This is a genomic window from Streptomyces sp. NBC_01410 (assembly GCF_045040195.1).
GTDB lineage: Bacteria > Actinomycetota > Actinomycetes > Streptomycetales > Streptomycetaceae > Streptomyces.
Genome location: NZ_CP109530.1, coordinates 1939173 through 2169858, shown reverse-complemented (window position 1 = coordinate 2169858; position 230686 = coordinate 1939173). Strand labels below are relative to the sequence as shown.

Annotated in this window: 209 protein-coding genes, 3 rRNA genes, 3 pseudogenes and 1 riboswitch (2 of these 216 only partly in view); of the genes and pseudogenes, 126 read left to right on the top strand and 89 right to left on the bottom strand. The window is 70.4% G+C overall.

Annotated elements, in window-relative coordinates; genetic code table 11:
* A protein-coding gene (tal, locus tag OG741_RS10045) for a transaldolase (RefSeq protein ID WP_405596440.1) crosses the window boundary here: on the bottom strand, positions 1-1038 show its 5' portion. It extends 81 nt beyond the left edge of the window; only the first 1038 of its 1119 coding nucleotides appear in the window; its start codon is at positions 1036-1038; its stop codon lies off the left edge, out of view.
* Between the two features lie 34 nt (positions 1039-1072).
* Positions 1073-3160 (bottom strand): transketolase, encoded by a 2088-nt coding sequence (gene tkt / locus OG741_RS10040; protein WP_405596439.1) that lies wholly within the window; start codon positions 3158-3160, stop codon positions 1073-1075.
* A gap of 352 nt (positions 3161-3512) precedes the next feature.
* Here tkt and OG741_RS10035 point away from each other — a divergent pair, with 352 nt between their 5' ends.
* From OG741_RS10035 to OG741_RS10025, 3 genes are all read left to right on the top strand, one after another.
* Positions 3513-4460 (top strand): heme o synthase, encoded by a 948-nt coding sequence (locus OG741_RS10035; RefSeq protein ID WP_405596438.1) that lies wholly within the window; start codon positions 3513-3515, stop codon positions 4458-4460.
* Between the two features lie 44 nt (positions 4461-4504).
* Positions 4505-4834 carry a hypothetical protein gene (locus OG741_RS10030; protein WP_328679239.1) on the top strand — a complete coding sequence of 110 codons (330 nt, stop codon included), beginning with the start codon at positions 4505-4507 and terminating at the stop codon, positions 4832-4834.
* Between the two features lie 65 nt (positions 4835-4899).
* Positions 4900-6003, top strand: a complete 1104-nt coding sequence (locus OG741_RS10025; protein WP_405596437.1) for an amidohydrolase family protein — start codon at positions 4900-4902, stop codon at positions 6001-6003.
* Here OG741_RS10025 and OG741_RS10020 read toward each other — a convergent pair.
* The 4 genes from OG741_RS10020 to OG741_RS10005 all read right to left on the bottom strand — a co-directional run bounded on the left by OG741_RS10020 (position 5989) and on the right by OG741_RS10005 (position 9932).
* Positions 5989-6981, bottom strand: a complete 993-nt coding sequence (locus tag OG741_RS10020; RefSeq protein ID WP_405596436.1) for a COX15/CtaA family protein — start codon at positions 6979-6981, stop codon at positions 5989-5991. The genes OG741_RS10025 and OG741_RS10020 overlap by 15 nt on opposite strands.
* A 36-nt stretch (positions 6982-7017) precedes the next feature.
* Positions 7018-8148 (bottom strand): hypothetical protein, encoded by a 1131-nt coding sequence (locus OG741_RS10015; RefSeq protein WP_405596435.1) that lies wholly within the window; start codon positions 8146-8148, stop codon positions 7018-7020.
* 93 nt (positions 8149-8241) lie between these two features.
* Complete coding sequence (locus OG741_RS10010) at positions 8242-9009, bottom strand: ABC transporter permease (protein ID WP_405596434.1); 768 nt, start codon at positions 9007-9009, stop codon at positions 8242-8244.
* Positions 9009-9932, bottom strand: coding sequence for an ABC transporter ATP-binding protein (locus OG741_RS10005; RefSeq protein WP_405596433.1), 924 nt, complete (start codon positions 9930-9932; stop codon positions 9009-9011). The genes OG741_RS10010 and OG741_RS10005 overlap by 1 nt, the downstream gene beginning before the upstream one ends.
* A 421-nt stretch (positions 9933-10353) precedes the next feature.
* On the opposite strand from OG741_RS10005, the gene OG741_RS10000 reads away from it, so the two are divergent.
* The 9 genes from OG741_RS10000 (at position 10354) to OG741_RS09960 (ending at position 17324) form a co-directional block, all read left to right on the top strand.
* Positions 10354-11082 carry a helix-turn-helix transcriptional regulator gene (locus OG741_RS10000; RefSeq protein ID WP_405596432.1) on the top strand — a complete coding sequence of 243 codons (729 nt, stop codon included), beginning with the start codon at positions 10354-10356 and terminating at the stop codon, positions 11080-11082.
* On the top strand, positions 11079-12500 hold the full coding sequence (gene sufB, locus OG741_RS09995) for a Fe-S cluster assembly protein SufB (RefSeq protein ID WP_405596431.1): 1422 nt from the start codon (positions 11079-11081) through the stop codon (positions 12498-12500). Before OG741_RS10000 ends, sufB begins: the two co-directional genes overlap by 4 nt.
* Positions 12501-12569: 69 nt before the next feature.
* Positions 12570-13751 carry a Fe-S cluster assembly protein SufD gene (gene sufD / locus OG741_RS09990; protein WP_405596430.1) on the top strand — a complete coding sequence of 394 codons (1182 nt, stop codon included), beginning with the start codon at positions 12570-12572 and terminating at the stop codon, positions 13749-13751.
* Positions 13751-14071 (top strand): bifunctional 3-phenylpropionate/cinnamic acid dioxygenase ferredoxin subunit, encoded by a 321-nt coding sequence (locus OG741_RS09985; RefSeq protein ID WP_142216416.1) that lies wholly within the window; start codon positions 13751-13753, stop codon positions 14069-14071. The genes sufD and OG741_RS09985 overlap by 1 nt, the downstream gene beginning before the upstream one ends.
* A 7-nt stretch (positions 14072-14078) precedes the next feature.
* Entirely contained in the window at positions 14079-14843 is a 765-nt protein-coding gene (gene sufC, locus OG741_RS09980) for a Fe-S cluster assembly ATPase SufC (protein ID WP_142216415.1), read from the top strand.
* Positions 14840-16096, top strand: coding sequence for a cysteine desulfurase (locus tag OG741_RS09975; protein WP_405596429.1), 1257 nt, complete (start codon positions 14840-14842; stop codon positions 16094-16096). The genes sufC and OG741_RS09975 overlap by 4 nt, the downstream gene beginning before the upstream one ends.
* Before the next feature lie 11 nt (positions 16097-16107).
* Positions 16108-16563, top strand: a complete 456-nt coding sequence (gene sufU, locus OG741_RS09970; RefSeq protein ID WP_324990233.1) for a Fe-S cluster assembly sulfur transfer protein SufU — start codon at positions 16108-16110, stop codon at positions 16561-16563.
* Positions 16560-16898 carry a metal-sulfur cluster assembly factor gene (locus OG741_RS09965; RefSeq protein ID WP_266477654.1) on the top strand — a complete coding sequence of 113 codons (339 nt, stop codon included), beginning with the start codon at positions 16560-16562 and terminating at the stop codon, positions 16896-16898. The genes sufU and OG741_RS09965 overlap by 4 nt, the downstream gene beginning before the upstream one ends.
* A gap of 60 nt (positions 16899-16958) precedes the next feature.
* Positions 16959-17324, top strand: a complete 366-nt coding sequence (locus OG741_RS09960; RefSeq protein ID WP_266477655.1) for a VOC family protein — start codon at positions 16959-16961, stop codon at positions 17322-17324.
* Positions 17325-17335: 11 nt separating this feature from the next.
* Here the strand turns inward: OG741_RS09960 and OG741_RS09955 are convergent, their stop codons facing one another.
* Positions 17336-18352, bottom strand: coding sequence for a hypothetical protein (locus OG741_RS09955; protein WP_405596428.1), 1017 nt, complete (start codon positions 18350-18352; stop codon positions 17336-17338).
* Positions 18353-18503: 151 nt separating this feature from the next.
* On the bottom strand, positions 18504-18965 hold the full coding sequence (locus tag OG741_RS09950; protein ID WP_266477656.1) for a MarR family winged helix-turn-helix transcriptional regulator: 462 nt from the start codon (positions 18963-18965) through the stop codon (positions 18504-18506).
* A 113-nt stretch (positions 18966-19078) separates the two neighbouring features.
* On the opposite strand from OG741_RS09950, the gene OG741_RS09945 reads away from it, so the two are divergent.
* Genes OG741_RS09945 through dapD form a run of 3 tightly spaced genes read left to right on the top strand, consistent with a single transcriptional unit; the run spans position 19079 to position 21004 of the window.
* The gene (locus OG741_RS09945; RefSeq protein ID WP_266477657.1) at positions 19079-19399 is read left to right on the top strand and encodes a multidrug efflux SMR transporter; all 321 of its coding nucleotides are present in this window, start codon (positions 19079-19081) and stop codon (positions 19397-19399) included.
* Positions 19399-19971: a TetR/AcrR family transcriptional regulator gene (locus OG741_RS09940; protein WP_405596427.1), complete on the top strand. Its 573-nt coding sequence runs from the start codon at positions 19399-19401 to the stop codon at positions 19969-19971. The genes OG741_RS09945 and OG741_RS09940 overlap by 1 nt, the downstream gene beginning before the upstream one ends.
* Before the next feature lie 43 nt (positions 19972-20014).
* Positions 20015-21004, top strand: a complete 990-nt coding sequence (gene dapD / locus OG741_RS09935; protein WP_405596426.1) for a 2,3,4,5-tetrahydropyridine-2,6-dicarboxylate N-succinyltransferase — start codon at positions 20015-20017, stop codon at positions 21002-21004.
* A 45-nt stretch (positions 21005-21049) separates the two neighbouring features.
* On the opposite strand, the gene dapA is transcribed toward dapD, so the two are convergent.
* On the bottom strand, positions 21050-21937 hold the full coding sequence (dapA, locus tag OG741_RS09930) for a 4-hydroxy-tetrahydrodipicolinate synthase (protein ID WP_405596425.1): 888 nt from the start codon (positions 21935-21937) through the stop codon (positions 21050-21052).
* A 185-nt stretch (positions 21938-22122) separates the two neighbouring features.
* Between dapA and OG741_RS09925 the strand changes: the two genes are divergently transcribed.
* Positions 22123-22749 (top strand): DUF4232 domain-containing protein, encoded by a 627-nt coding sequence (locus tag OG741_RS09925; protein ID WP_405596424.1) that lies wholly within the window; start codon positions 22123-22125, stop codon positions 22747-22749.
* Between the two features lie 60 nt (positions 22750-22809).
* On the opposite strand, the gene OG741_RS09920 is transcribed toward OG741_RS09925, so the two are convergent.
* The gene (locus tag OG741_RS09920) at positions 22810-24648 is read right to left on the bottom strand and encodes an endonuclease/exonuclease/phosphatase (RefSeq protein ID WP_405596423.1); all 1839 of its coding nucleotides are present in this window, start codon (positions 24646-24648) and stop codon (positions 22810-22812) included.
* 272 nt (positions 24649-24920) lie between these two features.
* On the opposite strand from OG741_RS09920, the gene OG741_RS09915 reads away from it, so the two are divergent.
* Entirely contained in the window at positions 24921-26372 is a 1452-nt protein-coding gene (locus OG741_RS09915; RefSeq protein ID WP_405596422.1) for a hypothetical protein, read from the top strand.
* A 776-nt stretch (positions 26373-27148) separates the two neighbouring features.
* Here OG741_RS09915 and OG741_RS09910 read toward each other — a convergent pair.
* The 3 genes from OG741_RS09910 to OG741_RS09900 are packed head-to-tail and all read right to left on the bottom strand — an operon-like array spanning position 27149 to position 29053.
* Positions 27149-27601, bottom strand: coding sequence for a hypothetical protein (locus OG741_RS09910; protein WP_266477670.1), 453 nt, complete (start codon positions 27599-27601; stop codon positions 27149-27151).
* Positions 27602-27615: 14 nt separating this feature from the next.
* The gene (locus OG741_RS09905) at positions 27616-28755 is read right to left on the bottom strand and encodes a hypothetical protein (RefSeq protein ID WP_405605492.1); all 1140 of its coding nucleotides are present in this window, start codon (positions 28753-28755) and stop codon (positions 27616-27618) included.
* 58 nt (positions 28756-28813) lie between these two features.
* Positions 28814-29053, bottom strand: a complete 240-nt coding sequence (locus OG741_RS09900; RefSeq protein WP_405596421.1) for a hypothetical protein — start codon at positions 29051-29053, stop codon at positions 28814-28816.
* Positions 29054-29371: 318 nt separating this feature from the next.
* On the opposite strand from OG741_RS09900, the gene OG741_RS09895 reads away from it, so the two are divergent.
* Positions 29372-30817 (top strand): alkaline phosphatase PhoX, encoded by a 1446-nt coding sequence (locus OG741_RS09895; RefSeq protein WP_405605490.1) that lies wholly within the window; start codon positions 29372-29374, stop codon positions 30815-30817.
* A gap of 201 nt (positions 30818-31018) precedes the next feature.
* Here the strand turns inward: OG741_RS09895 and OG741_RS09890 are convergent, their stop codons facing one another.
* Both OG741_RS09890 and OG741_RS09885 read right to left on the bottom strand, forming a co-directional pair.
* The gene (locus OG741_RS09890) at positions 31019-33259 is read right to left on the bottom strand and encodes a protein kinase domain-containing protein (RefSeq protein ID WP_405596420.1); all 2241 of its coding nucleotides are present in this window, start codon (positions 33257-33259) and stop codon (positions 31019-31021) included.
* The gene (locus OG741_RS09885; protein ID WP_405596419.1) at positions 33256-35475 is read right to left on the bottom strand and encodes a protein kinase domain-containing protein; all 2220 of its coding nucleotides are present in this window, start codon (positions 35473-35475) and stop codon (positions 33256-33258) included. The genes OG741_RS09890 and OG741_RS09885 overlap by 4 nt, the downstream gene beginning before the upstream one ends.
* A 415-nt stretch (positions 35476-35890) precedes the next feature.
* Between OG741_RS09885 and OG741_RS09880 the strand changes: the two genes are divergently transcribed.
* Together OG741_RS09880 and OG741_RS09875 are read left to right on the top strand one after the other, a co-directional pair.
* Positions 35891-37468: a TROVE domain-containing protein gene (locus OG741_RS09880; RefSeq protein ID WP_405596418.1), complete on the top strand. Its 1578-nt coding sequence runs from the start codon at positions 35891-35893 to the stop codon at positions 37466-37468.
* Between the two features lie 302 nt (positions 37469-37770).
* Positions 37771-38001, top strand: a complete 231-nt coding sequence (locus OG741_RS09875; protein ID WP_215093417.1) for a hypothetical protein — start codon at positions 37771-37773, stop codon at positions 37999-38001.
* Between the two features lie 79 nt (positions 38002-38080).
* On the opposite strand, the gene OG741_RS09870 is transcribed toward OG741_RS09875, so the two are convergent.
* The 3 genes from OG741_RS09870 to OG741_RS09860 form a co-directional block, all read right to left on the bottom strand.
* A complete protein-coding gene (locus tag OG741_RS09870) occupies positions 38081-39298 on the bottom strand; it encodes a TerD family protein (protein WP_405596417.1) in 1218 nt (405 codons plus the stop codon).
* Positions 39299-39369: 71 nt separating this feature from the next.
* A complete protein-coding gene (locus OG741_RS09865) occupies positions 39370-39588 on the bottom strand; it encodes a hypothetical protein (RefSeq protein ID WP_266477685.1) in 219 nt (72 codons plus the stop codon).
* 91 nt (positions 39589-39679) lie between these two features.
* Positions 39680-40489, bottom strand: a complete 810-nt coding sequence (locus tag OG741_RS09860; protein ID WP_405596416.1) for an NAD-dependent epimerase/dehydratase family protein — start codon at positions 40487-40489, stop codon at positions 39680-39682.
* Positions 40490-40727: 238 nt separating this feature from the next.
* Here OG741_RS09860 and OG741_RS09855 point away from each other — a divergent pair, with 238 nt between their 5' ends.
* From OG741_RS09855 to OG741_RS09845, 3 genes are all read left to right on the top strand, one after another.
* Entirely contained in the window at positions 40728-41672 is a 945-nt protein-coding gene (locus OG741_RS09855) for a 5-dehydro-4-deoxyglucarate dehydratase (RefSeq protein WP_405596415.1), read from the top strand.
* Complete coding sequence (locus OG741_RS09850; RefSeq protein ID WP_405596414.1) at positions 41669-42832, top strand: hypothetical protein; 1164 nt, start codon at positions 41669-41671, stop codon at positions 42830-42832. The genes OG741_RS09855 and OG741_RS09850 overlap by 4 nt, the downstream gene beginning before the upstream one ends.
* 154 nt (positions 42833-42986) lie before the next feature.
* Entirely contained in the window at positions 42987-44393 is a 1407-nt protein-coding gene (locus OG741_RS09845; RefSeq protein WP_405596413.1) for an NCS2 family permease, read from the top strand.
* A gap of 27 nt (positions 44394-44420) precedes the next feature.
* Here OG741_RS09845 and OG741_RS09840 read toward each other — a convergent pair whose 3' ends face one another.
* From OG741_RS09840 to OG741_RS09815, 6 genes are all read right to left on the bottom strand, one after another.
* A complete protein-coding gene (locus tag OG741_RS09840; protein ID WP_405596412.1) occupies positions 44421-45872 on the bottom strand; it encodes a peptidoglycan D,D-transpeptidase FtsI family protein in 1452 nt (483 codons plus the stop codon).
* Between the two features lie 103 nt (positions 45873-45975).
* Positions 45976-46593: a response regulator gene (locus OG741_RS09835; protein WP_405605488.1), complete on the bottom strand. Its 618-nt coding sequence runs from the start codon at positions 46591-46593 to the stop codon at positions 45976-45978.
* Between the two features lie 35 nt (positions 46594-46628).
* Positions 46629-47879 carry a sensor histidine kinase gene (locus OG741_RS09830; RefSeq protein ID WP_405596411.1) on the bottom strand — a complete coding sequence of 417 codons (1251 nt, stop codon included), beginning with the start codon at positions 47877-47879 and terminating at the stop codon, positions 46629-46631.
* Positions 47876-48865, bottom strand: a complete 990-nt coding sequence (locus tag OG741_RS09825; RefSeq protein WP_405596410.1) for a hypothetical protein — start codon at positions 48863-48865, stop codon at positions 47876-47878. Before OG741_RS09825 ends, OG741_RS09830 begins: the two co-directional genes overlap by 4 nt.
* A 79-nt stretch (positions 48866-48944) precedes the next feature.
* Entirely contained in the window at positions 48945-49415 is a 471-nt protein-coding gene (locus tag OG741_RS09820) for a GNAT family N-acetyltransferase (protein WP_405605486.1), read from the bottom strand.
* A gap of 6 nt (positions 49416-49421) precedes the next feature.
* Positions 49422-50192, bottom strand: coding sequence for an IclR family transcriptional regulator (locus tag OG741_RS09815; protein ID WP_405596409.1), 771 nt, complete (start codon positions 50190-50192; stop codon positions 49422-49424).
* Positions 50193-50323: 131 nt separating this feature from the next.
* On the opposite strand from OG741_RS09815, the gene OG741_RS09810 reads away from it, so the two are divergent.
* From OG741_RS09810 to OG741_RS09795, 4 genes are all read left to right on the top strand, one after another.
* Complete coding sequence (locus OG741_RS09810) at positions 50324-51862, top strand: aldehyde dehydrogenase (NADP(+)) (protein WP_405596408.1); 1539 nt, start codon at positions 50324-50326, stop codon at positions 51860-51862.
* Between the two features lie 5 nt (positions 51863-51867).
* Entirely contained in the window at positions 51868-52482 is a 615-nt protein-coding gene (locus tag OG741_RS09805) for a DUF1349 domain-containing protein (protein ID WP_405596407.1), read from the top strand.
* Between the two features lie 125 nt (positions 52483-52607).
* On the top strand, positions 52608-53327 hold the full coding sequence (locus OG741_RS09800) for a DsbA family oxidoreductase (protein WP_405596406.1): 720 nt from the start codon (positions 52608-52610) through the stop codon (positions 53325-53327).
* Between the two features lie 69 nt (positions 53328-53396).
* Positions 53397-54443: an aminotransferase class V-fold PLP-dependent enzyme gene (locus OG741_RS09795; RefSeq protein WP_405596405.1), complete on the top strand. Its 1047-nt coding sequence runs from the start codon at positions 53397-53399 to the stop codon at positions 54441-54443.
* On the opposite strand, the gene OG741_RS09790 is transcribed toward OG741_RS09795, so the two are convergent.
* Positions 54392-54976, bottom strand: a complete 585-nt coding sequence (locus tag OG741_RS09790; protein WP_405596404.1) for a MarR family winged helix-turn-helix transcriptional regulator — start codon at positions 54974-54976, stop codon at positions 54392-54394. The two genes, OG741_RS09795 and OG741_RS09790, sit on opposite strands and share 52 nt — an antisense overlap.
* Before the next feature lie 136 nt (positions 54977-55112).
* On the opposite strand from OG741_RS09790, the gene OG741_RS09785 reads away from it, so the two are divergent.
* Positions 55113-56192, top strand: a complete 1080-nt coding sequence (locus OG741_RS09785) for an alkene reductase (RefSeq protein WP_405596403.1) — start codon at positions 55113-55115, stop codon at positions 56190-56192.
* Positions 56193-56278: 86 nt separating this feature from the next.
* Here OG741_RS09785 and thpD read toward each other — a convergent pair whose 3' ends face one another.
* From thpD to ectA, 4 genes are read right to left on the bottom strand one after another with little or no spacing between them, the layout of a single operon-like run.
* Positions 56279-57175, bottom strand: a complete 897-nt coding sequence (gene thpD, locus OG741_RS09780; protein ID WP_405596402.1) for an ectoine hydroxylase — start codon at positions 57173-57175, stop codon at positions 56279-56281.
* 3 nt (positions 57176-57178) lie between these two features.
* Positions 57179-57583 carry an ectoine synthase gene (locus OG741_RS09775; protein ID WP_405596401.1) on the bottom strand — a complete coding sequence of 135 codons (405 nt, stop codon included), beginning with the start codon at positions 57581-57583 and terminating at the stop codon, positions 57179-57181.
* Positions 57584-57613: 30 nt separating this feature from the next.
* Positions 57614-58882 carry a diaminobutyrate--2-oxoglutarate transaminase gene (gene ectB / locus OG741_RS09770; protein WP_405596400.1) on the bottom strand — a complete coding sequence of 423 codons (1269 nt, stop codon included), beginning with the start codon at positions 58880-58882 and terminating at the stop codon, positions 57614-57616.
* Positions 58883-58908: 26 nt separating this feature from the next.
* Positions 58909-59445 (bottom strand): diaminobutyrate acetyltransferase, encoded by a 537-nt coding sequence (gene ectA, locus OG741_RS09765; RefSeq protein WP_405596399.1) that lies wholly within the window; start codon positions 59443-59445, stop codon positions 58909-58911.
* Positions 59446-59841: 396 nt separating this feature from the next.
* Between ectA and OG741_RS09760 the strand changes: the two genes are divergently transcribed.
* Positions 59842-60927 (top strand): amidohydrolase family protein, encoded by a 1086-nt coding sequence (locus OG741_RS09760; protein WP_405596398.1) that lies wholly within the window; start codon positions 59842-59844, stop codon positions 60925-60927.
* 238 nt (positions 60928-61165) lie between these two features.
* On the opposite strand, the gene cobC is transcribed toward OG741_RS09760, so the two are convergent.
* The 4 genes from cobC to cobM form a co-directional block, all read right to left on the bottom strand.
* Positions 61166-62221: an Rv2231c family pyridoxal phosphate-dependent protein CobC gene (cobC, locus tag OG741_RS09755; RefSeq protein WP_405596397.1), complete on the bottom strand. Its 1056-nt coding sequence runs from the start codon at positions 62219-62221 to the stop codon at positions 61166-61168.
* Positions 62205-63131, bottom strand: a complete 927-nt coding sequence (locus OG741_RS09750; protein WP_405596396.1) for a sirohydrochlorin chelatase — start codon at positions 63129-63131, stop codon at positions 62205-62207. The genes cobC and OG741_RS09750 overlap by 17 nt, the downstream gene beginning before the upstream one ends.
* A 172-nt stretch (positions 63132-63303) precedes the next feature.
* Complete coding sequence (gene cobJ / locus OG741_RS09745; RefSeq protein ID WP_405596395.1) at positions 63304-64995, bottom strand: precorrin-3B C(17)-methyltransferase; 1692 nt, start codon at positions 64993-64995, stop codon at positions 63304-63306.
* Positions 64992-65813, bottom strand: a complete 822-nt coding sequence (cobM, locus tag OG741_RS09740; protein ID WP_405596394.1) for a precorrin-4 C(11)-methyltransferase — start codon at positions 65811-65813, stop codon at positions 64992-64994. The genes cobJ and cobM overlap by 4 nt, the downstream gene beginning before the upstream one ends.
* A gap of 84 nt (positions 65814-65897) precedes the next feature.
* Between cobM and OG741_RS09735 the strand changes: the two genes are divergently transcribed.
* The gene (locus tag OG741_RS09735) at positions 65898-66617 is read left to right on the top strand and encodes a ZIP family metal transporter (RefSeq protein WP_405596393.1); all 720 of its coding nucleotides are present in this window, start codon (positions 65898-65900) and stop codon (positions 66615-66617) included.
* A gap of 5 nt (positions 66618-66622) precedes the next feature.
* On the opposite strand, the gene cobI is transcribed toward OG741_RS09735, so the two are convergent.
* The 9 genes from cobI to OG741_RS09690 all read right to left on the bottom strand — a co-directional run bounded on the left by cobI (position 66623) and on the right by OG741_RS09690 (position 79559).
* Positions 66623-67351 (bottom strand): precorrin-2 C(20)-methyltransferase, encoded by a 729-nt coding sequence (gene cobI / locus OG741_RS09730; RefSeq protein WP_405596392.1) that lies wholly within the window; start codon positions 67349-67351, stop codon positions 66623-66625.
* On the bottom strand, positions 67348-68886 hold the full coding sequence (locus OG741_RS09725) for a cobyrinate a,c-diamide synthase (protein ID WP_405596391.1): 1539 nt from the start codon (positions 68884-68886) through the stop codon (positions 67348-67350). Before OG741_RS09725 ends, cobI begins: the two co-directional genes overlap by 4 nt.
* Entirely contained in the window at positions 68880-69488 is a 609-nt protein-coding gene (gene cobO / locus OG741_RS09720) for a cob(I)yrinic acid a,c-diamide adenosyltransferase (RefSeq protein WP_405596390.1), read from the bottom strand. Before cobO ends, OG741_RS09725 begins: the two co-directional genes overlap by 7 nt.
* Positions 69488-71494, bottom strand: coding sequence for a putative cobaltochelatase (locus tag OG741_RS09715; RefSeq protein WP_405596389.1), 2007 nt, complete (start codon positions 71492-71494; stop codon positions 69488-69490). Before OG741_RS09715 ends, cobO begins: the two co-directional genes overlap by 1 nt.
* 73 nt (positions 71495-71567) lie before the next feature.
* Positions 71568-75260, bottom strand: a complete 3693-nt coding sequence (gene cobN, locus OG741_RS09710; protein ID WP_405596388.1) for a cobaltochelatase subunit CobN — start codon at positions 75258-75260, stop codon at positions 71568-71570.
* Positions 75257-76774, bottom strand: a complete 1518-nt coding sequence (locus tag OG741_RS09705; RefSeq protein ID WP_405596387.1) for a cobyric acid synthase — start codon at positions 76772-76774, stop codon at positions 75257-75259. Before OG741_RS09705 ends, cobN begins: the two co-directional genes overlap by 4 nt.
* The gene (locus tag OG741_RS09700; RefSeq protein WP_405596386.1) at positions 76771-77736 is read right to left on the bottom strand and encodes a cobalamin biosynthesis protein; all 966 of its coding nucleotides are present in this window, start codon (positions 77734-77736) and stop codon (positions 76771-76773) included. Before OG741_RS09700 ends, OG741_RS09705 begins: the two co-directional genes overlap by 4 nt.
* A 105-nt stretch (positions 77737-77841) precedes the next feature.
* Positions 77842-77984: riboswitch (cobalamin riboswitch) on the bottom strand.
* 108 nt (positions 77985-78092) lie between these two features.
* Entirely contained in the window at positions 78093-78314 is a 222-nt protein-coding gene (locus OG741_RS09695; protein ID WP_405596385.1) for a hypothetical protein, read from the bottom strand.
* A gap of 12 nt (positions 78315-78326) precedes the next feature.
* Positions 78327-79559, bottom strand: coding sequence for an anion permease (locus tag OG741_RS09690; protein WP_405596384.1), 1233 nt, complete (start codon positions 79557-79559; stop codon positions 78327-78329).
* Positions 79560-79784: 225 nt separating this feature from the next.
* On the opposite strand from OG741_RS09690, the gene OG741_RS09685 reads away from it, so the two are divergent.
* From OG741_RS09685 to OG741_RS09675, 3 genes are all read left to right on the top strand, one after another.
* The gene (locus OG741_RS09685) at positions 79785-80441 is read left to right on the top strand and encodes a class II aldolase/adducin family protein (RefSeq protein ID WP_405596383.1); all 657 of its coding nucleotides are present in this window, start codon (positions 79785-79787) and stop codon (positions 80439-80441) included.
* A gap of 69 nt (positions 80442-80510) precedes the next feature.
* On the top strand, positions 80511-81638 hold the full coding sequence (locus OG741_RS09680) for an alpha/beta hydrolase (RefSeq protein WP_405596382.1): 1128 nt from the start codon (positions 80511-80513) through the stop codon (positions 81636-81638).
* A 122-nt stretch (positions 81639-81760) separates the two neighbouring features.
* Entirely contained in the window at positions 81761-83206 is a 1446-nt protein-coding gene (locus OG741_RS09675; protein ID WP_405596381.1) for a hypothetical protein, read from the top strand.
* Positions 83207-83225: 19 nt separating this feature from the next.
* Here OG741_RS09675 and OG741_RS09670 read toward each other — a convergent pair whose 3' ends face one another.
* A complete protein-coding gene (locus OG741_RS09670) occupies positions 83226-83630 on the bottom strand; it encodes a VOC family protein (protein ID WP_405596380.1) in 405 nt (134 codons plus the stop codon).
* A gap of 283 nt (positions 83631-83913) precedes the next feature.
* Here OG741_RS09670 and OG741_RS09665 point away from each other — a divergent pair, with 283 nt between their 5' ends.
* The 3 genes from OG741_RS09665 (at position 83914) to OG741_RS09655 (ending at position 87079) form a co-directional block, all read left to right on the top strand.
* Positions 83914-85512, top strand: coding sequence for an ABC-F family ATP-binding cassette domain-containing protein (locus OG741_RS09665; protein ID WP_405596379.1), 1599 nt, complete (start codon positions 83914-83916; stop codon positions 85510-85512).
* 428 nt (positions 85513-85940) lie between these two features.
* Positions 85941-86159: a helix-turn-helix domain-containing protein gene (locus OG741_RS09660; RefSeq protein ID WP_019060653.1), complete on the top strand. Its 219-nt coding sequence runs from the start codon at positions 85941-85943 to the stop codon at positions 86157-86159.
* Positions 86160-86287: 128 nt separating this feature from the next.
* Entirely contained in the window at positions 86288-87079 is a 792-nt protein-coding gene (locus OG741_RS09655) for an enoyl-CoA hydratase/isomerase family protein (protein ID WP_405596378.1), read from the top strand.
* A gap of 49 nt (positions 87080-87128) precedes the next feature.
* Here OG741_RS09655 and OG741_RS09650 read toward each other — a convergent pair whose 3' ends face one another.
* Positions 87129-87794 (bottom strand): hypothetical protein, encoded by a 666-nt coding sequence (locus OG741_RS09650; protein ID WP_405596377.1) that lies wholly within the window; start codon positions 87792-87794, stop codon positions 87129-87131.
* A 92-nt stretch (positions 87795-87886) separates the two neighbouring features.
* On the opposite strand from OG741_RS09650, the gene OG741_RS09645 reads away from it, so the two are divergent.
* From OG741_RS09645 to amaP, 5 genes are read left to right on the top strand one after another with little or no spacing between them, the layout of a single operon-like run.
* Positions 87887-88381, top strand: a complete 495-nt coding sequence (locus tag OG741_RS09645; protein WP_405596376.1) for an Asp23/Gls24 family envelope stress response protein — start codon at positions 87887-87889, stop codon at positions 88379-88381.
* A gap of 11 nt (positions 88382-88392) precedes the next feature.
* Positions 88393-88584 (top strand): hypothetical protein, encoded by a 192-nt coding sequence (locus OG741_RS09640; RefSeq protein WP_405596375.1) that lies wholly within the window; start codon positions 88393-88395, stop codon positions 88582-88584.
* 6 nt (positions 88585-88590) lie between these two features.
* On the top strand, positions 88591-88938 hold the full coding sequence (locus OG741_RS09635) for a hypothetical protein (protein WP_405596374.1): 348 nt from the start codon (positions 88591-88593) through the stop codon (positions 88936-88938).
* Positions 88935-89573 (top strand): DUF6286 domain-containing protein, encoded by a 639-nt coding sequence (locus OG741_RS09630; protein WP_405596373.1) that lies wholly within the window; start codon positions 88935-88937, stop codon positions 89571-89573. Before OG741_RS09635 ends, OG741_RS09630 begins: the two co-directional genes overlap by 4 nt.
* A 6-nt stretch (positions 89574-89579) precedes the next feature.
* Positions 89580-90158, top strand: a complete 579-nt coding sequence (amaP, locus tag OG741_RS09625; protein ID WP_405596372.1) for an alkaline shock response membrane anchor protein AmaP — start codon at positions 89580-89582, stop codon at positions 90156-90158.
* Positions 90159-90301: 143 nt separating this feature from the next.
* Here the strand turns inward: amaP and OG741_RS09620 are convergent, their stop codons facing one another.
* The 6 genes from OG741_RS09620 to OG741_RS09595 all read right to left on the bottom strand — a co-directional run bounded on the left by OG741_RS09620 (position 90302) and on the right by OG741_RS09595 (position 96091).
* On the bottom strand, positions 90302-91057 hold the full coding sequence (locus OG741_RS09620) for an SDR family oxidoreductase (RefSeq protein ID WP_266477817.1): 756 nt from the start codon (positions 91055-91057) through the stop codon (positions 90302-90304).
* A gap of 4 nt (positions 91058-91061) precedes the next feature.
* The gene (locus OG741_RS09615) at positions 91062-92846 is read right to left on the bottom strand and encodes a glycoside hydrolase family 15 protein (protein WP_405596371.1); all 1785 of its coding nucleotides are present in this window, start codon (positions 92844-92846) and stop codon (positions 91062-91064) included.
* A 63-nt stretch (positions 92847-92909) separates the two neighbouring features.
* Complete coding sequence (locus OG741_RS09610) at positions 92910-93698, bottom strand: SURF1 family protein (RefSeq protein ID WP_405596370.1); 789 nt, start codon at positions 93696-93698, stop codon at positions 92910-92912.
* A 131-nt stretch (positions 93699-93829) separates the two neighbouring features.
* The gene (locus OG741_RS09605) at positions 93830-94063 is read right to left on the bottom strand and encodes a hypothetical protein (protein ID WP_124002417.1); all 234 of its coding nucleotides are present in this window, start codon (positions 94061-94063) and stop codon (positions 93830-93832) included.
* 64 nt (positions 94064-94127) lie between these two features.
* Positions 94128-95120 carry a DEDDh family exonuclease gene (locus OG741_RS09600; protein WP_405596369.1) on the bottom strand — a complete coding sequence of 331 codons (993 nt, stop codon included), beginning with the start codon at positions 95118-95120 and terminating at the stop codon, positions 94128-94130.
* Positions 95121-95470: 350 nt separating this feature from the next.
* Positions 95471-96091 (bottom strand): TetR/AcrR family transcriptional regulator, encoded by a 621-nt coding sequence (locus tag OG741_RS09595; RefSeq protein WP_405596368.1) that lies wholly within the window; start codon positions 96089-96091, stop codon positions 95471-95473.
* A gap of 97 nt (positions 96092-96188) precedes the next feature.
* On the opposite strand from OG741_RS09595, the gene OG741_RS09590 reads away from it, so the two are divergent.
* From OG741_RS09590 to OG741_RS09555, 8 genes are all read left to right on the top strand, one after another.
* Positions 96189-96986, top strand: a complete 798-nt coding sequence (locus tag OG741_RS09590; protein ID WP_405596367.1) for an acetoacetate decarboxylase family protein — start codon at positions 96189-96191, stop codon at positions 96984-96986.
* On the top strand, positions 96986-97870 hold the full coding sequence (locus OG741_RS09585; protein WP_405596366.1) for an SDR family NAD(P)-dependent oxidoreductase: 885 nt from the start codon (positions 96986-96988) through the stop codon (positions 97868-97870). Before OG741_RS09590 ends, OG741_RS09585 begins: the two co-directional genes overlap by 1 nt.
* A gap of 10 nt (positions 97871-97880) precedes the next feature.
* Positions 97881-99170 (top strand): amidohydrolase family protein, encoded by a 1290-nt coding sequence (locus OG741_RS09580; RefSeq protein WP_405596365.1) that lies wholly within the window; start codon positions 97881-97883, stop codon positions 99168-99170.
* Positions 99167-100402 (top strand): amidohydrolase family protein, encoded by a 1236-nt coding sequence (locus OG741_RS09575; RefSeq protein ID WP_405596364.1) that lies wholly within the window; start codon positions 99167-99169, stop codon positions 100400-100402. Before OG741_RS09580 ends, OG741_RS09575 begins: the two co-directional genes overlap by 4 nt.
* Before the next feature lie 24 nt (positions 100403-100426).
* A complete protein-coding gene (locus OG741_RS09570) occupies positions 100427-101137 on the top strand; it encodes a VIT family protein (protein WP_405596363.1) in 711 nt (236 codons plus the stop codon).
* 104 nt (positions 101138-101241) lie between these two features.
* Positions 101242-102090 carry a sterol desaturase family protein gene (locus tag OG741_RS09565; RefSeq protein WP_405596362.1) on the top strand — a complete coding sequence of 283 codons (849 nt, stop codon included), beginning with the start codon at positions 101242-101244 and terminating at the stop codon, positions 102088-102090.
* Positions 102091-102119: 29 nt separating this feature from the next.
* On the top strand, positions 102120-102785 hold the full coding sequence (locus tag OG741_RS09560; RefSeq protein WP_405605484.1) for a lysoplasmalogenase: 666 nt from the start codon (positions 102120-102122) through the stop codon (positions 102783-102785).
* An 18-nt stretch (positions 102786-102803) separates the two neighbouring features.
* Positions 102804-103862: a zinc-dependent alcohol dehydrogenase family protein gene (locus tag OG741_RS09555; protein WP_405596361.1), complete on the top strand. Its 1059-nt coding sequence runs from the start codon at positions 102804-102806 to the stop codon at positions 103860-103862.
* Between the two features lie 58 nt (positions 103863-103920).
* On the opposite strand, the gene OG741_RS09550 is transcribed toward OG741_RS09555, so the two are convergent.
* Positions 103921-105453, bottom strand: coding sequence for a S8 family peptidase (locus OG741_RS09550; protein ID WP_405596360.1), 1533 nt, complete (start codon positions 105451-105453; stop codon positions 103921-103923).
* Between the two features lie 259 nt (positions 105454-105712).
* Here OG741_RS09550 and OG741_RS09545 point away from each other — a divergent pair, with 259 nt between their 5' ends.
* The 3 genes from OG741_RS09545 (at position 105713) to moaA (ending at position 108869) form a co-directional block, all read left to right on the top strand.
* Positions 105713-106078: a DUF485 domain-containing protein gene (locus OG741_RS09545; protein ID WP_266477849.1), complete on the top strand. Its 366-nt coding sequence runs from the start codon at positions 105713-105715 to the stop codon at positions 106076-106078.
* Positions 106075-107715, top strand: coding sequence for a cation acetate symporter (locus OG741_RS09540; RefSeq protein WP_405596359.1), 1641 nt, complete (start codon positions 106075-106077; stop codon positions 107713-107715). Before OG741_RS09545 ends, OG741_RS09540 begins: the two co-directional genes overlap by 4 nt.
* A 164-nt stretch (positions 107716-107879) precedes the next feature.
* Positions 107880-108869 (top strand): GTP 3',8-cyclase MoaA, encoded by a 990-nt coding sequence (gene moaA, locus OG741_RS09535; RefSeq protein ID WP_405596358.1) that lies wholly within the window; start codon positions 107880-107882, stop codon positions 108867-108869.
* Here the strand turns inward: moaA and OG741_RS09530 are convergent.
* Together OG741_RS09530 and OG741_RS09525 are read right to left on the bottom strand one after the other, a co-directional pair.
* Positions 108852-109103 carry a hypothetical protein gene (locus OG741_RS09530; protein ID WP_405596357.1) on the bottom strand — a complete coding sequence of 84 codons (252 nt, stop codon included), beginning with the start codon at positions 109101-109103 and terminating at the stop codon, positions 108852-108854. The genes moaA and OG741_RS09530 overlap by 18 nt on opposite strands.
* Positions 109104-109281: 178 nt before the next feature.
* On the bottom strand, positions 109282-109659 hold the full coding sequence (locus OG741_RS09525) for a DUF3099 domain-containing protein (protein ID WP_405605482.1): 378 nt from the start codon (positions 109657-109659) through the stop codon (positions 109282-109284).
* A 212-nt stretch (positions 109660-109871) separates the two neighbouring features.
* On the opposite strand from OG741_RS09525, the gene OG741_RS09520 reads away from it, so the two are divergent.
* Positions 109872-110147: a GlsB/YeaQ/YmgE family stress response membrane protein gene (locus tag OG741_RS09520; RefSeq protein ID WP_266477859.1), complete on the top strand. Its 276-nt coding sequence runs from the start codon at positions 109872-109874 to the stop codon at positions 110145-110147.
* A gap of 67 nt (positions 110148-110214) precedes the next feature.
* Here OG741_RS09520 and tyrS read toward each other — a convergent pair whose 3' ends face one another.
* Genes tyrS through OG741_RS09505 form a run of 3 tightly spaced genes read right to left on the bottom strand, consistent with a single transcriptional unit; the run spans position 110215 to position 114450 of the window.
* Positions 110215-111483 (bottom strand): tyrosine--tRNA ligase, encoded by a 1269-nt coding sequence (tyrS, locus tag OG741_RS09515; RefSeq protein WP_405596356.1) that lies wholly within the window; start codon positions 111481-111483, stop codon positions 110215-110217.
* A 55-nt stretch (positions 111484-111538) separates the two neighbouring features.
* Entirely contained in the window at positions 111539-112930 is a 1392-nt protein-coding gene (locus tag OG741_RS09510; protein WP_405596355.1) for a metallopeptidase TldD-related protein, read from the bottom strand.
* Complete coding sequence (locus tag OG741_RS09505) at positions 112927-114450, bottom strand: TldD/PmbA family protein (RefSeq protein WP_405596354.1); 1524 nt, start codon at positions 114448-114450, stop codon at positions 112927-112929. Before OG741_RS09505 ends, OG741_RS09510 begins: the two co-directional genes overlap by 4 nt.
* 183 nt (positions 114451-114633) lie before the next feature.
* On the opposite strand from OG741_RS09505, the gene fabG reads away from it, so the two are divergent.
* From fabG to OG741_RS09490, 3 genes are all read left to right on the top strand, one after another.
* A complete protein-coding gene (fabG, locus tag OG741_RS09500) occupies positions 114634-115338 on the top strand; it encodes a 3-oxoacyl-[acyl-carrier-protein] reductase (protein WP_405596353.1) in 705 nt (234 codons plus the stop codon).
* Between the two features lie 4 nt (positions 115339-115342).
* The gene (gene fabI, locus OG741_RS09495) at positions 115343-116110 is read left to right on the top strand and encodes an enoyl-ACP reductase FabI (protein WP_405596352.1); all 768 of its coding nucleotides are present in this window, start codon (positions 115343-115345) and stop codon (positions 116108-116110) included.
* A gap of 216 nt (positions 116111-116326) precedes the next feature.
* Positions 116327-116692: a hypothetical protein gene (locus tag OG741_RS09490; protein ID WP_405596351.1), complete on the top strand. Its 366-nt coding sequence runs from the start codon at positions 116327-116329 to the stop codon at positions 116690-116692.
* Here the strand turns inward: OG741_RS09490 and OG741_RS09485 are convergent.
* Positions 116655-117341, bottom strand: coding sequence for a FadR/GntR family transcriptional regulator (locus tag OG741_RS09485; protein ID WP_405596350.1), 687 nt, complete (start codon positions 117339-117341; stop codon positions 116655-116657). The genes OG741_RS09490 and OG741_RS09485 overlap by 38 nt on opposite strands.
* Before the next feature lie 69 nt (positions 117342-117410).
* Here OG741_RS09485 and OG741_RS09480 point away from each other — a divergent pair, with 69 nt between their 5' ends.
* The 4 genes from OG741_RS09480 (at position 117411) to OG741_RS09465 (ending at position 119854) form a co-directional block, all read left to right on the top strand.
* Positions 117411-118697 carry a CynX/NimT family MFS transporter gene (locus tag OG741_RS09480; protein ID WP_405596349.1) on the top strand — a complete coding sequence of 429 codons (1287 nt, stop codon included), beginning with the start codon at positions 117411-117413 and terminating at the stop codon, positions 118695-118697.
* Between the two features lie 17 nt (positions 118698-118714).
* Positions 118715-118831 (top strand): SGM_5486 family transporter-associated protein, encoded by a 117-nt coding sequence (locus OG741_RS09475; RefSeq protein ID WP_266477891.1) that lies wholly within the window; start codon positions 118715-118717, stop codon positions 118829-118831.
* Between the two features lie 191 nt (positions 118832-119022).
* On the top strand, positions 119023-119229 hold the full coding sequence (locus OG741_RS09470) for a hypothetical protein (RefSeq protein WP_266477893.1): 207 nt from the start codon (positions 119023-119025) through the stop codon (positions 119227-119229).
* A 73-nt stretch (positions 119230-119302) separates the two neighbouring features.
* Positions 119303-119854, top strand: coding sequence for a SixA phosphatase family protein (locus tag OG741_RS09465; RefSeq protein WP_405596348.1), 552 nt, complete (start codon positions 119303-119305; stop codon positions 119852-119854).
* Between the two features lie 77 nt (positions 119855-119931).
* Here OG741_RS09465 and serB read toward each other — a convergent pair whose 3' ends face one another.
* Entirely contained in the window at positions 119932-121149 is a 1218-nt protein-coding gene (gene serB, locus OG741_RS09460; protein WP_405596347.1) for a phosphoserine phosphatase SerB, read from the bottom strand.
* A 451-nt stretch (positions 121150-121600) separates the two neighbouring features.
* Entirely contained in the window at positions 121601-123220 is a 1620-nt protein-coding gene (locus OG741_RS09455; RefSeq protein ID WP_405596346.1) for a streptophobe family protein, read from the bottom strand.
* Positions 123221-123453: 233 nt separating this feature from the next.
* Here OG741_RS09455 and OG741_RS09450 point away from each other — a divergent pair, with 233 nt between their 5' ends.
* Complete coding sequence (locus tag OG741_RS09450; protein WP_405596345.1) at positions 123454-126006, top strand: FHA domain-containing protein; 2553 nt, start codon at positions 123454-123456, stop codon at positions 126004-126006.
* Positions 126007-126104: 98 nt separating this feature from the next.
* On the opposite strand, the gene OG741_RS09445 is transcribed toward OG741_RS09450, so the two are convergent.
* The 3 genes from OG741_RS09445 to OG741_RS09435 all read right to left on the bottom strand — a co-directional run bounded on the left by OG741_RS09445 (position 126105) and on the right by OG741_RS09435 (position 128907).
* Complete coding sequence (locus OG741_RS09445) at positions 126105-126836, bottom strand: transglycosylase SLT domain-containing protein (protein WP_405596344.1); 732 nt, start codon at positions 126834-126836, stop codon at positions 126105-126107.
* A 278-nt stretch (positions 126837-127114) separates the two neighbouring features.
* The gene (locus OG741_RS09440) at positions 127115-128209 is read right to left on the bottom strand and encodes an S-adenosylmethionine:tRNA ribosyltransferase-isomerase (RefSeq protein WP_405596343.1); all 1095 of its coding nucleotides are present in this window, start codon (positions 128207-128209) and stop codon (positions 127115-127117) included.
* On the bottom strand, positions 128206-128907 hold the full coding sequence (locus OG741_RS09435; protein ID WP_405596342.1) for an SDR family NAD(P)-dependent oxidoreductase: 702 nt from the start codon (positions 128905-128907) through the stop codon (positions 128206-128208). Before OG741_RS09435 ends, OG741_RS09440 begins: the two co-directional genes overlap by 4 nt.
* A gap of 189 nt (positions 128908-129096) precedes the next feature.
* Here OG741_RS09435 and OG741_RS09430 point away from each other — a divergent pair, with 189 nt between their 5' ends.
* The 3 genes from OG741_RS09430 to OG741_RS09420 all read left to right on the top strand — a co-directional run bounded on the left by OG741_RS09430 (position 129097) and on the right by OG741_RS09420 (position 131263).
* Positions 129097-130242 carry a GAF domain-containing sensor histidine kinase gene (locus OG741_RS09430; RefSeq protein WP_405596341.1) on the top strand — a complete coding sequence of 382 codons (1146 nt, stop codon included), beginning with the start codon at positions 129097-129099 and terminating at the stop codon, positions 130240-130242.
* Complete coding sequence (locus OG741_RS09425; RefSeq protein ID WP_405596340.1) at positions 130235-130879, top strand: response regulator; 645 nt, start codon at positions 130235-130237, stop codon at positions 130877-130879. Before OG741_RS09430 ends, OG741_RS09425 begins: the two co-directional genes overlap by 8 nt.
* A 138-nt stretch (positions 130880-131017) precedes the next feature.
* Positions 131018-131263, top strand: coding sequence for a chaplin family protein (locus OG741_RS09420; protein ID WP_324971992.1), 246 nt, complete (start codon positions 131018-131020; stop codon positions 131261-131263).
* A 177-nt stretch (positions 131264-131440) separates the two neighbouring features.
* Here OG741_RS09420 and OG741_RS09415 read toward each other — a convergent pair whose 3' ends face one another.
* Positions 131441-132229 carry a hypothetical protein gene (locus OG741_RS09415; protein WP_405596339.1) on the bottom strand — a complete coding sequence of 263 codons (789 nt, stop codon included), beginning with the start codon at positions 132227-132229 and terminating at the stop codon, positions 131441-131443.
* 135 nt (positions 132230-132364) lie between these two features.
* Here OG741_RS09415 and OG741_RS09410 point away from each other — a divergent pair, with 135 nt between their 5' ends.
* From OG741_RS09410 to OG741_RS09395, 4 genes are all read left to right on the top strand, one after another.
* A complete protein-coding gene (locus tag OG741_RS09410) occupies positions 132365-133156 on the top strand; it encodes an ABC transporter ATP-binding protein (RefSeq protein WP_405596338.1) in 792 nt (263 codons plus the stop codon).
* Between the two features lie 88 nt (positions 133157-133244).
* Positions 133245-133673 (top strand): NfeD family protein, encoded by a 429-nt coding sequence (locus OG741_RS09405; protein ID WP_405596337.1) that lies wholly within the window; start codon positions 133245-133247, stop codon positions 133671-133673.
* Positions 133674-133764: 91 nt separating this feature from the next.
* Entirely contained in the window at positions 133765-134730 is a 966-nt protein-coding gene (locus OG741_RS09400) for an SPFH domain-containing protein (protein WP_324971982.1), read from the top strand.
* Between the two features lie 58 nt (positions 134731-134788).
* Entirely contained in the window at positions 134789-135556 is a 768-nt protein-coding gene (locus OG741_RS09395; RefSeq protein WP_405596336.1) for a sulfite exporter TauE/SafE family protein, read from the top strand.
* Between the two features lie 49 nt (positions 135557-135605).
* Here the strand turns inward: OG741_RS09395 and OG741_RS09390 are convergent, their stop codons facing one another.
* From OG741_RS09390 to OG741_RS09380, 3 genes are all read right to left on the bottom strand, one after another.
* On the bottom strand, positions 135606-136112 hold the full coding sequence (locus OG741_RS09390) for an HNH endonuclease (protein WP_266477909.1): 507 nt from the start codon (positions 136110-136112) through the stop codon (positions 135606-135608).
* Between the two features lie 149 nt (positions 136113-136261).
* Positions 136262-136798, bottom strand: a complete 537-nt coding sequence (locus tag OG741_RS09385; protein WP_266477910.1) for a YbhB/YbcL family Raf kinase inhibitor-like protein — start codon at positions 136796-136798, stop codon at positions 136262-136264.
* A 57-nt stretch (positions 136799-136855) separates the two neighbouring features.
* Positions 136856-137638 carry a sporulation protein gene (locus OG741_RS09380; RefSeq protein ID WP_405596335.1) on the bottom strand — a complete coding sequence of 261 codons (783 nt, stop codon included), beginning with the start codon at positions 137636-137638 and terminating at the stop codon, positions 136856-136858.
* Between the two features lie 74 nt (positions 137639-137712).
* On the opposite strand from OG741_RS09380, the gene OG741_RS09375 reads away from it, so the two are divergent.
* The 6 genes from OG741_RS09375 (at position 137713) to OG741_RS09350 (ending at position 146292) form a co-directional block, all read left to right on the top strand.
* Positions 137713-138354: a DNA-3-methyladenine glycosylase gene (locus tag OG741_RS09375; RefSeq protein ID WP_405596334.1), complete on the top strand. Its 642-nt coding sequence runs from the start codon at positions 137713-137715 to the stop codon at positions 138352-138354.
* A gap of 538 nt (positions 138355-138892) precedes the next feature.
* A 16S ribosomal RNA gene (locus OG741_RS09370) occupies positions 138893-140417 on the top strand.
* A 309-nt stretch (positions 140418-140726) separates the two neighbouring features.
* Positions 140727-143850 (top strand): 23S ribosomal RNA (locus OG741_RS09365).
* Between the two features lie 118 nt (positions 143851-143968).
* Positions 143969-144085 (top strand): 5S ribosomal RNA (rrf, locus tag OG741_RS09360).
* The 16S, 23S and 5S rRNA genes sit together here, the layout of an rRNA operon.
* Before the next feature lie 192 nt (positions 144086-144277).
* Positions 144278-145624 carry a hypothetical protein gene (locus OG741_RS09355; RefSeq protein ID WP_405596333.1) on the top strand — a complete coding sequence of 449 codons (1347 nt, stop codon included), beginning with the start codon at positions 144278-144280 and terminating at the stop codon, positions 145622-145624.
* Positions 145609-146292, top strand: coding sequence for a tetratricopeptide repeat protein (locus OG741_RS09350; protein ID WP_266477915.1), 684 nt, complete (start codon positions 145609-145611; stop codon positions 146290-146292). The genes OG741_RS09355 and OG741_RS09350 overlap by 16 nt, the downstream gene beginning before the upstream one ends.
* Positions 146293-146359: 67 nt before the next feature.
* On the opposite strand, the gene OG741_RS09345 is transcribed toward OG741_RS09350, so the two are convergent.
* Positions 146360-147640 carry a DUF1015 domain-containing protein gene (locus OG741_RS09345; RefSeq protein WP_405596332.1) on the bottom strand — a complete coding sequence of 427 codons (1281 nt, stop codon included), beginning with the start codon at positions 147638-147640 and terminating at the stop codon, positions 146360-146362.
* A gap of 72 nt (positions 147641-147712) precedes the next feature.
* On the opposite strand from OG741_RS09345, the gene OG741_RS09340 reads away from it, so the two are divergent.
* The 4 genes from OG741_RS09340 to OG741_RS09325 all read left to right on the top strand — a co-directional run bounded on the left by OG741_RS09340 (position 147713) and on the right by OG741_RS09325 (position 151759).
* Positions 147713-148741 (top strand): HAD-IIA family hydrolase, encoded by a 1029-nt coding sequence (locus tag OG741_RS09340; protein ID WP_405596331.1) that lies wholly within the window; start codon positions 147713-147715, stop codon positions 148739-148741.
* 167 nt (positions 148742-148908) lie between these two features.
* Positions 148909-149889 (top strand): FecCD family ABC transporter permease, encoded by a 981-nt coding sequence (locus OG741_RS09335; protein ID WP_405605480.1) that lies wholly within the window; start codon positions 148909-148911, stop codon positions 149887-149889.
* On the top strand, positions 149886-150923 hold the full coding sequence (locus tag OG741_RS09330) for a FecCD family ABC transporter permease (protein ID WP_405596330.1): 1038 nt from the start codon (positions 149886-149888) through the stop codon (positions 150921-150923). Before OG741_RS09335 ends, OG741_RS09330 begins: the two co-directional genes overlap by 4 nt.
* Positions 150924-150958: 35 nt before the next feature.
* Positions 150959-151759 carry an ABC transporter ATP-binding protein gene (locus OG741_RS09325; RefSeq protein WP_405596329.1) on the top strand — a complete coding sequence of 267 codons (801 nt, stop codon included), beginning with the start codon at positions 150959-150961 and terminating at the stop codon, positions 151757-151759.
* Between the two features lie 18 nt (positions 151760-151777).
* Here the strand turns inward: OG741_RS09325 and OG741_RS09320 are convergent, their stop codons facing one another.
* Positions 151778-152125 (bottom strand): SCP2 sterol-binding domain-containing protein, encoded by a 348-nt coding sequence (locus OG741_RS09320; RefSeq protein WP_405596328.1) that lies wholly within the window; start codon positions 152123-152125, stop codon positions 151778-151780.
* A 42-nt stretch (positions 152126-152167) separates the two neighbouring features.
* Between OG741_RS09320 and OG741_RS09315 the strand changes: the two genes are divergently transcribed.
* From OG741_RS09315 to OG741_RS09290, 6 genes are all read left to right on the top strand, one after another.
* Complete coding sequence (locus tag OG741_RS09315) at positions 152168-152524, top strand: hypothetical protein (RefSeq protein ID WP_405596327.1); 357 nt, start codon at positions 152168-152170, stop codon at positions 152522-152524.
* 7 nt (positions 152525-152531) lie between these two features.
* Entirely contained in the window at positions 152532-153347 is an 816-nt protein-coding gene (locus tag OG741_RS09310) for a TlyA family RNA methyltransferase (protein ID WP_405596326.1), read from the top strand.
* Positions 153344-154261: an NAD kinase gene (locus tag OG741_RS09305; protein WP_266477930.1), complete on the top strand. Its 918-nt coding sequence runs from the start codon at positions 153344-153346 to the stop codon at positions 154259-154261. Before OG741_RS09310 ends, OG741_RS09305 begins: the two co-directional genes overlap by 4 nt.
* 177 nt (positions 154262-154438) lie before the next feature.
* A complete protein-coding gene (gene recN / locus OG741_RS09300; RefSeq protein ID WP_405605478.1) occupies positions 154439-156169 on the top strand; it encodes a DNA repair protein RecN in 1731 nt (576 codons plus the stop codon).
* A complete protein-coding gene (locus OG741_RS09295) occupies positions 156166-156897 on the top strand; it encodes a hypothetical protein (RefSeq protein WP_405596325.1) in 732 nt (243 codons plus the stop codon). The genes recN and OG741_RS09295 overlap by 4 nt, the downstream gene beginning before the upstream one ends.
* A 90-nt stretch (positions 156898-156987) precedes the next feature.
* A complete protein-coding gene (locus OG741_RS09290) occupies positions 156988-158067 on the top strand; it encodes a glycosyltransferase family 4 protein (protein ID WP_405596324.1) in 1080 nt (359 codons plus the stop codon).
* 529 nt (positions 158068-158596) lie between these two features.
* On the opposite strand, the gene OG741_RS09285 is transcribed toward OG741_RS09290, so the two are convergent.
* From OG741_RS09285 to OG741_RS09275, 3 genes are all read right to left on the bottom strand, one after another.
* Positions 158597-160222, bottom strand: coding sequence for a PucR family transcriptional regulator (locus OG741_RS09285; protein WP_405596323.1), 1626 nt, complete (start codon positions 160220-160222; stop codon positions 158597-158599).
* A 99-nt stretch (positions 160223-160321) separates the two neighbouring features.
* Entirely contained in the window at positions 160322-161719 is a 1398-nt protein-coding gene (locus tag OG741_RS09280) for an FAD-binding oxidoreductase (protein WP_405596322.1), read from the bottom strand.
* Positions 161720-161882: 163 nt separating this feature from the next.
* The gene (locus tag OG741_RS09275) at positions 161883-163685 is read right to left on the bottom strand and encodes a glycoside hydrolase family 15 protein (protein ID WP_266479028.1); all 1803 of its coding nucleotides are present in this window, start codon (positions 163683-163685) and stop codon (positions 161883-161885) included.
* A gap of 466 nt (positions 163686-164151) precedes the next feature.
* Here OG741_RS09275 and OG741_RS09270 point away from each other — a divergent pair, with 466 nt between their 5' ends.
* The 13 genes and pseudogenes from OG741_RS09270 to OG741_RS09210 all read left to right on the top strand — a co-directional run bounded on the left by OG741_RS09270 (position 164152) and on the right by OG741_RS09210 (position 178027).
* Positions 164152-165801 carry a CTP synthase gene (locus OG741_RS09270; protein ID WP_405596321.1) on the top strand — a complete coding sequence of 550 codons (1650 nt, stop codon included), beginning with the start codon at positions 164152-164154 and terminating at the stop codon, positions 165799-165801.
* 116 nt (positions 165802-165917) lie between these two features.
* Positions 165918-166544 (top strand): NUDIX domain-containing protein, encoded by a 627-nt coding sequence (locus OG741_RS09265; RefSeq protein ID WP_405596320.1) that lies wholly within the window; start codon positions 165918-165920, stop codon positions 166542-166544.
* A 176-nt stretch (positions 166545-166720) separates the two neighbouring features.
* Complete coding sequence (locus OG741_RS09260; protein ID WP_405596319.1) at positions 166721-168766, top strand: tetratricopeptide repeat protein; 2046 nt, start codon at positions 166721-166723, stop codon at positions 168764-168766.
* Between the two features lie 142 nt (positions 168767-168908).
* Complete coding sequence (ald, locus tag OG741_RS09255) at positions 168909-170024, top strand: alanine dehydrogenase (RefSeq protein WP_405605476.1); 1116 nt, start codon at positions 168909-168911, stop codon at positions 170022-170024.
* A gap of 379 nt (positions 170025-170403) precedes the next feature.
* The gene (locus OG741_RS09250) at positions 170404-171558 is read left to right on the top strand and encodes a ParA family protein (protein ID WP_324976271.1); all 1155 of its coding nucleotides are present in this window, start codon (positions 170404-170406) and stop codon (positions 171556-171558) included.
* Positions 171555-172118, top strand: a complete 564-nt coding sequence (locus OG741_RS09245; protein ID WP_405605474.1) for a hypothetical protein — start codon at positions 171555-171557, stop codon at positions 172116-172118. Before OG741_RS09250 ends, OG741_RS09245 begins: the two co-directional genes overlap by 4 nt.
* Before the next feature lie 48 nt (positions 172119-172166).
* The gene (locus OG741_RS09240) at positions 172167-173321 is read left to right on the top strand and encodes a segregation/condensation protein A (RefSeq protein ID WP_405596318.1); all 1155 of its coding nucleotides are present in this window, start codon (positions 172167-172169) and stop codon (positions 173319-173321) included.
* A gap of 32 nt (positions 173322-173353) precedes the next feature.
* Positions 173354-173920: an SMC-Scp complex subunit ScpB gene (gene scpB, locus OG741_RS09235; RefSeq protein ID WP_360881515.1), complete on the top strand. Its 567-nt coding sequence runs from the start codon at positions 173354-173356 to the stop codon at positions 173918-173920.
* Positions 173920-175020, top strand: coding sequence for a pseudouridine synthase (locus OG741_RS09230; protein WP_405596317.1), 1101 nt, complete (start codon positions 173920-173922; stop codon positions 175018-175020). The genes scpB and OG741_RS09230 overlap by 1 nt, the downstream gene beginning before the upstream one ends.
* 124 nt (positions 175021-175144) lie before the next feature.
* Positions 175145-175369, top strand: a pseudogene (locus tag OG741_RS09225) (nicotinamide mononucleotide transporter); the annotation flags it as partial.
* Between the two features lie 61 nt (positions 175370-175430).
* Positions 175431-176150 carry an NUDIX domain-containing protein gene (locus tag OG741_RS09220; protein ID WP_266477964.1) on the top strand — a complete coding sequence of 240 codons (720 nt, stop codon included), beginning with the start codon at positions 175431-175433 and terminating at the stop codon, positions 176148-176150.
* Positions 176147-177178 carry an ADP-ribosylglycohydrolase family protein gene (locus OG741_RS09215; protein ID WP_405596316.1) on the top strand — a complete coding sequence of 344 codons (1032 nt, stop codon included), beginning with the start codon at positions 176147-176149 and terminating at the stop codon, positions 177176-177178. The genes OG741_RS09220 and OG741_RS09215 overlap by 4 nt, the downstream gene beginning before the upstream one ends.
* 3 nt (positions 177179-177181) lie before the next feature.
* Entirely contained in the window at positions 177182-178027 is an 846-nt protein-coding gene (locus OG741_RS09210) for a DNA polymerase beta superfamily protein (RefSeq protein WP_405596315.1), read from the top strand.
* Here OG741_RS09210 and OG741_RS09205 read toward each other — a convergent pair.
* From OG741_RS09205 to OG741_RS09185, 5 genes and pseudogenes are all read right to left on the bottom strand, one after another.
* Positions 177999-178729 (bottom strand): annotated as a pseudogene (locus OG741_RS09205) (DNA polymerase beta superfamily protein). The gene OG741_RS09210 and the pseudogene OG741_RS09205 overlap by 29 nt on opposite strands.
* 22 nt (positions 178730-178751) lie before the next feature.
* Positions 178752-179219 carry a Rieske (2Fe-2S) protein gene (locus OG741_RS09200; RefSeq protein WP_405596314.1) on the bottom strand — a complete coding sequence of 156 codons (468 nt, stop codon included), beginning with the start codon at positions 179217-179219 and terminating at the stop codon, positions 178752-178754.
* Between the two features lie 12 nt (positions 179220-179231).
* A complete protein-coding gene (locus tag OG741_RS09195; protein WP_405596313.1) occupies positions 179232-179837 on the bottom strand; it encodes a DUF6529 family protein in 606 nt (201 codons plus the stop codon).
* Between the two features lie 21 nt (positions 179838-179858).
* Positions 179859-180512, bottom strand: a complete 654-nt coding sequence (locus OG741_RS09190; protein WP_405596312.1) for a hypothetical protein — start codon at positions 180510-180512, stop codon at positions 179859-179861.
* A gap of 82 nt (positions 180513-180594) precedes the next feature.
* Positions 180595-180912, bottom strand: a complete 318-nt coding sequence (locus OG741_RS09185; protein WP_405596311.1) for a DUF952 domain-containing protein — start codon at positions 180910-180912, stop codon at positions 180595-180597.
* Between the two features lie 148 nt (positions 180913-181060).
* Between OG741_RS09185 and aroH the strand changes: the two genes are divergently transcribed.
* From aroH to der, 5 genes are all read left to right on the top strand, one after another.
* Positions 181061-181423, top strand: a complete 363-nt coding sequence (aroH, locus tag OG741_RS09180; protein ID WP_405596310.1) for a chorismate mutase — start codon at positions 181061-181063, stop codon at positions 181421-181423.
* Positions 181420-182505 (top strand): prephenate dehydrogenase, encoded by a 1086-nt coding sequence (locus OG741_RS09175; protein ID WP_405596309.1) that lies wholly within the window; start codon positions 181420-181422, stop codon positions 182503-182505. Before aroH ends, OG741_RS09175 begins: the two co-directional genes overlap by 4 nt.
* 210 nt (positions 182506-182715) lie before the next feature.
* Positions 182716-183399 (top strand): (d)CMP kinase, encoded by a 684-nt coding sequence (cmk, locus tag OG741_RS09170; RefSeq protein ID WP_405596308.1) that lies wholly within the window; start codon positions 182716-182718, stop codon positions 183397-183399.
* A gap of 56 nt (positions 183400-183455) precedes the next feature.
* Entirely contained in the window at positions 183456-184058 is a 603-nt protein-coding gene (locus OG741_RS09165) for a lysophospholipid acyltransferase family protein (RefSeq protein WP_405605472.1), read from the top strand.
* Positions 184059-184128: 70 nt separating this feature from the next.
* Positions 184129-185595 carry a ribosome biogenesis GTPase Der gene (der, locus tag OG741_RS09160; protein WP_405596307.1) on the top strand — a complete coding sequence of 489 codons (1467 nt, stop codon included), beginning with the start codon at positions 184129-184131 and terminating at the stop codon, positions 185593-185595.
* A 97-nt stretch (positions 185596-185692) separates the two neighbouring features.
* Here der and OG741_RS09155 read toward each other — a convergent pair whose 3' ends face one another.
* A complete protein-coding gene (locus OG741_RS09155) occupies positions 185693-185965 on the bottom strand; it encodes a hypothetical protein (RefSeq protein WP_405596306.1) in 273 nt (90 codons plus the stop codon).
* Positions 185966-186149: 184 nt separating this feature from the next.
* Positions 186150-186947, bottom strand: a complete 798-nt coding sequence (locus OG741_RS09150) for a hypothetical protein (protein WP_405596305.1) — start codon at positions 186945-186947, stop codon at positions 186150-186152.
* Positions 186948-187469: 522 nt separating this feature from the next.
* Between OG741_RS09150 and OG741_RS09145 the strand changes: the two genes are divergently transcribed.
* Positions 187470-188123 (top strand): transglycosylase family protein, encoded by a 654-nt coding sequence (locus OG741_RS09145; RefSeq protein ID WP_405596304.1) that lies wholly within the window; start codon positions 187470-187472, stop codon positions 188121-188123.
* Between the two features lie 101 nt (positions 188124-188224).
* Positions 188225-188731 (top strand): transglycosylase family protein, encoded by a 507-nt coding sequence (locus OG741_RS09140; protein WP_405596303.1) that lies wholly within the window; start codon positions 188225-188227, stop codon positions 188729-188731.
* Here OG741_RS09140 and OG741_RS09135 read toward each other — a convergent pair.
* From OG741_RS09135 to OG741_RS09125, 3 genes are read right to left on the bottom strand one after another with little or no spacing between them, the layout of a single operon-like run.
* Positions 188718-189377 carry an ATP-binding cassette domain-containing protein gene (locus OG741_RS09135; protein ID WP_405596302.1) on the bottom strand — a complete coding sequence of 220 codons (660 nt, stop codon included), beginning with the start codon at positions 189375-189377 and terminating at the stop codon, positions 188718-188720. The two genes, OG741_RS09140 and OG741_RS09135, sit on opposite strands and share 14 nt — an antisense overlap.
* Positions 189374-192040 (bottom strand): ABC transporter permease subunit, encoded by a 2667-nt coding sequence (locus OG741_RS09130; protein WP_405596301.1) that lies wholly within the window; start codon positions 192038-192040, stop codon positions 189374-189376. Before OG741_RS09130 ends, OG741_RS09135 begins: the two co-directional genes overlap by 4 nt.
* 4 nt (positions 192041-192044) lie before the next feature.
* A complete protein-coding gene (locus OG741_RS09125) occupies positions 192045-192467 on the bottom strand; it encodes a hypothetical protein (protein WP_405596300.1) in 423 nt (140 codons plus the stop codon).
* Between the two features lie 105 nt (positions 192468-192572).
* Between OG741_RS09125 and OG741_RS09120 the strand changes: the two genes are divergently transcribed.
* The 5 genes from OG741_RS09120 to OG741_RS09100 all read left to right on the top strand — a co-directional run bounded on the left by OG741_RS09120 (position 192573) and on the right by OG741_RS09100 (position 197766).
* Positions 192573-193094: a hypothetical protein gene (locus OG741_RS09120; protein ID WP_405596299.1), complete on the top strand. Its 522-nt coding sequence runs from the start codon at positions 192573-192575 to the stop codon at positions 193092-193094.
* Positions 193072-194352, top strand: a complete 1281-nt coding sequence (locus OG741_RS09115; RefSeq protein WP_405596298.1) for an ABC transporter substrate-binding protein — start codon at positions 193072-193074, stop codon at positions 194350-194352. The genes OG741_RS09120 and OG741_RS09115 overlap by 23 nt, the downstream gene beginning before the upstream one ends.
* Before the next feature lie 54 nt (positions 194353-194406).
* Positions 194407-195690: a glycosyltransferase family 4 protein gene (locus OG741_RS09110; protein WP_405596297.1), complete on the top strand. Its 1284-nt coding sequence runs from the start codon at positions 194407-194409 to the stop codon at positions 195688-195690.
* Positions 195690-196481 (top strand): hypothetical protein, encoded by a 792-nt coding sequence (locus OG741_RS09105; RefSeq protein WP_405596296.1) that lies wholly within the window; start codon positions 195690-195692, stop codon positions 196479-196481. Before OG741_RS09110 ends, OG741_RS09105 begins: the two co-directional genes overlap by 1 nt.
* A 328-nt stretch (positions 196482-196809) precedes the next feature.
* Positions 196810-197766: a helix-turn-helix transcriptional regulator gene (locus tag OG741_RS09100; protein ID WP_405596295.1), complete on the top strand. Its 957-nt coding sequence runs from the start codon at positions 196810-196812 to the stop codon at positions 197764-197766.
* 54 nt (positions 197767-197820) lie between these two features.
* On the opposite strand, the pseudogene OG741_RS09095 reads toward OG741_RS09100, so the two are convergent.
* A pseudogene (locus tag OG741_RS09095) lies at positions 197821-198432 on the bottom strand (cbb3-type cytochrome c oxidase subunit I); the annotation flags it as partial.
* Between the two features lie 418 nt (positions 198433-198850).
* On the opposite strand from OG741_RS09095, the gene OG741_RS09090 reads away from it, so the two are divergent.
* Entirely contained in the window at positions 198851-199066 is a 216-nt protein-coding gene (locus OG741_RS09090; protein ID WP_405596294.1) for an I78 family peptidase inhibitor, read from the top strand.
* An 88-nt stretch (positions 199067-199154) separates the two neighbouring features.
* On the opposite strand, the gene OG741_RS09085 is transcribed toward OG741_RS09090, so the two are convergent.
* Complete coding sequence (locus tag OG741_RS09085; RefSeq protein WP_405596293.1) at positions 199155-200132, bottom strand: phosphatase PAP2 family protein; 978 nt, start codon at positions 200130-200132, stop codon at positions 199155-199157.
* 432 nt (positions 200133-200564) lie between these two features.
* On the opposite strand from OG741_RS09085, the gene OG741_RS09080 reads away from it, so the two are divergent.
* Together OG741_RS09080 and OG741_RS09075 are read left to right on the top strand one after the other, a co-directional pair.
* Positions 200565-202202 (top strand): MFS transporter, encoded by a 1638-nt coding sequence (locus OG741_RS09080; protein ID WP_405596292.1) that lies wholly within the window; start codon positions 200565-200567, stop codon positions 202200-202202.
* A gap of 80 nt (positions 202203-202282) precedes the next feature.
* Positions 202283-203473, top strand: coding sequence for an acyl-CoA dehydrogenase family protein (locus OG741_RS09075; protein ID WP_389370850.1), 1191 nt, complete (start codon positions 202283-202285; stop codon positions 203471-203473).
* Between the two features lie 52 nt (positions 203474-203525).
* Here OG741_RS09075 and OG741_RS09070 read toward each other — a convergent pair whose 3' ends face one another.
* On the bottom strand, positions 203526-203960 hold the full coding sequence (locus tag OG741_RS09070) for a cell division protein SepF (RefSeq protein ID WP_405596291.1): 435 nt from the start codon (positions 203958-203960) through the stop codon (positions 203526-203528).
* A 249-nt stretch (positions 203961-204209) separates the two neighbouring features.
* On the opposite strand from OG741_RS09070, the gene OG741_RS09065 reads away from it, so the two are divergent.
* The 3 genes from OG741_RS09065 to OG741_RS09055 all read left to right on the top strand — a co-directional run bounded on the left by OG741_RS09065 (position 204210) and on the right by OG741_RS09055 (position 207437).
* Complete coding sequence (locus OG741_RS09065; RefSeq protein WP_405596290.1) at positions 204210-205469, top strand: DUF5685 family protein; 1260 nt, start codon at positions 204210-204212, stop codon at positions 205467-205469.
* Between the two features lie 459 nt (positions 205470-205928).
* Positions 205929-206831 carry a S1 family peptidase gene (locus OG741_RS09060; RefSeq protein ID WP_266478023.1) on the top strand — a complete coding sequence of 301 codons (903 nt, stop codon included), beginning with the start codon at positions 205929-205931 and terminating at the stop codon, positions 206829-206831.
* A 126-nt stretch (positions 206832-206957) separates the two neighbouring features.
* Positions 206958-207437: a hypothetical protein gene (locus tag OG741_RS09055; RefSeq protein ID WP_405596289.1), complete on the top strand. Its 480-nt coding sequence runs from the start codon at positions 206958-206960 to the stop codon at positions 207435-207437.
* Between the two features lie 12 nt (positions 207438-207449).
* Here the strand turns inward: OG741_RS09055 and OG741_RS09050 are convergent, their stop codons facing one another.
* Positions 207450-208352 (bottom strand): DUF4231 domain-containing protein, encoded by a 903-nt coding sequence (locus OG741_RS09050; RefSeq protein ID WP_405596288.1) that lies wholly within the window; start codon positions 208350-208352, stop codon positions 207450-207452.
* A gap of 231 nt (positions 208353-208583) precedes the next feature.
* On the opposite strand from OG741_RS09050, the gene fxsA reads away from it, so the two are divergent.
* The 5 genes from fxsA (at position 208584) to fxsT (ending at position 217328) form a co-directional block, all read left to right on the top strand.
* On the top strand, positions 208584-208748 hold the full coding sequence (gene fxsA / locus OG741_RS09045; protein ID WP_266478029.1) for an FxSxx-COOH cyclophane-containing RiPP peptide: 165 nt from the start codon (positions 208584-208586) through the stop codon (positions 208746-208748).
* Positions 208749-208757: 9 nt separating this feature from the next.
* Entirely contained in the window at positions 208758-210965 is a 2208-nt protein-coding gene (gene fxsBH / locus OG741_RS09040) for a radical SAM/SPASM protein FxsBH, inactivated beta-hydroxylase extension form (RefSeq protein WP_405596287.1), read from the top strand.
* 274 nt (positions 210966-211239) lie between these two features.
* Positions 211240-211950, top strand: coding sequence for an aminoglycoside N(3)-acetyltransferase (locus OG741_RS09035; protein WP_405596286.1), 711 nt, complete (start codon positions 211240-211242; stop codon positions 211948-211950).
* 112 nt (positions 211951-212062) lie between these two features.
* Positions 212063-213403: a TIR-like protein FxsC gene (locus OG741_RS09030; protein ID WP_266478035.1), complete on the top strand. Its 1341-nt coding sequence runs from the start codon at positions 212063-212065 to the stop codon at positions 213401-213403.
* Entirely contained in the window at positions 213387-217328 is a 3942-nt protein-coding gene (fxsT, locus tag OG741_RS09025) for an FxSxx-COOH system tetratricopeptide repeat protein (protein ID WP_405596285.1), read from the top strand. The genes OG741_RS09030 and fxsT overlap by 17 nt, the downstream gene beginning before the upstream one ends.
* 340 nt (positions 217329-217668) lie before the next feature.
* On the opposite strand, the gene OG741_RS09020 is transcribed toward fxsT, so the two are convergent.
* Positions 217669-218535: an alpha/beta fold hydrolase gene (locus OG741_RS09020; RefSeq protein WP_405605470.1), complete on the bottom strand. Its 867-nt coding sequence runs from the start codon at positions 218533-218535 to the stop codon at positions 217669-217671.
* A gap of 197 nt (positions 218536-218732) precedes the next feature.
* Here OG741_RS09020 and OG741_RS09015 point away from each other — a divergent pair, with 197 nt between their 5' ends.
* Together OG741_RS09015 and OG741_RS09010 are read left to right on the top strand one after the other, a co-directional pair.
* Positions 218733-219572: a slipin family protein gene (locus OG741_RS09015; RefSeq protein ID WP_405605468.1), complete on the top strand. Its 840-nt coding sequence runs from the start codon at positions 218733-218735 to the stop codon at positions 219570-219572.
* A 223-nt stretch (positions 219573-219795) separates the two neighbouring features.
* Positions 219796-220881, top strand: coding sequence for a S1 family peptidase (locus OG741_RS09010; RefSeq protein WP_405605466.1), 1086 nt, complete (start codon positions 219796-219798; stop codon positions 220879-220881).
* 241 nt (positions 220882-221122) lie between these two features.
* Here OG741_RS09010 and OG741_RS09005 read toward each other — a convergent pair whose 3' ends face one another.
* The gene (locus OG741_RS09005) at positions 221123-222157 is read right to left on the bottom strand and encodes a DUF3533 domain-containing protein (protein WP_405596284.1); all 1035 of its coding nucleotides are present in this window, start codon (positions 222155-222157) and stop codon (positions 221123-221125) included.
* A gap of 107 nt (positions 222158-222264) precedes the next feature.
* Here OG741_RS09005 and OG741_RS09000 point away from each other — a divergent pair, with 107 nt between their 5' ends.
* From OG741_RS09000 to OG741_RS08990, 3 genes are all read left to right on the top strand, one after another.
* Entirely contained in the window at positions 222265-225756 is a 3492-nt protein-coding gene (locus OG741_RS09000) for a DNA polymerase III subunit alpha (protein WP_405596283.1), read from the top strand.
* Entirely contained in the window at positions 225753-226733 is a 981-nt protein-coding gene (locus OG741_RS08995) for a DNA polymerase thumb domain-containing protein (RefSeq protein WP_405596282.1), read from the top strand. Before OG741_RS09000 ends, OG741_RS08995 begins: the two co-directional genes overlap by 4 nt.
* A 190-nt stretch (positions 226734-226923) precedes the next feature.
* A complete protein-coding gene (locus OG741_RS08990; protein ID WP_266478045.1) occupies positions 226924-227793 on the top strand; it encodes a triacylglycerol lipase in 870 nt (289 codons plus the stop codon).
* 64 nt (positions 227794-227857) lie between these two features.
* Here the strand turns inward: OG741_RS08990 and OG741_RS08985 are convergent, their stop codons facing one another.
* The gene (locus OG741_RS08985) at positions 227858-228820 is read right to left on the bottom strand and encodes a lytic polysaccharide monooxygenase (RefSeq protein WP_405596281.1); all 963 of its coding nucleotides are present in this window, start codon (positions 228818-228820) and stop codon (positions 227858-227860) included.
* A gap of 443 nt (positions 228821-229263) precedes the next feature.
* Here OG741_RS08985 and OG741_RS08980 point away from each other — a divergent pair, with 443 nt between their 5' ends.
* Positions 229264-229659 (top strand): PASTA domain-containing protein, encoded by a 396-nt coding sequence (locus tag OG741_RS08980; RefSeq protein ID WP_405596280.1) that lies wholly within the window; start codon positions 229264-229266, stop codon positions 229657-229659.
* A gap of 171 nt (positions 229660-229830) precedes the next feature.
* Here OG741_RS08980 and OG741_RS08975 read toward each other — a convergent pair whose 3' ends face one another.
* Positions 229831-230686 carry the 3' portion of a TerD family protein gene (locus OG741_RS08975; protein ID WP_405596279.1) on the bottom strand. 1013 nt of this gene lie beyond the right edge of the window, so the window shows 856 of its 1869 coding nt (coding positions 1014-1869); the start codon falls outside the window, past its right edge; its stop codon occupies positions 229831-229833.

The following is a 230686-nucleotide window of genomic DNA, read 5'->3' as shown; positions in this document are numbered from 1 at the left end:
GACACCCTCGTCCTCGAGGACCTGGACGACATCGTCGTAGGAGATCCCGAGCTTCGCGACCGCGTCGAGGTCGGCACGCGCCTGGTCGTAGGTGCCGCGCACGGTGTCACCCGTGATCTCGCCGTGGTCGGCGGTGGCGTCGAGGGTGGCCTCCGGCATGGTGTTCACCGTGCCGGGCGCGACCAGGTCGTCGACGTACAGCGTGTCCTTGTACGCCGGGTCCTTGACGCCGGTCGAGGCCCACAGCGGACGCTGCTTATTGGCCTGCGCCTTGTCGAGCGCGGCCCAGCGGTCCGACGAGAAGACCTCCTCGTACGCCTCGTACGCCAGACGGGCGTTCGCGACGGCCGCCTTTCCGCGAGCCTCCTTGGCCTCGGGCGTGCCCAGGGCGTCCAGACGCTTGTCGATCTCGGTGTCCACGCGGGACACGAAGAAGGAGGCGACGGACTGGATCTTGGACAGGTCCAGGCCGGCGGTCTTGGCCTTCTCCAGACCGGCCAGGTAGGCGTCCATGACCTCGCGGTAGCGCTCCAGCGAGAAGATCAGCGTGACATTGACGCTGATGCCCTTGCCGATGACCTCGGTGATCGCCGGCAGGCCGGCCTTCGTCGCCGGGATCTTGATGAGGGTGTTGGGACGGTCCACCAGCCAGGCGAGCTGCTTGGCCTCGGCGATGGTCGCCGGGGTGTTGTGCGCCAGGCGCGGGTCGACCTCGATGGAGACCCGGCCGTCCTGGCCGCCGGTGGCGTCGAAGACCGGACGCAGGATGTCGGCGGCGTCGCGGACGTCCGCCGTCGTGATCATGCGTACGGCTTCCTCGACGGTCACCTTGCGCACGGCGAGGTCGGTGAGCTGCTGCTCGTAACCGTCACCGTGCGAGATCGCCTTCTGGAAGATCGACGGGTTGGTGGTGACGCCCACGACGTGCTGCTGGTCGATCAGTTCGGCGAGATTGCCGGACGTGATCCGCTTGCGGGACAGGTCGTCGAGCCAGATCGCGACGCCTTCGTCGGAGAGGCGCTTGAGTGCGTCTGTCATGAGAGTTGCATCTCCTACTTGTCGTATACGGGCGTCAGCGCGCCGCGGCCTCAAGAGATTCCCGCGCGGCGGCGGCCACCGCGTCGCCAGTGAAGCCGAACTCACGGAAGAGAACCTTGCCGTCGGCCGAAGCGCCGAAGTGCTCCAGCGAAACGATGCGACCGGCGTCACCGACGAAACGGTGCCAGGTCAGCCCGATACCTGCCTCGACCGCCACACGCGCCTTCACGGCCGGCGGCAGCACCGAGTCGCGGTACTGCTGGTCCTGCTGCTCGAACCACTCGACGCACGGCATCGACACGACCCGGGTCGGGATGCCCGCGGCCTGAAGCTGCTCGCGAGCCTCGACGGCGAGCTGCACCTCGGAGCCGGTACCGATGAGGACCACCTCGGGCTTGCCGCCCTCGGCGTCGAACATCACGTAACCGCCCTTGGCGGCTTCCTCGTTGCGCTCGTACGTCGGCACACCCTGGCGGGTCAGCGCGAGGCCGTGCGGGGCGCCGACGCCGAACTCCTTGGTGTAGCGCTTGAGGATCTCGCGCCAGGCGATCGCGGTCTCGTTCGCGTCGGCCGGGCGGACGACGTTCAGGCCCGGGATGGCGCGCAGCGAGGCCAGGTGCTCGATGGGCTGGTGGGTCGGGCCGTCCTCGCCGAGGCCGATCGAGTCGTGCGTCCACACATGCGTCACGGGCAGGTGCATCAGCGCGGCGAGCCGTACGGCATTGCGCATGTAGTCGGAGAACACCAGGAAAGTGCCGCCGTAGATACGGGTGTTGCCGTGCAGCGCGATGCCGTTCATGGTCGCGGCCATGGCGTGCTCGCGGATGCCGTAGTGGATCGTGCGGCCGTACGGGTCCGCCTCCGGCAGCGGGTTGCCCTTGGGCAGGAACGAGGACGTCTTGTCGATCGTCGTGTTGTTCGAGCCGGCCAGGTCGGCGGAGCCGCCCCACAGCTCGGGAATGACCGCGCCCAGCGCCTGGAGGATCTTGCCGGAGGCGGCGCGGGTGGCGACGCTCTTGCCGGTCTCGAACTCCGGCAGCTTCTCCTCCCAGCCCGTGGGCAGTTCGGTCGAGCGGATCCGGTCGAACTCGGCGGCGCGCTGCGGGTTGGCGGTACGCCACGCGGCGAAGGTCTTCTCCCACTCGCCCCGCGCCTCACGGCCGCGGTCGAGCGCCTCACGGGTGTGCCCGAGGACGGCCTCGGAGACCTCGAAGCTCTTGTCCGGGTCGAAGCCCAGGACGCGCTTGGTGGCCGCGACCTCCTCGTCGCCGAGCGCCGAGCCGTGCGCGGCCTCGGTGTTCTGCGCGTGCGGAGCGGGCCAGGCGATGATCGAGCGGGCAGCGATGAAGGAGGGGCGCTCCGTCTCGGCCTGCGCCGCCTTCAGGGCCCGGTAGAGACCTGCCGGGTCGAGGTCGCCGCTCGGCAGCTGCTCGACGCGCTGGACGTGCCAGCCGTACGCCTCGTACCGCTTGAGGGTGTCCTCGGAGACGGCCGTCTCCGTGTCGCCCTCGATGGAGATGTGGTTGTCGTCCCACAGCAGCACCAGGTTGCCCAGCTTCTGGTGCCCGGCCAGGGAGGACGCCTCCGCGGAGATGCCCTCCTGGAGGCAGCCGTCACCGGCGATGGCCCAGATGGTGTGGTCGAACGGGGAGGTGCCCGCGGCGGCGTCCGGGTCGAACATGCCGCGCTCGTAGCGGGAGGCCATGGCCATGCCCACCGCGTTGGCGACACCTTGGCCGAGCGGGCCGGTCGTCGTCTCGACGCCCGTCGTGTGCCCGTACTCCGGGTGGCCCGGGGTCTTGGAGCCCCAGGTCCTGAAGGCCTCCAGGTCGTCGAGCTCCAGGCCGTACCCGGCCAGGTAGAGCTGGATGTAGAGCGTCAGGGACGAGTGCCCGGCGGACAGTACGAAGCGGTCGCGGCCGGTCCAGTCCGCATCGGCGGGGTCGTGCCGCATCAGCTTCTGGAACAGCACGTACGCGGCGGGCGCGAGGCTCATGGCCGTACCGGGGTGGCCGTTGCCGACCTTCTGTACGGAATCCATGGCCAGGACGCGGACGGTATCGACGGCCCGCTGGTCCAGATCGGTCCACTCGAGGTCTGTGGTGGTCGGCTTGGTGCTCACCCTGGGTCAGGGCTCCTCTCCACATGTTCGTATCCCGGTGACGACGGAAGCACCGGGCTTGCGGCCACCCGGTCTCAGGACCGGCGGCGTCGCGATGTCGAGCCTACCCCCGGAGCAACGCCCGGCTTTTCGAGTGCTCGCCATTCAAAACGCCGGACACAGCCAGGGTGCCGCGACAGCCGGGTCCCCGCCTGTCGGCGATGTATACGCGCGCCGCCCGGTCACCGCTCAACACGAGGCCACCCCCGCGAAGATCGGTGTCTGGGCAACGTCTAGAGTGGCGTGGTACGCGCAAGTCTTCACCGGTCTTCACTCCGGGAGCTTGCTGGGATTTTCTCTGTCAGGGGTGTGCGTGACGGCCGTCGAGTCCCGACCCGCAGGGGTCGTCTTGACTCCCAGCCCGGGGGGCCATCGGCCGTTCGGGGCCCGCGTCAAGGCATTCGTGGCGCTGACCAAGCCGCGGATCATCGAGCTGCTGCTGATCACCACCGTTCCGGTGATGTTCCTGGCCGCACAGGATGTGCCCGACCTCTGGCTCGTGCTCACGACGTGCATCGGCGGCTACCTGTCCGCGGGTGGCGCCAACGCGCTGAACATGTACATCGACCGCGACATCGACGCGCTGATGGACCGTACGAACCAGCGCCCGCTGGTCACCGGAATGGTGTCGCCGCGCGAGGGCCTGGTCTTCGGCCTCGCACTCGCCGTCGTCTCCACACTCTGGTTCGGGCTGCTGGTCAACTGGCTGTCCGCCGCCCTGTCGCTCGGCGCCCTGCTCTTCTACGTCATCGTCTACACGATGATCCTCAAGCGCCGCACCTCACAGAACATCGTCTGGGGCGGCATCGCGGGCTGTATGCCGGTCCTCATCGGCTGGTCCGCCGTCACCAACTCGATGTCGTGGGCCGCGGTCATCCTCTTCCTCGTCATCTTCTTCTGGACGCCGCCGCACTACTGGCCGCTGTCGATGAAGGTCAAGGAGGACTACGCGCGCGTGGGCGTTCCGATGCTCCCCGTCGTCGCCTCCAACCGGGTCGTCGCCCGCCAGATCGTCTTCTACAGCTGGGTGATGGTCGCGGTCTCGCTGCTGCTCACGCCGCTCGGCTACACCGGCTGGTTCTACACCGCGGTGGCGCTGGCGTCGGGCGGCTGGTGGCTGTGGGAGGCGCACTCCCTGCAGAACCGCGCCAAGGCGGGCGAGACGGGCGGCAAGCTCAAGGAGATGCGGCTCTTCCACTGGTCCATCACCTATGTGTCGCTGCTCTTCGTCGCCGTCGCGATCGACCCCTTCCTGAGCTGATTCGGCGCTGGCACATCCGCCCTACCGCCGAGTAGCATCGCGGCATGGCAGACACCAAGCAGGCGAAGCAGGCAGAGCGCAAGGCGGCCAGGCTCGCCAAGCAGATCGGCGCCTTCTCCAAGGCCCACGGCGGCGCCGAGGGGCAGCTCGCGTACATGGGCCAGATGGGCACCCGCATCGTGCTCGTCGGCGAGGACGGCGGCTGGGGCGACCTCGTCGCGCCGAACCACTCCGTCGCCGAGGCCGCGGCCGAGAAGGCCGGGATCACGCTGCACGAGTCCTTCGACGGCGAGTTCGCCGCGAAGGTCCGCACCGGTCCGTACGAGTGGAGCCGGATGGCAGGCATCCAGCTCGGCGGTCCGTCCAACGGCTGAGCAACACCTCGTCGGGGTGTCACCCGTTAGGACTGTGGAAACACGGTCCATGACTGGGAGCCCGGATGATCGACACCCCGACCCTCGTGGACCAGTACTGCCACGGCGTGCTCCGCACGGAGCTGGGCCTCGGCACCTTCGAGGCGCATCTGGGCAGGACTGCCGGGCCGCCCGCACCCGGCACCACGTTCTTCGACACCCAGACCGGCTTCGCGGTACGGCGCTGGTGCCCGCCGCTGCTGGGTCTTGAGCCGCACTGCCCGCCCGCCCACTATCTCGCCCGCCGCCGCGAGCTGGGCGTGCTGGAGGCGGGCAGACGGCTGCTGAGAGGCAGCGGGATCTCCACCTATCTGGTGGACACGGGACTGCCCGGGGATCTCACCGGGCCACCCGAGATCGCCGCCGCGGGCGCGGCAGAGGCACGGGAGATCGTGCGCCTCGAACTGCTCGCCGAACAGGTCGCCGACACCTCAGGCACCGTCGACAGCTTCCTCGCGAACCTCGCCGAGGCAGTGCACGGGGCCGCCGCCTCCGCCGTCGCCTTCACCTCGGTGGCGGCTGTCGGACACGGGCTCGCCCTGGCCCCGGAACCGCCTGGCCCCGGGGAGGTGCGCGGGGCCGCAGGGCGCTGGCTGGCAGGACGGCAGGTCGGCGGCAGGCTCACCGATCCGGTGCTGGTGCGGCATCTGCTGTGGATCGCGGTCGCCTCGGGACTGCCGCTCCAGCTGCACGTCGGCGTGGAGGACCCGATGCTGATGACCGGCTTCGCGGCCGCCTCGGCGGGTCTCGGCACCGATCTGGTGCTGCTGCACGGCTATCCGTACCACCGTCACGCCGCACATCTGGCCAGCGTGTTCCCGCATGTGTACGCCGATCTGGGGCCCGCCCTCGTACATACGGGGGCGCGGGCGGCGGCCGTGCTCGCGGAGATCCTGGAACTCGCGCCGTTCGGGAAGCTGCTCTTCTCCAGCGGCGCGCGCGGGCTGCCCGAACTGCATGTGGTGGGCGCGCGGATCTTCAAGGAGGCGCTGGCGCGGGTGCTCGACGGCTGGGTCGGCGACGGCGCCTGGTCCCGTACGGACGCGGACCGGGTCGCCGGGATGATCGCGGCGGGCAATGCCCGCCGCGTCTACGGACTGTCGGACAACGCGCTGTCAGGCGTGCGATAGCGCGGAGTCGGCCTGGACCGGGACCTGGTCCGCCGTCGTCTCCGGACGCTCGCGCAGGCTCAGTGCGAGCCGCACCACCGCGATCCACATCAGCGCGGAGCCGAGCATATGGGCGGCGACCAGGGCCTCGGGGACATGCGTGAAGTACTGGACGTAACCGATCGCCCCCTGCGCGAGCAGCACGATCAGCAGATCGCGGGCACGTGCCCGCGTGTCGTCGGGGGCGTCGACCACGCGCAGCACCAGCCACATCGCGACGGCCAGCGCACAGACGACCCAGGCGGCGATCGCGTGGACGTGCGCGGCGTCCGCCCAGTCCCAGGGCATCCGCGGAACGTCGCTGCTGTCGCCCGCGTGCTTGCCGGAGCCGGTCACCGAGGTGCCGAGCGCGATCAGCAGCGCAGAGGTGACGACGATCGCCCAGGACAGCTTGCGCACCGGGCGCGGGACGCGCGGGCGCGCTGCGCCGTCACCCTCGCCGGCCCGCTGCCAGGTGACCGTGGCGACCGTGAGGAGTCCGGTGGCGAGCAGGAAGTGCCCCGCCACGGTCCAGGGGTTGAGGCCCGCCCACACGGTGATGCCGCCGAGGACGGCGTTGCCCATGACGATCCAGAACTGCGACCAGGCCAGCCGGGACAGCCCGCGGCGCACCGGCTTCGCCGCGCTCGCCGCGACGATAGCCCAGCCGACCGCGGCCGACAGGACGTACGTCAGCATCCGGTTGCCGAACTCGATCGCGCCGTGGATGCCCTGCTCGGGCGTGGCGAAGAGGCTGTCGTCCGTGCACTTGGGCCAGGTGTCGCAGCCGAGGCCGGAGCCGGTCAGCCTGACCGCGCCGCCGGTGACGATGATGACTACGCTCATCACGACGGCGGAGAGCGCGGCACGCCGGACGGTCTGCGGAGTGGGCGTCCAGCGCTGGGCGATATGGGCGAGGGGGGTTTGCACGGGCCCTATCGTAAGCGCGGCCTTGTGCATGTTTTCACGAGGGGGGTGTCCCCCGGGAAAGCACAGTCACGAGGGGGGTGTTGGCGAAGGCGGCGGCGTGTACGTCCGCCGGTAGCGCGAGCCGTCTAGGCGGTCCTCCTCCTCCCACCACACCGCGATCCGCCACGGCACCGACGGCGGCGGGCGGTCGGGCGAGTGCAGAAACGCATCCGTCAGCTCGGCCGCGACCGCCTCAGCGCTGCGGTCCGTCACCGCGTCCGTGCCGCGCCAGGGATGCCTCAGCGGAGTCCAGGACCCGTCGGCTCCGTCGCGTACGTCGAACCGCCACACCGCCCGCCAGGACCGCGCCCGCAGGAGCCGCCGTACCTCCGTGCCGTCCAGCCGGAGACCCTCGGCGATCGCGTCCGGCTCGATGCCCTCGATACGCGCCGCCACCACCGCGAGCGGCAGCAGCCGCTGCGGAAGCAGTCCCTCCGAGCTCAGCCGCGTCAGCCCGCCGTCGAAGGGGCAGCGCCGCAGCCTGCGCTCCAGCTGGTCGCTCAGATGCTCCAGCGCGGCGGCATGGGTCGGCTCGCGCGCGTCGGGTGCCGACCACAGGGCATGGAACTCACGCTCCGCCCGCACCGCCCAGGCCGCCGCGTCCGCCGGCTGCCCCAGCTCCTCGAGACGGTCGCCGAGGAAGACATGGGCCTGGGCCAGGCCCTCGCGGTTCTGCGGGTCGGTCCGGTCGAGGCGCTCCCAGACCTCGATGGCCCGCAGGGTGGCGGCGAGCGCGGCGTGGCCGTCCGCGAGGTCTTCGGGGGGAGGCTGCTCGCCGTCCGGGTGGAAGGCGTACCGCGGCATGCCCAGCTCGTCGCTGAGCGGCTCGGCGAGATAGACGGCCTGGCTGATCAGTGCCCTGGCGTACCAGCGGGCGTGCTCGTCGTCGTGCCCGGCGGGCTCCTCGCAGCGCCGGACGGCCTCGCGGATGGCCTTCACGGCCTCGGCGCGGCGGCCCGTGTCGAAGTGGTGCCGGGCGAGATCGCCGTAGCGCAGGCTGAGCCGCGCGGTGAGCGAGAGGTCGTCCTCGGCGTGCGGGGCGAGTGCCGCGATGAGATCCGTGAGCATGCGCTCGCGTTCGCGGGGTGAGACGCCGGCCCGGCGGGACCTGACCTTGGTCCATTCCGCGTCCAGTCGCAGTGCGGCAGTCCGCTCCATCGACGCCTCCCACCGTGCGGATCTTGGCAGGCTCATACTGGCGCGTGAGTCAGTCCCGGCGGAAGACGCGTGAGTCGGCGGATGCCGCGTGTGCTACTCCCAGCGGAAGAGCCGGGCGGCCGCCCCGAGTCCGAGCACCGCCCAGAGGGCGAGGATGCCCAGATCGCCCCACGGCACTCCCGCGCCGTGCTGGAGCACGTCGCGCAGTCCGTCCGACAGCGCCGAGATCGGCAGCAGCGCGAGCACCGACGCGACCGCGTCCGGGAACCTGTCCAACGGCACGATCACCCCGCCGCCCACCAGGAGCAGCAGAAAGACCAGGTTGGCCGCGGCGAGCGTCGCCTCGGCCTTGAGCGTTCCGGCCATCAGCAGGCCGAGGCCGGAGAAGGCGGCGGTGCCGAGGACGAGCAGCAGCAGTACGGCGAAGGGGTTTCCGTGCGGCGACCAGCCGAGCCCGAAGGCGATGACCGTCAGCAGGACGATCTGCAGCACCTCGGTGACCAGTACGGAGAGGGTCTTCGCGGCCATCAGCGCCCAGCGGGGGAGCGGCGACGCGCCGAGCCTCTTGAGCACTCCGTAACGCCGCTCGAAGCCGGTCGCGATGGCCTGACCGGTGAAGGCGGTGGACATCACGGCCAGCGCGAGGACGCCCGGGGCCAGGAAGTCGACGGGCTCGCCGCTGCCTGTGTCGACGACATCGACCGTCGAGAAGAGGACGAGCAGCAGCGAGGGGATGATCACGGTGAGCAGCAGCTGCTCACCGTTGCGCAGCAGCATCTTCGTCTCGAACGCGGCCTGCGCCGCGATCATCCGCCCGACCGGAGCGGCGCCGGGCCGCGGTGTGTACGTACCGGCGCTCATCAGCGCAGCTCCTTGCCGGTCAGTTCCAAAAACACGTCCTCCAGGGTGTGGCGCTCGACCGAGATGCCGTCGGGCATCACGCCGTGCTGCGCGCACCAGGAGGTCACGGTCGCCAGCAACTGCGGGTCGACCTGGCCGGTGATGCGGTACGCGCCCGGGGTGAGCTCGACCGCCTCCGTGCCGTCGGGCAGTGCCTTGAGCAGCGAGCCGACGTCGAGGCCGGGTCGCCCGGTGAAGCGCAGGGTGTTCTCGGCGCCGCCGCGGCAGAGCTGTTCCGGGCTGCCCTGGGCGATGACCTTGCCCGCGTCGATGATCGCGACATCGTCGGCGAGCTCTTCGGCCTCGTCCATGAAGTGGGTGGTCAGGACGGTGGAGACGCCGTCCTGGCGGAGTTCGCACACGAGCTCCCAGGTGGAGCGCCGGGCCTGCGGGTCGAGCCCGGCGGTCGGCTCGTCGAGGAAGACCAGTTCGGGGCGGCCGACGACGGCCATGGCCAGCGCCAGGCGCTGCTGCTGGCCGCCGGAGAGGCGCCGGTAGGTGGTGCGGCCGCAGTTGCCGAGGCCGAGGCGCTCGATGAGCCGGTCCACGTCCAGCGGGTGGGCGTGGAGTTTGGCCATGTGGCGCAGCATCTCCTCCGCGCGGGCGCCCGAGTACACACCGCCGGACTGGAGCATCACGCCGATCCTCGGGCGCAGCTTCGCGGCGTCGGTGACCGGGTCGAGGCCGAGGACGCGCACTGTGCCGGCGTCGGCGCGGCGGTAGCCCTCGCAGGTCTCGACCGTGGTGGTCTTGCCGGCTCCGTTGGGGCCGAGGACGGCGGTCACGGAGCCCCGGGGGACCTCGAGGTCGAGGCCGTTCACGGCCGTCTTGGATCCGTACCGCTTCACCAGGCCCCGGATCTGGACGACGGACTCGCTTCGCATGCGGAGGAGTCTAGGCGGGGGTGGAGGACCCCCGGGAGCGGGGGCCGAGACCCATGGACGGCGGTGACGTGAATGGCCTGAACCGGCGCGACCGGCCGGCAGCGCCGGTGAACCGTCCACCAATCGGAGCATCGCGTGCGCGTCGGATCCGAAGCTGTACCCGGACCGCCCGGCAGAGCCTGTACGACGGCCGGTTCGACCTCGGATTCGTGGCAAATTCCGGCAAGACTCCGGTGAATTCGATGAGGGTCGCCGACCGTTTCGATCTTGCAGGCTGAATTCGCGGGAATTGCCTGGTCAGAGCAAGTCCGGCGGCAGCCGGGCGGACCCTGTTCTTAGGTAACCCTTAGTGACGAAGCGCACCGGCTCACCCCTTGGACGGCAGTTGTCACGCTCAGAGGAATTACGCAACAATGGCGTTGTGAAAAACGTTGGCGAGGCTCCGCAGGAGGAACTCGCGACCGGTGAGCGCTCCACGCGCAACCGGGTCGCGCGCTCCATCCTGGACCACGGCCCGTCCACCGTGGCCGATCTCGCGGGACGCCTGGGCCTCACCCAGGCCGCCGTCCGCCGCCATCTCGACTCGCTCGTCCACGAGAACGTCATCGAAGCCCGTGAGCAGCGGGTCTACGGCGCGCGCACGCGCGGACGGCCCGCGAAGGTGTTCGCCCTGACCGACTGCGGCCGGGACGCATTCGACCAGTCGTACGACACGCTGGCCGTCGACGCGCTCCGCTGGATCGAGCAGAACGCCGGAGGAGAGGCGGCCGTCGCCGCCTTCGCCCGCGACCGGCTCGAAGCCCAGGCCGAGGCCTACCGCAAGGCTGTCGACGCCGCTCCCCCCGAGGAGCGCACCGAAGCCCTGGCCAAGGCCTTGAGCGTCGACGGGTACGCTGCTACGGCGCGTAGCGCACCGGTCGGCGAACAGCTCTGCCAGCACCACTGCCCGGTCGCCCATGTCGCCGAGCAGTACCCCCAGCTGTGCGAGGCGGAGACCGAAGTCTTCTCCCGCCTCTTGGGAACCCATGTGCAGCGTCTGGCCACCATCGCCCACGGCGACGGCGTCTGCACCACGTTCATCCCGCACAGCGCCCCACAGACCACCACCGAATCAGCATCCACAAGCACGGCCGGGAGGAACCCCGCATGACTCTCCCCACGGAGACTGCCCACCCCGAACTCGAGGGCCTGGGTACGTACGAATTCGGCTGGGCCGACTCCGACGCGGCGGGTTCCGCTGCCAAGCGCGGCCTCTCCGAGGAAGTCGTCCGCGACATCTCGGCGAAGAAGAACGAGCCGGAGTGGATGCTGAAGCTGCGCCTGAAGGGCCTGCGGCTGTTCGGCAAGAAGCCCATGCCGAGCTGGGGCTCGGACCTGTCGGGCATCGACTTCGACAACATCAAGTACTTCGTGCGGTCCACGGAGAAGCAGGCGGAGTCCTGGGAGGACCTGCCCGAGGACATCAAGAACACCTACGACAAGCTCGGCATCCCGGAGGCGGAGAAGCAGCGCCTGGTCGCCGGTGTCGCCGCCCAGTACGAGTCCGAGGTCGTCTACCACCAGATCCGTGAGGACCTGGAGGAGCAGGGCGTCATCTTCCTCGACACGGACACCGCGCTGAAGCAGCACCCGGAGCTCTTCCAGGAGTACTTCGGCACGGTCATCCCGGTCGGCGACAACAAGTTCGCCTCGCTGAACTCCGCCGTGTGGTCCGGTGGCTCCTTCATCTACGTCCCCAAGGGCGTGAAGGTCGACATCCCGCTGCAGGCCTACTTCCGTATCAACACGGAGAACATGGGCCAGTTCGAGCGGACGCTGATCATCGTCGACGAGGACGCCTACGTCCACTACGTCGAGGGCTGCACCGCCCCGATCTACTCCTCGGACTCGCTGCACAGCGCCGTCGTCGAGATCATCGTCAAGAAGGGCGGCCGCTGCCGCTACACGACGATCCAGAACTGGTCGAACAACGTCTACAACCTGGTCACCAAGCGCGCCGTGGCGTACGAGGGCGCGACCATGGAGTGGGTCGACGGCAACATCGGCTCCAAGGTCACCATGAAGTACCCGGCCGTCTACCTGATGGGCGAGCACGCCAAGGGCGAGACCCTGTCCATCGCCTTCGCGGGGGAGGGCCAGCACCAGGACGCCGGCGCCAAGATGGTCCACATGGCCCCGAACACCTCCTCCAACATCGTCTCCAAGTCGGTGGCGCGAGGCGGCGGCCGTACCTCCTACCGCGGTCTGATCGAGATCGGCGAGGGCGCTGCGGGCTCGAAGTCCAATGTGCTCTGTGACGCGCTGCTGGTCGACACGATCTCCCGCTCCGACACGTACCCCTACGTGGACGTGCGCGAGGACGATGTGTCCATGGGCCACGAGGCGACCGTCTCCAAGGTCTCCGAGGACCAGCTCTTCTACCTGATGAGCCGCGGCATGACGGAGTTCGAGGCGATGGCGATGATCGTGCGCGGCTTCGTCGAGCCGATCGCCAAGGAACTCCCCATGGAGTACGCACTGGAGCTCAACCGGCTGATCGAGCTGCAGATGGAGGGGTCGGTCGGCTAGGTGCCGCCCGCCCTCCCCAGCAGCGACTGATTTCTTACGCAGAGGCAGAGAGAGAGCACGACGACAGCCATGGCTGAGGCTCAGAACATTCCGGCGGGGTCCACCACTGCCGGCTCGATCGCGGTGGCCGCCGAGTCGACCGTCGCCACCCGCATGAGTGCGCCGCCGTCCTTCGACGTGGCGGACTTCCCGGTCCCGCACGGCCGCGAGGAGGAGTGGCGTTTCACTCCGCTGGAGCGGCTGGCCGGTCTGCACGACGGCACCGCCGTCGCGAACGGCACCGGCATCAAGGTCGACATCGACGCGCCCGAAGGCGTCGTCGTCGAGACCGTGGGCCGGGACGACGCGCGGCTCGGCAGGGCGGGCACCCCGGTGGACCGCGTGGCCGCCCAGGCGTACTCCTCCTTCGAGAAGGCCTCGGTCGTCACCGTGCCCAAGGAGACCGTGCTCACGGAGCCGGTCCGGATCGCCGTGCACGGCGAGGGCGGCACCGCCTTCGCCCACCAGGTCATCGAGCTCGGCGCTTTCGCCGAGGCCGTCGTGGTCGTCGACCACACCGGCGACGCGGTCCTCGCCGCCAACGTCGACTACCTGCTCGGCGACGGCGCGAAGCTCACCGTCGTCTCCGTCCAGGACTGGGACGACAAGGCCGTCCACGTCTCCCAGCACAATGCGCTGGTCGGCCGGGACGCCTCGTTCAAGTCGATCGTGGTCACCTTCGGCGGCGATCTCGTACGTCTGCACCCGCGGGTCTCCTACGCGGGCACCGGCGGCGAGGCCGAGCTCCTCGGCCTCTACTTCACCGACGCCGGGCAGCACCAGGAGCACCGGCTCCTGGTCGACCACAACGCCCCGCACTGCCGCTCCAACGCCGCCTACAAGGGCGCGCTGCAGGGCCAGGACGCGCACGCGGTGTGGATCGGCGACGTCCTCATCGAGGCGAAGGCCGAGGGCACGGACACCTACGAGATGAACCGCAACCTCGTCCTCACCGACGGCGCGCGCGTCGACTCCGTACCGAACCTGGAGATCGAGACCGGCGAGATCGTCGGCGCCGGTCACGCCTCCGCCACCGGCCGCTTCGACGACGAGCAGCTCTTCTACCTGCAGTCCCGTGGCATCCCCGCCGACGAGGCCCGCCGCCTGGTGGTCCGCGGCTTCTTCGCCGAGCTGGTCCAGAAGATCGGCCTGCCCGACGTCGAGGAGCGCCTGCTCGCCAAGATCGACGCGGAGCTGGAGGCGTCCGTCTGATGGCCGCCTTCGTCCGAGCCTGTGGGCTGAGCGAGCTGGAGGAGGACACCCCGAAGCGGGTGGAACTCGACGGCACGCCGATCTCGGTCGTCCGGACCGAGGGCGAGGTCTTCGCCATCAACGACGTCTGCTCGCACGCGAACGTCTCGCTGTCCGAGGGCGAGGTGGAGGACTGCCAGATCGAGTGCTGGCTGCACGGCTCCAGCTTCGACCTCCGCACCGGCAAGCCGTCCGGCCTCCCCGCGACGCGCCCCGTCCCCGTATACCCCGTCAAGATCGAAGGGGACGATGTGCTCGTCTCCGTCACCCAGGAGTCCTGAGTCACCCATGGCAACGCTTGAAATCCGCGACCTGCACGTTTCCGTCGAGGCCGAGAACGGCCCCCGGGAGATCCTCAAGGGCGTCGACCTGACCGTGAAGCAGGGCGAGACCCACGCCATCATGGGCCCCAACGGCTCCGGCAAGTCGACCCTCGCCTACTCCATCGCGGGCCACCCCAAGTACACGATCACCCGTGGCACCGTGACCCTGGACGGCGAGGACGTCCTTGAGATGACCGTCGACGAGCGCGCCCGCGCCGGAATGTTCCTGGCCATGCAGTACCCGGTCGAGGTCCCCGGCGTCTCGGTCTCCAACTTCCTGCGTACCTCCGCGACGGCGATCCGCGGCGAGGCCCCCAAGCTGCGTACCTGGGTGAAGGAGGTCAAGTCCGCGATGGAGACGCTCCAGATGGACCCGGCCTTCGCCGAGCGCAATGTGAACGAGGGCTTCTCCGGCGGTGAGAAGAAGCGCCACGAGATCCTTCAGCTGGAGCTGCTCAAGCCGAAGATCGCGATCCTCGACGAGACCGACTCCGGTCTGGACGTCGACGCGCTGCGCCAGGTTTCCGAGGGCGTCAACCGCGTCCACGCGAGCGGCGAGGTCGGCACCCTGCTGATCACGCACTACACGCGCATCCTGCGCTACATCAAGCCGGACTTCGTTCACGTCTTCGCGAACGGCCGCATCGCCGAGTCCGGCGGCGCCGAGCTCGCCGACAAGCTCGAGGCCGAGGGCTACGAGGCATACACGAAGGGTGGCGTATCCGCGTGACACAGCTGCCGGGCCTCCTCGACACCGAGGCGATCCGCAAGGACTTCCCGATCCTGGATCGCTTGATCCACGACGGGAAGAAGGTCGTGTACCTGGACAACGCGGCGACGTCCCAGAAGCCGCGCCAGGTGCTCGATGTGCTGAACGAGTACTACGAACAGCACAATGCCAACGTCCACCGCGGTATCCACGTGCTCGCCGAGGAGGCCACGGCGCTGTACGAGGGTGCCCGCGACAAGGTCGCCGCCTTCATCAACGCGCCGAGCCGCGACGAGGTGATCTTCACCAAGAACGCCTCCGAGTCGCTCAACCTCGTGGCCAACATGCTCGGCTGGGCGGACGAGCCCTACCGCGTGGACCACGAGACCGAGATCGTCATCACGGAGATGGAGCACCACTCCAACATCGTTCCGTGGCAGCTGCTCGCGCAGCGCACCGGCGCGAAGCTGAAGTGGTTCGGCCTCACCGACGACGGCCGCCTCGACCTGTCCAACATCGACGAGATCATCACCGAGAAGACGAAGATCGTCTCCTTCACGCTGGTCTCCAACATCATGGGCACGGTCAACCCGGTCGACGCGCTCGTGCGCCGGGCGCAGGACGTGGGCGCGCTGGTCCTGATCGACGCCTCGCAGGCCGCGCCGCACATGCCGCTGGACGTCCAGGCGCTCGGAGCCGACTTCGTGGCCTTCACCGGCCACAAGATGTGCGGCCCGACGGGCATCGGCGTGCTGTGGGGCCGCCAGGAGCTGCTGGAGGACCTTCCGCCGTTCCTCGGCGGCGGCGAGATGATCGAGACCGTCTCGATGCACTCCTCCACCTACGCTCCCGCGCCGCACAAGTTCGAGGCCGGTACGCCCCCGATCGCCCAGGCCGTCGGCCTCGGCGCGGCCGTGGACTACCTCACCTCGATCGGCATGGACAAGATCGCCCAGCATGAGCACGCCCTCACCGAGTACGCGGTGAAGCGTCTCCTGGAGGTCCCCGACCTGCGGATCATCGGCCCCACCACGGCCGAGGAGCGCGGCGCGGCGATCTCCTTCACCCTGGGAGACATCCACCCGCACGACGTGGGCCAGGTTCTCGACGAGCAGGGCATCGCGGTCCGGGTCGGCCACCACTGCGCGCGGCCGGTCTGCCTGCGGTACGGAATTCCTGCGACCACGCGGGCGTCGTTCTATCTGTACTCCACGCCCGGCGAGGTCGATGCCTTGATCGACGGCCTGGAGCACGTCCGTAACTTCTTCGGATGAGGGACTGACGCGTGAAGCTGGATTCGATGTACCAGGAAGTCATCCTGGACCACTACAAGCACCCCCACGGGCGTGGTCTGCGGGATGGCGACGCCGAGGTGCACCACGTCAATCCGACGTGCGGTGACGAGATCACGCTCCGCGTGAAGTACGACGGTACTCGGATCGAGGACGTGTCGTACGAGGGCCAGGGCTGCTCGATCAGCCAGGCCTCCGCCTCCGTACTGAACGAGCTGCTGGTCGGCAAGGAGCTGGCCGAGGCGCAGAAGATCCAGGCGACCTTCCTGGAGCTGATGCAGTCCAAGGGCCAGATCGAGCCCGACGACGCGATGGAGGAGGTGCTGGAGGACGCGGTCGCGTTCGCCGGTGTCTCCAAGTACCCCGCCCGGGTGAAGTGTGCTCTGCTGAGCTGGATGGCGTGGAAGGACGCGACGGCGCAGGCGCTGTCCGAAGGGAAGACGGCATGACTGACAACGAGACCGCCACGATGAAGCCTGCCTCCGAGGAGGAGGTCCGCGAGGCGCTGTACGACGTCGTCGACCCCGAGCTGGGCATCGACGTCGTCAACCTCGGCCTGATCTACGGCATCCACATCGACGAGTCCAACATCGCCACCCTGGACATGACGCTGACGTCCGCGGCCTGCCCGCTGACCGATGTGATCGAGGACCAGGCGAAGGCGGCGACGGACGGTATCGTCAATGAGCTGAAGATCAACTGGGTCTGGATGCCGCCGTGGGGCCCGGACAAGATCACGGACGACGGGCGCGAGCAGCTGCGCGCGCTGGGCTTCAACGTCTGAGCCGGACTCTCCCGAGACAGATCCTCGAAACGGCCATGCCCGCCAGGCACACTGGCAGGCATGGCCGTTTCGCTGTACACCGTCGTCATCGACGCCCACGATCTGCCGGCGCTCGCCCGCTTCTGGAGCCAGGTCCTGGACTGGAAGGTGGTCTTCGAGGCCGAGGACGAGATCACCATCGGCGCGGACGAGTTCTCCCTGCCGGGGATCACCTTCGTGCCCGTCCCCGAGCACAAGACCGTCAAGAACAGGCTGCACATCGACCTCACGCCCGACGACCAGGCCGCCGAGGTCGAGCGGATCATCGGGCTCGGGGCCCGGCGGGCCGGTGTCGGGCAGGGGCCGGAAGCGACCTGGGTAGTGCTCGCCGACCCTGAGGGCAACGAGTTCTGCGTACTGCGCCCGAAGAAGACGCTGCTCGACTAGCGCGACCAGCTCTAGTAGGCGGGCGGTACGGCGGCGGCCTCGGCGAGGGTCGGGGCCAGGTTCTCCGTGCGGATACGGCGGTCGATGTAGAGCAGGCTCGCGATCAGCTGCGGGAACGCGGCGACCACCACCTGTCCGATCAGCTGGCTCACCAGACTCAGGACGATCGCACCACCGAGGTAGACCATGACCTGCGATCCGGTCGGGTCCGAGCCGAGGTCCGAGCTGCCGATCGCGCCGGGGAGCATCTGGACGAGGCTGAGCGGCAGTTGGATGACATAGGCCGCGATACCGGCCATAACGCTGGTGAGCAGCGTGATGCCGAAGATCCGCCACCAGTCGCTGCGGACCAGCTTCGACGAGCGGCGCATCGCCGCGAGTGCGCCCTGGCCCTCGAAGACCGCGGCGGCCGGGGCGAGGGAGAACTTGACCCACAGCCAGATGGCGAGCGGCGCGGTCGCCATGGCGCCGACCAAGGCCAGCGGGGGCACGATCAGCGGCCCCGTGCCCGCGGACAGGAGCGCGATCATCAGGCCGACGAAAGCCGTGAGGAACAGGGCGACCGGGATCACCGAGACCAGGGCGACGAGGAAAACCGTGCCGATCACGGCCGGTACACGGGCTGCCGCCCGCCGCCAGACGACGCCGAACGTGGTCGGCCTGCCGAGCACCGCGTCCTGGAGGATCGCCGGAACGGAGGCGTACACCATCGCGGTGGCCAGCAGGAAGGTGATCATGCCGATGCCCCAGACGGCGAGGAAGGCGAAGAGCAGCGGACGGATGTCGTCCCAGACGGGAGGCTCGTCGCGCGTCGCGTCGTAGATCGTGCGCAGATGGTCGCCGACAACCGCGTACATGATCGCCAGTGCCACTCCGACGGCGCCCGCCGCCGCGCTGTAGACGGCCGCGGCTATGCCGAACAGCTGCTTCCAGTAGCGCCCGATCGTGCTGAAGGCGCCGCCGAGGATGTCGCCGAGGCCGAGCGGGGCCAGCGGGATCACCCCGGGCTTGGGCGGCGGCGGGGGCATCCAGCCGCCCCACCCCGGAGGCGGTCCGGGCGGGGGTGTGTTTCCGTATGCCACTGAGGTGTCTCCCGCGCGTCGTCGGCCCGGGCGCCGTGAGCCCCGGTGTGTTCTGCCTGGTCGGACGGGACACCGTAGCGGGGTGGGGCGGGCGGGGTCACCGTGCCCCCCGCTTTGCCTTTCTCGTCTCGGCCGTCGCCTCGCGCAGCGCGGGCGCAGCCTGCTCGAAGTAGCGGACCAGGACGCGCAGTTCGTCGGGGCTGAAGCCCGCGAAGACCTCGGCCATCCGGCGGCGTGCGGCGCCGAACGCCGCCTCGTCCTGTTCCGGGGTGAGGGGCACGGACTCGACCACGACACGGCGGCGGTCGGTGGCGTCCAGGCCGCGGCGGACCCGGCCGGCTCGCTCCAGCCGGTCGACGAGCCGGGTGGTGGCGCTCTGCGAGAGGCCGATCCGCTCGGCGAGCCTGCCGGTGGTCAGGGGACCCGCGAGCTCCAGTGTGCTCAGCGCGTACACGTCGGTGGGGTTCTGGCCGAGGGTTTCGGCGGCGGCCTGGCCGTGCAGGGCGGCGGCGGTCAGATAGGAGCGGTGGATGCGTGCGAGTTCGTCCTGGTCGGACATCGTCCGCCGCCTTTCGTCGGGTCTCGCCCTGCCGGTTGCTTGCGCCCGTACATGTATATTGCCCGATCCGCCGATGTGTACGAGCGTACGCAACGATGTGTACCCTCGTACACATGGGATACGGACTGCTGGCCGCGGCGATCGCGGCGGAGGTGGCCGGGACGACGGCCATGAAGTACAGCGAGGGCTTCACCAGGCTGTGGCCCTCGCTGCTCACCGTCGCGGGCTATCTGCTCGCCTTCACACTGCTCGCGCAGACGCTCAAGACCCTGTCGGTGGGCACCGCGTACGCGATCTGGGCGGGCGTCGGCACGGCCGCCGTCGCCGCGATCGGCATGCTCTTCCTGGGCGAGTCGACCAGCCTCGCCAAGCTCACCGGGATCGCCCTGGTGATCGTCGGGGTCGTCGTGCTCACCCTGGGCGGTGCGCACTGATGGCGCGGCGGTACGACCCCGAGCGGCGCCGGCGCATCATCGACGCGGCGATCCGGGTGGTCGCCACGAACGGCATCGGGGGACTCAGCCACCGCACGGTCGCGGCCGAGGCGGATGTTCCGCTCGGCTCGACGACCTACCACTTCGCCTCCCTGGACGAGCTGATGGTCGCCGCGCTGCGCCGGACCAACGAGGGATTCGGGGCAGCGGTACGGGACAGTGGCGCGCTCGGCGACCCCGGCGCCGATGTCGCCGAGGAACTCGCCCGGCTGATGGGGGAGTGGCTCGCCGGGGAGCGCACCGGCGTGGAGCTGGAGTACGAGCTGTATCTGGCCGCCCTGCGGCGGCCCGCGCTGCGGCCGGTCGCCGCGGAGTGGTGCGAGGGCCTCGCCGAGATCCTGGCCCGGCGGACCGATCCGGTCACGGCGCGGGCGCTGGTGGCGCTGATGGACGGGATCTGTCTGCAGGTGCTGCTGACGGACACGCCGTACGAGGCCGAGTACGCGCGGGAGATGCTGGGCCGGATCATCGAGCGCGGGGTGTCTGACGACGGGCCCGCGACCGGGACGTGAGACCGGTTCGCACCCGCCCGCCCTCGCCGGTTAGGTTCTCCTCATGACCGACACCACTGCTCCTCGCACCACCGGCGCCGTCGCCGCCGGGCTCGCCACCCTCACCACCGACGGCACCGTACTCGACACCTGGTTCCCCGCCCCCGAGCTGTCCGCCGAGGCCGGCCCGGCCGGGACCGAGCGGCTGACCGCCGAGCGTGCCGTCGAGCTGCTCGGCGAGGGCGCCGCCAAGGCCATCGGCCCGGACGCCCGCCGTGGCGTCGAGGTCGTCGCCGTGCGTACGGTCATCGCCTCGCTCGACGACAAGCCGCTGGACGCCCACGACGCGTATCTGCGCCTGCACCTGCTGAGCCACCGGCTCGTCCAGCCGCACGGCCAGAACCTGGACGGCGTCTTCGGGCTGCTCACCAACGTCGCCTGGACCTCGCTCGGCCCGGTCGCCGTCGACCAGGTCGAGACCGTGCGTCTCAACGCCCGCGCCGAGGGCCTGCACCTCGCCGTGACCAGCATCGACAAGTTCCCGCGGATGACGGACTACGTCGCACCCAAGGGCGTGCGCATCGCCGACGCCGACCGCGTCCGCCTCGGCGCGCACCTCGCCGAGGGCACGACCGTCATGCACGAGGGCTTCGTGAACTTCAACGCCGGCACGCTCGGCACGTCGATGGTCGAGGGCCGCATCTCCGCGGGCGTCGTCGTCGGCGACGGCTCCGACATCGGCGGCGGCGCGTCCACGATGGGCACGCTCTCCGGCGGCGGCAACGTCCGGATCGTCATCGGCGAGCGCTGCCTGATCGGCGCCGAGGCGGGCGTCGGGATCGCGCTCGGCGACGAGTGTGTGGTCGAGGCGGGGCTGTACGTCACGGCAGGGACCCGGGTCACGATGCCCGACGGTCAGATCGTCAAGGCGCGCGAACTCTCCGGCGCGAGCAACATCCTCTTCCGCCGGAACTCGGTCACCGGGTCGGTGGAGGCGCGTCCGAACAACGCGGTGTGGGGCGGGCTCAACGAGGTCCTGCACAGCCACAACTAGGCCCTGTCCGGGGGGCTCCGGCCCCCCGGACCCCCAGCTCCTCCGTCAAACGCCGGCGGAGCCGGTTTCCAGCTCCTCGTACGCCGCACGCAGCCGGTCGACCGCCTCGCGCCCCGCGGGCCGCAGCGGTTCGCGGACCGGGCCCGCGTCCAGGAGGGCCTTCGCCGTCACCGTGCCCGGCAGGCCCGAGGCCATCATCAGTTCGGCCAGCGGGAGCGTGCGGCCGTTGAGGCGGGCGGCCTCGGCGGTGTCGCCCTTGTCGTACGCGTCGAGCACCGCGCGCAACGGGCGCGGTGCGACGTTCGCGACCGTGCTGACATAGCCCGCGGCGCCCACCGCGTACAGCGGCAGGTTCAGCTCCTCGGCGCCCGAGTAGTACGCCAGCGAGGTGCGGGTGATCACCTTGGCCGAGCCGAGCAGGTCGTACGCGCAGTCCTTGACGGCGACGATCCGCGGATGGCCCGCCAGGCGCAGCATCGTGTCCACCTCGATACGGGTGCCGGTGCGGCCGGGGATGTCGTACAGCATCACCGGGAGCTTCGTCGCGTCCGCGACCGTACGGAAGTGCGCCTCGATCGCGTCCTGCGGCGGGCGGCTGTAGTACGGCGTGACCACCAACAGGCCGTCCGCGCCCGCCTGTTCGGCCGCGCGTGCCAGCTCGACCGTGTGCCGCGTGGACGCGCTGCCGACGCCCGCCACGATGGACGCGGTGTCACCGACCGCCTCGCGCACGGCGTGTACCAGCGCCGTCTTCTCGGCGTCGGTCGTGGTCGGGGACTCGCCGGTGGTGCCGTTCAGAACCAGTCCGTCGCAGCCCTCGGCCACCAGATGGACCGCGTGGCGGGCGGCCGCCTCCAGGTCCAGCTCGCCGGTGGCGGTGAAGGGCGTGATCATCGCGCAGAGCGCGCGGCCGAAAGGGCGTGAAAGGGTCATGTTCCGCAGTGTCGGCCCGATGGACAATGAAGGTCCACTTAGATCTGCTTGGGGTGAGGGGCAAGCAGAGCTGAAGAGTTGACACGTGGCCGCCCGTCGGGTGAACGGGCAGGCATGGCACGGGCGTTCACCTCTGCCATGATCGGGTTCCGGGCGAGGCAGGACCGACATGGGGGGCATGTGCTGTGAGGCGTACCGGAGTGGCGGCGGCGGTGGTGATGGCGGCTGTGGTGCTGGGCGGCTGTACGAGCGCGCAGGAGCCGCCGCCGGGCGCGGCGGACCCCAGCCGGACGTGGCCGGTGAAGGCCGGCTCGCTGTCCACGTCCCCCTTCCCCCAGTACGGTGCGCTGCCAGGGACTCCGACGCCGGGTCCGACGCCCACGCCGACGGTGTGCCCCGCCTCCGGCGTGGTGATCACCAGCGGTGAGGTGAACGCCGCGATGGGGCGCCGGGCCACCGTGATCACGTTGAGGAACTGCGGGCGAAGTGCGTACCACGTCAACGGCTATCCGCAGGTCGGAGCCCTGGACAAGGACCGCGAACCGCTCAAGCTGAAGATCACCCACGGTGAGGCGGACGCGGGCAGGGTCCGGGGCCCCGAGCCGATCACGCTCGCGCCCGGGAGGAGTGCGGTGTCCGTGCTGAACTGGACGAACCGCGTCACCTCCTTCGACCCGCCGAAGCCCGGCGCGTATCTGGTGATCGCGCCGTCCGCGGACGAGGAGAAGCAGACGCTGCCCTTCACGCTCGACATGGGCACCGCGGCCGAACTGGACGTCACGGCCTGGGCTGTTGACCCCGGCCAGGGTTGATGGCTCACCGGTCACACGCCCGCGCTGAGCTTCCGCGCGGGCGTGTGACCGGCCTACTGCCTACGGGCGGAAGCGCAGTACCTGCGGGTCGTGGTCGCTGTTCTGGTCCGCGAACTCGGCGTTGATGTGCACGCTGTCGTAACTGAAGTCGCCGATCGCCGGGCTGGTCAGGATCTGGTCCAGAACCTGGCTGTTGCCCTGGAAGACGTACGAGTAACGCTGCGAGCGCGGCAGGGACTTGACCGCCGGGTACAGCGCACCGCCGTCGGTCAGCGCCTTCGTCGTCGCCGAGAACTCGAAGTCGTTGATGTCGCCCAGGACCAGGACATCGGCGCGGCAGTCGGTCTTGATGATGTCCTTGACGAAGGCGTTCACGGCCTGCGCCTGCTGCAGGCGCTTGGTCTCGGAGGACCGGTTCGGCGGCTGGTGGTGCGAGGCCAGGCTCTCGTCGCCGCCCTTCGAGCCGAAGTGGTTGGCGATCACGAAGACCGGGCGGCCGCGGAAGGTGAACTCACCGGCCAGCGGCTTGCGGCTGTTCTCCCAGGCGGTGTTCGCCGGGTCGATCCTGCCGGGGGAGAGCGTCAGGGCCGCGTGGCCCTTCTCCCCCTCGACGACGGCGGTCGCGGTCTTCGCGTCGCCGCCCGGACGGTCCGTGAAGGAGACCCGCTCGGGGTTGAAGAGGAAGACCTGGCGGATGTTTCCGCCGGGCTCGCCGCCGTCCTTGTTGTTCTCGGGGTCGATGCTCCGCCACTCGTACGCCGGGCCACCGGCCGCCGTGATCGCCGCGGTGAACTTCTTCAGCGTCTCGCCCGCCGTGACGACGCCGGTGTTCTTTGCGCCGTTGTCGTCCTGGATCTCCTCCAGGGCGAGGATGTCGGGCGAGGCGAGGTTGTCGACCACGGCCGCCGCGAGCGCGTCGAACTTCTCCTGCGGGTCACTCGGGTCGAGGTTCTCCACGTTGTACGTGGCGACCGCGAGCTCTCCGCGGCTCTGCTTGCGCGTCGACTCACGCTTCAGGCCCTGGTCGGTGACCGTGCCCAGCGTGCGCGCGGTGATCGTGTAGCCGCCGAACTGGTTGAAGTCCAGGGGGCCTTCGGTCGTGCCGGAGAGCACATCGCCGACGTTCGCCTTGGGGAAGGGCTTCTCGGCGAGCGGCGCCAGCTGCTGGATCTGGAGCCGGCCGGTGTTCTGCGAGGTGTACGAGCCGTAGAGCGTGCCGCCGCGGGGGGTGCGGTGCTCGGACGGCTTCACCGTCACCCACAGCTCGGCGTACGGGTCGGTGGCGCCGACGACGCGGGAGGTGCCGATGCGTACGTCGGTGCCCTCCAGGGACTCGTAGTAGTCCAGGGCGTACGTGTCGGGGTCGAGCGGGAGCGCGTTGATGCTGTTGCCCGCGGCGGCGTCGCCGGTGGGGGCGTACGCCGAGGGCACCGACCGGGCGGAGACCGTGACCGGCGCGGGGAGCGCGTTGCCGGAGGAGACCACGGTGACCGCGGGCTTGGCGATCTGGGTGAGCGACTGGTTGCCGGAGGACGTGCCGCCGGCGATGTACTCGCCGACCGTGCCGGAGACGATCACGCTGTCGCCGACCGCGACGGTCGGGGCGGAGCCCGTGTAGACGAAGACGCCCTCGCTGGTGGCCGGGTTGTCGTCGGCCTGCGGGTCCTGGAACCAGAAGCCCTTGGAGCCGTAGGTCCGTACGCCCGTGACGATGCCGGGGACCTCGGTCACCTGCTGGCCGGCCAGCGGGGATATCCGGGTGGCGCCCTGGATGTCATGGATCCGGACCCCGGCGGCGGCGGATGCGGAGGCGGAGGAGCCTGCGAGCAGGCCGGCGGCCAGCGCGACGGAGACGACGGCCGCGACGGCGGCGGTTCTCGGTACGGCGGAGGAAGGCATCAAAGGTTCTCCGGATGTGAGGGATGAGGGGTGGTGCCAAAGTTCTACGCGCGTCAATCTCTTTGCTGGGCGGGGGAGTTGTCAAGAGTCGACGGGTGTACGGAAGGGGACGGGGCGATGAACCCCAGTGCGGGCGGGGTGGCGTCGGGGCGCGACCGCCCTGTTGCTGGGCGGCTGTCCCGCGCGCAGTGCCCGGGCGCGGCGAAACCCGGTGAAATACGTCTACGCTGGGTGCCGCCCGGACCCCGTATGCCCGCGAGGAGAAGCAGCAGATGCCCGAAGACCGCCCCACCCTCCCGCCGGTTCGGCTGCACTCGGAAGCTGAGCTGGCGCGGGACGCGCTGGCCACGCCGCTGCTGACCAGGGCCGTTCGGCTCGCCCGCTGGGCGGGGCCGGACACGCGGGTCGGCGCGGGCGGCGAACTCGTCGACGAGCAGTTGCCCGCGGCCGCCGAAGAGCTGGGCCTCGGGGCGGAGGGCGACGGCCCCGCGTATGCCAGTGAGGCATGGCGGGCAGCCGTCGACACCGGGCTCGTCGAGGTCCAGGACCCCGCCGACGACGACGCCGAGCATGGCACGGTCACGGCGGGCGAGAACCTCGCGGTGATCACCTCGGGCGCGCCGCAGGACATCCTCGCGATCTGGCTGGACGCGCTGGAGGCCGTGCACGCCGACGCCATCGCGCCGCTCCTCGACGACCTGGCCGACGCGATCCGCGCGGACGGCGAGATCGACTACGAGGCGCTGGACTGGGACCCGGACGCGGAGGCCGAATTCCTCGACGGGGTCCTCGGGAACCTGTATCTGCTGACCGTCACGGAGCACGGGGCGGGGGACGAGCCGGTGCCGCTGCCCGCGCTCGCCGCGTCGATGATCGTGCCCGACGACATGGGCGAGCCGACCGACGATGTCCTGGAGCAGGTGTCGGTGGCGATGATGCGTCTGGACGACCAGTTCCGGCTGTTCGAGCCGGTCGGCCTGGTCGAATACCGGCCCGTGGACGAGGCGTTGATGGCGGAGGAGGGCGAGGAGCCCGCACCGCCCGTGGACGACGAGGACGTCTCCCGCTACGGGCTGGTCAAGCTCACGCCGCTCGGGCTCTACGGCATCCGGGCGCGGATGCTGGAGGCGGGGATCGACGCGCCGGCGGTCGGTGAGCTGGCCGGCAAGGGCGCGGACGTGCTGCTCGACGGGCTCGCGCGCTACCCCGAACTGGCGGCACGGGCCGAGACGGAGCAGTGGCTCGCCCGGCGTGAGCCCGCCGACTCGGCGCGCGATCTGCTGGCGGCGGCACGGGGCGCGGACGCGGGCGCCCCGCTGCGGCGCCTGCACTGCCAGCAGGCGCTGACCCTGGTCGGCCCGCAGGCCGAACCGGCGGTCCGTGCGGTCCTCGACGACGTGGAACTGGGCGGCCTGGCCCGGGTCTGGCTGGCGGAACGCGGCGCTTCGGACGTGCCGGCGCCGCCGGAGTCGATGATCTTCTGGCTGGCCATCGACACGATCGCGGCGCAACTGGACGCGACGGACGGGGACCTGGAGGAGCTCCAGGGCCTGATCGAGGGCCTGGTGGGCCAGCACAGCGGCTTCTTCGACGCGGCGTGGCGGGTGGAGCACCCGGGGACGGCGGATGTGCTGGAGGCGATGGGGAGGCTGCACCCGGACAAGCGGGTGGCGAAGGAGGCGCGCAAGGCGGCGTTCAAGGCGCGGTCGCGGTCGGGGGGTTGAGTTTCCCCCACCCCGCCCCTTCCCGTAACTGGGGGCAAGCCCCCAGACCCCGGGGGAAGTGAGGGACAGGGGGCTGACGCCCCCGGTCCCCCGAGGGCGCGCACGCTTCGCGGCGCGATCGGCGGCAGGCCTCCAGGTCGTGCGGCCTTCGAGCGTGAGCGGCGTGCCCCACGGCCGGAACGGCCTTCGGGCCTGCGCCCTGCGTGGGGGCGAGCTCTGAGCCCCCGCGCCCCGGGGGCGCGCACGCTTCGCGGCGCGGTGGGGGCTCCGCACCAGGACCCCGTAGGCGCCCTTCGGGCGTGCGCGGCGCGGTGAGGGCAGCCCAAAGCCCCGAGCCCCGGGGGGCGCAGGCTTCGCGGCGCGATGGTGGCAGGCCTCCAGGTCGTGCGGCCTTCGATCGTGCGCGGCGTGCCCCACGTCCCCGAACGCCCTTCGGGCCTGCGCCGTGCGTGGGGGCGAGCTCTGAGTCCCCGAAGCGGGGCGCGCGGGCTTCGCGGCGCGGTGGGGCTCCGCCCCAGAACCCCGTAGGCGCCCTTCGGGCGTGCGTGGCGCCCCGAGCCCCCGGCGCGCCACGCACGTGGCGCGATGCGGGCAGGCCTCCAGGTCGTGCGGCCTTCGAGCATGCGCGGCGTGCCCCACCTCCCGGGCACACCCTGAGCCCCACCGCGCCCGAGGGCGTCCGCCGCGCGGTGGGGCTCCGACCCGGACCCCGTAGGCGACCTTCGGCCGCATGTCCTCAAACGCCGGGGGCCGGGGCGGAGCCCCGGTTCAGAGCGTCAGCACTCGTAGCGGGTCGTGTGCTTGAACGACGACGTCGCGCCCTCGAAGCCGTACGTCCCCCGGTACGCCGGCGGGTTCTGGTACTCGCCCACGATCGTGATCGTGTTCGCGCACGAGCCCTGGCCCGCCCGCTCCGCGTCCAGCCGGAGCTGGTCGCCGATCGTGCCGCCCGTGATGTTCCACGGGGCGCCGCAGATGCCGGAGGTGATCTGGCCGCCCGTCACCACATGCGGGTAGGTGTTCGGGTTGTACTTCAGCTCGATCGCGAACGTCACCTGGCCGTTGTGCAGTTCCAGCTTCGCCGTCGCCTGGAGCGCCTCCGCCGAGACCTCCAGCGGCCTGGCGAACGCCTCGTCGCGCGTCTTGACCTCCGCGCCCTGCGGGTTGAGATAGCGGTGCTCGGCGTGAGCCTGCGCGCCGCCCTTCTGCTTGCGTGCCTGCGTGGTCATGGTGCCCCCTCCCGTCAGGCCAGCTGCTCGGCGATTTCGACGCGCAGCAGCGCGCGGACGTTCTCGATGTGGTTCGCCACGGTCACGACCGACGAACCCGCGAACAGCAGACCGACCGCGACATTGTCGAAGGAGGTCACCAGCGAGCCGGAGTCGCCGCCCGCCGAGATGTTCGTCGTGAGGATCTGGTCCTTGAAGCGGGCCGTACCCGCCGTGCCGTAGTTGACGTCGATCGTCGCGTCCACCGCCACGATCCGGCCGAAGCTGACGTTCGTCGTACGCCCGGTCTTCTTGACCAGGTCACCGACCGCCACATTCGCCCTGCGCCGCCAGGCCCGCGGCGCCGCGCCGAAGTACTGTTCGCGCGTCGCGTCCTCGAACTCGACCTTGCCGAGCGCCGCGTCGACCACGTTGTTGTGCCGGTCCAGCGGGATCTGCGGTGCGAACTGGATGGTGATGAACCGGTCCAGCGTCGCGATCCGGTCCGCCGGATCCTGACCTCCGTCGAACACGCCGGGCTGCACGATCGGGCTGCCCAGCTGCGCGCGGTTGGAGTCGGCGAGCACATGGTTGTTGCTGAGGATGTGGAACTTCCCCGGCACACCGAGCCCCGGCCCCGGCGGATCCGTCGTGGCCCCGGGCAGGAAGTCGTACACCACGCTGCCGAGCGTTCCGGCCGTCACCCGTACGTTGCCCACCGAGATCCCGGAGGGCGCGGGCCGCAGCCGGCGCCGCAGGAGCTGGGGCTCCAGCGTGCCCATCTCACGGAGCTCTTCGAGCAGCGGCTGCGACAGCTGCGAAAGCTGGTCGGCGACACTGCCGTCGGGCCGGTACGCCGCCTCCGGCTCCACCCCGCGACGCGGCTGCTGCCGCTGCCGGCGCTGCGCGGAGACATGACCGACCGCGATCACATCGGTCGGCGTTCCGTCGTCCATCTGCCGTGGGATGACATCCCGTTCGGGCAGCATCGACTCCGGGACCTTCTGGGTCACGAAGACGAGCACGGCCTCTTCGCCCGTCGCGCGGCCGTCACTCCACTTCACGCCGTGGCCGAAGCCGACGACGTTGGCGAGCGGCGCCTGCGGTCGCAGGAAGTCGCTCATCGCCTGCTGCCGCGAGCTGTCACTGACCTGCCCGCCGGTCGGTCCTCGCATCATTTCGGGCTGGCTCGTCACGCCAGTCCACCTCTTCCCCTGGTCCGAAGGGGTTCCCTCAGCGCTCCTGGTCATGGGCGGACACATCGCCGATGGCGAGCACGCGCACCGGTACGCCCTCGAGCTGTGCGGGAACCACGTCTTCTGCCCGGAGCCGGTCACGGGGCACTTTGCGGGTGACGAAGACGACGATCACGTCCACGCCCGAGTGCTCGTCCCTCCCGGTGCCGACACCGGTCACGTTGGCCAGCCGCATGAGCCGGCTCTCATGGAGTTCGCGAGCCCGTTTCACGTCCATCCGTGATGGCTCGCCTCCCCCCGCAGGTGGTGCAGGTGTAGGGCATGTCTATTGCCAGGGCCCCCGGGGGTCAAGGAGTACCGCACTAAATCATGGGTTTGGTTATGATCCGTTCCTGATGACCTTCTTTACGAAGATTATTCGGACGGGTCGTCAAGTACGTGTATCCAAAGCCGAGTTGGGGTTGCCCGGCCGCCCCGGGGCATTCATGCTCGGCGGGGTCTCTCGACGTCGGCCGGAGTTCAATCGCCGTTCAGGCACGCGCGGAAGTGTGTGCCCGTCATCAGCCAGCCGGATGTGTTCCTTCAGGAGTACTCGATGCCGCTCACCCGCAGGGAATTCACCAAACAGTCCGCGCTCACCGGCGCCGGCGTCGCCCTCACCGGCGTCGTCGGCTCGCTCGCCACCGCGCCCGGCGCGCTCGCCGCGGAGGACACCGCCGAGAGTGCCGGTCACGGCCACCACGAGCCCGGCTACGGGCCGCTGATCCCCGACCCGAAGAAGATCCTCGCGCTGCCCGCCGGATTCAGCTACGAGATCATCACGCACAGTGGCGTCACCAAGCTGGACTCGGGTGAGTTCACCCCCTCCAACCACGACGGCACGGCCACCTTCGACGGGCCGCGCGGAGTGACCCTCCTCGTCACCAACCACGAGCTCAAGGGCCCCCGCTCCGGCTGGAAGTACCCGGTGCCGCTCGCCGAGGGTCTGGTCTACGACCCGGCCGCGTCCGGCGGCTGCTCGGTCGTCGAGGTCCACCGCAGCGGCGAGGTCGCCCAGTGGGTCGGCATCGCGGGCACCTCCACCAACTGCGCCGGCGGCCGCACCCCGTGGGGCACCTGGCTCACCTGCGAGGAGACCGAGGACCTCGCCGGCAAGAACGGCATGACCAAGGACCACGGCTACGTCTTCGAGGTCGACCCCTACGACCGGCGCGTCAACCGTGACCCGAAGCCCGTCAAGGCCTTCGGACGGTACGCCCACGAGGCCGTCGTCATCGACCCCAAGCGCGGCCACGCCTATCTGACCGAGGACGCCTCCGGTCCGAACGGCCTGCTCTACCGCTGGGTCCCGCCGCACGGGTTCCACCACGGCCGCGGACACCTCCGGCACCTCGCCGACGACGCGGGCGTACTCCAGGCGACCAAGTGCTACGACTCCGGCGGCCGTTTCGTCGACGACCTGTCCCGCGCCACGAAGATCGGAACGGTCTACGGCGTCGACTGGGTCGACGTGCCCGACCGTGACGGCCGCACGACCCCCGTACGCAAGCAGTTCGCGGACAAGGACATCACCCGCGCCCGCAAGCTCGAAGGCATGTGGTGGGGCGACGGCGGCGTGTACATCGTCTCCTCCTACGCCCGCGCGGAGAGCCCCGGCGCGGCGCACGACGGCCAGGTCTGGTTCTACGACCCCAAGCGCCGCACACTCACCCTGAGGGTGCTGCTCGGCGTCAACGCCGACCCGTCCAAGGACGGCGCCTACGACGGCCCCGACAACATCACCGTCTCCCCATACGGCGGCCTCGTCATCGCCGAGGACGGCGAGGGCGTCCAGCACCTGTTCGGCGCGACCGACCGCGGGCGCACCTACCCGATCGCCCGCAACGAACTGAACATCGGCACCGAGGAGGAGCCGGAGTTCAGCGAGTTCACCGGTGTCGTCTTCTCGTGCGACGGACGGACGCTCTACGCCAACATCCAGACCCCGGGCATCATGCTCGCGATCACGGGGCCCTGGAAGCGCCACGCGCAGCGCGACTAGGTCCTGTCCGGTCGATCAGGCCGGATCAGTGAGCGGGGTCTGGTGCGTGCAGCTGCAAGGCGGAGGATGGAGCCGACGCGGAGCGTCGGCGACTGACGCAACGCGGCATGGGGGGCACCTCCCGTGCCCGAAGGGCTACGGGGGAGTGCGTGCCAGGGCACGCGAGCCCGGCAAGATCGGCCGGACCGGGCCTAACAGCCGTCAGACGACGCGGTGGTACGCCCGTACCGCCTTCGCGGTGCGGGCGTACCAGCCCGCCGCGTCCGCGCTCAGCCCGAGGACGGCCCGATCCGGCCAGACGCGCCGCGGCACTCCGCCCGCGAGGGTGAGCGCCGCGCAGGACTCGCCGGTCGCGGCATAGACGGTCCCGCCCGAGACCGCCGGCGGGACCTGGGCGATGCCCGGCAGCTGCCGCCGCCAGCGCTCCTTGCCGGTGGCGAGCTCGACCGCCTGCAGGGTGTCCGCCGTCATCCAGTGCAGCAGCACACCGTCCGCCGTGACCGGGCCGCGCAGCCCGCCCGTGCGCGGCGGCCAGCCTGCCGCCAGGTCGAACGTCCGCTGCCGCCACAGCAGTTGACCTGTCCTCGGACTGAAGCCGTGCACGACACCCGAGGTGACCGCGAGGCCGTAGCCGCCCGCCTCACTCAGAGCCGTCGTGCCCGGCGTCAACGGAGTGCCGAGCGTGCCGAGCGCCGCGCGGTCACCGGTGCGGGCATCGACAAGGTGCAGCGCCCCCTGCTCGCCGAGCAGCGCGAAGCGGCCCACGGAGGGCAGGGCACAGGCGGCCGCCGCTCCCTCCGCGGTCAGCTTGCGGTACGTCCACCGCTCCTTGCCCAGCGCGGCATCGACGCACCGGAATCCGTCCGACAGCGCGGGATCGATCAGCAGCGCGCTGCCCAGCACGGCGGGAGGCGGTGCCTCGGAGCCCTCCAGCGTCCAGCGCTCGGCGCCCGTACGCAGATCGAGTGCGCGCAGGCCCGGCTCGTCCGTCCGGTGCGGGTAGGCGGAGACCAGCGTGCCGCCCGCCACGGCGTACCAGAGCGGCGCCGGTGGCAGCTCCGCTGCCTTCCCGCGCACCGCGCCCGATGCCAGATCGACGGCCGGAAGACCCGCCTCGCCCGCCACCAGGGTTTCTCCCGCGACACCCCACATGCCCGGCGCATCGCCCCCGGACCGGCTCTCCCAGCGCCGGGCGGCATCGGCGGGGGAGCAGGCGTGGACATAGCCCGAGCCGACGCCCGTCGAAGCGTGCACCAGCACGGTGCCCGGTCGTCCGGCGAGCAGCAGTGCGTCGAAGTCGCCGTCCTCGGCCGTGAGTGTCCAGCGCAGTGCCCCGGGTGCCGCTGAGCCCGCCGTCACGGTGACCGAGGGGCGCTCACCACTGCCGCCCCCGGTGGAGCCGCCGCCGCGCGCGATCGCTACGCCGAGCAGTCCGGCGGCGCTGCCGCCTCCCGCCAGCAGCAGCCCGCGCCGGGTCAGGGTGCGACGCCGCTCGGCGCCCTCGGGCGACGGGGGGACCCGTACCGTGGCCGCCGTCATCGGTGCCGTCGGCAGGACGGCCGTACGCTCCCCGGGAACGTCGCCGCCTTCCGCGATCAGCTCCCGCAGCGGATCCTCACGCCACCACAGCGGCGCTGCCGGATCGGACAGCAGCCCGAGCACGGAGGACACCGACGGCCGCAGCTCCGGCTCGTTGCGCAGACAGGTCGCGATCAACTCCCGTACACCCGAGGGGACTTCGCCCAGCGTCGGCTCCTCGTGCACGGCCCGGTAGAGCAGCACGGCCACCGTGCCGTCGCCGAACGGATTGCGCCCCGTGGCGGCGAACGCCAGCACCGCGCCCAGCGCGAAGACGTCCGCCGCCGCGGTCACCTCACTCTCGTCCGTGATCTGCTCGGGAGCGATGAAACCGGGCGTGCCGACGATGTCCCCAGCAGCGGTGATCCCGTGGTCGCTGATCGCCCGCGCGATTCCGAAGTCGATCACCCGCGGCCCGTCCGCCGTGAGAAGGACATTGGACGGCTTGAGATCCCGGTGCACCAGGCCTGCCGCATGGATGCTGGTCAGCGCCTCGGCGAGCGCGGCACCCAGCGCCCGTACGACCGGTTCGCCGAGCGAACCGCCCGCCGCGACGGCCCCGCGCAGCGTCACCCCCGGCAGAAACGCGGTGGCGAGCCACGGCACCGGTGAATCGGGGTCCGCGTCCAGCACCGCCGCCGTGTGCGCGCCCGTCACCGCGCGGGCAGCGGCCGCCTCGCGCCGGAACCGTTCCCTGAAGTGCGAATCGTCGGCGAGGTGTTGATGGACGGTCTTCACGGCGACCAGGCGCCCGCCTGCCGTACGGCCCAGATACACCTGGCCCATCCCGCCCGCGCCGAGCCGGGCGAGCAGCGTGACGTTTCCCAGCCTCACGGGATCGCCGGGCAGCAGCGGACCGGTCATGACGCCTCCGGCAGCGCGAAGGCGTACAGCGTGCCGCCCGCGGACAGATGGATCAGCCCCGGCCCGGCCACGGCGGTGATGTCGTCGGTACTGTCGAGCCCGGCCGCCCACACCAGCCTGCCCGTGAGCGAGTCCAGGGCATGCACGCCCCAGGCGTTGGCGGAGGAGGCCGTCTCCTGGCTGCCGGGCTCGGGGCCACGCACGTACACGAGAGAGCCGGCGACCAGAGGCGTCCTGTTCCCGTCCGAGAGCCCCTCCACATCGATACGGCTCCAGCGGGTCTTCCCGGTACGCGCATCCAGCGCGCCGAACTCCGTCCGGGTCGCCGTGTGCACCACCCCACGGGTCGCGAGCGGCGTGACGCCCGCCCGCTCGCCGAGAGCGCGCCGCCACAGGGTGCGGCCCGAGTTCAGGTCGACCCCGCTGATGTCTTTCCCCACGGCGTAGTACCTGGTGCCGGTGGAGCCGCGATGGGCCTGGGGGCGCAGCGCGCCGCCCGGAATCCTGCTCTCCAGGGTGCCGTCCGCGGCCCGCAGGACGAACAGGGGGTCCGCCTTGCGCAGTTCCAGCCCCCTGTCGCTGTCGTTCTGGGAGGTCGCGGACGCGGCCACCGCGATCCGGCCGCCCGCCTGGTCCACGCCCACCACCCCGGCGGCCGACCCCTCGTAGAACCAGAGGTCCTTCCCCGTACGGGAGTCGAAGCCGTACGCACGCCAGCGCTGTCCCCGGGCGGTGCGCTGCTCCCAGAGCGTGCTGTACGAGGCGTAGGTGATCAAGCAGGCGATGCCGTCGGAGACGGTGAGCGCGGCTTCGCTGCCGTCCGCCCTGCGGAGGTTGTCGAGGGTCGGTGCTCCGGGCGGGCGGCGGGGATTGAGCCACAGATCGGGGGTGACCCACTTCTCCCGGCCGGTGCCGGGATCCAGGGCGACGATCTCCTGGTCGAGCAGGTCGCCGGAGCGCAGCACATGGACAAGCCCGTCGGCGATCAGGGCATCGGCGATGTCGTCGGCCGTGTACGTCCAGCGGACGGCTCCGGTACGGGCGTCGAGCCGGGTGAGCGCGGACGTGGCCCGCACATACAGCGCGTCGCCGCCCCGCAGCAGTGCGGCCGGGCCGACGGGGCGGGACCACAGCGCCCGGCCGTGCTGATAACTGACGGGCGGCGGGGAGGTTTTGGGCGATTGATCGTCCTTGCCGTACGGGCTCAGCGCCACGACGGCGGCGGCCGCGGAGCCGCCGAGGAGCAGGGTGCCGCTCCAGCGCAGCAGCCGCCGCCGGGAGGGCGCGCTCGCGGACCGCTCAGTCCGTTCCTGTTCGCCTGCGGCGGATGGGGTCTCTTCGGTCTCCGCACGCGCGACGAGCGCGGCCACGTCCTCCTCGCGGCGGCCGATCAGCGCGGCGATCCGGCCCCCCTCCCACCACGGCTCGTCCGCCGCCCGCCGCACGCACCAGCCGAGTACGTCGCCGACTCCCGGCCGCCCGTCCGGCCCGGCGGCCAGCGCGCTGCCGAGGAAGTCCCGCCACTGCTCGTCCGGCACGCCGTCCAGATCGGGTAAGTCATGCAGGGTCCGGTAGAGCACCTGATGCGCCGGACCGGTACCGAAGGGCGGACGGCCGCTCCCGGCGTATGCCAGCAGCGCCCCGAGCGCGAACACATCGGCCGCCGGTCCGGGTTCGGCCGCGCCCCTGATCAGCTCCGGCGCGACGAAACCTGGGGAGCCGACGAGCTGCCCCGTGCCGGTCAGGCTCTCCTCTGCGGTGGCCTTCGCGATGCCGAAGTCGAGGACCATGGGGCCGTCGCGGGTCACCACCACATTGGACGGCTTCAGATCGCGGTGGACGAGCCCCGCGGCGTGAATGGCGGCCAGCGCCTCGGCGAGCGCCGCCCCGAGCGTGGCCAGTTCGCCGGGCCCGAGCGGCCCGTGCGCGGCGACCGCCTCGGTGAGCGTGAGACCCGAGCAGAACGCCGTCGCCAGCCAGGGCCGGGCGGCATCCGGATCGGCGTCCAGCACGGCCGCGGTGAACGGGCCGCCGACGGAACGCGCCGCGAGCACCTCCCGCCGGAAGCGCTCCCTGAACTCCGGCTCGGCGGCGAGGTGTTCATGCACGGCCTTGACGGCGACGAGCCGCCCGGACGGCGAGCGCGCGAGATGAACCTGTCCCATCCCGCCCTCACCGAGCAGCGCGACGAGCCGGTACCCAGCGAGCTGCTGCATGCGGTTGCCCCTCCCCCGTCCGATCACTGCGACGCCCGGGCGCGCCGGTTCGGTTGCGGCCGTAAAACCCTTGGCACAACCGGACGTTGCCCTCCTAGAGTGATCCATGTCCAAGGGGGAAGGCAGGGCCTTTCCAGGACATCACAAACTCATGCACCTCCCGGTGCGCGGGCTGCGGCTACTTCCTCTGACGAAATCACGCCGCCGCCACCTTTGATCTCGGGAGGCTCAGCATTCGGGATGCCCGGTGCGCAGGCAACGGTTACTTCTCGGACCGGGAGGATGCGGGTTCGAATCCCGCCCAGCCACGGTTGGTGGAGCAATCAGGAAGCTCGCCCGGCTACAGTCCGTCGCCGACCCCTGATCTCGGGCACCCCTTTTGCTGCGCTTCCCCCAGGAATTCGGGGGAATTCACATGGCACGCTTCAATACCCGCACCGCGAAGGCGGGAGCGACCTCGCCCGTGCGCTCGACCGGCCGCACCCTGCGTACCCACCAGGGCGGCACCGGCTCCGGGCGTGACGCACGCTCCGAGCTCTTTCTCCTCGCCGTCGCCAACTTCGTTTCGCAGCAGACCCTTTACGAGTCCGCCGGCAGCCGCGACGACCGCTTCACCCGCCTTGTGCGCAAGCTCGCCGTCGAGGACCCCGCGTGGACCGCGGGACTGCTCGGCTGGCTGCGCGGCGAGGGCAATATGCGAACCGCCTCCATCGTCGGGGCCGCCGAATACGTCAAGGCGCGCCTCGACGCATCCGCGACCGCGGGTCCGACGAACCGTCAGGTCATCGATTCCGTACTGCGCCGCGCCGACGAGCCCGGCGAACTGCTCGGCTACTGGACCTCGCAGTACGGCCGCACGGTGCCCAAGCCCGTCAAGCGCGGCATCGCGGATGCCGTGGCGCGCCTCTACAGCGGAAAGTCACTGCTGAAGTACGACACTGCGTCCAAGGGCTATCGCTTCGGCGACATCCTCAATCTGGTGCACGCGTCGCCCGATCCCGCGAAGCCGTGGCAGGGCGCGCTGTTCCAGTACGCCCTCGACCGCCGGCACAACCCGGACAGCGCCGAGCCGCCCGCCTCGATCCGTACCCTCACCGCCCACCGGGCATTGATGGCCCTGCCGGCCGACGAGCGGCGCGCGGTGATCACCGCGCCCGGCGCCTCCGAGCGGCTCGCCGAGGCGGGGATGACCTGGGAGGCGCTGGCGGGCTGGCTGCAGGGACCGATGGACGCGGCGGCCTGGGAGGCCGTCATCCCCTCCATGGGCGCGATGGCACTGCTGCGCAATCTGCGGAACTTCGACCAGGCCGGGGTCTCGGACACGGTCGCGGCCCAGATCGCCGCGCGGATCTCGGACCCCGAAGTCGTCGCGGCGTCACGGCAGTTCCCGTTCCGCTATCTCGCGGCGTACCAGCACGCCCCGTCGCTGCGCTGGGCGTACGCACTGGAGAAGGCGCTCGGCCACTCGCTGGCCAATGTGCCCGCGCTGCCCGGCCGGACGCTGATCCTGGTCGACCGCTCGGGTTCCATGTGGTCGCGCCTTTCGGACCGCTCCGAGCTCAACCGGGCGGACGCCGCCGCGGTGTTCGGCGCGGCGGTGGCCATGCGGGCACAGAGCGCGGACCTCGTCGAGTTCGGCACGGGCAGCGGGCGGGTGAAGTACCGCTCGGGCGAGTCCGTACTGAAGGTCCTCGGGCGCTTCGGCGAGCTCGGCGGCACCAACACCACCGAGGCCGTCCGCAAGCACTACAAGAAGCACGACCGGGTGCTGATCGTCACCGACGAGCAGGCGGCGTACAGCTACTACGGCGACCCGACCGAGCAGGTCCCGAAACACATCCCGGTCTACACCTGGAACCTGGCCGGGTACGGCGCGGGCCACGCGCCCTCGGGCAAGCAGAACCGGCACACCTTCGGTGGCCTCACGGACGCGGCTTTCCGGATGGTGCCCCTCCTTGAGCGGGGCCGGGACGCCGACTGGCCCTGGGTCTGAGCGCGGCCGGCAGCCGAGTGTGTTCTTCGACACCGTGGTGGTGTGCTCGGTGGCCGGCGGCACGGAGGCCGGACGGTCGCGGATTTCGGGGCTCTCGAACACCGCCTCACTCATCGGAGTGGAGCCCGCACTGAGAGACACGGACATCGGGCCGGAGCCTGAACGACCTGGTCAAACGCGGGGAAATCGGCGCCGGATCGAGGGTGTTTCCTCCCCGTTCCGGCGGCCGACCGGCGCTCAATGCCGACAGTGCGCCGTTCCGACGTGGCGTCGCGGGCCCCCGAGGGCCCATACTCCAGGTAATGACAAAGTCAGCCGGATCCCGCCGCTATTTGCCCTCCAGTCCCTTCAACAAACCGGCCGCGGCCGCCCCGCCGATTGAGCAGTACGAAGTGGGCGACCGGGTCTCGCACGACCAGTTCGGGCTCGGAAGAGTCATCGCAGTCGAAGGAGACAACGCCGCCGTGCTTGTCGACTTCTCGGGGCGCCAGGGAAGAATCCTGAGCCCATACTCCAAGCTGGCCAAACTCTGAAGACCGTGGCCGCCGGGCCCGCCATCACCTGAGAAGCGGTGGCGGACCCGGCGGTGGCGGTTGCAAGGGGCTGTGTTGGTCAGAGCGCCTGGGCGGCGGGCTTGACCATGCCCCGCACCGTGCGGGACTTCACGAAGTCGCCGATCGCGGTCATCTCCCACTCGCCGGAGAACTGCTTGATCAGCTTGGCCATCATCACGCCGGTCTGCGGCTCCGCGCCCGTCAGATCGAAGCGGACCAGCTCCTCGCCCGACGCCGCGTCGATCAGCCGGCAGTAGGCCTTGGCGACCTCGGTGAACTTCTGTCCCGAGAAGGAATTGACGGTGAAGACCAGACCCGTCGCATCGGCCGGGAGACGGCCCAGATCCACGACGATCACCTCGTCGTCACCCGCACCCTCGCCCGTCAGATTGTCGCCGGAGTGCTTGATCGCGCCGTTCAGGATCGACAGCTTGCCGAAGTAGCAGCTGTCGATGTGGTTGCGGTTCGGGCCGTAGGCGATGACGGAGGCGTCGAGGTCGATGTCCTTGCCGCGGAAGGCGGGCTCCCAGCCGAGGCCCATCTTGACCTGGGAGAGCAGCGGGCGGCCGCCCTTGACCAGCGAGACCGTCTGGTTCTTCTGCAGGCTGACCCGGCCCTTGTCCAGGTTGATCTTTCCGGCGCCGGGGGCCGGAGCCGCGGGGGGAGCGGCCGGCGGGGGCGGGACGGGCGCGGTGAGACGCGGATCGACGGCCGGGGCGGCTGCGACTGGTGCCGGGGCGACGGGAGTGGGGGCCGAGGGGGCGGCCGCGGGCTCCTCGTCGACGGAGACGCCGAAGTCCGTGGCGATGCCCGCCAGCCCGTTCGCATAGCCCTGGCCGACCGCACGGGCCTTCCAGACGCCGTTGCGCCTATAGATCTCCACGACGACCAGCGCGGTCTCGGGGCCGAGCTGCGGCGGGGTGAAGGTGGCCAGCGCGCTGCCGTCGTCGGCATTGCGGAGGGTGGCGGTGGGCTCGATGCCCTGGAAGGTCTGGCCGGCGGCGTCGGGGCTCGCCGTGACGACGATCTTCTCGATGCCGGGCGGGACGGCGGAGGTGTCCACCACGATCGCGTCGGGGGCGGTGCCCCCGCCGGAGCGGTAGCTGACGCCGGGGCCCGCCGGCTGGTTGTAGAAGATGAAGTCGTCGTCGGAGCGCACCTTGCCGTCGGCGGTGAGCAGCAGGCCCGATACGTCGAGCCGCACCGGGGCGGCGACGTCCACCGCCACGCGGGGGGCGGAGAGAGGGATGTTCGAGCCGGGGGTCATAGCTGTCATGCCAGATGTAACGAGCGAGGGCGCTTTACCGTTCCCTTACCTTTGGGCCGACTCTCGATTCATCTCCCGCGCTATCGGTTGCGCGGGTGGTTGCGGGCCGTCCGCTCGTTGCCGAACTTGTACGCGCCGGTCCAGCGGGCCATGACCAACTGGGGGTCGCCCGAGCCCACCTCGGCCAGGAACTTCTCGGCGCGAGTGCCGCGCAGTGTCCCGGCCGCGCGGCCGCGGTGGGTGATGACGACACTGCCGTCGCCGTGCTGCGCGTAACTGAATCCGAAGGGCTTGGCCATGCCCGACATCCTGGCCGGGGCACGGACCGTTCGGCACGCGAATTTTCTTCCCGGCGTGTCTTCTTCCCCGCGTGGGTGCCCGGCGGACCGGTCAGTACGGCCACCGGGGCGGGTTGGTGGTGAAGTGGCCGCCCAGATGCGCGTGGTCCGGATTGTCCGGGTCGAGTTCGCCCTGCTCGGCGACGAGCTTCTCGGCGTACTGCTCCGAGTCGTCCTGCGGCTCGTAGCCCAGCGAGCGCGCCGTCGACAGGTCCCACCACAGGCGGGTGTTGGCGGACGAGCCGTAGACGACGGTGTGGCCGACGTTCTCGGCGGTGAGCGCCGCATGGAAGAGGCGGGCGCAGTCGCCGGGGCTCAGCCAGACCGACAGCATCCGCACCGACGTGGGCTCCATGAAGCAGGAGCCGATGCGCACGGAGACGGTCTGGATGCCATGCAGGTCCCAGTACAGCTGGGCCAAGTCCTCGCCGAAGCACTTCGACAGGCCGTAGAAGGTGTCCGGGCGGCGCGGGGTGTCGACGGGGATCAGGGGGTCGTCCCCCTGGGGGCGCGGGGTGAAGCCGACCGCGTGGTTGCTGGAGGCGAAGACGATGCGCTCCACGCCCTCTTCGCGGGCAGCCTCGTAGAGGTTGTACGTCCCTTCGATGTTGGAGCGGAGGATCTTCTCGAACGGGGCTTCCAGGGAAATGCCGGCGAGGTGGACGATCGCGTCGACGCCCCGCATCGCCTTGCGCAGCGCCTCTTTGTCGGCGAGGTCCGCGGTGATCGCGTCCGGCTCGCCCTCTATGGAGGTGGCGTCGAAGAGCCGGAGCTCGTAGCCGTACGCGGGCAGGAGCCCCCGCATCAGCGTTCCGAGGCCGCCGGCGGCGCCGGTGAGCAGGACGGTGCGGGGAGGGGGCATGGATGGTTCTCCTCAAGACGCTCAGGTCCATAGATGGCATTCACATGTATGGACACGCTAGGGAGTGGTCCGAACACCGTCAAGTGTGGCGCGGACGAGCCGACTCCGCCTCTGAGTTGCGGCTTTCTGTCTTGACCCGCCCTCCGCGGCTGCCTTAGCGTGAACGCGTTCAGGAATATGGACGTTGATCAGAATTGTGCACGGGTCTCAGGCTCGGTGCACGGCCCAGGGAGCGCCCGTGACCTCAGCCCCGCTCGCCGCCCGGCTCACCCGGGTCCAAGGACCGCTGTTCTTCCCCGTCACCGCGTACGGACCGGACGGCGCCCTGGACCTCGATGTCTTCCGCACCCATGTCAGACGCGGCATCGACGCCGGTGCGGCCGCGGTCTTCGCGTGCTGCGGCACGGGCGAGTTCCACGCCCTGACCCCGGAGGAGTTCGGCGCGTGCGTCGCCGCGGCCGTCGCCGAAGCCGCGGGCGAGGTGCCGGTCGTCGCCGGCGCGGGCTACGGCACCGCGCTCGCCGTCCGGTTCGCGGAGATCGCCGAAGCCGCGGGCGCGGACGGACTGCTCGCGATGCCGCCCTATCTCGTCGTCGCCGACCAGCCAGGACTGCTGCGGCACTACACGGCGCTCGCCGAAGCAACCTCCCTCGACGTCATCGTCTACCAGCGCGACAACGCCGTCTTCACCCCCGAGACCGTCGTCGAACTCGCCCGGGCCGACGGCATCATCGGCCTCAAGGACGGCTACGGCGACCTCGACCTGATGCAGCGCATCGTCGGCGCCGTCCGCCGCGACCTGCCCGACGAGGACTTCCTCTACTTCAACGGGCTGCCCACCGCCGAACTCACCGGCCTCGCCTACCGCGGCATCGGCATCACCCTGTACTCCTCGGCCGTCTTCGCCTTCGCGCCCGACATCGCCCTCGCCTTCTACCGCGCGCTGATCACCGGCGACGACAAGACGGTCAACCGGCTGCTCGACGGCTTCTACGGGCCACTGGTCGAACTGCGCAATCTCGGGCGCGGTTATGCCGTCTCCCTCGTCAAAGCGGGGGTACGGCTCGAAGGGCTCGACGTCGGCGACGTACGGCCGCCGCTGAGCGAACCCCTCCCCGAGCACATCACCGCCCTCGCCGCCCTCATCGAGCGGGGCCGCGCGCTGCTGGAGGACGGCGCGTGAAGACCGGCGCCTTCCTCTACCCCTGGGACGTCGTCGGTGATCCCGACGCCGCGGCCCGCGTCGCCGGTCTCGGCGTCCAGCAGGTCACCCTCGCCGCCGCCTACCACTCCACGCGCGCCCTGACCCCGCGCCACCCCGGGCACCGGATCGTCACCGCGCAGCACGCCGCCGTGTTCTACGAGCCGGACGAGGAGCGCTGGGCGGGCCGTGAGCTGCGCCCGTACACCGCGGGGGACTGGGCGCCCGGTGACGCGTACGGGGAAGCCGCAGCGGCCCTCGCGGACGCCGGGCTCGAGGTCCACACCTGGGTGGTCCTCGCCCACAACTCCCGCCTGGGCGCCGACCATCCGGACACCTCCGTCGTCAACGCCTACGGCGACCGCTACCCCTGGGCGCCGTGCATCGCCCAGCCCGCCGTCCGTGCCCTCCTCGTCGACCTCGCTGCCGAGGCGGCGACCCGGCCGGGTGCCCGCGGCACCGAGCTGGAGTCCTGCGGCTGGTACGGCTTCGCGCATCTGCACGCCCACGACAAGACCGCGGGCGTGGAGCTCGGTGACGCGGCGCAGTATCTGATGTCCCTGTGCTTCTGCGGCTCTTGCCGGAACGGTTACGCAGAGGAGGGCCTGGAGCCGGAGCTGCTGGCCGCGGCCGTACGCAACGCGCTCGAGCCCGTCTGGGCGGGTGCGGCGCCGGCCGACGCCCGGATCGAGAAGCTGCTCGGCCACGAACCGGCCGCGGCGACACTGGAGTTCAGGGCGCGGACGGCTCGCACGCTCCAGGAAGCCGCCGTCACGGCGGTGCGGGCGGCGGCTCCCGACGGCTTCCAGGTCCTGCTGCACGCCGACCCGGTCGCCCACCACTGCGGCGCCAACGCGGGCGTCGACCCGGCGCACATCCTGTCCGTCGCGGACGGCGTGGTCGTGCCGTGCACGGGCGGGCCCGCGCCGGTCGCGCCCTTCGCGGAACACGAGGCGCCCGGGGCGGTGCTGGCGGCGAACCTCACGGTCGTCAGCGGGATGGGCGGCAGCCCGGGGACGCTGAGGGAGGACGCGGCGCGGGCGGCGGCTCTGGGGGCGAATGAACTGCGGCTGTACCACGCGGGGCTGGCGTCGGACGCGGACCTGGCGGCGGTGGGGGAGGCGCTGTCGCGGCTCGGGTGAAGTTGTCATGAGTCGCGATGTGAAGCAACCGGATGCGAACCAGGCGGATGTGAAGTAAGTCCGGTGCGAAGTAACACGCGCCTAACCACAAACGCCCTCCTCACGGGAACAATCCAGCTACCCGCCAGCCGGATTGCCGCCAACGAGGAGAGCCATGTCCGCACAGGTCGACCGGTACTTCCACATCAGCGCGAGAGGCTCGACCTTCGCACGCGAGATACGCGGCGGCTTCGCCACGTTCTTCACGATGGCCTACATTCTGGTCCTCAACCCGATCATCCTGGGCAGCGCCGAGGACAAGTTCGGCGCCCATCTCTCCGGTCCCCAGCTCGTTACAGCCACCGCCCTGGTCGCCGCGGTCATGACCGCGATCATGGGGCTCGGCGGCAATCTCCCGCTCGCCATCGCCGCCGGTCTCGGCCTGAACGCCGTCGTCGCCTTCCAGATCGCGCCGCTGATGAGCTGGCCCGACGCGATGGGCCTGGTCGTCCTCGAAGGCATCCTCATCTGCGCCCTGGTCGTGACCGGGCTGCGCGAGGCCGTCATGCACGCCATCCCGCCCTCGCTCAAGCAGGCCATCAGCGTCGGCATCGGCCTGTTCATCGCGTTCATCGGTTTCGTAGACGCCGGCTTCGCGACCCGTATCCCCGGCGACACCGGCACCGTGCCCGTCCAGCTCGGCGCGAGCGGTCACCTCTCCGGCTGGCCCGTCCTCGTGTTCTGTCTCGGCGTGCTGCTCACCGTCGCGCTGATGGCCCGCAAGGTGAAGGGCGCGATCCTCATCTCCATCATCGTGATGACCGTCCTCGCGATCGTCATCAACGAGATCGCCGACATCAAGCCCATCGCCTGGGGCCTGACCGTGCCGTCCGTCCCCGACGAGATCGTGGCCGCCCCCGACTTCGGGCTCATCGGCTCCTTCAGCCTCTTCGGCGCCTTCGAGCAGGTCGGCGTCATCACGATCGTCCTGCTGGTCTTCACGCTGATCCTCAGCGACTTCTTCGACACCATGGGCACGGTCGTCGGCGTCTCCAACGAGGCCGGTCTGCTGGACGAGAACGGCAAGGTCCCCAACCTCGGCCGGGTGCTGCTGATCGACGGTGTCGCCGCCGCGGCCGGAGGCGCCGCATCCGCCTCCTCCAACACCTCGTACATCGAATCGGCGGCAGGAGTCGGCGAGGGCGCCCGCACCGGTTTCGCCTCCCTGGTCACCGGCGGGCTCTTCGCACTCGCCCTCTTCTTCACGCCGCTCGCCACGGTCGTCCCCGCCCAGGCCGCGGCGCCCGCGCTCGTCGCCGTCGGTTTCCTGCTGATGGCGCAGGTCCGCCATATCGACTGGGAGCGGTACGACATCGCGATCCCGGCCTTCCTGACGATCGCGGTCATGCCGTTCACGTACTCCATCACCAACGGCATCGGCGCCGGTTTCATCGCCTATGTCGTCATCAAGGCGGTGCTGGGCAAGGCCCGCGATGTGCACTGGCTGCTGTGGGGCACGGCGGCGCTGTTCGTGGTCTACTTCGCGATCGACCCGGTCGAGCAGCTCTTCGGCGTCAAGTAGCCGTCGGCCTCAAGCAGTAGTCGGGCGTCAGGACTTCAGGGCCGCGGCCATCATCTTCTGGGCGATGGGCGCGGCCAGCCCGTTGCCGCTGACCTCGGAGCGGGCCGCGCCCGAGTCCTCGATCAGGACGGCGACCGCGACCTCCTTGCCGCTGCCGGAGTCCTTGGCGTACGAGGTGAACCAGGCGTAGGGCGTCTTGCTGTTGTTCTCGCCGTGCTGGGCGGTGCCGGTCTTTCCGCCCACCTCGGCGCCTTCGACCTTGGCATTGGTCCCGGTGCCGTCCTCCACCACGGTCACCATCGCGCTGCGCAACTGCTCGGCGGTGGACGAGGAGACGATCCGCTTCGATGCCGCGTCCTCGTACGACTGCAGCGTGTTGCCGTCCGCGTCCACGACCTTGGAGACCATGTGCGGCGCCCGCAGGACGCCGTCGTTGGCGATCGCCGCGGAGACCATGGCCAGCTGCATCGGCGTCGCGGTCACATCGAACTGGCCGATGCCGCTGTAGGCGGTCGAGGGCTTGTCCATCCCCGTCGGATACACACTGGGCAGGGCCCGCACCGGGGAGTCCTGCTTCTCGTCGTTGAAGCCGAACTTCTCCGCCATCGCCCGGACCTTGTCCTGGCCGAGGTCGACCGCCAGCTTGGCGAAGACGTTGTTGCAGGAGTACTGGAGCGCGGTGCGCAGGCTCGCGTTCTCGCAGGGTGCGGACTTGTTCTCGTTCTCCAGGACCCTGGTCGTGCCGGGCGGGGTGTACGGATCGGGGCTGTCCGTCTTGGTGTCCACCGAGTCGTACAGACCGTCCTCCAGGGCCGCCGCCGCGACCACCAGCTTGAAGGTCGAACCGGGCGGCAGCGGCTGCCGCAGCGCGCGGTTGACCAGCGGCTTGTCCTTGTCGGCCAGCAGCTTCTTCCAGGCGTCACCGTCCGTCGTCCCGCTGATCTTCGAGGGGTCGTACGAGGGCGTGCTGACCATGCCAAGGATCTTGCCGGTCTTCGGGTCGATGGCGACGGCCGCGCCCTTGGTGTCGCCGAGCGCCTCGTAAGCCGCCTTCTGCACCGCGGGGTCGATGGTGGTGAGCACGTCGCCGGGCTCCTGCTGCTTGCCGGTGAGCGCGTCGACGGGGTTCTTCAGCCGGCTGTCCGTACCGTCCAGGACATGGCTGTAGATGCCTTCCAGCTGGGTCGCGCCGTATGCCTGCGAGCTGTAACCGGTGACCGCGGCGTAGAGCGAGCCGTCGGTGTAGGTGCGTTTGTGCGCGAGGTCGCTGCCCTCCGTCCTCTTCGAGCCCGTGATCGGTGACCCGGCCACGATGATGTCGCCCAGCGGCTGCGCGTACTGCGCGATGATCTTCCGCCGGTTGTGTTCGTCGTCCGCGAGGGCCCGGGCTTCGTACGCCTGCACCCAGGTCACCCGTATCAGCAGGGCGAGCACCAGCAGCAGCGAGAAGACCGCGGCGTTCCTGATCGTCTTGTTCATCCCATAGGGGGGACGACCGGGCCGGACGTGCCGTTCCGGCCGGCCCGGCTTCTCAGGGAATCCTCATCCGCGAGCCGTCCTGAGCGCGGTGACGAGCCGTGCCTCAGCCCGGTGAGATGAACCCCGACTCGTACGCCGCGATCACCGCCTGGGTACGGTCCCTGGCGCCGGTCTTCGCCAGGACGGAGGCCACATGCGTCTTGGCCGTCGCGGGACCCACGCCCATCCGCCCGGCGATCTCCGCGTTCGTCAGCCCCGTCGCCATCAGCCGCAGCACCTCGGCCTCGCGCTCGGTCAGCCGCGCCGCCCACGGCGGGGGCGCGGGGGTGCGGCGGCCGCCGTACTCGGCGGCCAGCGAGCGCACGGCCGCGGGGAAGAGCAGCGAGTCGCTGCGTGCCACCAGACGGACCGCCTGGACGAGCTCCTCGGCCGCCGCCCGCTTGAGCAGAAAGCCCGCGGCCCCGGCGCGCAGCGCGTCGTACACATAGGAGTCGTTCTCGAAGGTCGTCACCACAACGATCCGCGGCGGTTCGTCGAGCGTGGCCAGGATCTGCTCGGTGGCGCGGATGCCGTCGATCTCCGGCATCCGTACATCCATCAGGACCACGTCGGGGCGCAGCTCACGCACCACCGGGACGGCCTCCGCGCCCGTCGACGCCTCGCCGATCACCTCCAGGTCGGGCTCGGCGTCGAGGATGACGCGCAGCGCCGTACGAACCATGCGCTCGTCGTCGGCGAGGACGACCCGGATCACGCTCACCGGTCACCGCCCAGCGGCAGCCGCGCGGACAGCAGCCACACCGCGCCCTGCGCTCCTGCCTGCGCCCGTCCGCCCAGCAGCGCGGCCCGCTCGGCTATGCCGCGCACTCCGCGGCCGCCTCCCGGGCGGACCACCGGGGCCCTGTCGGGCAGCGGATTCTCCATCGTGATCTCCAACTCCTCGCCGCACAGGGCGATCCACAGGGTCACCGGGGACGCCCCGGCGTGGCGCAGGGCGTTGCTCAGCCCCTCCTGGACGATGCGGTACGCCTCGCGCGAGACGGGCGCGGGGACGGCGGCCAGATCGCCGTCGGCGCTGAGCGACACCGGGACGCCACTACGCGCGAGCAGTCCGTCCAGAGTGTCCAGGGTCGGTCCGTCGAGCTGGGTGGTGTGGTCGTCGTCCTGGCGCAACAGGCCCAGTACGGAGTCGAGTTCGCCCACCGTGCGCCGGGTGGTCTCCTCGATCGCGGCCAGTGCCTCCCGTACGAACTCCGGATCGCTGTCCAGGACCCGGCGGGCCGCACCTGCCTGCAGGGTGACGGCGCTCAGGGCGTGGCCCACCGAGTCGTGCAGCTCGCGGGCGAGCCGGTTGCGCTCGGCCAGTTCGGTGGCCCGGCGCTCCGCGGCTGCCAGCCGGTCCGCGGGTGTGGGGCCGAGCAGGACCGGCGCCTGACGGGCCAGCAGTGCCCCGGCCGCCGCCGCACAGGCCGCGAGCGCGATCAGCATGGCCATTCCGGCGAACGGGAACAGGGCCAGCTGCCAGGCGGGGTAGTGGGGCAACTCGAGCCGCCCCCGCAGCGCCGGGAAGAACGGCAGCACCATCAGGCTCACGGCGAACGGCGGCAGCGCGAGCGTGGCGCCGCTGATCAGAGCGCCGATTCCCGCATGCAGCGTGAACCAGCCCGAGGCCCGCAGCCGCGCGTCCCGCGAGCGTGCCGGCCCTTCCGCGAACCGCTCGGCGGGCACCCCGCACAGGGCCTTCGCCAGGGCGACCGCCAGCGGTCTGGTGAGCGGGAACAACAGCGCCGTCACCGCGGCTATCGGCAGCGCGATGCCGTACGCGCCGAACTGGAGGGCGGGGGAGTCGGAGAACATGTCCTTCGCACCGACGAGCGGGCCGACGAACACCGTGCCCACGAGCCAGTACGGCATCAACAGGGCGCCGCCCAGGATCAGATGGAGCCAGCGCAGCCCGGCCCGCGTCCCGAACAGCGCCCGCGCGGACGCCCCCAGCACTCTCCTCACGCGGCGCGCCGCCGCAGGAACGAGGCCGTCCCGGTGATGACGAGCAGACCGACGATCATGCCCACAGCGTAGGTCAGGGCCATCAACCCCGATGCCCGCTCGCCGTCTTCGGCGCCCGGCAGCACCGCGGCGATCAGCAGCCAGATGCCCCAGCAGCCCACCGCGCCCGAGCCAAGCCAAGCCATGGCCAGTGGAGTCTTCAGCGGCAGTGCGGGGACCGGACGGAAGGCGAGCAGCAGCGCTCCGGTCACGGCGACGGCCACGAACAGGGCGTTGATCCCTTCGAGTACATAGAAGTCGGCCGTGCGCTGCTCGATCCGCGTCGCGGACAGACCGGTCGTCGCGCCGCAGGCCCACAGCAGGTGCATCGCGGCCGGGAAGAGCGCGAGCCCGGCGGCGGCCACGGCGGTCAGCTTCAGCATCCGCCCGGTGGCGGCACTGGGCAGGTCCCAGATCCGGCCCCGCCACACATGGCTCCAGCGCTCGCGGGCGTACAGCGCGAAGAGCGTCCCCAGGGCCAGGCCCTGGACGATGAAGCCCGTGTAGACGACCCCGAAGACCCACTCGTCGAGGAAGGGTTTGTCCCCGCCCCGGTGGGGCTCGGCTCCGGTGACGGCGCGGGTCAGCAACTGGACCGGGAAGCCGACCATGATCGGGGCGAGCAGACCGCCCGCGATCCACATCGGCGTGGCAAGCAGCCAGGCGGGGACGCGCCGGCCCCACGCCTGGGTGAGCAGCAGTGCCAGCACGATGACGGTGCCGTCCATCAGAACGGTGACGCTGTTGGCGACGGCGATCAGACCGCGGTGCTCCAGCAGCACACTTCCGTCGGGGATGCCGATCCTGCTGCCGGCGATCCACGCGATCTTGAGCGAGAGATACGGGACGCAGGAGGCGACGGTAAGGGTGCGCAGCACCCTGTGCACACGCGGGGCGCGAAGCGGGACGTGGGCCCCGGGGACGGGAGCGAGCGGTGTCCGTGTCATGGCGACCACGCTCCCGGTTGGACCCTGCCGGTACCTCCTGCGCTGCGACGATTCCCCTCCGCCGTACGGCGGAGGAGGCTCAGCCCGCCAGGGTGAGGAGCAGCTCGTCGGTCTGTGCACCCCTGGCGTGCGCGAAGCCCCGGTCCTTGCCGGTGACGGTGAATCCGCACTTCTCGAGGACCCGGATCGAGCCCGCGTTGTCGGCGGCGGCGCGGGCGTGCAGGGGACGCGTCGGTACGACTTCGAGCAGCGCGCGCAGTGCGGCGGTGGCGACGCCGCGGCCCCAGTACGCGCGGTCGACGACGTACGTGACCTCGCGCTCCTCGGGCGGTCCGTAGACCGCGGCGTGGCCGACGACCAGTCCGTCGGCCAGCACGGTCCGTATGACCGCGTCCGAGGCGCGGATCCGTACCCAGTGCGCGTCGAAAGCGGCCCGGTCGGTGGGGTCTTCACAGGTGAAGGCCGCCATCCGGTTCGACTCGGGATCACTCATGTGCCGGAAGAAGTGCGGCAGATCGCTGTCGAGCACCTCACGCAGAGAGACGGACAGAGCCATTCACAGCCTCCGGGTGGCGAGCGTGAGCCGGTCGCGGGCGTCGAAGAGCGCATCCTTGATCATCTGCTCGTGGCCGGGGGTGAGCCGGGCCACGGGCACCGAGCAGCTGATCGCGTCGCGCGCCGGGGTGCGGTACGGAATCGCGATGCCGAAGCAGCGCAGCCCGAGGGTGTTCTCCTCGCGGTCCGCCGCATAGCCCTGCTCGCGGATCAGACGCAGCTCCTCGATGAGCTTCTCGCGGTCGGTGATGGTGTGCTCGGTCAGGGAGGCCAGGGTCTCGGGCAGCATCTTGCGCACCTGCTCGTCGCTGTGGGTGGCGAGCAGCGCCTTGCCCAGCGAGGTGGAGTGGGCGGGCAGCCGGCGGCCGACACGGGTGAAGGGGCGCAGATAGTGCTGCGACTGCCGGGTGGCGAGATAGACGACATTGGTGCCGTCGAGCCGGGCGAGGTGGATGGTTTCCGTGGTGTCGTCGGAGAGCCGGTCCAGGGTGGGCCGGGCGGCGGCCACGACCTCGTCGCCGTCGATGTAGGAGGTGCCCACAAGCAGTGCCCGTACGCCGATGCCGTAGCGCGTACCGGTCGCGTCCGTCTCCACCCAGCCGAGCTCCACCAGGGTGCGCAGCAGCATGTAGAGGCTGGACTTGGGGTAGCCGACGGCCTCCTGGACCGCGGCGAGTGAGTGCATGCCGGGGCGCCCGGCGAAATACTCGAGCAATTCCACCGTCCGCACCGCGGACTTGACCTGTGCCCCACCGGTATCGGCAGTTGTCATTGCTCCTCGCCCCTTCTTGACCGCGCAGAACGCACGGAAATAGAGTCCCCACAGATTCATCATCAGGAACTTTGTTCAGAATACCGAACAAAAGCCCTGATGGGTGGCAGTAGAGCGGGAAGGAAGCCGCGGTGGCAGCAGCACCAGTCTGGAGTGTCGACCCCCGAACCGGGAACCCGCGTGAGCAGGTTGCGGTGGAGTCCACAACCGAGGAGATCGACCGCGCGGTCCGCGCCGCACACGCCGCCCGCCCCGCGCTCGCCGACCGGAGTGTACGCGCGCTCCTGCTGCGCACCGCCGCCGACCTCCTCGACGAGGCGCGCGAGCACGTCATCGAGGCCGCCGACGCCGAGACCGCGCTCGGCCCGACCCGCCTCACCGGAGAACTCGCCCGCACCACCGGCCAGTTGCGCGCCTTCGCCGATGTCGTCGACGAGGGCGCCTACCTCGACATCCACATCGACCACGCGGACGGCAGCCGCACGCCGCCCCGGCCGGACCTGCGCCGTTACAAGATCCCCCTCGGTGTCGTCGCCGTCTACGCCGCGAGCAACTTCCCGCTCGCCTTCTCCGTGCCCGGCGGCGACACCGCGAGCGCGCTGGCCGCCGGCTGCCCCGTCGTCGTCAAGGCGCACCCCGACCACCCCGGCACCTCCGAACTGTGTGCCTCCGTCCTGCGCAGGGCCGCCCAGCACGTCGGCCTGCCCGAGGACGTCGTGGCCCTGGTGCACGGCTTCGAAGCGGGCGTCGAGCTGGTGCGCCACCCGCTGATCACGGCCGCCGGATTCACCGGATCCGTACGCGGCGGACGCGCTCTCTTCGACGCCGCGGCCGCCCGGCCCGCGCCCATCCCCTTCCACGGCGAACTCGGCTCCCTCAATCCCGTCGTGGTCACCGAGGCGGCGGCCGGGGAGCAGGCGGAGGAGCTCGGCGCCGGGCTCGCGGGCTCGATGACCCTGGGGGAGGGCCAGTTCTGCACCAAGCCCGGCTTCGTCCTGGCCCCCGCCGGTGACGCGGGCGACCGGCTGCTGAAGTCCCTGACGGACGCCGTCAGCGAGACCGAGCCCGGCGTGATGCTCGACCACCGGATGCGCGCGGCCTTCGTCGACGGCGTACGGGAGCGGGCGGCACTGCCTCAGGTGGAGGCTCCCATCACCCCCGGCGCGGGCGGCGCGCACACCGTCAGCGCGGGCTTCCTCTCCGTACCGGCCCGGCTGCTGGCCGCCGAAGGCCCGCACGACCTGCTGCTCGAAGAGTGCTTCGGGCCGGTCACCGTCGTCGCGCGCTACGAGTCCGACGCCGAGATCACCGCGGTCCTCGGCCGCCTCCCGGGCAACCTCACCGCCACCCTTCACCTCTCCGACGGCGAGGCCGCGGGCGAGGGCCGGGGAGCCGAGCTGCTCGCCGAACTCACCCCGCTCGCGGGCCGCGTCCTGGTCGGCGGCTGGCCCACCGGCGTAGCCGTCGCCCCCGCCCAGCACCACGGCGGCCCCTACCCGGCCACCACCTCCACCTCCACCTCGGTCGGCGCGACCGCGATCGAGCGCTGGCTGCGCCCGGTGACGTACCAGACGACGCCTCAGGCACTGCTTCCGCCGGAGCTGCGCGACGACAACCCGCTCGGTCTGCCGCGTCGGGTGGACGGCCTCCAGGAGACTCCGCGAAGCTGAGCGCTGTGAGCGACCAGATCGAATTGCCCGAACTCCCCTTCCCACTGCGCCCGTACGGCCCCGACGCCAACTGGTCGTACGAGAAGGGCGTGCTGACCGGCTGGGCCGGAGCGCGGCAGGACCTTTTCGTCCCGCCCGCGGGCGATGCGCTGGAACCGGCATCCGACGCGCCGCGCCTGCTCGGCGCGCCGGAGGGCGACTTCCAGCTCATCACGCGGGTCACGGTCGGCTTCGCGGCGGCCTTCGACGCCGGCGTGCTCCATCTGCACGTCGGCGAACGGGAGTGGGCCAAGCTCTGCCTGGAACTCTCCCCGGACAAGCCCACCATCTGCACGGTCGTGACCCGCGGCCACTCCGACGACGCCAACTCCTTCGCGGTCGACGGCGACAGCGCGTGGCTGCGGATCAGCCGCACGGGCAAGGCCTTCGCCTTCCACGCGTCGACGGACGGCGAGCGCTGGACCTTCGTACGGATCTTCGCCCTGGGCACCGAGGAGCAGGCCGGCGCCGCGCTCGTCGGCTTTCTGGCGCAGTCCCCGGTGGGCGAGGGCTGTGTGGTGACCTTCGACCGGATCGAGTTCCGGCCGGGCTGGCCCGACGGGCTGCGCGACGGCAGCTGAGGAGCAGCGGCCTCGGCCTGTCACCTGGACACCGGGGAATGAGCCGGTCACGCACTGCGTTGACTCCGCAGCGGAGGATGCCTCCGCACAGCCCTGCCCCCGCACGACCCTGGAGTGAATGAAGCATGCGCGTCGAGATCTGGAGCGACATCGCCTGTCCCTGGTGCTACATCGGCAAAGCCCGCTTCGAGAAGGGGCTCGCGGCCTTCGCCCACCGTGACGGGGTCGAGGTCGTGCACCGCTCCTTCGAGCTCGACCCGGGCCGGGCCAAGGGCGACACCGCCCCGGTCATCGACATGCTCGCGCTGAAGTACGGACGGACCCGCGAGGAAGCGCGGTCGATGGAGGAGCACGTCGCCGCCACCGCGCGCTCCGAGGGGCTCGGTTACCGCACAGAGGGCCGTGACCACGGCAACACCTTCGACATCCACCGGCTGTTGCACCTGGCCAGGGCCCGCGGCCGTCAGGACGAGCTGCTCGACCTCGCCTACCGGGCGAACTTCGCCGAGGAGCGGTCCGTCTTCGACCCCGAGATTCTGGTGGACCTCGCGGTCGAGGCGGGTCTGGACGCGGACGAGGCCCGGGCGGTCCTCGCCGACGAGGGCGCGTACGCCGACGACGTACGGGCCGACGAGCGCGAGGCCGCGGAGCTGGGCGCGACCGGGGTGCCGTTCTTCGTGCTGGACCGGCGTTATGGCGTGTCGGGCGGCCAGCCCGCCGAGGTCTTCACCAAGGCGCTGGAACAGGCGTGGCAGGGCCGGGTCATCACCCCGATCGGCGCGGACGCGGCGGCCTGCGAAGCCGGTGGTTCGTGTGAGCTTCCGCAGGCCGGAGCCCATGCTTAAGCGCTGCTGAGGGGTGTGTCTCAACGATTCGCGATTGACCTGGCGTTGAGCGCGCCGCAGGGTGATCTCATGGAGACCCTGGGTGGCGCCGAGTTCGCGCCGCAGATGACGTATCTGAACACCTCCACTTGCGGGATGCTGCCGCGCCGGACCGTCGAGGCGGTGAAGCTGCTCGCCGACGAGCTCGCGGCAGGGCGTCCGGGTGGCGCCGGTGAATGGTCGGCGGTGACCGACGTCCGGCAGTCCTTCGCCCGGCTGTGCGGTGTGGACGAGGCGCGCGTCGCCGTCGGCGGTTCGGTCTCGGTGCACGTCGGGCTGATCGCGTCCTCACTGCACCCCGGCGCGGAAGTCCTCTTCCCGGAGGGGGAGTACGCCTCGGTCATCACGCCCTTCACCGTGCGCGGCGATCTCAAGGTGCGGTACGCCCCGCTGGAGCAGCTGGCCGACGCGGTGGGGCCCGGCACCTCGATGGTGGCGTTCTCCTCGGTGCAGTCCTCCGACGGCCGGATCGCCGACATGCCCGCCATCCGTGCCGCCGCGGCCGCGCACGGGGCACGTACGCTCGTCGACGCCAGCCAGTCGGCGGGCTGGCTGCCACTGGACGCGGCGGCCTGGGACTTCACCGTCACCGGCGCCTTCAAGTTTCTGCTCTGCCCGCGTGGCGTCTCGTTCCTCACCGTGACCGAGGAGGCCCAGGAGACCCTGGTGCCCATCCACGCCGGGACCTTCGCCGCCGAGGATCTGTGGGCCACCACCTACGGGCGGATCGAGGAACTGGCCCGCTCGGCCCGCCGGTTCGACGAGCCGCCCGCATTCCTCTCGTACCACGGCGCCAGGGAGTCCCTCGCGCTGCTCGAAGCGACCGGCATCGACGCCGTACACGCCCATGACACGGCGCTCGCCCGGCGGTTCAGGGACGGCCTGACGGAACTCGGGCACCGGCCGGTGCCCGGCGATTCGGCGATCGTGGCCGTGCCGGGTCTCGGCGACCGGGTCCCCGGGCTGGCTGCTGCGGGAGTGATCGTCTCGGAGCGGGCGGGCAATCTGCGCGCCGCCTTCCATCTCTACAACACGGCCGCAGATGTCGACTGGGCGCTGGACGTGCTGTCCGGCTGAGGCCGGCCGGGGCAGTCCGCGGTCTGCGTGCAGAGATTCTCCTCGACCTTCCCGAGGAGCCGTGTCAGCTCACCGCGCTCGTCGGGGTCGAGCCCGGCGAGGGTGTGCTCCTCCAGATTCGCCCAGGCCGCCTGGACCGCGGAGTGCAGGGCGCAGCTGTCCTGGGTCGCCTCGACGAGCACCGCGCGCCGGTCGCAGGGGTCGGGGCGGCGGCGGACGTGTCCGGCCTGCTCCAGTCGCTGGAGCATCTTGGTCACGGTGGACGGGTCGAGCTCGACGGCCTTGATCAGCTCTGACTGGCGCACGGCACCGGCGTCCCACAGATGCATCATGACCAGTTCCTGCCCCGGGTAGAGCCCGGCGCCCCGCAGCATCTTGCCCGCCGCCATGCGGTGCAGCCGGGCGACCCGGGAGACGGCGAGGCTGACGGGCCCGCCGAGCGCGGCGGTCGGCAGCGACCCGTTACAGACGGCACCGGCCGCGGTCTCGGGGGACTCGGTACAGACGGGATCGGCCGCGGTCTCGGGCGTCATCGGGGCCTCCTCGGCAAGGGTGCGACTGTCACATGGACAGTGTCTCCGAGAATTTTACCTTGGTCGGCCAATTAATGGTCTACAGTGGCATCCGGCCCGAATGCTTGGCCGACCATATAACTCTCTGGGAGCACCCATGACCACCGCGTTCGACCCCGTAGAACTGTCCGGCACGCAGCTCGCGAACCGCATCGCCATGGCGCCGATGACCCGCAGCCGCGCGTACGGCGACGGCCTCACGGTCACCGAGTCCACCGTCGAGTACTACAGCCAGCGCGCATCGGCCGGGCTCATCGTCACCGAGGGCATCCAGCCCTCCGTACTCGGCCAGGGATACCCGAACACTCCGGGCCTGCACACCGACGAGCAGGTCGCCGCCTGGCGCAAGGTCACCGACGCCGTGCACGCCAAGGGCGGCAAGATCTTCGCCCAGATCATGCACGCCGGACGCATCGGCCACCCGGTGCTCTGGCCCGACCAGGAACTGGTCAGTGTGGCGCCCTCGGCCGTCGCCCCCGCCGGGCAGCTGTACACGCACGAGGGACCCAAGGACTTCATCGCCCCGCGCGAGCTGGGCGCCGATGAAATCCCGGCCATCATCGAGGAGTTCGTCGAGGCGGCCCGTAACGCCGTCGCCGCCGGCTTCGACGGTGTCGAGCTGCACGGCGCCAACGGATATCTCATCCACCAGTTCCTCGCCCCCAACACCAATCTGCGCACCGACGAGTGGGGCGGCACCGTCGAGAACCGCATCCGCTTCGCCGTCGAGGTGACCAAGGCCGTGGCCGAGGCGATCGGCCCGGAGCGGACCGGACTGCGCGTCTCTCCCGGCAACGCGTACAACGACATCGCCGAGACCGACACCGAGGCCGTCTACCCCGCGCTGATCAACGAGATCGAGCCGCTGGGCATCGGCTATCTGCACATCGTCGAGATGGTCCCCGGCTACCGGGAGATCACGCGGGAGCTGCGCGAGAAGTTCAGCGGCACCCTGATCCTCAACCCGGCGACCGAGGGCCCGACCGACCACGCGGCGCTCGGGCTGATCGAGGACGGGACCGCGGACATCCTCGCCTTCGGCGCGCTGTTCCTCGCCAACCCCGACCTGCCGGTCAGGCTCAAGTCCGAGGGCCCGTACAACACCCCGGACACCGCCTCCTTCTTCGGCGGAGACGACAAGGGCTACATCGACTACCCGGCGCTGAGCGCGAACTGACCTCCGCACGGTACGAGGGCGGGGCCGGTCCGATGGGACCGGCCCCGCCCTCGTACCGTGCGACGGTCGGCGCACGGGTCGTACGGTCAGCCCACCGGTGTGAAGTCCCGCGCACCGATGAAGGAGGGCCGCGGCACCGGCGCCGCGAAGGGCTCCTGAGCCGCGTTCTCCACGCTGTTGAAGACGATGAAGACATTGCTGCGCGGATACGGGGTGATGTTGTCCCCGGAGCCGTGCATGCAGTTGCAGTCGAACCAGGTCGCGGACCCGGCCCGGCCGGTGAACAGCCGGATGCCGTGCCGGTCCGCGAAGCGGGTCAGCGCCGCGTGCGACGGGGTGCCCGCGTCCTGCATCTGAAGCGACTTCTTGTAGTTGTCCTTCGGCGTCTCGCCCGCGCAGCCCAGGAACGTCTTGTGCGAGCCGGGCATGATCATCAGGCCGCCGTTGGTGTCACGGTTCTCGGTCAGGGCGATCGAGACCGAGACGGTGCGCATGTTCGGCAGTCCGTCCTCGGCGTGCCAGGTCTCGAAGTCCGAGTGCCAGTAGAAGCCCGAGGCGCCGAAGCCCGGCTTCACATTGATCCGGGACTGGTGGACATACACATCGGAACCGAGGATCTGCCGGGCTCTGCCCACCACCCGCTCGTCGCGCACCAGCGAGGCGAAGACCTCGCTGAGCCGGTGCACCTCGAAGACCGAGCGCACGTCCTGGGACTTCGGCTCGATGATCGAGCGCTCATCCGCCCGTACGGCGGGATCGGCGATCAGCCGGTCCAACTCGCCGCGGTACAGGGCGACTTCGTCCTGCGAGATCAGCTCGTCGACCGTCAGGAAGCCGTCCCGCTCGAAGCCCATCAGCTCGGACGGGACGATCGGCCCCGGCGCGCCGGGTGCGGACCAGACGACCGGGTCCTGGCGCGGGGTCATCACCTCGCCCACGCCACGGGTCGGGTACAGGTCGGCGCGTACAGCGGCGGTGGTCATTTCTCAGCCCTCCTCGGACTCGGTCAGCAGCGGATAGACGCCGTTCTCGTCGTGGTCCTCCCGTCCGGTGACGGGCGGGTTGAAGACGCAGACACAGCGGAAATCGGTCTTGGGACGCATGGTGTGACGCTCATGGCCGTCCAGCAGATACATCGTGCCGGGCTCGATCCAGTGGGTCTCGCCGGTCTCGTCGTTGGTGAGCTCGGCCTCGCCCTCGACACAGAGCACGGCCTCGACGTGGTTCGCGTACCACATCGACGTCTCCGTACCCGCGTACAGCGTGGTCTCGTGGAGCGAGAAGCCGACCCTCTCCTTGGCGAGCACGATGCGCTTGCTCTCCCAGGTCCCGGACGCGGCCTTCACATGGCGCTCGGTGTTCTCGATGTCCTTGAACGATCGGACGATCACGGTGAGTCGTTGCCTTTCTCGTACGGGGTGTCAGGCGGTCTCGCGTACGGACCGGGCCAGGATGCGAAGGCCCTCGTCGAGCTCATCGGGCGAGACCGTGAGCGCGGGCAGCAGTTTGACCACTTCGCCCTCCGGGCCCGAGGTCTCCAGCAGCAGCCCCAGCTCGAAGGCGCGGGCGCAGATCGCGGTGGCGCGCGACTTGTCCGCGAACTCCAGGCCCCACACCAGGCCGCGGCCCCGGAAGCTCACCCCGTCCTCGGGGCTCTCGGCGATGATGGCCAGCAGTGCCTGCTCGACCTGCTCGCCGCGGGCCAGAGTCTGCTTCTCCATCTGGCCGTCCGCCCAGTAGGTCTCCAGCGCGGCGGCCGCGGTGACGAAGGCGGGGTTGTTGCCGCGGAAGGTGCCGTTGTGCTCGCCCGGCTCCCAGATGTCCAGCTCCGGCTTGAACAGGCAGAGAGCCATGGGCAGTCCGTAGCCGCTGATGGACTTCGACAGGGTGACGATGTCCGGCGTGATGCCCGCCTCCTCGAAGGAGAAGAAGCCACCGGTGCGGCCGCAGCCCATCTGGATGTCGTCGACGATCAGGAGCATGTCCTGGCGGTGGCACAGCTCCTGGAGCGCGCGCAGCCACTCGGGCCGGGCGACATTGATGCCGCCCTCGCCCTGTACGGTCTCGACGATGACCGCGGCGGGCTTGTTGAGGCCGGAGCCCTGGTCCTCCAGCAGACGCTCGAACCAGAGGAAGTCCGGGACCTGGCCGTCGAAGTAGTTGTCGAAGGGCATGGGCGTGCCGTGCACCAGCGGGATGCCGGCGCCGGCCCGCTTGAAGGCGTTGCCGGTGACGGCGAGCGAGCCGAGCGACATGCCGTGGAAGGCGTTGGTGAAGGAGACGACGGACTCGCGTCCCTTCACCTTGCGGGCCAGCTTGAGCGCCGACTCGACCGCGTTGGTGCCGGTCGGGCCGGGGAACATGACCTTGTACGGCAGGTCGCGCGGCCGCAGGACCACGTTCTGGAACGACTCCAGGAAGGCGCGCTTGGCCGTGGTGGCCATGTCCAGGCCGTGGGTGATGCCGTCGCGCTCGATGTAGTCGATCAGCGCGCGTTTCAGCACCGGGTTGTTGTGGCCGTAGTTGAGTGATCCGGCGCCGGCGAAGAAGTCGAGGTAGGTGTGGCCGTCCTCGTCGTGGAGGTAGCTGCCCTGCGCGCGGTCGAACACTGCGGGCCAGCCGCGGCAGTAGCTGCGCACCTCGGACTCCAGGGTCTCGAAGACACTCAGGGCGGGCGGGGTGATGGTCACAGCAAGTCTCCAGGTGTGGGGGGGTGTCAGGCGGAGAAGGGGCCGATGCGGTACAGGACTTCCGGCTGGTGCGTCCCCTCGGGGAACAGCCCGCCGTCGAAGAGGACTTCGCGGGCCAGGGGCACGTCGTGGCGCTTCGCGTACGAGGTGAACAGCCGGTCGGACGCGGTGTTGTCGGGCGTGATGGTCGTCTCGACCTCCCGCACCCCGCGCCCGCCGGTCACCCTCGCTGTCAGCGCGTCGAGCAGCACACCGGCCAGTCCCCGGCCGCGGCGCGCGTGGTCGACGGCGACCTGCCAGACGACCAGGGCCTCGGGGCGGTCGGGGCGTACATAACCGGTGACGAAGGCGATGGGCTCGCCGTCGGCCCCGCGCGCCACCAGGGAGGTGGCCGCGAAGTCGCGACACCACAGCAGATAGCTGTACGAGGAGTTGAGGTCCAGGACCTCGGAGTCGCGGGCGATGCGCCAGATCGCGGCTCCGTCCTCCACTCGTGGGGTGTCGATCTCCGTGAATTCGCTCGGGGGGTTGGCTCGTACAAGGTCTTCTTGTGCGGCGGTCATGTCGAGGAAATTTACCCAGCTAATTTCAAAAATGCATTGAGGGAAGGGGTTGGGTGAAGCGCTCGGCTGTGTTATCGCGCGGGCGCGGACACCTAGGTCATCCGGTGGCCTTTTCGGGCGATTTGTGCGGCAAATAAGGGGCGAATCGGTCGGGCTTGTGGAGTCGGTCACATATCTGTAACCACCGTGAGACCCGTCCGAATTACGGCCTTCGACCCTGACGAAACCTTGGTGTTTAGGCTTGCAAAACGGGGGCAGACGAATACGGGAAGCTGCCCGTAATAAAGCAGCTTCCGGAATTTCGAATTAACGCCGACTTTGCTGTCCGTGGAAATGCTGTTCACCGCTGTCCGCACTGCCGGGCCGCGACGCCCGCAAGCCTCGTACAGTGCTCGTATGAGCGATCACGCGGTGCTGCATGTGAAGGGGCGGGTGCTCGTCGGACCCGAGGAGGTGAAGGACGAGCTGTGGGTGGTCGACGGCCGCATCTCGTACGAACGGCCGTGCGCCGAGGCCGTCACCGTGACCGGCTGGGCGCTGCCCGGGCTGGTCGACGCACACTGCCATGTCGGGCTCGACCACCATGGCGCCGTGGACGAAGCGACCAGCGAGAAACAGGCGCTCACAGACCGGGACGCGGGCACGCTGCTCATCCGCGACGCCGGATCCCCGGCCGACACCCGCTGGATCGACGACCGTGAGGACCTGCCGAAGATCATCCGGGCGGGCCGTCACATCGCACGCACCCGGCGCTACATCCGTAACTTCGCCCACGAGATCGAGCCGGATGACCTGGTCGCCTACGTCGCCCAGGAGGCCCGCCGCGGCGACGGCTGGGTCAAGCTCGTCGGCGACTGGATCGACCGGGACGCCGGCGACCTGACCGCCTGCTGGCCGCGGGACGCCGTCGAGGCGGCGATCGCCGAGGCGCACCGGCTCGGCGCCCGGGTGACCGCGCACTGCTTCGCCGAGGACTCGCTGAGGGACCTCGTCGAGGCGGGCATCGACTGCGTCGAGCACGCCACCGGGCTGACCGAGGACACGATCCCGCTGTTCGCCGAGCGGGGCGTCGCAATCGTGCCGACCCTCGTCAACATCGCCACGTTCCCGGCGCTCGCGGCGGGCGGCGAGTCCAAGTTCCCGAAGTGGTCCGCCCATATGCGGCGGCTGCACGAGAACCGTTACGACACGGTGCGCGCGGCCTACGACGCCGGTATCCCGGTCTTCGTCGGCACGGACGCGGGCGGCTCGCTGGCCCACGGCCTGGTCGCGGCGGAGGTGGCCGAACTGGTCAAGGCGGGCATCCCGCCGATCCAGGCGCTGTCGGCGACGGCCTGGGGCGCGCGCGAGTGGCTGGGCCGCCCGGCCCTGGAGGAGGGCGCACCGGCGGATCTGGTGGTGTACGAGGAGGATCCGCGGGCGGATGTGAGGGTGCTGGCGGGGCCGCGGCGGGTGGTGCTGAACGGGAGGGTGATCGGCTGAGGGGGGTGCGCCTGCGGCGGGGCTTGTCCCCACCCCGCCCGTTCCCTTAACCGGGGCTCCGCCCCGGACCCCGCTCCTCAAACGCTGGAGGGGCTGAATGTTCAGCCCGTCCGGCGTTTGAGGACATGCGGCCGAAGGTCGCATACGGGGTCCGGGGCGAAGCCCCGTCGGGGGTCTGGGGCGGAGCCCCAGTTCGGGAAGGGGCGGGGTGGGGTGAAAGCCCGCCGCAGGCGAACCCCTACCCGCCCACCGCCGTCAACGCCTGGTCCAGCGCCTGCAGGAAGCGGTTCGTCGTCGCCCGGTCGCGGACCGCCAGCCGCAGCCAGCCGGGGCCCAGGCCCGGGAACGTGTCGCCGCGGCGGGCCGCGAAGCCCAGGGCGCGCAGACGTACGCGGACCTCGGCACCGCGGCGGACGTGCGCCAGGACGAACGGGCCCTGCGCCGACGCCACCACCCGTACCTCGTCGAACTCCGCGAGCCCCGCGAGCAGATGCGCCCGCTCCGTCGCGAGCTGAAGCGCCGCCTGCGCCGCCTCCTTGAGCGCGGCGGGCTCCATGCACGCCTCCGCCGCCGCCAGCGCGGGCGACGACACCGGCCACAGCGGCTGCGCCCGCTCCAGCGTGGCGATCGTGTCCGCATCGGCCAGCACGTAGCCGATGCGCAGGCCCGCGAGCCCCCAGGTCTTGGTGAGGCTGCGCAGCACTACGAGCCCCGGGATGTCGGTCCGGCCCGCCAGTGCCTCGGGCTCGTCCGGCACCGCGTCCATGAAGGCCTCGTCCACCACCAGCAGCCGCCCGGGGCGGGCCAGTTCGGCGATGTCGTCGGCCGGGTGCAGCACGGACGTGGGGTTGGTGGGATTGCCGATGATCACCAGGTCCGCCGTCTCGGGTACGGCCGCCGGATCGAGCCGGAAGCCGTCCTTCTCGCGCAGCAGCAGCCGCGCCACCTCGTGCCCCGCGTCCCGCAGCGCCGCCTCCGGCTCCGTGAACTGCGGGTGCACGACCAGCGGGTGACGTACCTTCAGGGCGCGCGCGAGCAGAACGAACGCCTCCGCCGCCCCCGCCGTCAGCAGCACCCGCTCCACCGGCAGCCCGTGGCGCCGCGCGACCGCCGCCCGTGCCGCCCGTGCGTCCGGATACGCGGCGAGTCCGGTCAGCGAGTCCGCGATGCGCGCGCGGAGCCAGTCCGGGGGAGTCCCGGCGCGGACATTGACCGCGAGGTCGATGAGACCGGCGTCCCGTACCTCCGCGTCACCGTGGTGGCGCAGGTCGTGTGCGTCAGTGTGCGTGTGCATGGCTGCCGTGTTGGTCGTGACGTGGGCCGTGGCCGTGGCCGTCGTCGGCGGGGTGGAAGTGCGGACGCTGCGGAGCACCGACCTTGTCCTCGAAGCCCGGCATGGCGACCCGGTAGACGCACGAGTCGCAGTTCATCCGGATGTCGCCCTCCACGGCCTCCCGGTAGCGGTCGAGCACCAGGTCGAGCAACTCCTCGGTCGGGCCGATCACATCGGCCGAGACGACCTCCACCCCGGGGTGCGCCTCCGCCCAGCCCTGCGTCTGCTGACGCACCCGGTCCGGCAGGATCCCCGTGAACAGGAAGTACGGCAGCACCACGATCCGCCGGGCGCCCAGCTTCACGCACCGGTCCAGGCCGCTGGGAACATCGGGCGCGGCGAGCGAGACGAACGCGGTCTCCACGGCCGCGTACCCTCGCCCCTCCCACAGCAGCCTTGCCGCCTTGTGCACCTCGGCATTGGCGTCCGGATCGGTCGAACCGCGGCCCACCAGCAGCACCGTCACATCCGCGCGGTCCCCGGGCCTGCGGGTCGCGGAGCCCAGCGCCTCGTCCAGCCGCCGCTCCAGGACGCGCAGCAGCGAGGGGTGCGGGCCCAGCGGACGGCCGTAGGCGTACGAGATCTGGGGGTGACGCTCCCGCTCGCGGGCCAGCGCGGCCGGGATGTCGCCCTTGGCGTGCCCTGCGGACACCAGCATCAGCGGCACCGCGGCGAAGCGGTTCACTCCCCGCTCGACCAGTTCGGCGACGGCCTCGCCGAGGGGCGGCGCGGACAGCTCGATGAAGCCGCCCCCGACGGGGAGTTCGGGATGGCGCCGCCCCAGCTCCCGTACGAAGTCACGGAAGGCCTCGGCCCCGGCTTCGTCACGGGTGCCGTGACCGGCGATGAGCAGTGCGGGCGGGGTGGTCACGCAATCTCCTTGGAATGGGGGTGGTACGGCAGAGCATTCCGCGTGGCGACGGCTGCGGCGAGGGTACGGCGGGGACTCGTCCTCGGAACATGCGATTTCATGGCGGGCGTGGGCGTGGCGTGCGTGGTTGTGACGCGCGTGGGCGTGGCGTGCGTGGGCGTGGCGTGCGTGATCATGACTGCCAGCGGTAGCCCCGCGGGGTCACCATGCGGCCCGCGACCTCTCGCGTCGCCGTGTTGCCGACCGTCACGACCGTCATCATGTCCACCGTCGCCGGATCCAGTCCGGCCAGTGTGGTGACGCGGCTGGATTCGTCCGGCCGGGAAGCGTTGCGTACGACACCTGTCGGTGTGCCCGGATCGCGGTGCTCCGCGAGGATCGACAGCGCCTTCGGCAACTGCCAGTCACGCCCGCGGCTACGGGGGTTGTAGAAGGTCACGACGATGTCCGCCTCCGCCGCCGCCCGCACCCGGCGCTCGATGACCTCCCACGGTGTGTGCAGGTCCGAGAGGCTGATCGAGACATGGTCGTGCCCGAGCGGCGCGCCCAGGATCGCGGCGGCGGCCAGCGCCGCGGTCACCCCCGGCACACCCACCACGTCGATCTCGCCGGACGCCTCGGCGAGCGCCGGTGAGGCCATCGCGTACACGCCCGCGTCACCGCTGCCGATCAGCGCGACCGCATGACCGGCGCGGGCCTCGGCGACGGCCGTACGGGCCCGTTCCTCCTCGGCGCCCAGGCCGGATTCGACGATCCGGGTGCCGGGCCTGAGCAGATCGCGGATCTGGTCGACGTACTGATCGAGCCCGACCAGGACGGAGGCGCGGCGCAGCTCCTGCATGGCGCGCGGGGTGAGCAGATCGCGGGCGCCGGGGCCGAGTCCGACCACGGCGAGGCGGCCGCGCGGCACCCGGCGCACCACGGCGCAGGTCGCCATCGCGGCCCGGCCCGCCGGATGCCCCGTCGACTTCCGCTTCGGGACGAGGAGTTCACCGCCCTCCGCGAGCGCCGCGGCCTCGGCGACGGACGGGGTGCCCACGGCGGCGAGCGGCGCGCTCGACGGGTTCGGCACGGTGATCGACGCGAGCGTTTCGGGCGCGTACGTCACCAGTGGCACGCCAAGACGCTCCGCCGCCCCGACGATCCCCGGCTCCTGCGCCTTCGCGTCGACGGTCGCCAGCGCGGCGACGCTCAGCTTCGAGAGTCCCGCATCGCGCAGGGTGTCCTCGACCAGGCCGAGGACCTCGTCGAGGGGAGCGTCCCTGGAGGCCCCGACCCCGACGACGAGCGACGGCGGCCGCAACACGGCCTCCCGCGCGCGCGGTTCGACGACCCGGTCGGTCACCCGCAGAACCGCGTCGCCGTCGGCACCCACATTCCCCGGCAGCGGCGGCAGCGGCCACACCGCGTCGGCCCGCAGTGCCACCGGTTCGCCGTCCAGCAACGCCCGGGTCACCGACGCGACCGCGCCCTCCACCGGCCATCCCAGGGTGTCCAGACCCGGGACGTCGGCCGCGTCAGTCGCCGTCGTCACCACCGGGGCGCAGCCGAGAACATCGGCGACCCGCGCCGCCAGCTCGTTCGCGCCTCCGCCATGACCGCCGAGCAGGGACACCGCGTACCGCTGTCCCTCGTCCACGCACACCACGCCGGGGTCGGCGGACTTGCCCGCGAGCAGCGGGGAGATCAGCCGCACGACCGCGCCCGTAGCAAGGAAACACACCAGCTGATCGCACTCGGCGAACGCCAGCTCCACCGACGGGCCCACCGGACCCTCGTACACCCGGGTGCGTCCGGGCCAGGCCGCGGCCAGCCGGTCGCGGGCCGCGGCACCCGCCGCCGTCGCGGAGATCAGGCCGATCACTGAGCCGCTCCCTGTGCGCGAAGTGCCTTGCGGGCGGCCGGATCCGCCTTCCGGAAACCATGGAAGTGACCCGGATGGTAGAGATGCGAACGCGTCCCCGCGGCCGCCAGCGCGGGCCCGACCAGGAACAGTGTGTGCTTCCAGAGCTTGTGCTCCTTGACGGTCTCCTCCAGCGTGCCGATCGTGCAGCGCAGGATCAGCTCCTCCGGCCATGTCGCCTGATACGCGACGACCACCGGCGTACTCGTCGGATAGCCGCCCTCCAGCAGCTCCTGCGTCAACTGGCCGGATCTCGCCGCCGACAGGAACAGCGCCATCGTCGTGCCGTGCCGCGCGAACTCCCGCACCTCCTCGCCCGGCGGCATCGGCGTCTTGCCGCCGCCGAGCCGCGTCAGGACCACCGACTGCGCGACCTCCGGGATCGTCAGCTCGCGCTGCGCGATCGCGGCGACCGCCGAGAACGACGAGACACCCGGCACGATCTCGACCGCGAGACCCAGCTCCACGCAGCGGTCGAGCTGCTCCTGCGTACCGCCCCACAGCGCGGGGTCGCCGGAATGGATACGGGCGACCCTCAAGTCCCCCTCGTACGCCCGCTCGTACACCGCGACGACGTCCTCCAGCGACATCGCCGCCGAGTCGAGGATCTCGGCACCCTCGCGCGCGTGGTCGAGGACGTCCGCCTGCACCAGGCTCGCCGCCCAGATGACGATGTCGGCGTCGGCGATGGCCCGCGCGGCCCGGAACGTCAGCAGATCGGCGGCGCCCGGGCCGGCGCCGACGAAGGTCACCTTCCCGCGGGTGTCGGCTTCGGCCATGAGCGGCTGTCCTCTCGTGTCATTCGGGTGGATCCGGTGGTCCTTGATGTGCCAGGGAGCAGGTCAATCCGCTAGCAAGGGCGCATGGCGGTGTTCGTCGCGCTCGGCGCGTTCCTCATGACGCTGTTCGGCGGCTGGACCGCCGGGCGCGTCACCGACCGCCGCCACCTCGTGCTCGGCCTGGCCGGCGGGCTGATGCTCGGCGTGGTCGGCCTCGACCTGCTGCCGGAGGCTCTGGAGGCGGCCGGGAACGAGGTGTTCGGGGTGCCGCAGGCGCTGCTGCTCTTCGTCGGCGGCTTCCTCGCGGCGCACCTGGTGGAACGGCTTCTGGCCGTCCGCAGGGCGGCACACGGCGTCGACGACAGAGCGCCGCAGGTGGGCCTGACGGCGGCAGCGGCGATGGTCGGCCACAGCCTGATGGACGGCATCGCGATGGGCGCGGCCTTCCAGGTGGGCGGCGGCATGGGCGCGACCGTCGCGATCGCCGTCATCACCCACGACTTCGCCGACGGGTTCAACACGTACACGATCACCAGCCTGTACGGGAACACCCGCGGAAAGGCGCTCACGATGCTCGTCGCCGACGCGCTCGCCCCCGTCGCGGGCGCCGCCTCCACGCTGCTGTTCACGCTTCCGCCGGAACTCCTCGGCAGCTACCTGGGGTTCTTCGGCGGCGCCCTGCTCTACCTCGCCGCGGCCGAAATCCTGCCCGAGGCGCACCACGCCCACCCCGCGCGCTCCACCCTGCTGTGCACGGCCGGGGGAGTCGGCTTCGTCTGGCTGGTGGTCGGCCTGTCCGAGTGACGGGTTCACAACTTGCCCCCACGGCCGCCGTCCCGCGGCGCCGGCGCGATCAGCGTCGACAGATACGGCAACGGGCCCTCGGCCAGCTCGGCGGCAGGCCGGATCGACTCCTCCGGCAGCCCGAGCGCCGAGCCCCACACCGCGCCCTCGGTACGTCCCGTCTCCCGCAGGGCGGTCGCCACCTCGGCGGCCAGCCGCCCGAACTTGTACGCCACCACCGTCCCGGGCCCCTCCAGGGCACCCTTCAGAACGGCCGCACCGGCCGTCACCGGCACCAGGGTCAGCGGCTCGGTGCCCTCGGTGAGGACCGCGCCGCTGCGGGCCGCCAGATCCTGCATCGCGGTGATGCCGGGCACGGTCTGAACGGCCGTCCCCGGGACCAGTTCGCCGATCGTCTGCGCGAGATAAGTGAACGTGGAGTACACATTCGGGTCGCCGATCGTCGCGAAGGAGACGACGTCGTGAGCACGCAGGAGTTCGGCGACGCGCTCGCCTGCGGCGTCCCAGGCGGCCTCACGACGGGCCCGGTCGGTGCGCTCGTTGAGCGCGAAGACGACCCGCATGACCTTCTCGGCGCCGACGTAGTGCAGGACGGTCGCCTCGGCGCGGCCCCGCTCCAGCGTGTCCATCACCGGTACGACGACGACATCGGCCTCCTGCAGCGCGCGCACGCCCTTCACGGTCACCAACTCCGGGTCGCCCGGCCCCACTCCGATCCCGATCAGCCTGCTCATCGCACACACCCCTCAACGAATCGGCGGGCGACACCGGGCGCGGAGGCCCAGTGCGTATGCAGATAGCTCGCATGCACGCCCCGCTGGACGAACCCTTCGACGCGGCGCTCCGGCCGGTGCATGCCCCAGGCGGGGTCGGGTCCTGCGGCCGGCTCGATGACGGTCCGGTGGAACTCGTGCCCGCGCAGCCGTGTCCCGGCCGCCGCGAGGACACTGTCGCTGACGGCGACGGCCTCCCGGTAGCCGAGCGTCAGCCGCTCACTCATCCGCGCCTCGGCGTCCAGCACGCCGCACATCGGCTGCCCGTCCAGGGACCGCGCGAGATACAGCAGCCCGGCACACTCGGCGGCGACGGGCGCGCCGGAGTACGCGAGGTCGGCGACGGCCTTGCGGAGGGGTTCGTTGGCGGACAGCTCGGGGGCGTACACCTCGGGGAATCCACCGCCGATGACGAGTCCGGCGGTGCTGGTGGGCAGCTGCTCGTCCCGCAGGGGGTCGAAGGGGACGACGTCGGCGCCGGCGGCGGTGAGGAGTTCGGCGTGCTCGGTGTACGAGAAGGTGAAGGCGGGGCCGCTCGCGATGGCGACGACGGGCCGCTGCGCGGGGCTTGTTCCCCACCCCGCCCCTTCCCGAACCAGGGCTCCGCCCCGGACCCGCTCCTCAAACTCCCCCAGACTTCGTCCGGGGGGACCCCCAAGGGGCTGAACTTCAGCCCGTCCGGCGTTTGAGGACACGCGCGAAGCGCGTTCGGGGGTCTGGGGGCTTGCCCCCAGTTCGGGAAGGGGCGGGGTGGGGAATGGCTCGCCGCAGGCGGCACCCGCATCCCACGCCGCCGCACCCAGCCGCGGAGCCGACCGCGCCAACCCCAGCAGCCCCTCCAAGTCGCAGCCAAGCCGCACCTGTTCGGCCATAGCCGTCACCGCGTCCACCGCCTCCGCCCGCCGCTCTGCCACCGGCACAAGACCGAGGTGCCGCGACGGCGAGGAAACCTGAGTCACCCGACGCAGCACCCCCAGCACCGGCACCCCCGACTCCTCCAGCGCATCGCGCAGCAGGTCCTCGTGCCGGTCCGACGCGACCTTGTTGAGGATCACGCCGCCGATCCTCACCTGCGGGTCCCACGACGCGAAACCGTGCACCAGCGCCGCCACCGACCGCGACTGCGAGGACGCGTCGACCACGAGCACCACGGGCGCCCGCAGCAGCTTCGCCACCTGGGCCGTGGAGGCCAGTTCACCCGCGCCCGCCGCGCCGTCGTAGAGCCCCATCACGCCCTCGACGACGGCCACGTCGCACCCCGCGGCGCCGTGCGCGAACAGCGGTTCCATCAGTTCCGTACCGCACATGTACGCGTCGAGATTGCGTCCCGGGCGTCCCGTCGCGAGCGAGTGGTAGCCCGGGTCTATGTAGTCCGGGCCGACCTTGTGCGGGGACACGGTCAGGCCCGCCGCGACGAAGGCCGCCATCAGGCCCGTCGCGACGGTGGTCTTGCCGCTGCCCGACGACGGGGCGGCGATGACGAGACGTGCTACCACTCGATGCCCCGCTGCCCCTTCTGACCCGCGTCCATCGGGTGCTTGACCTTGGACATGTCGGTGACGAGGTCGGCGAAGTCGAGGAGTTCGGCGGGCGCGTTGCGGCCGGTGATCACGACATGCTGGGTGCCCGGGCGGTCGCGCAGCACCTGGATCACCTCGGCGGGGTCCACCCAGCCCCAGTGCATCGGATACGCGAACTCGTCCAGGACGTAGAACTTGTACGACTCGGCGGCCAGGTCGCGCTTGACCTGTTCCCAGCCCTCGCGCGCCTTCTCCTCGTTCGACAGCTCGCCGTCAGCGGGGGCGCGCTGGATCCAGGACCAGCCCTCGCCCATCTTGTGCCAGTCCACCTTGCCGCCCTCGCCGCTCGCGCCGAGGACCTTCAGGGCGTTCTCCTCGCCGACCTTCCACTTCGCGGACTTGACGAACTGGAACACCCCGACCGGCCAGCCCTGGTTCCAGGCGCGCAGCGCCATCCCGAAGGCGGCCGTCGACTTCCCCTTGCCGATGCCGGTGTGCACCATCACCAGCGGCCGGTTGCGGCGCTGGCGGGTGGTGAGCCCGTCCTGGGGAACGACGGTCGGCTGTCCCTGCGGCATTAAGCGGCCCTCCTGGTTGCGGTGACGTCCCTGACGAGTCCGGCGATGCTGTCGGCGCGCAGCTCGTCCAGGGTGACGGCCGTGCCGCCGAGATCACGGGCGAGTTCCCCGGCGAGCCCGAGGCGCACAGGCCCCGACTCGCAGTCCACGACGACGGAGGCCGTGCCCTCGGCGGCGTGCAGCCGCGCGGACCGCGAGGCGAGCGCCACCGGATCGACGCCGCCCGTCGCGCGGCCGTCCGTGACCACGACGAGCAGCGGGCGGCGCGCCGGATCGCGAAGACGCTCCACGCGCAGGACGTCGTGCGCCCGCAGCAGCCCGGCCGCCAGCGGCGTCCGGCCACCCGTGGGCAGCAGTTCGAGCCGGGCCGCGGCCGCGTCCACCGACGAGGTCGGCGGCAGCGCCACCTCCGCGTCCTTGCCGCGGAAGGTGATCAGCCCGACCTTGTCGCGCCGCTGATACGCGTCGAGCAGCAGCGACAGCACCGCGCCCTTGACCGCGCTCATCCGCTGCCGCGCCGCCATCGAACCCGAGGCGTCCACGAGGAACAGCACGAGGTTCCCCTCCCGCCCCTCCCGGGCGGCTTGCCGCAGGTCGTCACGCCGGACCACCAGACCGCGGCCGCTGCGCCCGCGCGCCCGCTGGTGCGGTGCTGCCGCCTGCACGGTCGCCGCCAAGTGCAGCTTGGTGAGCGCCCCTCGGGGCCGCCGGGCTCCCGTCGTCCGCCCGTGCTCGGTCCGCGCCCGGGACCTGCGCCCCGCCGCGCCCTCGCCGAGCCCGGGCACACTGAGCACCTTCGTACGGAACGGCTCCTCGGCCCGTACGGCCTGCTGCTCACCGCCGCCCGCGGCCTGCGGCCGACCGCCCTCGGCCTCCTGCGGCTCGGCGGGAGTGTCACCCTCGCCCGCGTCGCCCTGCGGCGGTGTGCCGGGACCGTCCTGCGGCGGCTGCCCGCCACCCCCGCCCGGCCCGTCCGGATCGGTGTCGGGATCGTCGTCGCCGAACTCCTCCAGCGTCTCGTCGAGCTTGTCCTCGTCGAGACCGGGCGCGTCGAAGGGATTGCGCCTCCGGCGGTGGGGGAGCGCCAGCAGGGCGGCCTGGCGCACGTCCTCGGCCAGTACGTCGCTCCGCCCCGCCCACGCGGCCAGCGCCGTGGCCGTCCGCGCCATCACGATGTCCGCGCGCATACCGTCGACCTCGAAGGCCGCGCAGGTCGCGGCGATCTGCCGCAGCGCTCCGTCGCCGAGCCGCACCTCCGGCAACAGCGCCCGCGCGGCCACGATCCGCGCCCGCAGAGCCGTCTCCTCGTCCGCCCAGCGCCCGGCGAAGCCGCCGGGATCGTCGTCGTACGCGAGGCGGCGGCGCACCACCTCGACCCGCTGGTCGGGCTCGCGGGAGGCCGCGACCTCGACGGTGAGCCCGAACCGGTCCAGCAACTGCGGCCGCAGTTCGCCCTCTTCGGGGTTCATCGTCCCGACCAGCAGGAAGCGAGCCGCATGCCGTACCGAGACGCCTTCACGCTCGACGTACGAGGCGCCCATGGCGGCCGCGTCGAGCAGCAGGTCCACCAAGTGGTCGTGGAGCAGGTTCACTTCGTCGACGTAGAGGATCCCGCGGTGCGCGTCGGCGAGCAGCCCCGGCTCGAAGGCCTTCACGCCCTCGGCGAGCGCCCGCTCGATGTCGAGCGCGCCGACGAGCCGGTCCTCGGAGGCCCCCACGGGCAGCTCGACCATCCGCGCGGGACGCGCCGTGCCGCCGCCCGCCTCGTGAGGCCCGTCGGGACACGCCGGGTCGGGGGAGGCGGGGTCGCAGGAGAACCGGCACCCGGAGACGACGGAAACCTGCGGTATCAACGCGGAAAGGGCGCGTACGGCGGTCGACTTGGCGGTCCCCTTCTCACCGCGCACGAGCACACCGCCGACGGCGGGCGACACGGCGTTCAGCAGCAGCGCGAGCCGCAGATCGTCCTGCCCGACGATGGCGGTGAAGGGGAAGGGGGTGCTCATGCGCTCTCCTTGTTGTTAAGAATCAGCCGCGCCCAAGGCGCGTGGTCTGGGGCGGAGCCCCGGTCGAAGACCTTCACGCGTCCCCCTCCAGCTCGCCCTCGAGCTCCAGGTACGTCGCCCGCAGCCGCTCCAGCGTCCCCTCGTCCGGTTCCGCCCACAGCCCCCGCTCCGCCGCCTCCAGCAGCCGTTCCGTGATGCCCCGCAGCGCCCAGGGATTGGACTTCTGCATGAACTCCCGGTTCTCCGGATCGAAGACGTACTCCGCCGACAACTTCTCGTACATCCAGTCGTCGACTACTCCCGCCGTCGCGTCGTACCCGAACAGATAGTCCACCGTCGCGGCCATCTCGAACGCGCCCTTGTAGCCGTGCCGCCGCATCGCCGCCATCCAGCGCGGGTTGACCACCCGCGCCCGGAACACGCGGTGCGTCTCCTCGCCGAGGGTGCGCGTCCTGATCTGGTCAGGGACCGCCGAGTCGCCCACGTACGCCTCGGGCGATTCGCCCGTCAGATGGCGCACCATGGCGACCATCCCGCCGTGGTACTGGAAGTAGTCGTCCGCGTCGACGAGATCGTGCTCCCGCGTGTCCACGTTCTTCGCGGCGACCGCGATCCTGCGGAACGCTGTCTCCATGTCCCCGCGCGCCGCACGCCCGTTCAGCCCGCGCCCGTACGCGTAGCCGCCCCACACCGCGTACACCTCCGCGAGGTCTGCGTCGGAGCGCCAGTTCCGTGCGTCGATCAGCGGCAGCAGACCCGCTCCGTACGCCCCCGGCTTGGAGCCGAAGATCCGCGCGGTGGCCCGCCGCCGGTCGCCGTGCAGGGCCGTGTCCTCGTCCGCGTGCGCCCGTACGTAGTTGGACTCGGCCGGTTCGTCCAGCTCCGCCACAGCCCGTACGGCGTCGTCGAGCAGCCCCACCACATGCGGGAAGGCGTCCCGGAAGAAGCCGGAGATACGCACCGTCACATCGATGCGCGGCCGCGCGAGCTCCTCCAGCGGCACCACCGCGAAGCCTGTCACGCGCCGGGACGCGTCGTCCCAGACCGGGCGGCAGCCGAGCAGCGCCAGGATCTCGGCGATGTCGTCGCCCTGGGTGCGCATCGCCGAGGTGCCCCACACCGTCAGGCCGACCGACTTCGGGTAGGCGCCGGTGTCCGTCAGGTAGCGCGCCACCAGTGAGTCGGCGAGCGCCTGGCCGACCTCCCAGGACAGCCGGGACGGGATCGCCTTGGGGTCGACGGAGTAGAAGTTGCGGCCGGTCGGCAGGACGTTGACGAGGCCGCGCGTCGGCGAGCCGGAGGGGCCTGCGGGCACATAGCCGCCGTTCAGGGCCCGCAGGATGTTGCCGATCTCGTCGGTCGTACGGGCGAGGCGCGGCACGACCTCCTCGCAGGCGAAACCCAGCACGGCGACGGCGGCGGGGAGTTCGGTGCCGAGGGTGTCGCGCACCAGGGCCGCGCAGTCGTCGGTGGACCAGCCGCGCTCCTCCATGCCCTCGGCGAGCCGCCGGCACAGCTGCTCCAGCAGATCGATCGCGTCGGCGCCGGTCCGGGCCGGACCCCCGACGAGCGCGGTCAGCTCCACCGGGACCTTCACCGGCGCCCCCGGCTCGGCGAGCAGATCCTTCTCGACCAGCCCGAAGTGCTCGGCGAGTGCGGCCCGCAGCCCCGGCAGCGCGTCGGCCTGCCCGCCCCACACCTGGGAGGCGCGCAGCACGGCCAGGACGAGATTGACCCGGGCCTGCGACTCCGGTCCGCCGCCCAGGATGTGCAGACCGTCCCTGATCTGGACGTCCTTGATCTCGCAGAGATAGCCGTCGATGTGCATGACGAACTCGTCGAAGTCGCCGTCGTCCGGCTGTTCGTCGACATGCAGGTCGTGGTGGAGCTCGGCGGCCTTCACGAGCGTCCAGATCTGTGCCCGTACGGCCGGGGCCTTCGCCGGATCGAGATCGGACACGAGCGCGTACTCGTCGAGGAGCTGTTCGAGCTTTGCCAGATCGCCGTAGGTGTCCGCGCGCGCCATAGGCGGCACGAGATGGTCCACGACGGTGGCGTGGCCGCGGCGCTTGGCCTGGGTGCCCTCGCCCGGGTCGTTGACGATGAAGGGGTAGATCAGCGGCAGTTCGCCCAGCACGGCGTCCGGGCCGCAGCCCGCCGACAGCCCGAGGCCCTTGCCCGGCAGCCATTCCAGGGTGCCGTGCTTGCCCATGTGCACGATCGCGTCCGCGCCGAAGCCCCCCTCGGATGCCGGGGCCTCCAGCCAGCGGTACGCCGCCAGGTAGTGGTGCGAGGGCGGCATGTCCGGGTCGTGGTAGATCGCGATCGGGTTCTCGCCGAAGCCGCGCGGCGGCTGGATCATGACCACGACGTTCTCGAACCGGAGCGAGGCCAGCACGATGTCGTCGCCGTCGACATAGAGCGAGCCCGGCGGCTCGCCCCAGTGCTCCAGCATCGCGTCGCGCAGTCCGGGATCCACGGTGTCGAACCAGGCGCGGTAGTCGGCGAGCGGCACGCGCGCGGGGGCGGCGGCCAACTGCTCCTCGGTCAGCCACTCGACGTCGTGGCCACCGGCGTTGATGAGCCGGTGGATCAGCTCGTCGCCGTTGTCCGGGTGGCCTTCGACGGCGTAACCGGCGTCGCGCAGGGCGTCCAGGACCCGTACCGCCGAGGCCGGGGTGTCCAGGCCCACCGCGTTGCCCACGCGTGAGTGCTTGGTCGGGTAGGCGGTGAAGACCAGGGCAAGCCGCTTCTGCGCGTTCGGCTTGTGCTTCAACTCCGCGTGGCGCACGGCGATTCCGGCGACGCGCCCGGCCCGCTCCGGGTCGGCGACGTACACCGGCACATCGTCGGGGCCCTGCTCCTTGAAGGAGAACGGGACCGTGATCAGCCGCCCGTCGAACTCCGGGATCGCCACCTGCATCGCCGCGTCCATCGGGGACAGCGCCGCGTCCGACGCCTCCCAGACCGCCCGCGAGGACGTCAGGCACAGACCCTGGAGCACAGGGATGTCGAGCTCGGCGAGCGCCCCGATGTCCCAGGCCTCGTCGTCGCCGCCCGCACTGGCGTCGCTCGCGCGCGTGCCGCCGGCGGCGAGCACGGTGGCGATCAGCGTGTCGGCCCTGCCGAGCAGCTCGTACAGACCGGGGTCGGCGCCGCGCAGCGAACCGCAGTACACGGGCAGGGCGTTGGCGTCCCGCTCCTCGATGCGGTCGCAGAGCGTGTCGACGAAGGCGGTGTTCCCCGAGAGCTGGTGGGCCCGGTAGAAGAGCACGCCCACGGTCGGCCGGCCCTCGACGTACGCGCGCGTGCCGTGCAGGCCCCACTCGGGCATCTTCTGCGGCTCGGCGCTGTGCCTGTTCTGCGCGCCTCCGGCACGACCGTGCCCCGTCAGCAGCACGTCCTGGAGGAGGAAGCGCGCCAGCTCGAAGAGGTTCCCCGGACCACCCTCGACCAGATAGCGCAGCGCCTCCGTCACCGCACCCGCGTGCACCGTGGACTCGGCCATCAACTCCGCGTCCGGGACGGCCTCTCCGCCGAGCAGCACCGTCGGAATCCGCGCGGCGCGCAGGGCCGCGAGACCGTCCTCCCAGGCCCGCTTCCCGCCGAGCAGACGTACGACGGCGATGTCGGCGCCCTCGATCAGCGCGGGCAGTTCCTCGGCCACGTCGACACGGGTGGGGTTGCCGATCCGGTACGGCGCCCCGCAGGACCGGGCCGCCAGCAGATCCGTGTCGGCGGTGGACAGCAACAGCACGGTGCTCATGGCGCTCCCGGTGGAATGAAGGGCAGTCCCGTCGGAGCGCCCGACTCGATGAGCCGCAACAGCGCGTCCGTGTCCGCGTGTTCTTCGATCAGATCGCCGAGGCGGTCCAGCTGCTCCTCGCGCAGCGCCCCGAAGCTGGTGTCCGGCGCCGGTACGAAACGCCGCCCGGAAGCCGCTGCCACCTCCCGCAGAAAGGCGCGCCTGAAGCCGTCGCTCTCCAGCGAACCGTGCCAGTGCGTGCCCCACACCGACCCGACCCGGCAGCCGTCCAAGAAGGACTCACCGCCGAGCACTTCGGCGACCCCGTGATGGATCTCGTACCCCTCGACGCTCTCGCCGAGCGCCGTGCCCACGGGCCGCGCCAGGGTCTTGTCCCGGGCGAACCGCACCCGTACCGGCAGCAGCCCGAGCCCGTCGACGGCGCCCGCGCGCGACTCGACCTCGTCCTCGATGTGCTCGCCCAGCACCTGGAAGCCGCCGCAGATGCCGAGCACCGGCCGCCCTTCGGCGGCCCGGCGTACCAGAGCCTCGGCGAGCCCACGCTCGCGCAGCCACGCCAGCGCCTTGACCGTGCCCCTCGTACCCGGCACCACCACCAGATCGGCGTCGGCGAGCTCCTCGGCCCGGTCCACGAAGCGCACGACGACGCCGGGTTCGGCGGCGAGCGCGTCCACGTCCGTGAAGTTCGACATCAGCGGTACGGCGCACACGGCGACGCGCAGCACATCCTCGCCGACGGGCGGCGCGACCACCGACTCCCGTACCGCGCCGCGCAGCGAGACCCGCAGCCCGTCCTCCTCGTCGATGCCGAGACCGTGCGCGAAGGGCAGCACGCCATAGGTGTGCCGCCCGGTCAGTCCGTGCAGCATCTCCAGGCCGGGTTCGAGGAGCGTCACATCCCCCCGGAACTTATTGACCAGATAGCCCGCGATCAGCGCCTGGTCCTCGGGGGCGAGGAGTGCCGTCGTACCGAAGAAGGAGGCGAAGACGCCGCCGCGGTCGATGTCTCCGACCACGAGCACCGGCAGGCGCGCGGCCCGCGCGATGCCCATGTTCACGATGTCCGTACGCCGCAGATTGATCTCGGCCGGACTGCCCGCCCCCTCGCAGATCACGGCTTCATACGTGCCCCGCAGCTCCTCCAGGCACTCCACGACGGTCCCGAACAGGGACTCCTGCCGCCCGCCGTGGTAGCCGCGGGCGCTGAGTTCACCCACAGGCCTGCCCATCAGCACAACCTGACTGGAGCGGTCACTGCCGGGCTTGAGCAGTACCGGGTTCATCAGCGCACTCGGCTCCACGCGGGCCGCCTGCGCCTGCATGGCCTGCGCCCGTCCGATCTCCGCGCCCTCGCGCGTCACGAACGAGTTGAGTGACATGTTCTGCCCCTTGAAGGGCGCGACCTTCACCCCCTGCCGCACCAGCCAGCGGCAGATCCCTGCCGTCACGACGCTCTTGCCCGCGTCTGACGTGGTTCCCGCGACCAGCAGCCCGCCGCCCCTGCGCCCGCTCATCCCCGCCCCTTTTCCGCGCGCCGTGCACGCAGCGCATGCCCCGCGAGGCGCCCCGCCGCGCAGGTCGCGAGTGTCAGCCAGCCGACGCGGCGCGAGAGCCGCACGGCACGTTCGATGTCGCCGAACTGGACAGGGCGGCCCTCACCGTTGAGTACGGGACGGTGCTCGACGCGTCCGGCGTAGGAGAGCGTTCCGCCGAGCCGTACACCGAGCGCACCGGCGAAAGCCGCCTCCACCGGACCCGCGTTGGGGCTCGGATGCTTCTTCGCGTCGTCCCGCCAGGCCCGGGCGGCCCCGCGCGCGTCCCCGCCCGCGAGCACCGCCAGCGCCGCGGTGAGCCGGGCGCCCGGCCAGCCCGCGACGTCGTCGAGCCGGGCTGAGGCCCAGCCGAACCGCCGGTAGCGGGGCGACTTGTGGCCGACCATCGCGTCCAGGGTGTTGACCGCCCGGAAGCCGACCAGCCCCGGCACGCCCGCGAGCGCCCCCCAGACCAGCGCGCCCACCACGGCGTCGGAAGTGTTCTCGGCGACGGATTCGACGACGGCGCGCGCGATCTGCTGCTCGTCCAGGGCCTGCGGATCGCGCCCGCACAGATGCGGCAGCCGCTCCCTGGCCACCTCCACGTCCCCGGCGGCCAGCGCGCCACCGATGGCGCGTGCCTCCCGGCCCAGCGAGGTGCCGCCGACGACGGCCCAGGTGGCGGCGGCGGTCAGTGCGACGGACGTGGCCGAGCGGCCCCGTACGCCACGGCTCAGCAGTGCGGCGGCAGCGGCGGCGCCTCCGGCGCACACCACGGTGTGCAGCGCGCCCCACCCCCGGTGGTCACGCCACAGCACACGCTCGACAGCACCCGCGGCCCGCCCGAACGCGGCGACCGGATGCCCTCGGCGGGGATCGCCCAGAAGCAGGTCACCGGCCAGGCCGGCGGTGGCGCCGTACACGAATCGGCGGTCGGCACGCATGGGTTCAGGCCGTCGTTCCGCCTCGTTGGAACCTCGTACTCACCGCAGGAACCGAACCGCAGCCGCGCATGGCGATATGTCCTCACTCAGGGTGTCCGCGCCCTGGTTCGACGTGACCGGCGGTGAGAGTTCCTGGCTTCCGGGGGAGTGCTCCCCCGTGACAGTGGCGGGACCGCGCCGGATTCGCACCGGCTTCCTCTTCTGCCGCCGTAGATGGCCCCGGCAGTCCACCACGCTGCGAGAACGGGCGTCAACTGGCCTTTGACCTGCACGGGGAGAGTGTGTTGGGGCACACACGCGGGCCGGGTCACCCGATGGGGTGACCCGGCCCGGACCCGCCGAATCCGAAACGGCTGTCAGGTGACGATCAGATAGATCCCGTACGCCACAGCCGCCGCGCAGAGCCCGAAGCACGCGTACGCCCCGGTGCGTGCAAGAACCGCGGAGCCGCCGCTCGTGGCCGCGGACTCCTGCTTGGTCAGGCCCACCACGCCCAGGGTGAACAGACCCACCAGGGCGACAGTGGCGACGAGGCTCACGCCGAAGACGGAGCCGAGTGCTGCCCAGTCGATTTTCATGCTGATCTGTCCTTACACCGTGGCCGGACGCGTCGGCTCGGAGCCGGGAGCGGGGATGGTCGTCTTGAGGTCCTGCGCGGGCGTGCCCGCCGGCGGCGGGGTGACGGCCGCGATGGCGGCGGTCACGACGCCCGCGGGCTCGGCTTCCGTGTCATTGACGTTGGTGTGGTCGACCACCTGGCGGCGGGAGACGAACCAGATCGCGGCGCAGGCGCCGATCAGGAAGGCCGCGACGACCGCGACACCCCAGTCGCCCTGCTTGGTCACGAACTCCGAGCCCGCGGCGACCAGAGCGGCGGCGGGCAGCGTCAGGCCCCAGGCGACGAACATCCGGGTGGCGGTGGACCAGCGGACCACGCCGCCCTTGCGGCCCAGGCCCGCGCCCATCACGGCGCCGGAGCAGGAGTGCGTCGTCGACAGCGAGAAGCCGAGGTTGGAGGAGGCGAGGATGACGCTGGCCGCACTGGTCTGGGCGGCGAAGCCCTGCTGCGGCTGAAGGTCCGTCAGGCCCTTGCCCATGGTGCGGATGATGCGCCAGCCGCCGAGGTAGGTGCCCATCGCGATGGCGAGACCGGCGGAGAGGATGACCCACATCGGGGGGTTGGAGCCGGGCGAGAGCACGCCGCCGGCGACGAGCGCCAGCGTGATGATGCCCATCGTCTTCTGCGCGTCGTTGGTGCCGTGGGCCAGTGAGACGAGGCCCGCCGAGGTGATCTGGCCGGCGCGGTAGCCCTTCGCGGTGGCCTTCGCGTCGGCGTTCTTGCCGATCTTGTACGTCAGGCGGGAGGCCAGGAACGCGGCGATGCCGGCCACCAGGGGGGCGGCGATCGCGGGGATCAGGACCTTGGTGACGACGGTGCCGCCGTTGACGCCGCCGATGCCGACCGAGGCGACCGTGGCGCCGATCAGTCCGCCCATCAGGGCGTGCGAGGAGCTGGACGGCAGACCGATGAGCCAGGTCATCAGGTTCCACAGAATGGCGCCGACGAGCGCCGCGAAGATGACTTCCGGGGTGATGCCGGACTCGGTGACGATGCCGCTGGATATCGTTTTGGCGACTTCGACGGACAGGAACGCGCCGACGAGATTGAGCGCGGCGGACATGGCCACCGCCGTCTTGGGCTTCAGGGCGCCGGTCGAGATGGTCGTCGCCATCGCGTTGGCGGTGTCGTGGAAACCGTTTGTGAAATCGAACACGAGAGCTGTCACGATCACGATCGCTAGCAGCAGCGTGATGTGTTCCATTTACCCAGGCAATCTTTTGACGTCAGTGGCGCGGTGAACGTAGTTAACCTGGATGAACAAAAGGTGAACTAGAACGGGCTTCAGGGTGTCCTGAAGTGGGGATTTACCGCTCCGCTTGTCGGGAGTGGCGGCAGTACCGATGACACACGGCTTTCATGGCGATGTGCGCGATCTCCGTCACCCGCCCGTCCTGTGGCACCCGGCACCGCCTGACAGGATCGCCGCATGACCGATCAGGAGCGGCAGGACGCGATCGAGCGGGCGTGGCGGGACCTCATGGCCACGGCCCGCAGAACGGCGACGGAAGGCCTGGTGGTGGGCACCTCGGGCAATGTCTCGGTACGGGTCGGCCCCCTCGTCCTGGTCACCCCGAGCGGAGTCCCCTACGACCGGCTCACCCCCGAGGACGCCGTCGACCTCGACGGCAACCAGGTCCTCGGCGACCTCGCCCCCACCAGCGAGCTGCCCCTGCACCTGGAGCTCTACCGCAACACCTCCGCCGGCGCCGTGGTCCACACCCATGCCGTGCACGCCACCGCCGTCTCCACCCTCGTCCCCGAACTCCCGCCCATCCACTACATGGCCGGGGCCATGGGCGGCCCCGTCCGCGTCGCGGCGTACGCCCTGTACGGAACCGGGGAACTGGCCCAGAACATGCTGCGCGCCCTGCGCGAACGCACCGCCTGCCTCCTCCAGAACCACGGAACCGTCGCCTACGCGGACTCCCTCGACCAGGCCTACGACCGCACCGCCCAGCTGGAGTGGATGTGCCGCCTCTGGCTCACCGCCGCGTCCGTGCCCGGACACGCGCCCACCCTCCTGACGAGCTCCCAGCTGAGTGAGGCGTCCGAGAAGCTCCGGAATTACGGGCAACCGGGTTAGGGGGTGTCCCCCTGACACCGACGGCTCACTCCACTGGCAGGGCGGCACGCGGGTGCCGACACTGGAACGGTGCGCCCGGTTACCGCGACGGCAGCAGCCGTCACCACACTGATCGGCGTCGGCGCGGCCGTCATAGCGGCCGGCCGCTACGCAAGCGACGCCGCGCTCAAGACAACGCCGGGACGCCCACTGCCCGGCGACCCGCGGCTCACCGTGCACTCCACGGCCGCCGGTCATGTGACGCTCACCCGCAGTCTCGCCACCCAGCGCCCGGGCCGGTACGGAATCGAGGGTGAGGACGTCCACGCCGTCATCGGCGCAATACTGGACGAGGTGCCGCGCCGCGCCGACACCGTCGTACGCCGGCTGGAGCGGGTCAGCCACGGCAGCCTCGAGCCCGGCACCAAGGTCCGGCTCACCCCTCGGGTGCACGACGGCGACCCGTCCAGCGCGCTCGGCCTCGACCACAAGGACGTCGACATACCCGGCGAACTCGGCACGCTGCCCGCCTGGTTCGTGCCGGGTCCCCGCGAGACCTGGGTCATCACGGTGCACGGCCTGGGCGCCACCCGGGAACATCCGCTGAACCTCCTGCCGTTCCTGCACACTCTGCGTTTCCCGGTGCTCAACCTCGGCTACCGCGGAGACCCCGGCGCACCCCCGCCGCCCGACGGGCTCGGGCACCTCGGCGACTCCGAGTGGCGCGACCTGGACGCGGCCATCCGCTACGCCGTGAGCCAGGGCGCCGAGCGCGTCATCGTGCACGGCTGGTCCACCGGCGCGTCGATGGCCCTGCACGCCGCCGCCAACTCGGCCCTGCGCGACCGGATCAGGGGCCTCGTCCTGGACTCCCCGGTCCTCGACTGGGAAGCCACGCTGCGCAGCCTGGCCGCAGCCCGGGGCACCCCCGCGCCCCTGCTGCCGCTCGCCGTCCGGGCCGCCCAGGGCAGGACAGGACTGCACGGCGACCGGCTGCTCGAAGCCGCCGATCCCCAGGCCATGCGCGTACCGACCCTGATCTTCCACGGCCCCGACGACGCCCTCGCCTCCTGGCAGCTCTCCCGCGAACTCGCCGCACGCCGCCCCGAACTGGTCAGCCTTCACACCGTGCGGAACGCGCCGCACGCCGCCATGTGGAACGCCGACCCGGAACGCTACGAAGAAGCCCTCCGCCGCTTCCTCACCCCCCTGATGTAGCGCCCTGCCGTCCTTCGGAGGCGTCCGGCGGCCCCTTGCGACGACCCTGCCGGGAGGGCCGCTCAACGAACCGAAGAGGTTCCGTTTGGGCTTTCGGGCCATCAGCGGGAAGACTGCTCCCCGTGACGTCCCGAAAGCCTGATGAGCAATTGGCGCGCAACTCCAGACTCCGTCTTGTCCGCCCGCGATCGCTGGCCACTGCACGGCGGGCCGTGACGACCCGGGGTACCAGGCCGGCACCCCGGCCTCCCGAGGGCACCCCTGTCCCCTCGGAACTGGCCCGACAGGCCAGGACAGTCCTCGCCGACGCCGTTCGCATCGCCCGCTGGGCGGCGGTCGAGAGGGACCCCAGCACCGCCCAGCTCAGCAGTCGGACCCAGGAACGGGCCGCCGTCGCACTGGAGTTGACCCCGCTCCAGGTACGCGCCGGCTGGGACCGTGCCCGCCTGGCCGGACTCGTCGAGCTGCACGGCGACACCGCTCGCCCCGGCTGGCGGCTGCGCGCCTGGGACCGCGACGACATGGCCGTACTGCGCGGCTGGGTCGCGCTCTTCGACGCCTGGTCGCTGGTCCACCCGGCGCCCGACGACGTCGCCCCCACGGCGGTGGCCGAGGTCGTCGAGGCAGTGCCCCAGGTCCTCTCCCTCCTCCAGCTCTCGGCCGGGCCCGTGCTCGTACCGGTGCTGCTCGACCTGCTCCAGCAGCGGGTCGCCGAACTGCGCGAGGAGCGCTGCGAAGTCGCCTATGGCCCGCAGCCCGAGGACGCCGACGCGCTCCCCGTCCCCGGGCCCGACTCCGAACCCGTACCCGTACCCGAACCCGACTCCGAGGCCGGTGCTCCCGTACCCGTCTCCCTCCTGCTCGACTGGGCCCTGGAAGGGCTGTCGGCCGTCGGCGCGCTCACGCTCGACAAGGGCCGCTCGGCCACCCTGACCCCGCTCGGCAACTGGGCGGTCTGGGTCAAGCTGGAGCAGATCTGCGTCGCCGCCCAGAGCCCGGCGGGCAATATCGAGCAGTCCGCCGAGGACATGCTGCGCGGCTGCGCCCGCCTCACCCCCGGCCCGGCCCGCGCCGAGTACCGCGCCTGGCTCGCCGCCCGCACCGTCTCCAGCGCCGTCGCCGAACTCCTGGGCGTCGCCCGCGGCGAGGACGCCCTGCTGCGCGGCCTCGCCTTCGAGGCGCTGCGTGTCGTCGGCGCCCCCGCCGAGGCCGAGGTCCGCGCCGCCGCCGACGAGCCCTCGCTGCGCCCCTACGTCCTGCTCTGGCTCGCCGAGCACGAGGGCGCGGACCCCGAGGACGCCGCCGACGTCCTCACCCGTGAGGAAGCGACCTGGCTCTGGGTGGACACCGCGGCGGCCGTCGCCGACCACGGCGAGCCCCAGCTGCTGCTGCGCCATCTCGACTCCGCGGTCCAGGGCACGGTCCCCGCGCTGCTCGACGAGGTCCGGGCCGGGGGCCACCCCCGCACGGTGCAGGTCCTGGTCGCCCTGGCCGCCGCGCACCCCGATCCGGCCCTCGCGAAGGCCGTACGCCGGGCGGCGTTCCAGGTCCACACCGGCGGCGCGTAAGGGGTGCCGGGGGTGGGGGCTACGACCCCTCCGCCCCCGGCGCGTACGTCCCGAAGCTCCACACATTGCCCTCGATGTCCCGCGCCATGTAGTCCCGCGCCCCGTAGTCCTGGTCGGTCGGCGGCATCACGACGTCCGCGCCGTGCTCCACCGCCCTGCTGTGGTGCGCGTCGACGTCGTCGACGTGGACGAACACCCCCGTCGGCCCGCCGCCCTCCATCAGCTTGTCGAACTCGCTGGCGGTGCCCTTGCTGCCCAGCATCACCATGCCGTTGCCGAAGGTCAGTTCGGCATGTGCCACGGCGCCCGCCTCGTCCTCGTACACTGCGTGCTCGGTGAAGCCGAAGGCCTCGGTGAGCTGTTTGATCGCGGCCTTCGCGTCGGCGTACCGCAACGTCGGACAGATACTTGGTGACTGAGTCATCTCGATCACTCCTCAGGCTCGACGGTGGAAATGTGATCTGCATCTCAGTCTTGCAGTCGCCACTGACAGTCGGCCGCAGGTGTTGCACCGGGCCATGTCGCCGTTCGTGAAGCCGTCGTGGTTCGCCCCTTCTGCCCTGGGGCCGCAGCGGCGAAAGCTGGCGCAAAACCACTTGCAGGGCCCCGGTAGACTGGCCCGTATGGCAATTCTCCTTGCGCATTAGGCGGCGTCGAAGCTCCCGCGCCCGTCCCTTCCGCCGTCCATACCGCCCTGGAGTCTTTCCGTGATCACCGCTTCCGGCATCGAGCTGCGCGCCGGCGCACGTGTCCTCATCGAGTCCGCGTCCTTCCGTATCGCCAAAGGCGATCGCATCGGCCTGGTGGGCCGCAACGGAGCGGGCAAGACCACCCTCACCAAATGCCTTGCGGGCGAAGGAATCCCCGCGGCCGGCACCATCGCCCGCTCCGGCGAGGTCGGCTATCTCCCGCAGGACCCGCGCACCGGCGACCTCGAGACCCTCGCCAGCGACCGCATCCTCTCGGCCCGTGACCTCGACTCCGTGCTGAAGAAGATGCGCGAGAACGAGGACCGGATGGCGAACGGCCAGGGCGCCACCCGCGCGAAGGCCATGAAGAAGTACGAGCGCCTGGAGACGGAATTCCTCACCAAGGGCGGTTACGCCGCCGAGGCCGAGGCCGCCACCATCGCCGCCGCGCTCGGCCTGCCCGACCGGGTCCTCGGCCAGCCGCTCCATACGCTCTCCGGTGGTCAGCGCCGCCGCGTCGAGCTCGCGCGCATCCTCTTCTCGGACGCCGACACCCTGCTGCTCGACGAGCCCACCAACCACCTCGACGCCGACTCGATCGTCTGGCTGCGCGACTACCTCAAGACCTACCGCGGCGGCTTCATCGTCATCTCCCACGATGTCGATCTCGTCGAGACCGTCGTCAACAAGGTCTTCTACCTGGACGCCAACCGCTCCACGATCGACGTCTACAACATGGGCTGGAAGCTCTACCAGCAGCAGCGCGAGGCCGACGAGAAGCGCCGCAAGCGCGAGCGGCAGAACGCCGAGAAGAAGGCGGCGGCCCTCAACTCCCAGGCCGACAAGATGCGCGCCAAGGCCACCAAGACCGTGGCCGCGCAGAACATGGCCAAGCGGGCCGAGCGGCTGCTCGCCGGGCTCGACGAGGTCCGCGTCTCCGACAAGGTCGCCAAGCTGCGCTTCCCGGAGCCCGCACCCTGCGGGAAGACCCCGCTGACCGCCGAGGGCCTGTCCAAGTCGTACGGCTCCCTCGAGATCTTCACCGATGTGGACCTCGCGATCGACAAGGGCTCCCGGGTCGTCATCCTCGGCCTCAACGGCGCGGGCAAGACGACGCTGCTGCGCCTGCTCGCGGGCGTGGAGACACCGGACACCGGAGCGGTCACCCCCGGCCACGGACTCAAGCTCGGCTACTACGCCCAGGAGCACGAGACGCTGGACCCGGAGCGCACGGTTCTGGAGAACATGCGCTCGTCCGCGCCGGACCTCGATCTGGTCCAGGTGCGCAAGACGCTGGGGTCCTTCCTGTTCTCCGGCGACGACGTCGACAAGCCGGCCGGGGTGCTCTCCGGCGGTGAGAAGACCCGTCTGGCGCTCGCCACCCTGGTCGTCTCGTCCGCGAACGTCCTGCTCCTCGACGAGCCCACCAACAACCTCGACCCGGCCAGCCGCGAGGAGATCCTCGGCGCGCTGCGCACCTACAAGGGCGCGGTCATCCTCGTCACGCACGACGAGGGAGCGGTCGAGGCGCTGGAACCCGAGCGCATCATCCTGCTGCCGGACGGCGTCGAGGACCTGTGGGGCGCGGACTACGCGGACCTGGTGGCGCTGGCCTGACCGGTCCAGGACCGGAGCCTCAGGCGTGCCGGAATGGTGTTTCAACCGCGCCGGACCGACGCCTCATCCGTGCCGGACCGGCCTTTTCCGGTCCGGTCGGGCTCTGATCCACTCCGTATGGATCATTCGGCCTACGCGTGATCCATCATCTGAGTGAGAACGTCTCGTACCCCGGCGTGGCACCGAGCGGTTCCGCTCCGTTCGGTGTCGCGTCCCGCCCGTCCCGCCCACGCGGCGCTGACCTGCGACTTCTGCGGGGAATCCGTGCGGGCGCCCGGACAGCCGCACGCGGAATCAGTGATTCCGATCGTGTCGGCCTCTTATCGGACGCCAAAGCTTGTCGTACGGACCTTGCCGAATGGGTGGCCAGGAAGGCCCCGAGGGGTGATCATGAGAGTCCAGAGCGCACTTCCCATGAGGAGGCACGGGTGGCCGAGACTCTGAAGAAGGGCAGCCGGGTAACCGGCGCCGCGCGCGACAAGCTCGCGGCAGACCTGAAGAAGAAGTACGACTCCGGTGCGAGCATCCGGGCGTTGGCCGAAGAGACCGGCCGCTCCTACGGATTCGTCCACCGGATGCTCAGTGAGTCCGGAGTCACGCTGCGGGGACGCGGCGGAGCGACGCGAGGCAAGAAAGCTTCGGCCTGACCGTCGAGGCTCCTCCGGTCCACCGGTTTCCACGGTGGCCACCCGGTCGGTCGCAGGGTCGGCCGGGTGGTTACTGTGCAGTCACTTAACTTCGTATGCAGTGACTGCACCCGAACCGGAGGCGCCCCATGACTTCGCTCGACTCTGTGCTCGACAAGGACGGCGTACGGCTCACCGTCGAGGACGCGGTTGCCACGGTGACCCTGACCAACCCGGACAAGCGCAACGCCCAATCTCCCGCTCTGTGGCGGGCGTTGGCGCAGGCGGGTCGGTCATTGCCGGGCGACGTGCGGGTCGTGGTGCTGCGCGGCGAGGGCAAGTCCTTCTCCGCGGGGCTCGACCGGCAGGCGTTCACGCCCGAGGGCTTCGACGGCGAGCCGTCCTTCCTCGACCTCGCGCGCGGCTCCGACGCGGAGCTCGACGCGGTCATCGCCGAGTACCAGGAGGCGTTCACCTGGTGGCGCCGCAGTGACATCGTCACCATTGCGGCCGTCCAGGGGCATGCGATCGGTGCCGGATTCCAGCTCGCCCTCGCCTGCGACCTCCGGGTCGTCGCGCAGGACGTGCAGTTCGCCATGCGCGAGACCAGCCTCGGGCTCGTCCCCGACCTCACGGGCACGCACCCGATCGTCTCGCTCGTCGGCTATGCCCGCGCGCTGGAGATCTGCGCCACCGGCCGCTTCGTCCACGCCGAGGAGGCCGAGCGCACCGGGCTGGCCAATCTTGTCGTGCCCGGTGACGAGCTCGACAGCGCGGTACGGGACCTGGCGGCGGCACTGCTCGCGGCGCCTCGGGACGCGGTGATCGAGACCAAGGCCCTGCTGCAGGGTGTGAGCGGCCGCTCCTACGAGGAACAGCGCACCGCCGAGCGGGCGGCGCAGGCGCGCCGACTGCGGGACCTGGCCGGCATCGGCGACTGATCCGCCGGGTCCGCCTGGCCCGCCCGGTCCGCTGTGGGCGCGGCCCCGGTCACGCCTCCACGGCCGTGACCAGCACCGACACCGGGCGACCGTCCGCGAGCGCGGCCGTCACCGCCTCGCGGACCGCCCGGACCACCTCCAGCGGACGGTGACCCCTCGCCGTCGCCACCTCCACACGGACATGGTCCGGGGCGAGATGCACCGCCGCACCCAGGGTTGCCGTCAGATGGGCCACTCCCGGGGCCCCGGACGTGGCCCATCCCGCCGGATCCTTCGGGGCGGCGGGCTGTACCCCGGGTGGGGGAGCGGCCTGCGGGGGTTCCGGAGCGATGTCCAGTACGTCCGTCACCCGCAGATCCACTTCCGCGATCCTCAGATCCAGCAGGTCAGCCGCGGCCGTGAACAGCGCCGTGCGCAGCAGGGACGCCGCCACCGGGAGCGGCTGCCACGCCATCGCCGCGAAATCCGCCTCGATACGCAGCGGTCCCGGCGGCAGCGCGCTCGGCGGCGGCGGTACGGAGGGAAGGCCCGCCGCGTCCGGATCCGCGAGCGTCAGCCGAAGCCTGCCCGGAACCACTCCGGGCACCTGGGCCGCCGCGCGCCGAAGCACCGCGTCGGCCGCCTGTTCCGCCAGCCACGCCCCGTCCGCGGCCCCGCCCAGCGGAAGCAGCCTGCCGAGCCCGAGCCGTCGCCGTACTGCATCAGCGGTGGTCATTGCTCCAGCGTGCCGCATCCCCGGCGCGAGAGTGGGCAAGCGCACTTAATGTGGACAACGGAGTCCAACCCGTCCGGAAAGGACGCACGGCGATGACCGACATTGCTCAGCGGAACCGGCCCGAGAACCCCAACGAACCGTCGGGCTCGGGCGACGAACTCAGGAAGACATCAACGACCAAGCGCGGCGGCGGCGATCCCGCGTCCCGTGGCCGTACCACCATCGCCGACGGCGTCGTCGAGAAGATCGCCGGACTCGCCGCCCGCGATGTCCTCGGAGTCCATGCGATGGGCAGCGGCATCTCCCGCACCTTCGGCGCTGTCCGCGACCGGGTGCCGGGCACCAGCAAGTCCAGCGCCACCCGCGGTGTGAAGGCCGAGGTCGGCGAGGTGCAGACGGCCCTCGACCTGGAGATCGTCGTCGACTACGGCGTCTCCATCACCGAAGTCGCCCGCGCGGTCCGCGAGAACGTCATCGCCGCGGTGGAACGCATGACGGGACTCGAGGTCGTCGAGGTCAATATCGCGGTCAGCGATGTGAAGCTGCCCGATGAGGAAGAGGAAGAGTCGGAGCAGCGTCTCCAGTAGAGGAGCCCACGATGAGCATGGCTATGGCCGGCATGATCGCCGGCATGGCACTCGGCTTCGCCGGATACTTCGGCGGGTTCGGTGCCTTTCTGCTGGTGGCCGCACTGGGGGCGGTCGGCTTCGTGGCAGGCCGGTTCCTGGACGGCGACCTCGAACCCGGCGACTTCTTCCGCGGTCGCGAGCGCGGCGACCGGCGGCGGTGAGCCGCGGTGGCCGCCGACCGCGTCGAAGCCGCCGAGCGCGGGGCGACCGCGATCGCTGACCGGGTCGTCGCGAAGATCGCCGCGCAGGCGGCGCGGGAAGCGCTCGAGGCCGTACCGGAGGGCAGCACGGCACCCCGGGCCACGGTCACGGTGCACCATGACATGGCCCGGGTCCGGGTCAGCCTGGAGCTCGGCTATCCCTCCGACATCGGCGGTCAGTGCGGGGCCGTGCGTCACCGAGTCGTACAGCGGGTAAAGGCGTTGGCGGGGATGGATGTGCCCGAGGTCGCGGTGCTGGTCGAGCGGCTGCACTCGGTGCACTCGCGCAGGGCGGGACAGGGGAGGATCCGATGAGCGAACCCGTACGGCCCGTACTCGAACTGGACCAGTCGACGTCGGCTGCGGACTATCACTCTCCCGGGCAGACCGAGGGCGACGGAGGGAAGGCGGGGCGCTTCTGGTCGGAGCGCCGGATCCCGGCCGGGCTTGTGGCCCTCGTGGTGCTCGGTGGCGCGGGACTGCTTCTGTACGACGTCGCGGCGGTACGCGCCGACCGGCCCGCCATGCACTGGCGCCGGGTATTCGCGGCGGACCTCGCGAAATGGCGGCTGGACGAGCTGGGGGTGCTGGCCGTCGCGGTGGCCGCGATGGTCCTCGGCGTCTGCCTCATCGTCATCGCCGTCACACCCGGACTGCGGGCGCTGCTGCCGATGCGGCGCGACGTCGCCTCCGTACGGGCGGGGCTCGACCGGGACGCGGCGGCGCTGGTACTGCGGGACCGGGCGATGGAGATCTCCGGGGTGCAGTCCGTACGGGTCCGGATGCGGCGCACGAAGGCTTCCGTGCGGGCCCTTTCACACTTCCGTGAACTCGACGACGTACGGGCGGATCTGGACGTGGCGCTGGCCGCCGGCATCAAGGAACTCGGCCTCGCTCGGCCGCCGGCGCTGACCGTGCACGTCGCCCGGCCGTCGGCGAAGAAGAGGTGAGGGCGCATGCTCGGGGTCGTCAATCGTGTACTGCTCGCTCTGGCGGGTCTGGTGCTGCTGTGCGTGGGCGGCGGGGTGCTCGCGGCGGGGGCCGGATGGGCGGTGCCGTCCTGGTGGCCCTGGGACGGGCCGAACGACGTACTGCTGACCAAAGCGGACCGCTACCGCTGGCGTGACGAGGGCTGGTGGTGGCCCGTGGTCATCGCCGCGCTCGCGGTGATCGTGCTGCTCGCCCTGTGGTGGCTGATCGCCCAACTGCGGCGCGCCCGGCTGGCGGAGGTCCTCGTGGACAGCGGCGACGGGGAGGGCGCGCTGCTGCGGGGGCGGGCGCTGGAGGGCGTCCTGGAGAGCGAGGCGGAGTCCCTGGAGGGCGTGTCCCGCGCCCACGTCACCCTGACGGGCCGCCGCAGCACGCCGTCGGCGCGGGTAGCGCTGCTGCTGGAGCCGCACGCGTCCCCCGGGGAGTCGCTGCAGCGGCTGACGGAGGAGGCGGTGGGGCACGCGAGGGACTCGGCGGGGCTGGAGGTGCTGCCGGCGGAGGTACGGCTGAGGGCGGCGAAGCACGGTGCGGAGCGGGTGAGCTGACGCGTGGCGGGCGACCCGTCAGCTGCGGGTGCCCCGGACCCCCTGGGGTGAGGTGGGGGTGCGGGGCAGGATCGGAGTGATCGGGCGGTGGGCGGGACAGGCCTCCCGCGTGGAGCGCTTGGCGCCCGGCGCAGGCCGGACCGTCAGAACCCGTGGCGGGCGCCGCCGTCCACCGGGAGCATGACGCCCGTCAGGTAGGACGCCGCCGGTGACAGCAGGAACGCCGCCGTGTTGCCGAACTCCTCCGGCGTGCCGTAGCGGCGCAGAGGGATGCGGGACTCGTTCGCCGTGCGGGCCGCGTCCGCGTCGCCCGACAGGGCGTCGAGTTCGCGGACGCGGTCCGTGTCGATGCGGGAGGGGAGCAGGCCGACGACCCGGATGCCCTGGGGGCCCAGTTCGTCCGCCAGGGACTTCGCGAAGCCCGCGAGGCCCGGGCGGAGGCCGTTGGAAATCGTCAGGCCGGGGATCGGTTCGTGGACGGAGGCGGACAGGACGAAGCCGATCACACCGCCCTCGTCCAGCGCTGCGGCCGCCGTGCGGGCCAGCCGTACCGCGCCCAGGAACACCGCCTCGAACGCCGTGAGCCACTGCTCGTCCGTGTTGTCCGCGGCGAAGCCCGGTGCCGGGCCGCCCACGCTGATCAGGATGCCGTCGAAGCGCCCGAAGTGTGCCCGTGCCGCGGCGACGAGGCGTTCCGCGCCCGCCGGGTCGGCATTGTCCGCGGCGATGCCGATGGCGTTCGGGCCCAGCCCGGCCGCCGCGTCCGCGACCGACTGCTTGTCGCGGCCGGTGATGACCACCTTCGCGCCGTCGGCCACGAGCGCCCGCGCCGACGCGTTCCCCAGCCCCCGCGACGCACCCGTGACGACATAGACGCGGTCCTTCAGTCCAAGATCCATGGGCCTATCCTGCCGTCTCCTCCCCGGCCAGCGCGAGGGCCGAGACGACCAGCCCGATATGGCTGAACGCCTGCGGGAAGTTCCCGACCTGCCGGCCGGCCACGGGGTCGTACTCCTCGGCCAGCAGCCCGACGTCGTTGCGCAGGGCGAGCAGCCGCTCGAACAGCTCCCGTGCCTCCTTCACCCGCCCCGTCAGCCGCAACGCGTCGACCAGCCAGAACGAGCAGGCCAGAAACGCCCCTTCGCCCCCGGGCAGCCCGTCCACCGTCCGGCTGTCGGTGCTGTAGCGGCGTACGAGACCTCCCGTCCCCAGCTCCTCGCGCACCGCGTCCACCGTCCCGATCACCCTCGGATCGTCCGGCGGCAGAAAGCCGACCCGCGGGATCAGCAGTGCGGCCGCGTCGAGTTCGACGGACCCGTAGGACTGCGTGAAGGTGTTCCGCACCGGGTCGAAGCCCTTCTCGCACACCTCCCGGTGCACCTCGTCGCGCATCGCGCGCCACCGGTCCGCGTCGCCGTGCAGCGAACGATGCCTCTCCAGCGTGCGCACGGCACGGTCCGCCGCCACCCACGCCATCACCTTGGAGTGCACGAAGTGGCGCCGGGGGCCCCGTACTTCCCACAGCCCCTCGTCCGGCTCGCGCCACTTGGACTCCAGGAAGCCGAGCAGGCTGAGCTGCAGCTCCCAGGCGTGCTGCTCCGCGGGCAGACCCGCCTCCCGGGCCACGTAGAGGGAGTCGAGCACTTCTCCGTACACATCGAGCTGCAGCTGTTTGACCGCCTCGTTGCCCGTGCGGACCGGCGCGGAGCCCGCGTAGCCGCTCAGCCACTCCAGCTCCGTCTCGGGCAGCCGGCGCTCTCCCGACAGCCCGTACATGATCTGCAGATCCGCCGGGTCTCCGGCCACCGCCCGCAGCAGCCAGTCGCGCCAGGCCCCGGCTTCCTCCTGGTAGCCCGCCATCACCAGCGCGCCCAGCGTGAGGGTGGCATCCCGCAGCCAGCAGTAGCGGTAGTCCCAGTTGCGTACGCCGCCCAGTTCCTCCGGCAGGGAGGTGGTGGGCGCGGCGACGATCCCGCCGGTCGGGGCGTAGGTCAGTGCCCGCAGCGTGATGAGCGAGCGGATCACGGCCTCGCGGTACTGACCCCCGTTCCGGCAGCGCCGCGACCATTCGGCCCAGTCGTCCAGGCTGCTGGCCAGCGCGTCGTACGGATCGATGAGCGTCGGCCGCGGCTCGTTCGAGGGATGCCAGGTCATGACGAATGCCACCGACTCCCCCTCGCCGACCGTGAATGACGTGCGGGTGCTGAACTCCTGCCCCCAGGTCTTGACGTCCGGCTCGCTGCGCACCCATACGGAGTCGGGGCCCGCGACCGCCAGATGGTGACCGTCCGTCCGCCGCATCCAGGGCACCACGGAGCCGTAGTCGAAACGCAGGCGCAGCGTGCCGCTCATCTCGACCGAGCCGCTGACGCCCTCCACGATGCGAATGACATCAGGAGCCGTGTCGCGCTGCGGCATGAAGTCGATGATCTTGACCGTGCCGGTCCGTGTCTCCCACACCGACTCCAGGACGAGCGATTCCCCGATGTAGCCGCGGCGGGTGCAGGGACCCGCGCCCTTGGGCGCGAGGGTCCAGTGGCCGTTGTCCTTGTTCCCGAGCAGCGCGGCGAAACAGGCCCCGGAGTCGAAGCGGGGCAGGCACAGCCAGTCGATGGAGCCGTTGTTGCCAACCAGCGCTGCGGTCTGGAGATCGCCGATGAGGGCGTAGTCCTCGATGCGTAGGGTCACGCATTCGCGTGTTCCCGCCCCGCGCGGTGATTAAGCAGCCGCGGAGCCGGGCCGGGGCCACGGCTAGGCGTTCGCGGGGGCCGGCTCCGGTGCCGTGTGTGCCGCGGCGGCCTCGCGGTCGCGCTTCTCGCGGCGTACGAGAATCACCCAGCCGACGGGTACCGCCGCGGTGAACAGCCACCACTGGACGGCGTACGCCATGTGCGAGCCGATGGAGTCGTGGTCGGGGTCCGGGATCGGTTCCGGGCTGCCGCCCGCGGGAACGGGCGCGGTCTGCTCCAGATAGCCGCCGAGCACGGTGCGGCCCAGCGCCTTCGCCTGCTGGCCGCTGCTGATCAGCATGATCTGGCGGGGCGGCAGACCGGCGAGGTCCTTGATGCCGCTTGCCTTCGTCGTCTCGTCGGCCTTGAGCCGGCCGGTCACCGTCACCGTCCCCTTGGGGGCGGGCGGCACGGAGGGGAAGGCCTTCTGGTCGGCCGCGGTCGGGATCCAGCCGCGGTTGATCAGCACCGCCCGGCCGTCGGCGAGGACCAGCGGGGTCAGGATATGGAAGCCGATGCGTTCGTCGGCGGAGGTGCGGCGGCGTACGACGACTTCGTGCGCGGTGTCGAAGGTGCCGGTGGCGGTGACCCGGCGCCAGTAGTCGGCACTCGGGACGGTGTGCCCCGGGGAGGTGAGCTCGGTCACGGGGACGGGCTTCGCCCGGAGGTTCTTCGCGATGAGTGTGTTCTGCGCGACCCGGTGCTGATGCCGGTGGAACTGCCAGAAGCCCAGCTCGATCATCGTGGGGATGAGTACGAGGCCGATGAGGGTGAGGATCACCCACTGGCGGGTCAACAGGAAGCGGTACACGGCTTCGACCGTACCCGCTGGGGCGCCGGGGCCCGGAGCGGGGGTCCCGCCCGGGCCGGCCACCCCGCTGTCGCGGGGACCGGAGCAGGTCGCGCCGCGGCGTGGTGCTCTACGACCCGTGCGCAGCCGGGTCAGACCTTGTCGACGATGCCCGCCCTCCCCTCCGCGCGGGCGCAGTGCCCGCCGCAGTACCAGTGGCCCTCGACCTCGACGCCCTGCCCGATGATCTGGACCCGGCAGTGCTCACAGATGGGCGCCATGCGGTGAATGGCGCAGGAGAAGCAGTCGAAGACGTGCACCGCGCCCTGCGCGTGCACTTCGAAGGACATGCCGTAGTCGTTTCCGCAAACCTCGCAACGTGCCATGCGCCACAGGGTGGGACGCGAGGCGGCCGCGGTGCGAGCGGGCGGCGGGCGAGTCGCGTCCGGTTCACTCCGATGCGGGTGCCGGGACCACGTCCCGCAACAGCTGGGTGAAGGCCGCCTCGTCGATGACCGGTGTGCCGTACGCCTTCGCCTTGACCGTCTTCGACGTCGAGGCCCCGGGATCGTTGGTCACCAGAAGGCTCGTCAGCCGGGACACGCTCGTGGCGACATGCAGGCCCGCCTCGATCGCCCGGTCCTCCAGCAGTTCGCGGTCGACGGAGGTGTCGCCGGAGAAGGCCACCCGCATGCCCTGCACGAGCGCCTGGCCCACCTCGTACCGCCCCGGGTTGGGGTAGGGACAGGCGGGGCGCTTGCGCGAGGGCCGCCAGCTGCTCTGTCCGTACGCGCTCTGGCCGTACGAAGCCTGGTAGCCGATCCGCGGGGTCGCGGGCGAGTCCGACCACTCGGTCAGCGGACGGCATTCGAGCAGCGGCAGCCGCACCCCGTCACGCGCCGCGGTGTGCAGACTCGGCCGGAACGCCTCGGCCAGCACGCGTGCGTCGTCCAGGGCGTGGTGCGCCCGCTGCTGTACGACGCCGAAGTGCGCGGCGAGCGACTCCAGCTTGTGATTGGGCAGCGGCAGCCGCAGCTCCTTGGAGAGCGCGATGGTGCACAGCCGCTGCCGGGTGGGCGCGGCGGCGCTCGCGCGCGCGTACTCCCGGGAGATCATCGACCAGTCGAAGATGGCGTTGTGCGCGACGAGGACCCGGCCGTCGAGCCGCTCGGAGAACTCCTCGGCGATATCACCGAACAGCGGTGCGCCTTCCAGCACATCGCTCGTCAGACCGTGGATCCACACCGGACCCGGATCCCGTTCCGGGTTGACGAGGGTGTACCAGTGGTCCTCGACATTGCCCCGGGCGTCGAGACGGTACACAGCAGCGGAGATTATCCGGTCGTCGCGAGCGAGTCCGGTGGTCTCCACGTCGACGACCGCGTACCCCTGGGGATACGCGGCCGGCCACGCTGTAGCTGCGGTTGTACGGTCGTCGAGCATGGTCACAGAGAATACGGGCCCGCACTGACAACTCCGGATGGGCCCGGTCCGCCGGTCCGGCGCGGCGGCGAGCTGCCCGGCAGTGCGCTGTTCCAGGCCACCGCCGCCAACGGGCCCCGGAGGCAGGCGAGATACGGTCGGTGTCGCCCGCCTCGGTGTCACCTGACCGTGTGTCGCGCGGGCGCTGGGCCGTGTCTGACAAATAGCGCCGTCCGCCCGCAGGGCGGGGTGCGCGGCGTCCGGTGCGTGCAATCGCAAGGCGGAGGATCATCCTCGTACTGGACGTACTTGGATGACTCCGACAACGCAGCGAGTGGGCGTGCCGGGCGTCGCGCGCCAGGCGAGATTTGTCAGACACGGCCCAGCAGCGCGCTCACCAGTGCCCTGGCGGAGGCGGTGAACAGCTTCTCCGGATCGGCGGGCCGCGCCAGCGCGCGGGCCAGCGCCGGGTCGTGCTCCGCCGACCGCGCGTCCCACAGCTCCTGCTCCCCGGGCGACTGCACCGGCGAGCGTTCCCGGTTGCGCTCGACGAGTACGAAGCCGACGACCTGGAACTGGACGGCGCGCACCGCCTCGGCGGCGCGCGCCCCGCGCAGTCCGGCGGCGTGCACCTCGTGGACGAGCGCCTGCTGCGCGGGCAGGAACATCCGTTCCGTGAGCCCCCGTTCATGGACCATCGCGATCAGATGGGGGCGCTCGCGCAGCTCACGGCGCAGCCGCCGGGCGATAGACACGATGCGCTGCGCGGGCGTACGGCCGATGGCCCGGATCGCGCCCATCTCCTGGACCGTCCGCTCCACCAGTGCGTCGAGCAGCGACTCGCGATTGCCGACGTGCCAGTAGATCGAGGTGACTGCCGTGCCCAGCTCGGCGGCGAGCTTGCGCATGGTGAGGGCCCCCGGGCCGTGCTGCTTGACGAGCGAGGCGGCCGCTTCGAGCACCTCTTCGCGGGTCAGCGCGGTTCTCGGCATGGTGCCCCCAATTCCGGTACGTGCACGGCTCTTTACCCTTCATCGGCCTCGGTGTAACTGTGTTACAGGCAGGCCGACTGACGAAGGGCGGTACGACATGGCACGCGTACGGTACGGCGCGCGCACCGAGGCGGAGATCTCCGCGGCCCGCGCAACCAGCTCCAGGCTTCCCGACATCTGGTCCACCGGCGTCGTGGCGGTCTGGGAGAGCGACCCCGACGCGGTGGCGGCCGTGCTTCCACCGCCGCTCAAACCCACCGAACGGCCCCTGGTGCGGGCCAGTATCAGCAAGGTCGACCTGTCCGGCCATCCGCTCGGCGCCGGCTCGGTGGCCGTCGCGGCGCTGCACGACGGACGCGAGGGCTGGTACCCGCTCGTCATGCCGATGACCCACGAGCGCGCGCTGATCGGCGGACGCGAAGTCTTCGGCGAGCCGAAGAAGCTGGGCGAGGTCGGCGTCGAGCGCGACGGCCTGGTCGTACGGGCCGTGCTCGCCCGGCACGGCATCGCCTTCGTCGAGGTGCGCGGAGCGGTGGACGGCCCGCTGCCGCTGCCCGAACCGGCTCAGAAGCTCGACTTCTACTTCAAGTTCCTGCCCGCGGTGGACGGACAGGGCTTCGACGCCGACCCCGTACTCGTGCACTGCACGCGCAACGAGAAGTTCCGCAAGCTGGAGAAACTCACCGGCGATGTGGTGCTGCGCGAGTCGATGTACGACCCCGTCGCGGACCTGCCCGTACGCCGTGTCGTCGAGCTCACCATCGGCGAGAAGACGAGCGACCAGAAGGGCAGGGTCGCCGAGCGGGTGAGCGCCCAGGCGCTGCTGCCCTACATCCACCAGCGTTACGACGACCCGCAGCAGATTCTCGACGGTCCCCCTGCGGGGAGCGCCTGATGCGGCTGAGGCAGGGACAGGTCGCCGTCGTCACGGGCGCGGCGAGCGGCATCGGGCTCGCCATGGCACGGCGGTTCGCGGCCGAAGGGCTGGGGGTCGTCCTCGCGGACGTCGAGGAGCAGGCCCTGCACAAGGCGGCGGACGAACTCGCCGCGGACGGGGCGCGGGTGCTCGCGCACACCGTCGACGTGGCGGACCGCGCCTCCGTCTTCGGGCTCGCGGACGCCGCGTACGACACCTTCGGCGCCGTCCATGTGCTGTGCAACAACGCGGGGGTCGGCTCCGGCGCCGAGGGCCGGATGTGGGAGCACGAGCCCAACGACTGGAAATGGGCCTTCGCCGTCAACGTCTGGGGTGTCTTCCACGGCATCCAGGCCTTCGTGCCGCGCATGATCGCGAGCGGCGAGCCGGGCCATGTCGTCAACACCTCGTCCGGCGACGGCGGGATCGCGCCGCTGCCCACCGCGTCCGTGTACGCGGTCACCAAGTCGGCGGTGGTGACGATGACGGAGTCGCTGTACGCGCATCTGAAGGCGGAGCACGCGCGCGTGGGCGCGTCCGTCCTGTTCCCGGGGCCGCACATGCTGCGCACCGGACTGTGGGAATCGCACCGCAACAGGCCCCGGCGGTACGCGAAGGAGCGCCCGCGCAAGACGCCGTACCGGAGCCTGGACCAGTGGGAGAAGGCGATGAAGGACGCCGGCCACGAGGTGAGGTTCACCCCGGTCGAGGAGGTCGCCGACTTCGTCGTGGACTCGATCCGCGCGGACCGTTTCTGGATGCTGCCCGCGAGCGAGCACAGCGACCGGCAGATCCGCGCCAGGTCGCAGTCGATGCTCGACCGCGCGGACCCGTCGTACCTGGAGAGCTTCATTCTCGACTGAAGGACACCTGATGTCAGAGTCAAGGTCAGACCCGTACCTGATCATTTCCTCCGACTGTCACGCCGGACTGCCGACCGAGCGGTACCGGCCCTATCTGGAGTCCCGCTTCCACCGGGACTTCGACGCCTTCCTCGCCGGGCAGGGCCGCCGCCGCGAGGAGATGAACCGGCTCGGCGTACGCAACGAAGCCTTCGCCGACAAGTGGTTCAGCGACAACGAGGAAGGCCTCAAGGGCGGTTGGGACACCGCCCAGCGGCTCAAGGAGCTCGACGGCGACGGAGTGGCGGCCGAGGTCGTCTTCCCGGACGCGGACGCCGTCGACAGCCAGACCGCCGCGCCCTTCGGAGTGGGGCTCGGCCTCAGCGGCGATCAGGACCCCGAACTCGGCATGGCGGGTGCGCGGGCGCACAACCGCTGGCTGGCCGAATTCGTCGGTCAGAACCCCGAGCGCCACTGCGGGGTCGCCCTGCTGCCCATCACGGCGGAGCCCGCGAAGGTCGTCGCCGAGATCCACCGGGCCAAGGAGTCCGGGCTCGGTGCGCTGATGATCCCCTCGATGTGGGTCGACAAGGAGCCGTACCACGACGGGCGTTACGACCCGGTGTGGGCGGCCGCCGCGGAGAGCGGGATGCCGGTGGTCACCCACTCCGGCGCGGCGCCGCGCCACGAGTACGGCGACCACCTCGGCATCTATGTCTCCGAGGTCACCTGGTGGCCCGCGCGGCCGCTGTGGTTCCTGCTCTGGTCCGGCGTCTTCGAGCGCCATCCCGGCCTGAAGTTCGGCGTCGCCGAGTCCGGCTGCTGGTGGCTTCCCAACCAGCTGTGGTTCATGGACCGGCTCTATCTCGGCGCGCACGGCGGCAAGAAGCTCTCGCCCTTCGCCGAGCTGAAGCGGCCGCCGAGCGAGTATCTCGACCGGCAGATCTTCATCTGCGCCACCAACACCAAGCGGCGCGAACTCGCCCAGCGCTACGAGATCGGCGTCGACAACATCCTGTGGGGCAGCGACTTCCCGCACCCCGAGGGCACCTGGCCCGACACGCGCGCGTGGCTGGCGAAAACCTTCCACGACATCCCCGTCGCCGAGACCCGCCGCATGCTGGGCCTGGCCGCCGCGGACGTCTTCGGCTTCGACACCGAAGTGCTCGCCCCGGTCGCCCGGCGCATCGGCCCGACCCCGGCCGAACTGGGCCAGTCCGAGGATCAGTCGGCCGTCGAGGCATCCTGGGCGAGGTCACGGGAGGTGGGCCGCCACTGGCTGACCGAGCACGACTTCCCTGTCCTGGGGGTCTCGTCATGAGAGACGGAGCCGACCGCTACACCGTCATCTCGGCCGACTGCCACGCCGGGGCCGATCTCCTCGACTACAAGCCGTATCTGGAGAAGAGGTACCACGACGATTTCGACGCGTGGGCTGCCACGTACGTCAATCCGTACGAGGATCTGCTCGCCGACACCGCCGACCGCAACTGGAATTCGGAGCGCCGCCTCAGTGAGCTGGAGGCCGACGGCATCGTCGCCGAGGTCGTCTTCCCCAACACCATCCCGCCGTTCTTCCCCAGCGCCTCGCTGATGGCCCCGGCGCCCACGCGGGAGGAGTACGAACAGCGCTGGGCCGGGCTGCGTGCCCACAACCGCTGGCTCGCCGACTTCTGCGCGGCGGCGCCCGGGCGGCGGGCGGGCGTGGCACAGATCCTGCTCAACGACGTGGACGAGGCGGTCCGCGAGATCCGCCGCACGAGCCGCGCGGGTCTCACCGGCGGGATCCTGCTGCCGGGCACACCACCTGGCTCGGGCCTTCCCGAGCTGTACTCGCAGACGTACGACCCGATCTGGGCGGTCTGCGACGAGCTCGGCGTACCCGTCAACCACCACGGCGGCTCGGCGTCGCCGCCGCTGGGTGAAGAACCGGCGGCCCGCGCGGTGTTCATGGTGGAGACGACCTGGTTCTCGCACCGGGCCCTGTGGCATCTGATCTTCGGCGGGGCCTTCCGCCGCCACCCGGAGCTGAAGCTGGTCCTCACCGAACAGGGCTCGGGCTGGATCCCGGGCGTGCTCGACATGCTGGACTACTACCACGCGCGCCTGGTGGCCGCCGCGACGAGGGCCGCCACCGCGGAGTCCAAGTTCGGCGCGGGGCTTGCCGCTTCGATGGGCAGGGGCCCGAGCGAGGTCTGGCGCGAGAACTGCTTCGTCGGCGCGAGCTTCATGCGCCCGCACGAAGTGCCGCTGCGCGACCGGATCGGCCTCGACAAGATCATGTGGGGCTGCGACTATCCGCACGACGAAGGCACCACGCCCTACTCCCGCGAAGGCCTCCGCATCGCCTACGCGGGGCTGGAGAGGAACGAGGTCGCGGCGATGGCCGGCGGCAACGCCGCCCGGGTCTACGGCTTCGACCTCGGCGTCCTCGACCCCATCGCGGCCAAGGTCGGCCCGACGGTGGAGGAGATCGCCGAGCCCCTGACCGAGATCCCGGCGGCGGCGACCAGCCCCGCGTTCGCCCGGGGCGGGTCGGTGCGCGTCTGGTGAGAGGCAGGGTGAGACCCTCCCGTGGTGACCGACACACCGCACGACGAAGCCCACGGCGGGGCTCTCGGCGCGCGCCTCAACTGGCTGCGTGCCGCGGTCCTCGGCGCCAACGACGGCGTCGTGTCCACCGCGGGCATCGTCGTCGGCGTGGCAGGCGCCACCGACTCGCGCGCCACTCTCCTCACGGCCGGCCTCACGGGACTGCTTGCCGGATCGATGTCCATGGCGGCCGGCGAGTACGTCTCCGTCTCCACCCAGCGCGACTCCGAGAAGGCGGCCCTGGCCGTGGAACGGCGCGAGCTGCGTGAGCAGCCGGAGGAGGAACTGGAGGAGCTGACCGGCCTGTTGGTGGCTCGCGGCCTGTCGCAGGTCGTGGCGCGCGAGGCCGCCGAGCAGCTCACCGAACGCGACGCCCTGCGCGCCCACGCGCGCGTGGAGCTCGGCATCGACCCGGACGAGCTGGCCAACCCGTGGCACGCGGCCGGAGCGAGCTTCCTGGCGTTCACGGTGGGCGCGCTGCTGCCCCTGCTGGCGATCGTGCTTCCGCCCGCGTGGCTGCGCCTGCCGGTCACGGTCCTCTCGGTCCTCGCGGCCCTGACCCTCACGGGCTGGTGGAGCGCCCGCCTGGGCGCGGCATCGGCGGGGCCCGCGGTGCTGCGGAACGTGGGCGGGGGAGCGCTGGCGATGGCGGTCACCTATGGCGCGGGATCGGTGCTCGGCGCGGTGGGGGTTTGAGGGGCGCCTTGGCAGAAGTCACCAACTACAGCTGACAAGTCGTCTCACATACTTGTCGGTAGCAACATCTGGCCGTAGCCCCGCCCCGCCTCTACGGTGCTCGCATGTCGAACCTGCCCGATGTCGTGCTGTGGTCGATACCCGCGTTCGTGCTGCTCACCGTCCTGGAGATCGTGAGCTACCGGATCCATCCCGACGAGGACGCCGCAGGCTACGAGACCAAGGACGCCGCCACCAGCATCGGTATGGGGCTCGGCAGTCTCGGCTTCGACTTCCTCTGGAAGATCCCCATCGTCGCGATCTACACCGCGGTGTACGAGCTCACCCCGGCCCGCGTCCCCCTCCTGTGGTGGATCGTGCCGCTGATGCTGCTCGCGCAGGACTTCTTCTACTACTGGTCCCACCGGGGCCACCACGTCATCCGGATCCTGTGGGCCTGCCATGTCGTCCACCACTCCAGCCGGAAGTTCAACCTCAGCACCGCGCTGCGCCAGCCCTGGACGAGCCTGACCGTCTGGCCGTTCTATCTGCCGCTCATCGCGTGCGGAGTGCATCCCGCCGCGCTCGCCTTCTGCTCCTCGGCCAACCTCGTCTACCAGTTCTGGGTGCACACCGAGCGGATCGACAAGCTGCCTCGGCCCTTCGAGTACGTACTGAACACGCCCTCCCACCACCGGGTGCACCACGCCTCCCAAGGCGGTTACCTGGACCGGAACTTCGGCGGGATCCTCATCGTGTGGGACCGGCTCTTCGGGTCCTTCGCACCGGAGACCGAGCGGCCCGTCTTCGGGCTCACCAAGAACATCGCCACGTACAACCCGCTGCGGGTCGCGACACACGAGTACGCGGCCATCGCGAGGGACGTACGGGCGGCGAGCACCTGGCGCGAGCGGGCCGGGCGCGTCTTCCGCGGGCCCGGCTGGCAGCCCGCCGCCGCGCGGCCGGCCGCGTGAGCACACCGGAAGGCGTCGGCGCCCGCGACCTGGGCCGCAGGCAGGCGGCCGCGGAATCCCGCTCGGGCCGCGAGGCGCTCGCCCGTGTCCTGCTCATCGCCTTCGGCCTCGCCGTCGCCGTCGACCTCGGCTCCCTCCTCGCAGGTGCCGAGGCCGGCCATCAGATCGCCAAACCCCTCCTCATGCCGCTGCTCGCGGGCCATGTGTACGCGCGGGGCGGGCGGCGGCTGCTGGTCGCCGCGCTGCTCTGCGGCTGGGGCGGGGACGTGCTCCTGCTGGCCTCGGCCGACATCGCCTTCCTTCTCGGTATGGGGTGCTTCGCGGCCGGGCACGTCTGCTACCTGCTGCTCTTCGGGCGGGGGCGTACACACCCCGGGCTGGGCATCGGCTACGGCATCGCACTGGTCGCGGCCGTCGCCGCGCTCTGGCCGGACCTTCCGGCCGAGCTGCGCGTTCCGGTCGCCGGATACAGCGTGCTGCTCACCGCCATGGCCTACCGCTCGTCGCGTCTCGGGCTCCCGGTCGGGCTGGGCGGGGCGCTCTTCCTGCTCTCCGACATGCTCATCGCCACCGGTGTCGCCGACTGGCCGCAGCTGCCGCGCCCCGACTTCTGGATCATGCTGACGTATCTCGGCGCACAGGTACTGCTCGCACAGGCGTACCGTGAAAAGCCCGTTCCACGTCCCACTGTCTGATCAGCAAGGACCTGCCCCATGCGCGCCACCGTCATCCACGCCCCGCACGACATCCGCGTGGAGGAGGTGCCCGACCCCGCGATCCAGCAGCCGACCGATGTGGTGCTGCGCGTCCTGCGCGCCTGTATCTGCGGCAGCGACCTGTGGGCGTACCGCGGTGAGTCGGCCCGAAAGCCGGGACAGCGGATCGGCCACGAGTTCCTGGGCGTCGTCGAGGAGGCCGGTTCCGCGGTCACCGGCTTCGAGCCCGGCGATCTGGTCGTCGCTCCGTTCGTCTGGTCCGACGGCAGCTGCGAGTACTGCGCCGAAGGCCTGCAGACCTCCTGCCCGCAGGGCGGCTTCTGGGGCTCGATCGACGCCGGGGGCCAGGCGTCCGACGGCGGCCAGGGCGAGGCCGTACGCGTTCCCTTCGCCGACGGCACCCTCGTCAAGCTCCCCGCGGACGCCGCGTCCGACGACCGGCTGCTGACCGCGCTGCTCGCGCTCTCCGACGTCATGGGCACCGGGCACCACGCCGCCATCGGCGCGGGAGTCACCAAGGGCTCCACCGTCGCGGTCGTCGGCGACGGCGCGGTCGGCCTGTGCGGAGTGCTGGCCGCCAGGCGGCTCGGCGCCGAACGGATCATCGCGCTCGGCCGCCACCAGGTGCGTACCGACATCGCCAGGACCTTCGGCGCCACCGATGTCGTCGCCGAGCGCGGCGACGCCGCCGTCGCGGCCGTCCGTGAACTGACCGGCGGGCAGGGCGCGCATGCCGTCATCGAGGCCGTCGGCACCGAGCAGTCGATGCGTACGGCCGTCGGGATCGCCCGCGACGGCGGCGCGATCGGCTATGTCGGCGTGCCCCACGGCAGCGGCACCGGCCTGGACCTGGGCGTCATGTTCGACCGGAACATCGCCCTGCGCGGCGGCGTCGCCCCCGTGCGCGCGTACATCCCCGAACTGCTGCCCGACATACTCGACGGCACGATCGACCCGTCGCCGGTCTTCGACCTGTCGGTCGGCCTCGACGGTGTTCCCGCGGGCTACCGGGCGATGGACGAGCGCACCGCGCTGAAGGTCCTCATCAAGCCGTGACACAGCGCGGAGAGGCCGGACGCGACCCGCGCGTCCGGCCCCCTGAACTCCTCAGCCGTCAGCGGCGAACCGCGTCCAGCGCGTCCGCGACACCGGTGCCGTAGAAGCTGTTCTTGCGGGTGCCGCCCTCGCACACCGCGTCGATGGTGCCGTCCCCGTTGATGTCGTACGGGTTCGTGCAGGCCGTGTCGTCCGCCTCCCCGTACAGCAGGGCCTTCACCGCGGCCGCCGAAGCGTGCGGGTGCTTCGACTTGATGAGCGCGACGACGCCCGCGACATGCGGCGAGGCCATCGACGTACCGGCCTTGTAGCCGTACTTGCCGCCCGGCAGCGTGGACAGGATCCGGCCGTCGACGGCCGGCGCGTCCGGCTTCTGGAAGGCCGTCGAGTCACCGCCGGGGGCGGAGATGTCGATGACGCCGAGACCGTAGTTGGAGTACGAGGACTTCAGGTTCTTCGCACCCAGCGCCGAGACAGTGACGACCCCGGGAATCTGGGTCGGAATGTCCAGGCACTCACGGGGGTTGATGACCCGCGTGCCCGGGGTGGTGTCGTTCGGGCTCGTCGTGTCGGTGAGCTCGTCGGCGGCGAGGTCCATCTTGGAGTTGCCGGCCGCGGCGACGTTCACCACGCCCTTGTGCTCCGCGTAGCCGATGGCCCGGCGGTGCGCCTCGACGAGAGCGCCCTGGTCGAGGTCGTTCTTGCAGTTGAACAGCCACGGGTCGGTGTAGTAGCTGTTGTTGGTCACGTCGACGCCGTGCTCGGCGGCCCACACGAAGCCGCAGACGACGGCCTCGGTGTAGAAGAAGCCGTCCGTGGTCGACACCTTGATGCCGGAGACCTTGACGCCCGGGGCGACACCCGTGATGCCGACGCCGTTCTTGGCCGCGGCTATCGTGCCCGCGACATGCGTGCCGTGGTCGCTCTCGTTGGCGGCCGGCCGCCAGGAGCCGGGAGTCGTGTCGGGCTTGCCGCTCACACAGTTGGCGGACGCCGCGACGTCGAAGTTCGGCGCGAGATCGGGGTGGGTGTCGTCGACACCCGTGTCGATGACCGCGACCGTGACCTTCTTGCTGCCCAGCGTCTTCTCGTGTGCCTTGTCCGCCTTGATGGCGGGCAGGTCCCACTGGAGGGGCTCAAGCGGGTCCTGACCGGCGTCCGCCTGCGCGGCCGCGGTCTTCGCCTCTTCGGCCGTCAGCGGGCGCTCGGAGTCGATCGCCGTGTCGCTCGCGGGGGCGATCGGCGCGGTGCGCGTCGCGCCCGCCGAGGCCACGCCCCGGACCTGACGGATCGTCTTGGCGAAGTCGGGGTTCTGCGAGTGGACGACGATGACGCCTATCTGGTCATAGGCGATCACCACCGTGCCGCCGGCCTTGGCTATCGCCTTCTTCACCGATGTGGCGGCGTGGTGCCCGCCCTTGACGTTCACGACGTACGACAGCTTCGGGCCGTCGGTCACGACCGCGGCGGGTACCTCGTCCGCCGGGGCCGCGGATGCGGCCCCCGCGGGAAGGAAACCGAGCGAGGCCGTGAGCGCCAGACCTGCGGGCAGAGCGAGTGCGCGCCGCCGTCTGGATCCCAGATGAGCCATGGGTTCTCCTCATCATCCGTGACAAACCCGCCCAGACACCCCTGTTGCGAATGAGCGGGTACATGACGAGCGAAGCTATCGCCGATCATGTGCCGCCATCAATGAGTTCAGGAAGAAATCGGGAAGAAAGAGGCCGATGTTGAACCGGCCCGGCGTGCTCTCCGTGCCGTTGTCAGGGGGTGGAGCAACATCAAAAGCACCCCCGACCAGTGAGGTCCCCATGTCCAACCCCACCGCACCCGCGTCGCGAGGAGATTCCGTGGCCACCGATGCACCGCCGCCCCAGGGCGGTACGGACACCAGCCCCGTTCAGCCCACGACAGAGTCGTTCGTCGAGGTGCAGGAGAGCGCGGAATTCGGCGAACTGCGCCGCACATACCGCTCCTTCGCCTTTCCCCTGACCGTCGCCTTCATCGCCTGGTACCTGCTCTACGTACTGCTGTCCAACTACGCGGGCGGCTTTATGGGCACCAAGCTCTTCGGCAACATCAATGTCGCCCTCGTCTTCGGACTCGCCCAGTTCGCCACCACGTTCCTCATCGCCTGGCTCTACTCGCGGCACGCAGCCGAGAAGCTCGACCCCAAGGCCGAGGCGATCAAGTCCCGCATGGAGGACGACGCATGAGCGCCGCGTACGCCGCGTATCCCACGGTCCAGCTCGCCGCCGAAGAAGCGAGCGAACACCGGCCGCTGATCATCACGCTCTTCGCGTGCTTCGTCGTCGCCACCCTGTTCATCACCGTGTGGGCCGGACGCCAGACCAAGAACGCCGCCGACTTCTACGCGGGCGGCCGCCAGTTCACCGGTTTCCAGAACGGACTCGCGGTCTCCGGCGACTACATGTCCGCCGCGTCCTTCCTCGGTATCGCGGGCGCCATCGCCCTCTTCGGCTACGACGGCTTCCTCTACTCGATCGGCTTCCTCGTCGCCTGGCTGGTCGCGCTGCTGCTGGTCGCCGAACCGCTGCGCAACTCCGGCCGCTACACGATGGGCGACGTCCTCGCCTACCGCATGCGCCAGCGCCCGGTCCGTACCGCCGCGGGCACCTCCACCATCGTCGTCTCGATCTTCTATCTGCTGGCGCAGATGGCGGGCGCGGGCGTGCTGGTCTCGCTGCTGCTCGGCATCACCAGCGACGCGGGCAAGATCGCGATCGTCGCCCTGGTCGGCGTACTGATGATCGTGTACGTGACCATCGGCGGCATGAAGGGCACCACCTGGGTGCAGATGGTCAAGGCGGTCCTGCTCATCGCGGGCACCGTGCTCATCACCTTCCTGATCCTGCTGAAGTTCAACTTCAACCTCTCCGACCTGCTCGGCAAGGCGGCCGAGAACAGCGGAAAGGGAGCGTCCTTCCTGGAGCCGGGGCTCAAGTACGGCAAGACCGGCACATCGAAGCTGGACTTCATCTCGCTCGGCATCGCGCTGGTGCTCGGCACCGCGGGACTGCCGCACATCCTGATCCGCTTCTACACCGTGCCCACCGCCAAGGCCGCGCGTAAGTCGGTCAACTGGGCGATCGGCATCATCGGCGCCTTCTATCTGATGACCATCGTGCTCGGCTTCGGCGCGGCGGCCCTGCTCAAGCCCGGCGACATCATCGCCTCCAACAAGGCGGGCAATACGGCGGCGCCACTGGCGGCCCTGGAGATCGGCGGCGGCTCGGGCTCCACGGGAGGCTCCGTCCTGCTGGCGGTGATCTCCGCGGTCGCCTTCGCCACCATCCTCGCGGTGGTCGCGGGCCTGACCCTGGCCTCCTCGTCCTCCTTCGCGCACGACATCTACGCGAACGTCATCCGCAAGGGCAAGGCGACCGACAAGGAAGAGGTCCGGGCGGCACGCTGGGCGACGGTCGCCATCGGCATCGTCTCCATCGCGCTCGGCGCGATGGCACGCGATCTGAACGTCGCCGGTCTCGTCGCCCTCGCCTTCGCGGTCGCCGCGTCCGCGAACCTGCCGACGATCCTCTACAGCCTGTTCTGGAAGAGGTTCACCACGCAGGGCGCCCTGTGGTCCATCTACGGCGGTCTGACCTCGGCCGTGGTGCTGGTGCTCTTCTCGCCGGTCGTCTCCGGCAAGCCCACCTCCATGTTCAAGGAGGCGGACTTCTACTGGTTCCCGCTGGAGAACCCGGGCATCGTGTCGATCCCGCTGGGCTTCCTGCTCGGCTGGCTCGGCACCGTGCTGTCCAAGGAGGAGCCCGACAAGGGCAAGTACGCGGAGCTCGAGGTCAAGTCCCTCACCGGCACCGGAGCCCACTGAGCCTGGAGCAGGACGGCATCGTACGAGTCCCTGCCGCGGCCGCGTCGTAGAGTCCTACGACGCGGCCGCACCGCTCCTCGTGACAATCGGGCCCCGTATGTTGTCGGTGGTCTGGCGTAGGCTCGGTAGCAATAAGATCCGCTGAACCGGGGAGGGGGCCCACCGTGCTCATCGACACTTATGGCCGTGTGGCCACTGACCTGCGTGTTTCACTCACCGACCGCTGCAATCTGCGGTGTACGTACTGTATGCCGGAAGAGGGCCTGCAGTGGCTCGCCAAGCCCGATCTGCTGAGTGACGACGAGATCGTCCGGCTGATCCGTATCGCCGTCACCGATCTCGGCATCACCGAGGTCCGTTTCACCGGTGGGGAGCCGCTGCTGCGGCCCGGCCTGGTCGGGATAGTGGAGCGCTGCGCCGCCCTCGAACCCCGCCCCAAGATGTCCCTGACCACCAATGGCATAGGTCTCAAGCGCACCGCGGCCGCCCTCAAGGCCGCGGGCCTGGACCGGGTCAATGTCTCGCTGGACACCCTGCGGCCCGAGGTCTTCAAGACCCTCACCCGCCGGGACCGCCACCACGACGTGCTGGACGGCCTGGAAGCCGCCCGCGACGCGGGCCTCACCCCGGTCAAGGTCAACACGGTCCTGATGCCGGGCCTCAATGACGACGAGGCCCCCGAGCTGCTGGCCTGGGCCGTCGCCCATGCCTACGAGCTGCGCTTCATCGAGCAGATGCCACTGGACGCCCAGCACGGCTGGAAGCGCGACGGCATGATCACCGCGGGCGACATCCTCGAGTCGCTGCGTACGCGCTTCACACTCACCGCCGAGGGCGAGCAGGAGCGGGGCTCCGCGCCCGCCGAGCGCTGGATCGTGGACGGCGGGCCGCACCGCGTCGGGGTCATCGCCTCCGTCACCCGCCCCTTCTGCTCCGCCTGCGACCGCACCAGGCTCACCGCCGACGGCCAGGTGCGCAACTGTCTGTTCGCCCGCGAGGAGACGGACCTGCGGTCCGCCCTGCGCTCGGACGCGCCGGACGAGGAGATCGCCCGTATATGGAAGCTGGCGATGTGGGGCAAGAAGGCGGGCTCGGGCCTCGACGACCCGTCGTTCCTGCAGCCCGACCGCCCGATGTCAGCGATCGGCGGCTGAGCCTCCGGCGCCCGGATTGCGCTCCCACTCCTCCAGCGTCACGACATCCTTCAGAAAGCCGCGCAGGCCAAGGAAGTTGGACAGGTGCTCGCGGTGCTCGTCACAGGCGAGCCAGGTCTTGCGGCGCTCCGGAGTGTGCAGCTTCGGGTTGTTCCACGCGAGCACCCAGACGGCCTCGGCGCGGCAGCCCTTCGCGGAGCAGATCGGGGTCTCGTCACTCACTCTTACGTCCATACCGAAATGGCCACTACATGGCGACGCCGAGCAGCCACGGGGGGAGCTGCCCGGCGTCGGTCCGTCGCTCCGACGGGGGATGCGGAGCGCCTACGAAGTATGTCACGGGGAGTGGGGTGAGGTGCACCGGAACTTCATGATTGATCTGAGCTTTTCCTGAGCTTCGGAGCCCCTGGAATCAGCTCTGTTCCCGCCCCTGGGCCTCCTGCCGGGCTCCGTCGGCTTCCGGCTCTCCTTCCGCGGCGGTGGGCGGGGAGACCGGCGCGATCATCGGCCGGGACGGTGCGGGGACGAACGTCGAGGGGGCTGAAGGGGCGCTCTCCCGGCCCGCGTTGGCGATCACCACGGAGATGTAGGGGAGAATCCCGCCGAGCACCAGCGCCACGATCGCCACAGGGCGTTCCACATTCCACAGGACCACGGCAAGGATCACCGCCACGGTCCGTACCGACATCGAGATCACATAGCGGCGCTCCCGTCCGCGCACATCGTCCGCGAGACCCTGGCGCGCTCCCGTGATCCGGAAGACCTCCGTGCTGCCATGCTTCCGCATCACGTTCCACCACCCGATTTCCGCGTCGGACACTCCCCGGTCCTGACGCCTTCCACCGTACGCCGCGCATCGGACACCTACGAGACCGGGGCGGGCCCACCTGCGTGGTCGCGGCTGCGTCGTAGAGCGTATGGCTGTGCCCGACATGCGCTGTACGGCGGGCGGGCCGAGACTGAGGCGTAACCGCTCACGCAGAGTTGTACGAGGAGGCAGCCATGGGCTGGTTGTGGGCGATCATCGTGGGATTCGTGCTCGGTCTGATCGCCAAGGCGATCATCCCGGGCAAGCAGCACAGTCCGCTCTGGCTGACCACCATCTTCGGCATCATCGGCGCCTTGATCGGCAATGCGCTGGCACGTGGGTTCGGCATCGACGAGACCAGCGGCATCGACTGGGGACGTCACGTACTCCAGCTCGCGGCGGCCGTGGTGATCGTGCTCCTGGGGGACATGGCCTACACCGCCGTACGCGGCAACAGGCAAAGAGCCTGAGCTCCGGCAAAGGCTCCGCCCCGAACCCCGCAGCAGGGGTCCGGGGCGGAGCCATCGGCGCAGCCGGTCAGCCCGCGGTGACCTCGACCGCGGCCAGGTTCTTCTTGCCGCGGCGCAGCACCAGCCAGCGCCCGTGCAGCAGATCCTCACGCGCCGGCACCGCGTCCTCCGCGGCGACCTTGACGTTGTTCACGTAGGCCCCGCCCTCCTTCACGGTCCGGCGGGCGGCCGACTTGCTGGCCACGAGCCCCACCTCCGCGAACAGGTCCACGACCGGAGCCAGCTCGGCGACCTGGGCATGCGGCAGCTCGGAGAGCGCCGCCCGCAGCGTCGGCTCGTCGAGCCCGGCCAGCTCGCCCTGCCCGAACAGTGCCTTCGAGGCATTGACGACGGCCGCGCACTCGTCCGCGCCGTGTACGAGCGTCGTCAGCTCCTCCGCCAGCGCCCGCTGCGCGGCACGCGCCTGCGGCCGCTCCGCGGTCAGCGCCTCCAGCTCCTCGATCTCCTCGCGGGACCTGAAGCTGAAGATCCGCAGGAACTTGGAGACGTCCCGGTCGTCCGCGTTCAGCCAGAACTGGTAGAAGGCGTACGGAGTCGTGCGCTCCGGGTCGAGCCAGACCGTGCCGGTCTCCGTCTTGCCGAACTTCGTACCGTCCGCCTTGGTGATCAGCGGGGTGGCCAGCGCGTGCACCTCGGCCTCCGGCTCGACCCGGTGGATCAGGTCGGTGCCCGCGGTCAGATTGCCCCACTGGTCGCTGCCGCCGGTCTGCAGCGTGCAGCCGTACCGCCGGTTCAGCTCCAGGAAGTCCATGCCCTGCAGGATCTGGTAGCTGAACTCGGTGTAGCTGATGCCCGCGTCGGAGTTCAGCCGCCGGGCGACCGCCTCCTTCGCGATCATCTTGTTGACCCGGAAGTACTTGCCGATGTCGCGCAGGAAGTCGATCGCCGACAGGCCCGCCGTCCAGTCCAGGTTGTTGACCATGGTCGCGGCGTGGGCGCCCTCGAAGTCGAGGAAGCGCTCGATCTGCCCGCGCAGCCGCTCCACCCAGCCCGCGACGACCTCCGGCGCGTTGAGCGTGCGCTCGGAGTTCGGCTTCGGGTCACCGATCAGACCGGTGGCGCCGCCGACCAGACCCAGCGGGCGGTTCCCCGCCAGCTGGATCCGGCGCATGGTGAGGATCTGGACCAGATTGCCCAGGTGCAGGCTGGGCGCGGTCGGGTCGAAGCCGCAATAGAAGGTGACGGGACCGTCCGCGAACGCCTTGCGCAATGCGTCCTCGTCAGTGGAGAGGGCGATCAGCCCACGCCACTGCAGTTCGTCGACGATGTCCGTCACGTCTCTCGCGTCTCCTTCGATGTGCCATTCGGTGTGTCCAGGGACGAGTACGAGGTTATACGCCCTGGCTGACCGAACTCATATTGAAATCCGGGATGCGCAGCGCGGGCATCGCGGCCCGGGTGAACCAGTCGCCCCACTCCCGCGGCAGCGTTTTCTCGGTACGTCCCGCCTCGGTGGTCCGCGAGAGCAGATCGACGGGCGACTCGTTGAAGCGGAAGTTGTTCACCTCGCCGACCACCTCGCCGTTCTCGACGAGGTAGACGCCGTCCCTGGTCAGCCCGGTCAGCAGGAGCGTCGCCGGGTCGACCTCGCGGATGTACCAGAGGCAGGTCAGCAGCAGCCCGCGGGCGGTCGCCGAGACCATCTCGTCCAGCGAGCGCTCGCCGCCGCCGTCCAGGATCAGATTGCCCGCTCCGGGGGCGACGGGCAGGCCGGTCAGGGCGGCACTGTGCCGGGTGGTGACCAGGTGCTCCAGCTTTCCGTCGCGTACCCAGTCCGTCGCCGACAGCGGCAGGCCGTTGTCGAAGACCGACGCGTCGTCGCCCGAGGAGTGCGCGATCACGAACGGCGCGGACTCCAGACCAGATTCGTGCGGGTCGCTGCGCAGGGTCAGCGGCAGCGGCGAGAGCGTCTCGCCGATACGGGTGCCGCCGCCCGGCTTGGAGAAGACCGTACGGCCCTCGGCCGCGTCCCGGGCCGTCGACGACCACAGCTGGTAGATCAGCAGATCGGCCACCGCGGTGGGCGGCAGCAGCGTCTCGTACCGGCCCGCGGGCAGATCGATCCGGCGCTCGGCCCAGCCGAGCCGGCCTGCCAGCTCCGCGTCGAGCAGCGCGGGGTCGACGTCCTTGAAGTCCCGCGTCGAGCGGCCCGCCCAGGCGGAACGGGAACGGTCGGGGGACTTGGCGTTGAGCTCCAGCGTGCCGTTGGGCTGGTCGTGGCGCAGCCGCAGACCCGTCGACGTACCGAGGTAGGTGGAGGTGAGCTCGTGGTTGGCGAAGCCGTACAGCTCACGCCCGCCGGCCCTGGCGCGGGCGAACGCCTCGCCCAGCGCGGGCGCGAAGTCCGCGAAGACGGCGGAGGAGGTTTCCTCGGGCGCGTCGGTGAAGTCGGGGGACGCGGGGACCTGTTCGACGAGCGGCTGCGCGTCCTCGGCGGGGGCCGCCCCGCGCGCGGCGGCCTCGGCGGCACGTACGAGCGGCTCCAGGTCGTCCGCGGTCACGGCGGAGCGCGATACGACACCGGACGCGGTGCCCTCGGAGCCGTCGACGGTGGCGACGACGGTGAGGGTGCGGCCGCGGGTGACACCGTTGGTGGTCAGGGCATTGCCCGCCCAGCGCAGATTGGCGGAGGAGTGCTCGTCGGCGATGACCACGCAACTGTCGGCGGTGGACAGTTCGAGGGCCCGCTCGACGATCTCGTGCGGCTTGCTGGTGCGGCTCATCGACCGGCCTCCTGAGTCGTGTTGAGAATGTTCACGCCGCGGAACAGCGCGGACGGGCAGCCGTGGGAGACCGCCGCGACCTGGCCCGGCTGGGCCTTGCCGCAGTTGAAGGCGCCGCCCAGGACGTAGGTCTGCGGGCCGCCCACCTTCTCCATCGAGCCCCAGAAGTCCGTCGTCGTCGCCTGGTACGCGACATCGCGCAGCTGACCCGCCAGCTTGCCGTTCTCGATGCGGAAGAAGCGCTGCCCGGTGAACTGGAAGTTGTAGCGCTGCATGTCGATCGACCACGACCGGTCGCCGACCACATAGATCCCGCGCTCCACCCCGCCGATCAGATCCTCCGTGGAGAGCCCGCCCGGATCCGGTTGCAGGGACACGTTCGCCATCCGCTGCACCGGCACATGACCGGGGGAGTCCGCGAACGCGCAGCCGTTGGAACGGCCGAGGCCCGTCAGCTTCGCGATCCGCCGGTCCAGCTGGTAGCCCACCAGCGTCCCGTCCTTGACCAGGTCCCACGACTGCGCCTCGACGCCCTCGTCGTCGTAGCCGATGGTCGCGAGCCCGTGCTCCGCGGTCCGGTCGCCGGTCACATTCATCACCGACGAGCCGTACGCCAGCTTCCCCAGCTTGTCGAAGGTGGCGAAGGACGTCCCCGCGTAGGCCGCCTCGTACCCCAGCGCCCGGTCCAGCTCGGTGGCGTGGCCGATCGACTCATGGATGGTCAGCCAGAGATTCGACGGGTCCACGACCAGGTCGTAGCGCCCGGCCTCGACGCTCGGCGCGCGCATCTTCTCCGCCAGCAGCCCCGGGATCTGCTCCAGCTCGGCGTCCCAGTCCCAGCCCGTGCCGGTCAGATACTCCCAGCCGCGGCCCGCCGGCGGGGCGATCGTGCGCATCGAGTCGAACTCGCCCGTCGACTCGTCGACCGCGACGGCCGTGAGCGCCGGATGCAGCCGCACCCGCTGCTGGGTGGTGACGGTGCCCGTCGTGTCCGCGTAGAACTTGTTCTCCTGCACGGTGAGCAGCGACGCGTCCACATGTGCCACGCCCTCCGCCCGCAGCAGCCGGTTGCTCCACTCCGCGAGCAGCGCCGTCTTGTCCTCGTCGGGCACCTCGAACGGGTTGATCTCGTACGAGGAGATCCAGGTGCGGTCCGCGTGCACCGGCTCCTCGGCCAGCTCCACCCGCTCGTCGGAGCCGGCCGCGGCGATCACCTTCGCCGACAGCTTGGCCATGGCGACCGCCTGGCCCGCGACCCGGGCGGCCGCGTCCATGGTCATGTCCACCCCGGAGGCGAACCCCCAGGCGCTGCCGTGCACCACCCGCACCGCGTACCCGATGTCGGTGGTATCGGAAGAGCCGGCGGGCTTGGCGTCGCGCAGCCGCCACGCCGCACTGCGTACGCGCTCGAAGCGGAAGTCGGCGTGCTCGGCGCCGAGCGCACGCGCCCGGGCGAGTGCCGCGTCGGCGAGTGCCCGCAGCGGCAGTGCCGTGAAGGCTTCGTCGAGAGAATGAGGCACGGATGTCTCCTGTCGTTGAGACGGTCGTCCCGATCATGTCGCGCCGAAGGGGCCCTTGCCCAGCGCCATTCTGTAGGGACCCGACAGGGACTGGATGAAGGCGCTGTCAGGGCCCGATTCTCCGCGGGGGGTGCCGGACCGATAGGTTTTCGAGTACCAGACCGCTATCGAAAGGGTGATCCGTTGAGCCGCTCGGTTCTCGTCACCGGAGGAAACCGGGGCATCGGCCTCGCCATCGCCAGCGCGTTCGCCGAAGGCGGCGACAAGGTAGCGATCACCTACCGCTCCGGCGAGCCGCCCGCCGGCTTCCTGGCCGTCAAGTGCGACATCACCGACTCCGAGCAGGTGGAGCAGGCCTACAAGGAGATCGAGGAGAAGCACGGTCCCGTCGAGGTGCTGGTGGCCAACGCCGGTGTCACCAAGGACCAGCTGCTGATGCGGATGTCCGAGGAGGACTTCACCTCCGTCCTCGACACCAACCTCACCGGCACCTTCCGGGTCGTCAAGCGCGCCAACCGCGCCATGCTGCGCGCCAAGAAGGGCCGCGTCGTGCTGGTCTCCTCCGTGGTCGGGCTGCTGGGCTCGGCGGGACAGGCCAACTACGCCGCCTCCAAGGCGGGTCTCGTCGGCTTCGCCCGCTCGCTCGCCCGCGAACTCGGTTCGCGGAACATCACCTTCAACGTCGTCGCGCCCGGTTTTGTCGACACCGACATGACCAAGGTGCTCACCGACGAGCAGCGCGCGGGCATCGTCTCGCAGGTGCCGCTCGGCCGTTACGCGAAGCCGGAGGAGATCGCCGCCACGGTGCGCTTCCTCGCCTCCGACGACGCCTCGTACATCACTGGAGCCGTCATCCCCGTTGACGGCGGATTGGGCATGGGTCACTGATCACATGAGTGGAATCCTCGCCGGCAAGCGCATCCTGATCACCGGTGTGCTGATGGAGTCCTCCATCGCCTTCCACACCGCGAAGCTGGCACAGGAGCAGGGCGCCGAGGTCATCCTCACCGCCTTTCCCCGGCCTACGCTGACCGAGCGCATCGCCAGGAAGCTGCCCAAGCCCGCCAAGGTCATCGAGCTGGATGTGACCAACAGCGAGCACTTGGACCGGCTCGCCGACCTGGTCCGTGAGGAGCTCGGCAGCCTCGACGGTGTCGTCCACTCCATCGGCTTCGCTCCGCAGGACGCCCTCGGCGGCAACTTCCTCAACACCCCGTTCGAGTCCGTCTCGACCGCGATGCACGTCTCGGCGTTCTCCCTGAAGTCGCTGACGATGGCCTGCCTGCCGCTGATGCAGGAGGGCGGTTCGGTCGTCGGCCTCACCTTCGACGCGCAGTTCGCCTGGCCGCAGTACGACTGGATGGGCCCGGCGAAGGCGGCGCTGGAGGCCACCTCCCGCTACCTCGCCCGTGACCTGGGCAAGCAGAACATCCGCTGCAACCTGATCTCGGCCGGACCCATCGGTTCCATGGCCGCCAAGTCCATCCCGGGCTTCTCGGAGCTCGCGGACGTGTGGAACCACCGCTCCCCGCTGGAGTGGAACATGGCGGACCCTGAGCCGGCCGGCCGCGGTGTCGTCGCCCTGCTCTCGGACTGGTTCCCGAAGACCACCGGCGAGATCGTCCACGTGGACGGCGGCGTGCACATGATGGGCGCCTAGCCTCGCGTACGACCTCTTCGTAGGGCCCTTCCGTACAGCCCTTTCGTAGGGCATCGACGCCCCGTTCCCCGCAGCGCGCGGGGGACGGGGCGTCGCCCGTTCGGCCCCCGAAGCCGCGCGGTACCGCCCCCCGGCGGCGAGGCTTGAGGAGCAATCCCCCTTGTGGTGCAGCCGCGGCCACCCTGCCGCAGTACGGCCGAGGAGGTCCCGCTTGTGGTGACGACCTGGCGCTCCGCGTTCGTACCGGCCACCGTGACCGTCCTCGTGTGGGCGGCGCCGGCCGCCGTCTCCCAGCCGCACCGCCAAGAGCCGGAGCCCCCGCCCCGGCCGCAGAGGTACGAGGCCGACTGCCGCACCGTCATCGAGGGCTCCCGGGCCACCGCCTACTGCCACAACCCGTACCCCTCCGTCGACCGCGTCCGGCTGCATGTCGAGTGCGAGCGCTGGTGGGACATCGACGCGGACAGCGCGCCCGTCGAGGTGGGCCCCGCCGGCTACGCGGAACTCACCGACCGCTGCTGGAAAGAGATCGGCGCCGTCTGGATCAGCCATCAGCTCCTGCGGGAGTCCGCGGGCACATGAACGGATAGCCCGCCGCCTCGGTCGCCGCCGTGTCGCCGTCGCCCTCGCGGATCGCCTCGACCATCCGCGCGTGATCCATGTGGTGCTCAGGGCGCAGTTCGTGGCCCACGTCGTCGCGGAGCCAGTCGCGCAGCAGATCGCCCAGGTCCGCGTAGAGCTCGCTGAGCACCTCGTTGTGCGAGGCCGCGACCACCGCGAGATGGAAGGTCGCGTCGGCGGCGACGAACTGCTCAGCGTCCCCCGATGCCCAGGCCTCCTCGCGCCGGGCCAGAAGCGTGTCCAGTTGCTTCAGGTCCTTGGCCGTACGCCGCTGCGCGGCCAGCCTGGCGGCCGAGGACTCCAGCGTGGAGCGCAGCTCGGCGATGTGCCGCGGGTCGGCGTCGGCGAAGCGGCGGTGCATGACGCCGGCCAGCTCGCTCGTCGCCACGACATACGTCCCCGAACCCTGGCGGATGTCCAGAAGGCCGTTGTGGGCGAGCGCGCGGACCGCCTCGCGGACGGTGTTGCGGGCCACGCCCAGCTGCTCGACCAGTTCCGGTTCGGTGGGGATGCGCGAGCCCACCGGCCACTCGCCCGAGGTGATCTGGTTCCGCAGCTCGGCGATCACCTGATCGGAGAGCGCGGAACGCCGGGGAGAGGTCAGCGCCATGGTGCTCCTTGCGTACGAGAGTGGTGAAGGATTGGACAACCAATCATCCCATGATTCTATGATGGCCTCATGCAGGACGAGACCCCGACCCAGACCCTGAGCGAGCCCCAGGCCCATGGCCCCGCCCTCACCGACCGTACCGCCGTGGTCGCTCCGGACCGGCGGCCCGCGGTCTGGCTCACCCGCCTCGTGGTCGTCGGGATCGTCCTCGCGGCCCTCAATCTCCGCCCCGCCATCACCAGCCTCGGCGCACTCCTCGAAGAGGCAAGGGTCGGACTGCACATGAGCGGCAGCGTGGCCGGCGTCCTGACCTCCGTGCCGCCGCTCTGCTTCGCGATCTTCGGGATCGCGGCACCCCGGCTCGCCCGCCGCTTCGGCCCGGGCGCCGTCGTCTGCGCGGGCATGGCGGCCATCGCCACCGGCCTGCTGATCAGGCCCTTCGCCGGCGGTACGGCGGGCTTCCTGGCCGCCAGCGCGCTCGCCCTGATGGGCATCGCCGTCAGCAACGTCCTGATGCCGGTGATCGTCAAGCGGTACTTCCCCGACCGCGTCGGCTCCATGACCGGGCTCTACTCAATGGCACTGGCGCTCGGCACCTCCGTCGCCGCGGCCGCGACCGTGCCCATGACCGAGGCGCTGGGCGGCAGTTGGCGCGTCGGCCTCGGGATCTGGGCCCTCCTCGCCGTCCTCGCCGTACTGCCCTGGATCGGCCTCGCCCGCGACCGCGGCGCGGCCGATCGGAGCACGCTCGCCGCACAGGCCCAGGACTCCCCGGCGCCCCGGATCACCCGCAGCCCCACCGCCTGGGCGCTGGCCTGCTTCTTCGGCCTCCAGGCCACCGGCGCGTACATCACCATGGGCTGGATGCCGCAGATCTTCCGCGACGCCGGGGTCCCGGCGGGCACGGCCGGAGTGCTGCTCGCCGTGACCATGGTGATGGGCGTACCGCTCGCCTTCGTCATCCCGCGGCTCGCCACCCGGATGAGGACCCAGGGCCCGATCGTCGTCGCCCTCGGCCTGTGCGGGCTGACCGGATACACGGGCCTGCTCTTCACACCCGCCGCCGGAGCCTGGGCGTGGGCGGTGCTGCTCGGCATCTCCAACTGCGCCTTCCCGCTCGCCCTCACCATGATCGGTATGCGCTCGCGCACCGGCGCCGGAGTCGGGCGCCTGTCGGCCTTCGTTCAGTCCACCGGCTATCTGATCTCGATCCCCGGCCCGCTGCTGGTGGGCGTGCTCTACCAGCACAGCGGCGGCTGGGAGCTGCCGATCGCGCTGATGGCGGGGCTGATCGTGCCGCAGATGGCGGTCGGCGTCCTGGCCGGGCGGGACCGGACGATCGAGGACGAACGCTGAGGTGCGAGACTGGTTCCATGCCTGTGCTCGACCCGAACCCCCAAGACGGCCAGAAGAAGCTCCTCTACGTCTTCGGAGCCATGATCGCCATTACCGTCGTGATCGCGATCATCGCCTCCATCGCCTCGCCCTGACCCGGGAGTTGGCCGCTGCCCGGCGAGCGCCCCGGAGGCGATCCGAGCCACAGGACAAGGGGGTTAGCACCACCATCCCCTAGGGGGTCAGGCTCAGGGTGAAGTGGGTGGGTCACCGGATGGGCCGAGGACCCCATGATCCGTAGGTTTGAAGCATCGAACCGCAGACCTACGGAGTCACGGAGGCGGCCATGTCGGCCCACACGCACACCCGGCCCCACCCCAAGGCCACCGGCGGCGTCGACATCCGGCTGCCGTGGTGGGCCCTCGCCCTGCCGATGCTCGCCTTCGCCGTACTGCTCCTGCTGATCGCCGACCCCGCCCAGGCGCAGGCCGCGGGCGGCGAGCCCGCGGTCGGCCAGATCCTGGAGCGTATCCAGCAGGCCCTGTCCCGGTGACGTATTCACCCATGACGGGGGACCCCGTCAACACCCTGCGCCCGCTGGCTCATTTCATGCGAAGCTGGGGTGCATGAGCGACGCCGTGTCTTCCGGGGGGACAGCCCCCGGATCTCCCGAATCCCGCAGGATCGTCCTCCTTCGGCATGCGAAGGCGGACTGGCCGCAGGTGTCCGACCACGACCGCCCGCTCGCCGAGCGCGGCCGTCAGGAAGCGGCGGTGGCAGGCCGCAGGCTGGCTGATACAGGTATCGCCTTCGACCTGGCGCTGTGCTCGACCGCGAGCAGAACCCGCGAGACCTGGAAGCTGGCGGTCCACGAGCTGCCGCACCGCCCGAAGACGGTGTACGAGGAGAGGCTGTACGACGCCTCCCTCGGCGAACTTCTCGCGCTGCTGAACGAGACCCCCGACGAGGTGAACGAGCTGCTAGTCATCGGCCACAATCCCGGGATGCACGCCCTCGCGGACGCGCTCGCCGGCAAGGCCGAGGGCGAGGCACCGGCCCGGATGACCAAGACCGGCTTCCCGACCGGGGCGTTCGCGGTGCTCGGCTTCACCGGCTCCTGGAAGTCGGTGGAGCACGGTGTGGGCACGCTGCTCGACTACTGGGCGCCTCACGACTGACGCCTCCGATCCGACAAACGACCCCGGCGCGAGTCCTCGCACCGGGGTCTTCTGCCGTACGGGCCAGGGCGTGTTTCCTAGTGCTCCGCGCCCGGGTCGTCCGCGGCCTCGACCTCTTCGCGGGTGATGCCCAGCAGATACAGCACGGTGTCCAGGAACGGCACATTGACCGCGGTGTGGGCGGCGCGGCGGACCACGGGCTTGGCGTTGAAGGCCACGCCCAGACCGGCCGCGTTCAGCATGTCCAGATCATTCGCGCCGTCGCCGATCGCGACGGTCTGCGCGAGCGGCACACCCGCCTCCGCGGCGAACCGCCGCAGGAGCCGCGCCTTGCCCGCACGGTCCACGATCTCGCCGGTCACCCGTCCCGTGAGCTTTCCGTCCACGATCTCCAGCGTGTTCGCCGAGGCGAAATCGAGCCCGAGCCGCTCCTTGAGGTCGTCCGTGACCTGCGTGAACCCGCCCGACACGACGCCCACTTGGAAGCCGAGCCGCTTGAGCGTACGGATCAGGGTGCGGGCGCCAGGAGTCATCCGCACCTCCTCGCGCACCTTGTCCACCACCGAGGCGTCGAGCCCGGCGAGCAGCGCCACGCGCGCGTGCAGCGACTGCTCGAAGTCCAGCTCCCCGCGCATCGCGGCGGCCGTGACCTCGGCGACCTTGTCCTCACAGCCCGCGTGCGCCGCGAACAGCTCGATGACCTCGTCCTGGATGAGCGTCGAATCCACATCCATCACGATCAGCCGCTGCGCACGACGGTGCAGCCCCGCCGACACGACGGCGACATCGACCCCGATCCCGGCGGCCTCCGTCGCCAGCACGGTCCGCAGCGCCTCGGTCTCCGCACCGGACACCGCGAACTCCACGGCGGTGACCGGATACTTGGCCAGCCGGAAGATCCGGTCGATGTTCCCGCCGGTGGCGGTGATCCTCGACGCTATGGCGGCGGTCGACTCGGCGGTCAGCGGGTGCCCGAGGACGGTGACATGCGAACGTCCGCTGCCACGGGGGCGGTTGTCGCCGGTGCCCGAGATGATCTCGGCCTGAAGCTTCAGTGACTCGGCCCAGCTGTGGACGGTGGCCCGGAGCTCCCCCTCGGTGGCCACGCCGTCGGTCGGGGCGGTGACGAGGGCGCACAGCACGATACGGCCCCGGGTGACGACCTGCTCGATGTCGACGACGTCGACGGAGTAGGCGGCGAGGGTGTCGAAGAGCCCGGCGGTGATCCCGGGACGGTCCTTCCCGAAGATCTTGACGAGAAGGGTGCGTACGTCGGAGGTCTGCGATGCGCTCATGGTGCTTCCACCGTATCGGGCGGGGGCGGCGACGAGACGAGCCGTCCCGCCTGCCGGACGCGGCGGGGGCCCCGGACGGGGCTGCGCCGCGAACCCCCGGGGCGGCCGGTTTCGGGGCGCGGGGGTTTGTTCCCCCACCCCGCCCCTTCCCGAAGCGGGGCTGGGCCCCGCACCCCCGAAGCGCCAACTTCGCGGCGCGGGGCGGCCAACTGCAGCCACCCGCAAGGGGGCCGTGGAGCGGGTGGAGTCGGGACGTAGAGCGTGATTTGTGGCGCACGTACGCCCGCGCCCCACGGCAGACCGGAAACGCGCCGTAAATCATGCAGTCCCGGCTCTACCCCGGAGCGGACCCCAAACGGCGCGCCCGCGGCACTGGGGCACCCCGCGACCCGTACCGCCGGACGGGCACCCCGCAGCGCCGGGCACCCCGCGACCCGTACCCCGGGCGGCCTCAGCGGCCCCCCGTCGGTGGGCGCGGAGGGGGCGGGCCGTCCTCCGGGGGCTCCGGTGGACGTGGACGTGGACGTGGGCGTGGTGGAGGCGGGGGCGGGGCCGGGAAAGGCCCCGCCATCGTCGGCGCGCCGTGGATCTCCGGTGGAGGGCGCAGATACGGGTTCGTGTCGTCGTTCGACGGCCGGTACGGCGGCGCCGGACGGTAGGGCCCCGGCACATCCGCCACCGACGCCGAACGCCCCGGCCCCGCCACCTCCGGCACGCCGCCACCCCGCGTCGCGTACACCAGCACCGCCCCCAGCCCACCGGCACCCGCCCCCCACGCCGCCCCCAGCAGCAGCGCCATCCCCACCGCGCCGTGCAGCTCGATGCCCGCGCCGAACGCGTCGAAGCCGAGCACCGACAGCGACGCGTCCGCCGAGACATCGGTCAGCCACACCAGCAGAGGCAGGGCCAGGGCCGTGACCAGGCCCAGCCGAACCGCGCACCGTCCCGCAAACTGAAAGACCCGGCTGCCCCCAGGCGTACGGGCCGCCGCCAGCACCCCCGCATACAGCATCATCACCGCCGCCGCTACCGCCAGCAGCCACACCCGCCCGTCCAGCTCGGCCAGCCTGCCGACCGTCACCGGCTCGTCGGCGGACACCCTCAGCAGTTCGTCGAGGGGATCCGGCAGCAGTTTCGCGAGCTCGCCCGTCGCCTTGCCGTCCCACGGCACGAACAGCCCCAGCGGCACACCGAGCCAGACCCCGTTCGGCGCCCCGAGCAGCGCGGCGCCCGCGATCCGTTTCGGGTGGTCGTCGCCGATCGCCGCGTATCCCGCAGCCGCGTAGCCCGCGAGGACCGCGACCAGCAGCACCGCCACGAGCGCGGAGGCCGCCGGACGTACGTTCCGCCGCACCGCCGCGGCCAGAGCCCCGCCCGGCAGCGGCGAACGGCGCGAGGCGAGCAGCGCGACGACAAGCACCCCGAGCACCCAGAACAGCGCGCCCGCCAGCGAATCCGCGGTGTTCACGCTGAACCCCACCGCCGCCTTCGCGTCCACCAAGTCGCCGAGCCGGTCGGGCAGCAGCCCGCCGATGTCACCGATGTCGCCGAGCCCCGGCACCTCGATGCCGCCGTCGCCCCCGCCTCCGCCGCCCGGCAGATCGTCAAGGCCCAGCTCCGCTCCGTCGATCGTGATGACGTCGTGACCTGCCCACGCCAAGCCACCGACCGTCGCGACGAAAAGGATCACCACCCCGCCCGCCCGCGCGGCGAGTTCACTCCCCGAGATGTACGGCCCCGCCCGGCGCAGCGAACGTAGAAAGAAGTACGCAAGGAACAGTGCCCCGACGAGACCGATCCCAAGTGGCGTGATCTCGACGGCCGTCCGCGCCTGCGCGCCTTCCAGCCCGAACGCGGACACATCGCCTGTGGGAGTGACCGATCCGCCCACCGCGAGCACCACCACCGCCGCGGTCATCGGCCCGAGCGACCCCGCCGAATCCGCGCCCAGCAGATGCAGTCCGAGCGCGGCCGCGCCCGCCATTCCCACGAGCGCCCAGCTCACCGCGGCAATCGACGCCAGCAGCACATCGACCCATGGCACCCTCTCGCCACTGCCGCCTGCGTCCATCGGACCCCCCGATCCTTGCTGGGTTTGCCCCAGTTACCCCCATTCGCGCATGATCCGTACGCACTCATGGGCGCTTACCATGCTCCGTGCGCGTTTCTCCTCCGTCAACGGTCATCCCGGACACGGTCTTCACCCAGCCCGACTTTCGGATGCGGGACGACGCCTGAAATAGTTCCTCACGATGTTCGCCATCCCTAGACTCCCTGTGATGGGGGTAACTCGGGGGACAACTAGTGGGGCATGGAGTGCCGGAACTCGTACTGGAATTGAACGGAAGGACCTGGACTCTCGATCCGTCCAGGTCATACACCCTCGGACGTGATCCGCAGGGCGACCTGGTGATCGACGACGCAAGGGTCTCGTGGCGGCACGCCAGCATCAGCTGGGGCGGCCGCAGTTGGGTGATCGAGGACCACGGCAGCACCAACGGCACGTACGTGCAGGGCCAGCGGATCCATCAAATGGAGATCGGCCCCGGCTCGGCCGTGCACCTGGGCAATGCCACCGACGGCCCCAGGCTGAATCTCTCGGCCGCGGCGGCCGGTGCCTACAGCGCCCAGGGCGCAGCGCCCCAGCAGGCACCGCAGCAGCAGGCGGTCAAGCAGCAGGCCCCGGCCCAGCAAGCCCCTGCCCAGCCGCAACAGGGCTGGCAGCAGCAGCCGCAGGCCCCTGCCCAACAGCCGCAGCAGGCCTGGCCGCAGCCCCAGGGGCAGGTCCCGCACCAGCAAGGACCCGGCGGTGCCGGCGGTGTCGCGGGGGCCCCGCCGGTGTACGGGGACCGCAGCCCGACCACCTTCCACCAGCTGTCGCTGGGCCGCGTGATGCGCATCGGTCGTGCGCTCGAGAACGAACTGGTCGTCTCCGACCTCCAGGTCTCGCGCCACCACGCCGAATTCGTGGCCACGCCCGACGGACGCTTCGAGATCCGGGACCTTGGATCCCACAACGGCACGTACGTCAACGGTCAGCCGATAGCCAAGTCCGGCACGGTGCTCATCGGCCCCAACGACATCGTCGGTGTGGGCCACTCGACGTTCCGTCTCGTCGGCGACCGGCTCGAGGAGTTCGTCGACACCGGTGAGGTCTCCTTCTCCGCCCGCCACCTCACGGTGACGGTCGACGGCGGCAAGCAGATCCTGCGGGACGTCTCCTTCGGCGTACCGGAGAAGTCGCTCATCGGCGTCATCGGCCCCTCAGGCTCCGGCAAGTCCACCCTGCTCAAGGCGCTCACCGGCTACCGGCCCGCCAACCAGGGCGACGTCCTGTACGACAACCGCAGCCTCTACAAGCAGTTCGCCGAACTGCGCCAGCGCATCGGTCTGGTCCCGCAGGACGACATCCTGCACAAGGAACTCACCGTCCGTAAGGCGCTCAAGTACGCGGCCAAGCTCCGCTTCCCCGGCGACACCGCCGAGGCCGAGCGCGAGGCCCGTATCGACGAGGTGCTGCGCGAGCTCAAGCTCGACATCCACAAGGAAAAGAAGGTCACTTCGCTCTCCGGCGGCCAGCGCAAGCGCGTCTCCGTCGCCCTGGAGCTGCTGACCAAGCCGTCGCTGATATTCCTGGACGAGCCGACCTCCGGCCTCGACCCGGGCATGGACCGCGATGTCATGCAGCTGCTGCGCGGCCTCGCCGACGACGGCCGTACGGTCCTGGTGGTCACCCACTCCGTGGCCGAGCTGGCGCTGTGCGACAAGCTCCTCGTCATGGCCCCCGGCGGCTCGGTGGCGTACTTCGGTCCGCCGGAGGAAGCGCTCAACTTCTTCGGCTACAGCACCTGGGCCGATGTCTTCTCGGCGTTCGAGAACTACCGCGACTACGACTGGGCGGGCCGCTGGCGCGGCTCGCAGCACTACCAGATGTACGCGGCCGACATCGACGCCGTCGCCGCGCAGTCGGTGCACATGCCGCCGCCGCAGCAGATGCGCCCGCCGAAGCCGCAGAGCTGGGGCTCCCAGCTCTGGACGCTGATCCGCCGCTACTCCTCGGTCATCGCGTCCGACAAGGGCTTCATGGGCCTGATGGTCATCCTGCCCGCGGTCCTCGGCCTGGTCAGCGTGGTCATCCCGGCGAAGTTCGGCCTCGCACCGCCCACGCCGCCGAGCAAGTTCAACGGCGACGCGGGCACGATCATGCTGATCCTCGCGGTCGGCATGTGCTTCTCGGGCGCGGCCAACTCCGTACGAGAACTGATCAAGGAACGGGTCATCTACGAACGGGAACGGGCCACCGGCCTGGCCCGCTCGGCGTATCTGATGTCCAAGGTGATCGTCCTCGGCGTGATCACGGCCATCCAGGGCGTCATCATCTGCGCCATCGGCTTCGCCACCCGCGAGCTGCCCGAAGAGGGCCTGATCATGCCGCCGGCCGTCGAGATCTGCCTCGTCGTCATCGCGCTGGGCTTCACCTCGATGATGTTCGGCCTGGTCATCTCCTCGCTGGTGAAGACCGCCGAGAAGACCATGCCGCTGCTCGTCATGTTCGCCATCGTCCAGGTCGTCTTCACCGGCATCCTCTTCCAGGTCTACGGTTCGCCCGGCCTGGAGCAGTTCGCCTGGCTGATGCCGTCCCGCTGGGCCATCGCCGGTGCGGGCGCGACGCTCGACCTCTCGCACCTGATGCCGCCGTGGGACCCGAACAAGCCCAACGACCTGGACCCCCTGTGGGAGCACTCGGCAGGCCAGTGGGGCATGAACATCACCATCCTGCTGGTGATCGCGGTCATCTGCGGTGTCGCGGTCGGGCGGCTGCTGCGCCGCCACGAGCCCGAGGTCATGCGCAAGTAAGCACCATCCGCCGGAGCACCAACCGCAATACGCCGAAGGGCGGCACCCCGCACTGGGTGCCGCCCTCCGGCGTCTGCTGAGCTTCGCGTCAGGTCGGCTCAGTAGGCGCTGTTGACGTTGTCGATCGAGCCGTAACGGTCGGCGGCGTAGTTGGCCGCGGCGACGATGTTGGCGACCGGGTCGTACTGGCTGTGCTTGGTGCCGGCGACGTGGTACGCGTCGAACGTCGGCTTGATGACCTGCAGCAGGCCGATCGACGGGACGCCGTTGATCGCGTTGATGTCCCAGTTGTTGATGGCGTTGGGGTTGCCGCTGGACTCACGAATGATGTTGCGGTGCAGCCCGTCGTACGTGCCCGGGATGCCGTGCTTCTTCATGATGGACAGCGACTCCTTGATCCAGCCGTCAAGGTTGTTGGCGAAGATCGGCTTGCGAGCGGCGGCACGGCTGGCGGCCTGCTGCTTGGCGCGCTTCTTGGCGGCGGCCTTCGCGGCGGCCTTGGCGGCAGCCTTCTTCTTGGCCGCGGCTTCGGCCTTCTTCTTCGCGGCAGCGGCCTTGGCCTTGGCGGCAGCGGCGGCCTTGGCCTTGGCGGCGGCCTCAGCCTTGGCCTTGGCAGCGGCGGCGTCGGCCTTGGCCTTGGCGGCGAGGGCCGTCTGCTGCTTGGCGACGCTCGTCTGGGCGACGGGGGTGGAGGACAGGGCCTCGGTCTCCGTGCCGGCGGATGCGTTGCCCGGAACGAGGGAGAACGTGACGGCTGCAACGGCGGCGGCGGCGATGCCGGCGATCGAGACCTTGTGAGTCTTGGTCAGGCGGGTGCTGGACGCGGACATACAGTCGTACCTCTTCGAATAGCGGAAGTCGCATCAGGCCGGAGCGGCGCTGCGCTCCTCGGCGGGCGACGGCTGCAATTCTTAGCGCCAGCAAAATGCTGTGGCAAAGGTGTGACGTACTATCCGCAATAGTGGATCAGGGTGTCCGAATGGTGCCGTTCCTCCTGCATAGTTCCCGCTCACGCGTCCTTTATATATCCACTAGCGACGTTCGTAAGTGATCTGCGTCCTATGTGCGGGCTCACATCCGGCGCATAACGGTTTCACCAGGTGTTGCTTCAGCAATTCAAAGCGTGAGGAGTGTCGTTCGGAAGAATGAGGTGGATGTCGCCGAACTCGTGCCAGAGATAGAGACGTCGGAGCGCCTCGGTGTACGAACGGCCAAGGGCTTCGCGCCCGGCGATCGCCTCCAGCATCAGCAGATGAGAGGCCTCCGGCTCGTGCAGCCCGGTCAGCAGCCCGTCCACGGCGCGCACCCCGCGCCCCGGCGTGATGACCAGGTCCGTCCAGCCCGCGGCCGCCCGCACCAGGCCACCGGCGTCCACGGCCGACTCCAGGGCGCGTACGGCCGTCGTGCCGACCGCCAGGATCCTCCCTCCGCCCGCCCGCGCGGCGTTCACCAGCCACGCCGTCGTCGCCGGCACCTCGAAGCGCTCCGGATACGGCGGCTCGTGCGCCTCCGCCGAGGCCACCCCCGTATGCAGGGTGAGCGGAGCGAACTGCACACCACGGCTCACCAGCTCCGCCACCAGGCCCGCCGTGAAGGGCCGCGCCGCGCCCGGCATCTCCGCCGAGCCCTCGCCGCCGGGGGTGGGGAGCGCGAAGACCGTCTGATACGCGGACAGGGGCTGATCCTGTGCCGTGTACCGGTACCGGATGGGGCGGCCGTACCGGTACAGCAGACCCGGCACCTCCGCGGACACCGTCGCCCACCACAGCCGGTCCGCGCCGGGAACCAGGGGCGCGTCCAGTACGAGGTGCTCGCCCCCGGGAAGACGTACGACGGCCCCCACAGGGCCCCCGGCACGCCTCAGGGTGCTGCCCGCGCCGTCGGGGCTGCGCAGCTCCACCGCCCAGCGCCCGTCGTCACCCCGGGTCGAGAAGTGCACGACGACCGCCTCGCCGCCGACCCGCCCGTTGACGGCGGCGGGCAGTGTGGTGGACGTGTTGACCACCAGGACGTCACCGGCCCGCAGCTGCCCGGGCAGGTCCCGGAAGGCGTGGTGGGACACCTCGATCCCGCGCGAGACCATCAGCCGCACATCGTCCCGCCCGGACCCGCGCACCTCGGGGGGCACGCGGGCCGAGAGCTCGTCGGGCACCACCAGGGCCTCCAGCACGGCGGCTCCTCCCGTCGTCGGCCCGGCCCTCATCGAGCCACCTGGAGCAGCGCGGGAGCGGTGTAGCGGCCGCTCACCGGCCGCTCGTCCAGCAGGCGCAGGAAGCCCGGCACCACCGAGTCGGGCGAGGGGCGCGGATCGTCGTCTCCGGGCACGGCCGCCGCGTACAGGTCCGTCTGCATGTCACCCGGGTCGACCGTCCACACCCGCAGCTCCGGCTCCTCGACCGCGAGGACCGCCGCGAGATGGTCGAGCGCCGCCTTGGACGCCCCGTAGCCGCCCCATGTCTCGTATGCCTCCGCCGCGGCGTCCGAGCTGACCGCGATCACCGTGCCCGCCTCGGCCGCCCGCAGCAGCGGCAGTGCCTCCTGTACGAGTCCGAGCGCCGCCACCACATTGGTCTCCAGGGCCGCCCGAAGGCCATCCAGTGGCAGCGCCTCCAGCCGCACCAGCGGCTCGGCGCCCAGCGCGCTCGCGTTGCTCACCAGCAGATCGAGCCCGCCGAGCCCGCGGGCCGCGGCCACCAGCTCCGTACGGTGCCCGGCATCGGTGACGTCCCCCGCCACGGCCACCACCCGCGTCCCGTACGCCGTACCGATGTGACGCGCGCTCTCCTCCAGGACGCCCGCGGTCCTGGCCCCCAGCACCAGATCCCAGCCGCGCTCGGCCAGGGCCGCCGCGAGAGCACGCCCCAGTCCCTTGGAAGCTCCAGTGATCACCGCTACCGGCATGATGTCCATCCCCTTGTCCGGCTCGTGCGCTGTTCCGCGTCGATGTCCCCAACGTAGGAACGCGGCCGGGCCCGGCGCCTCGTGCGCGGGGCCCCACCCGGCAAGGCACTTCGACCTACGACCTCAGTCCTGAGTGGCCCCGTCCCCGGGCCGATACGGACTGTCACACCCCGCCGGTACGGTGAGGTCATGAGCCATCGACCCAGCTCGGGCCTGGCAGCCGTGAGCACCGCCCTCCTCGCGATGAGCAGGCATCTCGAGGTGCGGGACGTCCTGAAGACGATCGTGGCGTCCGCGCGCGAGCTCCTCGACGCCGAGTACGCGGCGCTGGGCGTGCCCGACGACCACGGAGGCTTCGCGCAGTTCGTGGTCGACGGCGTCACCGACGCGCAGTGGAAGGCGATCGGCCCGCTCCCGCGCCAGCACGGCATCCTCGCCGCGATGCTGCGCGACGCGAAGACCGAGCGGCTCGCGGATGTCCGCAAAGACCCCCGCTTCGAGGGCTGGCCGGCCGCCCACCCCGACATGTCCGACTTCCTCGGCCTGCCCGTCAAGGACGGCGAGGAGACGATCGGCGCGCTGTTCCTCGCGAACAAGAGGTGCCCGAAGCCGCAAGGCAGCTGCGGCTTCACGCAAGAGGACGAGGAGCTCCTCTCGATCCTCGCCCAGCACGCGGCGATAGCCCTGACCAACGCCCGGCTCTACGAGCGCAGCCGCGAGCTCACCATCGCCGAGGAGCGCTCCCGCCTCGCCCACGAGCTGCACGACGCGGTGAGCCAGAAGCTCTTCTCGCTCCGCCTCACCGCACAGGCCGCGGCCGCCCTCGTGGACCGCGATCCGGCCCGCGCCAAGGGGGAGCTTCAGCAGGTCGCCGTGCTCGCCGCCGAGGCCGCGGACGAACTGCGCGCCGCGGTCGTGGAGTTGCGCCCCGCCGCCCTCGACGAGGACGGCCTGGTCAACACCCTCCGTACGCATATCCAGGTCCTCGACCGCGCGCACAGCGCCAAGGTCACCTTCGACAGCCGGGGCATCCGCGCCCTGCCGGCCGCCCAGGAGGAGGCTCTGCTCCGGGTCGCGCAGGAGGCGCTGCACAATGCCCTGCGGCACTCCGGCGCGGGCGAGGTCGATGTGGCGCTGATCCGCCGGGGCCAGGGAGCGGTCCTCAGCATCACCGACAACGGCAGGGGCTTCGAGCCGCGGGCGGTCCGCCGGGCGGGCCGCCATCTGGGACTGGTCTCGATGCGGGACCGGGCGAGCGGTGTCGGCGGACGGCTCACCGTTCAGTCAGCGCCCGGAAAGGGCACGACGATCGAGATGGAGGTCCCCGGTGGCTGACAAGACGATTCACGTCCTCCTGGTCGACGACCACCAGGTGGTCCGCCGCGGCCTGCGTACCTTCCTCGAGGTCCAGGACGACATCGAGGTCGTCGGCGAAGCGGCCGACGGGGCCGAAGGCGTCGCCCGCGCCGAGGAGTTGAAGCCGGACGTCGTCCTGATGGACGTCAAGATGCCCGGCATGGACGGCATCGACGCGCTCCGCAAAATGCGCGAACTGGCCAACCCTGCCAAGGTGTTGATCGTCACGAGCTTCACCGAACAGCGCACGGTCGTCCCCGCGTTGCGCGCGGGCGCCTCGGGCTACGTGTACAAGGACGTCGACCCCGAGGCGCTGGCCGGCGCCATCCGCTCGGTCCACGCGGGCCATGTGCTGCTCCAGCCGGAGGTCGCGGGCGCTCTTCTCTCCCAGGACGAGCAGAGCAGCGGGACGGGCCGCGGCACCAACCTCACCGAACGCGAGCGCGAGGTCCTGGGCCTGATCGCGGACGGCCGCTCCAACCGGGAGATCGCCCGGGCGCTCGTCCTGTCGGAGAAGACCGTCAAGACGCACGTCTCGAACATCCTGATGAAGCTGGACCTGGCGGATCGCACGCAGGCGGCGTTGTGGGCGGTCAGACATGGCCTGACGGACTAACCGGACCGTCCCCCTCCGATCCGAGATTCATACTGTCGGGTGTATGTCACCCGTCCGGCGCATCCTGATCGACTCGGCGGCGTTCTCCATGGCGTGCTGCGGCGGCCGGCCGCAGCGAATGCTCAGGAGGATTTCGAAGTGAAGAACGTCAAGAAGGCCGCTGCCCTCACCATGATCGCCGGCAGCCTGCTCGCCGCGGGCGCGGGTGTCGCCTCCGCCACGGACGGCGCGTACGCCGACGCCTACGCCGTGAACTCCCCGGGTGTCCTCTCGGGCAACGTGGTCCAGGTCCCCGTCCACGTCCCGGTGAACGTGGTCGGCAACACGGTCAACGTGATCGGCGCGCTGAACCCGGCGTTCGGCAACGAGGGCTACAACGGCTGACGGACTCCCGCGCCTCAAACGCCGGCGGGGCTGAATTTTCAGCCCGTCCGGCGTTTGAGGACATGCGGCCGAAGGTCGCATTCGGGGTCTGGGGCGGAGCCCCAGTTCGGGAAGGGGCGGGTAGGGGACAAGGCCCGCCGCAGGCGCAACCCGCACCCACCCCCCACCGCGAGGCCCTCAGCGCTCCCGCTCCCGCTCCTCCACATACGCGTTGTACGCCGCCACCTGCGCCCGCCTCGCCACCCGCTCCACCGGCCGCAGTGCCTCCCCCCGCGCAACCATCTCCGACGCGCTCACCGCACCGCCGTGCCCGTTCTCGTACGCCACCGAGATCAGCAGCCCGATCCGCTGGGCCAGCTCCAGCACGCGCACCGCCCGCGGCGGATATCCGGGGGCCAGCGTCTCGCCCGCGCCCCGCGACGCCCGCGCCCGGTACGCGTCGATCGCCGCCTCCGCCACCGGACCCGACGCCGCCACATCGAGGCGCGACAGCACCTCCGTCGCATCCCGCAGGGCCTCCGCGAGCTCCCGTTCCGCCTCCCCGAGCGAGGGCACGTCCGCCGGTGGCGCCTCCCGTACCGGCAGGCAGTGCCAGACGACTTCGACGTGCACATCACCCGCGGGCCCGGCCTCGTACACCTCGGGCACAAGCCCGTACGCCGCACCCGAGGCGACCACGGCCTCCTCCGCGTCGAGCGCCCGCGCGTTGAAGTCGGGTGGTCCGCTGAGCCCCAGCGGATGCCCCGGCGCGGGCAGCGCGACCCGGTACCCGGTCACCCCGAGAGCCCGCAGCCGCCCCAGCGCGAGGGTGAGCCCGACGGGGCCCGTCTCGCCCGGCAGACCTTCGACCCGGTGCACGGCGTCGTCGCCGACGATCGCGAGCGCCGCGTCGTCGGGTGATACAAATCCGGCCAACAGGGCGTTTCCCCATGCGGCCAGCCGTCCTGAGCGTGGTTCGGAAAGCATGGACCCAGCCTAGGTACAGGACCGGGGGGCAGGGCTACTCGGCCGGTGGCGTAGGTTTTCCCTGGGAGCTGTGCCCACAGGTGCATAAACCGCCCCCAATACCTCAAGACGATTGCATGGGGAGACAACGCGCTCATGAGCGATGTACTGGAGCTGGTGGACGTATCCGTGGTCCGCGACGGACGCGCTCTGGTGGACGACGTCTCCTGGTCGGTCAAGGAGGGCGAGCGCTGGGTCATCCTCGGCCCGAACGGCGCCGGCAAGACCACCCTCCTCAACATCGCGTCCAGCTACCTCTTCCCGACCACCGGCACCGCGACGATCCTGGGCGAGCGCCTCGGCGCCGTCGACGTCTTCGAGCTCCGCCCGCGTATCGGCATGGCCGGCATCGCCATGTCCGAGAAGCTGCCCAAGCGCCAGACCGTGCTCCAGACCGTCCTCACCGCCGCGTACGGAATGACCGCCACCTGGCACGAGGACTACGACGCCGTCGACGAGGAGCGCGCCCGCGCCTTCCTCGACCGCCTCGGTATGACCGAGTACCTGGACCGCAACTTCGGCACGCTCTCCGAGGGCGAGCGCAAGCGCACCCTGATCGCCCGCGCCATGATGACCGACCCCGAACTGCTGCTCCTCGACGAGCCCGCCGCCGGTCTCGACCTCGGCGGCCGCGAGGACCTGGTGCGCCGGCTCGGCCGCCTGGCCCGCGACGAGTTCGCCCCCTCCATGGTGATGGTGACGCACCATGTCGAGGAGATCGCCCCGGGCTTCACCCACGTCCTGATGATCCGTCAGGGCAAGGTGCTGGCCGCCGGTCCGATGGAGACCGAGCTCAACTCCCGCAACCTTTCGCTCTGCTTCGGCCTTCCGCTGCTCGTCGAGCGCAACGGCGAGCGCTGGACCGCCCAGGGCCTCCCGCTCGGCTGACACGGCGTCCGGCAGGAGCGGCTGACCCGATACCGCCCCCGCTGTCGCCCCCTGTCCCGACCCCGACCACCGGACCTACCATGACCATGTGGAAATCGACGCATGGGTATGGTGGCTGATCGGCGCTGTAGGACTGGGCATTCCGCTCGTCCTGACGGCGATGCCGGAATTCGGAATGCTGTCCGCCGGAGCGGTGGCCGGGGCCATCGTCGCGGCGCTCGGCGGCGGCACGGTCGCCCAAGTCCTCGTGTTCGCCGTGGTTTCCGTCGCGCTCATCGCCGTCGTACGGCCCATCGCGACCCGGCACCGCGCCCAACGGCCCCAGTTCGCCAGCGGAGTTGACGCGCTCAAGGGCCGCCAGGCCGTCGTGCTCGAACGAGTCGACGGCGGCGGAGGCCGTATCAAACTCGCCGGTGAGATCTGGTCCGCGCGCGCACTCGACGCGGGGATGTCCTTCGAGGTGGGCCAGCAGGTCGACGTCGTGGAGATCGACGGAGCCACCGCCGTGGTCATGTGACAAATGAATGCCGAACGACCCCCATACCAGCCCGTGTTCTGGGAAACTCGATCATCAGAATTATCCGGCAGCGAAGGGCACAGGGAACGCGATGCAACCGATCATCATCGTCCTGATCATTCTGGTGGTGCTGGTCTTCATCGCCCTGATCAAGACGATCCAGGTCATCCCGCAGGCCAGCGCCGCCATCGTCGAGCGCTTCGGGCGCTACACCCGCACCCTCAACGCGGGCCTGAACATCGTCGTCCCGTTCATCGACTCGATCCGCAACCGCATCGATCTGCGTGAACAGGTCGTCCCGTTCCCGCCCCAGCCGGTGATCACCCAGGACAACCTGGTCGTCAACATCGACACCGTCATCTACTACCAGGTGACCGACGCCCGCGCCGCGACCTACGAAGTCGCCAGCTACATCCAGGCGATCGAGCAGCTCACCGTCACCACCCTGCGCAACATCATCGGTGGCATGGACCTGGAGCGGACCCTCACCTCCCGCGAGGAGATCAACGCGGCCCTGCGCGGCGTCCTCGACGAAGCCACCGGCAAGTGGGGCATCCGCGTCAACCGCGTCGAGCTCAAGGCGATCGAACCGCCCACCTCCATCCAGGACTCGATGGAGAAGCAGATGCGCGCCGACCGTGACAAGCGCGCCGCGATCCTCACCGCGGAGGGCATCAGGCAGTCCGCGATCCTCACCGCAGAGGGCGAGAAGCAGTCCGCGATCCTGCGCGCCGAAGGTGAGGCCAAGGCGGCCGCACTGCGCGCGGAGGGCGAGGCCCAGGCGATCCGTACGGTCTTCGAGTCCATCCACGCCGGAGACGCGGACCAGAAGCTCCTCGCCTACCAGTACCTCCAGATGCTCCCGAAGATCGCCGAGGGCGACGCCAACAAGCTCTGGATCGTGCCCAGCGAGATCGGCGACGCCCTCAAGGGCCTCTCCGGCGCCATGGGCAGCTTCAACCCGATGGCCGGAATGGGCGGCGGCTCGGGCTCCGGCTCCGGCAAATCCGGCGGCGGCAACGGCACGGAGCGCCGCGAACAGCCCCCCATCGACTGACCCCGGCGCCCCTCAGGCATGATCGGTGCATCCGGCACCGATCATTGAGGGGCACAGCGTGACCATCTGGGAGATGCTCGCCGTCTTCGCCGCGGGCATCAGCGCCGGCACCATCAACACCATCGTCGGCTCGGGGACACTGATCACCTTCCCGGTGCTCCTCGCCACCGGCCTGCCCCCGGTCACCGCCACCGTTTCCAACGCGCTCGGCCTGATCCCCGGCTCGATCAGCGGGGCCATCGGTTATCGCGCCGAACTCACCGGCCAGCGCAGCCGCGTCCTGCGCCTGAGCATTGCCGCCGCGATCGGCGGCCTCAGCGGAGCCGTACTGCTCCTGATGCTCCCCTCCACGGCCTTCGAGACGATCGTCCCCGTCCTGGTGGCACTCGCCCTGGTCCTGGTGATCCTCCAGCCGCGTATCACCAAGGCCGTCCAGCGCCGCCGCGACCGCACGGGCACGCCCACCAACCCAGACGGCGGCCCGCTGCTCTTCGTCGGACTGATGCTCGCCAGCGTCTACGGCGGCTACTTCACCGCGGCCCAGGGGATCATCTACCTCGCCCTCATGGGCATGCTGCTCGACGACACCCTCCAGCGCCTCAACGCCACCAAGAACATCCTCGCCGCCGTCGTCAACAGCATCGCCGCGCTCTTCTTCCTCTTCGTCGCGGACTTCGACTGGACGGCGGTCGTCCTGATCGCGGTCGGCTCCGCCATCGGCGGCCAGCTCGGCGCCAAGATCGGCCGCCGTCTGCCGCCGACGGCGCTGCGCGCGCTGATCGTCGTGGTCGGCACCTTCGCGATCATCCAGCTCCTGCTGCGCTGACATGCGAAAGCCCGCCCCCGACAGGGAGCGGGCTTTCACACGTCACTACTTACGCGGCGGGCGCCGCCAGCCACTGAGGCAGCGCCGAGCGCTCACCGGCCCGCAGCCCCAGCAGCATCGCGTCCGCCGGAGACGGTACGAACGGCTCGTGCAGCAGCGGCATCCCCGCCTGCTCCGGCGTACGGTCCGCCTTGCGGTGGTTGTCCTCGGCGCACGAGGCCACCGTATTCAGCCAGCTGTCCTGACCACCGTGCGACCGCGGCACCACATGGTCCACGGTCGTGGCGCGCCTTCCGCAGTACGCGCACCGGTGCTGGTCCCGTACCAGCACACCCCTCCTGGACCACGGCGCCTGTCTTCGGAACGGCACCCGGACATACCGGCAGAGCCTGATCACCCGAGGCACCGGAAGATCAACTGCGGCCGCACGCACACGGAGTCCGGGGTGGGCCTGCTCGACGACGGCCTTGTCCTGCAGCACCAGAACCACCGCGCGGTTGAGTGTCACCGTCGACAGCGGCTCGAAGCTCGCATTCAGCACCAGCGTGTCCCGCATCTCGCCCACCTCCCGTTCGCCGGCCCAACCCGTTGCGGGCCTTGGGCTTGGATCAACTCTGGCCGGGCGCGCCGAGATGGACAACGCAATAAAAGATGCCCTGCCCTGATCTCTCCAAGACCAGGGCAGGGCAAACAACAAACGAACGATCAGCTCTTCGAAGGACCTTCGTACTCCGCCAGCAGCTGCGCACGCGCAATCGTGTGGAAGCGGAGATTGAAGCCCACGACCGCCGGCGAGACATCCGCACCGGGGCCGAGCTTCTCCTTGTCCACCGCGTACACCGTGAAGACATAGCGGTGGTTCTCGCCCGCCGGGGGAGCCGCGCCGCCGAAATCCTTCGACCCGTAGTCGTTACGGACCTGAACGGCGCCCTCGGGCAGCCCCTCGAACTTCCCGCTGCCCGCACCGGCCGGCAGCTCGGTGACCGACGCCGGGATGTCGAAGAGCACCCAGTGCCAGAACCCGCTGCCCGTGGGCGCGTCCGGATCGAAGCACGTCACGGCGAAGCTCTTGGTCTGTGCCGGGAAGCCCTCCCACCGCAGATGCGGCGAGGTGTTGCCCGCCGCGTAGACCTGGGCGTCCTTCAGCACCGACCCCGGCGCGATGTCATCGCTCACCACCGTGAACGACGGCACCGCAGGATGGAAGTCGTGCGGAAGGGGCGCCCGCTTGAGCTCGGTCACGTCTGAACCTCCGATTCGGCTGTTCTGTCTGCCTTGCGTGCTCTGCCGAATCCGAGCCTAGAGCCAGTTACGGCGCCCGCCGACATCCGCCAGCCACTGGTTGAGGAATCCGGCCCAGTCGGTCGACTGGAAGTCGTGGTGCCCCACCTTGAAGGCCTTGTACGAGTCGCTGCCCTCGCTGAACAGGCCCGGCTTCTTGTCCATTTCGACGATGACGTCCATCTCGCGGTCGTCCGCGACGAAGGTCAGCTCGACCTGGTTCAGCCCGCGGTACTGCTGCGGCGGGAAGAACTCGATCTCCTGGTAGAACGGCAGCCGCTGCCGCGTCCCACGGATGTGCCCGCGCTCCATGTCCGCGCTCTTGAAGCGGAAGCCCAGCTGGATGAAGGCGTCCAGGATGGCCTGCTGCGACGGCAGAGGGTGCACATTGATCGGGTCCAGATCGCCCGAGTCCACGGCCCGCGCGATCTCCAGTTCCGTCGTCACACCGATGTTCATCCCGCGCAGCTGCTGCCCCGCGATGCTGGTGACCGGGGTCTCCCACGGAATCTCAAGACCGAACGGCACCACATGCACCGCCCCGGCCTTCACCTCGAACGCGCCACCGAGCCGCTGCTTGGTGAACTCGATGTCCTGCTTGACCTCCTGGTCACCACCCTCGACCTCGACCCGCGCCTGCAGACCGACGGAGAGCCCCTCGATCTGCTGGTCCACCGAGCCGCCCTGGATACGCACCTCGCCCTGGACGACACCGCCCGGTACGACGTTCGCCTCGGTGAGCACCGTCTCGACGGACGCGCCACCGGCGCCCAGGCTCGCGAGCAGCTTCTTGAACCCCATGTCCACTCCTTCTTCGTCCTGACCACTACATACGCGCGACGACCGTAACCGGTTCCCCGGTACCCTCGGACGCCATGATCGAGAGCCCCGACCGTACGCCGCTGCCCCGGGAGTTCTTCGACCGCCCTGTGCTGGAGGTCGCGCCCGAACTCCTTGGCTGCACCCTGGCACGCCTCACCGACGACGGACCCATCGAGGTGCGGCTCACCGAAGTGGAGGCGTACGCGGGGGAACTCGACCCGGGGTCCCACGCGTACCGCGGACGCACCGCGCGAAACGCGGTGATGTTCGGACCGCCGGGTCATGCATACGTCTACTTCACCTACGGCATGTGGCACTGCCTCAATGTGGTGTGCGGCCCGGAGGGCAGAGCGAGCGGGATCCTGCTGCGCGCCGGCGAGATCCTTTTGGGGGCCGACCACGCTCGCAAACGTCGGTTCTCGGCCCGTCATGACAGGGAACTCGCCAAAGGTCCCGCACGCCTGGCCACGGCCCTCGATGTGGACCGCGCCCTGAACGGCACGGATCTCTGCGCCGGCGGGAACGCCCCCCTGTCCCTGCTACGGGGCACCCCGCCCGACCCTGACCTGGTGCGCAGCGGCCCCCGCACGGGGGTGGGCGGCGACGGGGCACACCACCCCTGGCGCTTCTGGATCGAGGACGACCCCACGGTCAGCCCTTACCGGGCCCATATGCGGCGGCGCAGGGCAACTTGACTCTGGTTGGCGCGACGCCTAACGTAGCCCGAGCCGCTTGAAACGGGCCCTGCTGTTCAGCAACCCGTAGCGGCCATCCACTCCTTGACGACGAACCCCAACCGGGTGCGGTTTCGGCATGCCGAAATTCAAGCCCGGTGACTCAATTATGAGTCGCCCGGGGAATCGGCTAAAGTAGTGAACACGCCGAAAGGCAAAGGCCTTCCAACGGCCACTGGAATCGAATTCCTCACCGGAAACGGAACGGGAAAAGAGTCTGGTAGGGTTGGAAACGCAAGACCGAAGGGAAGCGCCCGGAGGAAAGCCCGTGAGGGTGAGTACGAAGGAAGCGTCCGTTCCTTGAGAACTCAACAGCGTGCCAAAAGTCAACGCCAGATTGACAACCCCGGCCCATTTCGGTGGGTTGAGGTTCCTTTGAAAGTCCTGTCGGCCCTTTGTGGCGGGCAGGCAATGACACAGCGAGGACGCTGTGGATGACCGGTCTTATTCCGACCGGTTGTCCCGCTCTTGTGGTGTTCGACCCGATTACGGGTAAACATTCATGGAGAGTTTGATCCTGGCTCAGGACGAACGCTGGCGGCGTGCTTAACACATGCAAGTCGAACGATGAAGCCCTTCGGGGTGGATTAGTGGCGAACGGGTGAGTAACACGTGGGCAATCTGCCCTTCACTCTGGGACAAGCCCTGGAAACGGGGTCTAATACCGGATACCACCCTCCGAGGCATCTTGGGGGTTGAAAGCTCCGGCGGTGAAGGATGAGCCCGCGGCCTATCAGCTTGTTGGTGGGGTGATGGCCTACCAAGGCGACGACGGGTAGCCGGCCTGAGAGGGCGACCGGCCACACTGGGACTGAGACACGGCCCAGACTCCTACGGGAGGCAGCAGTGGGGAATATTGCACAATGGGCGAAAGCCTGATGCAGCGACGCCGCGTGAGGGATGACGGCCTTCGGGTTGTAAACCTCTTTCAGCAGGGAAGAAGCGCAAGTGACGGTACCTGCAGAAGAAGCGCCGGCTAACTACGTGCCAGCAGCCGCGGTAATACGTAGGGCGCAAGCGTTGTCCGGAATTATTGGGCGTAAAGAGCTCGTAGGCGGCTTGTCACGTCGGATGTGAAAGCCCGGGGCTTAACCCCGGGTCTGCATTCGATACGGGCTAGCTAGAGTGTGGTAGGGGAGATCGGAATTCCTGGTGTAGCGGTGAAATGCGCAGATATCAGGAGGAACACCGGTGGCGAAGGCGGATCTCTGGGCCATTACTGACGCTGAGGAGCGAAAGCGTGGGGAGCGAACAGGATTAGATACCCTGGTAGTCCACGCCGTAAACGTTGGGAACTAGGTGTTGGCGACATTCCACGTCGTCGGTGCCGCAGCTAACGCATTAAGTTCCCCGCCTGGGGAGTACGGCCGCAAGGCTAAAACTCAAAGGAATTGACGGGGGCCCGCACAAGCAGCGGAGCATGTGGCTTAATTCGACGCAACGCGAAGAACCTTACCAAGGCTTGACATATACCGGAAAGCATCAGAGATGGTGCCCCCCTTGTGGTCGGTATACAGGTGGTGCATGGCTGTCGTCAGCTCGTGTCGTGAGATGTTGGGTTAAGTCCCGCAACGAGCGCAACCCTTGTTCTGTGTTGCCAGCATGCCCTTCGGGGTGATGGGGACTCACAGGAGACTGCCGGGGTCAACTCGGAGGAAGGTGGGGACGACGTCAAGTCATCATGCCCCTTATGTCTTGGGCTGCACACGTGCTACAATGGCCGGTACAAAGAGCTGCGATGCCGCGAGGCGGAGCGAATCTCAAAAAGCCGGTCTCAGTTCGGATTGGGGTCTGCAACTCGACCCCATGAAGTCGGAGTTGCTAGTAATCGCAGATCAGCATTGCTGCGGTGAATACGTTCCCGGGCCTTGTACACACCGCCCGTCACGTCACGAAAGTCGGTAACACCCGAAGCCGGTGGCCCAACCCCTTGTGGGAGGGAGCTGTCGAAGGTGGGACTGGCGATTGGGACGAAGTCGTAACAAGGTAGCCGTACCGGAAGGTGCGGCTGGATCACCTCCTTTCTAAGGAGCATCTAGACCCTGTCAAAGGGGTCCAGAGCCACTACGTCGGCAAATGTCCGACGGTGGTCAGCTCATGGGTGGAACGTTGACTATTCGGCAGGTCTGACCAACTCGGTCTTCCAGTACTGCTCTTCGGAGCGTGGAACGGGGAGCGGGGCGGGAGACCTGCCGGGCGCGCTGTTGGGTGTCTGAGGGTGCGAGCGTTTGCTCGCCCTTCGCGATGCCGGCCCCAGTGAACTCGCCCTGTTGGGTGGGGTGGTGGGTGGCTGGTCGTTGCTTGAGAACTGCACAGTGGACGCGAGCATCTGTGGCCAAGTTTTTAAGGGCGCACGGTGGATGCCTTGGCACCAGGAACCGATGAAGGACGTGGGAGGCCACGATAGTCCCCGGGGAGCCGTCAACCAGGCTTTGATCCGGGGGTTTCCGAATGGGGAAACCCGGCAGTCGTCATGGGCTGTCACCCGCTGCTGAACACATAGGCAGTGTGGAGGGAACGAGGGGAAGTGAAACATCTCAGTACCCTCAGGAAGAGAAAACAACCGTGATTCCGGGAGTAGTGGCGAGCGAAACCGGATGAGGCCAAACCGTATGCGTGTGATACCCGGCAGGGGTTGCGCATACGGGGTTGTGGGATCTCTTTGTCATCGTCTGCCGGCGATGAGACGAGTCAGAAACCGTTGATGTAGGCGAAGGACATGCGAAAGGTCCGGCGTAGAGGGTAAGACCCCCGTAGCTGAAACATCAGCGGCTCGTTTAAGAGACACCCAAGTAGCACGGGGCCCGAGAAATCCCGTGTGAATCTGGCGGGACCACCCGTTAAGCCTAAATATTCCCTGGTGACCGATAGCGGATAGTACCGTGAGGGAATGGTGAAAAGTACCGCGGGAGCGGAGTGAAATAGTACCTGAAACCGTGTGCCTACAAGCCGTGGGAGCGTCGCGCGCAGAGTTTACTCTGTGCGTCGTGACTGCGTGCCTTTTGAAGAATGAGCCTGCGAGTTTGCGGTGTGTTGCGAGGTTAACCCGTGTGGGGAAGCCGTAGCGAAAGCGAGTCCGAACAGGGCGATTTAGTAGCGCGCTCAAGACCCGAAGCGGAGTGATCTAGCCATGGGCAGGTTGAAGCGGAGGTAAGACTTCGTGGAGGACCGAACCCACCAGGGTTGAAAACCTGGGGGATGACCTGTGGTTAGGGGTGAAAGGCCAATCAAACTCCGTGATAGCTGGTTCTCCCCGAAATGCATTTAGGTGCAGCGTCGTGTGTTTCTTGCCGGAGGTAGAGCACTGGATAGGCGATGGGCCCTACCGGGTTACTGACCTTAGCCAAACTCCGAATGCCGGTAAGTGAGAGCGCGGCAGTGAGACTGTGGGGGATAAGCTCCATGGTCGAGAGGGAAACAGCCCAGAGCATCGACTAAGGCCCCTAAGCGTACGCTAAGTGGGAAAGGATGTGGAGTCGCAGAGACAACCAGGAGGTTGGCTTAGAAGCAGCCACCCTTGAAAGAGTGCGTAATAGCTCACTGGTCAAGTGATTCCGCGCCGACAATGTAGCGGGGCTCAAGCGTACCGCCGAAGTCGTGTCATTCCAGCATGAGGGCCAACGCCCGCTGGGATGGGTAGGGGAGCGTCGTGTGCCGGGTGAAGCCGCCGCGTAAGCGAGTGGTGGACGGTACACGAGTGAGAATGCAGGCATGAGTAGCGATACACACGTGAGAAACGTGTGCGCCGATTGACTAAGGGTTCCTGGGTCAAGCTGATCTGCCCAGGGTAAGTCGGGACCTAAGGCGAGGCCGACAGGCGTAGTCGATGGACAACCGGTTGATATTCCGGTACCCGCTTTGAAACGCCCAGTACTGAACCCATTAATGCTAAGGCCGTGAAGCCGTCCTGGAGCCTTCGGGCAAAGGGAAGTGGTGGAGCCGCCGGCCCAAGGTGGTAGTAGGTAAGCGATGGGGTGACGCAGGAAGGTAGTCCAGCCCGGGCGGTGGTTGTCCCGGGGTAAGGGTGTAGGCCGTGTGATAGGCAAATCCGTCACACATTAAGGCTGAGACCTGATGCCGAGCCGATTGTGGTGAAGTGGATGATCCTATGCTGTCGAGAAAAGCCTCTAGCGAGTTTCATGGCGGCCCGTACCCTAAACCGACTCAGGTGGTCAGGTAGAGAATACCGAGGCGTTCGGGTGAACTATGGTTAAGGAACTCGGCAAAATGCCCCCGTAACTTCGGGAGAAGGGGGGCCATCACTGGTGAGAGGACTTGCTCCTTGAGCTGGGGGTGGCCGCAGAGACCAGCGAGAAGCGACTGTTTACTAAAAACACAGGTCCGTGCGAAGCCGTAAGGCGATGTATACGGACTGACGCCTGCCCGGTGCTGGAACGTTAAGGGGACCGGTTAGTCACATTTCGGTGTGGCGAAGCTGAGAACTTAAGCGCCAGTAAACGGCGGTGGTAACTATAACCATCCTAAGGTAGCGAAATTCCTTGTCGGGTAAGTTCCGACCTGCACGAATGGCGTAACGACTTCTCGACTGTCTCAACCATAGGCCCGGTGAAATTGCACTACGAGTAAAGATGCTCGTTTCGCGCAGCAGGACGGAAAGACCCCGGGACCTTTACTACAGTTTGATATTGGTGTTCGGTTCGGCTTGTGTAGGATAGGTGGGAGACTGTGAAGCTTGGACGCCAGTTCAGGTGGAGTCGTCGTTGAAATACCACTCTGGTCGTGCTGGATGTCTAACCTGGGTCCGTGATCCGGATCAGGGACAGTGTCTGATGGGTAGTTTAACTGGGGCGGTTGCCTCCCAAAGAGTAACGGAGGCGCCCAAAGGTTCCCTCAGCCTGGTTGGCAATCAGGTGTTGAGTGTAAGTGCACAAGGGAGCTTGACTGTGAGACCGACGGGTCGAGCAGGGACGAAAGTCGGGACTAGTGATCCGGCGGTGGCTTGTGGAAGCGCCGTCGCTCAACGGATAAAAGGTACCCCGGGGATAACAGGCTGATCTTCCCCAAGAGTCCATATCGACGGGATGGTTTGGCACCTCGATGTCGGCTCGTCGCATCCTGGGGCTGGAGTCGGTCCCAAGGGTTGGGCTGTTCGCCCATTAAAGCGGTACGCGAGCTGGGTTTAGAACGTCGTGAGACAGTTCGGTCCCTATCCGCTGTGCGCGTAGGAGTCTTGAGAAGGGCTGTCCCTAGTACGAGAGGACCGGGACGGACGAACCTCTGGTGTGCCAGTTGTCCTGCCAAGGGCATGGCTGGTTGGCTACGTTCGGAAAGGATAACCGCTGAAAGCATCTAAGCGGGAAGCCTGCTTCGAGATGAGGACTCCCACCCCCTTTGAGGGGTTAAGGCTCCCAGTAGACGACTGGGTTGATAGGCCAGATGTGGAAGCCCCGCAAGGGGTGGAGCTGACTGGTACTAATAGGCCGAGGGCTTGTCCTCAGTTGCTCGCGTCCACTGTGTGGTTCCCGGGTTGCGAACAGTCGCACCGGTTGAACCAGTTTCACTAATTAATTTACTTAATTGAAAAGTGTGCTTGTTCGCTAGAGCCCGATAGGGTTTCGGTGGTCATTGCGTTAGGGAAACGCCCGGTTACATTCCGAACCCGGAAGCTAAGCCTTTCAGCGCCGATGGTACTGCAGGGGGGACCCTGTGGGAGAGTAGGACGCCGCCGAACAATCTTTCAAGGACCCGTGGTCCAGCGTTCACGCTGGACCACGGGTCTTTTTTGTTTTGCATGCTTTTCCGAAGCGCGTCCGATGGCCGGCTGCGCGAGAATGACTGCAGTACCCGAAGACAGGAGTTACGCCGATGTCCACCAACTCTCCCGACGACCGTCCGGAGCGCGAGCCGCGTCGTAGGGACGGTGGTGACCGGGGCGGCTTCCGCGGTGGCCGTGACGACCGGGATCGTGGGCCGCGGCGTGACAACGACCGTGGTGGCTACCGCGGTCCGCGCGATGACCGTCGTGACGAGCGCCCGAGTGGGCCGCGTCGTGATGACCGGCGTGATGAGAGTCCGAGTGGGCCGCGTCGTGATGACCGGCGTGATGAGCGTCCGAGTGGGCCGCGTCGTGATGATGACCGTGATCGTGGTGGCTACCGAGGTGGGCAGCGCGATGACCGTGGTGGCTCCCGCCCCAGCAGCAGCGGCGGTGGTGGTGGCGGCTTCCGGCGTGACGACCGTTCCGGTGGTGGCGGCGGTTATGGGCGTCGTGATGACCGGCCGAGCGGGCCGCGTCGCGATGACGACCGTGGTGGGCGCCCCAGTGGTGGTGGCGGTTACGGACGCCGTGACGAGCGCCCGAGCGGGCCGCGTCGTGATGACCGGCGTGATGAGCGTCCGAGTGGGCCGCGTCGTGATGATGACCGTGATCGTGGTGGCTACCGCGGTGGGCAGCGCGATGACCGTGGTGGCTCGCGGCCGAGCAGCAGCAGCGGCGGCGGTTTCCGGCGTGACGACCGTTCCGGTGGCGGCTACCGAGGACCGCGCGACGACCGTCGCGACGAGCGTCCGGGCGGGTTCCGTCGTGACGAGCGCCCGAGCGGGCCGCGTCGCGATGACGACCGCGGTGGACGTCCCAGTGGGCGCCCCAGCGGTGGCGGTGGTTACGGACGTCGCGACGAGCGCCCCAGTGGTGGCGGCGCCTACGGACGCCGTGACGAGCGCCCGCGCGATGACCGTCGGGACGAGCGGCCGAGCGGGCCGCGTCGTGATGACGACCGTGGTGGGCGTCCGTCGTTCCGTCGTGATGACGACCGTGACCGTGGTGGCTACCGCGGTGGGCAGCGCGACGACCGCGGCGGCTCCCGGCCGAGCAGCAGCAGCGGTGGTGGGCGTCGGGACGAGCGGCCGAGCGGGCCGCGTCGCGATGACGACCGCGGTGGACGTCCCAGCGGGCGCCCCAGCGGTGGTGGCGGCGGCTTCGGACGCCGCGACGAGCGCCCGAGTGGTCCGCGTCGTGACGACCGTCGCGATGACCGGCGCGACGACCGCGGTGGGTACCGCGGCGGACAGCGTGACGACCGTGGTGGCTACGGACGCCGTGACGAGCGCGACCGCGACCGCCCCGAGCGCGAGCCGATCAAGCGGCTGCCGATTCCCGACGACGTCACGGGCGACGAGATCGACAAGGACGTACGGCAGGAGCTCCAGAGCCTGCCGAAGGGTCTCGCCGAGGATGTCGCGCGGAACCTCGTCATGGTCGCCAATCTGATCGACGAGGACCCCGAGCAGGCGTACGCCTACTCCAAGGTGGCCCTGCGGCTCGCCTCGCGTGTGGCCGCCGTGCGCGAGGCCGCGGGCTTCGCCGCGTACGCGAACCAGAAGTACGCGGAGGCGCTGGCCGAGTTCCGGGCGGCCAAGCGTATGACCGGCAGCGTCGAGCTGTGGCCCGTGATGGCGGACTGCGAGCGCGGACTCGGGCGGCCCGAGCGGGCGATGGCGATGGCCGGTGAGCCCGAGGTGCAGAAGCTCGACAAGGCGGGTCAGGTCGAGATGCGCCTGGTCGCGGCCGGTGCGCGCAGGGACATGGGGCAGATCGAGGCCGCCATCGTGACCCTGCAGAGCCCGGAGCTGGCGTCCAGCTCCGTACAGCCCTGGACCGCGCGGCTGCGCTATGCCTATGCCGACGCTCTGCTGTCGGCCGGGCGTGAGGGCGAGGCGCGTGAGTGGTTCGCGAAGGCGCTCGAGGCCGACAAGGACGGGGCGACCGACGCGTCGGACCGGCTGGCCGAGCTGGACGGTGTCGAGTTCGTCGACGCCATCGACGAGGGTGCCGCGGACGCCGAGCCGGAAGCCGACGCCGATGGCGACGCCGATGAGGAGTCCGATGACGACTCCGATGTCGAGTCGGGCGACGTCGAGGGCGACAAGTCCGAGTAGCAGGACGTGAGTAGCAGGATGTAACGAGAAAGGGCGGCACCCCCAGTGGGTGCCGCCCTTTCTCGTTTCAGTCCAGCGCCAAGCTCCGCAGGACCAGCCCCGTCGCCGGCTTCGGGCCGAAGGACGTGGACTTTCGGGGCATCGTGACGCCCTCGCGGGCGAGGTCCCGTACGACGTCCTCCGGTACCGGGTGCATCAACACCGCGGTCCCGCCCCGGCGTTCGGCCTGGGTGACGGCCGCCTCGGTGTCGTGGATGTACGCGATGTACTCCGGGTCGTCCGGGATCCGCCAGATGTGGTCCAGGAGCGTGGAGTGCAGGACCGTCGCATCGAGGGTGCGCCAGGCCTCGGGACGGTCGGCGCGCACCGTGCGGGACAGCAGCTCCGGGTCCGGGCGGTCGATGAGGTGGAAGGCGCCGTCGCCCGCCAGCAGGAAGGCGTTCCCCTCCGCGGCAGCCTCCCCGAGCGCCTCCAGCGCCTGCGGGAGTGGTACCTCCAGGCGCCGGGCGCGGAAGGAGCCGCTCACGGCCGCCAGGGCTTCGGAGACCGGGAGGCGGTGCAGTACCCGGTGAATGGCGCGTACCCGCAGCGGGTAGCGGGCCGTGTCGATCAGCAGGACAAGGCCGTAGTTCCAGGGGCCGGGCGTGGGGTGCTCGGCGCGCAGCCGCAGATAGGTCGCCCAGCGGTGGTGGCCGTCGGCGATCAGGGCCTGGCGTTCGGACAGGTCGGAGCGGATCTCGGCCAGATCGGCGGGGTCCGTGACCGACCACAACCGGTGGCTGAAGCCGTCCTCGGTGGTGGTCTCCAGGAGCGGTGAGCGCAGGACGGTGCGTTCGATGACGGCGGTCGCGCCGGTCGGGCTGCCCATGCTGCGATACGTCAGCAGCAGCGGTTCCAGGTTGGCGGCGGTCGTACGCATCAGGGCCGCGCGGTCCGCGACGATGTCCGGCATCACGTCCTCGTGGGGGAGAACGACGCCCTCGGACGGTTCCGACAGGGCGAGCGCGCCGATGACGCCTCGCTGCAGGAGATCGCCCTGGCGTTGCTCGTACACATACAGCGCGGGCTCCGGGTCCGCGGCCAGGATGCCCTCGGTCAGCCAGCGGGCGAGGGTGTCCGCGGCCTTCTGGTTGCGGTCGCCGGTGGAGTTCGCCTGCGGGAGGATCAGCCGGACGATGTTGTGGGGGTCCGCCGACTCCAGGTGGTGCAGGCCGTCGGGCCTGACGACGACGTCGTACGGCGGCGAGGTCACGGCGGCGAGGCTGCCGACCCGCTCGGGGACATAGCGCAGCCCACGGAACGGGATCAGGTGCAGACCGTCGTTGGCCGCGGGACCTTCGGTGTTCATTTGTGCATCGTATGTGGGCTCCGGGGATGAGCGATGATCGGGGGAGTGGCCCGGAACGAGGAGCGTATGCGAATGAGTCAGCAGCACAGGACCCGGCCGAGCGGGAGCGGGACGGCGCTGAGCGAGGCGTACGACACTGCGCTGCTGGACCTGGACGGGGTGGTCTACGCGGGCGGTGAGGCGATCGCCCACGCAGTGGACTCCCTGCTGACGGCGCGCGAAGGCGGGATGCACCTCGCGTATGTGACGAACAACGCGCTGCGCCCGCCCGAGGCCGTGGCCGAGCACATCACCGAGCTCGGTGTCCCGACCGATGCGGCGGATGTCATCAACTCCGCGCAGGCGGTCGCCCGGTTGATCTCCGAGCAGGTGCCGGCCGGGTCCCGGGTGCTGGTGATCGGCGGGGAAGGGCTGCGGGTCGCGCTGCGCGAGCGGGGTCTTGAGCCGGTGGAGTCCGCCGACGACGATCCGGCGGCTGTGGTGCAGGGGTACGGCGGGCCGGATCTGACGTGGGGGCGCTTCGCGGAGGCGTGCTACGCGATCGCGCGGGGTGTGCCGTGGTTCGCGTCCAACACGGATCTGACGATTCCCAGTGCCCGGGGCATCGCGCCCGGAAACGGCGCGGCCGTGGAGGTCGTACGGATAGCGACGGGCGCGGAGCCGCAGGTGGCGGGGAAGCCGCTGCCGCCGATGCACAAGGAGACGATCCTGCGGACGGGCGCGCGCAGGCCGCTGGTCGTGGGCGACCGGCTGGACACGGACATCGAGGGCGCGTTCAACGGAGGCGTCGATTCCCTGCTCGTACTGACCGGAGTGACCGACGGTGCGCAGCTGCTGGCCGCGCCGCCCGAGCACCGGCCGACGTATGTGGACGCCGATCTGCGCGGGATGCTGACCGGGCAGCCCGAAGTGGCAGAGACGGACGGTGGGTTCGTGTGCGGAGGGTGGACCGCGTCCGTGCGGGACGATGCGCTCGCGCTCGCCGGCGAGGGTGAGCCGCTGGACGGGCTGAGGGCGCTGTGTGCGGCGGCCTGGACGCAGGCAGGGGACCGGGTGTCCACGCTGGACGCGGACAAGGCGCTGTCCCGGCTGGGCCTGTAGCACCGCCGGCGCGTGAATCGGGGGTGCCCGCCCGGGGGTTGAGCTGTCTGCGGCTCCGCGCCTGTCGCGATGAGAGGGTAGGCTAACCTAACCTCGTGTTGGTCGACAGTCCCCCCAAACAGAGCGCGGAGCCGATATCCGCGACCGAGCCCCGTAAGCGCCATGCCCTGCGCGCCGCCGGGTTGCTCGTGTCTCTCGGCGTCCTGCTGCTGGTCTGCGTCGCGAGCATCGCCGTCGGTGCCAAGTCGATTCCGCTCTCCGAGGTGTGGCACGGGCTGTTCCACAACGCGGGCGTCGGCAACGACGTGATCATCCACGATGTCCGGGTGCCGCGGACCCTGCTCGGACTGATCGTCGGCGCCGCCCTTGGGCTCTCGGGTGCGGTGATGCAGGCCCTGACACGCAACCCGCTGGCGGAACCCGGCCTGCTGGGCGTGAACGCGGGGGCGTCGGCCGCGGTCGTCTCCGCCGTCAGCTTCCTCGGCGTCACATCGCTCACCGGATATGTCTGGTTCGCGTTCATCGGCGCTGCCGTCGTCTCCGTACTCGTCTACGTCCTCGGCGGCAGCCGCGGCGCGACTCCGGTACGACTCGCCCTCGCCGGGACCGCCGCCACCGCCGCGCTCTACGGCTACATCAACGCCGTACAGCTGCTGGACTCGGCCGCGCTCGAACGGCTCCGGTTCTGGACGGTCGGCTCGCTCGCATCGGCCGACATGGAGACCATCCGCAAGATCGCGCCCTTCATCGGCATCGGCGTGGTGCTCGCGCTGCTGCTCGCACGGCCGCTCAACGCGATGGAGATGGGCGACGACACCGCCCGCGCGCTCGGCGCCCATCTGAACCGTACGCGCGCACTGGCGATGCTCACCGTCACCCTGCTGTGCGGGGCCGCGACCGCCGCCTGCGGGCCGATCGTCTTCATCGGGCTGATGATCCCGCATCTCGTGCGCTCCCTCACGGGGCCCGACATGCGGTGGATCCTGCCGTACGCCACGATCCTGTCGCCGGTCCTGCTGCTGGGCGCCGATGTCATCGGCCGGGTCGTCACCCGCCCCTCCGAGCTGCAGGTCGGCGTCGTCACCGCGCTGATCGGCGGGCCCGTCTTCATTCACCTTGTCCGCCGCAAGAGGATGGCCCAGCTGTGAAGGCCGTGAAAGCCATACGCACCCCCGGCGGGCTCTCCCTGCGGGTCGATCCGCGGTCGCTTGTCGTGTCTCTGCTGCTGGCCGCGGTCACGGTGGCAGCCGGGGTCGTACTCATCGGCAGCGGCGACTTCCCCATCTCGCCCGGCGAGGTCGTCGCCACGCTGCTCGGGAACGGCACCCAGGCCCAGGAGTTCATCGTCCAGGACCTGCGGCTGCCGCGTGTGCTGGTCGGGCTGCTCGCCGGCGCCTCGCTGGCCCTCAGCGGCGCGATCTTCCAGTCCATCTCCCGCAACCCGCTGGGCAGTCCGGATGTGATCGGCTTCGGGCAGGGCGCCACCGTCGGCGCGCTCGGCGTGATCGTCCTTTTCGACGGCGGAGCGCTCGCGGTGGCGGGCGGCGCGGTCGTCGGCGGACTGGTGACCGGCGTCGGGGTCTACGTTCTGGCGTGGAAGCGCGGTGTGCACGGCTACCGCCTCGTCCTCGTCGGCATCGGCATCGCCGCCATGCTCACCGCGGCCAACCACTATCTGGTCACCAAGGCCAGCCTGGTCGAGGCCACCCAGGCCACGCTGTGGATGACCGGCTCGCTCGACGGCCGCGACTGGGCGCAGGTCTGGCCGCTGCTCGGCGTGTTCGCCGCACTCGTCCCGCTGATCCTCGTGCACGGACGGCCCCTGCGGATGCTGGAGATGGGCGACGACGCCGCGTACGCCCTGGGAGTGCCCGTCGAGCGCACCCGCCTGGTGCTCATGGGCTCGGGCGTCCTGCTCATCGCGGTCGCGACGGCGGCCGCCGGGCCGATCGCGTTCGTGGCCCTGAGCGCCCCGCAGCTCGCCCGCCGGCTGACCCGCTTGCCGGGGCCGAACCTGGCCGCCGCCTCCGTGATGGGCGCCGCGCTGCTGCTGATCGCCGACTGGGCCGCCACCACCGGCTTCGGCGACCGGCAGCTGCCGGTCGGCGTGGTCACCGGGGTGCTCGGCGGCTGCTATCTGCTCTGGCTGCTGGTCACCGAACGCAAGGCGGGCCGCATATGAACCCCGTGAACCACGAATCCAGGAGTACGCCCCCCATGCAGCGCCTCACCGCGGAATCGGTCACCCTCGGCTACGACCAGCGCGTCATCGCCGCGAACCTCTCGGTGGAGATCCCCGACAACTCCTTCACCGTGATCGTCGGCCCGAACGCCTGCGGAAAGTCGACACTGCTGCGCGCCCTGTCCCGGATGCTCAAGCCGTCCCACGGCCGCGTCCTGCTCGACGGGCACTCCATCCACTCCCTGCCCGCCAAGAAGGTCGCCAGGACGCTCGGCCTGCTGCCTCAGTCGTCGATCGCGCCGGACGGGATCACCGTCGCCGACCTGGTCGCGCGCGGCCGCTATCCGCATCAGGGGCTGCTGCGCCAGTGGTCACCGCAGGACGAGCAGATTGTCGAGGAGTCGATGGCCGCGACCGGAGTCGGCGAACTGGCAGAGCGCTATGTCGACGAATTGTCCGGCGGCCAGCGCCAGCGCGTATGGATCGCGATGGCGCTCGCCCAGCAGACGCCGCTGCTCCTGCTCGACGAGCCCACGACCTTCCTCGACATCCAGCATCAGCTGGAGGTGCTCGACCTGTGCGCCGAGCTGCACGAGACGCAGGGGCGCACACTCGTCGCCGTACTCCACGACCTCAATCAGGCCGCCCGCTACGCGACGCACCTCATCGCCCTGCGCGAGGGGACGGTCGTCGCCGAGGGCGCGCCCGCCGATGTGGTCACCGCCGAGCTGGTGGAACGCGTCTTCGGGGTGAGGAGCCAGGTCATCGACGATCCGGAGTCTGGAACGCCGCTCGTGGTGCCGGCGGCACGCAGGCGCGCCACCACCGTGACGTAGCGGCCGCCCTCGTACTGGCTACAGCAGCGTCCTCAGACGCAGCAGATCGCGGAAGCCCGCCTCGAGCCTGACCCGGCCCGAGGCCCAGGCCTTCGCGAAGTTCAGCTCGCCGTTCACCATCGCCACCAGGTCGTCGCCGCTCATCGCGAGGCGGATCTGCGCCTTCTCGACCGGCGGCCCCTGGACGGTGTCCGTCACCTCGATCCGGCCGTCGTCGAGACGGCCGGTGAAGGTGATGTCCAGGTCCTTGATGTGGCAGCTGAGGGAACGGTCGAGCGCGGCCGCGCCCCGCACATCGCCGTCCGCCCGTGCCAGGTTGTCCGAGAGTTTGTCGAGTGCGCTGCGGCACTCTTCCGTCGTCGCCATCGTGATCGACCGTACCGCAGGGCTTCGCGGTAGCGTCTGGGCATGAGCGACTCGCTGCCGGGACCGCAGATCGACGAGCAGGGGATCCACCCGGAATCCACTGCCCCTCAGGCGTACGAGCCCGCCGTGCCCCAGGCGTACGAACCTGCTGCGCCCCAGCCGTACGAGCCCGCCGCGCCGGCGCCCCTGGGCGTCCAGCGCGTGCCCACCGGCAACGCGGGCGTGGACGCCCAGCTGGAGCGGCTGGCCGACGCCGACCACCTCCCTGCGGACGGACATCTCGAGGTGTACGAGGATGTACACCGGGGGCTGCGGGACGCGCTGACCGCGCTCGACGCACGCCCGGCGCCCGCACCCGCGGGGCCCTCGCCCTCGCCTTCGTACAACCACAGGAGCTGAACCGAACGTGGCAGGAGTGGCCCGCCGCCGTCTCGACGCCGAGCTGGTACGCCGCAACCTCGCGCGCTCGCGCGAGCACGCGAGCCAGCTGATCGCCGCGGGCCGGGTGACCGTCGGCGGCAACACCGCGACGAAGCCCGCCACCCAGGTCGAAACCAGCGCGGCCATCGTCGTCTCCTCCGACGACAGCGACCCCGACTACGTCTCGCGCGGCGGCCACAAGCTCGCGGGCGCGCTCGCCGCGTTCATGCCGCTCGGGCTCAAGATCGAGGGACGGCGGGCGCTGGACGCGGGTGCGTCGACGGGCGGCTTCACGGACGTACTGCTGCGATCGGGAGCCGGACACGTCGTGGCGGTCGACGTCGGCTACGGGCAACTCGCGTGGTCTCTTCAGAGTGATGAACGCGTGAGTGTCAAAGACCGTACCAACGTGCGTGAATTGACATTGGAGTCGATCGACGGAGTGCCGGTGGACCTTGTGGTGGGCGATCTGTCGTTCATTCCGCTCGGTCTTGTGCTGCCCGCGCTCGCGCGCTGTGCCGCGCCCGACGCGGACCTGGTGCTGATGGTCAAGCCGCAGTTCGAGGTGGGCAAGGACCGCCTCGGCAGCGGCGGGGTCGTCCGCAGCCCCGAGCTGCGCGCGGACACGGTCAAGGCCGTGGCGCGCAAGGCCGCCGAGCTCGGTCTCGGCGTGCAGGGCGTCACGGCCAGTCCGCTGCCGGGACCGTCCGGAAACGTCGAGTACTTTCTGTGGCTCCGGGCCGGAGCGCCCCAGCTCGATCCGGCGGATGTCGACCGTGCAGTGGCGGAGGGACCTCGTTGACAACCACATCAGCAGCGACACCAGCGCGCACCGTTTTCCTGCTCGCGCACACCGGGCGCCCGGCGGCGATCCGCAGCGCGGAACTCGTCGTACAGGGGCTGCTGCGCAGCGGTCTCGGCGTACGCGTACTGGCGGCGGAGGCGGCCGATCTGCCGCTGCCGCCGTCCGTCGAGACGGTGAACGAGGCGACCCCGGAAGTGCTCGACGGCTGTGAGCTGCTGATCGTCCTCGGCGGGGACGGAACGCTGCTGCGCGGCGCCGAGTTCGCCCGGGCGTCCGGGGTGCCGATGCTCGGCGTCAACCTGGGGCGGGTCGGCTTTCTCGCGGAGGCCGAGCGCGACGACCTCGACAAGGTCGTCGACCGGGTCGTCACGCGCGCGTACGAGGTCGAGGAGCGCATGACCATCGATGTCGTCGTGCACACCAACGGCGATGTCGTGCACCGGGACTGGGCGCTGAACGAGGCGGCCGTGCAGAAGGTCTCGCCCGACCGGATGCTGGAGGTCGTCCTGGAGATCGACGGGCGGCCGGTGACCGGCTTCGGCTGCGACGGCATCGTCTGCGCGACACCGACCGGCTCGACGGCGTACGCCTTCTCGGCGGGCGGGCCGGTCGTCTGGCCGGAGGTGGAGGCGCTGCTGATGGTGCCGATCAGCGCGCACGCGCTGTTCGCCAAGCCGCTGGTGACGTCTCCGACGTCGGTGCTCGCGGTCGAGGTGCAGCGGAACACTCCGCACGGGGTGCTGTGGTGCGACGGGCGAAGAACCATCGAACTGCCGCCCGCGGCACGGGTGGAGGTGCGCCGGGGTGCCGTTCCGGTGCGGCTGGCGCGGCTGCATCACGCGTCGTTCACGGACCGGCTCGTGGCGAAGTTCGCGCTGCCGGTGTCGGGGTGGCGCGGCAAGCCGCACTAGACCTCACGCATGGGCGGGGCACGCGGTTCTTCCCGGTCGAGTGCTGTGTCTTTCCGGGGGGCAACCCCCGGACCCCCGGCGTTTCACGTGGTCTCGGCCCGGGAGAGTGAATCAGGACCCGGGGTCCGTCGCACGGCGGGCCCCGGACCTCGTAAGGTCGTGTCCGTGTTGGAGGAGATGCGGATACGGTCGCTCGGGGTCATCGACGACGCTGTCGTCGAGCTGTCGCCCGGTTTCACCGCGGTGACGGGCGAGACGGGCGCGGGCAAGACCATGGTCGTCACCAGCCTGGGGCTGCTGCTCGGCGGGCGCGCCGACCCCGCGCTGGTGCGGATCGGCGCCAAGTCGGCGGTGGTGGAGGGGCGGATCAGCGTGTCCCCCGGTGCCCCGGCCGCGCTGCGGGCCGAAGAGGCCGGGGCGGAACTCGACGACGGCACCCTGCTGATCAGCAGAACCGTCTCGGCGGAGGGGCGATCGCGCGCCCACATCGGCGGGCGGTCCGTGCCGGTGGGCATGCTGTCCGAGCTGGCCGACGAGCTCGTGGCCGTACACGGCCAGACCGACCAGCAGGGGCTGCTTCGGCCCGCGCGGCAGCGGGAGGCACTCGACCGGTACGCGGGCGACGCGGTCACCGGGCCGCATGCCAAGTACGCGGCCGCGTACCGGCGGCTGCGGGCCGCCTCCGTAGAGCTGGACGAGCTGACCACGCGCGCGCGTGAGCGGGCACAGGAAGCCGATCTGCTGCGCTTCGGTCTCGGCGAGATCGAGGGCGTCGAACCGCGCGCGGGCGAGGACGTCGAACTCGCCGCCGAGGCCGAACGGCTCGGGCACGCCGAGGCTCTCGCCTCCGCCGCGTCCGTCGCCCACGCCGCGCTGGCGGGCAATCCCGAGGACCCGGAGGGCGTGGACGCCACGACGCTCGTCGCGGGCGCGGGACGGGCGCTGGACGCCGTGCGCTCCCACGACCCGGCGCTCGCCGCGCTCGCCGACCGGATAGGCGAGATCTCCATCCTGCTCGGCGACGTGGCCGGAGAGCTCGCCGGGTACGCGGACAATCTGGACGCCGATCCGCTGCGCCTCGCCGCGGTGGAGGAACGGCGGGCGGCGCTGACCGCGCTGACGCGCAAGTACGGCGGGCACGGTGAAGGCATTGCCGCCGTACTCGCGTGGTCCGAGCAGAGCGCCGAGCGCCTCACCGAGCTGGAGGGCGACGACGACCGGATCGGGGAGCTGGCGGCCGAGCGGGACGCGCTGCGCAGCGAACTTTCGGGCCTGGCACAGGCGTTGACGGACGCACGTACGGAGGCGGCGGCGCGGTTCGCCGAAGCGGTCACCGAGGAGCTGGCCTCGCTCGCGATGCCGCACGCGCGCGTGTCGTTCGAGATCCGCCAGAGCGAGGACCCGGAGGGTGTCGAGGTCGGCGGCCGCACCGTGGCGTACGGCCCCTCCGGCGTCGACGAGGTCGAACTGCTGCTGGCGCCGCACCCGGGCGCGCCGCCGCGACCGATCGCCAAGGGGGCTTCGGGCGGTGAGCTCTCGCGCGTGATGCTCGCCGTCGAGGTCGTCTTCGCCGGGACCGACCCCGTGCCGACGTATCTCTTCGACGAGGTCGACGCGGGTGTGGGCGGAAAGGCGGCGGTCGAGATCGGGCGCCGTCTGGCGAAGCTCGCGAAGACGGCGCAGGTGGTGGTCGTGACACATCTGCCGCAGGTGGCGGCGTTCGCCGACCGGCAGCTGCTGGTCGAGAAGACCAACGACGGGTCGGTGACCCGGTCAGGCGTCACGGTCCTCGAAGGGGAGGACAGAGTGCGCGAGCTGTCGCGGATGCTGGCGGGCCAGGAGGATTCCCAGACGGCTCGGGCGCACGCCGAGGAACTGCTCGCCACGGCGCGGGCGGACGGCCGATGAGGCGCGCGGCCGCCTTCGCCACCGCCTTCGGGGCGACCCGGTCCGTGTACGAGGTGCTGCGCAGACGGGCGCCCGGTGACCCCGCGCAGTGGCAGCGCAAGAACTACGCCGGCCGCACGGTCGACCTCTACGCCGGGCCCGCCACCGCGGTCGGGGCCGCGCTGGCGACTTCGGGCCCTGCCGCCGTCGCGGTGGTCGCGGCGGGGGCGTGCGGGGCGTACGACGATCTGAAGGGGGACCACCGGCGCGGGTTCAGGGCGCACCTGAGCGCGCTCGGGCAGGGCGAGGTGACCAGCGGGGCCGTGAAGCTCTTCGGGATCGGGGCCGCGGGGCTCGCGGCGGGGGCGCTGCTCAAGGAGCGGCCCGTCGACAAGCTCCTCGCCGGGATCGTGATCGCAGGCACCGCGCACCTGGTCAACCTCGTGGACGTCGCGCCGGGACGGGCCGCCGTCGCCGTGCTCGGGATCGGCGCGCCCGGCCTGCTGCGCCGGGGCACCGCCGGTGCGCTCGCCGCGGCGCCCATGGGCGCCGCCGCCGCGATCGTCACCGAGGACCTGGGCGAGCGGACCATGCTCGGCGACAGCGGGGCGCACGCCCTGGGCGCGGCACTCGGCACGGCGATCGTCGCGGGCAACGGCCGTGCCGGGCTTGCCGTTCACGCGGCGGGCCTGATCGCTGCGGCCGTGTACGGGGACGAGGTCAGCAGGCTCGCGGGATCACCCATGTGAGTGACACCGCGTCCCGCGCCGCCCGGCCGGGACTCGTCAACGACACCCCGACAGTGCCGGAACGTGCGTGCGGGCTGGCATCCTTGGCGCGTGACACAGCTGCGTACGGTCCAGGTGCTGGGCGGCGGCAGTGCGGCCAGCAGCGCGCATGTCAGGTCGCTGGCCGCGGGGCTGGTGGCGCGGGGCGTGCGGGTGACGGTGTGCGCCCCCGCCGAACTGAAGCACCTCTACGACTTCCCCGGCGCCGGGGCGCACTTCGCCGCCGTACCGCGGCGGAGCGATCCGGCGGCGATCGGAGCCTTGCGCGCGGTCTGCGCGAAGGCGGACGTCGTGCACGCGCACGGGCTGCACGCCGCCGTACGCGCCACGCTGGCGCTCAGCGGGCAGCACGTGCCGCTCGTCGTCACCTGGCACACCCGCTCGCACGCCGAGGGCGCGCGCGGTCAGGTGCTGCGGTTGCTGGAGCGAAGGGCCGCGCGGGCGGCGGCGGTTGTGTTCGGCACCTGCTCCGAACTGGTCGACCGGGCCCGCCGGCGGGGCGCGCGCGACGCCCGCCTCGCGCCGGTCGCGGCGCCGGCACCGCGGGGGCGTCCGGGCCGCGCCGAGGACAAGTCGCGGGCCGAACTGGGCGCGGTGGACCGGCCGTTGCTGATGGCCGTGGGCAGCCTCGTGGCGCACCGGGGGTACGGGACGCTGCTGGACGCGGCACGGCTGTGGCGCGGCCTCGACCCGATGCCGCTGGTGGTGATCGCGGGGGAGGGGCGGGAGCGGGGTTCGCTCCAGCGCCGCATCGAGACGGAGGGTCTTCCGGTACGGCTGGTGGGCCGCAGGGACGACATCGGCGACCTCCTCCCGGCGGCGGACGTCGCCCTCCTCCCGAGCCGCTGGGAGGCCCGCTCCCTGCTCGCCCAGGAGGCCCTGCGCCTGGGCGTCCCCCTGGTCGCGACGGCGGTCGGCGGCATCCCGGAACTCGTGGGCGACGCGGCGGAACTGGTCCCGTACGGGGACGCGGCCGCGCTGGCCGACGCGGTGGCACGACTGCTGGCGGACGAGGGGCGGCGGGCGGAACTGGCGGCGGCGGGGCGGGTGCAGGCGGGGACGTGGCCGACGGAGGACGAGACGATCGGGCAGGTTCTGAGCGTGTACGACGAGGTGGTGGCGGGGCGTTGATTTTCCCCCACCCCGCCCCTTCCCGAACCGGGGCTCCGCCCCGGACCCCTGGGTTTGTGTGGGGGCTGGCGCCCCCACACCCCGATGCGCCGGCTCCGCGGCGCAGACCCCCGGACCCCTGGGGGAGGGGGTGTGGGGGGCTGACGCCCCCCACGCCCCCGAAGCGCCCGCTTCGCGGCGCGGGCCCCAGCCCCCAAAGCGGGAAGGGCAACGTGTGGGCTCCGCCCCCACACCCCCAAGTGCGCCCGCTTCGCGGCGCGGGCTGACCGCCTCCTGGCGCGAGCTGACGGCTCGCGGCCCATCCACACCGCGGCGCTGGGCGACCAATTGCAGCCACCCGGCAAGGGGGCCGCGGAGCGGGTGGAGTCGGGACGTAGAGCGTGATATGTGGCGCGGGGACGCCTGTGCCTCGCGGTACGGCTGAGACGCGCCGTAAATCATGCAGTCCCGGCTGCACCCCGGAGCGGGCCCCAAGCGGTCGCCCCGCGGCACCGGGCACCCCGCCCCCAAGGCCCGCACCCACCGCGCCTCACCCCGCGTGTCGCCTCGCTCTCAGTGCCAGGCTCAAGGCCAGGACCGTCTGCGGGTCGTCCAGGTCCGTGCCCAGCAGTTCCGAGATGCGGGCCAGGCGGTTGTACAGCGTCTGGCGGTTCAGGTGGAGTTCGCGGGCCGTTTCCGCCTTGCGGCCCGCGTGGGCCAAGTACGTCTGCAGCGTCGGGAGCAGCGGCGGGCGCGAGGACGCGTCGTGGTCGCGCAGGGGGCCGATCGCGCGCTCCACGAAGGCCGACAGGTCCGGGTGGTCCCGCAGGCGCCAGAGCAGGAGGTCGATGTCCAGGCGGCGCGCGTCGTACCACGGGCGGTCCGAGAGGCCCTGCGCCGCCGTCGCCGTTTCCGAGGCGTGGCGCAGGCCCGCCGACGCCGCCGCCCAGCCGCCCGCCATGCCGACGACCACGACCGGCGGGTGCGCGCCCGCGCGCTCCAATCCGGCCCGTTCGACGCCCGCCCGCAGCGCCGCGGCGACCCGGTCGGCGACGGCCGTGCGTTCCGACTCGGAGCGCAGGCCCAGCAGGAGCGGAACCCGGCCCTCGACGGGGCGTACGCCCAGCAGCACCGGTACGCCGACCGCCGACAGCTCCTCCAGCACCGCGCGGGCGAGCAACGCCCAGTTCCCGGACGGCGAGAGCTCCGCGGCAAGGCGCATGACGACCGGCAGCAGCGGTCCCTCGCCCGGCTTGAAGCCAAGGACCCTCGCCTGGGCCGGCGCGTCCTCCGCCGTGATGCGGCCCTCCGCCAGATCCGTCAGGAAGTCGCCGCGGCCGCGCGCCGCCAGCTCCTCCTCCTGGCGGGCCTGCATCAGGACGACCGCCAGCAGCCCGGCCGCCCGCTCCGCCGCCATCCGGTGCACCGTCAGCAGCGGGGAGCCGACGGCCAGCAGGACGAGGCGGGCGCGTACCGACGCGGCGCCCTGACCGCCGCCGGGGACGTCCACCAGGACCGTCCCGGCCGGCGGCGACTCCCGTGCCGCACGCTGGCTCCGCAGCCTGTCCCAGACCTGGAGCGGATCGGCCCCGGCCCGTCCCGAATCGGATGCGGCCGCGTACAGAAGCTGTCCGTCCGCTGTCTCCAGGAAGACGGGGTTCGCGGTGAAGTCGGCGAGGATACGCAGCACTTGGGGCACCCCGCCCCCTTCGAGCAGCACCTCCGTACAGCGCCGGTGCACTTCCTCGGCCTGCCGCAGCAGGGCGTAGTGCCCGTTGACGATCTCGGTGTGGACCTCCTCGGTCACCGAGACGAAGGGGACCTCCCGGTGCAGCTGCACGAGCGGCAGGCCGACCGCCCGCGCGGTCTCCACGATCACCGAGGGCAGCCGGCTGAAGCGCGGCCCCAGCTCCACCACGAGCGCCGCGATGCCGCGGTCCGCGAGCCGGCGTACGGAGGCCCGCTGTTCGGCGGGCCGGGTGCCGAGCCCCATGCCCGTGGTGAGCAGGAGCTCGCCGCCCTTGAGCAGGGAGGCGATGTTGGGCGCCTCACCGGCGTGCACCCAGCGCACCGTCCGCTGCAGCCGGTCCGCGCCGGCGACGACCTCCGGAAGTCCGGCGCGCAGTCCGGGCAGTTCCAGCGCCTGCTGCACCGTGATGCCACCTTGGGTCTCCACTGACTGTCGCCTCGCGCTTTCACTCGGGCCGGAACCGGAGACGCGGACGCTACCGGGCCGGTGCGTCCGCGCACATCACCAGGGCCCCGCGGGCAATCGTCATGCCCCGTTCGGGGACGCTGGTTTGATGTTGTGGTTGAGCCGGAACACGTTCTCGGGGTCGTACTCCGCCTTGACCGCGGCCAGGCGCTTGTAGTTGTCCTCGCCGTAGGCGGCGACCACCCGCTCCTGTCCCTCGCGCCCGATGAAGTTCAGATACGTCGCGCTCAGCGACCAGGGCTCCACATCCGCACGTACGTCCCGCACCCACTGCTTGGCGCGCTCGTCGTCGTCGGGGCTCTCCCAGACCCCGAAGGGATGCACGGCCCACGGCGCCTCGCGCCAGGGCACCGGATAGTCGGCCGGGCCCCTGGCCACCGCGCCGCCCATGGGGAACAGGACGTGCTGTGTGCCGGTGGGTACGGGCATGTCGGCCGCGCGGGAGCAGTAGGCGTCGACGGCCTCGTCCGGGAAACCCGCCATGAACTCCGCGGACCAGTAGTTACGCATCAGCGGCGGGTCGTCGAGCATGCACTGCAGCTCCGCGTAGGGCAGTTCGGCGATGACTTCCGCCTCGTGGCCGAGACCCAGCATCGGCTCGCTCACATCACGGGCCTCTTCCTCCCAGCCCGCGTAGGTCACCAGCACGGCGAGCACGAGCTTGCCGACCATGTGCTCGGGAACGAACGGCTCGGGCGGCCCGGTGATGTAGAGACAGGCGCCGCCGACCTCGTCCGGCGCGGACTCGATGAAGTCACGGTAGGCACGCACGACTTCGGGTCCGGCCTCGGGCCGGAACAGCAGCATGACCATCGACATCGCCGGGAGCGCATGCAGTTGCAGGGTGATGGCCGTGGCCACGCCGAAGTTGCCGCCACCGCCGTGCAGCGCCCAGAACAGCTCCTGGTTCTCGTCCGCACTGGCGTGAACGGTGTCGCCGTCGGCGGTCACCAGCTCCACGGCGATGAGATTGTCGCAGGCAAGGCCCCACTTGCGCTCCAGCCAGCCCGATCCGCCGCCCAGTGTGAAGCCGCCGACGCCCGTGGTGGACGCCCGCCCGCCGGTGGTCGCCAGAGCGTGGGGCTGGGTCGCCCGGTCGAGATGGCTCATGGTGGCGCCGCCGCCGATCCGTGCGGCCCTGGACTGGGGATCGACGACCACGGTGTGGATGCGACGCAGGTCGACGACGATTCCGCCGTCGGTCACCGCCATGCCCGCGACACTGTGGCCACCGCCGCGGACGGCGATCTCCAGATCGTTGTCGCGGCCGAAGCGGACCGCCCTGGCGACATCCGGTCCCGTCTCGCACTGGGCGATGACGGCGGGACGCCGGTCGATCATGCCGTTGAAGATGGTGCGAGCGTCGTCGTACCCCGCATCACCGGGGGTGTACGCATCGCCGGTCAGTTCCCTGCGGAGACCGGCCAGCGCGGCCTCCGTGATGTCTTGGGGCGCCATAGTGGCCCCCTTCCGAGGGCGCGACAGGACATTTTCATCGTAGTCCTGACAAGGAAGACATGATCGGTCGAGCCGTCCTGCCGCGCTCCTGGTCCTGCCGCGCTCTTCGTCGTGCCGCGCTCGTGCCGCGCTCGTGCCGCGCTCGTGCCGCGCTCCTCGCGCTCTATCCTCCGTACGCGCCCGATGCCGTCAGCCGCAGCGCCGTGTCGATCAGGGGGACATGGCTGAACGCCTGCGGGAAGTTACCCACCTGCCGCTGCAGCTTCGCGTCCCACTCCTCGGCAAGCAGCCCCAGGTCGTTGCGGAGCGAGAGCAGCTTCTCGAAGAGCCGCCGCGCCTCGTCCACCCGGCCGATCATCGCCAGGTCGTCCGCGAGCCAGAACGAGCAGGCCAGGAACGCGCCCTCGTCGCCCTCCAGACCGTCCACGCCGGCGTCCTCGCCCGCGGTCGGGTAGCGCAGGACGAAACCGTCCTCCGTGCCCAGCTCCCGCTGGATCGCCTCGATCGTGCCGATGACGCGCTTGTCGTCGGGCGGCAGAAAGCCCATCTGCGGAATCAGCAGCAGGGAGGCGTCCAGCTCCTTGGAGCCGTACGACTGCGTGAACGTGTTGCGCTCCTGGTCGTACCCCTTCTCGCAGACATCGCGGTGGATGTCGTCACGCAGCTCGCGCCACCGCTCGATGGGACCGTCGGCGTCGCCGGACTCGATGAGCTTGATCGTCCGGTCGACCGCGACCCACGCCATGACCTTCGAGTGCACGAAGTGCCTGCGCGGCCCGCGCACCTCCCAGATGCCCTCGTCCGGCTGGTCCCAGTGCTTCTCCAGGTAGCGGATCAGCTTGAGCTGGAGCAGCGAGGCGTAGTCGTTGCGCGCCAGGCCGGTCATGTGCGCCAGATGCAGCGCCTCGGTGACCTCGCCGTACACATCCAGCTGGAGCTGGTGCGCCGCGCCGTTGCCGACACGTACCGGAGCGGAGTTCTCATAGCCGGGCAGCCAGTCCAACTCGGCCTCGCCCAGCTCCCGTTCGCCCGCGATCCCGTACATGATCTGCAGGTTCTCCGGGTCGCCCGCCACCGAGCGCAGCAGCCACTCGCGCCAGGCACGGGCCTCCTCGCGGTAGCCGGTGCGCAGCAGCGAGGAGAGGGTGATCGCGGCGTCGCGCAGCCAGGTGTAGCGGTAGTCCCAGTTGCGTACGCCGCCGATCTCCTCAGGCAGCGAGGTCGTCGGCGCGGCCACGATCCCGCCCGTGGGCGCGTAGGTCAGCGCCTTCAGCGTGATCAGCGAGCGGACCACGGCCTCGCGGTAGGGCCCGTGGTACGTGCAGTGCTCGACCCACTCCCGCCAGAAGTCCTCGGTCGCCTCCAGCGAACCCTCCGGGTCCGGCAGCGCCGGCGGCTGGTGGTGCGAGGGCTGCCAGCTGATCGTGAACGCGATCCGCTCGCCGGGGGCGACGGTGAAGTCGGAGTACGTCGTGAGGTTCTTGCCGTACGTCTCCGTGGAGGTGTCCAGCCAGACCGAGTCCGGTCCGGCGACGGCGACCGTGCGCCCGTCGACCTTGTGGACCCAGGGCACCACACGCCCGTAACTGAAGCGCATGCGCAGTGCCGAGCGCATCGGCACGCGCCCGCTCACGCCCTCCACGATCCGGATGAGCTGGGGCGCGCCGTCACGCGGCGGCATGAAGTCCGTCACACGGACCGTGCCGCGTGGCGTGTCCCACTCCGATTCGAGGATCAGCGAGTCGCCGCGGTAGCGACGCCGGTCGGCGGCCGGAGGCCCCGCCTCCGCGGAGTGCGCGGGACCGAGCCGCCAGAAGCCGTGCTCCTCGGTACCGAGGAGGCCCGCGAAAATGGCATGCGAGTCGAAGCGGGGTAGGCACAGCCAGTCCGCTGTTCCGTCCCTGCAGACCAGTGCTGCGGTCTGCATGTCTCCGATAAGTGCGTAATCCTCGATGCGCCCGGCCACGTGCATCTCCAGTCGAACGGCCACGTCCGCCCCGCGGGGCGCTTACTGCTGTCAAGGGTCGTCGACGAACGCGGTGTTCCGGTCGACGGAGGATGGTGTCATGTGACGTCCCACCCGTCGCCCTCCACCACCCTGCTCGATGCGCTTCGCGCGCCCCTCTGCATCGCTCGGCGAGCGAGTGTCCGAGCAGGATACGACGCACAGTAATGATCTGCGCGCCCGTCTCGGCAACACAACTCAGCCGAACGAGTGAGCCAAGGGTGAGTCCTGGTGAGCGGCGTACGCAAGTGGCGACGCGTGGCCGGAAGCAGTCTCCCGTCGGCGCTGATACCCTGGTACCCCGTGGACCGGTGGCCGTCCTGTGCAAATCAGAGGCCCCGAAACCGCAGCGACGGCACCCTCCGGACGACCGGAAGGCACGCCGGTACGCACCTCACCTCGCGACCACGGGAGCCCCCTCTTGGCGATGCCGCCCAAATCCATGACGACCAAGCACATCTTCGTCACCGGGGGTGTCGCCTCCTCCCTCGGCAAGGGCCTCACGGCCTCCAGCCTGGGCGCGCTGCTCAAGGCGCGGGGCCTGCGGGTCACCATGCAGAAGCTCGACCCGTATCTGAACGTCGACCCGGGCACGATGAACCCCTTCCAGCACGGTGAGGTGTTCGTCACCAACGACGGCGCCGAGACCGACCTGGACATCGGCCACTACGAGCGCTTCCTCGACGTCGACCTCGACGGCTCGGCCAACGTCACCACGGGGCAGGTCTACTCCACCGTCATCGCCAAGGAGCGGCGCGGCGAGTACCTGGGCGACACAGTCCAGGTCATCCCGCACATCACCAACGAGATCAAGCACCGCATCCGGCGCATGGCCACCGACGACGTCGATGTCGTCATCACCGAGGTCGGCGGCACGGTCGGCGACATCGAGTCACTGCCCTTCCTGGAGACCGTCCGCCAGGTCCGCCACGAGGTCGGCCGGGACAACGTCTTCGTCGTGCACATCTCGCTGCTGCCCTACATCGGTCCCTCCGGCGAGCTCAAGACCAAGCCGACCCAGCACTCCGTGGCCGCCCTTCGGAACATCGGTATTCAGCCAGACGCGATCGTGCTGCGTGCGGACCGCGATGTGCCGATCGCGATCAAGCGCAAGATCTCGCTGATGTGCGACGTGGACGAGGCGGCCGTGGTCGCGGCCATCGACGCCAAGTCGATCTACGACATCCCCAAGGTGCTCCACACCGAGGGCCTGGACGCCTATGTCGTACGCAAGCTCGACCTGCCGTTCCGCGATGTCGACTGGACCACCTGGGACGACCTGCTGGACCGGGTGCACAACCCCGACCACGAGGTCACGGTCGCGCTGGTCGGCAAGTACATCGATCTGCCCGACGCCTATCTCTCGGTGATCGAGGCGCTGCGCGCCGGCGGCTTCGCCAACAAGGCCCGTGTCACGGTCAAGTGGGTCACCTCCGACGACTGCAAGACCGCGGCCGGTGCCGCCAAGCAGCTCGGTGACGTCGACGCGGTCCTCATCCCCGGTGGCTTCGGCGACCGCGGTGTGAACGGCAAGGTCGGCGCGATCACCTACGCCCGCGAGAACAAGATCCCGCTGCTCGGCCTGTGCCTGGGCCTGCAGTGCATCGTGATCGAGGCCGCGCGCAACCTGGCCGAGATCCCCGAGGCCAACTCCACAGAGTTCGACGCCGCCACCGCCCACCCGGTGATCTCCACCATGGAGGAGCAGCTGGCCTATGTGGAGGGCGCGGGCGACCTCGGCGGAACGATGCGCCTCGGCCTCTACCCGGCGAAGCTCGCCGAGGGCTCGATCGTCCGTGAGGTCTACGGCGACCAGCCCTACGTGGAGGAGCGCCACCGCCACCGCTACGAGGTGAACAACGCCTACCGCGCCGAGCTGGAGAAGAAGGCGGGCCTCCTCTTCTCGGGCACGTCCCCCGACAACAGGCTCGTCGAGTACGTCGAGTACCCGCGCGAGGTGCACCCCTACCTGGTCGCCACCCAGGCGCACCCGGAGCTGCGCTCGCGCCCGACGCGTCCGCACCCGCTCTTCGCCGGTCTGGTGAAGGCGGCGGTGGAGCGCAAGACGGCCAAGTAGCGCACAGGCGTTACGGTTGACCGGGGCCCGGGCCTCGGGGTCCGGGGGTATCCCCGCACAAGGCCCCGCGGGCGCGTGCCCCGGTTCTGCATGTACGTGGCGGGAGGACGTTTTTCATGACCATCAAGGACACGCCCGAGCAGTGGCAGGTCGTCGCGACCGCGATGCCTTTCCGGGGCAACAAGACCAGTGTCCGCACCGACGACGTGGTCATGCCCGACGGCACGGTGGCCCGGCGCGACTTCCAGGTCCACCCCGGTTCGGTGGCGGTCCTCGCCCTCGACGACGCGGGCCGTGTGCTCGTCCTGCGCCAGTACCGCCACCCCGTGCGCCACAGGCTCTGGGAGATCCCGGCCGGCCTCCTGGACGTGCCCGGGGAGAACCCGCTGCACGCCGCACAGCGCGAGCTGTACGAGGAAGCACACGTCAAGGCCGAGGACTGGCGGGTACTGGCCGACGTCTACCCCACGCCGGGCGGCTGCGACGAAGCCGTACGGATCTTCCTCGCCCGCGATCTGTCGGAGGCGGAGGGGGAGCGCTTCGAGGTCTCCGAGGAGGAGGCCGACATGGAGCTCGCGCGGGTACCGCTCCAGGAGCTCGTGCACGGTGCACTCGCGGGCGATCTGCACAACAACTGCCTGATCGTGGGCGTCCTCTCGCTGACCGCCGTACTGAACGGCGAGGGCTTCGACTCGCTGCGACCGGCCGAGGCTCCCTGGCCGGCCCGCCCCTTCGAAGCCTGAGCCGGTTCCGGTACCCGATCGCGAACCGGCTCCGGTCCGACGATCTGCTGATCCGATCGGGCGACGCCCCCGCCATGCTCCGCACGGTTCGTAGCAGAGCGTGAACTACGCTCGGAACGCCCGTGCGGAGTCCCTGCGGGCTCGGCTCGTGCGCGGACTGGACGGGAGCGTGGCCCGTGACGGATCAGGCGGTGGACCTGGGCGGCCAGGCCGGTGCGTCGGGAAACCAATTCTTCGGCCGCCAGCGGGAGTTGAAGGCCCTGCGGGCCGACATCGAACGGGCCGGCCTGGACACCATCTCCGGCCGCAAGGCTCCACGCGCCCGGGTACTCCTGATCGCCGGGCGGCCGGGATCGGGCCGGACCGCACTCGCCGACGAACTGGCGCGCAGGCTCGCCGACGACTACCCCGACGGGGTACTGCGCACCCGGCTGACCGAGCCGGGCGGGCGACGGGTCCCGATGGAACAGGCGGCCCGCGCACTGCTCGACTCCCTCTCCATCGCATCACCGCCCGGCGCGGACGAGGACGAGCTGACCGAGATGGTCCGCGAGGCGCTCGCGGTACGCCGCACGCTGCTGTTCCTCGACGACGCCGGGGACGCCGAACAGGTCGACCCGCTGCTGCCCGACAACTCCGACTGCCTGGTCGTCGCCGTGGCCCAGGGCCCGCTCACCGGCATTCCCGACGTACGGCCGTGCACCCTCGGCGGCATGGACGCCAAGTCCGCGATCGAACTGCTCGGCACCTTCACCGGCTCGGTGCGGATCACCGTGGATCCGCAGGCCGCCGAGTCCATCGCCGAGGAGTGCGGCGGACTGCCCGCCGCACTGGTCCTGATCGGCGGCTGGCTGGCCGCCCGGCCGCGGGCGTCGGTCGCCGATGTGGCCAAGCGGCTGCGGGGCCTGCCGGACGCGGGGGAGCAGCCCACGAGTGCCCGCCCGCTCGCCCGCGCCTTCCGGCTCGTCTACGAATCCCTGCCGCCGTCGGCCGCCGGGATGCTGCGACTGCTCGCCCTCGCGCCGGGCGGGACGGCTGATGCCCACATCGCGTCCGCACTGGTCGGCTGCTCGGTGCAGGCCGCCGGCGCGACGCTGCACGAACTGGCGGCCCACGGTTTTCTGCACACCGTCGCGGGGCCCTCGTCGGCGGCGGGGGACGTTCAGTACGAGGTGCCGGGCGCCCTCGCGCCGCTGCTGCGCACGCTGATGGATGCGCAGGACCGGCCGGCCGAGGTGCAGCTGGCCCGGGCCCGGATGCTGGAGCGGACCGTACGACAGCTGCAGGCCTGCCGTGCCGTCACCGAGCCGGACGGCTCCCCGGCCGTCAAGAAGCTGGCCGGGATGCCGCGCGCGCTGCGCTTCGCCAATGCGGCCGCGGCGGCGCAGTGGCTGCGGCTGCGACAGCCCGTGCTGCTGGCCGCGGCGCGCATGGCGGTAGAGGACGGCGATCTGGACACCCTGGCGCGACGGCTGGTCGCCGCCCTGGTCCGGGCTCTGGCCGCACACCGCGGCACCGAGGCGGCGGCGCCCGAGCTCTACGGTCTGCACCAGCTGGTGCTCTCGGTCGCCCAGCGGCGCGGGCTGCACCGGGAAGAGGCCGCGGCCCTGCTCAATCTCGCCGATCTGGATGCGCAGACCGGCCGTGCCAAGGACGCGCTGGTCCGCTACCGGGCCGCTCTGGACGCCGGACGGGCGGCACATGACCCGTACGCGACCGGCCGCGCGATGGAATCCGTAGGCGCCGCCCACCAGGATCTCGGGGACTGGCAGCGGGCCGCCGACTGGTACGGGAGGGCGCTCGCCCAGCGCCAGACGCGCGGCGAACGGGCGGACGAGGCGAGGCTCTACGGGAGGCTCGGCACCGCGCACACCTATGCGGGCCGGTACGGCGAGGCCCTTCGCAGCTGGCGGGCCGCCGCGGCCGGATACCGCAGGCTCGGCGATCTCCCGTCCCAGGCGCGGGCGTTGAGCGAGGTGGCCCGCGTACAGGAATACGCCGGCAGGCCGGAGGAATCCCTGAACACCTGCCGCGAGGCGGTGGAGTGGGCGCGGCAGGCCGGGGACGCCCGGCTGCAGGCAGCGCTGCAGCTCAGGCTGGCCGACACCCTCGACCGGCTGGGCGACCCGGCGGCGGCACGGCTGCACCGTGCGACCGCGGCAAGACTGCTCGGAGAGGAAGGTTCCGCCTACGAAATCCGCAGCGCTTCAGCCAAAGATTGATGCTTTGTAAGGCTAGACAGCTAGAAATCCTTCATTAGACTGGCTCCGCCACATGTTCTCGTGGTGTCCTCCGGTGCGCCCTGCGTATCCGGGTATGTATGGCATTGCCCCCGTATCCCCTGAGCCAAGGACCGTGATCGACGTGAAGGTCGGCATCCCCCGCGAGGTCAAGAACAACGAGTTCCGGGTGGCCATCACCCCCGCTGGTGTGCACGAGCTGGTGCGCCACGGCCACCAGGTCTTCATCGAGCAGGACGCCGGTGTCGGCTCCTCGATCACGGATGGCGAGTTCGTCGCCGCGGGGGCGCAGATCCTGCCCACCGCCGACGAGGTCTGGGCGACCGCCGACCTGCTGCTGAAGGTCAAGGAGCCCATCGCCGAGGAGTACCACCGCCTCCGCAAGGACCAGACGCTCTTCACCTACCTGCACCTCGCCGCCTCCCGTGAGTGCACGGACGCCCTGCTGGGGTCCGGCACCACCGCCATCGCGTACGAGACGGTCGAGACCGCGAACCGCGCGCTGCCGCTGCTCGCCCCGATGTCCGAGGTGGCGGGCCGGCTGGCCCCGCAGGTCGGCGCGTACCACCTGATGCGCTCGGTCGGCGGCCGCGGTGTGCTGCCGGGCGGCGTTCCGGGCACCTCGGCCGGCGAGGCTGTCGTCATCGGCGGCGGTGTCTCCGGGTGGAACGCCACGCAGATCGCCGTCGGCATGGGCTTCCACGTGACCCTGCTCGACCGTGACATCAACAAGCTGCGTGAGGCCGACAAGGTCTTCGGCACCAAGGTGAAGACGATCGTCTCCAACGCCTACGAGCTCGAGAAGGCCGTCGTCGAGGCCGACCTCGTCATCGGCGCGGTTCTCATCCCGGGTGCCAAGGCGCCGAAGCTGGTCACCAACGAGCTCGTCGCCAGGATGAAGCCCGGAAGTGTACTTGTCGACATTGCAATCGATCAGGGTGGCTGCTTCGAGGACTCGCGTCCGACCACCCATGCCGAGCCGATCTTCATGGTCCACAACTCGGTCTTCTACTGCGTCGCCAACATGCCGGGCGCGGTGCCGAACACCTCGACGTACGCGCTCACCAACGCGACGCTTCCCTACATCGTGGAGCTCGCCAACCGCGGCTGGGTCGAGGCGCTGCGCCGCGACCCGGCGCTCGCCAAGGGCCTCAACACCCATGACGGCCAGGTCGTTTACGGCCCGGTCGCCGAGGCCCACGGCCTCCAGAGCGTTGAACTGAGCGCACTTCTCGGCTGACAGTCAACTCGCGCCGTCAACCTCATGCCAACGGCCGGACCTTGCCGAGCAAGGTCCGGCCGGACGTGTATACGACCTCTTTGCGACGCTCGTTCAACTCGCCTCGAACGTAACCCTTTAACCGTTTCGCGCACCCTCGAAAGCTGACGCCCAGGTCACGCCGTGAGTCCTGAGCACCCTTGACAGAAGGGTGTTCGGTTGCCGACACATCGGGCCGGGTCCGGTGGATTGTGTTGCTGCGGACCGGTGACACGCCATAGAGTCGCAAACCGTCGGCATGGTGCCACGCTGACCTATCGATAAAGTCCTGGTCACGTCCAAGGAGGTAAGACGACTTGTGAATGAGTCGACATTTACTCCCGGGGGTGGTCAACCAGGGATGCCTGCGAGGGGCCGGGTCCCGTCAACAGAGCAGCCCGGGCCCGAGGCTGTCGGCTCCGTCGCTGTCCGAACCTTCGAGACGCATCAGCACACGACGCACCCGACGCACATGACGACAGCCCACACGATGAAGATGATGGACGGCCAACACGTGAACGCCATGGCCGGCAACGAGAGTGGCCGAGAGTCCACCCACTTCGCCGCCTACGAGGAAGTCCCCGAGGGGCACTTCTACGACCCCGATGCCGAGTACGAGCCCGATCCCGAGTACGCGGCCACCCTCGCCCCTGACGCCGCGCGTCAGCGCCGCGAGCGGATCGGCCCCACCGGGCGGCCGCTGCCGTACTTCCCGATCCCGGGCCCGCTGACCTCCCACGGTCCCGCGAAGATCATCGCGATGTGCAACCAGAAGGGCGGCGTCGGCAAGACGACGTCGACGATCAACCTGGGCGCCGCGCTCGCGGAGTACGGACGGCGAGTGCTGCTCGTCGACTTCGACCCGCAGGGTGCCCTGTCGGTCGGCCTCGGCGTCAATCCGATGGAGCTGGACCTCACCGTCTACAACCTGCTCATGGAGCGGGGCATGTCGGCGGACGAGGTACTGCTGAAGACCGCGGTCCCCAACATGGACCTGCTGCCGAGCAATATCGATCTCTCGGCCGCAGAAGTGCAGTTGGTGAGCGAGGTCGCGCGCGAGTCGACGCTTCAGCGCGCTCTGAAGCCGCTGATGTCCGACTACGACTACATCGTGATCGACTGTCAGCCCTCGCTCGGCCTGCTCACCGTGAACGCGCTGACCGCGGCGCACAAGGTGATCGTGCCGCTCGAGTGCGAGTTCTTCGCGCTGCGTGGTGTGGCTCTGCTGACCGAGACGATCGAAAAGGTCCAGGAGCGGCTCAACCCCGACCTGGAGCTCGACGGCATCCTCGCCACGATGTACGACTCCCGTACGGTGCACAGCCGTGAGGTCCTGGCGCGGGTCGTCGAGGCCTTCGACGATCACGTCTACCACACGGTGATCGGCCGGACGGTGCGCTTCCCCGAGACGACGGTCGCCGGTGAGCCCATCACCACGTACGCATCGAACTCCGTGGGCGCCGCCGCGTACCGTCAGCTCGCCAGGGAGGTGCTCGCCCGGTGTCACGCCGAGTGAGTCTGCCGGGGGCCGACGAGCTGTTCCGTACGACCGGGGGCATGGCGCTCCAGTCCTCGTCCCCGCGCAGGCAGGCCAACGGCGAGCCGAGGGTGCCGGCGCCGGCGGGGGAGAGCGATCCGGTCGGGGACGGTGCGGCCGAGCCGTCCTCCTCGGCTTCCGCGTCCGCTTCCTCGGAGGAGCACTCCGCGGCCGAGGCGGACTCCGGAGCGGAGGGGCGCAGCCGGACGGCGGAGGCCGAGCCTTCCGGCGGGGCGCCGCGGCGGCCGCAGGAGGCGTCCGCCGCCAACGCTCCGGCCGGGCAGGCGCGGCGCCGCGGCGGCGGTCGTGGCGCGAACCGCCGCCCCAGCGGGCGCGAACGGCACGACGAGAAGATCACGGTCTATGTCTCGGCCGAGGAACTGATGGACCTCGAACACGCGCGGCTGGTGCTGCGCGGCGAGCACGGGCTGGCCGTCGACCGTGGGCGTATCGTCCGCGAGGCGGTGGCCGTGGTGCTGGCGGATCTTGAGCAGCGCGGCGACGCGAGCATTCTCGTACGACGCCTGCGCGGGCGCTGACGGTAGCCTGCGCGCTGCCCCGCCTGCTCCTTTTGCCCCTGGACCACGATGCCCACGACCGACGACTCCGCCCCGCCGCCGCCCCGCCGCTCGCTGGGCCGCGGCCCTGGCGCGGACCGGGGCGGGGGGCGTGCGCCGGGGGAGGCGGTGGTGGTTTCCCCCGCCCCGCCCCTTCCCGAGACGGGGGGCGAGCCCCCGGCCCCCCGCCGCCCCCTTCACGTCGACACCGGCCCTGCCGAGGCCGATCTCGACGCGGGCGGGCCCGCGGATGCCGGTCCGTCCGGCGCACCCGAGGCGGTCGGTGAGCCCCCGGCCGAGCCGAGTGCGCCGCTTCGCGCCGGTGAGCCGGAGCCCGCCGAGGGCGGCGCGGCCGGTGCCCCCGTCGTCGACGACGGGCGGTTCAAGGTGCGGCTCGCGAACTTCGAGGGGCCCTTCGATCTGCTGCTGCAGCTCATCTCCAAGCACAAGATGGACGTGACCGAGGTCGCCCTCTCCAAGGTCACCGACGAGTTCATGGTGCACATCCGCGCCATGGGCAACGACTGGGATCTCGACCAGACCACCGAGTTCCTCGTCGTCGCCGCCACCCTGCTCGACCTCAAGGCCGCCCGGCTTCTCCCCACCGCCGAGGTGGAGGACGAGGCCGATCTCGCACTGCTCGAAGCGCGTGACCTGCTCTTCGCCCGGCTGTTGCAGTACCGCGCGTACAAGCAGATCGCCGAGATCTTCAGCGGGCGGCTGGAGGACGAGAGCAGGCGGTATCCGCGTACCGTCGGGCTCGAACCCCATCACGCCGAGCTGCTGCCCGAGGTCGTCATCAGCATCGGCGCCGAGGGCTTCGCCAAACTCGCCGTCAAGGCCATGCAGCCCCGGCCCAAGCCGCAGGTGTACGTCGACCACATCCACGCCCCCCTCGTGTCCGTGCGCGAGCAGGCCGAGATTGTCGTCGCGCGGCTGAGGGAGGCCGGGCAGGTGAGCTTCCGGGAGCTCGCCGCCGACGCTCCCGACACCCTCACCGTCGTAGCGCGCTTCCTGGCCCTGCTGGAGCTCTACCGCGAGAAGGCCGTCGTCCTGGAGCAGGAGGACGCCCTCGGGGAGCTCATGGTGCGCTGGACCGGTGGCGAGGGCGCCGATCAGCCGACCGTGACCGACGAATTCGATCAAGAGGTTCGCGAGAACCAGGAGGAGGACGAGAACGCGTGAGTGATCTCAAGCCCGCGCTCGAAGCGGTCCTCATGGTCGTCGACGAGCCGGCCACCGAGGAGCACCTCGCCAAGGTGCTGGAGCAGCCGCGCCGGGCCGTCGCCGACGCGCTGCGCGAACTCGCGGACGAGTACACCGTCCAGGGCCGCGGATTCGAGCTGCGGCTCGTCGCGGGCGGCTGGCGGTTCTACTCCCGCGCCGAGCACGCCGACGCCGTCGAGCGCTTCGTCCTCGACGGCCAGCAGGCCCGGCTCACGCAGGCTGCTCTCGAGACCCTTGCGGTCGTCGCGTACCGTCAGCCGGTCAGCCGTTCTCGCGTCTCGGCCGTACGCGGAGTGAACTGCGACGGCGTCATGCGCACCCTCCTTCAGCGCGGTCTGGTCGAGGAGGCGGGCGCGGAACCTGAAACAGGTGCGATCCTGTACAGGACGACGAACTACTTTCTGGAGCGGATGGGCCTGCGAGGCCTGGACGAGCTCCCGGAGCTCGCGCCCTTCCTCCCCGAGGCGGAAGCGATCGAGGCCGAGACACAAGAGGGTGTGCCGTCGTTCGATCCGGACGCACCGGACACCGACGCAGACGACAAGACGGAATTTTGATGCGAAGCAGCGGCAGGAACAGCGGAAGCGGCAACCGGGACTCCCGGGGCGCAGGCGGGAACCGGGACTCCCGGGGCGCCGGGGCCACGGGGCGCGACGACAAGCAGGGGCAGCGCCCCCGCCGCCCCCGGCCCGAGGAGCGCCGCTACGACGTGGGTGGTTCCGCCGAGGAAGCCGGCCCCCGCAAGGGCCGTGGCGCGGCCGCGCGCGGCGGCGCCAAGGGCGGTCCGAAGCCCGCGCAGAAGCCCCAGGGCACCCGGCGGGGCAGCGCCCCGTCCCGCCCCCGTGAGCTCGACGCCAAGATCGAGCAGCGCAACCGGGACAGGTACGCCGAGAAGCCGCAGGTCAAGACCCCGAAGACCTTCCCGGGCGCCGAGCAGGAGGGCGAGCGGCTGCAGAAGGTGCTCGCCCGCGCAGGCATGGGCTCGCGCCGCGCCTGCGAGGAGCTGATCGACCAGGCACGCGTCGAGGTCAACGGCAAGATCGTCGTCGAGCAGGGCATGCGCGTGGACCCCGACAAGGACGAGATCAAGGTCGACGGGCTGACCGTCGCCACCCAGTCGCACCTCTTCTTCGCGCTGAACAAGCCCGCCGGTGTCGTGTCGACGATGGAGGACCCGGACGGCCGCCAGTGCCTCGGTGACTACGTCACCAACCGTGAGACGCGTCTCTTTCACGTCGGCCGGCTCGACACCGAGACCGAGGGCATCATCCTGCTCACCAACCACGGCGAGCTGGCCCACCGGCTGACCCACCCCAAGTACGGCGTGAAGAAGACCTACCTCGCCGCGATCCAGGGTCCGCTCCCGCGCGAGCTGGGCAAGCGGCTCAAGGACGGCATCCAGCTCGAGGACGGCTACGCCCGCGCGGACCACTTCCGGGTCGTCGAGAACACCGGCAAGAACTACCTGGTCGAGGTCACGCTCCACGAGGGCCGCAAGCACATCGTCCGCCGCATGCTCTCCGAGGCCGGTTTCCCGGTCGACCGGCTCGTGCGGACGTCCTTCGGGCCGATCGGCCTGGGTGACCAGAAGTCCGGCTGGCTGCGCCGCCTGACCAACACCGAGGTCGGCATGCTGATGAAGGAAGTCGGCCTGTAGTCCCAGCAGTTCTCGCACCAGTTCTCGCACGAAGCCCGCGGTCATCTCAGGCCGCGGGCTTCTCGCGTCTTGTGGGACGGGCCGGTTGGCCTTTATAGTCAACATGACCATAAAGGAGGCGGGTGTGAGTCTCGCGGGCATCCTCGAACCCCTGCGGAGCTTCGGCAGCGGCGCGCTCTGCGTATGGCTCGTCGCCCGCCGGCACGTCATCACCCTCGCCGTGTACGGCTGGTGGACCTGGACCCACGGGGGTGGACCAGGTCCCGACGGCCTCCCGGTTCGGCGCACCAGCCGCACCGAGTGGACCCGGCTGCTCGCGGCGGGGGTGGTGGGGACCCTCGGTCCGACAACCGGGCAGCGGGAGGACCTCGCCTCCCCACTCCCGGAGAAGCGATGACGAGGAGCAGCTGATGGAGGGCTACGACCCGGGCGCCTTCCCGCCCTTCGCGGTCACCGTCGACCTCGCCGTCTTCACGGTCCGCGAGGGGCGGCTGCATGTCCTGCTCGTCCAGCGCGGAGAGGACCCGTACAAGGGCGCCTGGGCCCTCCCTGGCGGCTTCGTACGCCCCAGGGAGTCGGCGGGACAGGCGGCCCGCCGTGAACTCGCGGAGGAGACCAGCCTGTCGCACGAGACAGTCGCCGACCTTCATCTGGAACAGCTGCGGACCTACAGCGACCCCGACCGCGATCCCCGGATGCGGGTCGTGTCCGTCGCGTACACCGCGCTCGTACCGGACCTGCCCGAGCCGCGCGGCGGCGGAGACGCGGCCCACGCCCAGTGGGTGGACCTGCCGGCCGCCGACCGCCTCGCCTTCGACCACGACCGCATCCTCGCCGATGCGCACGAACGCATCGGCGCCAAGCTCGAATACACCTGCCTCGCCACCAGCTTCTGCCCGCGCGAGTTCACTCTCGGCGAGCTGCAGCAGGTGTACGAGACGGTCTGGGGCGTCGAACTCGACCGCCCCAACTTCCGGCGGAAAGTCCTCACCACGCCCGGCTTCGTCGAGCAGGTCGAGGGCCCGCCGCGCCGCACCGGCGGCCGCGGAAAACCGGCCGCGCTGTACCGGGCGGGTGCCGCATCGGCGCTGCACCCACCACTCCTGCGACCGGAGGGACGGCAGGCATGACCGCCATCAGGACCACGAGGACCATCACCAAACAAGCGGCCACCGGCACGCTGATCGGGCTCGCGCTCGGTGACGCGCTGGGCTTCCCGACCGAGTTCAACGATGTGCCGCAGATCCTCGCCAAGTGCGGGCCGTGGCGGGAGATGGAGCTCGTCAGGCCCGCGATCGTCTCGGACGACACACAGATGACACTCGCCCTTGCGCGCGGTATCCGCACGGCCATGGACCGCGGGCTGCTCGTGGCGCCGCGGCTGATCCCGCCGGTGCGCGAGGAGTTCGTCCACTGGTACCACTCCCCGGAGAACAACCGGGCGCCGGGCCGCACCTGCATGGTCGCCTGCCAGAAGCTCGATAGCGACCGGCCCTGGCAGGAGGCCAGCCAGATCGGCTCCAAGGGCTGCGGCGCGAACATGCGGGTCGCGCCGGTGGGACTCGTACCCGGCCTGAGCGGGGAACAGCGGGCGGGAGCGGCGCAGTTGCAGTCCGCGCTCACCCACGGCCACCCCACGGCGCTCGCGGCGAGCGACCTCACGGCACGCGCGGTGTTCCTGCTGGCGCAGGGGGCCGAGCCGATGGGGCTCGTGGGCCAGCTGCGCTCGTACGCGTACGAGATGCGCGGCCGCTACTACCACCAGTGGCTCGGCAATCTGTGGACCTACTCCCACGACCCCACGCCCGAGGCGTTCATCGCCCGCGGCTGGGACGAGTGCCTGCAGGTCCTGGAACGGCTCGCGACCGCGGTGCGCACGGCGAATCCGGAGACGGATCCGTGCCTGGCCACGGGAGACGGCTGGATCGCGGAGGAGGCACTGGCCACGGCCCTGCTGTGCTTCCTGCTCTTCCCGGAGCAGCCGGTGATGGCCCTGCGCCGGGCGGCGTGCACGAGAGGCGACTCGGACTCGATCGCGTGCCTGGCGGGGGCGTTCGCGGGGGCGCATCTGGGGGCGGGGGCGTGGCCCAAGGAGTGGTCGGAGCGGATCGAGTACCGGAGCGATCTGATGTCGCTGGGGGCGCTCTGGGATGCTTGATCCATGCTTGATCCGCTGGACATGGAGCTCGACTCCGTTGTCGTCGCACAGCCCGGACGAGTGCTCTTCGCCACCGTCTCAGGGGCGCACCTGTACGGATTCCCGTCCCGGGATTCGGACGTGGACCTACGGGGCGTCCATCTGCTGCCGATCGCGGAGCTGGTAGGGCTGCGCGAGCCCGAGGAGACCCGGTCCCGGATGTGGGACCGGGACGGTGTCGAGATGGATCTCGTCACCCATGACCTGCGGAAGTTCGTACAGTTGATGCTGCGGCGCAACGGCTATGTGCTGGAGCAACTGCTGTCGCCGCTGGTGGTGCACACATCCGACGCGCACGCCGAACTGGTGTCGCTCGCCCCTGGTGTGCTCACCAGCCACCACGCGCACCACTACCGGGGGTTCGCGAACACGCAGTGGCGGCTCTTCGAGAAGACGGGCGAGCTCAAGCCGCTGCTGTACACCTTCCGTGCGCTGCTCACCGGCATCCATCTGATGCGCAGCGGCGAGGTGCAGGCGCATCTGCCAACGCTGCTCCACGAGGTGCCGGCACCCGAGTACTTGCCTGAGCTGATCGCTGCCAAGGCTGAGGCCGAGCACGGCTGCGCCGCCGGTCTCGACCTGGAGCGCGTACGCGGCGACGCCGATGAGCTGCACGCAACCCTGGACGACAGCCAGGCCTGCACGGAGCTGCCCGGCGAGGCCTCGGCGTTCGTCGCCCTGGACCGATTCGTGGTGAGCACGCGACTGCGGTACGACCCTGACGTTCTGATGGAGATGCTGCAGGTTGTGCGACGCGAGGGCTCGGCCACCGAGGAGTTGCTCAGGATGCGCGAGGACGATCCGCGCTGAGCGCTGACGCCCCGCGCGTGCGGACCAGGAAGTCCTCCACCCGTGCCCGGTCCGGCTCCGGTGGGAGTGGGGACGTCGGGGCCGCCGCCGCGGCCTCGTCAGCGAGGCGCGTCAGCCAGGACTCGACCCGCGGCCACGGCACCTCGCCCCGCTTGACCGCGAGCAGGCCGTCCCGCTCCTCGCCCACGTCGATCACCAGCTCGCCCGTACGCAGAAGATCGCGGCAGGAGCCCAGCAGCCGCAGCAGGTGCATCGCGTGCTTCCAGCGCGGCGCGCCGTGTTGCCGGACATCCGCCTCCAGCTTCCTCCGCTGGCCGACCGCATAGCGCAGGAAGGTCTGGTGGGCCCGGCGCGACAGGAACGCCCCGCGCAGGGCGAGCAGTTCGCGCCCGGTGTCGTCCATGTGCTCGACGAGCGGGGAGTGCAGGCACTCCAGCACGTTGGGGTTGGCGCGCAGAGCCAGTTCGCAGAACCGCTCCAGCTCCCAGCCGAACTGCTCGTCGGCCGGGCCCTCCACATGCTCCCCCAGACTCCGTCCGGGAGGTGCCCCCACGGCTTGTCGAAACGCCAGAAGAGCGGCGTGGGGGCGAGGAAGACGCCGCGGCGGTCGGTGTCGCTGTCCTGCGTCGCGAGCCCGAAGGCGCGGGAGCCCATGACGCAGGAGTAGATCGTGTGGTCGCGCACCAGGTCTTCCGGGGTCATGCGCGAAGATTACGTGAGCCCTTCAGGTCAGCCGGATGGTGTCCCCGGCGACGGTGATCTGCTTCGGCGGCAGCGGCTTCGGCGCCGGGCCGCCGACGACCGCGGCGTCCGCGATGGCGTATTTGCTGCCGTGGCAGGGGCAGTCGATGGTGCCGTCGGCGACCTTGTTGACCGTGCAGCCCGCGTGCGTGCAGATCGCGGAGAAGGCCTTGAAGTCACCCGCCGTCGGCTGGGTCACCACGACCTTCTGCCCGGCGAAGACCTTGCCGCCGCCCACCGGGATCTCGGAGGTCTTGGCGAGTTCCTCGCCCGCCGGAGCGGCCGAGCTCTCGGACGGACCGCCCGTGCCCGTGTCTGTGCCCGGCGCGGTCGGCGTCGGCTTTTCTGACGCAGGGGCACCGCCGTCGTCCCCGTAGTCACTGCAGCCCGCCACCAGCGCGGCCGCGCCTGCCGCCCCCGCTGCCAGTACCGTCCTTCGTCGCGCGTCCATGGCCATGTCTCCCTATGTCGTGACCCCGACCGTGCGGAAGAACCACAGCGCCGAGGTCAGCCAGATCACCGTGAGGGCCGTGAAGACCGCTCCGCCGACGATCGGCAGCAGCCAGCCGGGTAGCCGTTCCGCTCGCAGCAGGAGCATCTTGGCGGTGAAAGCACCGAAGAAGAAGCAACCGAGCAGCGAGTGCCACATCACGCGCGTGCTGTACGTCTGATAGCCCAACGCGTACAGGCAGTGGACGGCGACGGGCACGGCCAGCAGGAACGCGATCCGCCCCGACCAGCGGTGCAGTGCGGGCGTCCAGGAGGCCGTCCGGACGCCCGGCAGCCGTCCGTACATCGCGAGCGCCGAGACGATCTGTACGAGGGCGAAGGCGAAGGCCGCCGTGCCGAGCCAGGACTTCACGGCTCCGGTGCTGCTGAAGCCGGCGAGGTTGAACGCCGTGCCCGCAGGGTCGTGCACCTTTCCGTACGCCCCGAGCCCGACCGCGACCGCGGCGGCCGCGAGCGCCGGGACGATGAAACGGGTGGCGCCGGAGCGGGCGTGGCCGCTCGGGCCCGCGGGGAACGAGGTGGTGCGGGCGTTGGGATCGACGGGGGGACCGAAGCTCATGACGCACCTCAGTTGTCGGGCTCAGGGGACGACGGGGCGGGCGGTGAGCCGGGTGCCGTCCACCGTGACGGCGCCGGACGCGGGGTCGATCCGGGGTGCCGCGGCGGGCTTGCCGTCGCGGTTGAGGATGCCGACCTGGCGGCCGTTCTGGAGGACGATCCAGCCGCCGACGATCTTCGCGCCGCGCACCTCGGCGGTGGCGCGGTACAGGCCGGACGGCTTGACGGCCGGGGCGGCGGTGAACTGCAGGGTCCGGTCGCCGACCTTCACCGTGCCGTCGATCCTCCCGGCCCGCAGGACGCCGTCGAGCCGGGCGCCGTCCGTACCGCTCAGCGCCACGCTGCCGTCGTCCTCGACGTCACCCTTCAGCCAGGACTCCCGGCTGCGGCCGTCGCAGAAGTATCCGATCGCCTTTCCGTCGCGTACGGATACGGCGACGGACGCGCTGTCGTCGGCGGTACGGCCCGCGTAGTCGGCATCGGCGGGCAGCGTCGCCGTGGGGGAGGGGGACGTGGGCGGTGCCGTACTCGGAGAGGGCGCGGCCGGGGTCTGCGTCGGCGTGACGTCGTTGGACGAGGATGTGGCGCGCGTCCCGGTCGTGGCGTTGAGCGACAGCATGAAAATGCCCAGCAACAGCCCGGCCAGCAAGGTGAACAGTGGTCCTGAGGGCTTCACGGACGGCCTCCCCGAAGTGGTGGGGCGTGCGCAGACTCCCATGCAACTGCACCCGCGGCGGCGCGTCCAGCGTTACGCTCCCTCACGCCCAGGGAGTGAGCTCCCGTGCGTGCCCGTCCGCGTCCCGGCACACGGTGAACACGGCGGTGACGGCCGCCCGTTCGATCGGCCCGTACACATGTGGGAAGAGCATGTCCTCGGAACCCTCCCAGCGGACCTCGGCGCTCAGCCCGGCCTCGTCGATCTGGAGGACCAGCAGGTCGGGCACATCGCGGTAGGGGCCGTCGGCGATGGCGAGGGCGGCGGGCCCGTCGGGCGAGCAGTGCACGAAGCCTTCGGTGGCGAGGGAGGCCGGGGCGTACGGACGGTCCATGTCCGCCGTCCATTCGTCCACGGGCACGACGTGAAAGAGTATGCCGCCAGTTGTAGCGCACGGCCGGGCCGCGCAGGGTCGCCCCGGTGCTTCGTCTCGGAGGGCGGTCGAGGCGGCCCTGTTCCCTCGCGCCTGACTACGCTGAATGCAGCACTCGCACAGTAAGGAGCACGACGTGGCGGTACGAGCGGTCCGTGGAGCCGTCCAGCTGGAACGGGACGACGCCGGACACATGGACGAGCAGGTCAGCGATCTGCTCACCGCCGTGCTCAAGCGCAACGGACTCGTCGCGGACGACCTGATCAGCGTCTGGTTCACGGCCACGCCCGATCTGCACAGCGACTTCCCGGCGGCCGCCGCGCGCAAGCTCGGCATCGTCGATGTACCGCTGATCTGCGCGCAGGAGCTGGACATCGTCGGAGCCATGCCCCGTGTCGTACGGATACTCGCGCATGTCGAGTCCGACCTGCCCAAATCCGAGATCGCGCACGTCTACCTCGGTGCCGCGGCCGCCCTGCGCAAGGACATCGCCCAGTGAGAACCGCCGTCGTCATCGGAACCGGCCTGATCGGCACCTCGGCGGCCCAGGCCCTGGCGGGCCGCGGGGTCGCCGTCCACCTCGTGGACCACGACCCGGAGCGGGCCCGTACCGCGGCCGCGCTCGGCGCGGGGACCGACGAGCCGCCGGAGGGGCGGGTCGACCTCGCGATCGTCGCCGTGCCGCCGGCGCATGTCGCCACCGCGCTCGCCGAAGCGATGCGCGCCGGGGTCGCGCGCGGCTACCTCGACGTGGCGAGCGTCAAGGGCGGCCCGCGCCGCGAGCTGGAGGCCCTGGGCCTCGACCTCAGCGCCTACATCGGTACGCATCCGATGTCGGGCAAGGAACGATCCGGTCCGCTCGCCGCGACCGCGGACCTTTTCGAGGGCCGCCCGTGGGTGCTCACACCCACCCGCGACACGGACACCGAGGTCCTCAACCTCGCCCTCGAACTGGTCGCGCTGTGCCGCGCGGTCCCCGTGGTCATGGACGCCGACGCCCACGACCGGGCCGTTGCCCTCGTCTCGCACACCCCGCAGCTGATCTCCTCCATGGTCGCGGCGCGGCTGGAGGACGCGGACGACACGGCCGTACGGCTGTGTGGCCAGGGCATCCGCGACGTCACCCGGATCGCGGCGTCCGACCCCCGCATGTGGGTCGAGATCCTCTCCGCGAACCCGGGCCCGGTGGCCGACGTACTCGCCGGTGTCGCGGCCGACCTGGACGAGACGGTCCAGGCGCTGCGGGCCCTGCAGTCCTCGGACGAGACCAAGCGCCAGGGCGGCGCCGAGGGCATCGAGGACGTCCTGCGCCGCGGCAACGCGGGCCGCGTCCGGGTCCCGGGCAAGCACGGCCAGGCCCCGGCGTCGTACGAGATCGTGGCGGTCCTGATCAGCGACCAGCCCGGCGAACTGGCCCGGATCTTCGCGGACGCGGGCCGCGCGGGCGTGAACATCGAGGACGTCCGCATCGAACACGCGACGGGCCAGCAGGCCGGCCTGGTGCAGCTGATGGTGGAACCGGCGGCGGCGACGGTCCTGAAGACGGCACTGCGGGAGCGTGGCTGGTCGATCCGGCAGTAGCCGCAGGGGCTGGATCTTCCGGCGGACGGGCTGCCCGTGCGGCGGCCCCACCCGTCCGCACCCGGGGAGGCCAATGGAGCCGAGTGGTGCGAGCCCGGCGTCCGGGTGAAGCCGTGCCGCCGTACGTGTGTAAAGGCGGGCCCCAAGTACTCGGTAACCTTGTTCAGGGCCCACCGGCAATTCCGCCTGCCCTCTCCGCGTACCAGGAAGGTGTCCGACACCGTGGAATCCGTGATCGTCGCCATTGACGGCCCCTCCGGCACGGGCAAGTCGAGCACCTCCAAGGCTGTCGCCGCCGCTCTGGGGCTCAGCTACCTGGACACCGGCGCCCAGTACCGGGCGATCACCTGGTGGATGATCAGCAACGGCGTCGACACCCAGGACCCCGCGGCGATCGCGACCGCCGCCGGAAAGCCCGTCATCGTCTCCGGCACCGACCCGGCCGTCCCCACCATCACGGTCGACGGCGAGGACGCCTCCGGGCCGATCCGTACGCAGGACGTGACCTCCAAGGTGAGCGCGGTCAGTGCCGTGCCCGAGGTGCGCGCCAGGATCACCGAGCTTCAGCGTTCCATCGCCGCTGCCGCCGAGAAGGGCATCGTCGTCGAGGGGCGCGACATCGGCACCACCGTCCTGCCCGACGCGGACCTGAAGATCTTCCTGACCGCCTCGCCCGAGGCCCGCGCCGCCCGCCGCAGCGGGGAGCTCAAGGGCTCCGACGTCGCGGCCACCAGGGAGGCCCTGATCAAGCGGGACGCGGCCGACTCCAGCCGTAAGACCTCCCCGCTCGCCAAGGCGGACGACGCGGTCGAGGTGGACACCACCGACCTGACCCTTCAGCAGGTCATCGAGTGTGTCGTCACGCTTGTCGAGGAGAAGCGGGCCGCGCAGTGACCGAATCGTCCGGGAAGGGCGTACCGTCCCAGAGAGGCGCGGCAGTCGGGCGTGGCATGGGCATCGGGCTCATGTACGGGCTGTGGCGGCCGCGCGTGCTCGGCGCCTGGCGGGTCCCGGCGAGCGGCCCGGTGATCCTGGCCGTGAACCACTCGCACATGATCGACGGGCCGATGCTGATGGGCACCGCGCCACGGCCCGTGCACTTCCTGATCAAGAAGGAGGCGTTCGTCGGCCCCCTGGACCCGTTCCTGCTGGGAATCGGTCAGCTGAAGGTGGACCGTACGACCGCCGACCGGACCGCCATCACCAACGCGCTCGGCGTGCTGGCGGGCGGCGGCGTCCTCGGGATATTTCCCGAGGGCACCCGGGGCGAGGGAGACTTCGCCTCACTGCGCGCGGGGCTCGCCTACTTCGCCGTGCGCTCCGGCGCCCCGATCGTCCCGGTCGCGGTGCTGGGAAGCACCGAGCGCCGCGGACGGTTGATACGGGCACTGCCTCCGCTGCGCAGCCGGGTCGACGTCGTGTTCGGCGACGCCTTCGAGGCGGGCGACGGCAGCGGCCGCCGTACGCGCAAGGCGATGGACGAGGCGACCGTACGCATTCAGGAGCGGCTGACCGCCCACCTGGAAAACGCCAAGCGTCTCACCGGGCGCTAGGTAAGACTTGAGTAGTGGATCGCACGACAAGCGGTCCATCGATGATGCAACGTAACGAGGTAAGCACTTCATGAACGACCAGATCCACTCCGGCGACGAGCACGAGCACGGAGCGCTTGGCGACGCCGAGTACGCGGAGTTCATGGAGCTCGCCGCGGAAGAGGGCTTCGACGTCGAGGACGTCGAGAACGCGATCGGCGAAGCCGGTCACGGCCCGCTGCCCGTCCTCGCCGTCGTCGGCCGCCCCAATGTCGGCAAGTCGACCCTGGTGAACCGCATCATCGGCCGCCGTGAGGCAGTCGTCGAGGACAAGCCCGGCGTCACCCGCGACCGTGTCACCTACGAGGCCGAGTGGGCCGGCCGCCGCTTCAAGCTCGTCGACACCGGCGGCTGGGAGCAGGACGTACTGGGCATCGACGCCTCCGTCGCCGCCCAGGCCGAGTACGCCATCGAGGCGGCCGACGCGGTGGTCTTCGTCGTCGACTCCACGGTCGGCGCGACCGACACCGACGAGGCCGTCGTCAAGCTGCTGCGCCGGGCCGGAAAGCCTGTCGTGCTCTGCGCCAACAAGGTCGACGGACCCAGCGGCGAGGCGGACGCCACTGCCCTGTGGTCGCTCGGCCTCGGCCAGCCGCACCCCGTCTCCTCGCTGCACGGCCGCGGTACGGGCGACATGCTCGACGCCGTCCTGGAGGCGCTGCCCGAGGCCCCGGCCCAGACCTTCGGCAACGCTGTCGGCGGCCCGCGCCGTATCGCCCTGATCGGCCGCCCGAACGTCGGCAAGTCCTCCCTCCTGAACAAGGTCGCCAACGAGGACCGCGTCGTCGTCAACGAAATCGCCGGCACCACCCGCGACCCGGTCGACGAGCTCATCGAACTCGGCGGCATCACCTGGAAGTTCATCGACACGGCCGGTATCCGCCGCCGGGTCCACCTCCAGGAGGGCGCGGACTACTACGCCTCGCTGCGCACCGCGGCCGCCGTCGAGAAGGCGGAGGTCGCCGTCGTCCTGATCGACGCCAGCGAGTCCATCAGCGTCCAGGACCAGCGGATCATCACGATGGCCGTCGAGGCGGGCCGCGCCCTGGTCATCGCATACAACAAGTGGGACACCCTCGACGAGGAGCGCCGCTACTACCTCGAGCGCGAGATCGAGACCGAACTCGCGCAGATCTCCTGGGCGCCCCGGGTCAATGTCTCGGCCATCACCGGCCGCCACATGGAGAAGCTGGTCCCGGCGATCGAGACCGCGATCGACGGCTGGGAGACGCGTATCCCGACGGGCCGGCTGAACGCCTTCCTGGGCGAGATCGTCGCCTCCCACCCGCACCCGATCCGCGGCGGCAAGCAGCCCCGCATCCTCTTCGGCACCCAGGCGGGCACCAAGCCGCCGAGGTTCGTGCTCTTCGCCTCCGGCTTCCTGGAGCACGGCTACCGGCGCTTCGTCGAGCGCCGGCTGCGCGAGGAGTTCGGCTTCGAGGGGACCCCGATCCACATCTCGGTGCGGGTGCGCGAGAAGCGCGGCCGCAAGAAGTGACGTACGAGAAGTGACGTACGAGAAGTGACATGAACGAAGGCGCTGCCCCGGACCGGGTGAACGGTCCGGGGCAGCGCCTTCGCGTACGGCTTGTGCGTCACGTCGCCCTGCGGGGGCCCGGCGGCAGCGCGGCCGGTACATGCGTCCCGTGGTGCGCACGGCTTCCCTGGTACGGCTGCCAGCTGCCGACGTGGGTCTGATGCACAGGGTGGCTGCTGTGCAGTCCGGCGCCGAAGGCCTTGAAGTCGAGATCCTCCTCCCCGCTCCGGTCGCCCGGCAGGGCCTTGAAGGCCCTGCGGTACTCGGAGTACAGCGCGTCGTAGATCGGCGTCGGCGAGTGGCCGGACGTCGTGTCGTACGCGGGGCGCATGGCGGGGATCTGACTCTGATACGGCTGGCGGGAGGCGTCGTATGAGGAGTGCACGTACCTGCAACGACCCGGCCGTCGGACGGATGCGGGCTGCGTGGAGCTGCATTCTTCCGGAGGAGGCACAACGTGCGCCGGGGGGTGCGTTTCCGCACCCCCGGGTCTTCATGCTCTCGTCAAACTTCGGTCAGGTGCCCGCGAGCGGCATCGTCGCCGCCACCAGACGGCCACGCGCCGCGGCCCTTTCCAGCGCGTCGCGCAGCAGATCCTCGCGCGGCTGCTGGCCGATCGAGCCGACCGGTGCGGCGAACACCAGCACCGTGTGCGACTTGTTGGCGGCCGCACGCCAGCCGTCGGTCACCTGGAGAGGCTGATGGGCCTGCCACCAAGCGACCGGGCTGCCGCCGCCGGTGCCGGGCTGGAGCACGGCGTGCAGCTGGCCCATGGCCACCAGGACGGACCAGCCGTGCAGCTGGGTGGTGGGCCGGTGGCTGACCTCGGAGATCGGCACGAAGCCCTGCTCGATGAGCAGCGGGAGGAAGTCGTCACCGCCGTTGCCGGTCGTGCCGGGCCGGGCGATCGGAGCGGTCGGTTCGACGACCAGGGCGGGGTGCAGTTCGCCGTCGATCAGTACGAGACCGCTGGTGATCCCGAGCACGGCCTGCTCCGGACGGCCGGCCTGCCGGGGTGCGCCGGGGTGCGGCGGCTCCTCGCCGGTGATCGACCGGACGGCACCCTGCAGCTGGTCCTCGGCGACCTGGACGACCTGTGAGGGGATGCAGGTGGCGTGGGCGAAGGCGAGAACGGCTGTCTCCTCGCCGACGAACAGGACGGTGCTCGTGCGTTCCTGCTCGGAGTCGCCGGGGGTGCGGCAGGAGGTGCAGTCGTAGCTGCCCGGGGCGTTCTCGCCGACGAGCAACCGGTCGGCTTCTTCGTCGCCGATCTCGGCGCGGACGTCCTGGCTGACGTCGAGCATGCGCGGCACGGGTGACTCCTCGGACTTGATCGATGTGTGCCGGGCGGGTCCCGGCTCATAAAGAGCTCAACGGGCGATCTGTGGCCGGAGTCACGCACGGAGAGGAATGGAATCGAACCATCCGACGCAAGCAGTGAGACAGCGGGCGGAATCGACTACTCACCGTCAACGGCTGCTGTGTGCACGGAAGTTGGGCCCGTGAAGCGGCTCACACATCGGCTCACCGACAGGTCGACAAATCATGAAATCAGCGAATCAAGTGGGTGGCCTGATTTCGCCGCTACTTCAGGTAACGGGCAACTGGCCTGGAATGACAGGGGATTGGTTGATACCGGAGGGCTGCGCTGCCTAGATTCCTCCGCCGTGTGCAGAGAGCACCGCCCGGGACAGCCCGCCCGGCCGCACAGCCAGTGCGGCCACGACAGCACCAGGCACCACCACCTCAGCGGGCTGGGCGGAGCGGACACAGGCGCCGGATGCGCCGAGGACCGCACCGCCCGGAGGGACCCCGGGTCCTTCGAGAGGAATTTGATGTTCACGAGTTCCCGTTCCCTACGCGGGCGTGACACGGCGGCGCTGGTCGGCGCCGCGCTGGTGGCACCGCTGGTACTGCTCGCCGCGACCACGGGCGAGGCCCGGGCGGCGGACACCGGAGTATGGGACCGCATCGCGGCGTGCGAGAGCGGCGGAAACTGGCACATCAGCACGGGCAACGGCTACTACGGCGGGCTGCAGTTCTCCGCCGGGACCTGGCGGGCCTACGGCGGCGGGGCGTACGCGTCCACCGCGGACCGGGCGAGCAAGGGACAGCAGATCGCGGTGGCGGCGAAGGTCCAGCAGGCACAGGGCTGGGGTGCGTGGCCCACCTGCGCCGCGCGGGCCGGGGCGTATGGAAAGGCGCCGGCGGCTCCCGAGTCCGCCTCGCGCATGTCCTCGACCCCGAAGCCCTCCACCCCCAGGTCCTCGGCCGGTAAGTCGTCCGTTGCGGCAAAGGCGCCGGAGCGGGCATCGGGCCACACCGACCGCGGCAGCTCCCGCGGCGACTACACCGTCCGGCGCGGCGACACCCTCAGCGGGATCGCGGCGGCGCACGGCAGGGACTGGCGCTCCCTGTATGCCGCCAACCAGGCCGTCATCGGCGGCGATCCGAACCTCATCGTGCCCGGGCAGAAGCTCGCGCTCTGAGGTGTGCTCCGGCAGCCCCGCCCGGGTCCGACCGGGTGGGGCTGCCCGCAGCCCGGGCGCGGCACCGCTTCTCGCCCGGCCGCGCTGCCTAGCGTGGCCCGATGTCGAAGATCAGATGGTGGCCTACGGCGCTGGTGGCCGTACTTCTGGCCCTCGTACCACACGGCGGTGCGTACGCCACGACGACCGACTGTGCCTCGTCCGGGTGGCCCTGGAGCTGTGTCGCCGAGTGCGAGAGCAGCGGCCGGTGGGACGCCAACACGGGCAACGGCTACTACGGCGGGCTGCAGTTCTGGCAGCCGACCTGGATCGAGTACGGCGGTCTCCGGTACGCGCCGCGCGCCGACCTCGCGACCCGGCGGCAGCAGATCACGGTCGCCGAGAACGTGCTGCGTACACAGGGCTGGGCAGCCTGGCCCGTCTGCTCCGCGAGATACGGCCTCCACGGCCGCGTCCACACCGTCCAGCCGGGGGACACGCTCTCCTCGATCGCGGTGCGCTTCGGGATCAAGGGCGGCTGGCCGGCCCTCTACGCGGCCAACAAGGCCGTCGTCGGGAGCTCGCCGGACCGGCTGCAGGTGGGCATGATGCTGGCTATCGGGGGGTGAGTTCGGCGGGCTCTCCGCTGAACGCCACCGTGCCGCGGCGCAGTTCATGGACGAGGACCGGCCTCCCGCCGTCGCGGATTCCGGGTGGCAGACGCTGTTCCGCGACGACGACGGCCGCGTCGAGGGCGCGCAGCAGCTCGTACGTACGGGCCGCGACGGGCGGTGACATGCCCTGGGCGGGCTCGTCGAGGAGGACGACGCGGGCGGGCATCAGCAGGGCGCGCGAGACGGCGAGCATGCGCTGCTCCCCGCCGGAGAGGGTGCCCGCGCCGCGGGCGAGGAGCGGGCGCAGGGCGGGATAGCCGTCAACGGCACGGGCGAAGTCCCCGTCCGGCGCGGCGAGTTCGAGGTTCTCGGCGACGGTGAGGGTGTCGTACACGGCACGCAGATCCGGTACGAAGCACAGCCCGCGGCGGGCCCGTTCGTGGGCGTGCAGGCCGCTCACGTCGGTGCCGCGCCACACCACCCGCCCGGCGGACAGCGGCACCGTCCCCGCGAGGGCACGCAGCGCGGTGGTACGGCCCGAGCCGTTGCGCCCGATCAGCACGGTGAGAGCGGCCGCGGGCACGGAAAGATCGACGCCGTGAAGGGCCTCCAGGGGGCCGTAGCGTACGCGGGCTGCGCGCAGCTCGATCTCGACGGTCATCGCACGATCCGCCCCGCCTCCATGACATGCACGGTCTGCGCGATGCGCGCGACGAGATCGAGATCGTGCTCGACGACGAGCACGGCCATCCCGTCCGCGGCGAGCGCGCCGAGAATCCGCGCGAGGGCCTCCGCCTCGACGGCGTCGAGCCCGGCGGCGGGCTCGTCGAGCAGCAGCGTGTGCGGCCCTCCGGCGAGCGCGCGCCCCAACTCGACGCGCCGCAGGGCACCGGTGGACAGCCCGGCGGCGGGCAGATCCCGCACGGGACCGTCGAGCCCGAGCAGCCGCAGGACAGGCTCGACGGCGGAGGGATCCCGCCGGTGCCCCTGCTCGGCGCCGATGCGTACGTTCTCCTCGACGGTCAGCGAAGCAAAGACGGCGAGCTGCTGAAAGGTCCGGGCAATCCCGAGCCGCGTGCGCGCGTGCTCGGGCAGCCGGGTGATGTCGACCCCGTCGAGCTCGACCCTCCCGCGATCGGGCCGCAGCGTCCCGCAGAGGCAGTTGAACAGGGTGGTCTTTCCGGCGCCGTTGGACCCGATGAGGGCGGTGATCTGGCCGGAGGGAAGGACGAGATCGACGCCGGCGAGGGCGGTGAAGTCGCGGTACCGCAGCCGCACGCCACGGGCGACGAGGGTGTGCGCGGGGGGTGGACGCGTGGCTCCACCACGGGCCGGGCGGCCGGGCTTTCCGGCGCCGCTGCCGGGCGCTCGGCTCCCGGCTCCGCCGGTGCGAGGGACCTGCCCGGGCCCGGGGGCCGGTGCCGGACCGGCCGTCGGTGCGGCCGCGACGCGGCCCGCGCCACGCCCCCGTCGTCCGGTCGACGCGACCCCCGCCCCGGCCACCCCCGTCGCCAGTCGCGCATGGCCGTGGCGGGAAGTCGTCAGGCCCAGGCGCCCGAAGGCCCGGTTCGGGGCGTCCGGGAAGCGGCCGATCAGGACGGCGAGGATGCCGATGACCGCCGCTGCCACGCCGCCGCGGGTGCCCGCGTCCAGGCCCACCAGGAGCGCTGCCGCCACCAGCGGGCCCACGAGGTTGTCCGCGCCCAGGACCACCACCGCGGCGAACCAGAGCAGGCCGCGAACCGGGTCGTACGCCTCGGGGTCGAAGGCGCGCACCCCCATGCCCAGCAGGCCGCCGCCCAGGGCCGCAAGGGCCGCGCCGAGGACGAAGGCCAGGAGCTTGAGGGACGCGACGCGCACACCGGCCGCCGACGCCCCGGGTTCGTGGTCGCGAAGTGCCGCCAGCGCGCGGCCCGTGCGGCCCCGCCGCAGTGCTGAGACGGCGAGCAGCGCGCAGGCGAGGACGGCCAGTTCGACCACGTAGTACGCGCGGTCGGACGTCAGGCCGGTCGGGCGGGACAGGGAGAGCCCGGCGGTCGCGTACGGCTGCGCGAAGACGAAGCGGCTCACCCCCACCCCCACCGCCAGCGTCGCGAGGGCCAGCGCCAGGCCGTGGCGGCCGATCGCGGGCCACCCCGTCAGCAGTCCCAGGGGCGCGACCAGCAGGACCGCGACGACCAGCGCGAGCAGTTCGGGCATCGCGGGCAGACCCGGGAAGCGCCCGGCCGCCAGCAGTGCCGTGAAGAGCGCGCCGAGGCCCGCGTACGCCGCCTGGCCCAGTGAGATCTGTCCGCCCCGCCCCGTCACGACCACCAGCGACAGCAGAATGACCGCCAGCGCCGGGACCTGGATCGAGGTGTGCAGGTCGCTGCCCGCGAAGCCGAGCGGGAGCAGGAACAGGATCCCGGCCACCAGCCAGACGACGCCGGGGACGCGTACCGCGGGCGACGCGGCCCGCGCCAGCGTGCTCTGCGCCCCCACCCCCGGCAGCATCAGCGCCGCGATCAGAAGTGCCACCACGAAGAGGTTCGCCCCCACCGCCTGGAGCAGCTGCTCGCCCCACCCCGAGGGATGCAGCCGCGTCAGCTGGGCCTGCGCCACGCCGATCGCGAGGGCGGCGGCCACGGCCACCGCGAGACTCCGCATCCGGGCCACCACCGCGACCGCGATCACCTCGACGACCAGCAGCGGCAGCCCGTAGGGATCGAGGCGTACGTACGGCGCGAGCAGCACACCCGTGAGACCGGCCGTGAACGAGCCGAACGCCCAGCCCACCGCCGACACCCGGTCCGCGTCGATCCCGCCGAGCGCGGCGAGCGCGCGGTTGTCGACGACCGCGCGCAGCTCACGGCCGAAACGGGTCCACCGGGTGACCGCCGTGACCAGCACGGCGAGCAGCAGCACGGCACTGAGCTGCACCCACGGATCGTCCGGCAGCAGCTCCGGCGCATCCGACCGCGCGCCGTTGCCCCACAGCAGTGCCGCGCCCCCGACGAGCAGGACGAACACACCGATGGACGCCACCAGGGCGCGCGCCGGGTCCTCTTCCAGAACCGCGATCGGGCGGAAGACGAGCCGGTCCAGGACAAGTCCGATCCCCGGAGCGACGACCAGCAGTGTCACGGCGGCGGCGAGCGGCAGCGGCCAGCCCCACTCCACCGCGAACTCCCGCAGTACATACGCGCAGACCATCGCGATCGCGCCCTGCGCCAGATTCAGCACACCCGTGGCCCGGTAGGTGACGATCAGCCCGATCCCCGTGAGCGCGGCCGCACTGCCGACCGCGAGCCCCGCGAGGGTGAGGTCGTACGTCAGCGAGCTCACGTGTTCAGACCTGGGGCTCGCACACGGGGCACGGGTCCAGAACTCTGTCGCCGACCGGCTCCGCCTCCGGCTTGCCCGCGACCAGCGGGCAGTCGGGCCGGTGCGCGAGTGTCCCGCCCGGTACGCACACCACCGGCCCGTCCGACGAGGGGGGTTCGAAGGGCGGCACATCCGGAGACGGAACGGCCGCCGCCGAAGCCACGGCCTCCTCCCGGCCACCCGTCCCGGCCATGCGCCCCGCCGCCGCGAGCAGCACCGCCCCGGCCACCAGCAGGGCCGCACCCGGCACCGTGCAGGAGGCCAGATAGGGGATCTGCCGCTCGGCGAAGCGCTCGCCGGACACCCCGTACCAGCCGATCACGGACAGCACGGCGCCCGCCGCGGCCGCCGCGAGCCCGCCCCACCACAGCAGTCGGGACGTCGGCATCGCGCGGCCCTCCCGGTCTGGTGATGGTCTGGTGATGTACGGCGATTCCTTGCACTATGCCCTGAACCGACAGACGCTGGAAGCCGACAACCGGTGGTGAGCCAGATGGTCCATGTCAGGCACCAGAGAACCGCGGCATGGGCGGCCGCCGCGGTCCTGATACTCGTACCGGCCGCGGCAGGATGCTCGGACGACAACGGCGGCGGCTCCAAGGCCACGCCGACCGCGACGGCCCTGCCCTCCAGCAGCGCACCGGCCGCCAACGGCCCGGCCGACCCCGCGGCCGCGAAGGCGGAGATCGAGAAGAACTGGACGACGTTCTTCGACCCCAAGGCGGCCACGGACGCCAAGGTCAAGGTGCTGGAGAACGGTGCGCTGCTGCGTCCGCTGCTCGCCGCGTTCAGCGGTGACAAGAACGCCGCGCAGACCTCGGTCAAGGTCACGGACGTGCAGTTCACCTCGCCCACCGAGGCCACGGTCACCTATGACCTGCTGGTCGCCGGCGCGCCGGCCCTGCCAGGCACCAAGGGCGCGGCCGTCTACCAGGACCAGACCTGGAAGGTCTCCGTGAAGGCCCTGTGCGCCCTGGTCAAGCTCAGCGGCAATGCGGCCGCGCCGGGCTGCTGAAGGCCTGCTGCTCGCGGCTCTCCTGACCGGGAGCGCCGCCTGCGGCAGCCGCTTGCCCGAGAGCGCCTTCGAGAGCTCGGCACCACCCGTACGCAGTAGCGCTGCCCAGCCGATCCGCATCGGGATCATCAGCAGCGCCACCAGCCCGGTCGGCGGCGCCGCCTTCTCCGGCCCGGGGGAGGGGGCCAAGGCCTACTTCGAGGCGCTGAACGCGAAGGGCGGCATCGACGGCCGCCGTATCGAGGTGATCACCTGCGACGACGGCGGCAGCGGCGTCGGCAACAACGAATGCGTGCACAAGCTGGTCGACGAGAAGAAGGTCTTCGCGCTCGTCGCGACGACCGCACTCGACTACGCGGGCGCACCCCTCGTCGCCAAGGCGGGCGTCCCCGACATCGGCGGTCAGCCGATCGGCCCCGCGTACGACACCTATCCGCATCTGTACGGGATCTACGGCAGCCTCGCCCCGCGCACCGGTGACGCCCCCGGCTGGCACGGCACGCTGTACGGCGGCACGGAGGTCCACCGCTACTTCAAGACCACCCAGGGCGCCCGTACCGCAGCCGTCGTCTCCTACAACCAGGCCTCGTCCGCCGCGTACGCCCGGCTGATCACCCAGGGCCTGAAGGCCGAGGGCTATCGCGTGGTCACCGAACAGGTCGACTTCGCGCTGCCGAACTTCCGCGCCGTCGCCGCAGACCTCCAACAGCAGGGCGCCGACCTGGTCTTCGACGCGATGGACACCCACGGCAACGCCCAGCTGTGCGAGGCGATGGACGCCGTCGGCGTGCATGTCACCGCCAAGGTCACCAACGTGCAGAACTGGGACTCCTCGGTACCGAAGGACTTCAAAAACGCGCCGAGCTGCCGCAATGCCCTGTGGGTGACCGGATCGAGCCGCAACTACGAGGACGTCAACCAGCCCGCCGTACGTGAATTCCGTGAGGCGATGAAGGGCCGTCAGCTCTCCCAGTGGCAGCTGGAGGGCTGGGCAGCCGCCATGTGGTTCACCGACGCGGCCCGCTCGTGCGGGGCCGATCTCACCCGCGACTGCGTCGAACGCTTCGTCAACCGGCCCGAGCCGTACACCGCTCGCGGCCTGTTGCTGCCCGTGGTCTTCGAGAAACTGGCCGAGCCGCCGAAGACCCGCCACACCTGTCTGTCCGTCGCACGCTGGCGGGACGGCAAGGGCTGGGTCACCGAGGGCGACATGACGAAGAACTGCTACACCGTGCCCCAGCTCCCGTATCGGCCCTAGCCGACAAGTACAGTCCGTAACTGAACAGACGAATAACGGGGGTCGCTACGGCGCATGCACATCTCTTTTCTGCTCCACAACGCGTACGGAATCGGCGGAACGATCCGCACGACGTTCAACCTCGCCCGGATCCTGGCCCAGCGTCATGACGTCGAGATCGTCTCCGTGTTCCGTCACCGTGACGAACCCATGATGGGCGCGCCCGCCGGCGTCACCATGAAGCACCTCGTGGATCTGCGCGCAAAGAGCCCCGGCTACGACGGCGACCACCCGGACTACAAACGGCCCGCCCGGGTCTTCCCGCGCGGCGAGGGCCGCTACAAGCAGTACAGCCGACTCACCGACGCCCGCATCGCCGCCCATCTCGGCTCCCTGCGGGCCGATGTCGTCGTCGGCACCCGCCCCGGGCTCAATGTGCACATCGCCCGCCAGACCCGCCGCGGCCCGGTCCGCATCGCCCAGGAACATCTCACGCTGGACAGCCACGGCCACCGGCTGCGCCGCGAGATCGGGCACCGCTACCCGCTCCTGGACGCGGTCACCACCGTCACCGAGGCGGACGCGCGGGGCTACCGCGCCCAGCTGAAGCTGCCCGGCGTACGGGTCGTCTCCGTGCCCAACAGCGTGCCCGCGCCGACCGTCGCGCCCGTGGACCACAAAAGCAAGTGGATCGTCGCGGCAGGCCGGCTGACCAAGGTCAAGCGGTACGACCTGCTGGTCAAGGCCTTCTCGAAGGTGGTCGCCGCGCACCCCGACTGGCGGCTGCGCATCTACGGGGGCCCAGACGCGACGGGCAACGAGAAAAGCGCGCTGCTCGCCCTCGTCGAAGAGCGCCAACTGCACAACCACGTCTACCTGATGGGGCCCGCCAACCCGCTGGAGCCGGAGTGGGTCAAGGGCTCGATCGCCGCGGTCACCTCCAGCCGGGAGTCCTTCGGCATGACCATCGTCGAGGCGATGCGCTGCGGTGTCCCCGTCGTCTCGACCGACTGCCCGCACGGGCCCGGCGAGATCATCGAGGACGGCGTCGACGGCCGTCTTGTGCCGGTCGGCGACGTGGACGCGATCGCCGACTCCCTCATCGCGCTGATCGAGGACGACGAACTGCGCCGACGCACCGGACAGGCGGCGCTCGCCGCCTCCGCCCGCTTCGACCCGGCGCGGATCGCCGAGCGCCACGAGGCCCTGTTCACCGAGCTCGCCGGACAGGAAGGGCGCGGATTCTGGCGCGGCGCGGTACGCGACACACTGCGCCGCAGCAGGAGCGCGCTGTACGACGGGATCTACTCCGCGCGCTACCGGGCAACCGACGCGATCCGTAAGGGGAAGAAGTCCTGATGACCACGGACACCGAGCGGCGCACTCCGCGCGCCGACTGTCTCGCCGACGCGGCGGGTGCCGTCACCTTCGACCTGGCGGGCGTCGGCGCGACCGACGCCGAACTCGTGCTGAAGCGGCGTGGCGGCGAGGGAGAGCGGGACGAGACGCGACTGCCGCTCACGCCGTCGGGTGACGGGACTTCGCGTGCCGTACTGCCCGGGAAGGCCGAACTGGCCGAAGGACACTGGGACGCGTATGCCGGGGACCGGCCGGTCGAGTCCGGCATCCGGGACGTCCGGGCACTCCTCGACCGCAGGCCGGACACCGACCGGATCGCCGCACGCGTCCCGTATCCCACGGTGGGTGGCAGCCTCGCCCTGTGCTGCTGGGTGCGCGCCCCGCACGCCGAGGCCGGGGACATCGGCCTGGTGCCGGAGCACTGCGCGATGACGGTCGAGGGCCGGTTGTACGGAGCCGAACTGGGCGAGGGAGCCGCCGCGGAGGCTCGCCTGCGCGGCGGCGACCTGGTGCACCGGGTCCCGGCGACGGGCGAGGACGGGGCCTTCGGCTTCACCCTGCCGTTCGCCCAGCTGGCCGAGGCGTCGGGCGGCAAGGACCAGTGGTGGGACCTGTGGCTGGTCCCGGCGGCAGGGGCCGCGGCGGTGCGGGTGTCCCGCGTGCTCGACGACGTCTGGGACAGGAGGAAGGTCTTCGTGTACCCGAAGCAGCGGACGGAGACGGGGCAGTTCGCGGAGCCGTGCTACACGGTCGACAACGACTTGTGCGTGCGCCTCACTGCGGCGCGCTGAGCGGGGACCGCTGCGCGGGGCTTGTTCCCCACCCCGCCCGTTCCCTTGACCGGGGCTCCGCCCCGGACCCTGCGCCTCAATCGCCGGCGGGGCTGAATTTCGCGTCCGGGACCACGCCTCAATCGCCGGCGGGGCTGGAATGTGCGGCTGAGCCGCACCTTTCAGCCCGTCCGGCGTTTGAGGACACGCGCGAAGCGCGTACCGGGGTCTGGGGCGGAGCCCAGTTCGGGAAGGGGCGGGTAGGGGACAAGGCCCGCCGCAGGCGCCCCCCGCCCCCGCCCCACCTCGCGGACAGAAACCGTCCGCAACCCCTGCCAGACTCGACCCCATGTTGGAGACCTCCGCAAGACTCCTCCGCCTGCTCTCCCTCCTCCAGGCCCACCGCGAATGGTCCGGCGCCGACCTCGCCGACCGGCTCGGCGTCACCCCGCGCACCGTGCGGCGCGACGTCGACCGGCTGCGCGAGCTCGGCTATCCGGTGAACGCCAGCCCCGGCACCGGCGGCGGCTATCAGCTCGGCGCGGGGGCCGAGTTGCCGCCGCTGCTGCTCGACGACGAGGAGGCGGTGGCCGTCGCCGTCGGTCTGCGTACCGCCGCCGGCCAGGGCATCGAGGGCATCGGCGAGACCTCCGTACGCGCCCTGGCCAAGCTGGAGCAGGTGCTGCCGAACCGGCTGCGCCGCCGCGTGGGCGCGCTCAACGCGTTCACCGTGCCGATGATGCGGGCCCCGCAGGCGCAGGTCGACCCCTCCGTCCTCACCGAGCTGGCCAACGCCTGCCGCGACAGCGAGCGGCTGCGTTTCGAGTACCGCGACCACGGCGGCTCCGCCACCCGCCGCAGCGTCGAGCCCCACCGTCTGGTGTGCACCGAGCGCCGCTGGTATCTGGTCGCCTGGGACCTGGACCGCGGTGACTGGCGGACGTTCCGGGCGGACCGGATCACCCCGAAGCCGCCGCACGGCCCGCGCTTCGCCCCGCGTACCCCGCCGGCCGAGGATCTGGCCGCGTATGTCTCGAAGGGCGTCTCCACGCACGCCTACGCCGCCCAGGCGGTCATCAGGCTGCACACCTCCGCCGAACTGGCCGCCCAGGTCGTCGGACCGTCCGACGGCGTCCTGGAAGGGGTCGACGAGCGGACCTGTCTGCTGCGCACCGGGGCCGCGAGCCTGGACGTGCTGGTGATCCATGTGATGCTCATGGGCGTCGACTTCGAGGTGGTCGAGCCCGAGGAGCTGACCGAGCACATCAGGACGGTCCGGGACCGCCTGTCCCGGGCTCTCGGCTGATCTCTCCCGCCTCCGCGACATCGTGCTCGATGGCCGCGAACTCCGGGTGGTGCAGGTGAAGATCGGCATCCGGAACATCGTCATGCCGGGCGCGCGCATCCCGATGATGGTGGCCAGGAAGTTCACGGAGGCCAGGATCGTGCCGAAGCCGGAGAGGGCAAGGCCCATGATCCACAGGTCGGCGCCGATGCCGGGGGACCGCTCCAGGCCGTTGAGCGGCGCGTAGGCGGTCCAGCCGAAGGCCGGGGGACCGCTCGGCACCAGCAGGGAGCCGATCACCATCAGCCCGCCGAAGAGGAACAGCCAGTACGAGAACATGTTCAGCCGCGGGAAGGCGACATCGGGCGCGCCGATCTGTAGCGGCACGATCTCGTTGGCGAAGCCCGCGAAGGTCGGGGTCGCGAAGAGCAGCAGCATGATCGTGCCGTGCAGCGTGAAGGCCTGGTTGAACTCCTGGTTGCTCACCAGCTGCAGCCCGGGACGGGCCAGCTCGGCGCGCATCATCATGGCCATCAGGCCGGCGATGAGGAAGAAGACGAACGAGGTGATCAGGTACAGGTGCCCGATCTTCTTGTGGTCGGTGGTGGTCAGCCAGTCCACCACCACCCGGCCCGGATGCCGGTCCCGCGCCGGCTCGGCCTTTGCCTCGGCGGTCTCCGTACCCATCCCTGCCCCCTCGCTGTCCGCGGCTCGGGCTTCGTGTCTTCGGTATCGGGCTGGGGCCATGATGCTCGCCGCGATGTCCACTCCGACAGGGTGTGTCCCCGGCGGGATGTGTCCACTGCGGCGACACCGTTCGAACGCGAGGGTGGATTCTGTAAGGAACCGGTGAATTCTCCACAGTCCGTCAATTCACCCTCGGGCGCCTGCCCCGGGCAATTCCAGAGCGGAATTTAGCATGATCGGCAAGGCGTGTGGAATTACCGCGCGGGTGGCGTGGAACTGCTCGTTCGAGTGACAGAGTTTGAGCTGAACGTGTGTCGGGATCCTGTGACAGAAGCGTGACCGGTGGCGTACACGAGGCTGCTGAAGCACTCCTTGTCCCGGCTTCCGTCACCGTCCGCTCCCGCCTACGGTGGGTGTCATGGCACCGATACCGACCCCTCCCGCACAGCCCGACGACGCCCCGGCGTCGTATGTCGGCCTCGAAGCCGAGAGCGCCGGGCAGTTGGCCCGCGAGCGCGGCTGGACCACCGTCAGAACGCTGCCGCCGGGCGCGATCATCACCATGGAGTATCTGGAGGGACGGCTCAATTTCGAGGTGGAGGGCGGCACGGTCATCCGCTGCTGGCCGGGCTGACAGGACCGCGATACGGGCGACCGCATGCGAAGAAGGCCCCGGCCGTCATGGTCGGGGCCTTCGCCGTACGCAGCCGAGCGGCCGGGCTTCAGCCGCCCGTGACGGGGCGTGACGTGGGCGGGCGGCGGCTGCCCGAGGGCGTGACCGGCATCCGCTCGGAACGCACCGTGTGCGGTCTCTGACGGTCGAGCTGGGTGGCCGTGCGCGCGGTGGGGCGGCCGCCGACGGCGGCAACCGGCTCGCGGGCGGGCTCCTGCTCTCCCGAGGGCCCACGCTGCGGGAATATCCCCGGCGTCAGGCCGCCGGCGGCGACCGGCAGCGAGGGAGCGAGCCGGCGGCGCGCACGCCACTGCTCGCGCAGCGAGAGGATCCAGGCCTCCGCCGTGCCGATCAGGGTCTCGCACCAGGGCAGCGCGAGCAGGATCAGCAGCCCGGCCGCCCAGCCGAGCAGCACATCGCTCAGCCAGTGCGTACCGAGGTACACGGTGGTCAGGCCGACACCCAGGGAGACCACTGCCGACAGTGCCGACAGATAGCGCCGAGCACGCGGAGTGGTGGCCAGATACGCCAGGATTCCCCAGGTCACGACCGCGTTCGCGGTATGCCCGGAGGGAAATATATCGCCGCCGGCGAAGAGCTCGGCGGAACCGATCTGCGTCGCGTAGTGGGGGCCGAGGCGGCCGAGACCGATCTTGACGGCGCCCACCGTCGCGTTGAGCAGGAGCAGGGCGGCGCCGAGCGCGAGGAGGGGGCGCAGCGTGTGCTGACGCCAGGAGCGCCAGCCCAGCCAGGCCGCGACCATCACGGCTGTGGGTCCGCGCTGGCCGAGCACCACGAAGTAGTCGAGAAAGGCGTGGAGTTCCGGCCACTGCTGGTAGGGCCGGAAGAGCATGACCTTCCAGTCCATGGTCACCAGCCAGGTCGGGGCGAGCACCGCCACGACGATGGCGAGATAGAACGCCAACGTCCCGCCGAAGAGCGTGAGACGCGTGCGGCTCATCCGCGGGATCTCTATCTTCGGCGGTTCCGGCTCTCGGTCCAGGCGGGCAAAGATGTCGGTACGCACCCAATCGACGTTACAGCGAGTGAGTGTGCGACTAGGCCGAACCAGGGGCTTTGTGATGACGATGTGATGTGGACTATCTCTCAGTTCGGGATTCATTCCGGGCCAATTCGGAAATCCCGCAAGCCGCTAGCCATATTGCTCAGGAGCGGGTCACGTCGGGGTCTTTCGGTGCCGCAAATATTAGTTCACCGCCGCCCCGTGTGGAATTTTCCCCCCGTTCGGACCATTCAAGATTCACTTCCGTGCCGGGCGTGGCGTGGCGCACGCCACACGTCCGTGTTCACAGAGGTGAGAGCTTGACCACGCGCCGGGCGCCGGAACTCGCGTACTCTGACGGCTCACTCGCCCGTCGATGCCGGACCGCCCTGTGGAACAGCAGCACCGTCCCGGGCAGGCCCGCCGAGCGCGAGGGACTCATTGGGAGGTACGTACATGTCCGGGACGACCACGGCCGGAGCACGACTGCGTGCCGTCGGCGGCGGTGCCAACCGCTGGGTCGTTCTTGTCGTCCTCTGTATCAGCCTGCTGCTGGTCGCGCTCGACGCGACCGTGCTGCATGTCGCCGTCCCCGCCGTCACGGAGGATCTGCGCCCCACCGGGGTCGAGCTCCTGTGGATCGTGGACGCGTATCCCCTCATCTGCGCCTCGCTGCTGATCCTTTTCGGCACGCTCGGTGACCGCTTCGGCCGTCGCCGTGTGCTGTTGATCGGTTACGGGATCTTCGGCCTCGCATCGGCGGTCGCCGCACTCGCGACCACCCCGGAAGTACTGATCGGTGCGCGAGCCCTGCTCGGCGTCGGCGGCGCGATGATCATGCCCGCGACGCTCTCGATCCTCCGCGCGGTCTTCCCCGACCGGCGTGAGCGCGCCATGGCGATCGGCATCTGGACCGCCGTTGCCGCGGTCGGCGCCGCCACCGGCCCGGTCCTCGGCGGCTTTCTCGTCGAGAACTTCTGGTGGGGCTCGGTCTTCCTGATCAACATCCCGCTGATGGCGCTGATACTGCCCGTCGGGCGCTGGCTGCTGCCCGAATCCCGCGGTGGCGCCGACGGGCCCTGGGACGTGCTCGGTGCGCTGATGGCCGCGGGCGGCGTGCTCGGCGCGGTCCTCGGCGTCAAGCGCCTGGGCGCCGGTGACAGCGTTCTCGATGTCAAGGCCGTGGGGCCGCTGCTGCTGGGCGGTGTACTGCTCGCCCTGTTCGTACGCCGCCAGAGGCGCCGCGAACACCCGCTGATCGACATGCGGATGTTCGCCAGGGCCACGTTCTCGACCTCGGTCGGCTGCATCATCCTCGCGATGCTCGCGCTGGTCGGCCTGGAGCTGATCGCCGTCCAGTACCTCCAGCTGGTGCTGGAACTCAGCCCGCTGGAGACGGGCCTGCGGCTGCTGCCGCTCACCTTCGCCGCGATGGCCGCGGGCGCCACCGGCTCCCACACCCTGCACCGCGTCGGCCCGCGCCGGATGGTCGCCTGGGGCTTCGTCCTGACGGCGGCGGCCGTCCTGCTGCTCACCCTTATGGGGCAGCACGACCGGCCCTGGCTGTTGACCACCGGGTTCGTCCTGCTCGGCTTCGGACTGCAGACGACGCTCTTCGGCGCATACGAGTCGATGCTCAGCGAGGCCCCGCCGGACCAGGCGGGCGGGGCCGCCGCGATAGGTGAGACCTCCTACCAGCTCGGCGCCGGGATGGGCATCGCTCTGCTCGGCAGCGTCATGAACGCCGCGTACGCGCCCGCCCTGACCTCTCTGAACGGCGTCCCCGGCTCGGCGGGCTCGGCAGCGTCGAACTCACTGGGCGAGGCCTATCAGGTGGCCGATCGCCTCGGCGGGTCGAGCGGCGAGATGCTGCGCTCCACGGCCCGCCACTCCTTCGTCCACGGTCTCCATGTCACGCTGCTGGTCAGCGCCGGTCTGCTGCTGCTCGGCGCGCTCGCCGCGCTGCGGCTGCCGAGGGTCATGGAGTGCGCGGCCGCGGCCGAGAAGTGCCCGGCGCCGAGGCGCCCGGAGGTCTCGCTCCCGGCGAGCCGTGAGCCCGCCGAAGCGACCGGGTCTGGACGCGCGGCACACTGAGTCGTAACGTCGGGCGGAGCCCGTAACTAACACTGCTAGTTTTCGTGTTCCGCTGTGTGAGCGCCGTCGGAGGCCATGTCATGTCCGCACCCTCGAAGCCCGCGCCCTTCGATCCGAGCGACCCCCTCGGCATCGACGATCTGCTCGACCCCGAGGACCTGGCGATCCGCGACACCGTCCGCAGCTGGGCCGCCGACCGCGTCCTGCCGCACATCGCCGACTGGTACGAGCGCGGCGAGCTCCCCGGCATCCGCGAACTCGCCCGTGAACTCGGCTCGATCGGCGCCCTCGGCATGTCGCTCAAGGGCTACGGCTGCGCGGGCGCCACCGCCGTCCAGTACGGCCTCGCCTGTCTTGAGCTGGAAGCCGCCGACTCCGGCATCCGCTCGCTCGTCTCCGTCCAGGGCTCGCTGGCCATGTACGCGATCCACCGCTTCGGCTCCGAGGAGCAGAAGCAGCGCTGGCTGCCCGGCATGGCGGCGGGCGAGATCATCGGCTGCTTCGGCCTCACCGAGCCCGACCACGGCTCCGACCCGGCCGGGATGCGCACCTTCGCCAAACGCGACGGCTCCGACTGGGTACTGACGGGCCGCAAGATGTGGATCACCAATGGTTCGGTGGCCGGCGTCGCCGTGGTCTGGGCGCAGACCGACGAGGGCATTCGCGGCTTCGCCGTGCCGACCGACACCCCCGGCTTCTCCGCACCCGAGATCAAGCACAAGTGGTCGCTGCGCGCGAGCGTCACCAGCGAACTGGTCATGGACGAGGTGCGGCTGCCCGCCGACGCCGTACTGCCGGAGGTCACCGGCCTCAAGGGGCCGCTGGGCTGTCTCACGCACGCCCGCTACGGAATCGTCTGGGGCTCGATGGGGGCCGCCCGGTCGAGTTTCGAGTCGGCCCTGGAGTACTCGAAGACGCGCGAGCAGTTCGGCAGGCCGATCGGCGGCTTCCAGCTCACCCAGGCCAAACTCGCGGACATGGCCGTCGAACTGCACAAGGGCATCCTGCTCGCCCACCACTTGGGCCGCCGTATGGACGCCGGCAAGCTCCGGCCCGAGCAGGTCAGTTTCGGGAAGCTCAACAATGTGCGCGAGGCGATCGAGATCTGCCGCACCGCGCGCACGATCCTCGGTGCGAACGGAATCTCGCTGGAGTACCCCGTGATGCGTCATGCGACGAACCTCGAATCGGTGCTCACCTACGAGGGCACCGTCGAGATGCACCAGCTGGTGCTGGGCAAGGCGCTCACCGGCCTCGACGCTTTCCGGTGACCCGGCAGCGGCCGACGGGCTCCCCCAGCTACCGCTGGGAGGTGCCCCCAGCTCAGCTCTGGTTGAAGAATCCGTCCTGTCCGCGACCCGCGGCTTCCCCGCTGACCACCTGGGTGTCCATGGGGCTCAGCAGGAAGACACGGGTCGCGACGCGGTCGATGGAGCCGCGCAGCCCGAAGGTCAGTCCGGCGGCGAAGTCCACGACGCGCTTGGCGTCGGAGGGCTCCATGGCCGTGAGGTTCACGATGACCGGGACGCCGTCGCGGAACAGCTCGCCGATACCGCGGGCGTCCCGGAAGCTGGAGGGCGACACCGTGGCGATCCGCCGGCCCTCTTCCTGGGCGGCCTCGGAGGCAACGCGCACCCGCGGGTCGGTGACCCACGCTTCACCCGACTCCGCACCCTCGGCGTACTCGTCGTCGTAGTAACGCTCGTCACTGTCCTCGACGAGTCCCAGCCAGGCGCTCGCCTTGCGCACAGATCCCATGGACGCCTCCTTTCACTGCGGTCCGCTCACTGCGGTCTTCTTCCGTTCCGCGTCCCTATCGTCGTCCATAATGCGGATCGCGCGCCAAGTAGATAGTCGCCGCGCAGGGGATTCGTGACGGTACTGGTGCAGAACATGTGGCGATTCGTCAAGATTCCTGCTGCGTACGGGGCGTGGCGAGCCCAAAATATGAAAGTCGGGCCAGACGGGTGATCGTGGGGCGTACGGGTGAACGGATTGCTCGGTACGATGCGCACCGCACTGTCGAACGACTCTCGGGGGACCGTCGTGTTCGGAATCGTCAGGCCATGCACACACCGGCTCAGCGAGGGGCTGAAGACCGAGTGGATGGCCCATCTCTGCGGGCTCTGCCTGGCACTTCGCGCCGACCACGGCCAGTTCGCCCGGGTCGTGACCAACTACGACGGCCTGATCGTCTCGGTTCTGACGGAGGCTCAGACCGAGCGCACCCCCGCGTCCCGGCGCACCGCAGGCCCCTGCCCGCTGCGCGCCATGCGCACCGCGCCCGTCGCCCTGGGCGAGGGAGCACGGCTGGCGGCCGCCGTCTCGCTGGTGCTGGCGTCGGCGAAGATACGCGACCACGTCGTCGACCGGGACGGGGTGTTGGCCCGCAGGCCCGTGGCCGCCACCGCCCGCAAGATCGCCGCGGGCTGGGACCGTGCGGGCGCCCGCACCGGCGCGGAACTCGGCTTCGACACGGCGGTGCTGCTCGACGCGGTCGACCGCCAGAGCGGCATCGAGGCGCTGGCCGGTCCCGGTACCCCGCTGCTCACGGTCACCGAGCCGACCGAGACGGCGACCGCGGCCGCCTTCGCGCACACCGCCGTACTGGCCGGGCGGCCGGAGAACATCGCGCCGCTGGCCGAGGCCGGAAAGCTCTTCGGGCGGCTCGCGCATCTGCTGGATGCCGTCGAGGACAGGGAAGCTGACGCGGCGTCGGGTGCCTGGAACCCGCTCACGGCGACCGGCACCTCGCTCGGCGAGGCGCGCAGGCTCGCCGACGACGCGGTGCACGGGGTACGCCTCGCGCTGCGCGACGCGCGATTCGTGGACGACAGGCTGGTGCATGTGCTGCTCGCCCATGAGCTGCGGACCTCGGTGAACCGTGCCTTCGGCACCACGACCTGCTCGCACCAGGGGTTCGGGCCGCCGCAGGACCCGCAAAATCCCTATCAGGGCGGCGGTCAGGGGCCGCACGGCCAGGGACCGTACGGCTCGAACAACCCCTACGGCGGGGGCAACCCGGGAGCGCCGGGCGGCCCCGGCGGTCCTGGCGGGCTCCCTCCGCAGTTCGGCGGTGAACCGCCCAAGCCCAAGCGGCGCGGCTTCTGGGCGGGCTGCGCGGTCTTCACCGGGCTGTTCTGCACCTGCCAGATCTGCTGCGCCAAGGAGTACGAGGGCCCCTGGTCCCGCAAGAAGCGCGAGGGCTGCTGCCGGGACTGCGACTGCGACGGCTGCGACTGCTGCTGCCCCTGCGACGGCTGCTGACCGGACGGCGGAAGGGCGAATTCCGGCCGCCCCCGGGAGGGGCGCGAGGACGGCCACGAGGTGGCGCCGACCGTCGCGCACGAGGACGGTCGCGCGGCCGATGGCAAGTCACTCACCGGCCGAATCCGTCTCGGGGCGGGCAGACGTAACCGTCCTGGGCATCGCTGCGACCTCGTACGACGGTGAACGGAACCTTCCGGGCGGCCGGCCCGTCTTACGGGCGGACACGTACGGCACAGCCCCGGCAGCCACCGAGCTGCCGGGGCCGTACGTCGTGCGTGTGCGAGCGGCCGAAAGATGCCCTTGCGCGGGATGTTGGCGCACCGAATACTCCCGAACAGCGCTTGTCAGGAACACGTCGTGTCCGGAACTCGAACACGTCCCCCGTGCTCCATGACTGCGCCTCACGGGCCCCGAACCCCACAACGGGCCCCCGATTCCCCTATGGAGGAACGACAAGTGAGGATCAAGCGCACCACCCCACGCAGTGGCATGGCGAGACGTTTGCGTCTGCTCGCCGTCACCACTGGCCTGATCACCGCCGCCGCGCTGGCCGTCCCCGCCGCCAACGCAACCCAGGCACAAACCTTCAGCGCCACCCAGCTCAGCGCCGCGAGCGACGCCGTACTCGACGCCGATGTGGCAGGCACCGCCTGGCTCGTCGACAAGACGACCAACACCCTGGTCGTCACGGCCGACAGCACCGTCTCCCAGGCCGGGATCGCCAAGATCAAGAAGGAAGCCGGGGCCAATGCCGGTGCGATACGCATCGAGCGCACCGCCGGCAAGCTCTCCAAGCTCATCTCGGGCGGCGACGCCATCTACGCCACCAGCTGGCGCTGCTCCCTGGGCTTCAACGTCCGCAGCAGCAGCGGCACCTACTACCTCCTGACCGCCGGTCACTGCACCGACGGCAACCCGCCCTGGTACACCAACTCCTCACGCACGACGAGCATCGGCCCCACGGCCGGATCCAGCTTCCCGGGCAACGACTACGGCATCGTGAGGTACTCCAACACCTCGCTCTCCCACCCGGGCATGGTCGGCAGCCAGGACATCACCAGTGCCGCCAACGCGACCGTAGGCATGTCCGTCTGCCGCCGCGGCTCCACCACCGGCACCCACTGCGGCTCCGTCACCGGGCTGAACGCCACCGTCAACTACGGCGGCGGTGACATCGTCTACGGCATGATCCGCACCAACGTCTGCGCCGAACCGGGCGACAGCGGCGGCTCGCTCTACTCCGGCAGCCGGGCCATCGGCCTGACGTCCGGCGGCAGCGGCAACTGCTCCTCCGGCGGTACGACGTTCTTCCAGCCGGTGACCGAAGCGCTCAGCGCCTATGGGGTCAGCGTCTACTGACGCACCACTTGTGCAGCCGGCAGCAGTCGAGCCCTCGTCCGTATAACAGGACGGGGGCTCGACGTCGCGCCCCCATTTGAGAGGATGTGAGGGCGGTCGGGCGTGGAGGGACGGGGGTTGCGGTCAGTGAAACGCATCGGAGTGACCGGCCACAGGGGCATCCCTACCGAGGCGTACGGCCATATCCGCGCGGGAATGCGCGCCGTTCTGTGCGGCCATCAGGGTTCGATGGAAGCCCTCTCCAGCCTTGCTGCGGGGGCCGACCAGCTGTTCGCCGACGTAGCGCTGGACTGCGGGGCCGAGCTGACCGTGGTGATTCCCAGCGGGGACTACGAGGACGGCTTCACCGTCCCCGGGGAGCTGGCCCGCTTCCAGTACCTCAGAGGCCTTGCCAGCCGGGAGATCCAGCTGGCCTTCCCGTACTCCACCGACGAGGCCTATTACGCGGCGGGCGCCTATATCGCCGACAACTGCGACCGGCTGCTGGCGGTCTGGGACGGCCACCCCGCCCGCGGCCTCGGCGGCACGGGCGACATCGTCCGTTACGCACGAGACCGGGGCAAGCCCGTCACGGTCATCTGGCGCGACGGTCTGGAGCGCCTGTGACGGAAGTGGCCCTCAACTCCGGTGTCTGACCAGCCAGTCCGTGTGCTGCGGGGACACGATGCGCTCGGTCTCATAGACCGCTGACGGCCACTCCACCTCGCTCACGGATCTCTCCATCGCCGTGTGCATCGTCGCCAGATCCTGTTCGACCAACGAGTGTGCGGCGATGAGTGGTTGATGGCGACGGATCTCGCTCCAGGCCAGACACGCGGCCGCCGCTGCCGACAACAGGCCCGCCAGATCGACCGATTCGGCGAGCGAGAAGGTCCTCAGCAGGGCGAGGAAGAGCGCGAGCATCGTGAGCAGTCCGATGGACGCGGACCACAGAAGGGTGGCGCGGCGGGATATCTCTGCGCGCCGGTGGTACCAATTGCGCTGTTCGATCAGGCGGTCCCTCACATAGGTCTCCTTGCGCACACTGAATGACTTGGCCCTCAATTGCCGCATGGGTGTCGTGATCAGCTCCCCGGCGGCCACCTTGGGCACGCTGGTGCGGGGGTCTTCCCAGCCGACCTTGGTCAGCTCCCCCAGTCCCTCCTCCAGCCTCACGGTGAACAACGCGTCGGCGTCGGTGGAGTGCGAGTCGAACGGCGCTCCGTGGACGGAGTACCGCCAGCACAGTGACTTGATGAACTCCGCTGCGGAGCGGTTGAGTTGCCAATGCGACTTTGCTCTGCAACGCGATGAGCGATAGCTGAAGATCAGCACCCCGGCGTATGCCAACGCGCTGAGGGCGCCGGGGAGTTGGAAGCTGGAGCCCAGCTTGAGCGACGACGGCAGCGCGGCCAGAGCGGCACCCGCCACCAGCAACAGCAGCTGGTAGCGCGTGGCGCCCACGGCCTCACGCTGGCGCGCGATCGCTATGGAGTCGGTGTGGTGGTAGAGAACCGGCAGATCAGTGTTACGGAAGACCATGCTTTGCAGTGGGCCGGTAAAACCGGTCATGTGCACCCCCGTCTGCAGTTTTGTCTTCACCCTTTAGGCGGAATGGCTTGTTCCGTGCCGTCCTGAGAGAATGCGCCGCAACTCTTTTGTTGCGTATCCACGTGCTGAGTTGCTGCGAGTGGCCATGAGAGTAAAGTCGTGCCGCCGGCATCGCAACGGTGCATGGTATCTGTGCTGGACACAACATCAAGGACGGCCCCCATGACGTTTCAGACCTCCGCCTCCTTCGCCGCTGCGAAGAAGAATCGCGTTCCACTGGCACAGATCGATGTGCGTGGCACCGATGCCGCGAGCAAGCTCGCCCGGGTCCTCCCGGCCGCCACCGACCGCTCTCTGCGTGCATCCACCTTCAACTCCGCGCTCTAGACTGGCGGAATGACAGGACCCCTGGTCCCATTCCGCGAGATCGTTTTAAAGGTCCACAGCAGATGTGATCTTGCATGTGACCATTGCTATATCTACGAACACGCTGATCAGAGCTGGCGTACCCGCCCGAAGGCAATCTCTGACGAAGCGATTTCCTGGACAGCTCTGCGACTGGCCGAGCATGCCAAGAGCCATGCCCTGCCCTCCGTGTCAGTGATCCTGCACGGAGGGGAGCCTCTTCTGGCGGGGCCCGCACGACTGCGACGCGTCTGTGAGGAGCTCACAAGAGCACTCGACCCCGTCGCCGGACTCGACCTTCGCATCCATACGAACGGCCTACAGCTGAGCCGCTCGTATCTCGACCTCTTCAGCGAGTTCAACGTCAGGGTCGGGATCTCCCTCGACGGCGACAAGGCCGCGAACGACCGCCACCGCCGCTTCGCCGACGGCCGCACCAGCCACCCCCTGGTCCTCAGAGCCGTCGACCTGCTCAGGCAGGACCGCTATCGCCATCTCTACCTCGGTCTTCTCTGCACGATCGACGTGGCCAACGACCCGATCGCCGTGTACGACGCGCTCACCGAGCTGGAACCCCCGCGGATCGACTTCCTCCTGCCGCACGGCACCTGGGACGACCCGCCCGCCCGCCCCGACGGCTCACCCACCGCGTATGCCGACTGGATCCTGGCGATCTTCGACCGCTGGAACCAGCAGGGCAGGAACGTGCCGGTACGGCTCTTCGAGTCCGTGCTCTCCACCCTCAGCGGCGGCCCCAGCCTCACCGAATCCCTCGGCCTTGCCCCCACCGACCTCGTCGTCGTGGAAACCGACGGCACCCTGGAGCAGGTCGACTCGCTCAAGAGCGCCTACGAAGGCGCGGCAGCGACCGGATTCGACGTCTTCACGCACCCCTTCGACGCTGTCGCAGCCCATCCCGGTGTCAGGGCGCGCCAACTGGGGCTCGCGGGAGTCAGCGCGACCTGCCGGCAGTGCCCCGTCGTACGGTCCTGCGGCGGCGGCCTCTACACCCACCGCTACAGCTCCCGCAACGACTTCGACAACACCTCCGTGTACTGCACCGACCTCGAAGCACTGATCCGGGGCATCGAGCAGCGCACGGCCGCATCGACGGTCTCTCTCGCGGTCACGGACCCCGGCGTACTCATGGCCGAGCACCAGGACCTGACGCGCATGCTGCTCGCAGACGTCCATGCGGAACTCGACGGGCGCGGCGGCGAAGCCTGGGACGAGGCCTGGGAGCTGGCGTCCGCTCTGGAAGGGCGCTCCGACGCGCTCGACGCGGTCTACGGCCATCCCTACACCTACACCTGGCTGCAGGCCTGCCTGGCCGCCCTGCGTGACGGGCTGCCCGAGGCGCCCGTCCTCGCTCTGCGGCTGCCCGCGTACCTGGCCGCCGCAGTGGTACGGGGCGGGCTCGACGTCCCCGTCCGGGTGCCGTACGAGAGCGGCACGCTCCGGCTTCCCACGCTCGGCGAACTGCGGCTGACGGGCCCGGACCGGCGGGGCGAGGCCGAGGTACGGCCCGTCGGCAACGGGCTCCTGGTGCGCGTGGACGGGCGCGAGCCGCGCCACGTGGACACCACCGAGGAGAGCGCCGACTGGCGGCCCGTCCGCACACTCGCCGCCGAAGGCGGGCCCGCGCTGCGGCTCGACGACCTCGACCCGTACCGCGACTGCTTCGGCGTCCCGGTACGCGAGCGCCTCGGCTCGCGGGAGGCGGCCCTGTGGGGCGCGCGGCTGGCCGAGGCATGGGCCCTGCTGCGGCGGGCCGCACCGGAGCAGGCGACCGACTTCGCGGACTGTCTGACCACCCTGACCCCGCTGGCCGCGGGCGAGCCGACGGCGCGCCTGCACGGCTTCGGGGCGCTCGGTATCGCCCTGCCCGCCACGCCCGGAGAGCTCGCGCCCGCGCTGCTGCGCGGGTTTCGGCGGGCCCGGCTGCACGCGCTGCTCGACGTCACGGATCTGTACGCGCAGGACGGCTGGTGGCGCCACCCCGCGCCCTGGCAGGACGAACCGGTCGTGGTGTCCGAGCTGCTGGCGGGGGCGTACGAGCGGGTGGGGCTCGCGGCCTTCGAGCCGGACCTGGCCGAGGAGGCCAAGCGCGCGCTGGAGACCCTGGGGCGGGCGGCGGAGCTGACCGTCGGCGGGCAGCGCCTGCTGGACGAACTCTGGAAAGAGGCCGGCCGTGGGTGAGGGCGGGCTAGGGGGTGTCTTTTGGATCAGGCCGGATCAGGGAGCGGGGTCTGGTGCGTGCGATCGCAAGGCGGAGGAAGGAGCCGACGCGGAGCGTCGGCGACTGACGACAACGCGGCATGGGGGCACCTCCCGTGCCCGAAGGGCTACGGGGGAGTGCGTGCCAGGGCACGCGAGCCCGGCAAGATCCGAAAGACACCCCCTGAGAAGCGCCCTGGCGCCGTCCCTGCGAGGACTGACGCGGTCCTTACGGGGGCTGGGCGTACAGGACGGCATGACGCTGCTCGTCCATGCCTCCCTGCGCGCCACCGGACTTCGGGCGGAAGCCCTCCGTGACGCGCTCATCGAGGTGCTGGGTGAGAACGGCACGCTCGTGGTGCCCGCCTTCACCGCCGGCAACTCCGACACCTCGCCCTCGTACCGGGCCCGCGTGCGCGGCATGACACCCGAGCAGTCGGCGGCCTTCCGGGCGGAAATGCCGGCCTTCGATGCCGCGACGACGCCCAGCCAGGGCATGGGCCGGTTGGCCGAGTCCGTGCGGACCGCCGAAGGGGCCGTGCGCAGCGCACATCCGCAGACCTCTTTCGCCGCGCTGGGACGCCGGGCCGCCGAATTGCTCGCCGTACATCCACTGACCTCGCATCTCGGCGAGGACTCGCCGCTCGGAGCCCTGTACCGGGCGCGGGCCCAGGTGTTGATGATCAATGTGGATTTCGATGTCTGCACCGCATTCCATCTCGCCGAATACAAGACCCGTGCTCCTGCCCGGACCTACCGTTGTGTGGTGCAGCGACCTGGTGGGGGTAAGGAATGGACCGAGTACGAAGACATCGAACTTGACGACAGCGATTTCGGCGCGATCGGCGCCGCCTTCGCGTGGGGCATGGAGCAGAAGGGACAACTGGGGGGAAGACCGGCAAGGTTCTTCTCGATCAAGGAAGCGGTCGACCATGCGGAGCGCTGGATGACCGAAAAGCGGTGTTGATTGACTGAACGTCGGGGGGATGGAGTGTGTCGGGCTCCGGAATGATTAATTCGCTCGCATCTCTCATCGATGCTGGGTGTGAGGTCGGGCGTTCAGGCAGGACGGGGGTCGTGTGTCGGATTCAGCGCAACGGGCGGCGGATCATCGGCCGTATTTCTTCTTGAGTTATGCGCATACGCCGAGGTACGGGGCTGGGGGCCCGGACCCGGACATGTGGGTGGAGCGGCTCTTCCGTGATCTGTGCGGCCATGTGATGGCCATGACCGATCTGCCGGCCGGAGCGCCGGCCGGGTTCATGGACCGCGAGATCCGCTCCGGCGAGGGCTGGTCGGAGCGGCTGGGTGAAGTTCTGGCCACCTGCCGGGTGTTCGTCCCGCTCTTCTCGCCGCGGTACTTCGCCAGCGAGATGTGCGGCAAGGAGTGGTACGCCTTCGCCCAGCGGGCGATCTACCACCAGGCGAAGAGCAACAGACCCGCCGAGGCGATCGTGCCCGCCCTGTGGGTGCCCATACCGCCGGAGCAACTGCCGGGCCCGGCAGAGCGGTTGCAGTTCAACCACCGCGCCTTCGGCGACCGCTATGTCACCGACGGGCTCTACGGACTGATCAAACTCCGGATATTCGCAGAGGAGTACGAGGCTGCCGTCTATGAACTCGCCAAACGCATCGTCAGCGTCGCCGACACTACGCGCGTCGGCTCCGGCAGCCCGGTGGACTACCGGCAGGCGCCCAGCGCCTTCGGCAAGCCCACCGGCGGCCCCCGTCCGATGCATGTGACGGTTGCCGCGCCGACCAGCCACGACCTGCCCGAAGGCCGGGCCCCCGACTACTACGGCAAACAGTCCCAGGACTGGAATCCGTACCACCCGGACTCCGCCCGGCCGTTGGCGTATGTCGCCCAGGACCTGGTGCGCTCGCTCAACTACCAGGCGACGGTCTCCTCGTTCGACCACGAGTCGCCGCCCGACGCCGGCCAGCCGCCCACCCGGCCCGAGATACTTCTCGTCGACCGCTGGGCCCTGGAGGACGAGGACCGCCGTCAGCGCCTCGCCGCCTTCGACGCGGAACCGCGCCCCTGGGTGAGCGTGATCGTCCCCTGGAACCGTGACGACCCGCAGAGCCGGGCCGCCGAGGCCGAGTTGGCCGAGAAACTGGAGCGGACCATGCCGCATCAGCTGCGCCACGGCCGGGCGGCAAGCCGGGCAGCCGCCAGAGGAGTGCTCAGCATGGAGGCTTTCGGCCAGATCCTGCCCCAGGTGGTGGAGTCGGCGGCCCAGGAGTACCTGCGGCACGCCGAGGTCTTCCCGCCCGCGGCGCCGCCGCCCCCCGGAGCCCGTTCGTCCGAGCGGCCCCGGCTGCGCGGTCCGATGGCCGAGTACGGCACCACTCACTACGTCCCGAACACGCGTGGAATCGCCCCCGATGCGGAGGACACGGATGACAGCCAGTCGTGACGGGCGCATCGTCACCTTCTATTCGTACAAGGGAGGTACGGGCCGCACGATGGCCCTGGCCAACGTGGCCTGGATCCTCGCCGCCAACGGCAAGCGGGTCCTGGCGGTCGACTGGGATCTCGAAGCCCCCGGCCTGCACCGCTTCTTCCATCCCTTTCTCGACCCCTCCACGCTCGGTGCCACCACCGGGGTCATCGATCTGATCACCGAGTACGCCTGGGCGGCGACCAGCCCGGAGCCGCGCCGCGACGACTGGCACCGTGACTACGCGCGCATCCAGCCGCACGCCGTCTCGCTCACCCCCGAGAACCTGGGCTGGGAGTTCCCCGACGGGGGCACGCTCGACTTCGTCTCCGCGGGCAAGCAGAACCGCGAGTACTCCGCGACCGTCTCCACCTTCGACTGGGACAACTTCTACGACCGCCTCGGCGGCGGCCACTTCTTCGACGCGCTGCGCGAGGACATGAAGGCCAACTACGACTACGTCCTCATCGACAGCCGTACCGGCCTCAGCGACATCGCCGACATCTGCACCGTCCATCTGCCCGACGTGCTCGTCGACTGCTTCACCCTCAGCGACCAGTCCATCGACGGCGCCGCAGCGGTGGCCCGGCAGATCGACGAGCGCTACGGCGGCCGCGGCATCAAGATCTACCCGGTCCCGATGCGGATCGACGAGGGCGAGAAGGAGAAGGCGGACGCCGGACGGGCCCTGGCCCGGCTGAAGTTCGACCGGTTCCCAGGCGGTCTCGCCGGCGAGGACCTCACCGCCTACTGGGGCGCGGTGGAGATTCCGTACCGCCCCTACTACGCCTACGAGGAGACCCTCGCCACCTTCGGCGACGAAGCGGGCCTGACCAACTCCCTGCTCTCCGCCTTCGAACGGCTCACCTCGGTCGTCACCGAACAGCGGATCACCTCGATGCCCGCGGTCGGCGAAGAGGTCAGGCTCCGCATCAGGGACGCCTTCACCCGACGCCGCCCCGCCCTGCCCGCCGACCTTTACCTCAGTTACGTTGCCGAGAACCGCATGTGGGCAGACTGGGTCGAGTACCAGCTCACCCGGGCCGGGTTCCGGGTCGTGCCGCGCGACGTCTCGGCCGAGCGGGATCCGGCCGACGCGGCCGAAATCGCCGCCGAGAACGCAGCGCGCACCGTCGTGCTGCTGTCCAGCGCCTATCTCAAGTCCTCCCGGGCGGTGGAGGTCTGGTCGCGTGCCGCGGCCGAGGACCCCGGCGGCGGAAGGCACCATCTGCTGCCGATCCGGGTCGGCGACGTCAGACTCACCACCCCCTACATCGACCGCAACCCGGTCGATCTCTTCCGGCTCGACGAGGTGCACGCCACCACCGCGCTGCTGCGCGCACTCGACCGCCCGGTCCAGCTGCCCGACAGCGCATCGCCGGGACCGCGATTCCCCGGCACGGTGCCCAAGATCTGGAACGCGCCGCCCCGCAACCCCGGATTCACCGGGCGCTCGGTGGTGCTGGAGCGGATGCGCGACCAGCTCGGCGGCGGCATGGCGGTGGCCGCGGTACTGCCCCAGCCGCAGACGCTCTACGGGCTCGGCGGCGTCGGCAAGACCCAGGTCGCCCTGGAGTACGTCCACCGCTTCATGGCGGACTACGACCTGGTGTGGTGGATCTCCTCCGAGCAGCCCGACGACGTGGTCGCGGGCCTCGCCGAACTCGCCGTACGCCTGGGCGCCCAGGGCGGCGAGGACATGGCTGCCGCGTCCCAGGAAGCCATCGATCTGCTGCGGCGCGGAGTGCCGTCCTCGCGCTGGCTGCTGGTCTTCGACAACGCCGACGACCCCGAGCAGCTGAAGAAGTTCTTCCCGCCCCAGGGACCCGGGCACATCCTCGTCACCTCCAGGAACCAGACCTGGTCGCAGTACGGGGACGCCCTGCCCGTCGACGTGTTCCTGCGCGAGGAGTCCATCGAGCACCTCCAGCGGCGCGCCCGCGGGCTGAGCATCGAGGACGCGGACCAGGTCGCCACCGCCGTCGGCGATCTGCCGCTCGCCGTCGAACAGGCCGCGGCCTGGATCGCGGAGACCGCCACACCGGTCGCCGAGTATCTGGAACAGCTCAAGGACCAGGCCGCGAGCGTCCTCGCGCTCAACCAGCCCGCCGGTTACCCCGAGCCGGTCGCCGCGACCTGGAACGTCTCCATCGAGCGGCTCAAGGAACGCTCACCGGCCGCGGTGCGCCTGCTCCAGCTCTGCGCCTTCTTCGCGCCCGAGCCGATCTCCGCGAACCTCCTCTACAGCAAGGAGATGATCGACGCGCTCAAGCCGTACGACGCCTCCCTTCAGGAGAAGCTCGTACTCGGCCGGGTCATCCGCGAGATCGGCCGGTTCGCGCTCGCCAAGGTCGACCAGGTCTCCAACTCCATCCAGGTGCACCGGCTTGTGCAGGCGGTCATCCGGGCCCAGCTGACCGAGCAGGAGCAGCAGGACGCACGGCACGCCGTCCACCGCGTCCTCGCCGGCGCCCGGCCCGACGACGACGAGCCGATCGACAACCCCGAGACCTGGCCGCGGTTCGCCACCATCTGGCCGCATCTCGGCACCTCCGAGGCCCGGTTCTGCAAGGAGCCGGAGACCCGGCGGCTGCTGATCGACCGGGTGCGCTACCTGTGGAAGCGCGGCGACCTGAACACCGCGTACACGCTCGCCGAAGAACTGCGCGAGAGCTGGCGCGAGATGCTCGGCAACGACGATCTCCAGTATCTGTACCTGCGCTTCCACCTCTCCAACATCCTTCGCTCGCAAGGGCGTTACGTGGAGGCCAAAGAGCTGGACGAGGTGACTCTGGAGCGCCAGCAGGCGGTTCTTGGCCCGTCCCATCCGCACACGTACATGACCACCAGCGGTCTCGCGATGGACCTGGGCACGCTCGGCCAGTACGGCAGGGCGATGGAACTGGCCACCGAGGCGCACGAGGGATTCAGCCAGATCTTCCACGAGTCCCATCCGCGAACGCTCGCCGCCGCCAACAACCTGGCGCTGAATCTGCGCATGGTCGGCCAGTACGCCAGGGCGCGCGAGATCGACCAGGAGGTCTTCGACCGGCGCACCGAAGTCCTCGGCCCGGAGCATCCGTACACCCTGTCCTCGGCGATGAACCTGGCCCGCGACCTGCGTGAGGTCGGACGGTACGAGGACTCGGTCTCGCTGCTCAGCCGGACGTACGAGCTCTACAAGGAGCAGCTGGGCCGGACATTCCCCGGCACGCTGGCCGCGGCCAAGAGCCTCGCCGTCTCGCTGCGCAGGGCAGGCAGGCTGGAGGACGCGCGCCGGCTGACCACGGCCACGCGCAACCGCTATCGCGCCAAGTACACCTCGGCCAACCCGGACTCGCTCGCCTGCGATCTGAACCTGGCGGCCGACCTGTTCGCCGCCGGGGAGCCGGTGGCCGCGCGGGACCTGGCGCAAGAGGTCGTCGACCAGTACCGGAAGGTGCCGGGCGAACGCCATCCGTACACCCTCGCCGCCAGCAACAACCTCGGCATCTTCCTGTGGGGCTGCGGCGATGCGGAGGCCGCGGAGGCGGTGCTGCTGAAGGTGTCGAGGACGATGCGGGAGGTCCTGGGCGAGAGCCATCCGCACGCCCTGTACGGCACGATCAACCTGGCCAACGCCCTTGCCGACCTGGGCGGTCTGGAGGAGGCGCTGGAGATCGAACAGCGGACGGTGACCCGGCTGCGGGACGTGCTGGGGCCGCACCATCCGGAGGTGCTGGGCATCGCGTCGAACATGTCGGTCACGCTCGGCCTGCTCGGCCGCAAGGACGAGTCGGCGCAGCTGAGGGCGGAGACGGTGGAGGAGCTGCAGCGGCTGCTGGGCGAGGATCACGCACTGACGCGAATCGCTCGCGACGAACGCCGCGTCCACCGCGACCTGGAGCCCCTGGCAGTCTGACCGGGACTCCGCCCCGGACCCGGCCGGATGCCCGCGCCGGGCCCGGGGGGCGGGCTGACGACGGCTCGGCCCTGCCCTGGGGCTCCGCCCCTCGGCCCTGCCCTGGGGCTCCGCCCCAGACCCGTTCGGGGGCTCCGCCCCCGGACCCCCGCGCCTCAATCGCCGGCGGGGCTGAATTTCGCGTCCGGGACCACGCCTCAAACGCCGGCGGGGCTGGATTGTGCGGCGGGGCTGAGTTATTCAGCCCGTCCGGCGTTTGAGGACATGCGGCCGGAGGTCGCATACGGGGGTCCAGGGGGCGAAGCCCCTTGGTTACGGGAAAGGGCGGGGTGGGGAAAGGTCACGCCTCCAGCAACCACGTCAGCACCCGCGGCAACGCATGCAGCGCATCAAAATGCGCCGCCGCCGGTTCCAGCACCGCCGTCGCCCCCGGAATCCGCTGCGCCAGCCACCTCGAGTGCCCCACCGGCGAGAACACGTCCTTCTCGCCGTGCCACAGCATCACCGGCCCCTTGATGTCCGCCGGGTCGAACCCCCAAGGGCTGCAGAACGCGAGCGCATCGTCGATCCACCCGTACGCCGAAGTACGCAGCGCCTCCTGGTAGTTGCGCAGAAGCATGGACCTGACGCCCGCATCCGCCACCACCATCCGGTCGGAGTCCGTCAGTTCCCGGCGCAGATCATTGAGCAGCCGTATCGGGTCCTTCCTGATCTCCGCGGACCGCAGGATGAACCGCTGGATCAGCCCCGCCGGGTCGTCGGACGCCGACGTGTACTCCAGGACGTTCGACGCGGCCATGCCCTCGAACCAGTCGAGCCCGTCCGCGTCCCTGGGCGCGAGCGTCACCAGCGCGGCGGTGCGGGTGATCCGTTCCGGCATCAGGGCCGCGCAGGCCAGCGCGTGCGGCGCGCCGCCCGAGCGGCCCACCACGGCGAACCGGTCCAGGCCGAGTTCGTCGGCGATCGCCCGTACGTCCTGGGCCACATCGGCGACGCTGCGGCCCGCGAGCCGGTCCGAACCGCCGTAGCCGGGGCGGTCGTACGCGATCAGCTGGGTGCCGCGCTGGTACAGGACCATGCCGCGCGGCGCCGGGCCGAGCCGGCTGCCCGGGGTGCCGTGCAGCAGGAAGACGGGTCTGCCGCGCGGATCCCCCAGCCGCTCCACCATCAGATGCCGCCCGTCCGTCGCGCGCACCCGACGTCGCAGCACTCCCGCGCCCCCCTCCGTAGTACGTGCCGGTCCGCGCAGTACGTGCCCTGTGCAGACAGGCTGAGCCAGGCATTCCCCGCCCGTTCGATGATTACCCATCAGGGTCCTGACCGGGACTCCCTTTGACGTCATTTGGGGGTTACCGTCGATGAGGAACGTGCATGCGCGTCCACATCGCACCCCAGGGGGCCGTGATGGTAGAGGCACTGGTAGCGGCCGCAGCGACCGTCGCGTCCGCGGGCGTCGTCTATGTCATGGCGGCGGCCCGGGTCGTGAAGCAGTACGAACGAGGTGTGGTCTTCCGGCTCGGAAGGGTCCGATCTTCCGTACGCGGCCCGGGTTTCACGCTGATAGTCCCCTTCGTGGACCGGCTCCGTAAAGTCAATATGCAGATCGTGACGATGCCGGTGCCCGCGCAGGACGGCATCACCCGGGACAACGTGACGGTGCGCGTGGACGCGGTGATCTACTTCAAGGTCGTGGACGCCAGCGAGGCCATCGTGCAGGTGGAGGACTACCGGTTCGCGGTCTCGCAGATGGCGCAGACCTCGCTGCGGTCGATCATCGGCAAGAGCGATCTGGATGATCTGCTGTCGAACCGCGAAAAGCTCAATCAGGGCCTGGAGTTGATGATCGACAGTCCGGCGATCGGCTGGGGTGTGCAGATCGACCGGGTGGAGATCAAGGACGTGTCCCTGCCGGAGACGATGAAGCGCTCGATGGCGCGGCAGGCGGAGGCGGACCGTGAGCGGCGGGCGAGGGTCATCAACGCCGACGCGGAGCTCCAGGCGTCCAAGAAGCTGGCAGAGGCGGCCGGAGTGATGTCGGAGCAGCCCGCGGCGCTTCAACTCCGGCTGCTGCAGACCGTGGTCGCGGTCGCGGCGGAGAAGAACTCCACGCTGGTGCTGCCGTTCCCGGTGGAGCTGCTGCGTTTTCTCGAACGCGCCCAGCAGCCACAGCAGCCGCAGCCGCCCCAGCAGCCACTGCCGTCGCGGGATTCCGGCTCTGCGCAGTCGGAAACAGGACAGGACTAGTCCTTACACCCCGCCCATGGGCCGATTGCACGCGGTGTTCGCACATCGGAACCGCCCAGTGCCAACGCCTCCTGTGAAGGCGCTGTGAACGCACCTGTGTTGTCGTGTGCCCGTCCTGAAGTCGACCTTGTGTCCTACCAGTCGGTATCGGAATAGTGGGCGCCCCATCCTCCGCGTCCACGGCACCCCACTTGCCCGGACGCGGCCCCACAGGAGGTCAATGTTGAAGCACCGACGGATACCCAAGAGAAAAGCGGCGATAGCCGGCGGCGCGGTTGCCGCCCTGGTGGCCGCGGGCGTCACCTTCCAGAGTGCGAACGCCAGTGACGACACTGAGCGGTTCGCCGTCAAGCCGCTGTCGGCGGTTGCGGCCGGAAATCTTGCCTCCACCCTGAGCAAGACCCTGGGCGGCGACGCGGCAGGCACGTACTACGACGCCGACACCAAGGCACTCGTCGTGAACGTCCTCGACGAGAAGGCGGCCGAATCCGTACGCGAGGCGGGCGGCAAGGCCCGGATCGTGGAGAACACTCTCGCCGAGCTGAAGTCCGCCCGGCAGACCCTCACCACCAAGGCGACCATCCCCGGCACCTCGTGGGCCGTCGACCCGGTCACCAACAGGGTCGTCGTCACCGCCGACCGTACGGTCAAGGGCGCTCAGTGGACCAAGCTCAGCGAGGTCGTCAAGGCTCTGGGCGGCAAGGCCGAACTGAAGAAGTCCGCCGGGGAGTTCAAGCCCCTGATCGCGGGCGGCGACGCCATCCACTCCGGCGGCGGACGCTGCTCGCTCGGCTTCAACGTGGTCAAGGACGGCGAGCCGCACTTCATCACCGCCGGACACTGCGGGAAGGCAGGCAGCGAGTGGTCCGACTCGGCGGGCGGTGCGGCGATCGGCTCGATGGTCGATTCGCAGTTCCCCGAGAACGACTTCGCGCTCGTCAAGTACAGCGGCAGCACCGAGCACCCGAGCGAGGTCAACCTCTACAACGGCAGCTCGCAGGCGATCACCAAGGCGGGTGAGGCGACCGTCGGCATGAAGGTGCAGCGCAGCGGCTCGACCACCCAGGTGCACGACGGCGAGGTCACCGGGCTCGACGCCACCGTGAACTACGGCAACGGTGACATCGTCAACGGCCTCATCCAGACCACGGTCTGCGCCGAGCCGGGCGACAGCGGCGGCTCGCTCTTCGCGGGCGACGCCGCGATCGGGCTGACCTCGGGCGGCAGCGGTGACTGCTCAGCGGGCGGTGAGACCTTCTTCCAGCCGGTGACGGAGGCCCTGTCCACGTTCGGCGCCGAGATCGGCTGATGAGATAGGGAGTGTCCGCAAAGTCTCACCTGGCTCGCGACGCCCTGCACGCACGCTCGCTGCGTTGCCGAAATGCCCAAGTAGCTCCGCTACGAGGGCATCCCGGCGCCTTGCGATCGCACGCACCGGACGCCGCGAGCCCCGCCCTCCGGGCGGACGGCGATACTTTGCGGACACTCCCTGGGGCTTCGCCCCGGACCCCTGGCCGATCGAGGCGCGGGGTCCGGGGCGAAGTCCCGCTTCACGTCGTCGGCCTGCGGCTCCGGAGCAGCGCCAGCACCGTCGTGACCAGCGCCCCTCCCGCCGCCCATGCGGCGAGGACCCACATCGGGCCCGTCATGCCGTTGCCCTTGAAGTACGCGATCGAGCGCGCCGAGAAGGTGCCCGCGCCCGGCGGCAGCGCCGGTCCGATGGCCCGCCAGAACGGCGGCAGCAGCGGATAGGCATACGCCCCGCCCGCGCTCGGATTGCCGAATACGACCACCAGCAGGATCGCCAGACCGACACCGATGATGCCCGCGAGGCCCTGGAAGGCCAGCGTGATCGCCCCGACCGCGAACACCAGCAGCGTGCCGAGCCCCCACAGGGCCATGATGCTGCCGGGCAGCGCGTCCAGGATCGGGCCCGCGATCACCGTACCCAGCAGTCCGGCGGCGATCGAGTACAGGAGCAGCACACCCAGCCTGATCAGGGCACGCGCCGTATTGGCGGGCCGGGCGCCATGGCTGATCGCGAGGATCGCGGCACACAGATAGCCGCCCACGCACCAGCCGATGACCAGGTAGAACGCGGAAAGCCCGCGCGCGTCGCCACTGGCATTGGGGACCACGTCCACGACGGTCACCGTCCGCCGCTGCGCTCTTTCCGTCGTGGCGATGACCTCGGTGAGAGCCTGCGCGAGCGAGGCGCCCGATGCGCCGGCGACCAGGAGTCTGTCGGCGGCGCCGCGCGGGTCGACGATCAGCGCCCCGTCGACGTCGCGGTTCTGGATCTGCCGCACCGCCGTCGCCTCGTCCCCGACGGCCCGCGGGTCGAGCGGATCGCCGGGCAGTGCGGAGAGCCGCTGTACGGCCTGGTCGGTGATCTGCGCCGAGGGCGTGACGACTGCGAGCGGGATCTCGTGCGGCTTCGGATGGTGGAAGGCGCCGATGTACGACGTGATGAAGGCGAGCTGGAGTGCCAGCACCCCGATGACCAGGACCGCCGCCCGCACACTCACCGCGTCCTTGAGCTCGTCGACGAAGCCGGTGCGCGGGCCGTCAGATGTCCGGTTCATGGGCCCCACGCTCCGTGTCGCCCGGTGTTTTCGCAGGTGGGACGGGGCTGAATGGCTGAGGTGGCGCACGCGTGCCACGTGTCGCACGAATGTTCGAAACTTGGTCTATGGTGGAAGCGGGGGAGGTGAGACGGACTGAGATCCAGGAGGTGCAGGTGCCCGGGTTCACGCATCTGCACACCGTTTCCGGGTTCTCCCTGCGGTACGGGGCCTCACACCCGGAGCGGCTTGCGGAGCGCGCCGCCGAGCGGGGTATGGACGCCCTCGCGCTGACCGACCGCGACACCGTCGCGGGCGCGGTCCGCTTCGCCAAGGCCTGCGCGAAAGAGGGCGTGGGAGTACGGCCGCTCTTCGGTGTCGATCTCGCGGTGGGGGAGCGGGCGCACAAGGAGGGGCCCTCCGAGCGGCGGCGCACTCCGGTCCGCGGCGGCGCGTTCGTCGACGAGTCCGCGCCCCGTACGGTCTATCTCGCCCGGTCCCGCGAGGGCTGGGCCGAACTGTGCCGGCTGGTGACCGCAGCCCACGCTGCCGGCGACGGCAGCCCGCTGCTGCCCTGGGCCGACAACCACGGCGAGGACCTGACCGTGCTGCTCGGACCCGCCTCCGAGATCGGCCGTGCGCTGACCGCGGGACGCCCCGACCGTGCGGCAAAGCTGCTCGTGCCCTGGCGGGAGTGCTACGGCGACAGCCTGCGCCTGGAGGTCGTGCACCACGGCCTTAAGGGCACCGGGCCCGGCTCGCTGCGCCAGGCCGCCCGCACGCTCGGCTTCGCCGCCGAACAGGGCGTACGGGCCGTGCTCACCAATGCCGTCCGATACGCCGACCGGGGACAGGGCCCGGTCGCCGACGTCCTCGACTCGGCCCGCCGCCTGGTCCCGATCGACCCGCACAAGGGCCTCGACAGCGGTGAGCGCTGGCTCAAGGAACCGGCCGCGATGGCCCGTACCGCCGAGCGTGTCGCCGAGGCCGCAGGCTTCCGCCGCGACACCGCGCACCGGCTGCTCGCCATGACGGAGGAGGCGGCGGCCGCGTGTCTGGTCGACCCCGAGGACGATCTGGGGCTCGGTTCCGTCCACTTCCCCGAGCCGCATCTGGTCGGCGCCGGGCGCCGTACCCCGCAGCGGGTGCTGGCCTCCCGGGCCGCCGCCGGAATGGTGCTGCGCGGCTACGACGGCCGTCGTGAGTACTGGGAGCGGATGCACCACGAGCTGGACATCATCGCGCACTGGGGCTACGCCTCGTACTTCCTGACGGTGTCTCAAGTCGTCGACGACGTAAAGAAGATGGGTATCCGGGTCGCGGCACGCGGCTCCGGCGCCGGGTCGCTCGTCAACCATCTCCTCGGCATCGCGCACGCCGACCCCGTCGAGCAGGGGCTGCTGATGGAGCGCTTCCTGTCCAAGCGGCGTTCCGTACTGCCCGACATCGACATCGATGTGGAGTCCGCCCGTCGGCTCGAGGTCTACCGCGCGATCATCGGCCGTTTCGGCGAGGAGCGGGTCGCGACCGTCGCCATGCCCGAGACCTACCGGGTGCGCCATGCGGTACGGGACGTGGGCGCCGCGCTCTCCATGGACCCGGCCGAGATCGACAAGATCGCCAAGTCCTTCCCGCACATCCGCGCCCGCGACGCCCGCGCGGCCATGGAGGAACTGCCCGAACTCCGTTCGCTGGCAGGGGAGAAGGACAGATACGGACGGCTGTGGGAGCTGGTCGAGGCGCTGGACGCGCTGCCGCGCGGGATTGCCATGCACCCGTGCGGGGTGCTGCTCTCGGACGCCGCCCTCCTCACCCGTACGCCGGTGATGCCCACCAGCGGCGAGGGCTTTCCCATGTCGCAGTTCGACAAGGAGGACGTGGAGGACCTCGGGCTGCTCAAGCTCGATGTCCTGGGGGTGCGGATGCAGTCGGCGATGGCGCACGCGGTCGCCGAACTGCGGCGCACGACGGGTCAGGTGCTCGACCTCGACGACCCGGAGCAGGTGCCGCCGGGTGACCCGGACACGTATCGGCTCATCCAGTCCACCGAGACCCTGGGCTGCTTCCAGATCGAGTCGCCGGGCCAGCGGGATCTGGTCGGCAGGCTGCAGCCGTCGGACTTCCACGATCTGGTCGTCGACATCTCGCTCTTCAGGCCGGGGCCGGTCGCCGCCGACATGGTGCGGCCGTTCATCGAGGCCCGGCACGGCCGGGCACCCGTCCGCTATCCGCACCCGGACCTGAAGGGGCCGCTGGAGGAGACGTACGGAGTGGTCGTCTTCCACGAGCAGATCATCGAGATGGTGAACATCATGACCGGCTGCGGTCGCGACGAGGCCGACCGGGTACGGCGCGGGCTGTCCCACCCCGAGTCGCAGGGAAAGATCAAGGTCTGGTTCGCCCAGCACGCGGAGGCGAAGGGGTACGCGCCCGAAGTGATCGCCCGCGCCTGGGAGATCATCGAGGCCTTCGGCTCGTACGGCTTCTGCAAGGCGCACGCGGTGGCCTTCGCCGTACCGACCTATCAGTCGGCCTGGCTCAAGGCGCACCATCCGGCGGCCTTCTACGCCGGGCTGCTCACACACGACCCCGGGATGTATCCGAAGCGGCTGCTGCTGGCGGACGCGAGGCGGCGCGGGGTTCCGGTGCTGCCGCTGGATGTGAACCGGTCGGCGGCCGCCCATCGAATCGAACTGGTGTCCGGTTCTCCTGATCGGTGGGGCCTGCGGCTCGCGCTCTCGGACGTCCATGGCATCAGCGAGGCCGAGGCGGCACGGATCGAGGACGGGCAGCCCTACTCCTCACTGCTGGACTTCTGGCAGCGGGCCCGTCCCGGCCGGCCGGTCGCCGAACGGCTCGCGCAGGTCGGCGCGTTGGACGCCTTCGGCGCGAACCGCCGCGATCTGCTGCTGCATCTCGCCGAACTCCACCGCGGACAGCGGGGTTCGGGCAGGTACGGCAGTCAGCTCCCCCTGGGCGACGGGCAGAAGACCGCCCCCGTCGGGCTCCCCGACCTGGGCGACGCGGAACGACTCAGCGCCGAGCTCGGCGTCCTCGGCATGGACGCCTCCCGCCATCTGATGGCGGATCACCATGCCTTCCTGAAGGAGCTGGGAGTGGTCTCGGCACACCGGCTGCGCTCGGCGGAGCACGGGCAGACGGTGCTGGTCGCGGGCGCGAAGGCGGCCACCCAGACCCCGCCGATCCGGTCCGGCAAGCGGGTCATCTTCACCACGCTCGACGACGGCACGGGCCTGGTAGACCTCGCCTTCTTCGACGACAGCCATGCAGCGTGCGCGCACACCGTCTTCCACTCCTGGCTGCTGCTGGTACGCGGAGTGGTGCAGCGGCGCGGACCGCGCAGCCTGAGCGTGGTCGGCGCGGCGGCCTGGAATCTCGCGGAACTGGTGGAGCTGCGGCGTACGGGCGGGCTCGACGCGGTCGCGGCACGGCTGGCGGAGCCCGTGCCCGCGGAGGATGCGGCTGAGGCGGACAGCGGCCGCCGTATCCAGCTCTCGACGGGCTATGAGATGAACCCCTGGGCGGACCTCCGGCCGCCGGGCGAAGGGACCCCCACCGGGCGGAAGTTGTGGCACCAGAGTCCGGGGAGCGCGGGATGATCCTCTACGTACGCTTCCGGCCCGCCCCGGCACTCGGAACCGGCGGGGTCGAGGCGGCCCTGCCGTCCCTGCTCGGCCTGGCCGAGGACATCAGCCCCCTCGTGCAGGCGCTCCCGCCCGACGCCGCGCTCATCGATGTGCGCGGCGCCGAACGGTACTTCGGCCAGGACGCGGTCCAACTCGCCTCGCTGCTGCGGGTGCGGGCGCTCGCACACTGCGGGGTGGACTGCGCGATCGGAGCGGGCCCCGGCCCGATGCTGGCCAGGATGGCGGCACGGGAGGCCGCGCCCGGGACGACCCTGATGGTCACGGACGCCGAGACGGCCGGGTTCCTGGCCGGCAAACCGGTCGCCGCGCTGGACGGCGTGGGGACGGCGACGGCCCGCACCCTGTGTGCGTACGGCCTCGACTCCGTCGGCAAGGTCGCCGTGGCGCCGCTCGCCGTGCTCCAGCGGATCGTCGGCGCGCGGGCCGGCCGCGAGCTGTGGGAGCGGGCGCGCGGTATCGACCGTACGACGGTCGTCCCGAACGCCGCCGCCCGCTCGGTCGCGGCAGAACGGGCCTTCTCGCGCGACGAGCTGGACCCCGTACGCCACCGCAGGGCGCTGCTCTCGATCGCCGAGGAGCTGGGGCTGAGGATGCGCGGCGAGGGCCAGGTGTGCCGCGCGCTGAGCCTGACCGTGCGGTACGCCGACCGGTCCACGACCACCCGGGCGCGCACCCTGCGCGAGCCGACCGCCCACTCCGCGGCGCTCACCGATGCCGCGTACCGGATCCATGAGTCGCTCGGCCTGCAGCGGGCCCGGGTCCGGAGCCTCACCCTGCGGGCCGAGGACCTGACACCCGTCGAACGGGCCGCGCGACAGCTGACGTTCGACCCCGCGGACGAACGGGCGCGGCGGATCGAGGCGGTGGCGGACCGGGCGCGGGCGAGGTTCGGGCCGCGGGCGGTCGTGCCGGGCTCACTCGCCGCGTGACGCACTCGCCGCGTGACGCTCCCGCTGCGTAACGCGTGTACAGAACGCGGCTTATTGACACGGATTCAGTTTTTACTCGCGCGTAACTTCCATTCTTGGGTTACCCGTGCGTAATTTGACATGAGCGAGCCGCAAATCCAGCCATCGCACCAGCCATCGCTACTCCCTTGAGCCGCAAGGAGATTGCCCGATGCTGCCCTGGAAACGTGCCCTCAGACCGGTCGCCGCCTTGCTTCTGGCCGTGTCTGTCGCCCTCACCCCCGCCGTCGCCGCCGCCGATTCAGCCACCGAATCGGCTCCCCACAGCGGCTGGAACAACTACTCCTGCAAGCCCTCCGCCACCCACCCCCGCCCCGTCGTCCTCGTCCACGGCACCCTCGGGAACTCCGTCGACAACTGGCTCGGCCTCGCTCCGTATCTGGTGCACCGCGGTTACTGCGTCTTCAGCCTGGACTACGGGCAGCTCCCCGGCGTGCCCTTCTTCCACGGCCTCGGCCCGATCGACAAGTCGGCCGAGCAGCTCGACACGTACGTCGACAACGTGCTCGCCGCGACCGGCGCGTCGAAAGCGGACCTCGTCGGCCACTCCCAGGGCGGCATGATGCCGCGCCACTACCTCAAGTTCCTGGGCGGGGCGGACAAGGTGAACGCGCTGATCGGCCTCGCGCCCGACAACCACGGGACGACGCTGAGCGGTCTGGCCAAGCTGCTGCCGTACTTCCCCGGCGCGGAGGACCTGCTCAACGCGGCCACCCCGGGGCTTGCCGACCAGATGGCCGGCTCCGCCTTCCTCACCAAGCTCAACGCGGGCGGCGACACCGTGCCCGGCGTGCGCTACACGGTCATCGCGACCCGGTACGACCAGGTGGTGACCCCGTACCGCTCGCAGTACCTGGACGGAGCGAACGTACACAATGTCCTGCTGCAGGACCTGTGTGCGGTCGACCTGTCGGAGCATGTGGCGATCGGGCTGCTCGACCGGATCGCGTTCCACGAGGTGGCGAACGCGCTCGACCCGGCGCATGCGTCGCGGACGAACTGCGCGTCCGTCTTCTCCTAAGAGCACGTAACTGCGGTCCGTCCCCTTCAAGGGGGCGGACCGCAGTCCTGTCCTGTCTCTATGCCTAGCGGGAGTGACGGCTTCGGCGGACGGAGCCGAACATCACGGCGGCACCGAGGGCGAGGGCGGCGGCACCGCCGACGGCGATGTACGGCGTGCTGCTCTCGCCGCCGGTCGCGGCGAGGTTCTCGGACCCGGCGGAGCCGTTGGCCTCGGGAGCGTTGTCGGCGGGAGCGGCCGGAGCCGTCGTGTTCTCCGGAGCCGTCGACTTCTCCGCGTGATCGCCCCCGTGACCGCCGTGGTCGACGGTGGACTTGTCGGCCTCGTCCGCGATCTCCTCGTCGGACGGAGCGGACGCGGTCGGCGCGGGCGCACCGCCGGTGTTGGCGTTGTCCTGCCCGAACACCACGTCGGAGCAGGTGTAGAAGGCCTCGGGAGAGTCCGAGCGCTGCCAGATGGAGTAGATCAGGTGCCGCCCGGACTTGTTGGGGACGACGCCGTCGAAGACGTACTCACCGTTGACGAGCTTGGGGTTGGTGACCTTCGCGAAGGGCTTGGTCTCCAGGTCCGACCACTTGAGGGGCTTGCCCGGGTCGTACCCGTCCTTCGTGAGGTACAGCTCGAAGGACCCCTTGTGCGGGGCGGTCGCCTTGTAGCGGAAGGTGTGATTGCCCGAGGCGAACGTCGAGGCGGGCCAGTCGGCGCGCGGCAGGTCGAGCCCCTTGTACTTGTCACGGCCCGCGCTGCACAGCTTGCCGTCCGGTATCAACTGCTGGTGATTGCCTGCGGCGTTGGCGATGTTGACTTCGTTCCAGTCGTAGAAGGCCTGCGTCCCGCTGGCGGCGACCGCGGCCTTGCACGCCACGGACTTCGGACTCTCGGGCCCCTCGGCGAAACAGGCGGACACCCGGCTGACCGGGTCGGTCATCGACCCGTGCGCGAAGGCCGGCCCCGCAGCCACCCCGGCAAGCGCGAGGGGCGCGAACCCGAGGGCGGCGAGGGAGATGGCCTTACGGCGAGCGGTCATGGTGACGTACTCCTTCAACAGCGGCATATGGGGGGACCCGCGGCGGGCCCGACCGGGCGGCGCGGCCCCCCGTAGGACATCTGCACCGACCGCTCGAACCGGCCCCGACGACGAGCAAGCTAGCCGCTCGGAAGGGGGAAATCGCCTGCTGGGAGGGGGTGATGGCGATACTTATGGTGCGTTTAAGGACGCGGTAAGGAGGGGCTCAGGAAGGGGGGTGTTGAGGGGCCCGCCGGCCCCCTGGTGAAGGCCGGCGGGTGTTGTCACGTCCAACCTGACGCCGTACAGCCCTGCAGGATCAGCGAGTTCGGCAGCCGTAGCTCGCAAGGCGATCGTTTGTGGCTGCTCTCAAGCAGTCAGTTTGTCGCGGTTCTGGAACTCTGCCCGCCCTGCCCCACATCTGGCGCTATGGTCGCTCCCTCTTCGCGCACCTTGGGAGCACCATGAACACTCGCTGCATCGCTCCGCTTCTCGTCGCAGCCGCCTGCCTGACACTCACCGCATGCCAGGACACGGCCACGTCCACCCCGACCGCCACGAAGACCGTCACGCAGGCCCCGGCGGCGGGCAGCGCCGATGACACCAAGGCCGATGCGCCGGCCGAGGAGATCATCGCTGTTCCGGACTTCGTCGGCATGGGGCTGCAGGAGGCTCAGGATGCCGCGCAGGCGGAGGGCTTCTTCATGCTTACGTCCCACGACAACACTGGGGCTGGGCGGATGCAGGTCTTCGACCGAAACTGGAAGGTCTGCGACCAGAACTACGCGGCAGGCAAGACCATCTCGGCCAGCACCGAACTCGACTTCGGCACTGTGAAGCTGAGCGAGACCTGTCCGTAGCGCCTTGGCTCAGATGCCCCGCCTCCGGGAGGCGGGGCATCGCGCTGTGGGGAGGCCAAGCTGTGGTGCTGTCGGTGATGAGGCCCAAGTTGGCCAGTGCGCGGTGGCGTGGGTGAGTGAGCACCACGCAGATTGGCCTCGTCTCACACAGTGAGCTGGTATCCGATTCGGTCAGTCTTCGACGTCTACTCCGTAGTTGCGTGCGAGCGCGTCGAGGCCGTGGTCGAAGCCCTGACCGACTGCGCGGAAGCGCCAGACCTGGCCACGGCGATAGATCTCCGCGAGCAGCATGGTGCGCTCCGTCGTAGCAGCGTCCAGAGCGGCCTGGGCGAGAGGCGCAGCACTGTTTCCAGGTCCTGTCGTGATCTGGATCGGGCCGATGTCGCCGAATGTCACCGTGCCGTCGATGGCGGCGGCGATCACGACTCTACGAACCGCCGACGGCAGTGCGGCGAGGTCGGTGGTGATGGTCTGCTCTGTCGGCCCGTCGGTGAGGAGTCGCAAGGTCCCATCGGGGCTTTCCGGTGCCGCGTAGAAGACGAAGTTCTCATCGCACGAGACCTGATCGTCATCGTCGACCATGAACGCGACGAGGTCGATCTCGCACGTGGTCTGCTGGCCCCAAGCGGCGGTGACGTTCCATCGGGATGCCCGAATCTCGCCCGGAAGATCGACGACGCCCCCTCTCGGAAGTACATGGGGAGCCTGCCGACGTTCGGCCGGTAGGAAGGACTCGGCGGTGGGTGCGTCGAGCCAGTTGGCGTCATAGGTGGGGATTTCGAGCGCGGTGATCCGCGGCATACGGCGATCGGTGTCACCGCCGAGAAGGAGCACTACGTCGGTGACACTGGCAGACAGATTGATCGCTGCGCCTCCGCCCAGTTCGACGACTCGGACGCGGGCCGCTGCCGCGTTCGGGTGCGTTCCGCCCAGCACGAGTACACGTCGCCCTGCCAGAGGTCCTCCCGCTCTCTTCCTCGCTGGTACCGGGCTTGGGGCGCGGCCATCGTCTTCTGGCCCGCGGGCG

Coding starts and splice junctions, on each gene's coding strand:
- OG741_RS10030 (WP_328679239.1), top strand. CDS start 4,505: ATGGCAGACACCAAGCAGGCGAAGCAGGCAGAGCGCAAGGCGGCCAGG.
- OG741_RS10025 (WP_405596437.1), top strand. CDS start 4,900: ATGATCGACACCCCGACCCTCGTGGACCAGTACTGCCACGGCGTGCTC.
- OG741_RS10020 (WP_405596436.1), bottom strand. CDS start 6,981: ATGCACAAGGCCGCGCTTACGATAGGGCCCGTGCAAACCCCCCTCGCC.
- OG741_RS10015 (WP_405596435.1), bottom strand. CDS start 8,148: ATGGAGCGGACTGCCGCACTGCGACTGGACGCGGAATGGACCAAGGTC.
- OG741_RS10010 (WP_405596434.1), bottom strand. CDS start 9,009: ATGAGCGCCGGTACGTACACACCGCGGCCCGGCGCCGCTCCGGTCGGG.
- OG741_RS10005 (WP_405596433.1), bottom strand. CDS start 9,932: ATGCGAAGCGAGTCCGTCGTCCAGATCCGGGGCCTGGTGAAGCGGTAC.
- sufB (WP_405596431.1), top strand. CDS start 11,079: ATGACTCTCCCCACGGAGACTGCCCACCCCGAACTCGAGGGCCTGGGT.
- sufD (WP_405596430.1), top strand. CDS start 12,570: ATGGCTGAGGCTCAGAACATTCCGGCGGGGTCCACCACTGCCGGCTCG.
- OG741_RS09985 (WP_142216416.1), top strand. CDS start 13,751: ATGGCCGCCTTCGTCCGAGCCTGTGGGCTGAGCGAGCTGGAGGAGGAC.
- sufC (WP_142216415.1), top strand. CDS start 14,079: ATGGCAACGCTTGAAATCCGCGACCTGCACGTTTCCGTCGAGGCCGAG.
- OG741_RS09965 (WP_266477654.1), top strand. CDS start 16,560: ATGACTGACAACGAGACCGCCACGATGAAGCCTGCCTCCGAGGAGGAG.
- OG741_RS09960 (WP_266477655.1), top strand. CDS start 16,959: ATGGCCGTTTCGCTGTACACCGTCGTCATCGACGCCCACGATCTGCCG.
- OG741_RS09955 (WP_405596428.1), bottom strand. CDS start 18,352: ATGCCCCCGCCGCCGCCCAAGCCCGGGGTGATCCCGCTGGCCCCGCTC.
- OG741_RS09950 (WP_266477656.1), bottom strand. CDS start 18,965: ATGTCCGACCAGGACGAACTCGCACGCATCCACCGCTCCTATCTGACC.
- OG741_RS09945 (WP_266477657.1), top strand. CDS start 19,079: ATGGGATACGGACTGCTGGCCGCGGCGATCGCGGCGGAGGTGGCCGGG.
- OG741_RS09940 (WP_405596427.1), top strand. CDS start 19,399: ATGGCGCGGCGGTACGACCCCGAGCGGCGCCGGCGCATCATCGACGCG.
- dapD (WP_405596426.1), top strand. CDS start 20,015: ATGACCGACACCACTGCTCCTCGCACCACCGGCGCCGTCGCCGCCGGG.
- dapA (WP_405596425.1), bottom strand. CDS start 21,937: ATGACCCTTTCACGCCCTTTCGGCCGCGCGCTCTGCGCGATGATCACG.
- OG741_RS09920 (WP_405596423.1), bottom strand. CDS start 24,648: ATGCCTTCCTCCGCCGTACCGAGAACCGCCGCCGTCGCGGCCGTCGTC.
- OG741_RS09915 (WP_405596422.1), top strand. CDS start 24,921: ATGCCCGAAGACCGCCCCACCCTCCCGCCGGTTCGGCTGCACTCGGAA.
- OG741_RS09910 (WP_266477670.1), bottom strand. CDS start 27,601: ATGACCACGCAGGCACGCAAGCAGAAGGGCGGCGCGCAGGCTCACGCC.
- OG741_RS09905 (WP_405605492.1), bottom strand. CDS start 28,755: ATGCGAGGACCGACCGGCGGGCAGGTCAGTGACAGCTCGCGGCAGCAG.
- OG741_RS09900 (WP_405596421.1), bottom strand. CDS start 29,053: ATGGACGTGAAACGGGCTCGCGAACTCCATGAGAGCCGGCTCATGCGG.
- OG741_RS09895 (WP_405605490.1), top strand. CDS start 29,372: ATGCCGCTCACCCGCAGGGAATTCACCAAACAGTCCGCGCTCACCGGC.
- OG741_RS09890 (WP_405596420.1), bottom strand. CDS start 33,259: ATGACCGGTCCGCTGCTGCCCGGCGATCCCGTGAGGCTGGGAAACGTC.
- OG741_RS09885 (WP_405596419.1), bottom strand. CDS start 35,475: ATGCAGCAGCTCGCTGGGTACCGGCTCGTCGCGCTGCTCGGTGAGGGC.
- OG741_RS09880 (WP_405596418.1), top strand. CDS start 35,891: ATGGCACGCTTCAATACCCGCACCGCGAAGGCGGGAGCGACCTCGCCC.
- OG741_RS09875 (WP_215093417.1), top strand. CDS start 37,771: ATGACAAAGTCAGCCGGATCCCGCCGCTATTTGCCCTCCAGTCCCTTC.
- OG741_RS09870 (WP_405596417.1), bottom strand. CDS start 39,298: ATGACAGCTATGACCCCCGGCTCGAACATCCCTCTCTCCGCCCCCCGC.
- OG741_RS09865 (WP_266477685.1), bottom strand. CDS start 39,588: ATGGCCAAGCCCTTCGGATTCAGTTACGCGCAGCACGGCGACGGCAGT.
- OG741_RS09860 (WP_405596416.1), bottom strand. CDS start 40,489: ATGCCCCCTCCCCGCACCGTCCTGCTCACCGGCGCCGCCGGCGGCCTC.
- OG741_RS09845 (WP_405596413.1), top strand. CDS start 42,987: ATGTCCGCACAGGTCGACCGGTACTTCCACATCAGCGCGAGAGGCTCG.
- OG741_RS09840 (WP_405596412.1), bottom strand. CDS start 45,872: ATGAACAAGACGATCAGGAACGCCGCGGTCTTCTCGCTGCTGCTGGTG.
- OG741_RS09835 (WP_405605488.1), bottom strand. CDS start 46,593: ATGGTTCGTACGGCGCTGCGCGTCATCCTCGACGCCGAGCCCGACCTG.
- OG741_RS09825 (WP_405596410.1), bottom strand. CDS start 48,865: ATGACACGGACACCGCTCGCTCCCGTCCCCGGGGCCCACGTCCCGCTT.
- OG741_RS09815 (WP_405596409.1), bottom strand. CDS start 50,192: ATGACAACTGCCGATACCGGTGGGGCACAGGTCAAGTCCGCGGTGCGG.
- OG741_RS09800 (WP_405596406.1), top strand. CDS start 52,608: ATGCGCGTCGAGATCTGGAGCGACATCGCCTGTCCCTGGTGCTACATC.
- OG741_RS09795 (WP_405596405.1), top strand. CDS start 53,397: ATGGAGACCCTGGGTGGCGCCGAGTTCGCGCCGCAGATGACGTATCTG.
- OG741_RS09790 (WP_405596404.1), bottom strand. CDS start 54,976: ATGACGCCCGAGACCGCGGCCGATCCCGTCTGTACCGAGTCCCCCGAG.
- OG741_RS09785 (WP_405596403.1), top strand. CDS start 55,113: ATGACCACCGCGTTCGACCCCGTAGAACTGTCCGGCACGCAGCTCGCG.
- thpD (WP_405596402.1), bottom strand. CDS start 57,175: ATGACCACCGCCGCTGTACGCGCCGACCTGTACCCGACCCGTGGCGTG.
- ectA (WP_405596399.1), bottom strand. CDS start 59,445: ATGACCGCCGCACAAGAAGACCTTGTACGAGCCAACCCCCCGAGCGAA.
- OG741_RS09760 (WP_405596398.1), top strand. CDS start 59,842: ATGAGCGATCACGCGGTGCTGCATGTGAAGGGGCGGGTGCTCGTCGGA.
- cobC (WP_405596397.1), bottom strand. CDS start 62,221: ATGCACACGCACACTGACGCACACGACCTGCGCCACCACGGTGACGCG.
- cobM (WP_405596394.1), bottom strand. CDS start 65,813: ATGGCCGAAGCCGACACCCGCGGGAAGGTGACCTTCGTCGGCGCCGGC.
- OG741_RS09735 (WP_405596393.1), top strand. CDS start 65,898: ATGGCGGTGTTCGTCGCGCTCGGCGCGTTCCTCATGACGCTGTTCGGC.
- cobI (WP_405596392.1), bottom strand. CDS start 67,351: ATGAGCAGGCTGATCGGGATCGGAGTGGGGCCGGGCGACCCGGAGTTG.
- cobO (WP_405596390.1), bottom strand. CDS start 69,488: ATGCCGCAGGGACAGCCGACCGTCGTTCCCCAGGACGGGCTCACCACC.
- OG741_RS09715 (WP_405596389.1), bottom strand. CDS start 71,494: ATGAGCACCCCCTTCCCCTTCACCGCCATCGTCGGGCAGGACGATCTG.
- cobN (WP_405596388.1), bottom strand. CDS start 75,260: ATGAGCACCGTGCTGTTGCTGTCCACCGCCGACACGGATCTGCTGGCG.
- OG741_RS09705 (WP_405596387.1), bottom strand. CDS start 76,774: ATGAGCGGGCGCAGGGGCGGCGGGCTGCTGGTCGCGGGAACCACGTCA.
- OG741_RS09700 (WP_405596386.1), bottom strand. CDS start 77,736: ATGCGTGCCGACCGCCGATTCGTGTACGGCGCCACCGCCGGCCTGGCC.
- OG741_RS09695 (WP_405596385.1), bottom strand. CDS start 78,314: ATGAAAATCGACTGGGCAGCACTCGGCTCCGTCTTCGGCGTGAGCCTC.
- OG741_RS09690 (WP_405596384.1), bottom strand. CDS start 79,559: ATGGAACACATCACGCTGCTGCTAGCGATCGTGATCGTGACAGCTCTC.
- OG741_RS09685 (WP_405596383.1), top strand. CDS start 79,785: ATGACCGATCAGGAGCGGCAGGACGCGATCGAGCGGGCGTGGCGGGAC.
- OG741_RS09670 (WP_405596380.1), bottom strand. CDS start 83,630: ATGACTCAGTCACCAAGTATCTGTCCGACGTTGCGGTACGCCGACGCG.
- OG741_RS09655 (WP_405596378.1), top strand. CDS start 86,288: ATGACTTCGCTCGACTCTGTGCTCGACAAGGACGGCGTACGGCTCACC.
- OG741_RS09650 (WP_405596377.1), bottom strand. CDS start 87,794: ATGACCACCGCTGATGCAGTACGGCGACGGCTCGGGCTCGGCAGGCTG.
- OG741_RS09645 (WP_405596376.1), top strand. CDS start 87,887: ATGACCGACATTGCTCAGCGGAACCGGCCCGAGAACCCCAACGAACCG.
- OG741_RS09640 (WP_405596375.1), top strand. CDS start 88,393: ATGAGCATGGCTATGGCCGGCATGATCGCCGGCATGGCACTCGGCTTC.
- OG741_RS09630 (WP_405596373.1), top strand. CDS start 88,935: ATGAGCGAACCCGTACGGCCCGTACTCGAACTGGACCAGTCGACGTCG.
- amaP (WP_405596372.1), top strand. CDS start 89,580: ATGCTCGGGGTCGTCAATCGTGTACTGCTCGCTCTGGCGGGTCTGGTG.
- OG741_RS09620 (WP_266477817.1), bottom strand. CDS start 91,057: ATGGATCTTGGACTGAAGGACCGCGTCTATGTCGTCACGGGTGCGTCG.
- OG741_RS09605 (WP_124002417.1), bottom strand. CDS start 94,063: ATGGCACGTTGCGAGGTTTGCGGAAACGACTACGGCATGTCCTTCGAA.
- OG741_RS09600 (WP_405596369.1), bottom strand. CDS start 95,120: ATGCTCGACGACCGTACAACCGCAGCTACAGCGTGGCCGGCCGCGTAT.
- OG741_RS09595 (WP_405596368.1), bottom strand. CDS start 96,091: ATGCCGAGAACCGCGCTGACCCGCGAAGAGGTGCTCGAAGCGGCCGCC.
- OG741_RS09590 (WP_405596367.1), top strand. CDS start 96,189: ATGGCACGCGTACGGTACGGCGCGCGCACCGAGGCGGAGATCTCCGCG.
- OG741_RS09585 (WP_405596366.1), top strand. CDS start 96,986: ATGCGGCTGAGGCAGGGACAGGTCGCCGTCGTCACGGGCGCGGCGAGC.
- OG741_RS09580 (WP_405596365.1), top strand. CDS start 97,881: ATGTCAGAGTCAAGGTCAGACCCGTACCTGATCATTTCCTCCGACTGT.
- OG741_RS09575 (WP_405596364.1), top strand. CDS start 99,167: ATGAGAGACGGAGCCGACCGCTACACCGTCATCTCGGCCGACTGCCAC.
- OG741_RS09565 (WP_405596362.1), top strand. CDS start 101,242: ATGTCGAACCTGCCCGATGTCGTGCTGTGGTCGATACCCGCGTTCGTG.
- OG741_RS09555 (WP_405596361.1), top strand. CDS start 102,804: ATGCGCGCCACCGTCATCCACGCCCCGCACGACATCCGCGTGGAGGAG.
- OG741_RS09550 (WP_405596360.1), bottom strand. CDS start 105,453: ATGGCTCATCTGGGATCCAGACGGCGGCGCGCACTCGCTCTGCCCGCA.
- OG741_RS09540 (WP_405596359.1), top strand. CDS start 106,075: ATGAGCGCCGCGTACGCCGCGTATCCCACGGTCCAGCTCGCCGCCGAA.
- OG741_RS09530 (WP_405596357.1), bottom strand. CDS start 109,103: ATGGACGTAAGAGTGAGTGACGAGACCCCGATCTGCTCCGCGAAGGGC.
- OG741_RS09520 (WP_266477859.1), top strand. CDS start 109,872: ATGGGCTGGTTGTGGGCGATCATCGTGGGATTCGTGCTCGGTCTGATC.
- OG741_RS09510 (WP_405596355.1), bottom strand. CDS start 112,930: ATGAGCCGCACCAGCAAGCCGCACGAGATCGTCGAGCGGGCCCTCGAA.
- fabI (WP_405596352.1), top strand. CDS start 115,343: ATGAGTGGAATCCTCGCCGGCAAGCGCATCCTGATCACCGGTGTGCTG.
- OG741_RS09485 (WP_405596350.1), bottom strand. CDS start 117,341: ATGGCGCTGACCTCTCCCCGGCGTTCCGCGCTCTCCGATCAGGTGATC.
- OG741_RS09480 (WP_405596349.1), top strand. CDS start 117,411: ATGCAGGACGAGACCCCGACCCAGACCCTGAGCGAGCCCCAGGCCCAT.
- OG741_RS09475 (WP_266477891.1), top strand. CDS start 118,715: ATGCCTGTGCTCGACCCGAACCCCCAAGACGGCCAGAAGAAGCTCCTC.
- OG741_RS09470 (WP_266477893.1), top strand. CDS start 119,023: ATGTCGGCCCACACGCACACCCGGCCCCACCCCAAGGCCACCGGCGGC.
- OG741_RS09465 (WP_405596348.1), top strand. CDS start 119,303: ATGAGCGACGCCGTGTCTTCCGGGGGGACAGCCCCCGGATCTCCCGAA.
- serB (WP_405596347.1), bottom strand. CDS start 121,149: ATGAGCGCATCGCAGACCTCCGACGTACGCACCCTTCTCGTCAAGATC.
- OG741_RS09455 (WP_405596346.1), bottom strand. CDS start 123,220: ATGGACGCAGGCGGCAGTGGCGAGAGGGTGCCATGGGTCGATGTGCTG.
- OG741_RS09445 (WP_405596344.1), bottom strand. CDS start 126,836: ATGTCCGCGTCCAGCACCCGCCTGACCAAGACTCACAAGGTCTCGATC.
- OG741_RS09440 (WP_405596343.1), bottom strand. CDS start 128,209: ATGAGGGCCGGGCCGACGACGGGAGGAGCCGCCGTGCTGGAGGCCCTG.
- OG741_RS09435 (WP_405596342.1), bottom strand. CDS start 128,907: ATGCCGGTAGCGGTGATCACTGGAGCTTCCAAGGGACTGGGGCGTGCT.
- OG741_RS09430 (WP_405596341.1), top strand. CDS start 129,097: ATGAGCCATCGACCCAGCTCGGGCCTGGCAGCCGTGAGCACCGCCCTC.
- OG741_RS09415 (WP_405596339.1), bottom strand. CDS start 132,229: ATGCTTTCCGAACCACGCTCAGGACGGCTGGCCGCATGGGGAAACGCC.
- OG741_RS09410 (WP_405596338.1), top strand. CDS start 132,365: ATGAGCGATGTACTGGAGCTGGTGGACGTATCCGTGGTCCGCGACGGA.
- OG741_RS09400 (WP_324971982.1), top strand. CDS start 133,765: ATGCAACCGATCATCATCGTCCTGATCATTCTGGTGGTGCTGGTCTTC.
- OG741_RS09390 (WP_266477909.1), bottom strand. CDS start 136,112: ATGCGGGACACGCTGGTGCTGAATGCGAGCTTCGAGCCGCTGTCGACG.
- OG741_RS09380 (WP_405596335.1), bottom strand. CDS start 137,638: ATGGGGTTCAAGAAGCTGCTCGCGAGCCTGGGCGCCGGTGGCGCGTCC.
- OG741_RS09375 (WP_405596334.1), top strand. CDS start 137,713: ATGATCGAGAGCCCCGACCGTACGCCGCTGCCCCGGGAGTTCTTCGAC.
- OG741_RS09350 (WP_266477915.1), top strand. CDS start 145,609: ATGGTCGCCAATCTGATCGACGAGGACCCCGAGCAGGCGTACGCCTAC.
- OG741_RS09345 (WP_405596332.1), bottom strand. CDS start 147,640: ATGAACACCGAAGGTCCCGCGGCCAACGACGGTCTGCACCTGATCCCG.
- OG741_RS09340 (WP_405596331.1), top strand. CDS start 147,713: ATGAGTCAGCAGCACAGGACCCGGCCGAGCGGGAGCGGGACGGCGCTG.
- OG741_RS09325 (WP_405596329.1), top strand. CDS start 150,959: ATGCAGCGCCTCACCGCGGAATCGGTCACCCTCGGCTACGACCAGCGC.
- OG741_RS09320 (WP_405596328.1), bottom strand. CDS start 152,125: ATGGCGACGACGGAAGAGTGCCGCAGCGCACTCGACAAACTCTCGGAC.
- OG741_RS09315 (WP_405596327.1), top strand. CDS start 152,168: ATGAGCGACTCGCTGCCGGGACCGCAGATCGACGAGCAGGGGATCCAC.
- recN (WP_405605478.1), top strand. CDS start 154,439: ATGCGGATACGGTCGCTCGGGGTCATCGACGACGCTGTCGTCGAGCTG.
- OG741_RS09295 (WP_405596325.1), top strand. CDS start 156,166: ATGAGGCGCGCGGCCGCCTTCGCCACCGCCTTCGGGGCGACCCGGTCC.
- OG741_RS09280 (WP_405596322.1), bottom strand. CDS start 161,719: ATGGCGCCCCAAGACATCACGGAGGCCGCGCTGGCCGGTCTCCGCAGG.
- OG741_RS09270 (WP_405596321.1), top strand. CDS start 164,152: ATGCCGCCCAAATCCATGACGACCAAGCACATCTTCGTCACCGGGGGT.
- OG741_RS09265 (WP_405596320.1), top strand. CDS start 165,918: ATGACCATCAAGGACACGCCCGAGCAGTGGCAGGTCGTCGCGACCGCG.
- OG741_RS09250 (WP_324976271.1), top strand. CDS start 170,404: ATGCCTGCGAGGGGCCGGGTCCCGTCAACAGAGCAGCCCGGGCCCGAG.
- OG741_RS09240 (WP_405596318.1), top strand. CDS start 172,167: ATGCCCACGACCGACGACTCCGCCCCGCCGCCGCCCCGCCGCTCGCTG.
- scpB (WP_360881515.1), top strand. CDS start 173,354: ATGGTCGTCGACGAGCCGGCCACCGAGGAGCACCTCGCCAAGGTGCTG.
- OG741_RS09230 (WP_405596317.1), top strand. CDS start 173,920: ATGCGAAGCAGCGGCAGGAACAGCGGAAGCGGCAACCGGGACTCCCGG.
- OG741_RS09220 (WP_266477964.1), top strand. CDS start 175,431: ATGGAGGGCTACGACCCGGGCGCCTTCCCGCCCTTCGCGGTCACCGTC.
- OG741_RS09215 (WP_405596316.1), top strand. CDS start 176,147: ATGACCGCCATCAGGACCACGAGGACCATCACCAAACAAGCGGCCACC.
- OG741_RS09210 (WP_405596315.1), top strand. CDS start 177,182: ATGCTTGATCCGCTGGACATGGAGCTCGACTCCGTTGTCGTCGCACAG.
- OG741_RS09200 (WP_405596314.1), bottom strand. CDS start 179,219: ATGGACGCGCGACGAAGGACGGTACTGGCAGCGGGGGCGGCAGGCGCG.
- OG741_RS09195 (WP_405596313.1), bottom strand. CDS start 179,837: ATGAGCTTCGGTCCCCCCGTCGATCCCAACGCCCGCACCACCTCGTTC.
- OG741_RS09165 (WP_405605472.1), top strand. CDS start 183,456: ATGGGCATCGGGCTCATGTACGGGCTGTGGCGGCCGCGCGTGCTCGGC.
- der (WP_405596307.1), top strand. CDS start 184,129: ATGAACGACCAGATCCACTCCGGCGACGAGCACGAGCACGGAGCGCTT.
- OG741_RS09155 (WP_405596306.1), bottom strand. CDS start 185,965: ATGCGCCCCGCGTACGACACGACGTCCGGCCACTCGCCGACGCCGATC.
- OG741_RS09145 (WP_405596304.1), top strand. CDS start 187,470: ATGTTCACGAGTTCCCGTTCCCTACGCGGGCGTGACACGGCGGCGCTG.
- OG741_RS09140 (WP_405596303.1), top strand. CDS start 188,225: ATGTCGAAGATCAGATGGTGGCCTACGGCGCTGGTGGCCGTACTTCTG.
- OG741_RS09135 (WP_405596302.1), bottom strand. CDS start 189,377: ATGACCGTCGAGATCGAGCTGCGCGCAGCCCGCGTACGCTACGGCCCC.
- OG741_RS09125 (WP_405596300.1), bottom strand. CDS start 192,467: ATGCCGACGTCCCGACTGCTGTGGTGGGGCGGGCTCGCGGCGGCCGCG.
- OG741_RS09120 (WP_405596299.1), top strand. CDS start 192,573: ATGGTCCATGTCAGGCACCAGAGAACCGCGGCATGGGCGGCCGCCGCG.
- OG741_RS09115 (WP_405596298.1), top strand. CDS start 193,072: ATGCGGCCGCGCCGGGCTGCTGAAGGCCTGCTGCTCGCGGCTCTCCTG.
- OG741_RS09110 (WP_405596297.1), top strand. CDS start 194,407: ATGCACATCTCTTTTCTGCTCCACAACGCGTACGGAATCGGCGGAACG.
- OG741_RS09105 (WP_405596296.1), top strand. CDS start 195,690: ATGACCACGGACACCGAGCGGCGCACTCCGCGCGCCGACTGTCTCGCC.
- OG741_RS09100 (WP_405596295.1), top strand. CDS start 196,810: ATGTTGGAGACCTCCGCAAGACTCCTCCGCCTGCTCTCCCTCCTCCAG.
- OG741_RS09090 (WP_405596294.1), top strand. CDS start 198,851: ATGGCACCGATACCGACCCCTCCCGCACAGCCCGACGACGCCCCGGCG.
- OG741_RS09080 (WP_405596292.1), top strand. CDS start 200,565: ATGTCCGGGACGACCACGGCCGGAGCACGACTGCGTGCCGTCGGCGGC.
- OG741_RS09075 (WP_389370850.1), top strand. CDS start 202,283: ATGTCCGCACCCTCGAAGCCCGCGCCCTTCGATCCGAGCGACCCCCTC.
- OG741_RS09070 (WP_405596291.1), bottom strand. CDS start 203,960: ATGGGATCTGTGCGCAAGGCGAGCGCCTGGCTGGGACTCGTCGAGGAC.
- OG741_RS09065 (WP_405596290.1), top strand. CDS start 204,210: ATGCGCACCGCACTGTCGAACGACTCTCGGGGGACCGTCGTGTTCGGA.
- OG741_RS09050 (WP_405596288.1), bottom strand. CDS start 208,352: ATGGTCTTCCGTAACACTGATCTGCCGGTTCTCTACCACCACACCGAC.
- fxsA (WP_266478029.1), top strand. CDS start 208,584: ATGACGTTTCAGACCTCCGCCTCCTTCGCCGCTGCGAAGAAGAATCGC.
- fxsBH (WP_405596287.1), top strand. CDS start 208,758: ATGACAGGACCCCTGGTCCCATTCCGCGAGATCGTTTTAAAGGTCCAC.
- OG741_RS09035 (WP_405596286.1), top strand. CDS start 211,240: ATGACGCTGCTCGTCCATGCCTCCCTGCGCGCCACCGGACTTCGGGCG.
- fxsT (WP_405596285.1), top strand. CDS start 213,387: ATGACAGCCAGTCGTGACGGGCGCATCGTCACCTTCTATTCGTACAAG.
- OG741_RS09015 (WP_405605468.1), top strand. CDS start 218,733: ATGGTAGAGGCACTGGTAGCGGCCGCAGCGACCGTCGCGTCCGCGGGC.
- OG741_RS09005 (WP_405596284.1), bottom strand. CDS start 222,157: ATGAACCGGACATCTGACGGCCCGCGCACCGGCTTCGTCGACGAGCTC.
- OG741_RS09000 (WP_405596283.1), top strand. CDS start 222,265: ATGGTGGAAGCGGGGGAGGTGAGACGGACTGAGATCCAGGAGGTGCAG.
- OG741_RS08995 (WP_405596282.1), top strand. CDS start 225,753: ATGATCCTCTACGTACGCTTCCGGCCCGCCCCGGCACTCGGAACCGGC.
- OG741_RS08990 (WP_266478045.1), top strand. CDS start 226,924: ATGCTGCCCTGGAAACGTGCCCTCAGACCGGTCGCCGCCTTGCTTCTG.
- OG741_RS08985 (WP_405596281.1), bottom strand. CDS start 228,820: ATGACCGCTCGCCGTAAGGCCATCTCCCTCGCCGCCCTCGGGTTCGCG.
- OG741_RS08980 (WP_405596280.1), top strand. CDS start 229,264: ATGAACACTCGCTGCATCGCTCCGCTTCTCGTCGCAGCCGCCTGCCTG.